Raw genomic sequence first — 230,686 nt, 5'->3', positions numbered from 1 at the left:
AGCGAACTTGACCAGCCAATAGTTGCTGTAATTGGTGGCTAATTATGTACTGCAATTGCTGCCGTGTTTGTTCGTCTATAGGCGCATTTTGCAATTGTTTTGACAAATGCTGTAATGCTGCTTGAGCCCCCAACTGCTGCATTTTAATTGCATACAGATAGCCCAACACCACTCCTTTCTGCACATAATTTGCAGCTAAATCATGCTGCAGATGATAAATCAAAGCACCCATCACCCGTTCATTGGCTGAGAGTTTACGCAAAGGGTCACGTGCCACACGCTGACACGGGTCTTTATAGGCATGTTCACATGAGTCCAGAAAGCTCTGTGCCAGATGCTTTAAGTTTTGCTGACGATGCGGCAACTGTGCAGCTAATCCCAACGCTACTTGTGCCGAAACAGCGCGGGTAAAATCTGCAACCAATGGGTCTGCCATTGCGACACCAATACTGTTATGCCCTATTAAACTGGATAACCAAGCCATCATGGCATGTACACCATTCCATAAACGATTTTTAATGAGTTGGATTTCGGCAATATCATCTACCAAAATCATTTGACGCATGTGTTGCAATAATGGACTGGCATTTTCCACATAAATAGGCATGTCACTTTCAGCATGAAATAAAATTAAATCCATACTTTGCAAAATGTGACTGGGCTGAAAATTGCGTCTTAAATCTTCTACATATAAGGTGGCTTGACGCTCTTGCTCAGGCTGCAATCGAGTATTGTCTTCAATTTCAATTGGCTCTGCTTCGTCATCCAACTGAAATTGCTTAAAAATATTATACTTGATGCGTAATTGGCGATATAAGTTTTGATCGCTTAATTTAGAGACCATTCTATTTACGACAGTATCGCAAAAATAATGCTGCGCCATAATTTTGGCTGCCGTATCGGGATCCAACAACGCCTCTAACGCCTGATGAATATGCGTCATCAAGAGCTGTTTTGCCCCAACTTTATTTAAAATTACCAAAATAGTTAAAGGCTGATGGAGTTCAAATTGCGCTATAAAACGGGCATATAAGCCCTGCGCAATTACTTTAGCCTCTTGCTGTAAAGCATGTTCAGGCAAACATAATGCAATTAGGCTCGACTCCACATACATTTGCTGCATCTGCTGCAAGTTCTCCGCATCAATGATGTGCATATTTTCAATTCGTTCATCATAAGAACATTGTCCATAACGAATTGAATACGTTCCAAAGGCGTTTACTGCAGAACGATATAAGGTATTCCGTGTAGAAGCATAAATACGTTTAGGACGGGTATAGCCATCCCAGTGCGATAAAATTTGGGCCAAATAGCCCCCACCTATTGCACCAAAACCATGAATCCCCACACTCAACTGATTTAAAGTTTGCGGGAAGGCCTCTTGTAAACTCGGCATTTCCAATACAGGAATAACTTGATTTAAGTCATCTAAATAAGCTTGCATACTTGCGTAATAATGCTGCGTGAGTAACAACATATTAGCATTAGGTTTTTTGATATCCCGAAATAGTATGGTTATGCCGCCCGCTGCATGTGCAGATTTGATTCCATTTTCAGAATCTTCCAGCATGAAACATTCGCTGGGTTCTAGATTAATTTTTTGTGCGGCTGTTATAAAAATTTCAGGATGTGGCTTGCCCTGTTGCACCTCATCGCCACAAACTAATACATCAAAAAACTTATAGACATTGGCATTAATCAAATATTCTTCGGCAATGGCACGACGACTAGACGTAGCAACCGCCATTCTCAAGCCAGACTTTCGTAACCGCTCTAATACCTGCAACAAACCTTTTTTAATGGGCACACCAAAATTGCGCACACTTTCTAGTTCTAGTTCATCAGCACGCTGACGGATCTCACGGTAAGGAATGTCTGCACCATATTCTGCTTGCGCCAGTTGTTCAGCGCTCTTTGCACTCAAACCCAAACATTGCATGAGGTATACGTCTGAAAATTCAACGCCAATGAGCTCCTGAGATGCCTGCTTCAATGTTTGAAACCGTAATCGTTCAGTATCAAACATTGTTCCATCCATATCAAAGATTGCTCCATGAACAATATTGTTCTTAAATTTAAGCATTTAGCTCCCTTGTTTTATCACTTACGGGTTGCTAGCTTAGACAAAAGCAGATTTGATCTATATGAAAAACATAAAATGAAATATTTGTGATTATTTTTTAACCAATCAAACCCTGATTTTCATGTAGTATGTGTACATATGTAACCACATGGTAAATATAAGTAACTAAAATTAAGATAAAGCTGACTTTATTCTCAGCCAATCTGTGGAATCGAATACGTCCCTGTGACATGCGCCACGGCATCATCTACACCTTCGGAATATACCCAAACCTCACCGACCGCGAGGTTTTTCCCTACTTTCATTAAGCGACATTCACCACGTAAATTACGCCCTGCTGCGGGCTTGCGTAAAAAGTTGATGTTTAAGTTGCTAGTGACCGCCAAAGCCACCAAACCCAACTCCCCTAAAATGGCGATATAAAGTGCATAGTCTGCAACAGTCATCATGGTCGGCCCCGATACTGTGCCGCCTGGGCGTAAATCACGTTCATCGATGTGATAATTTACCAATGCGCCACGTGGCGTGATGGACACAATTTCACATTTTTCCAGACTTTGCGGAAACTCTACTTTTAAAAATTCAATAATTTCTTCTTTGGTCATACTTACTATTCGCTATTTTTAAAATAAAAAAATCTTCTAAAGCATTTCCACTATAGAAGATTTTTCCATTTAATCAAATGTATAACTATGACCAATTGGCTTATTATGCATTTGTTTGTTATACCTTCGCTTACAAATAGTCCATCGCCTGTGCAAATACTTGATCAGGGTTTTGTGTTGCATCTAAACGCTTCACTCGCTCAGGATGTCGCTCCCACAAAGTTTGATAGCCGCCTCTTACTTTCTCAAAGAAAGTTGCTTTCTCTTGTTCAAAACGGTCAAGCTCTCCACGCGCTCGTGCACGGGTCATACCCAGTTCAATCGGTGCATCGAGCCAAAAAGTTAAGTCAGGCATACGTGTGACAAAGTTATTATTTAAAGTCTGCAACTTGCTTTCACTCAAACCACGTCCCGCACATTGATAAGCAAAACTGGCATCACTAAAACGGTCACATAGCACGGTTTTTCCTGCAGCAAGTGCTGGTAAAATCACCTGATCTAAATGCTGGGCACGCGCTGCATACATCAACAATAACTCAGTGTCTGAACACATTTTTTCTTCATGGTTGACCGCGAGCAACAAAGCACGAATTTGCTCTGCCATAGAGGTTCCACCCGGTTCACGGGTTAAAACCACCGACTGACCTTGTGCAGTAAAATAATCATGAATACGGCGAATAAGTGTAGTTTTGCCTACCCCTTCAGTACCTTCAAAACTGATAAACATGCTTATTCCCCTGATTTTTTCGTGCGTAGTACGTTTAAATATTCCTGTACGGCACGGTTATGATCTTGCAAATTGGTGCTAAATTTATGCCCACCGTTACCTGTCGCCACAAAATAAATGTTGTCAGATTGATCTGGATGCATCGCCGCTTCAATGGCTTTTTGACTTGGCAATGCAATTGGCGTTGGCGTTAAACCACTCATGGTATAGGTGTTGTATGGCGTTGGAGTGCGTAAATCCTGACGGGTAATATTGCCCTGATAACGCTCTCCCATACCATAAATCACGGTTGGGTCAGTCTGTAAACGCATCCCCAGTTTTAAACGACGTACAAACACACCTGAAACTTGCTCTAATTCCGCATCAACATTGGTTTCTTTTTCAATAATAGATGCCATGATTAAAGCTTCATATTTATTTTTATAGGGCAAATCTGCTGCACGATTATTCCAAGCATCATCCAATGATTTCATTTGACGCTGATACAAATCGGTTAAAATTTTACGGTCAGTTTCACCTTTGGCAAAGAAATAAGTATTCGGCGCAAATAAACCTTCGGGATGTGTAAAAGGAATATTTAAAGCTTTTAGCATTTGATCATATGGCAAATGCGACACTTCTTTGGTGACCAACTCATCTTTCTTTAACGCATCAATCAATTGTTTAAAAGTCGTGCCTTCGATCACCAAAATACGGTTCATTTGTGCATTTTCAGCATTGGCGATCATTTCCATAACCTGACGCACACTCATGCCCTGACGGACTTCATACACGCCTTTTTTCATGCTGTCGTGAATCATCACTCGTTGATAGAGCTTTAAAACAATTGGAAAATTCACATGATCTTGTTCTGCCAAACGATCAATAAAGCGTGAATAGGTATCACCATCATTAATCGCCAATAATTGTTTTTTGCCTTCAACAGGATAATCTTTAAATAAGCTTGACCATAAGATCATGCCAATGACCAAAAACAGTCCGAGTACAAAAATAAGCGCACCCTGAATAGCACGCTTAGACCATATAGGTTTGGTTTTCTTTTTAGATTTTGATGGACGCTTAGACATAAGAATGAATCTGATTCAGTTGAAGTTGCTTAAATAGTTCCACACACGGCTGCACATCTAAAACCTGCTGCCCTAAATGGCTGACAATTTTCATGGGCGTTAAGGCATTACAGAAAAACAGACTTTGAATCTGCGCAATTTCCGAAACATGAACATCACGCTGTTCACAATGCAAATTCTGTTGTTGCATGCGCGATAAAATTTCTGCCCGCATGACACCGTGCACGCCATTATAACCAAGTTGCGGGGTAATCCATGTATTGTTTATACGAATGAAACAATTACTACTCACACCTTCAACCACACTGCCCTGTACATCAGTAACCAAAGCTTCTGTCCAGCCTTTTTGATCGGCTTCTTGTTTGAGCAATACCTGTTCAAGTCGGTTTAGACTTTTCAGCCCAACTAAATTCGGCATGCTTAGTCCAATCGCTTGTGCCAAGATGCCACTTTGAATGATGTCATAATGATATGCCGTATCTAAAGCCGCTTGTACTTGTGGATAGAAAAACACCCAAACATCGGCAGGATGATCAGGCAAGCTGTAGCCACGCTGCCCCACACCACGACTTAAAACAATCTTCAAAGTACCATTTAACTCGCCATGCGCCTGCTTTAAAATTGTCAGCGTTTCAGTGATTAACTCAAGATTGGCATTTAAAGAAAGTTGGCGATTGGCATATTGCAAACGCGCCAAATGGCGGTCAAATAATTCAATTTGATTTTGGCGAAAACGTGCAGTGCTAAAGCATCCATCACCATAATGAAACGCGCGATCTAACACATGAATCTGCTCGGTAGGCTTGGCATTTTTATAACACTGCATGGAAGAAGTACTCGTTATTTATCTCTAAATATAGAAAACAATGAAGAAATTTATATTTATCATTTACTGATATTCACCGCATTTTAAATTATTTTTTCAGCAAATAGACTACCGATATGCTTGCCTCATTCAACAACAGATTTAATACCTGAGGTCAAACATGAACTTTACAAAACTGAAAATTGGACTACTGGCGGCAGTACTTTCGGCAACAACCTTGAGCGTTTCTGCAAAAGACTTTCTGAATGTTTCCTACGATCCAACCCGTGAATTATACGATAACTTTAACAAAGATTTTGGTGCGTACTGGAAAAAAGCCACCGGGCAAAACATTAACTTTAAACAATCACATGGCGGTTCGGGCAAACAGGCACGTGCGGTGATTGATGGTCTAGGTGCCGATGTCGTGACTTTGGCACTGGCTGCCGATATTGATGAAATTGCTAAACGCGGTCTATTACCTAAAGACTGGCAAAAGAAATTTCCGCACAACTCGACCCCTTATACATCCACAATTGTATTTTTAGTGCGTAAAGGCAACCCGAAAGGTATTCGAGATTGGGGCGATTTGGTCAAACCTGGTGTGGAAATCATTACTCCAAATCCAAAAACATCTGGCGGTGCACGCTGGAACTATTTGGCAGCGTGGGCATGGGCAAAACATCAACCTGCGGGCAATGATGCTAAAGCGCAAGAGTTTGTTCGCCAAATTTATAAACAAACCAAAGTATTGGATTCAGGCGCACGTGGCTCAACCACCACTTTTGCAGAACGTGGCATTGGTGATGTTTTGTTAGCTTGGGAAAATGAAGCCTATTTAGCCGTGCGTGAACAACCGGGTAAATTTGAGATCATCACGCCTTCTCTATCTATTTTGGCTGAACCGCCTGTGGCGATTGTAGAGAAAAATGTGCAAAAAGATGGCAATCAACACTTAGCCAAAGCCTATTTAAACTATCTCTATTCGCCTGCGGGTCAAAACATTGCTGCGAAGAATTATTACCGACCACGTAATGCTACGGTGTTGGCACAATATAAGTCGCAATTTAAACCATTGAAGTTGGTGACGATTGATCAAGAGTTTGGTGGATGGAGCAAAGTTCAGAAGCAACACTTTGAAAATGATGGCATTTTCGATCAGATTGTCAAAGCCAACCAAACCAAATAATACTCCGAAAGGTAAATCATACCAAAGCTCTAGCTGAAAACACCCAAATTGAAAAATGCGGGTGTTTTCACAAACGCATTTTTACCTGATTCACATATATCTCTTTTATTCATATAAAATTCATTTTTAATTATTTTTTTTGCATAGAAACTCTAGTTATCCTTGTTGCAGATTATTTAAAACATGAATTTTACAGCATTATCTTACTGAGTTTTGAATCCAAGTGATCACAGCCAAAGCTGAAAATGATGGGTTCAATTCATATTCAAGCGTTATTCAGATCATTATTTCAGGCTGAAATATGCGAAGGAGCATCGACATGATTCATACCGTAATTGTTCCAGGTGTAGGTGGCAGTGAATATGCGCACTGGCAATCTTGGTTACAACGACAACTCATGTCTTGCTCGCGTGTACAACAGTCAGACTGGAATAGCCCAATTTTACAGAACTGGGTTGCTGAATTTGTCAAAACAGTTGCCCCGATTCAGAACGATATTCAAATTGTGGCGCACAGCTTTGGTTGTCTGACCACAGTGGCAGCCTTAGCACAGCAACCTAAATTGCAGGCGAAAATTAAAAATGTGGTTTTGGTTGCACCTGCTAACCCTGCCCGTTTTGGTGAATCTGGTTTTGCACAACACAGCCAAAGCAATTATTCGGCTTATTTTCAGCAACTTAAATTGGCTGTACCGACACGCTTATTGATCAGTGAAAATGACCCGTGGCTAAGTTTTGCAGATGCACAGGCACTTGCCCAAGCATGGCAATTAACACCGATTAATTTAGGACAAGTGGGTCATATTAATGTTGCATCAGGCTTTGGGGCATTTCCTGAAATTTATGATTATTTGATTGCAGAAAATATGCAATCACATATCAGTATTTCTGATAACAACAAGTATTTATTCAAATTTGCAATTTAATCTTCGCAAATTATGCTTGTGCCGAATTTATCTTTTACTTTTATCTGTTTGTTTTCAAACACTCATTCTCTCTTTTGAGGAGTCATCATGTCGCAGCGATCCAAAGTGCTGCCAGGATTTGGTCTTTCTCTAGGCTTTACCCTAGCGTATTTATCCTTAATTGTTCTTATTCCCTTATCGGCTGTATTTATTAAATCGCTGGGTATCGGTTGGGATGGTTTATGGGAAATTTTAAGTTCAGAACGTATCCAAAAATCTTTGCAACTCAGTTTTAGCGCTGCGCTCATTGCAGCCTTTATTAATGTCGTCTTCGGCTTATTATTGGCATGGTGTTTGGTACGATACAGCTTTCCGGGCAAACGTATTATAGATTCTTTGGTCGATTTACCTTTTGCATTGCCTACTGCAGTTGCGGGTATTGCCCTGACTTCTTTATACGCACCGACTGGCTGGATTGGACAATATTTAGAACCATTAGGCATTAAAGTCGCGTATACCCCTATCGGGATTACCCTTGCCCTGATTTTTATTGGTATTCCATTTGTTGTGCGTACCGTGCAACCCGTACTCAGTGACTTAGAAACCGAGTTGGAAGAAGCAGCATCTGCGCTAGGGGCTAACCGCTTTCAAATTGTCACCAAAGTGATTTTCCCTATTTTATTGCCTGCACTGATTACAGGTTTTGCCCTCGCATTTGCGCGTGGCGTGGGTGAATATGGCTCGGTGATTTTCATTGCAGGTAACCAACCATTTAAAACTGAAATTGCACCCTTAATGATTATTTCTCGTTTAGAAGAATATGACTACGCAGGTGCAACCACAATTGCTGTGGTGATGTTGCTGATTTCTTTTGTCATGCTGTTCTTAATTAACTTATTACAAGCATGGGCAAGTCGTCGCACAGGGAGAACTGCACGATGAGTTTAAATACCAACAGCAATGCTTTGGCTGAAAAACTACAATCACGCGATGCAACACGTGAACCGACTTGGGTACGCTATACCCTAATTGCAATTGCCTTCATTTTCTTCTTAAGCTGTCTGATTTTGCCGCTGATTTTGGTTTTTGTAGAAGCCTTTAAACAAGGCATTGGTGTCTATGCACAAGCATTGGTGCATCCTGACACTTTATCGGCAGTGAAATTAACCTTACTCACTGCAGCCATTGCCGTACCTTTAAACGTGGTATTTGGTATTGCCGCAGCGTGGTCAGTGGCGAAATTCAATTTCCGTGGTAAGTCGATTCTCACCACCTTAATTGATATGCCTTTTTCAGTTTCTCCTGTCATTGCAGGTTTAATGCTAGTCCTGATTTTTGGTACACAAGGTTGGATGGGCGGCTGGTTGATGGAACACGACATCAAAGTTTTATATGCCGTACCTGCAATTGTGATTGCCACCATCTTCATTACTGTACCTTTTGTGGCGCGTGAATTGATTCCTTTAATGGAAGCGCAAGGCACAGAGGAAGAAGAAGCTGCGATTGTATTAGGTGCATCGGGTTGGCAGACCTTCTGGAAAGTCACTTTGCCAAATATAAAATGGGGTTTAATTTACGGCGTGATTCTGTGTAATGCCCGCGCAATGGGTGAGTTTGGCGCGGTATCTGTGGTATCGGGGCATATTCGCGGAGAAACCAACACCCTACCGCTGCACGTCGAAATTCTCTATAACGAATATACCTTTAGTGCTGCGTTTGCGGTGTCCTCTCTCTTGGCACTTCTCGCGATTGTGACCCTGATTTTAAAAACTTGGGTTGAAATTCGCCAAGAAAAGCAAAACCAACGCAATGAAGATTCAACTGTTTCTTAAGGAATGACCGCATGAGTATTCAAGTTAAAAATATTGAAAAAAATTTTGGTGCATTCCATGCACTTAAAGACATCTCCCTCGATTTTCCAGATGGCCAACTGGTGGCGCTGCTTGGGCCTTCAGGCTGTGGTAAAACCACCTTGTTGCGTATTATTGCAGGATTAGAGTCGGCAGATCGTGGGCAAGTGATATTAGAGGGTCAGGATGCAACCGATGTGCATGTGCGCGAACGTCAAGTTGGATTCGTTTTCCAACACTATGCCCTATTCCGCCACATGACCGTATTTGACAATATCGCATTTGGTTTACGGGTACGTCCACGTGCAACCCGACCTTCAGAAGCTGAGATTAAAAAACGTGTTATGCGTTTGCTCGACTTGGTACAGTTAAGCTTTTTAGCAGACCGTTATCCTGCGCAGTTATCGGGTGGACAACGTCAACGTATTGCTTTGGCACGTGCCTTAGCGGTAGAACCACGCGTATTGTTATTGGATGAACCTTTTGGTGCGCTTGATGCCAAAGTGCGTAAAGAATTACGTCGTTGGTTAAGAACTTTGCATGATGAATTACACATCACTTCAATTTTCGTGACCCACGATCAGGAAGAAGCACTCGAAGTTGCCGATCAAATTATTGTCATGAACAAAGGTAATGTCGAACAAATTGGTTCACCGCGTGAAGTGTATGAACAGCCTGCAACTCCGTTTGTATTTGACTTCTTAGGTCAAGCCAACCGTTTTGAAGGACAACATCATCAAGGGATTGTGCAAATTGGTGAAGATCGCGTACAACTTCTCAATCAACCGAATGCGCCTCAAGGCAAAGTGATTGCATTTGCACGTCCAGATGAGTTGCATATTCATGCCCAACCACAGGAAAATACCATTCAAGCGACCTTCTTACGTGAGGTTTGGATTGCTGGTAAAGTAGTTGCAGAATTGCAAGATCGCCAAGGGAATTTAATTGAAATTGCACTCACTGCAGATGAAGCGAAACTGCACCAATTCCGCCCAAATCAAACGGTTTGGTTAAGTGTAACCACTTTACATTTATTTGAAAATCAAGTCGCATAAGGACATCAAGATGGAGCCTAACCCGCTCCATCCTTTTTAGGGTTGCACCACTATGAACTTCCAACAACTTAGAATTATTAGAGAAACCGTTCGGCAAAACTTTAATTTAACCGAAGCGTCTGCGGCACTATACACTTCTCAATCGGGCGTGAGTAAGCACATTAAAGACCTTGAAGATGAACTTGGTGTGCAGCTTTTTGTGCGCAAAGGCAAACGTCTATTAGGTTTAACCGAGCCAGGACAAGCTTTGCTGAGTATTGTCGAACGCATGTTGGTTGATGCAGATAACATTAAACGCCTTGCCGATGACTTTAATAAAGTCGATGAAGGCACGCTCACCATTGCGACTACACATACCCAAGCGCGTTATGTGCTGCCGCCTATTGTGAATTTGTTTAAAAAAGAATTCCCTAAAGTACATTTGATTTTGCAACAAGCCAGCCCTGTTGAAATTGCCGAAATGCTGCTACAAGGTGAAGCCGATATTGGTATTGCAACCGAATCTCTAACCACTGAAGAGAACTTGGCAAGTGTGCCTTATTATGACTGGCGCCACAGCATTATTACCCCGCAAGATCATCCTTTAGCCAGTAAAACTGAGATTAGCCTGACCGATTTGGCAGAATATCCAATCATCACTTATCACGGCGGCTTTACGGGACGTTCTAAAATTGACAAAGCATTTACCGATGCAGGAATTGATGTCAATATCGTTATGTCTGCACTTGATGCCGATGTTATTAAGACCTATGTTGAATTGGGCATGGGCGTAGGCGTGGTAAACAATGTGGCATACGATGCAGAACGCGATTACCGTCTAAAACAAATCCAGACCGATATTTTTGGGGTAAACACCACATGGATTGCGGTTCGCAAAGGACATTTACTACGTGGCTATGGCTATGAGTTTATTTCTTTATGTGCACCAAATGCCGATATTAAAGCGTTAAAGCGCATTGCTTATCCTGACGAATAACCCCATTCACATAAGAGAGCGCATTCGCTCTCTTATGTTTCATTATTTCGCCACGATCTTCGTTTATCTTAAAACAGGAAAATAATGTTTTAAATTGATTCAAATTATGCATAAAATATAATCAACAATAAAAATGATTATTTGATTTTAAACACGATTCTATCACTCAAATGCGGGACGTCACATGAAATATCATCTTTGCACTGCATGCTTGTACGTCCTGCCCATAGTGTATAGTCATGCTGCAGCTCTAGAACAAAGCCATCAATCTGTAAGCGCCTTTTTACAAGAAAATAATTATGCAGAAATAACCTTGCTTTATTTAGAGCCGAATGTTTCTGGGCAAGTACAATATCAACAACAACTCCGTGAACTGGGAGTTACTGATTTTTCGACTGGAGATTTGGTCGAAAGCAAACATTTCATCAATGCGGGCTTAAAATTACAGCTTAGCCCACAACTTTCCTTTGGTTTATTATTCGACCAACCGTTTGGTGGGCGGGTTAATTATCAATATACCCCTGAAATATATGCTGAAAAAATAGAAATTGAGTCCAGTCATATTCAGTTTGACAGTCGCAATATGACTGCACTAATCGGCTATCAACCTACCCCTCGCTGGAATTTTTTTACAGGTATTAGCTGGCAAGACTTTAAAGGCTATTTAGAGGTTTTTGGACAAGATTATGCTGTGTTTAATGGTTATAGCGTAGCATTTGAACGTGATTCTGCCCTAGGTTGGTTAACAGGATTTAGTTATCAAATTCCAGAGTATGCATTTAAAACCGCAGTGACTTATCGCGCTAAAATTAAACATCGTCTAAATACTTACGAACATACGCAACACACGCTTTTAAATCTTGTGCCCGAAAATCAGAGCGTGGTAGAAACTCCACAATCTGTCAATGCACACTTACAAACAGCGATTTCGACACATAACCTCGTCTATGCAGATTTACGCTGGGTAAACTGGTCTGACTTTAGCATTCAACCGCCACAATTTAATGCGGTCATTGCTGCCTATGCACCGTATGTACCCGAAATTTCAGGTTATCAACTGATTTCCTACCCTAAAGACCAATGGTCGGCAAAAATAGGCTGGGCGCACCGTTGGACACCCACATGGGTCAGTTTTATTGAAAGCTCATGGGACTCTGGGACTGGCAATACTGTGTCTACACTCAACCCTTCAGATGGCTTTTCAAGTTTTGGAACAGGCGTGGTATATCGTGTAAATCAAAAAAATGAGATTACATTTGGCGCACATTATTTAAAGTTTAGAAAAGCCAAAATCAATACCAATACTGACAGTGCTGTGTCTTTTGCCTCGCTGGCAACGTCCAATAATAACAATGCCCTTGTTTATGGTTTACGTCTTGCCCATCGTTTTTAATATACACGTAAACCTACACAAATAAAAAACGAGCCGAAGCTCGTTTTTTTTGGTTTAGCTGAAACTAACGGATATTACCAGTGGTAGCTTACACCTAGTTTCGCTACTGGCATCCATTCATGTTTATCATCTGTACGAATTTTTTCCTCTTCAATGGCAATATTGTCTACCAAGCTTCCTCGAACAGCATCATCAGCTGCACCGCCACTCACAAGCGTCAAATTGGCGTCTGGATTACCCGTATAATAAGCGCCGACTTCACCAAACACACCCCAGTTATTGTTAATCTTTGGTGCAAAACCTAAACCTAAGTAAGGTGCGATGTCATTTTTATAACTCATTTTACCATTGATATGAGCACCATCTGTACCCGCTGTAAAAGCAGTATGGTTTACAGAGAAACCTTCACCAGGCTTAACACGGCGGTCTAGGTCATATTCATTATCTACATAACCAACACCAGCAGCTACATAAACGCCTTGAGCCCAACGGTTAGCACTTGCACCCCACGGACGGATCTCAGCATTTAAATAGGTCAGGTTATTCTCCATATCCATATCATACTTTGAGCCATTGACTGATAAATCATCCGACCAAGAAATATCGCCACCGTTATAACCCAGCGCTAAGCCCACATACGGGTTTGCAGTCCAAAGTAAGGCACCGCCATAACCTGTTGTACCTACTTCAGCACGTACACCTGTTGGAATTAATTGGTTACGATCAAACGCATAGCCATCTTTTACCACAGCTGTATCTGCCATTGCAGAACCTGCAACTGCTGCCAATACCGAAGCGGCTAAAAATGTATGTAAAGTTTTCATTGTGTTTCTCCTCAAACTAAAACTTTTTGAATTTTCATTCGTTTTGTCATGAGAAAACTATAGAGCATGTTGCGTTCAGCTTTTATGCAAAATTCACCCCGTTTTTGTTATTTTTTGATACAAATTTATTCTTATTGTTTATTGCAAAAGCATTTATTTTCAAAACTTCAACAATTTAGCGCGCAACTTAACTTGTTTATCTTACTAAGGATAAATTCCAATCTGTTCCAATTTTTATCTATTCCTCACTCAATATAGTGTAAAATCTTTGGAAAATTTTTTTCTGGTAAGAACATCGATGTCTCAGCTTTCAACAATCATTGAACAAGCATTTGAAGACCGCGCTAATTTCAGCGCTGCAGATTGTCCCTCTGAAATTCGTCAGGCAGTTGAACAAGCAATTGCAGGTTTAGATAACGGCACATTACGCGTTGCTGAAAAAATTAATGGTGAGTGGATCGTTCACCAATGGTTAAAAAAGGCAGTTTTGTTATCTTTTAAACTCAATGATAACAAGCCAATTGAATCTTGTGATTTGCGTTTCTACGACAAAGTAGACACGAAATTTACAGGTTGGACTGACGAGCAATTCAAACAAGCAGGTGTGCGTGTTGTACCGCCAGCAGTTGCACGTAAAGGTTCATTCCAAGCCAAAAATGTGGTGTTAATGCCATCTTATGTCAATATTGGCGCTTATGTAGATGAAGGCACCATGGTTGATACATGGGCAACGGTAGGTTCATGTGCACAAATTGGTAAAAACGTGCATTTATCGGGTGGTGTAGGTATTGGTGGAGTACTTGAGCCACTTCAAGCAAATCCAACAATTATTGAAGACAACTGCTTCATTGGCGCACGTTCTGAAATTGTTGAAGGTGTGATTGTAGAAGAAGGTTCGGTCATTTCTATGGGCGTTTATATTGGTCAATCGACCAAAATTTATGACCGTGAAACTGGCGAAATCCATTATGGTCGTGTACCTGCAGGTTCGGTGGTAGTTTCTGGTAACCTGCCTTCTAAATGTGGCACTTATAGCTTGTATGCTGCTATCATTGTGAAGAAAGTAGATGCAAAAACCCGTGCAAAAACCAGTTTGAACGACTTATTACGCGAAGACTAAACTTTTTTTAGTTTTCTCCATCTCTACGGCCAGCAATGACCGTAGGGATTTTTGTTTTTTTACATACTGTGATGAATTTTATGAATACCCTCCGATCTTCCGCTATTCCTGTTTCTGATCCGTCTGCGGGTTTACGCATCACGGAGATTTTCTATTCATTGCAGGGCGAAGCCAATACATCGGGCTTGCCAACCGTGTTTATTCGTTTAACGGGTTGTCCATTGCGTTGCCATTACTGTGATACCACTTATTCTTTTGAAGGTGGCGAACGTCAATCTTTAGATGACATCATCCAAACCACGCTAGAATTTAAAACACCGTATGTATGTGTGACGGGCGGTGAACCTCTGGCTCAACCGAATGCACTGCCACTCATGCAACGCTTGGCAGATTTAGGTTGTGAAGTGTCTTTGGAAACCAGTGGAGCTTTAGATATTTCTAAAGTGGATAACCGTGTGTCGAAGGTGCTGGATTTAAAAACCCCTGCATCGGGTGAAATGTCACGCAACTTATTATCAAATTTAGATTTTTTAAACCCACATGATCAAATCAAATTTGTGATTTGCAATCATGACGATTATCTTTGGGCGAAGCAGCAAGTTGAGCAATATCAGTTGCATAAAAAAGTCGATACAGTGTGGTTCTCCCCTGCATTTGCTGTCGAAAAAGGTGCAGTCGCCTTGCCACAACTTGCACGTGATTTGGCACAGTGGATTTTAGCCGACCATCTCCCTGTTCGTTTCCAATTGCAATTACATAAATTGCTTTGGAATGATGAAACAGGTCGTTAATCTCCTCACGAATCCCCATTCGTATTGACGTCAATCTTCACACTTTTGCTCAAGTTCTATCGCTATATTTTAAAATTTGGAGTTCAATTATGCGCCCTCGTGCCATTGTATTGTTATCTGGTGGATTAGACTCAACCACGTGTTTGGCATGGGCACAAGCGCGTTATGAATGTATTGCACTTAGTTTTATGTATGGTCAACGCTCGACTACAGAGCTAGATGCTGCACGTGCCTTGACTAAAAATGCAGGCATTGAGCATCGTGTGATTAATATTGATTTAGGCAACTTGGGCGGTTCTGCCCTGACCGATCACAGCATTGAAGTACCTGATCATGAGCAAGAAGGTATTCCTGTGACTTATGTGCCTGCGCGTAATACCATCTTCCTGTCTTATGCTTTGGCAGCTGCCGAAGTTTTTGATGCAGAAGCAATTGTGATTGGTATTAATGCGGTAGATTATTCGGGCTATCCTGACTGTCGTCCTGAATTTATTGATGCTTTTGCCAATATGGCACGCTTGGCAACCAAAGTTGGCGTAGAAGGCAAACCGTTAAAATTTGAGACACCTTTGTTACATTTATCCAAAGCAAATATTATTCGCTTAGGTATTGAACATGGCGTAGACTATAGTCAAACGGTTTCTTGCTACCAAGCAGATGACCAAGGACGTGCTTGTGGTAAATGTGACAGCTGTCGCTTACGCAAACAAGGTTTTGCCGATGCTGGTGTTGCAGACCCAACGCGTTATATACCGTCATAACAAGGTAAAGTGTATGAAAAATTTAAAATCAAACATTATAGTTTCTGCGATTATGTCTGTTGCTGCATTATTCGCAACAACGACACACGCAAATAATGACAAGTTGCAACAAGCATATAAAAGCACCAATGTAAAAGCAGCTTTAATTAATGTTTGTAAAGAAGAAACTGCAAAAGGCAAAAAACTGACTACAGCTGAAGTAAGCAAATATTGTACTTGTGCAGTAGAAGCAGATGGTAAATTAACCAACGCTCAAAAATGGGAAATTCAAAGCGCAATTAACCAGAAAAAGAGCCCTGCGACTTTAGCTTTTGTACAAAAGCAAAATAAAGATTTGCAAACTTGTTTTGGTCCTCAGCTTACAGGTAAATTAAAAACCTTAACTGAAGAAGCAATGAAAGCGGCTGAGAAAAAATAATTTTTCTTAACAATTTCAACTAGCCACTTTATGTGGCTAGTTTTTTATGTGCATGATTTTGGAGAAAAATATGAGCACGACAATTCAATTACCAAATCAAGCTTTTCCTGCAACCACAGGCGAAGTCAATTTAACCGAACTTGGTACAGATTGGTTAGTGGTGTATTTTTACCCGAAAGATTCTACCCCAGGCTGCACCACACAAGCTGTCGATTTTACTGCGCTAAAGCCACAATTTGATGCGCTTAATACCACCATCATTGGCATTTCGCGCGACTCAGTCAAAGCCCATCAAAACTTTACCGAAAAACAATCTTTAGGCATCAACTTGATTAGCGATAAAGAAGAAGTATTGTGTCAGTTGTTTGATGTGATTAAAGAAAAAAATATGTATGGCAAAAAAGTTATGGGCATTGAACGCTCTACTTTTATTTTCCATCAAGGTCAATTACTGAAAGAATATCGTAAAGTCAAAGCTGCAGGACATGCCGAGCAAGTGCTTGCGGATTTAACCGCTTTACAGGCTTAATTTTCGGCCTCTAAAAAAACACAATGTTCTGGATGATTGAAAGCTTTTTCAATCATCCTTTTTCATTTAAAAACTGGATTACTCCGTCAAATTACTGCTGTCCTGCTGCTGGTATTTGTCTTGTAATTGACGATAAATTTCCGTGTTTTGAAATGCGGTTAAGAAATCAATTGTGCCTTGCGGGAAAAAATTAGGCTGTATTTCCCCACGATAATAAGCCTCACGTGCAGGCGTAGCAGACATGGCATCTTGCAAGCTGTCTAATTCTACCATCTCCCATTCAGGGAAAAACTTTAAATAATAAGACGAGTCATCTTTAAAATGCCCAATTAAACCAACACGATCTTGCGGTTGAATCAATTCACCGACTAAAGATTTGACTAGTTTTTGCCATTTTTCATCATTGTAGACATCTACGACATGCACAAACTTAATCCGTTCTTGCATCTCAGGTGAAAAGTTAGACAAAATCATCTGCTCACGTTCTTTGGCTAAAAACGGATTTTTTAAATTGCGCTCATTTTGTGCAGAACCTAATGCCAAAATCACATAATGACTACGTGCTAACGCAATTTGAATGGTTTGCAAATGCGCCAAATGAAATGGCTGAAAGCGGCCAATGAAAACCAAATAATCAAACGTATATTGCATAATAAATACGCCAATCCTAATTTTGATAACAACATGATGCTATCTGATACGCGGAAATGTCATCCACAACCTGCGTGGTATCAACTCATTATTGTTTTTGCAAGATAATAAATCAAAAACAATAATTGGGCAGGTTTCGTGGATGACAAATGGTTTTGCCTACTTTTGCCAAAACAAAAGTAGGTCGAACCGAAGGTTAATCCTAAAATAGAATTAATAGACGTTAAGATTCCGCCTTGCTTATTCATTTTTTAAATGAACAACCCCAAATTCTAAATAAATTTCACATTGAATTAGGAACGCAAATCTCATCATTCACTAACTTTTTATGAACTCATGAGTTGTGCCAGCGCTGCGAATTTGCGACATAATGAGCCATAAATTCAAACCAATCAAAGCAAGGATAGTACGATGACACTGAGCTGTATTCAACAACCTCACCCACATTTGAATGCGAATTTAGACAATGGCGTACTGTCTTTAGCCATCAACCGACCAGAAGCAAAAAACGCGCTGTATGGTGAATTATATTTGTGGATTGCACAAGCCTTAGATGAAGCAGATCAGTCCAACGCAGTACGTTGTGTGATTTTACGTGGTGCAGATGCAGACTTTAGCGCAGGCAATGACATGCAAGACTTTATGAAGTCTGCCGCACTTAAAGGACAACTACCTGCTGCCGAAGGTCCTCCATTCATCTTATTAAAATCTGCAGCCAAGTTTTCTAAACCGCTGATTGCAGCTGTACGTGGGGTGGCGATTGGCATTGGTGTCACAATTTTATTGCATGCAGATTTGGTGTATAGCGACAATACTGCCCTATTCCAAATTCCATTTGTGAGCTTGGGCTTATCGCCTGAAGGTGCATCAAGCAAACTTCTGGTAGAACAAGCAGGCTATCACAAGGCGGCTGAACTGTTGCTAACTGCACAAAAATTCAATAGCGAAACGGCATTATCGGCAAATTTAGTTAATAGCATTGAAACTGATGTCTATGCAACGGCGCAACAAAAAGCAGCACAATTGGCAGCTTTACCATTAGCTTCACTTAAACAATCTAAAGCCCTCATGAAACATAATGTCGATGAAATTGTGGCGTGGATTGACCATGAAGCTGAGATTTTTATGCAACGTGTCGGCTCAGCAGAAATGATGGAAGCGGTGCAGGCCTTTATGCAAAAACGTAAACCTGATTTCAGCCAATTTAATTAAACGTTGTTTAACTGAAATGCGATTAAACTCATTTCAAGTAAACTAGACGTTTTAAACCACATTCATCTTGGCTGAATGTGGTTTTTTCTTTATTCGCCCCCATATTCTGCAATGAGCTGTCAATCATTAAAAAATTGAGGAAAATTGTAATGTCTAATCCAAATCCAGCCGATGTTAAAGCTGAAAAAAAAGAACGTTATTTTGAACCTGCACCACAAGATATTGATGTAGAAAACTTTAAAAAAGTCATTCAAAGCCGTCGTTCGGTGCGTAAATTTACCGACAAAGCCATTCCTGCGGAAGTATTGGATGATTGTTTAGATATGGCTTTATTGGCACCAAACTCATCTAATTTACAACCGTGGACTTTTGTCGTGGTGCAAAATCCTGCCAAGAAAAAACAACTGGTTAAAGCCTGCTTAGGACAACTCGCTGCTCGTACTGCAGCAGAGCTAATCGTGTGTATTGCACGTACAGACCGTGTTGATGAAATGGCAAAAAAGAATATCAGCGAGTTCCCTTTTCCTGAAGCACCTGCTGCAGTCAAAAAATATTACAAGTTTATTCCTTATAACTACATGACTGGCTACTTAAACGCAGTAGGTAACTTTAAGAAAGTCGCTTTCAAAATTGCACGTAGTTTAGATAAACAATTACCTGTGACTGCATTTAACCCTGCAGATGCCAAACTTTGGGCAAGTAAAACTACAGCACTCGCCTGTGAAAATATGGTCTTGGCCCTTCGCGCACACGGTTTTGATAGCTGCATGATGGAAGGTTTTGATGAGCCGATGGTACGCAAACTCTTAAAACTGAATGATCAACAATTTCCAGTGATGGTGATTGCTGCAGGTGAACGTGCCGAAGATGGTGTCTTTTTCCCGCAATACCGTTTTGACCGTGACCTGTTTATTCAGAAAGTCTAGGGGCTGTTAACATTTCATAAATGGCTTGCGCTGTAGGCTAAAACTGAGCAGATTAGGCATGAAACGCAAGGAATAGCGAGACTATTGCCAAGTTTCATAACGTAATCTGAGAAAGTTTTAGCCACATGAGCAAGAACAAAGCGCTGCTTTGTTTGCTGCGCAAGGGGACGAGCATATTTTTTGCTGCTATTGCGTTATGAGTCAGTCATTTAGAATAACTAAATTTCCTGCCCCATGCCTTATATCAGCTAAAAAACCTTGCGAGATATATCTCTCACGTCGCAAACATAGATGAAGTGTCAACAGACCCTAATATTTCAACTGTATTTTTAAAACCTAGCCACATTTTGACTCGTGATAAGGCGACAAGGATGTCGCCCGTTAGACTGTGGTACAGGACGTACCATCAGTCTAACAGAGGGCTTTTGTTACTTTTCGCCCGTGAAAAGTAAAATCTATCTACGCAACTTATATTTGCCCCAATCCATATATGAGTGATCGTACAATTCTATTTTTCTTTAAAAATTGGTATTTAAGTCTTTAAAAATTAATATCTAAAAGTTGCATAAACTCAAAGGCAGGCTCTTCGTAAGGATGGCTTGCCTTGAGCGCTTTTGCGACTGCCTGAGCATTTTGCTCAGGTACAATGGTTTCCACGCGCCATTCGGCAACGTGTTCCAAAGCATCTAACTCACCAATAAACGGATTTGCTCCTTTGACAGGCTTAAATTGCCCTGTGCCTAAAACCTGCCATGCACAATGTTCATAATTGCCAATTCCACCTGCACCCGCTGCAAAAACCGCCAGTTTAGTTTCTTCAAGATGAGATTCAGGCACATAGTAAATCAGTTTGAGCATATTTAAACTTCGCTATCCATTTCACAATTAATTAGAAATTAGCATAAAAATTTGAGCATTGTTGCTATTTTGGCAACCTATACGCATCATCCAATCCTCAATTTATACAGTTCCCCAAAAAAACTTTAAAGTACGCTTCGCCACAAACTTATCCCCCATTTTGTATGAATTTAGATTTAAAAAGACAAGCCATGTCGCACGCCCCTAGAGCTTTTGTCATTTTTTTGGCATGATGCAAAACAAGCATATAGTGAATAATGATAAATGACTCAAATGCGTTGGTTAGAACTGCTTTCCACAGTTCGAATTGGTAGTAAAAAACAAAGTACAGAACAGGCGCGCAGCCCTTTTCATAAAGATTATGACCGTATTATTTTTTCGCAAAGTTTTAGACAACTAAACCGTAAAACCCAAGTCCATCCACTGACTCAACACGATGGTATTCACACTCGCCTGACCCATTCTTTAGAAGTGTCTTGTATTGGACGTTCATTAGGGATGCTGGCTGCAGAAAAAATCAAAGACCATTTGCCTATGTGGATTTCCCCTGCCGATGTCGGTGCGATTATTCAAGCCGCTTGCTTGGCACATGATATTGGTAATCCACCTTTCGGACATGCAGGCGAATATGCCATTCGTGAATGGTTTGACGATGCTTCACACGGCAATTTTCTCGCCAAACTTAGTGATGAGGAAGAAGCCGACGTACGTCAATTTGAAGGCAATGCGCAAGGTTTACGTCTACTCACCAAAATTGACTATCATCCAAATGATGGCGGCATGCGTTTAACCTATGCCACTTTAGGCGCTTATTTAAAATATCCGTGGCTCTCCAAAACCATTGCCGAACAAGGCAACCGCCCTGCCAATCAACGTGATAAATTTGGTTGTTACCAAGCTGAAAAAGAAATTCTCAAACAAATTGCAGAACAACTTGGACTGATTCAATTGGGCGATTATCACTATTGTCGTCATCCACTGACATATTTATTGGAGGCAGCGGATGATATTTGCTATGCCTTAATTGATTTGGAAGATGGCATTATTTTAAACATGCTCAGCTATGAAGAAGTTGAACCGATCTTTTTAAACTTGATTGGTGACTACGGTATTCCTGCAGAACTAGCGATGGCACGTACCACATGGCAACAAAAAATTGCCGCTTTGCGTGGTCGGGTCATGAAGCGTTTAGTCGATGAAGTCACCACAGCGTTTGCCAAACACCATTTTGAAATCCTAATGGGACAACTTAAAGGCAGCCTTTTACAGTATTGCTCAGCAGATATTGAAATTGGTATTAATCGCGCCAAAGACTTAGCGCGTGAGAAAATTTTCGAGCATCCGCAAAAAGCTGGATTGGAAATTATTGCGCATCAAAGTTTACAAAATATTTTGGATGCGTTTATTCCGCTCACCACACCCCATAAAACCCTAAGTTTTAAAGAGCAGCGTTTAATGTCCATCTTGCAACGCTCAGGGGCAGATTTTGCGCATAATCATTATGACAATATCATGCAAGTCTTGGACATTATCTCTAAGTTTTCAGATCACCAAGCCTATAATTTATCGCAAGAATTACAAGGCAATAAGGTTGGTCTGCTATGACGAATCACATGTATATCAATAACTTATATAAGATTGACGTAGAATTTAAGCACGAATTTTGCCTTTTGTGAAAATGCGCTCTACTATGCGAACAGCAACTTATTTTAAATCAATCAGTGAATCACAAATATGATCGGATGTCTTATTGGCGAAGTATTGGCTTTAGAAGCACCAACCGTGTTACTGAACGTGAATGGTGTGGGCTATGAAATTGACACGCCACTCACCACATTTTGCCAATTACAAAAAGGGCATAAAATTACCCTGTGGACGCATTTAGCTGTGCGTGAAGATGCTCAATTGTTATATGGCTTTTTAGAAGCCCAAGAAAAAACCATTTTCCGTACCTTACTCAAAGTCAATGGTGTCGGCCCGAAAATGGCACTGGGTATTTTATCGACCTTGAGTGTCGAGTTACTGATTCACACCGTAGAACATGAAGATATTAACACCCTGATTAAAGTGCCAGGTGTGGGCAAAAAAACTGCTGAACGCCTGATGATTGAATTGCGTGATCGCTTTAAAGCCATGTCCAACGAAGTGAGCAGCAGCAATTCCACTGCGACTCAAATCCATTTTACGGGCAATTCTGCTGTTGCCGAAGCCGAAGCCGCTTTACAGTCTTTAGGTTATAAACCTGCCGAAGCACAAAAACTGATTAATGCAGTCAAGGCCGATTTTACCGAAGCCAGTGATATTATCCGTGCAGCATTAAAGTCGATGAATAAATAAAAGATGCCAACAAACCTAGCGTAAGTTCATCTTTCCAATATTGGATACATGACTGGCGACATGGATGTCGCCCGTTGAGTTGGGGTATAGGGATATACCCTCAACTCAACATAAGATTTTTGTTACTTTTGATCTTTCAAAAGTAAAATCATGCCTTCGCAAAGGCATTTAAACGCAACTCATACTTTGAGGCTGTGCATGCAGCATCAAAATGCCCAGCTCAAGAGATTAGTTAACACGATATGCAAGACCGTCTAATCAGTGGTTCTGAAAAACCCGAAGATCAAATTGATCGCGCCATTCGCCCCACTTCACTCGATGACTATATTGGGCAACCTGTAGTGCGTGAACAAATGGAAATTTTCATTGGTGCAGCCCGTGGACGCGCAGAAGCATTGGACCACACCCTGATTTTTGGACCACCAGGTTTAGGCAAAACCACACTCGCCAATATTATTGCCCGTGAAATGGGCGGCAACCTTAAATCTACTTCAGGGCCTGTCTTAGAACGCGCAGGCGATTTAGCCGCCATGCTGACCAATCTTGAAGAAGGTGATGTGTTATTTATTGATGAAATCCATCGTCTTTCACCTGTGATTGAAGAGATTTTGTATCCAGCGATGGAAGATTATCAACTGGACATCATGATTGGTGAAGGGCCTGCAGCACGCTCCATTAAACTGGACTTGCCACCATTTACCCTTGTCGCCGCTACCACACGTGCAGGCTTACTCACCTCACCGTTACGTGACCGTTTTGGTATTGTGCAGCGTTTGGAATTTTATTCGGTTGAAGATTTGACCCATATTGTCAAACGCTCGGCGAGTTTAATGGGTGTGCCAATGACCGATGCAGGAGCCAATGAAGTCGCTCGTCGTTCACGTGGTACACCACGTATTGCCAACCGATTATTGCGTCGCGTTCGTGACTATGCGCAGGTCAAAGGCACAGGTGAAGTCACGCAAGAGATGGCACAACGTGCGCTAGATATGCTGAATGTCGATAAAGATGGTTTAGATACCTTAGACCGTCGTTATTTATCAATGTTATTAGAGCGTTTTGATGGTGGGCCTGCAGGTGTGGAAGCTTTGGCCGCTGCTATGGCTGAAGACTCTGGCACTTTGGAAGATGTAATTGAACCATACCTAATTCAACAAGGTTATGTAATGCGAACCGCTCGCGGGCGTATTGCCACCAATATGGCGTATTTACAATTTGGGATGACACCGCCAGAGCCAAAAGAAAAATAGCTCAAAGGAAAAAATAGCTTGAAGGGAGCTATCTCCCTTTAAGCTATTAAATATTTAGGTCAATTGGGTCTGTAGATAGACCCTAATTTTCGATGACACGCACATCTTCAACGAGCATTAATTCACACGCGCCCGCCCCTGTGTCATTGCGGCTTAAAGAACTACGCCACTGCCAACCATCTGTGGCAGTGACCTCAACCAATTTACCTTTCAAATAAATCAAATCATCTTCATCAATCTGTTTTAACTGTGTCGCAATCGCGGGTGTGGCAGGAATTAAATGCGTATTGGCGCTCAAACTTGCAATCTCTTGCACAGGAATCGGTGGTGCTTGTTCATAACGCCAATAATACCAACGGTTGCTTTGACGAATAGACAACTGTTTATACACCTCAGGCTTGGACATTTCTCCCCATCCCAAGGCAAAATCGACAGGGCTAAGTTCGGCTTCACGTCCAAAATTATAATTCTTAAGTGACAACACCCGAAACTCACCTTCATAGCTTTCCAAAACTTGAATGGTATAGTCTTTAAACTGATGCACTTGCTGCGATGACTGATAGGTTGTGCTATCCGCAATTCCTCCATCTGACTGGAACAGCGTCATCCACAACAAATACAATATGGCAATGACCACAAAAAATTTAACTAAACGACTCATGTACTGCTCATTGGGATGGATCATCTGCATGTATAAGGCAGGTAGCTAATTTTAACTTAAAAGCATGTTTGAAATCTTGTGCCATTGGACGAAGCGTTGAGAATGATAAACTGCCACGCTATACACAGCTTGACTTATAGCCCCGATTCACGTCAATTTCACAGACAAGGCTTAAGCTATAAGTATTGCTTATCAAACAACTTTGCAACATTGAAGCGGAACATCATCATGGCGAATAAATTTGAATTTAAAATTCGTATCTATATGGAAGATACTGATGCAGGCGGCATTGTTTACCACGCCAACCATATTCGCTTTATGGAACGTACCCGTACCGAATGGCTTCGTGCATCGGGTGTTGATCATTATTGGCATCAACAAGATTACAACTTTGTCGTGCATAAAATTAACGTGAAATATTCACGTCCAATCTTAATGGATGACCTAATTACTGTTACAGCAAGTGTAGTTTCGTGTAAAGCGTCATCATTTGTATTGCAACAAAATATTTATCGTGGTGAAATCATGCTTGCATCTGGCGAGGTTGAATTGGCCTGTCTTGGTTCAGATATGAAACCACGTCGTCTGCCAGATGAAATTCGTAGCCTTATTCTGAAAGAATTAGGACAAGATTAAAAAAATGAATTGGCACATGTAGTAACTATGGCAACACAACTCGAATCATCTCTTCAAGTATCAGATCTTATTTTACAAGCAAGTCCTGTTGTTCAGCTGGTAATGCTCTCGCTGCTTTTAGCATCATTATACAGTTGGTATCTGATTGCCAAGTTACACATGAGCTATAAAAAAGCACAGGCAGATGATCAGCATTTCCAAAAAATCTTCTGGTCTGGTGCAGAATTAAATACGCTTTACAACAACGCACAGCTCAATTCAAAACGTGTCGGTTTGGAAGATATTTTCTATCAAGGCTTAGGTGAGTTTTTAAAACTCAAAAAGCGCCAAGCGCCTGCAACACAAACCATTGAAGGCACAGAACGTATTTTACGTGTCGGTTTAAGCCGCGACCAAGCTCAACTTGAACAAGGCTTAGGTGCATTAGCCAGCATTGGTTCGGTTGCGCCATACGTTGGTTTATTTGGTACCGTCTGGGGCATTATGAATGCCTTTATTGGACTGGCAGATGTCGATCAAGTCACATTGGCAACAGTCGCACCAGGGATTGCCGAAGCCCTCATTGCCACAGCCATTGGTTTATTTGCCGCCATTCCTGCGGTACTTGCCTTTAACCATTACACCGCCAAAGGCGAAGCGATTTATTCTGATCGTGCTTTATTTGCCGAAGAAATGGTGGCTTTATTACAACGTCAATCTTTAGGCAATACTAAGGATCACGACTAATGGCCATTCAACGCTCAGGACGCTTCGAGCGCATTAAGAAACCACTCAAAAGTGACATGAATGTAGTGCCCTATATTGATGTCATGTTGGTGTTATTGGTGATTTTTATGGTTACTGCACCGATGATTACCAGTGGGATTCAAGTCGATTTACCTCAAGCCAATGGTAATCCAATTGAATCGAAAGATGCCCCTGCTTTGGTGACTTTAAATAAAGATGGGCAATATTTTTTAGAATACAAAGAACACAAAGCCGAACCTTTGGAATTAGCCCAACTGAAACAAATTTTGACCGATGCTCAAATTCAAGCCAAAGCTGAAAACAAAGAGTTTCAGGTTGTTATTCGCGGTCATAATACACGCCCTTATGGTGATGTGATTGCGTTAATGTCTGACTTACAAGATGCGGGTTTAACCCAAGTTGGATTGCTGACCGAGCCTTTAAAGTAATTTATGAAAGATTTTAAAAAGCCACCTTTTCAACAAAAAGCCATCGCGATTGGGTTCACCGTAGGTGTCCACCTTATCGCAGTGGTTGGCTTGCTTTATTTGGGCATGAGTAAAGCACCTGAGCCGCCTAAACCCATTAAAACGGTATTAATAAAACCAGAAGATTTAAAACCCTTATTAGAAACTGAATCTGCTGAAACCACACATGAAAATGTAGCAGAGCAAATTACTCAAACAGCCGAGCCTGCTCTTGAACCTGCCCCTGTCATTCCAACACCTGCAGCGGCTCCTACGCCACCCGCTCCTCAAGTTGATACACAAAAAGCTGCACAAGCAGCAGAGGCGCAAGCACGTGCAGAACGACAAGCTGCTGAAGCCAAACAAATTGCAGAGCGACAAAAACTAGAAGCTGAACGCTTAAAAGCTCAACAAGCACGCGCCGAAGAACGTGCTCAACGAGAAGCTGACGCCAAAGCAAAAGCTCAAGCCGATGCCAAAGCACGTGCTGAAGCAGATGCTGTACGTCGTAAAGAAGCCGAAGCCCTGAAAAAAGCAGAAGCGGCAGAAAGACGTCAACTCGAAGCCAATGCAGCAGCAAAACGCAAAGCTGAAGCAGATGCAAAAGCCAAGGCAGATGCTGAGGCAAAACGTAAAGCTGACGCAGATGCAAAAGCCAAAGCTGATGCAAAACGTAAAGCTGACGCAGATGCAAAAACCAAAGCAGATGCCGATGCAAAACGTAAAGCTGCAGCAGATGCAAAAGCCAAAGCTGATGCCGACGCAAAACGTAAAGCTGCTGCAGATGCAAAAGCCAAAGCTGATGCCGAAGCAAAACGTAAGGCTGACGCAGATGCAAAAGCCAAAGCTGATGCCGAAGCGAAGGCACGTGCCGATACTGAAGCCAAAGCTTCAGCTGCCAAACAAGCTGCAGAAGAAGCTGCTCAGAAAAAGGCTGAAGTACGACGCATTGCATCCACTGCTAAACGCGATTTCGAAAATAAAATCAGACGAGCGTGGGATACCCCAGCTGGTTCTTCGGGTCAACGTGCAACTGCCCGCGTGACTTTAAGTGACAGTGGCGCAGTTCAGTCTGTCGTGGTTAATTCTAGCGACCCTGACATGAAAGCCAGTGTAGAAGCTGCTGTTCGTACTGCCGCACCTTATCCGATGCCATCAGACCCAGATGCACGACGCGAAGCACGTAGCTTCACCTCTACCTTTACAGCGCAATAAGTTACCAGTTAGCCGAATAACATCTATTTGGCTAACTCCTTCTCAAAATATTTACGAGTATAAATAAATTTAAATTTTCACAGTGTTATAACAGTTTTATTATAAATTCATGCTTTCATTCCTACCAAAGCATGCCATTATGTACCACAATTACATCCAAAAAAGTTATGTTGATTTGAGAAAATAGCGAATGATGGAAACAACGCGTAAATACCTACTTTGTCTTGCTATTTTAACTGCGCTTAGCCCAGTTTTAAGCACACAATCTTTTGCACAACTGCATTTAGAAATTGCCAAAGCACCAGAAGAAGCACCTAAAATTGCGATTGTGCCGTTTGGCAATGATCAAAGTATTTATCCTATTGTAGAAAACGATTTAAACCGTTCAGGCAAATTCACCAGTTCATCTAAAAACCTTGCTGCAACTGCAAGCATGAACAATCCAAATGCAGCTGCATGGCAAGCCGCAGGTGTACCTTATGTGGTGACGGGAAATGTCAAAGCCACTGCAGAAGGCGGTTATGAAGTTCATTACCAACTTTATGATGTGCAAAAACAGCAATACTTATTGAATGAATTATTAAGCGTGCCTGCGTCACGCGTACGTTCTGCTGCACACATGATCAGTGATGCCATTTATGAAGCACTCACGGGCATTAAAGGTGACTTTAGCGGACGCATTGCTTATGTACTGCGCAACCCTGCAACACCTGAACAACGCTATACCCTGCAAATTGCCGATACTGATGGTGAACAGCCTAAAACCATTTTGACTTCGCGTGATCCTATTTTATCGCCTGCGTGGACACCAGATGCCAAAAAAATTGCCTATGTGTCGTTTGAAACCAAACGCCCTGCTATTTATGTGCAAGATTTGGCGACAGGTCAGCGTGAAAAATTAGCCAGTTTCCGTGGTTTAAATGGTGCTCCAAGCTTCTCACCAGATGGTCAAAGCATGTTGTTTACCGCATCCATGCATGGCAATCCAGAAATTTATCAAATGAATTTAAGCACCCGTGAACTGCGACGCATGACCAATGACAGTGCGATTGATACCGAAGCACGTTATGCACCAGATGGTAAATCATTTATTTACACTTCAGATCGTGGTGGTTCCGCACAAATTTATCGTTATGACTTTGCCACAGGCAGCAGCAAACGCCTAACCTTCCGCGGTGCATTTAACGCACGTGGTACGCTCAGTGCCGATGGTCGTAAACTGGCATTGGTGCATCGCCCAAGTGGCAGTAATTACAAAGTCGCAATTCAAGACATCAACACCAATATCACCAATATTTTAACCCCAACCAGTTTGGATGAGTCGCCAAGCTTCTCACCAAATGGGCAAATGGTGGTGTATGCAACGCGCGAAGGCGCACGTGGCTTATTGTCAATTATGTCTTTAGACGGTCGCTTCCGCATGAACTTACCAAGTGAACAAGGTGAAGTGCGTGAACCTGCGTGGGCGCCAAAATAATGAGTATCCGCAAGGTAAACACTTTTCAGTTCTGTTTTAAAACCAAAAATCAAGCTTCATGGAGATGAGGATGAACGCAGTTAAATTATTGGTACTCCCTGTTTTGGCATCGGCTTTAGTGATGACAGGTTGTGCAAACCGCAAACCAACGACTGACTCACAAGCAGGTCAAACACCAAGTGGTGCAACTACAGTCAACACCCAAGGTTTGAGTGAAGATGCAGCTTTAAATGCACAAAACCTTGCAGGTGCATCTGCCAAAGGTGTAACCGAAGCCAACAAAGCTTTCTTGGCAAAGCGCGTGGTGCATTTTGACTACGACAGCAGCGAATTATCTAATGATGATTACCAGACCCTACAAGCACATGCACAGTTTCTAATGGCGAATGCCAACTCTAAAGTAGCGCTTACAGGTCATACCGATGAACGCGGTACACGCGAATACAACATGGCTTTAGGCGAGCGTCGTGCCAAAGCGGTTGAGAGCTTCTTAATCACCAGCGGCGTTAACGCAGGTCAGCTTGAAGCAGTGAGCTATGGTAAAGAAATGCCAGTCAACCCTGGACATGATGAAAATGCATGGAAAGAAAACCGTCGCGTAGAAATTAACTACGAAGCTGTTCCACCATTATTGAAATAATAATTTGCTGTTTGGGAAAAACTCGTTTAGAACGTGTTTCCCCAATACGAAAAAAGCGCTCTTTATTACAAGGGCGCTTTTTTATGACATAAAAAACTGGGCGAACGAATATTTTAAAAACTAACAGATAAGTGCAGAAATACAGCTTTGCTTCAGTTATTCCGACTCGGCATCAGCTTTTGCAGTTTGCATAGATTCAATCAAATCATGCTTGTTAAACTTTTTATATTCAGGTTTAGACTCGTAATCTTTCCAAGCGGCTTTCATCTTGTCCTCAGAAATATCGTCTAAACTAATCCCTTCGCTTGGCGTTGGAGTCGCATCAAACTTTAACGTTGTCATATCTGTGCTCCTATCTCAAATTAAATCCTTCACATCAACATAGCACTTTCTGCAGGACTTGCAAGGGTAAAATCACAGCAAATAGTCGAGTTTAATTTTTCTTTTAACGCGTTCTCATCTAAACTATTGCAGCATATTGTTATCCTCATTTTTGCAGTCATTCGGAGTTTTCCAGTCATGTCATACCGCACCCTTTCCCAATTTCTACAACAACAAACTGGAAATTTAACACCCGAACTTGCTCAAGTGATTGAAACTATAGCCAATACTTGCAAAACAATTGACCAAACATTACAAAAAGGTGCATTGGCGGGCGTATTAGGCAGTGCACAAAATGAAAACGTACAAGGCGAAGAACAAAAGAAATTAGATGTTATTTCAAATGATTATTTAATTGAAGCGTTACAAAAACATCCTAATGTGGGTGGTTTGGCGTCGGAAGAATTAGACGAATTCACTCCTGCTCAGGAAAATGGTCAATATTTAGTGTTATTTGACCCACTGGATGGTTCAAGCAACATCGACATCAATATGTGTGTGGGTACCATTTTCTCAATTTTACCTGCAAAAAATGCCGTGACCCAAGCTGCAGACTTTATGCAAGCAGGTACACAACAAGTTGCTGCAGGTTATGTCCTGTATGGCCCATCTACCATGATGGCGCTCACTGTTGGTGCAGGCGTGGTATTCTTTACCTTTGACCCAGAAAGCCAAGAGTTTTTGGTGACTGCAGACAACATTCAAGTTGCTGCCGATACAAAAGAATACGCGATCAATGCTTCAAACCAACGCCATTGGGAAGCACCTGTAAAACGCTATATTGATGAACTTTTGGCTGGTAAAACTGGGCCACGCGAAAAAGACTTTAACATGCGTTGGGTTGCATGTATGGTGGGCGATATTCACCGTATCCTTTGCCGTAGCGGGGTTTTCATGTATCCATACGACTTAAAAGACCCGAAAAAAGCAGGTCGTTTACGTTTAATGTATGAAGCCAATCCAATGAGTATGCTCATGGAACAAGCAGGCGGTGCGGCAACCACAGGTCGTGTGCGTATTTTAGACATCCAACCCACAGACCTACATCAACGTGTGCCTGTCATCATTGGCTCAAAAAATGAAGTCGATTTGGTCAGCAGCTACCATCAATAATTTTTAACAACAGCAGTCGGCCATTCGCTGACTGCTGTGGATTTTATCGCATGCCTACGATTTTTTTAGAATCAAAAGATAACCCGAAAATTAAACACTTACGTGGTTTAATTGAACAAAATAACTATCGCAAAAAACAGGGACAAACGGTACTTGAAGGTACACATTTGTGTCTGGCGTGGTTACATGAAAATAAAAAAATCAATTCGATTTTTACCACCGAACATGCACTAAGCCATCCTGACTATGAGCGTATTTTGGCTAAATACACAGGCGTGGTCTTTGTCATTGGCGAATCTTTATATAAAGATTTAAGCACTTTAGGCACTTCCCTTGCCTGTTTAGCCATTGTCGACGTGCCAAGTTCAAGCCAAGCTTTAGACTTTAAAGCAGACACACTGATTTTAGAAAATGTGCAAGATCCGGGTAATGTCGGCACCTTATTGCGCTCTGCAGCAGCAGCAGGTATTGAACAAATTATTTGTACCAAAGGTTCTGCCTCACTTTGGTCGCCACGGGTGTTACGTGCAGGCATGGGCGCACACTTTAGCTTGCATACCTTTGAAAATATTGAACTCGAAGATCTCTTAGCACAATTTCAGATTCCTGTATATGTGACCAGTTCACACCATGCAGAAAGTCTCTATTCCAAAAATCTGCGTAAGGCTTGCGTCTGGATTCTAGGCAATGAAGGTCAAGGTGTGTCCGATTATGCCTTACAGCATGCAGAAGCGGTAAGTATTCCACAACCAGGTGGACAGGAATCTTTGAATGTGGCAATTGCAGGCTCAATCTGTTTCTTTGAAATGGTACGCCAACGTCTGTAAATGGTTAATTTATTTTAAAAAGACTAGCCCTGCAAAAAAAATAGATTAGACTGAAAATAATAACTTGCAATGTCAACCAAACCATTGTTTTTAGCGTTATAAAAATATGATGTTAAAAATAATCGTGGGTATCCAATGACAGGATTTTCCATCTCTATGGATTTAAACCCGAAGTCGTCACACTCGGAAAATTTGAGTGCTCTTAAGAGTACGGCTGAGCAACGTCTGAAGAATTTTATGCAAGAAGTAACGGGGCGTGCCTTAGTGATGATGGAAAGTGCAACGCAAGGACAGCACGGCATTGCTATGGATTTGGTGCAAGAAGCCTTTATTTCCTTGCATAAATCTTATGCTGACAAAGCCACAGAGGAATGGTATCCCCTGTTTTACACCATTTTAAATAACAAATTACAAGATTGGCGTCGTAAAGAAGCTCGCCGCGCTCAACCGTTTTCATGGTTCAAAAAAATCAGTTTAGATGATGACGATGTTGAACAACTTGATATTGTCGATGAGCAAGCACTCAATCCTGCAGAGTTTTTAGATCAAGCTGTGACTGTAGAAGAAATTCAGGCAGCAATTGCGGGGCTTCCTGTGCGGCAACAACAAGCTTTTATGTTACGTGCTTGGGAAGGTTTTGATACGCAAACCACCGCACAAATTATGAACTGCACTGAAGGCAGTGTAAAAACGCATTATCACCGTGCTATTCAAGCTTTACGCAACAGTTTGGCACATATGAATCCGTATCTGGGAGGATCATCAGAATGAAACAAGATGATTTCTTAAAACAAGTGACATCTAAACTTGATGGATTGGCTCGCCACCATCAAGACAAAGCCGCAGTCATGAATCATGTCTTGGACAATATTCAAGACAAGAAAACATCGCGCTATGCGCTTTGGAAAATGTCAGGTTTTGCATTGGCTGCGGCAATTGCAGGTTTTGTGGTCTTGCCAAATTCAATGGAAATGACCACACAGCCGCAGAATCAAGCTGTATCTGTTCCTAAACTTTCTCCACAAATGGTGGAAGATTTAGAAATGTTAATGGTGTTGGGTGAGGACAAAGTTCCACATGGCAGCTAAACGAATTGTGATTGCGTGTTGTGCGCTCAGTTTTTTACAAACCAGTTTTGCAGGGTTTGAGCGTTTTTGGATTTTTTCCAAAGATGCAGATACGCAAATTTCAGAAACCTGGGAAACTCTTTCTGAAGAAGAACAATTGGCCTTAATTAAGCGCTATCAAAACTTAAAAGAAATTCCTGCAGAAAAAAGCGTAGCTTTACAGCAGCGGATGGATTGGTTTACTCAACTGCCTGATAGCGAAAAACAAAAAATGCGTGAAACTTGGCAAAAAATGAGCACGCAAGAACGTCGTGAATTAGGACAACGCTTGCAACAAGCAACACCTGAACAACGACCTTTAATTCGTCAGGAATACATTCTTAAATATCAGCAGCCTGCAATGAGTCACTAATTTTATCTGTTCATGGATAATAGAAAGTACTTGAAGTCACCAATAACAAAAGCCTCATCGTGTAAAACAGATGAGGCTTTTGCAATAAAGAGTCGGTAGATTACGATTTTCTTGGACGTTGACGATAGAACGCCAATCCGATTAAACCAAACATACCCCAGAAACCTAAGCTTCCCCCACCGCCACCACTGGCTTCATAATTGGTATTTTTCGCTGTATTTTCTAAAGTAATGGTCGCTTCAGGCGATAATTCCAGTTCATGATCGAAAATCGTGTATTTCAGCTCATAATCAAATGGGCTAAAGCTATTTCGTACTTGAACCTGAATATTGCCACCATAACAAATTTCACGTGCATAATCCCCAGGACAAGGTGCTTGACGATCTGCCGTAAGTACCACACCTGAAGGTACTTGTGTAAAACGAATTGCCAGTTCTTGTCCTGTACTATCTTTATAGAATGCAGGCTTATTGGTATTTTCTTTCAAAGTGCTGATAGAACCATCGCCTGCATCGCTATCATTCAGCAATGGATTAAAACTCACTTTGAGGTCTGTACCATATTCAAGTCGTACACGATCATCTTTTGCAATTGGGGCAATATTGCTAAATTTACCTTCAAGTAAGCCCGAAGAATGCAAATTACTGTCCAATTTTGAGGTAATGGTGTATTTACAATACGCTGAATCGGTTGCTTCTGTGACTTTATCATTCAGTCGATACATCACAATCCGTTGCAACTGTGCATCCCATTCACATTTGAATAGTGGATCTTGGGTCAATTTATCGGTACTAAATGTGGTACCTGAACCCGAAATTGCACCAATCCCCAATACTTCAGTGCTAATGCTAAAGTTGTCAGAATTAAGCTGTCTTAACTGAACAAATTTCCCATCTGCAGTTGGTTCATCTTGCTTTAATGCCATCGCAAATGGATCAACATAAATGGCACGATATTGCTGCTTAGCTTTGGTATTCGCCAACAAATCCTGCATCGTTTTCAAATCAGTACGCGATTGAGAAACGACCGAAGATGCAGCATCTTTACTTTGATCTATCGCAGACTGAATACGGTCAATTTGTTGCTGATAATTGGCAAATAAACTTTCATAAGAGACATTACGCAAGCTTTGAATATCGGCTGCATTTAAGCGCATCACTTCTACAGAGCCAATTTCACAGGTATTTTTTGCATCAGGATTTAAAGTTAAAGTTGCATTACTCACCCGCGCTAAACCACGTTGTTCATAATCACTACACCCCATGCTGTTTACATCAATCAAATCTTTCGCAGGGTCTGAACCAAGTTTTGGATAATACAACGGCAGGAATAAATTATAAGCAGATGGTTCTTGCAAGGGCTGCAATACTTGATCAAAGCTAAGCCCTGTCAAATCCAAATTTTTAGCACCATCATAAGAACTATTTGCTGTTTCAGGCAAATCACACTCGCCTTGCTCTGTCGCTGATCCCATTGCGAATAAGGCATTGCGAATTGTGTTGATGTTGCGCGCCTGCTCTAAGCTCGCAGGGAATGCATAACGACAAGATTTACCTTGGTTAAAGGCCAACATATTAAAAGAGAGGACAATACGTGGATAATTGTCATAAAACAAAGTACTCAATGCTTTATTTTCAACAATGGTATTACTTTGCAAATACACCTGTGACAAAGTGCTAAGCGGATGATTTTCTGCATTACTTAAGTTAAAGATATGACCTTTGCTGGTATCAGCTTGGTTTTGTGCAATCGTACTGGCAGTCAACGCAAGATCTGGTTGGCCGCAAAGATCAAAAGTACTAAGACTATTTGCAGCACCATTTTTCACAATACTGCTGCGGTCAATTTTCACCATAGAGCGTGTATTGACCAAGTTGGCACTACAATCCATTGCCAACACACTACCTACTTTGGCTTGGTTCGCATGGATATAAGCATTTTCTAAATTGACTTGACGCTCCGCTTGATGAGCAACAACGTAAATTGCACCACCTTGTTCTGCATGCGAATTTTGAATTTCGACATTGTTCGCAGCTAGTGGGCCTGCCACAAATAATGCACCACCTTTGCCTGCATCTACAGGGTTCGCATTACCACCACCATTGGCATCCCCATTTTTTAGAATGACATCGTATAGCGCCACGCTGGCTTGGGTATCTGAAGTATTGATAATACGGCTATTGCCCTGTGCATTAATACTGGTTTTTAACGGTGCAATTGAAGGATAACGATGGGTAATCGGATCTACTTGGTTATAGTCGACCGCTGTCGCCCCATAAATACGCACCATAGATTGCGGGCGTAATTCTGAGTTTAAGATATATTCCCCAGCCTGCAACTGAATCATATCGGTTGCACCACGGTTGGTATTGCCTGCGCTACATCCACCGAACGCAATATTCTGCTTGGCCGCAACTAACGCTTCACGTAATGAACATTTGCTTAAGTCTTCACCATTTTGATCTTCAAAGGTCGTGACCTGAATCACACGATTATCTGCTGCCATAAGCGACATAGCAGACAGCACCATTATCCCTAATAGTGTTTTTTTATTATTTTTCATATTCATCCTTTATGCTTTTCTACGGCTTAAACCCAACAAGCCCAATAAAGCCATTAATCCGTAAGCGCTCCATGCACCGCCAGAAACTTTTATTTTATCGCTTTCCATACGATTTTCATGTTCTTGAATAACTTGGACTTTCACTTCCATATAAGGTGTTGTGCTGTTAAAACGTGTGGTACTGGTGACTAATTTAATTTTAAAAACATCTGCACCATGCCAAGCAGAATCTGGGGTATATACCAAATTCCCCAACTCATCTACGGTCAATTTTCCTTTAGAACGTGTATCGAGTTGCTCAATTTGCACACAACCTGCTTGCCATGCTTGGCCTGTCGGATTGTTTGGATAGACTTGATCACAAAATTCTTTAGGCACCAAATCACTATCACCCAACAAATCACTCACCGACATTTTAGCAATTTGACCCGCCAAAATATCTTGACCTATAAGCCCCATAGTTTCAGGAACCATCACCTCTATTGCACCACGGTCACATAAGGTAATATCTGACTGACGGTTTTTACCGCGCTGATCTGAAGCAGCACAACCGACTACCGTATTATCCCCCAGTTGTAATTGCCCCTGATTCAACACCACAGAATCTTTCAGGCTGTTATAATTGAGCAATACGCGTGGGCGCATAAAGCCCAAGAATGAGTTTTCAGGAACTTGATATGGACAAAAGAGTGCCGTTTTATCTTGACTGAGGGTTTGGCATGCACCTTCAAGCAGATTACCTGCAAGCACCGAATTTGCAGTCCATAGCGTATTTGGATAGTTGCTATCGCCTGCTCCACAGCCTGCGCCGACTAAATTATTTTGCAATCTTGTTGCATCTGAACCTGCTTGCACACAGTTTGCTGCAGTATTCACACTCACAGGATGTGGATTACCCAAAATCACACTATTGGCAATATAGGCTTTACCCAAAGGTGCGTTGAGATACACACCACGGCTGTTACCAATCAAGCTAATGTTATTGACACCAATATCATCCAGCACATTCATGACATAGCCTTCATTTGCAGTAAAAGTACTGCTCACGATCATATTCCCCATACTAGGAAAGGCTTTGATTTCTTCATCTGCCAAACTTGCTGCAGAATAGAGATTGGCTGAAGCAACTGATATGGTTTTGTTGCCTTTAAATACTGAAGTTGTAATCACAAAGCGTGGGAATTGCGTATAAATGACGCCACCTTCCTGCGCTTGGTTAGCTTCAAGCAAGCTATTTTTGATCTCAATAAAACCTGCAGGGATCTTCTCGTCAGTCATTTGTGCGAGGTTATAAATTGCCCCACCTTGATTGGCTACACCCTGACTCAGTTTCACATAGTCTAAAATTAAATGTTCATTATTATAAATCAGACCACCTTGTTGCTGACGACAGCGTTCCTCACCGCAGCCCTGTAAAGTTAATTCTTTTAAAGAAACTTTTAAGAAACGATCCTTGCTATCTTCAATGTGGAAAATTCGCTCATTGCCGCGCATCTGAATCGTGGCATTATTCAAACCTGGGGCAGTTTTATCATTCAGACTACTGTCATAGGTGGTTTTAATTTCAAGGTTTTCTGTAATTTTAAGTTGAGTATCAATTTGATAGACGGCTTTCTTTTCTAATAAAATCACACTTGAGGCATTTTTGCCGCCACAGCCCAAATAGCCTTCTTCGGGCATGCCTAAATTAATATACTCAATGGCTTCACGCAAAGAACATTGTTGATCATCTGCTTTGGTGTCAGCAGTGGTGGTGACAATGATATTACTACTATATGCATGACCTGCGATAAACAGCATACCAATGCCGATGCTCTGCTTGAGCATAAGCGTACTCCTTGTAATTTTCTTTGTTTTTTTTCTTCTTTAGTTGCAAATTCCCTGCAACTTCGAATTATTTTCCGAATAATTTGGCATAGCTTGCGCAAATTCTCAAGTAATTTTAATTTTTACCGATATTCGTCAATTAAAGCATAAATCTGACGCAGGTTTGCTCCACTTAATTTCGTTTTCTCTCCTTTAAGTAATTGCACCAACTGTTCAAGGCTTTGCAGCAAAATCGAGGTCTGCTGTGGGCCATGTAACAACAAATAATCAATAATTTGTGGGTCGATGATAATCCCGCGACGCTCTAACACAGAACTCACCAAAGCTTGTCGGTCTGCATACAAACTGCCTGAAGGCACTTTAACACTCACTGCCTGCGTCAAACGTGATTGCAAATCGGGCAATTCAAGCTTTAATTCAATCGGTGCAAAACGTGATGAAAACACCAACTGACCACCAACCTCATTGCTGTAATTGATTAAGTGAAACACCGCACGTTGCCAATGTGGTACACCACTAATCGCTTCAATATCGTCTAAAGCAACCAAATCATAACGGTCTAAAGAGGTAATTGCTTCTGTTGGGGCATCCAATAATTCAAGTAAGGATACTTTAATAGCTGATTTGCCAATTTCTAAATAGGAATCGCAAATTGCAGACAATAAATGACTTTTGCCTGTGCCCGCACCACCATAGACATAAAAGCGATTGACCAATCCTGCATGAAGCTGTCGAACTGCATCAATCACATGCCCCCAACCCGGACCAGAAAAATCACTGATCCGTGCATCTAATTGAGGCTCGATATCTAACTGCAGTTGACGCATAGAATTGTAATCACCTAGGAGTTTTGCTGATCTGAGGGCTTTATCTTACTTGATTTTTCAGTCTGTTGCAGTGAATTTGCTGACTGAGGATCAAGCTCAATATCAATATGAACTTGTGCTGTATCAATGCTGATGTCACCCGATGCACCATCTTCCGACACCACCACAGGTTGCCCATACAAATAACTTTTTTCGTAAAAATCACGTAAATGACGCAGTAAAACCACAATCACTGCTGCTACTGGTAAAGCAATCAACATACCCATGAATCCAGCCAGTTGTGCACCTGCTAAAACAGCAAACACCACCGCGACTGGCGAAAGCCCGATTTTATCACCCAATAAAAACGGTTGTAGAATATAGCCTTCCACCGCCTGTCCAATCATAAAGACCACAAGGACTAAAACCAATTGCATCCAGTCAATGCCAAATTGTAGGAAAGTGGCAATAATGGCTGCAACAATCCCTACAGCGAAACCTAAATACGGAATAATACTAGCAAGTCCCGCAACCATCCCAATAATCAAACCGACTTCTAAACCAATCAGTTGCAATCCAGTCGCATAAACGACGCCCAACAAGATCATCACCAAAAACTGACCTTTAACGAAAGCACCTAATACACTGTGACATTCTTGCACCACAGCTAAAGTGCTTTGCTCATAAGGACGCGGAATTAAGCGACGCAGGCTGTCGAGCATACGCTGCCAGTCGAGTAGAAAATAGAAAGCAATAATTGGAATCAGCACTACGGTACCACCAATTTGAATAAAATTCAGACCAGACTGTGCAACACTCAATAACATGGCCTGAATACTATCGGCACTATAATTGGTTTGCACATAATCCATGACGATGCTGCTCATGTGCGAGGTATCAATTTCCATTTCTTCAATATGAAAAGTCGAAGACACCCACGGCAAGAAGGTCGAATTGATCCAGTTAATACCGACAGGAATACTGTCACGCGCAATCATCAACTGCTTCCAAACCAAAGGAATGATGTACCAAACTGCCAAAGTCAGCGCGATGCCAATCCCAATAAAAACCAAACTGATAGATAGCCAACGTGGCAAACCGACTTTGCAAAATTGTTCAACCAATGGGCTAAATAAATAAGCCATGAAAAATGCAACAACAAAAGGAATGACAACCGGTTTTAATAAGTACAGCACCCAAAGGAGCAGCACTATCCCAGACAGGATAAAAATGCGACGCAAGGTACGATCGACCATAGAAATTCGCCTTTTTTCAGTTTATTCGTTATAGAAGTTAAAATATTTGAATAAAGATAGCATTTTAGCGCATAAATAACATAAGAGTTTCGTATATTCAGGTATAATCGCCCCGCGAATGCGGAGACTTCATTATGAGCAACTCAACTTCTAACCCAACCACTGGTTTAAGCTATAAAGATGCTGGTGTCGATATTGAAGCGGGCGACGCGTTAGTCGATCGTATCAAATCTGTCGCTAAGCGCACGACTCGTCCTGAAGTGATGGGTGGATTAGGCGGCTTTGGCGCACTTTGTAAAATTCCGAAAGGTTATGAAGAACCTGTGCTCGTATCTGGCACAGATGGTGTAGGAACTAAATTACGTTTAGCGTTGAACCTAAACCGCCATGACACAATTGGTCAAGATTTGGTGGCAATGTGTGTAAATGACTTACTGGTGTGCGGTGCTGAACCTTTATTCTTCTTAGACTACTATGCAACAGGTCACTTAAATGTAGACGTTGCAGCCAATGTTGTTACAGGAATTGGTAAAGGCTGTGAGCTTGCAGGCTGTGCGCTTGTAGGTGGTGAAACTGCTGAAATGCCAGGCATGTATGAAGGTGAAGATTACGATCTTGCAGGCTTCTGTGTGGGCGTGGTTGAGCAAAGCAAAATTATTGATGGCTCTAAAGTAAAAGCTGGTGACGTTCTGATTGGTGTCGCTTCTTCAGGTGCACACTCAAACGGTTACTCTTTACTTCGTAAAATTTTAGACGTAAAAAATGTTGATTTAACTCAACTGGTTGATGGTCGTCCACTGGCTGACGTTGCCATGGAACCAACACGCATTTATGTCAAATCAATGCTTGAACTGTGCAAACAAGTTGATGTGCATGCTATGGCGCACATTACGGGTGGCGGTTTACCAGGTAACTTACCACGTGTATTGCCAAATGGTGCGCAAGCAGTGATTGACGAATCATCTTGGGAATGGCCAGAACTGTTCAAATTGTTACAACGTGAAGGCGGTGTAGAACAGTTTGAAATGTATCGCACCTTTAACTGTGGTGTAGGTATGGTTGTTGTTGTAGATGCCAACGATGCAGACAAAACAGTTGAACTTCTCAACAGCCTTGGCGAAAAAGCTTGGGTGATGGGTCATATTCAAGACAACGCCGAATCCGTTGAAGGCGCAGATGAAAAAATTCGCGTAATTTTTGCGTGATTTGACTCAGATGATCAAAATAGCTGTCCTCGTTTCAGGCAGCGGAAGTAACTTACAAGCCCTGATAGATGCCAATCTTTCAGGGCAAATTGTTGGGGTTATTTCCAATAAGCCTGATGCTTATGCTTTACAACGCGCTCAACAAGCAGGGATTCAAACTGCAGTGATTGAGCACAAACAATATCCGAGTCGTGAATTATTTGATGATGTCATGCATCAACAATTACTTGATTGGGATGTTGATTTGGTTGTTCTCGCAGGCTTTATGCGTATTTTAAGTGCCAAATTTGTGCATGCTTGGGAAGGTAAAATGCTCAACATTCATCCTTCACTCTTGCCGCATTATAAAGGCATGCACACCCATCAACGTGTACTCAATACAGGCGATACTTTACATGGTTGTACCGTGCATTATGTCACTGCTGAATTAGATGCAGGTCAAGCACTGGCACAAGGTGTGTTGCAAGTAAACATCCACGATGATGCCGAAAGCTTGGCGAACCGTGTGCATGTGTTGGAGCATTTGATTTATCCGCAAGTGGTTGAATGGATTTGTAACGGAACCATTCAGCACACTGCGCAAGGTGTGATGTATCGCCAACAACTGATACAACAACCTGTGCAGTTTTGCAATTTTTAAATATTCTTTAAGTATGTAGCTTTTGATATATACGAAAAAACGCCTGTTGATCAGGCGTTTTTTATGGTTCGTATTTGGTTCAGACTGAATTAAACAGAAGCAGCTTTACTCTGCTGTGCTTGAATCAAATCTTTAATCAACTGCACCGTCGCTTCAGGTTTTTCTAAAGGGAACATATGTCCACCTTCAACCACCTGATAAGCAATGTTGAATTTCTTGGCGGTAATTTGTGGGAAACCTGCTTTTAAGAACGGCCCTTTTTTTGCAATCACCAATTCTGTCGGCACTTGCAGTTTTGCTTGCGGTAACCACCATAGTGATGGATTGGTTCTAAAAATATTGACCTCGTCCATTTTTGGAATGGTCAATTGTACCCCGCCTCGTACATGGTCATCAGTCAAAGCATGCTCGATATAAGCCTGAAAACAGTCGGCATCAAAATCTTGATAAAAACCTTTCGGACGCAATAAGTCTGCTGCTTGCTCACGACTTTCCCAATGATCACGACGGCGCAAAGACAAAGATGCAGGCGACAGTTGATCTACTGCTTTAAGCTTAAACATTTTGGCAAAATGTAAAAACACCGATGCTTTACCCATAATTAAAGGTGGATCAAGCATGATCACTTGTTCAAATAATTCAGGGCGTTGTAAAGAGGCTTGAAACGACAACACTGCACCTAAAGAATGCCCCAACGCAATCACTTTACGTCCCTGAGCTTGACGCACAACACTGTCAATCACTTGTTGGGTTAAGCTTTGCCAATGATTATCAATCGGATAACGCTTATCTGGCCCCAACAAAGGGACGTAAATCACATCGTAATCATCTTTAAGTAAATCAAACAGTTTTTGATAAACCTTCGATGGCACGCCATTGGCATGCGCAAAATGAATCAGTGGTTTCATTGTAATTTCGCGTTTTGCTCAGTCTGAATATGTTGAGATAAAGAAGTGGCAAAGCCCTCTCCCACTGCTGCACCCATACGACCCAACACAGAGTCTAAAGGACTATGTTCAATGGTATAGTTCACTGTTTTATCTAGGTTTAAATCACGCTTCAGGCTATTTAAACTGCCAATCTTATCGGCAATGCCTAAAGTCACGGCTTGCTCACCTGTCCAGAACAGACCTGAGAAAATCGCAGGATCTTGTGATTTCAGTTTCGCGCCGCGTCCATCTTTCACTGCTTGAATAAAGTGGCCATGCACATTATCTAATACGGCTTGCACATGTTTTTTCTGTTCAGGATCAACAGGTTGTGTCATCGACAATAAGGCTTTATTTTCACCTGAGGTCATAGTACGATCTTCCACACCCATCTTCTGCATTAAACCGCTCAGCCCATAATTTGGCATAATCACGCCAATTGAACCCACCAAACTTGATGGATTGACAATAATTTCATCTGCAGCGGAAGCAATGTAATACGCACCTGAAGCGCCAGTATCGCCAATCACGGCATAGAGTTTTTTCCCTTGATGCTGTTTTTTCAGATATTGAATTTCTTGCCAGATTTCATCTGACTGCACAGGTGAACCACCCGGAGAATTAATATTTAGCACCACCGCCTGACTGTTGCTGTTTTCATAGGCTTTTTTCAGTGACTTGATGGTGTCATTGCTGTTCACACTTTGCTTATCAGATGCAATTGTGCCAACAATATCCACCACCGCGATATGTGGACTCGCTGCCGATGGATTCGTGGTCGTGGTACTGCACCCTTTGCCCATTATCACCAACAGTAAAAATATATAAGCAAAAGTTAAAAACTTAAAGAAAATCCCCCAACGACGTGCACGACGTTGTTCTTCAACTGAAGCTAAAACAGCTTTTTCTAATAGTTTCCACTCTTTGCCTGTGGGCTGCTGTGCTTGTGGAGATATTTGTTGTGATTCATTTTGTGGTTTTGGTGGCCAATCGGACATGAAACAATCCAAAAAATAGTAAATTTGCTCCATTATATACACGGAATTGGCAAAAACTGTCTAAAGCCTGTATTTTCTCCTATAATATTTTACATCTTTATCCTTTCTATCAATTGATGCTGTCGTTATGACCGAACCTGCACCGACAACGGCTTTATCGCGCCTGCTTGATTTTGTCAGTCGACAACCTTTAACAGTTGCGCGTTTTTTTGCAAAATCTTTGGCTTTTTTGGTCAATACACTGCGTTTGAGTAAAACCTCTCAAACCATTCAACTCAATCTACAAATTGCGCTTCCTGAGCTGAACTCACAACAACGCGAACAGATTACCCAGCAAGCAATTCGTAACGAACTGACCTCTTATTTTGAGTTTTTTCATATTTGGGGATCAAGCAATCAAAAAAATATTCAAAGAATCCATCAGGTACATGGTTTAGAACTATTACAAGATGCACTGGCTGCACAAAAGGGTTTGGTCTTAATTGTGCCGCATTTTGGCACTTGGGAAATTATGAATGCGTGGATCGCTCAATATACGCAAATGACCATCATGTATAAACCTGTCAAAAACCCTGCGGCAGATGATTTTGTGCGCCAAGCACGTAGCCGTGAACAGGCACATTTAGTCCCAACAGATGAATCTGGGGTACGTCAAATTTTTAAAGCACTCAAACAAGGCGGAACCACTGTCATTTTGCCAGACCATACCCCAAATATAGGTGGTGAGATGATTCCTTTTTTTGGTATTCCGTTGGAATCGAGTAATTTAAGCGCCAAATTGATTCAGAAAACTAAAGCAAAAGCTTTGTTCTTATATGCGTTAAGAAATGCAGATCAAGGCTTTGATATGTATATCGAAGCGATAGATGAGCACATTTATCAGTGTGATGCCAATGCAGGGACAGCTATTATTCACCGTGCAATTGAAGATTTGATCCGTCGTTATCCTACACATTATCACTGGAGTTATAAACGCTATAAAGCCCATCCAGATTTACGCGGGGTCTATCATAAACCTGTGCAAGAAGCCTTGGCAGATGTGCAGGCTGTACGTGCCCAGACACAGAACCAAACTAACGCTGCAACCACAATTTCTGCTGCCGATACGGCTGTATAAGCATACGCTGTTGTGCATCTACAGAAAAACGTACGCTGCCCTGTTGTATGGTGTTCATGAACGGAATATTGAGCGCAGCCAAGCGTTGCTGAACTAAAGAACTAGGATGTCCATAACGATTATCAAAACCTGCAGATGCCACGGCCAATTTGGGTTTAAAATGTGCTAAAAAATCATAGGCAGAACTGTGCTTACTCCCATGATGACCCAAAATTAACACATCTACTTTTAAATCAGGATATTCCTGCAACAATTGATATTCAGTTGCCCAACCTGCATCGCCCATCACTAAAAAATGCTGATATGGCTGTGCGGATGGCACTGAAATATACAACACACATGACAACTCATTTTGTTGCTGTGCGGCATAGGGTAATTGACTCGGTTTAGGAGATAAAACTTGTATCTGTACCTGATGTGGTAAAGACCACTGTTGCCCTTGCTGACACAAATTAAACTTGCTATTTACTGCCACATCTACGGTCTGATTGGCAAAGACATGCTGAATATTGACTTCATTTTGCAAATGAGGAAATGCACCACTATGGTCTTGGTCTAAATGACTTAAAACCACCAAGTCCAGTTGTTTAATACCATGCACCGCTAAAAATGGACGTAAAATTTGCTGTCCAATACTAAACTTACTTTCATCATAAGAACCGCCCACATCAATCATCATGTTGTAATGACCTGAACGTAAAAATAAAGCTTGTCCCTGCCCCACATCGAGTACTGTTAATTCAAATGGTTGTCGTTGGCTATCGACTATAATCAGTGGAACAAAACATAAGATTGCCCAAGTTTTAGGCAATACCGATTGTGGTAAAAATAGCAGAAATAAGCCTAAACATAGACAGACATACACCGCTGCAGACATCGACAAAGTATGTAACCGTGGTACAAAAACGGTTTCCATCCCCCGAAAAATCAAGCGCAACAAAGCCATAGCTAGATCATTCAATTGAAACAGTATTGACGCCAAGGGTTCAAAAATAAAAAAGCAAATTCCTGCCAAAACATCTAAAGGCACGATCAGCATACCAATCAATGGAATTGCGATGATATTAATAAGCGGTGCAATCCACGCCACTTGTTTAAAAAACACAATCACCAAAGGAAATAAGGCAATAAAAATTTTCCATTGCGACTCGATTAGAATTTTGCTGGCATGTTTCAGTTGCTGCCAACGATTCAGCTCTATACGTGGTTGCGCACTCAAGCTCTGATAAATACGCAGTAGAATAAAACAGGCCCCGTAAGACAGCCAAAAAGCAGCAGACAGTACACTTAAAGGATCAAACCATAATAATAAGGCAGCACTATAAATCAGCAAGGCAAAGCCTTGAAGCTTCTGCTTCAGCACTAACATTACTGTCACTAGACTGCACATCAGCAAGGTTCTTAATGCAGGAATTTCAAAACCGACAAAGGCGGTGTACAGCAATACACAACTTAAAAATGGCAACATGAGCAAGTATTGTTTAGGCATCCACAAATACCAATGCGGACGGTAATACCTAATCAGCTGACGTAATGCCCAACATAGCATGCCTGCAAAAATCAGCACATGTGGCCCTGAAATAGCCAATAAGTGGCTAATTCCAAAACGCTGAAACTGTGCTTCAGTTTCTGCATCTAATAGGCTTTTATCTCCTGTGAGTAATGCAAGAATTAAACCTTGATGATGCAAAGGTTGCTGCTGAATAAACAGTCGAATTTGATAACGCTGCTGTTCAATCCATAATCGAAATTTTGCCCATAGCGTCTGTTGGGCACGCCAATGTTGTGTAAACCCCATGGCATAAATTTGTTCAGCCGAGATAGGCTGAATCTGCTCAACCCGAAAACCACTCATAATATTTTGCTGTAAATACCACCGCTCTACATCAAATGCACCTGCTGTGGCATAACTATGCGCAGGGCGAATTTTTCCACTTAATTTGTAATAGTGTCCAAGTTCTAAATTTTGCTCTTGATCTACCTGAGTTTGTGCTAAAGTTGCTAACCATGTCACTGTTTGAGGATGTCGGTTTAACACCTCAACCCTTTGTGAAATGCTGTTGTCATTTAGCTGATTTAACTGTCTGACATAAACCACGACTTCAGCAAATTCAGGTTGTAGTTCACGCCATTGCAAACGCTGCTGCATCTGCGTATCCGCATAGATCAAACCGAAAACAAGACTCAAAACACCTGCCACTCCTACATTCAAACATTTCCAATAGATTGAAGATAAGCGAGCTTGCAACAAGTATTGCACAACGATACTGCATAAAATCAGTAAAACCATTGCACTAGGCATGGAAGTCAATGAATGTATTGGAAAAGAAGAAGAACGTATTCCGACACAGGCGATCCCAATCACCCAAGCCAGACCAATCAATTGCAGCATGAATATTAAACTTATTATTTTTATTGGCATGCATCATAAAGCCCACCGAAGTGGGCTTCAACAAAAAAATCTTATTCCAGCAATTGCGGTTTTAAACGCAGTCGCTTTTGAGTGGCTTTAGGAGCGATGCTCACACTAAGCATCTACCCAAATACCATCTTGCATGTGCAAAATGGTATCGGCAGATTTTGCCAGTTCTTCATCATGGGTCACAATCAGCATCGCCATGTTAAATTCACTGCGTAATTCACGCAGCAATTCAAAAATTTTAACTGCAGTTTTGCGGTCTAAGTTTCCAGTGGGTTCATCGGCAAGCATGAGTGCGGGTTTTGTTACTAATGCACGTGCCAACGCAACACGCTGACGCTCCCCTCCAGAAAGCTCACCCGGTTTGTGGGTTAAACGATGCGACAAACCGACACGCTCAAGCAGATACTCTGCCTGTGCCTTCACCTCTTTATAGTTCGTGCCTGCGCGTAACATTAACGGCATCGCCACATTTTCAAGCGCACTAAACTCAGGCAGCAAGTGATGAAATTGATAAACAAAACCGAGGTATTGATTACGCAAATAACCGCGCTCAGCTTCGCCTAAATTGTCAAAACGCTGACCATTTAAAAATACTTCGCCTGTACTTGGTCGGTCTAAGCCACCTAAAACATGCAATAAGGTACTTTTACCCGAACCACTCGCCCCAACAATCGAAACAAACTGTCCTTGCTGAACTTTTAAATCTAAACCACGAATCACTTCAACAGTGGTTTTGCCATCGGTAAAGTGTTTAGAAACTTGCTTGGCTTCCAGAACAATCTTACTCATAACGCAATGCCTCTGCTGGTTGAATTTTCGCGGCACGTAATGCAGGGTAAATCGTCGCCAAGAAACTTAAAATTAATGACAAGCTCACAATCACCACCACATCTTGCCATCTTAAATATGAAGGTAAGTAGTTGATAAAGTAGGCATCAAATAAGTTTAGCCCTAATACATTATTCAACCATGCAATAAAGCCACTGATACTGGACGCGAAAATAATCCCCAAGATTGCACCTGAAACCGTACCAATAACCCCAATGACCGTACCTTGCACCATAAAAATTTTGGTAATCGTGCTTGGTGATGCACCCAAAGTTCTTAAAATCGCAATATCTGATTTTTTATCGGTCACGACCATCACCAAAGACGACACGATATTAAATGCAGCCACCAAAACAATTAGGAATAACAATAGGCTCACCATTGCCTTTTCCATTTGAATGGCGCTAAACAAGTTGCCGTGCGTATAAGTCCAGTCCGAAGCATAAAAATTGGCAGGTAGCTCTTGCACAATATCTCGAGATACTTGTGGTGCAGCAAAAATATCATCCAGTTTTAAACGTACACCTTGCGCACCATCGGGTAAACGCAGCAAAGTCGAAGCATCATTCAGGGCGATATATCCCATCATCGAATCGACTTCTGCACCAATACTAAAAATACCAACCACTTTGAAACGTTTAAAACGCGGTACAACCCCTGCAGGGGATGGCGTTGCTTCAGGTAAAACCAAGGTGATGCTGTCGTTTAAACCCAAACCCAAGGCATCAGTCATTTGTTTGCCCAAAACAATACCGAACTCACCCTTTTTCAGATTGTCGATACTGCCTGCAACCATGTGGTTTTGAATGATGGATACTTTCTTTTCGTATTCGGGTTCAATTCCCGTGACCATAATGCCCGACACTTGCCCTTGTGCAGTCAACATGCCTTGCAATTGCGTAAATGGTGCAGCACCAACAACATGCTTATGTTGCTCAACTTTCGTTGCAAGTTCTGGCCAATTTGTTAAAATTTGTGTTGATGAAACAGTGGCTTGAGGTATCATGCCCAAGACACGATTTTTTAATTCACGATCAAAACCATTCATCACCGAAAGTACGGTAATGAGGACGGCAACACCCAAAGTTAGACCGATCATCGAAACTAAGGCAATAAAAGAAATAAAGTGGTTACTGCGCCGAGCGCGCGTATATCTCAACCCTATATATAGCGAGATTGGTTTAAACATACCATCAAGTCCGAGGTAATACATTATGGAAAATTTACAGCATCAAAGCGTCGCGTCTGAACGTCGTGTCATGTCACGAATTGATGCTGCCCTGAGAATCAATTACCAGATCATTTCTGACGATGTTGCGCTGAACGACCCTTACGATGCTAATTTTGTTTTACCGCGTTATTTTCTACTACTCGCAGAATTAGATCAATTTGATCATGCATTAAACTACGAATTAGAACAATTAACTGAAAAAGATCAACAAATTGCTCGAATCTTATCCTTATTCAACCAAAAATTAAACCTTATTACAGGGTCTTTATACGATGCAATTGTACAAAGCATGTTACCTATCCCTGAACAAGTCAATTTTTCAGAAAGTGGTTTCAGTTTTTATAGTGAACGTGAATTAAACACGGGCAGTTATATTCATGTCACGCTCAGCCATCCTGAAAACTTTTTCCATATAGCCGCAACCGCGCAAGTGGTTTACAGCCGTGAAGAAGAAAATGGACAATATCGTACTGGGGCGTATTTTATTACTCTACACCCTCAAGATCGCGTCAAACTTGCAGAAGCCGTTGCTTTAAAACAAGCATAATCTAAGAAATAAAATAAATCATTTCTGCATGTTCGCGTATATAAAATCACGTGGATAACGCCATCTTTGCATATCGTTAGGATGGTGTTTTGATTTTCTGAGCCAATGCCCGACTTGCTTTAAGATCACGATAAAAATACAGCACTAAGCCTGACAATAAAACCAAAGCGCCCACAAATACCATGACCGATAAAGCTTCTTGATTGAATAAAGCACCAATCAACAAAGCAATCATTGGCGTCATGACGGTGGTTAAAGATAAGGTGGTCGCCTGAATATTCTGCACCAATTTAAAATAACAGAACATTGCAATCAAAGAAGCCATGATCACGGTATAAAGTAAAGCTGCGATAGATTTAAGACTCGGCAAACTAGTCGGTACATATTGCCAAATAAACGGCACAATACATAAAGCCGCAATGGTTGATACCAAAATCGAGCCAGTTGCCTGTGCTACAGGTTCAACTTGCGCATTAACTTTTTTCACCCAGAAAATAGACATGGTGTAGGTCAATACACTAAACAGCATTAAAACAATACCCAGAGGATGCACATGCTGTGTTTCGCCGCCAAAGCAGATGATGCCAAGCCCTAAAATGGACACTGTCATTCCGATCCATTGAATACGTGCCAAATGCAACTGAAACACAAAACGACCAATCAAACCTGCTATGATGGGGGTCAGACCAAACATCAGGGCGATAATGCCTGAGCTTAAATAAGCGGTGGCAATGTAGGTGAAAATTTGTGAACCGATCAGACTAAACGAACCTGCCAAATAACTATGCCACGCTTGTAGATGATGTGGAAATTTCACTTTTAACAGCAGCAATAAAATAATAGCTAAGGGCAAAGCAATGAAAAAACGTAGCACCAAAGCCCAAAGCATGTGTAAATCTGACACACTCCAGACAATTGCCAAAGGCGTTGTTGCCCAAATGAAAACCAATAAGGCATAGGTCATCATAATATTGGTTTTAGAAGGCATGCGTGACTCGTATTAAGCAGTTTTACGTTTTTGCTTTTGGATGGTTTGATCTAGACTACTTGAAAACTCACGTTTATCACGTTCTGAAATAGGTGCTGGCCCACCTGTTTGTACGCCTGCACCACGCAAAGTATCCATAAAATCACGCAAATGCAGACGCGCTTTCACATTGGCAACAGTATAAATTTCACCACGTGGATGAATCGCTATTCCGCCCTTTTCAATCACTTGTGCCGCTAGTGGAATATCCTGCGTGATCACAATGTCGTGTTCCTTCATGCGATCTACAATTTCCTGATCGGCGGCATCGGCACCATGCATCACTTGAATAGAGTTAATCCGTACCGAAGGCGTAATCCCGACCGATTGATTGGCAACAAAAGTGACTTCAAGTTGGTAACGATCTGAAGCACGTAAAATGACTTCTCTTAGAATTTTAGGTAATGCATCTGCATCAACCCAAAGTTTAAATGGCAGCACTGTGCAACCCTGATAATAATATGCGACTAGTGTATCAAACTCATTACATTGCAGTATGTTTAAAATGCTCAGAATTGCATGCTAAAGTGTAGATGGATGTGATTTTGTTTCTGCTGCATCGCTGTCCACAATCTGTACAAATGCAGTGGCATTACATGAAATTTCAGCCAAAGACTTGAAAAATCGAAATAACCCTCGATCTAAGAGTAAAGAAAAGAACCCAACATCTCAAAGTGCTTATGAACAATCAAAATAGACCAGAAATCATCCGCATTGAAGATCAGAACTTCGGCAGCCATGTTGAACATTGGAATTTACTCACGGATGAACCCTGCACCGAAGTTCCAAAATGGTTAGGACTGGCTCTAGATGCACCAATTATGCCAATGGGTTTATGCCGCCAAGAAGCAGAAATGGATCAAAGCACATGGCTGATTCAAGGCCCAAGCAAAGAGGCAATTCAATTGACACAAGTGATTGCGGTTGAAAATAACAAACCACAAGCTGTAAAAACGGCTTTCCCTTGCTTTGAAAGTCCTTACAAAGTTGAAGCTAAAATTGAACGTATCATTAGCTGCAAATCTAACACTCAAGCGGTGCTTCGACTCAATTTAGGCAACAACAGTATTGTCTATGCTTTTGACAGTTTATACAGCGTCAACCATCAACAATACCAAAAAGATCAAACCTACTGGGTGCATTTAAACGCATGGGCGTATGAACTTGAAGCTGTTGCTGAAGGCGAACAATTGGTGGTCGATGATCCTGCGTCAATTAAACACCATCGTGCGCTGAATGATATTTTAGCAGCCAATGATGGTGTTGCACCTGCCAATCTGCAAGAACAAATTGACGCATGGCAACCTAAGTCCGAAGATGACAAAGCACCTGTAACGGTGGATTTTTCTAAAATGGTCGCATATTTATATGGCGAAAATATCGGTCAGGAAGATGAAGCTTGGTTTCAGGGCAATGTTGTTGGTAAAACCAGTTTTGAATTCATGAATCAAGCCTATACTGTTTATGATGTCACTCTAATTCATGATGAAAATCAGCCTGCGATTTTAATTCGTCTTGCAACTAAAAATCCTGCGCACCAAAACTTTGAAATTGGACAATACATTCGTGGCAATATTTGGATTCAAGCCAATATTCACAATATAAAACAGTAGTTTATTAAAAATAAACCTCAAAGTAGCTGTCTAAATAATAAATTCATATTCATCATCCCCCCATCCTCGCCTTCTCCTCAGGGAGAAGGAACTTTCAATACTTATTTCACTGATGGCTTATAATCAATTTTTGATTGTTAAAAGCGTGCTATTGATAGTATGAATATATTGATGCTTATTTAAGCATTTTAAATTCAAAAAAACGCAGTTATCCACAGCTTTAAATTTATTATAAATTCAAAATCAGCCATATTTTAAATCGAATATGTGGATAAGTTATTTTAAAACCCAAACATCTGCACCAAGCACCGTAGATAATCTGAAAGCCTTGAGTGGTGCGGATTTTAAAAATCAACACAGAATTAATTCATTATTGGCAGATATTATATTTAAAATAAAATTAGTACTTTATTTAATCAATTTTTTATGCTAAAAATATAGCCGTATTTAAATATTTAACGATAAATAGATCATCGGAAAATAATATCTATGAAAATCGTGCAAGAAGAAAACTTACAGCATGTAGAACATCAACTTGAGCAACGCTATCAGCTCGACCCGATGTCTTGCCTATTTTTTGCATTAGGCATGCTGCTCTCCGCCTACGGCTTACACTATTTTGTGTTCTGAGTTTCACTCATCAACAAGCCTCTATGACTTTTCACCTATTTCTATAAAAAAAACCCAGCTAATTCAGCTGGGTTTTTGCTTTTTACTACTATCAATTAACCGTGACGTTTTGCAAAGTCATCCATAAAGTTAACCAAAGCTTGTACGCCATCTAATGGCACTGCATTATAAATACTTGCGCGCATACCACCTACAGAACGGTGACCTGCCAAGTTCAACAAACGGTTTTCTTCAGCTTCTTGCAAGAATTGTTTTTCCAGTGCGGCATCAGCCAAAGTAAACGGAACGTTCATAATTGAACGGTTTGCGCTATAAATTGGATTCGCGTAGAAATCGCTTGAATCGATATAACCGTATAATAATTTCGCTTTTTCTAGGTTAGCTTGATGAATCGCATCTACACCACCGTTTTGCAATAACCACTCAAACACTAAACCAGACAAATACCATGCATAAGTTGCAGGTGTATTCACCATGGAATCATTTTTTGCTTGCGCTGAATATTTCAAAATGCTTGGAATTTCTGGCTTAGCTTGATCAAGCAAGTCTTCACGAACAATGACGATGGTTAGACCCGCAGGGCCAATATTTTTTTGCGCACCCGCATAAATCAAACCAAATTTAGATACATCTAAAGGTGCAGATAAAATGCTTGATGAGAAATCACATACCAATGGCTTATCTGTTTCAGGAATATTGGCAAACTGCAAACCACCAATGGTTTCGTTATCAGCATAATGCACATAAGCAGCATCGGCAGATAAATTCCATTGACTTTGTTCGCTAATGGCATGTTTGCCTTCAATTTGAATACCCGCTTCTACGACATTGATATCGCCATAGCGCTGCGCTTCTTTTAATGCTTTTTCAGACCAAATTCCTGTATGGATATAATCTGCTTTGTTGTTTTTACCCAACAAATTCAACGGAATTGCAGAAAACTGCAACGATGCACCACCCTGTAAGAACAATACTTTGTAGTTCTCAGGAATATTCATTAAAGTGCGTAAATCTGCTTCAGCCTTTTCTGCAACAGCCACATAGTCTTTGCTACGATGGCTCATTTCCATAATGGAAAGTCCCTTGCCATGCCAATCCAGCATTTCAGCTTGGGCTTTTTCTAAAACGGCTGTAGGTAATGCAGCAGGACCAGCACAGAAGTTGTACGCGCGCATGATTTTTCCTTTCAGAGTGAAACACAATAAAATGATGGCATTTAACCATATCTGGACGCCGCTTGCACAAAATTATTTCTATCCAAGAATGAAGATAGAGTCAAAAAACCAATCTAGATTCGAGGGATAAATTTACTAAATCAAAAAAAGAGGCTGAAATGTGTGCGACAATATCTGTCGCAAATTGATCAAAAAAACCACCCACTACTCCTAATTAAATGATATTTTAAATAAATATTAAAGGAGAAATAAACAATGACAACATTCCTCAATCACTTTAAGGTAGATAAAAATTTACTTGAAGTTGACTTCTTTGACCCTAATCTGGAAACAGATACTCGCTTATACATTGATAGTTATTATTTAACTCGTTGTGAGAACATACATTCCAAGTCTGCTCTGACTACTCAGCAAAATTTTATGAAATGTTTAATGGAAGCTCTTAAAGAAAAAGATGAAATTAAAGCAAGAAAATTATGCTCCCATTTTCCTGAGCCCAAATATACTGGCATTGGTGCAACTAAAGAAGGAGTAAATGGCAAAGGATCACACGATATTAAAGTTGAATATATACTCACATGCTTAAAGTCTTCTCAGGCAGCTCAGACAGGCTTATTAGAAGATCTTGAAGAATTAATATTAGTTGCAGATGGTATAGGTCCGGACACTATTTCAGATATAACGACTAGGGTCTGTTGACATTTCATAAATGGCTTGCGCTGTAGGCTAAAACTGAGCAGATCAGGCATGAAACGCAAGGAATAGCGAGATTATTGCTAAGTTTCATAACGCAATCTGAGAAAGTTTTAGCCACAGCCTTTCAGGGCGAGCATATTTTTTGCTGCTATTGCGTTATGTGCCAGTCATTTAAAATGACTAAATTTCCTGTCCCATGCCTTATAGCAGCTAAAAAACCTTGCGAGATATATCTCTCATGCCGCAAACATAGACGAATTGTCAACAAACCCTAATATTTGCTTTAAACATTTTGCAGAATATACATTAGAACAATGTGAAAAATTAGGTATAGAAACGACTGAAACAAAAGAGGCTATTCATTTCTTTTGTGCAATCGATAACGAATGGAAAAAATCAAAATTTTCACTTCCTCACGCTCCTTGGGGGCCTAATAAAGTTGTTGGACCTGTAATTTTGTTACCTCAAAATATCTTGGAATCTATGATTAGCTATAAAACTAATTATTTTTTCACTAATATTAGACCTCTTGCGAAAGTAAAAAATTGTTTATACTCATCTCATGAAATATGAAAATTTAACAAGATTTAATGATGAAGAATTTAAACGACTTGTTGGAGTTCCTCGTCCATTATTCTTAAAAATGGTATCAGTGTTACAACATGCTGAACTTGCCAAGAAAAAATCTGGAAGACCTCATTCGTTGTGTTTAGAGGATCAATTGTTGTTAACTTTAAATTACTTACGCTGTTATAGAACTCAAATTGAGTTATCCGCCGACTATAACCTAGCTGAAAGTAATGTGAATCGTACGATTCAGAAAGTTGAAAATGCTCTGATTCAATCACGGATTTTCGCATTGCCGAAAAGGAATCAAAAGTTTAATGAGGGGGATTATGTAATCGTTGATGTTACTGAGTCACAGATTGAGCGTCCCAAAAAAACAAAGAAAATTCTATAGTGGTAAAAAGAAGAAACATACGCTAAAAACACAGGTCATTTTTAACCCCCAATTAAAGCAAATTGTAAGTATACAGATTGAAGATGGCAGAAAACACGATCTGAACATTGCGCGTAAGCATTTGAAGGAGATGATTATTTATCCTTATATCATGGCAGATTTAGCCTATAAAGGATTTCATCAGATTAAGAGTAAGTTACTCATTCCAATCAAGAAACCTAACAATTTATCATTACCCCAAATAGCAAAACAGATCAACCAAGAAATCAGTCGGCGTAGGATCACAATTGAACATATCAACGGCAAACTTAAACATTTTCGGATATTAACAGAACGCCATAGAAATAGACGGAAACGATTTGGTCTAAGAATGAATTTAATTGCTGGAATGGTGAATTGGATGCTCTTAAATTAACTTTCGCAAGAGATCTATTGCCACCCCTTTATTTAAAGAAGAAGTTTTACGTAGAGATGCTTCAGCAAGCTTTATTTATTCTTTAAAATCTGGCGAGAAAAGAGTGAATGTAAAAAAATGCGAGAGCAACATCCTGAATTTCGAGGGGGGAAAAAGCAATATGGATGAATTAATCGCAAAAAATCCAAGACTTTTAAAAGAATATAGAGAAAAAGTAGCTAAAAAACGCTATTTAAAAAGAAAAGGTAAAAAAAGAAGATTAGAGGACGCATAAGCGTGCTTTTTATAGACAAATGTACAAGAAACAATACTATAACTTTACACTAGTTCTATCTGCGAACCTTTGATTTATACTAGAGGGATAACATTACCGGCTTTATATCAGTTTAGCGACTTTATGAACTTAAAGAAAAATAAAAGACAGCTTGTCTGGGGTTTAAATCTGCTTGCATCTATGATGTATGGCAGCTTTGCTCATGCACAGAGCATCAGCTTTCAGGATGCTGAACGTCAGTTGTTGCAAAATTCTTATAGCAGCCAAGCCTATCAAAGTCTGGAACAGGCTTCAAAACTTGAAGCTGAAGCAGTAAAAGGCGTAGGTCTGCCACGTGTCGACCTGAATGTTCGTGCCTATGCCTTTCACAGTGAAGTCGATATTCCATTAAAGCAATTTAAAAATAATCTGGAGAATTCACTCTCTCAAGGCGTGAATGGCCGGCTTAATGAGTGGGAGGCCAGTAATGGCGTGGATCTACCTGCAGGTATTACCGATCCACTGCGTGATGGACTTAACAATACTATTCATAGCGGAGTTGGTCTGATTCCGGATACGTCTAATGTCATCCTTGAAGATCAGGTGATTCGCCCCACTGTTTCCGTGATTATGCCAATATATACTGGAGGCCTCACCCGTAGTGCCAAAGAAATTGCCAATATTCAGGTCGGTCGTAGTCAGCTCAGCAACAAACAGCAGCAAGATACGCAGCGTTTTGAACTGATTCAAAGTTATTTTAATGTGCAGCTCCAAAAGCAATTGCATGCAGCTGCGCTGTTTAATCTGAATGCCATGCAGCAGCATTATCGCAATGCCTTAAAAATGGAACAGCAAGGTTTTATCAGTAAAGGCCAGCGTATGCAATTTGAAGTGGCACGTAATAATGCCGAGCGCAGCCAGCAAAATACGCAGGCCAATTTGAATGCTGCGCTGTTCCAGCTGAATAATCTGCTTCAGGAAAGTAGCATCACTGAGCTTTCGACGCCTTTATTTGTCAATAAAACCGAGCCACAGGCCTTAAATCATCTGCTAAAAACTTTTAGTCAGAACTCTGCGCTGATTCAAAAAATGCAGCTGGATACCCAATTGGCCCAAGCCAATGTGAAAGCCCAGCAAGCAGCGAAAAAACCAAATGTATTTGCTTTTGGCGAATATAGTCTGGATCAAAATGAAAACTGGATTGTCGGGGTTGCCGCACGCTATAACCTGTTTTCCGGGATCGATAAAAACAAGAATATTCAGGCTGCCGAACTCAAACGCTCTGCAACAGAACTGCTTACTGCACGCACCCAGCAGGAAATTGAAAATCTGATTTATAAATCTTATAGCGAAGCACTCAGCGCACAGCAAAGTGATGCACTTCTGGCACAAAATTTGAAAGCCGCACAGGAAAATTTACGCATCCAAGAATTGTCTTTTAAAGAAGATATGGGCACCGCCATACAGGTCATCGATGCACAAAATATGCTGAGCGGACTACGAGCCGAAACTGCCTTGAATGCTTACAAATATGTGATGTCACTGGCCACACTATTACAAAGCCATGGCTCGATTGCAGAATTTCCGAACTACATCCAACATACCAACACTCACTATATTCGCTAATGGAGCCGAACATGAACGAAGATCAAAAACCCAATGATCCTGTGAATGAAGTGGCTTCATCCAGCGATACAGAAAAATCTCCTGCGCAACAGGTAGAAACAAAAACTGAAATAGAAAACAACGCGACGACTTCGACCGAGCAACAACAAGCTCCTGAAATCGCTAAAAAGAAAAAATATTTATTGCTCGCCCTGATTCCAGTTCTGCTGGCAGTCATCGCTTTTGGATTGTGGAAAAGCTACCAACCGGCTCCGCTTGAATTGCAGGGTCGTGTAGAAGCTGAAACAGTTCAGGTGGCGACCAAAGTGCCAAGCCGTATTGAAGAAATCTATGTAGAAGAAGGTCAGCGGGTCAAAAAAGGCGATGTACTGGTGCGCTTAAACAGCCCGGAAATTCAGGCCAAAAAACAGCAAGCCGCAGCGGCTTTACAATCTGCGCTGGCCTTACAATCGACTGCTGAACGTGGCTCGCAGGAAGAAAATATCGCCAGTCTGTATGCCAACTGGCAATCGCTGAAAGCACAGCAAAATTTAGCCAAAGTTTCTTATGAGCGTGGTGCAAATTTATTGAAGGAAGGTGTGATTTCACGCCAGCGCCGTGATGAATTGTATGCAGCCAGTCAATCAGCGGCGCAAATGACAGAAGCAGCGTATCAGCAATACGCACGTGCCAAACGTGGCAGCACCTCGCAGCAAAAGAGTTCTGCCGATGCACAAGTAGATATTGCCCAGGCTGCGCTGGATGAAGCCAATGCTTTAGAAGCAGAAACCCAATTAGTAGCACCTGTAAACGGAACGGTGTCTAAAACCTATGGCAAAGTCTCGGAGCTGGTAGCCACCGCAGTCCCTGTGGTCAGCCTGATTGAAGATCAAATGTGGGTGAGCCTGAATATTCGTGAAGACCAATATGCCCCATTTCAGAAAATGAGCAGTATTAAAGGTTATATTCCCGCCCTAGATAAAACCGCCACTTTTCAAATTAGACAGATCAGTGCTGAAGGTGAATTTGCCACCATTAAGACCACACGTCAAACCGGCGGTTATGATGTGCGCAGTTTTAAGCTGCATCTTGTACCCACACCAGCGATTTCTGAACTGAAAGTCGGGATGAGCGTGTTATTTAAACTGAAAGAGACCCGATAATGTGGACGGGTATATGGCGCGAACTGCGCTATCTGCTCAGCGAAAAATGGGATCTGTGTCTGGTCACGCTGGCACCTGCACTGGTGATTATTTTATTCAGCAGCATGTTTGCTCAAGGGAAATCGGATCATTTACCGATTGCGATTATTGATCAAGACCAGAGTGCGCTGAGTCAAAGCATTTATCAACATGTGGCGCTGAATCATACTCTTAAAATTGCTACGGTGTCGGAACAAACAGCTGAAATTGAGCGCCTGTTAAATCAAAATAAAATTTGGGGTTATATCCATATTCCAAGCGGTGCCGAGCAACGTCTGGTTCGTGCCCAGGATGCTGACATCAGTATTGCCTTTAACCAGAGTTATTTCAGCATCGGAAATACCATTTCCTCTGCCATGCTGGTCAGTACCCTGCAAGCACTGGCTGAATTTAGCGGACAGCAATATCTGGGCAACCGGCTGCCTTCTCTCGAAGCACCGTCACCGCATATCAAAATATCGCCGCTGTATAACCCGCAACTAAATTATGAATTCTATCTGGAACCCTATGTCATTCCGGCAATTCTGCATTTACTGCTGTGTTGTTGTGTGGCATTTTCCGTCGGTCAGGAACTGAAGCGACAGACCTTAACAAGCTGGATTAGCAACTCGTCCATCTGGATGGCATTGCTGTCTAAGAACCTGGTCTATGTGGCTATTTTTAGTCTATGGACCTGGATCTGGATGTTCTGGCTGATTGAAATTCGCGGCTGGTTTGTTGCTGGCTCGCTCGCTCTGATTCTATCGGCACAATTTCTGCTATATAGCGCTTATGCATTTTTAAGCAGTGCAGTGGTTCTGGCGACCAAAGATTTAAGTAAATCTTTTGGCATCATTGCGGTCTATGGTGGTTCATCTTTGAGTTTTGCAGGTGTGACCCTCCCTTTAAATAATGCGCCCCTATTCACCCAGTTCTGGTCCAATATTATTCCGTTTACGCCCTATGCCAAATTACAAACTGAACAATGGGTGATTGGTAGTCCATTGCATATTTCACTGCAAGCTGGATTCATGCTGCTGATCTATGCCCTAGTTTACGCTCTGCTGGCTTATCTGTTTCTTAAAAAAATAGTTAAAGGAGCAGTCCAATGAAATCCCTCTGGTTTTACTATCTGCAAAGCTTTAAGGATATTGTCAGTCACGGCACGATCTTTACCACGCTTATTCTATCCGTCTTGTTTTACAGCTTTTTTTATCCAACCGCTTATCAGGCACAGCAGGCTGAAGCCTTACCGATTATTATTGTCGATGAAGAACAAAGTAACTTAAGCACCCGTATTATTGGTCAAGTGGCACAAAGCCCCAATGTGGAGATTGAGGCGATTACCGGCAATTTTTCCGAGGCCAAACAATGGGTGGAATCACAAAAAGCCGATGGTATTTTACTTCTGCCGGACAATTTATCGCAAAGCTTAAGGCATGGTGAAACAGGTGGCATTGGCCTGTATTTAAGTACAGCCAACTTTTTAGTAACCAAACAAATTGGTCTGGGCTTAGCCACATCAGTTGAGCAAACTTTGGCAGATTATACTGAACGCTTTGGCAAGGTCTCGGATTTTTCACCTGCCCTTTCTGTGCATCAAATTCCTTTATTTAATCCGCTGTCCGGCTATGGCAGCTATGTCTTTCCTGCGGTTGCACCTTTAATTATCCACCAAACCATTCTTTTGGGTTTGAGTATGCTAATTTTGGTATATCGGGAAAGAAAAATAGAATTAAACACAAATGCATTGATTGGGATGTGTTTAGCGGTCTTCACCATTGGTTGTCTGGGATGTTTCTATTTATTCGGCTTTAGCTTCTGGCTATTTGATTATCCGCGCGGTGGCAACCTGCTCGGGATGCTGCTGGCTGTTGCGGTTTTTATCTACACGATAATTGGCATGACCTGCTTATTTGCTAGTTTTCTGGATGTGCCGGAACGTGCGGGGCATGTCATTGTATTCACTTCTATTCCACTGTTCTTTTTATCTGGTGCGGCCTGGCCGCATGCTGCCATGCCCACCTGGATGCAAGTCGTTGGCGAAATCCTGCCCTCTACCCAAATTGTGCAGATGTTTATTCAACTCAATCAGATGGGTGTGCCTACAACACTGATCTTGCCTAAATTGCTCTATCTTGGAATGATCGGTAGCTTGTGCTTTTTTTTGGCTTATCGACGTTTAATTTCTGGTCATCAAAGCAGATAGAGCATTATAGCAATGCTCCTATTCCACTTATTTACCCGATTCGCCAAAGACTTGAATATTGAAATTATGAATCTTGTTGCTACCATTCGGCTTGTCAAAACTAACATCATACTGAACCAGATTTTCTGGATAGGCAATTTCATAGCTGACCTTATATTGCCCAAGCTGATCGGTTGCTTCTTCAATCTCTTTGGTCATTAAAGTCTTAGACTTGTATTCACCTTGAGGAATTGAACGTGAAAAGCGTTTCATCAGCTTTTCATTGTCCTTAAACTGGGTTTGCAACTGCGGCTCTAACTGATCCAAAAACTCGTCATACTTCCCATCACGCAAATCCTCATAGGCTAGCTGTGCCGCCTTTTCCTGTTCAGGACTCGGATCTGGAATATTGTCCATTGAATTACAGCCACTCAATGCAACCGCTGCTGCCAACAACATTAATTTGGTTTTCATCGCTTACCCTTATGCAGTCAACGTTTATAAAAAAGGACGCCGAAGCGCCCTTTTTATCAGTAAAAAACTTATTCTTCTACTGAATTTTCACCATCTTTTTCCACTTGCTCAGTTTCAGCAACTGCATCCGTTTCAGCCACTAAAGATTCTGCACCTTCAATCGCTTCAACAAACTCGTCTTCTTCAACAGCTTCAATCGCTTCTACACCCACCAGTGTTTCGTTTTCACCCAAGCGGATTAAACGTACACCTTGTGCATTACGACCTGTTTGCGCCACTTCAGAAGCGCGAGTACGCACTAATGTACCGCCATCCGAAATCAGCATCAGTTCTTTGCTTTCATCAATAGCAACTGCACCGACCAATTCACCATTACGTTCAGAGGTCTTAATGGCAATCACACCTTTACCACCACGTTTTTTGGTTGGGAAGTCGTCTACAGGTGTACGCTTACCATAACCATTCGCCGAAGCACACAAAACTTCACCTGTTTCTGGTACTACGACTAGCGATACGATACGGCTGATGAGTGCTGAATCTGAACTGTCTTCATCATCGCCATCGACTTCTACATCTTCGACATCTTCAACTTGTGCTGAACCGAAGCTGACACGCATACCACGTACGCCTTTGGCCGCACGACCCATTGAACGTACATCGGTTTCAGCAAAACGAATCGCTTTACCTTCATTGGAGAACAACATAATTTGCTGTTCGCCATCGGTAATTGCAACACCAATTAAAGTGTCTTCTTCATTCAATTCAATGGCACGTAAACCATTCGAACGTACGTTACTGAATTGTTCCAATTCAACACGTTTCACTGTACCTGATGCCGTTGCCATAAAGACATAAAAGTTTTTACGCAAGGCTTCTGCTTGTGATGCAAATTCTGCAATGATCTCATCGTCTAAATCGGTTGCAGAAAGCTCTACACCCAATTGTTTCAATTGCACACGCAATGCATCAGATAAATCATCACCATCTGCTAATTCAGCAAATGCTGCTTCTAATTCTGCATAATGTGCAGCAATGATTGCGTTGGTTTGTAGATGTGTAGCATTGGCTTTTACATAGCTACGGAAGTCTGCCAAACGCTCGGTAAATTTCTTCGGTGCATCAATGACAGGTAAAATCGCGGTGATGGTTTCATTGGCATCTAATGGCAATAAGTTCACCATTGGACGACCTTTCGCACCACGCGATGCCTGTGGCACTTCAAACACTTTCAGACGGTAAACTTTACCCACATCGGTAAAGCACAGCACCGTTGCATGGTTAGATGTCACGATTAAATGCTGCACATAATCATCTTCTTTCATCGACGTTGCAGATTTACCACGACCACCACGACGCTGCGCTGCGTAATCTGACAATGGTTGAGTTTTTGCATAACCTGTTTGTGATACTGTCAGTACCACTTGTTCTTCTGGGATTAAATCTTCACGCGAGAAATCAATACGCGATTCTACAATTTCAGTACGACGTGCATCGCCATATTGCTGTAAAACTTGCGCCAACTCTTCACGAATCACGCCCATCAACAAATTAAAGTCATTCAAAATTGCAGTTAATTCAGCAATTTGTGCCAAAATTTCAGAATATTCTGCATGTAACTTGTCTTGTTCTAGACCTGTTAAACGATGCAAACGTAATTCTAAAATTGCGGTCACTTGCGCAGGTGATAAACGATAGACCTGACCATCTAAACCAAACGGGCGGTTAGGATCTTCACCTTCAATTTCGTCTGGACGTACAGAAACTGAACCAGCTTTTTCTAATAACGCAACTACACCACCTGCTGCCCACTCGCCTGCCTGTAAACGCTCACGCGCTTCAGCTGGGTTGGCAGAAGATTTAATCGTTTCGATGATGGCATCAATATTGGCCAACGCAACGGTTAAGCCTTCTAAGATGTGTCCACGTTCACGCGCTTTACGCAACTCGAACATGGTACGGCGGGTCACTACTTCTTGGCGGTGACGAATAAATGCCGCAATAATATCTTTCAGGTTCATCAATTTTGGCTGACCATTGTCTAGGCAGACCATGTTGATGCTGAATGAGTTTTCTAACTGCGTATTTAAGAACAGGTTATTCACAATCACTTCAGCGTTTTCACCACGCTTCAGATCAATTGCAATACGCATCCCTTCTTTATCAGACTCATCACGTAATTCTGAAATACCTTCGAGTTTCTTCTCTTTCACCAGTTCAGCAATACGCTCAATGGTTTTGGCTTTGTTGACCTGATAAGGGATTTCAGTAAAGACGATGGTGGTACGACCAGATTTTTGATCTTCTTCAAAATGGTACTTACCACGAATATGCAAACGGCCTTTACCTGTACGGTAAGCATCAACAATGCCTGATTTACCGTAAATAATACCGCCTGTAGGGAAGTCTGGACCTGTGATATGTTCCATCAACCCTTCAATTGAAATATTTGGGTTGTCTGCATAAGCCAAACATGCATGCACCACTTCAGTCATGTTGTGCGGTGCCATATTGGTCGCCATACCTACAGCAATACCTGCAGCACCATTGACCAATAGGTTTGGAATACGAGTAGGCATCACTTGAGGAATACGCTCAGAGCCGTCGTAGTTATCTTCCCAATCGACAGTGTCCTTTTCTAAATCGGCCAACAGTTCATGAGTAAGTTTGCGCATACGGACTTCGGTATAACGCATGGCTGCGGCACTATCGCCATCAATCGAACCGAAGTTACCCTGACCATCGACCAATTGATAACGCAAACTGAAATCTTGCGCCATACGAACAATTGTTTCGTAAACTGCAAAATCACCGTGAGGGTGATATTTACCGATGACGTCACCGACTACACGGGCAGACTTTTTGTAAGCTTTGTTGTAGTCATTGCCCAATTCGTGCATTGCGAATAGCACACGACGATGCACAGGTTTTAGACCATCTCGTACATCTGGCAGCGCACGTGACACAATCACGCTCATCGCATAGTCTAAATACGAGTGCTTGAGTTCATCCTCAATGGCAATCGGTCTAATTTCCGATACGCTCATGCATACTCCTTATTCTGCAAACAAATTTTGCTTGCATTTTATATGTCGTAAAACTTGCAAATGATTAGCCTGAAATGCAGGCTAAAAATAAAAACTAGCGAAAAATTATAGCATATACGCCTGTGTTTTTGTGCTTTAGAGATGATCTTAATCTTGTTAATTTACTTAAATTTAATGGTGAGTTTTTAGCAAATTATATTCACGCCCAAGAAATAAAAGTACGTCATATTTTTAGGTGCAAAGTCAAAATATCTTCAAGATAGACTTGCTCAACATATACCCAGATATAAGCTAAGTTCACATAATGCACTTAAAACCAATCACTGCATCCAAATTAAAAAAATACAATAAAAAACGCCTCTATGTTATTCACATAGAGGCGTTTTGGACTGTGTTAAGTAATTAGATTTTAGAAACCAATTCAGGAACAACAGTGTTCAAGTCACCCACTAACCAGTAGTCAGCTACTGCGTTGATTGGCGCTTCTTCGTCTTTGTTGATCGCAACGATCACTTTAGAGTCTTTCATACCTGCCAAGTGTTGAATCGCACCCGAGATACCCACAGCGATATACAAATCAGGTGCAACAATTTTACCTGTTTGACCAACTTGCATGTCGTTAGGAACGAAGCCCGCATCAACCGCTGCACGAGATGCACCTTGTGCTGCACCAAGTTTGTCTGCCAATGGATCAAGTACTTTGTGATAGTTCTCACCAGAACCTACACCACGACCACCAGAAACTACAATACGAGCTGCAGTTAATTCTGGACGCTCTGATTTCACAATTTCTTCAGAAACAAATTTAGAAATACCAGCATCACCTGTCACAGTCGCAGCTTCAACCGCAGCCGAACCACCTTCTGCAGCCACTGGGTCAAATGCTGTACCACGTACAGTACCTACCACAATCGCTTCTGAAGACTCTACAGTTGCAATCGCGTTACCTGCGTAAATTGGACGCTTGAATGTCTTTGCAGAATCTACAGCGACGATGTCTGTGATCATGCTGACATCAAGAAGTGCAGCCGCACGCGGTAAAATGTTTTTACCTGTTGTTGTAGAGGCAGCAAGGATATGGCTATAACCTTTGCCTAATTCTGCAACAAGTTTTGCTACGTTTTCAGCCAATTGGTTTGCATAAGCCGCATCGTCAGCAAGTAATACTTTGCTTACGCCTGCAACTTTAGCTGCTTGGTCTGCAACTGCTTGTGCACCAGAACCCGCAACCAATACAGTGATATCACCACCGATTTTTTGAGCTGCAGCAACAACGTTTAATGTTGCACCATTTAGTGCTTTATTGTCGTGCTCAGCGATAACTAAAATACTCATGATTTTTATCCTTCTGTATTAGATCACTTTCGCTTCGTTTTTCAATTTTTCTACAAGCTCATCTACAGATTTCACTTGTACGCCCGCTTTACGCTCAGCAGGTGCTTCAACTTTTACAGTTTTCAGCTTAGTACCTGTTGCAACGCCATAATCTGCAGGAGATTTGGTGTCTAGCGGTTTTTTACGTGCTTTCATGATGTTTGGAAGTGCCGCATAACGTGGCTCATTCAAACGTAAGTCAGTGGTGATGATTGCAGGAAGTGCAAGCTCAACAGTTTGTAAACCACCGTCAATTTCACGTGTTACCTGAACTTTGTCGCCATCTACTTTTACTTCTGAAGCAAAAGTACCCTGACCTGCACCAAGTAAAGCGCCTAGCATTTGACCAACTTGGTTAGAGTCGTCATCAATAGCTTGCTTACCCAATAAAATAAGTTGTGGTTGTTCTTGTTCAACAACACCTTTTAAGATTTTAGCCACTTCAAGTGCACCAATCTCATCGGCTGTTTCAACCAAAATACCACGGTCTGCACCAAGCGCCATTGCAGAACGAATTTGTTCCTGCGCTTCTTTAGGACCAATGGATACCACTACGATTTCTGAAACAGTTCCTTTTTCTTTTAAACGAACCGCTTCTTCCACTGCGATTTCACAGAATGGGTTAATTGACATCTTAACGTTAGTTAGGTCAACTCCACTATTATCCGGCTTAACGCGAACTTTAACGTTGGCATCTACCACACGTTTTACAGCAACAAGAGCCTTCATGTAATCCTCGGCTGTTTTAGCAAAAGTAAATATTGAGAAAAGTTAATAATAACTCTTCGCTTTAAATTTTTTAGGTGTCCTATCTTGCTATGTGATCGGCATTTCGGTCAAGTCAGAATTGTCTAAACAAGGCTAAAAATGCCGAAAATTAACTGAACGATGCGTTCATACTTTTTTATTTCTAAAAATTAACAAACCAAGCGACGATTATATAAGCAATTTTAAGCTTTGATTTATATTATGTTTTTTATTTATTTCCCTCATCAACAAGATTGATTGAAATGCAATTCAAATTGAGTTCCGCCTACAATTTAAGCAAAGTTCCTTACATAAAACCCCATAATCTGACTGTCATTAAAGATAGAAAACTTTATTTTTTGCAGTATTTTTTCAGATATAAATGCTCTTTTAAAATGTGACTGCTGGTTCACAAAACTGTATTCAGCAGTTTATTGGGTATGAAATAAACAATCTGTTTTATTTTGATGGATATTTATGCGCTTTCACCACGCCACCTCCCAGATAAAGGACATAAAAAAACTCAGCTTAAACTTGCTGAGTTTCTAAAAAGTCACGGTGGATATGACTTAAATCTATCAATTCATAGGCCTGTAAATTAAAAATTTCCCAAACTGCAATAAAATCTTCTTTTACATCTATTTTACTGCTTGCATTTGGGCGTGCTTGCCACTGCTGATCTGAAATCCATAAATAGCTTTGTTGCGTTTGCGGATGAATCGCCTGCATTTTACCTTCAGCATTAATACCCTGCACCAAACAATCGGCAGGTAGTTCTTGCTCGATCATCGGCAAGCTTATTTCGACAAAATGTTTCACTTGACGCAAGCCATAACCTGCAAAAATTTCTTTTTGGCTTGGGCTTAATTGTTCATATTTTTCTTGAAGATTCGAAATCATGGTTTTGCCTATCATTTGATATCCAAAGTGTTATGCAGTGGAACAAAAAATAATGTCATCCATGTCTATTATTCGTGTGACCCACTCTTTCTGCTTCTTTATACTGCATAACGCACTTTTTTATTATTCTATAATAGTTGCAATGACATCTTGGTGAAAGCGCTTTTACTTAAAGTATTAAGTACAGCACAAAGGCTTTACAACTGACTGTGAGAAAAATATTTGCAGTATGAAATAGCTATATTTTAACTTGCAAAAATAATGCCGACTTTAGGTAAAGCTTTACTTTTTACTCGCACGTGGATGTGCCTGATCATAAACTCGCGCTAACTGATCAAAATCGACATGGGTATAAATTTGCGTGGTGCTTAAATTGCTATGCCCAAGCATTTCTTGGACTGCACGTATATCCCCACTATTCGACAGCATGTGACTTGCAAAACAATGTCGCAATAAGTGCGGATGCAAATCGACATTAACGCCCGCACGCTGCGCCTGAAACTTCACCCGATTTTCAATTTGGCGTGCTTTTAAAGGTTCACCTTTTTGAGTAATAAACAATGCTGCATCGGGTACAAAATCGCCCTGCCATAAAGGGTAAATCTGCAGCCATTGCATCACCGCATCTTTGGCTTTGCGACCAAAAGGCACTATACGGGTTTTATTGCCTTTACCCGTAATGCGCAGCAATTGACGGTTAAAATCTAAATCGCGGATACGTAAACTTTGTACCTCTGCTAGGCGCAAACCACTCGAATAGAGCAATTCTAAAATCGCTTTATCGCGTCGCCACATTTGTTGTTGTACTTCAGTTTCAGGTTCAGGCTGATCCAAAATTTGATGAATCGTTTCAATATCAATCAAACCCGGCAAAGGTCGTGGCTGACGTTTTAGCTGAAAATTATCAATTGGATTAAATTGTAAATACTGCCCTTGCTCGGCCCATTTCATAAACTGACGAATCGCTGACAACATGCGCTGTAAACTGCTGCTATTTAACTGTTGCTGTTCTACTTTTTGCGCTAAATAATGGCGCAAATCTGCAGCCTCTACATCATATAAGGCAAGTTGTTGTTGCTCACAAAAGCTAAAAAAATCGTTTAAATCGCGTGCGTAGGCTTTTAACGTATGCGGTGACTGCTGTTGTATTTCTCGTTCTTTGAGCCACATCTTTAATAGTTGCTGCGGATCGTACATTAGTCACGCTCCGATTGCTGAACTGCGGCAAACTGAGATAAATAAGCAGCAATGTGTTCAGCCGCCTGATCTGCATGTGTTTCTAAAAACAAATGATCACCATCATGCACAATTTTTAATACGGCTTGTGGAAATTGTTGTTGTAAAAACTCACCTACCGCCAGTGGACTTATCGGGTCTTGATCACCCCATAACAACAAAATAGGCATGTTGATTTTAGCAAAGTCTACCGTGTAATCGGCCTTTGCCTCTACAAACCAGTCAGGATAATTTAAATCACTTGCTTGATAGTCTTGTCGCCAATCTTGCACCTGAAAACTGCTTAAATCCATGCCACCAGATGTTGCAACCAATACTAATCCTTTGACTTTTTCTGGATATTGCAACGCGGCAGCAACTGCAAAAATACCACCCATCGACTGTGCAATGATAATGCAATCATCTGGGATATTCGCCAACACATAAGCCTGCAAACTTGCAAAATCATGTACCTGTGAATGTGCAGGTTGATGATTAAATTCAGGATAAGCCACAATTTTTACAGCATTCTGCCACGGCAATTTTTCAATTTTTTCGATTAGCGGATGAAAAAATGCGGTATTGCCTGAAGCGCCAGGTAAAAAAATCAGTTGCGGCATAATGAGTAGAAGTTTTTAGAGTGACATTCAGTACAGCATACCTAATCCGTGCTGCAAGATACAAAAAAGCACCATTCGTTTTGAAAAGTGCTTTTAAGTAAGATAAGAGCTGTTCATGTTAGAACGAAACATCAGCCCTGAAAATAATTTAAATCCAAACGACCGTGATAGACATTAGCAGTTGGCCCTGTCATCCACACCACATCGCCTTCACGCCATTCGATTTGCAACTTACCACCTGCCAGTTCAATTTCAACTGAATTAGACAATAAGCCACGGCGCATACCCGAAACGGCTGCAGCACATGCACCTGTACCACAAGCCAAGGTTTCACCTACGCCACGTTCAAACACACGCAAACGCGCATGTTTTTCGTCAATGATTTGCATAAAACCTGCATTGACGCGCTGTGGAAAACGCTCGTGTGATTCCACTTCTGGGCCAATACCTGCAACATCGGCAGTCAATACATCAGGCACAATGGTCACAGCATGAGGATTGCCTATGTTCACCACATCAATGGTCAATGCAGCACCATCTTTCAGCGCAATGTCATATAAGTTATCAGGCTCATCGGCAATGAATGGAATCTCATGCGGCAAGAATTTTGGATAGCCCATATTCACCCGCACCCAACCGTTTTGCCCCAATTCAGGCTCTACAATGCCTGCCTTGGTTTGCACCTTGATTTTGGTTTTGGTCGTAAGCTGACGTTCATGCACAAAACGTGCAAAACAACGCACACCATTGCCGCACTGCTCCACTTCAGAACCATCGGCATTGAAAATGCGATATTTAAAATCGACATTTGGTAAATCGGGCGGTTCCACAATCAGGAGTTGGTCAAAGCCAATCCCGAAGTGGCGGTCTGCAAGGCGTTGAATAGTCAGCGCATCCAAATACGCACGCTGGCTGATGAGATCAACCACCATGAAGTCATTGCCCAGACCATGCATTTTGGTAAATTCTAATAACATCTCGAATTCCCCTTATGGCAATAAACGCTCTCTTTCCCACAGCGATTCAATGCTTTCACGTTCACGAATTAAATGTGCTTGATCTGCATCGACCATGACTTCAGCTGCACGACCACGGCTGTTGTAGTTAGAACTCATCACAAAACCGTATGCGCCCGCACCCATTACAGCTAAAACATCATTTTCTTTGATCGCAAGCTGACGTTCTTTACCCAAGAAATCACCTGTTTCACAAATTGCACCAACCACATCCCACTCTAGCGTTTCAACATCAGTACGTGGGGTTACGGGCTGAATGTCCATCCATGCTTCATATAACGCAGGACGGATTAAGTCATTCATGGCAGCGTCAATAATCGCAAAGTTACGATGATTGGTCGGTTTGAGTAAATCAACTTTTGTTAGCAGCACGCCCGCATTGGCAGAGATACTACGACCCGGTTCCATATACACTTTAAGACCTAACTTTTCTAAAGCGGGACGTAAAGCATTGGCATATTCTTCAACCGTTGGTGGAGTTTCATCTTTATAAGTCACCCCTAAACCACCGCCAATATCAATGTGTTTTAGCTGAATACCCATTTCTTTTAAGGTATCAATCATCACAATCACGCGATCTAAAGCATCGACAAACGGTTGTGTTTCGGTCAATTGTGAACCGATGTGACAGTCAATTCCAACGATATCTAAGTTTGCTAAAGAAGCCGCATATTCATAAGTGCTATATACCGAATCAGACGGAATCCCGAACTTGTTTTCTTTTAAGCCTGTAGAAATATAAGGATGGGTTTTGGCATCGACATCTGGGTTAACCCGTAATGAAATTGGTGCTTTGACATTCATGCTTGCCGCAACTTTTTGAATACGGTCTAATTCTGCATGCGATTCTACGTTAAAGCAGGCAATCCCAACTTCCAACGCTTTTTGAATATCGGCTTCAGTTTTACCTAAACCTGAAAAAACAATTTTCGATGCATCACCACCTGCTTTGAGAACACGCGCCAATTCACCGCCTGTCACAATATCAAAACCTGCACCCAACTTAGCCAATACATTCAATACCGCAAGATTCGAGTTTGACTTTACCGCAAAACAAATTTGATGATCGATAAAGTGGAAAGCACGATCCATATCTAAATAATGCTTTTCAAAAGTCGCTTTTGAATAAACATAGAGTGGTGTGCCAAATTGCTGTGCGAGTTGTTGTAGCGAACATTGCTCGGCGTGCAAAACCCCTTGAATGCGGGTAAAACTCATGAATGTATCCTTTATCTAGAAAGCGTTAAGGTGTAGTCGATGTAGATGCAGCAGGTGCAGCAAACTGCTGTTGCACAGGTACGGCTGTGTCTGACGATGTTGCCGATTGCGTTGCACGTTTAGGCGCAGCATCTGGATATAACAAATATTTTGCGCGTTTGTCGTAATTTGGGTCATTGGGTAACTGTAATGTACCTGACTGACCACAACCGACCAAAACCACTGTTGTAAGCAAAACACTCATGCAGCAAATGACGGTACGCATCTGACCACCTATAAAATATTTTCGATGAAGTATAACGCGATCACTGCCGCGACCAAAGTGCTAATGCAGAGAGATTATATTGAGCTTAGTAAAAATTCTAGCTTACTTACTATTCTGCTGGCATAGATTGACCTTATCAGGTCTGAAAAATTGCGACTTCTGACACAGATAAAGTCAATTTTATTTCAAGGCATCAATTGTCAAAATCTAAAAACTATGCAAAAAATATAACGTGCTTAAAACCAAGTTCTTTTAACAGGAAGTTTTAAAGACTGGCATATCACTTGCTTAATTTTTACAACTGTTCAACTACAGTCACAAACTAAGCATTTATACACTGCGTTTATAAGAAGAAATTTATGCAAAATTTACAATCGATGATGGAAACCCTAAGCGGTTGGGTCTGGGGTCCATACATGCTGGTTCTCATTGTGGGAACGGGCGTCTTCCTCACCTTCCGCTTATTGTTCTGGCAATTCCGCATGCTGCCACTGGCTTTTAAACAAGTCTTTTGCAAACACGACAAAGCGCAAAAAGAACCGGGCGATATTTCACATTTCGCATCACTGATGACTGCACTCTCTGCCACCATTGGTACGGGAAATATTGCAGGTGTTGCAACGGCTTGCGTCCTCGGTGGCCCGGGTGCAGTGTTTTGGATGTGGATGACTGCCCTGTTTGGTATGGCGACCAAATATGGTGAAGGTGTTTTGGCGGTTAAATACCGTATTAAAAACGAAAAAGGGCAAATGTCAGGCGGCCCAATGTACTACATTGAACGCGGACTAAAATGGAAATGGCTCGCGATTATCTTTGCCTTTTTTGGCACAGTCGCCTCGTTTGGAATTGGTAGTTCAGTACAATCCAACACCGTAGCTTTAGCAGTTGAAAATAGCTTAGGTGTAGAAACTTGGATTACTGGCGTGGTAATTACCGTATTTTCTGCATTGGTGATTTTGGGCGGAATTAGCTCGATTTCCAAAGCATCTTCGGTGATTGTTCCGATTATGGCCATTCTGTATGTTACAGGCGGTTTAATTATTATCCTGAATAATTTACACCTTGTCGTGCCTGCATTTGAGCTAATTTTCCGTGATGCCTTTACTGGTGAAGCAGTTGCGGGCGGTGCAATTGGTGCAGTAATTCGTTACGGGGTTGCACGTGGCGTATTCTCCAACGAAGCAGGGATGGGTTCTGCCCCAATTGCTGCTGCGGCTGCAAAAACCGACCACCCTGCGCGTCAAGGTTTAGTGTCTATGACAGGTACCTTCATTGATACCATTATTGTCTGTAGCATCACGGGGATTGTTTTGGTAATGGGCTTCATTATGGCAGGTAATAGCTTTGGTGGTGCAACAGGTGCTGTACTCACCACACAGGTTTTTGACCAGTTATTGCCAGGCTTTGGTGGTTGGGTCGTCACTTTCGGGATCATCTTCTTCGCCTATTCCACCATTCTCGGTTGGAGCTATTATGGTGAAAAATGCTGTACTTATTTATTCGGCGAAAAATACGTGTTGATTTACCGCTTAATTTATATTGCTTCAGTGTTCATTGGCACCATCGCCACCCTAGATTTAGTCTGGTTATTTGCCGATACCTTTAATGGTTTAATGGCTGTACCAAACTTAATTGCCTTGTTGTTACTGTCTGGTGTGATTGCCAAAGAATCCAAAGACTTTATTGCGAAGCGCAAATCTGGCGAGTTGTATTAAATAAGCCCAATTCATTGAATTATTCCGTTCAAATCATAAATCATACAATCACCCACGTGGTTGTATGATTTTCCATGAAAAATCCAGATAACATTCATTTCGCGAACATTCCTCTGTATGCTGTAGTCAGTTTTTAATTGATGCAATGACTGGGTTATGGCAAAAGTAAAAAGTGTCTATCGCTGTGAACAATGTGGTGCAGATCATCCTAAATGGGCAGGTCAATGTTCAGAATGTGGGGAATGGAACTCACTTCATGAGGTCAGTATTGCCCCTGCGGTGACGCATCGTGCCCAACCTAAAATGGGCGGTGGCTATGCAGGACAAGCGGCCGCCATTACCACGCTTAATAAAGTGTCTGTATCGCACGAAACCCGTTTAACAACAGGCATTGGGGAATTTGACCGTGTTTTGGGTGGCGGTTTGGTTACGGGCTCTGTGGTACTGATTGGTGGAGATCCTGGTATCGGGAAATCGACCATTTTGCTACAAACTGCGACTCACATGGCGGCTGCCAATAACACCGCTTTATATATCACAGGTGAGGAATCTCTTTCGCAAGTGGCGTTACGCGCTCAACGCTTAGACTTACCCACCGATCAACTGAAAGTCATGGCAGAAACCTGTGTCGAACGGATTTGTGAAGTTTTGGCGCATGAACGCCCTGCGGTAGCCATTCTGGACTCGATTCAAACTTTATATACCGAAACGTTGCAGTCTGCTCCAGGTGGTGTTTCACAAATTCGTGAATCAGCTGCCTTGCTGACTCGTTTTGCTAAAAATAGTGGCACTGCGCTGTTTATTGTCGGTCATGTGACCAAAGAAGGGGCTTTAGCGGGGCCGCGCGTCCTTGAACACATGGTCGATTGCGTCTTGTATTTTGAAGGACAGTCAGACTCACGCTACCGTATGATTCGAGCAGTCAAAAACCGTTTCGGTGCAGTGAATGAACTGGGCGTTTTTGGCATGACCGATAAAGGCTTACGCGAGGTTGCCAATCCATCTGCGATATTTTTGAGCCGTTATGATGAGGCAATTCCAGGTTCTATTGTCATGATTAGCCGCGAAGGAACGCGACCACTTTTAGTTGAAGTACAAGCTTTGGTGGATGATGCACATGGTCAGCCTAGACGTGTGGCTTTAGGTCTGGAACAAAACCGTCTGAATATGCTATTGGCGGTGATGCATCGGCATGGCGGCGTACAAACTTCAGGGCAAGATGTGTATGTGAATGTGGTCGGCGGCTTAAAAATTACCGAAACAGGTTCAGACCTTGCTGTACTACTTGCCTGTGCTTCTAGCTTGCGTGGCAAAGCCCTGCCACAACAATTGGCAGTATTTGGTGAGGTCGGTTTATCGGGTGAAATCCGCCCAGTACCAAATGGTCAGGAACGCTTAAAAGAAGCTATTAAACACGGATTTAAATATATTATTGTGCCGCGTGGCAATGCCCCACAAAAAGCCATTGCAGGTGTGCAAATTATTGCGGTGGCGCGTTTGCATGAAGCCTTAACTGAAGCCATGAATTTAAGTGAAAACTTAGGTTAAATCCTTGGATGATATTTTTTCAGTTTCAAGAAAAAATATCATATTTATATTGAAATTCGCAGCAAATGCCTGCATAAATACACAGCTTAACTTTATTTTAATATAGGAAAATTTGATGGAAGTTCGACAGCGTGGTTTGATCGCAGCAATGCTCACAGCGACTTTATTGGTAGCTCCGTTAGCAGCAGAAGCAAAACGTGCAGGTGGCGGTAAAAGCCATGGCATGAGTCGTTCGGCTGCTCCAACTCAGTCTTACCAACAACCTCGTCAAACAACGCCAGCACAACAACCAACAACTGCACCAGCACAGCAAAAATCTGGTCCAGGCGTAGGTGGTATGGTTGCTGCAGGTGTTGCAGGTGCGGCAATTGGTGCGGTTGCTGCCAATGCCTTGGCCGATGATCAAGCTGCAAGTGCTGCCGAAGCGCAAGAGGAAAAAGGCGGTATTCCAAGCTGGATTTGGATTTTACTCGCTGCTGCTGTTGCCTTCTTCATTTTCCGTAAGATGGGCGCAAAAAAAAAACTAACGCCTAATCCGTATGCGCCAAATAGCGGTGCCAATCAGGCACCGTTTGCGCAAACACCACCTGCTGCAGCGCCACGTAACGACAATACCAATATTTTTGGTCAATCTGTTGGGGGGTCTGCCGCTTCTACCCAAGCGCCTTTTGGTCAAGCTGCCAATAATAACGCGCCATTTGGTGCAGCTTATACCAACAGTGGCAATCAATTGCCTGATGGTTCAGAGCCTGCAACCTTTTTACGTGTAGCGCGTCAGCGTTTTAACCATATTCAGTCTATGAACACAGCCAGTAATATCGCAGAAATTCAGCGTTATTTAACTCCTGATTTATATCAGTCGATGTATCAGGACATTATGGCAAACCAAGACCAAGATGTAGCAGAGTTTTCTAACTTGAATGCCATGGTGGTCGATTCTGCAACTGAAAATGGTCAATATGTCATAAGTGTACGCTTTACAGGTACAGTCAGCGAAGACCTGAACAGTTTACCGCAACCATTTACAGAAATTTGGCACTTTGTAAAACCTGCAGGCTCTAATCAAGACTGGTTAGTGGCAGGTATTCAGCAAGAGCAATAATTTCAATGGATCTAGAAAAACAGCGACTTCGGTTGCTGTTTTTTATGCCTTTCTTTATCTAAGTTGAGACCCATCATGTTTAAACAGCACGTTTAAATCTTCTAAGACATCAACACCGAATACATCCACACTTGCCACACAAAACCAAACCCTCGATTGATTAGATCTATCAAAAAGTATCATCATTCATCAATACAGTTTATTTAGCCCACCTTCTCTTTGTATCTACCCAGAGATAAATCAAATCACGTTATCCGTATCACTTTGGTTATTTCCAGTCGATCTTCATTTACTTAGCCAACAAAAAAGCCCTGCAAACGGGCAAGGCTAAATTGTTACTGTTAAATCTATTATTCAGGCAATGGAATAAATTGCTTATCGGTATTTTGAACTTTGCGCTCACCGACTGCGACTTCCAAATCTAAGGCTTCTTCACCACGTTCAACTGAAACAGTCACCGTCGTATGCGGTGCTTGTGCAGCAACATAATTAATTAAATGCGAGGTTGAAGTAATCGCTTCATCATTCACTTTTAAAATTTTGTCACCACGTTTTAAACCTGCTTCTGCTGCAGGGCCACCGCGCAGTACATCAGCAACCACTACACCGCCTTGTGCAGGTTCTAAAATGTTGTCTTGTTGCACAGGCAACAAACTAATACCTAACCAACCACGAACCACACGTCCATCTTTTAAAATCGAGTTTAAAACCTGCTGACAGACTTGTGCAGGAATTGCAAAGCCGATGCCCAATGAACCACCTGATTGCGAGAAAATTGCCGTATTTACCCCAATCAAATTCCCTGCCACATCAATCAATGCACCACCTGAGTTACCTGGATTAATTGCTGCATCGGTTTGAATGAAATCTTCATAGGTATTAATACCCAAGTCAGAACGTCCTGTCGCAGAAATAATCCCTTGAGTCACGGTTTGTCCCACACCAAATGGGTTACCAATCGCAAGTACGACATCGCCCACTTCATTGCCACTCAGTTTAAATGGCAATACAGGCAGTTTTTCTAGATCAATTTTAATGACCGCTAAGTCTGTGTCTGGGTCAGTTCCAACAACTTTTGCAACCGCACGGCGTCCATCGTGCAAAGCCACGACAATTTGTTCAGCCTGCGCGATCACATGATTATTCGTTAAAATATAACCATCTGGACGAACAATGACCCCAGACCCCAAACTGTTTTCATTTGGGCCTTGCTTAAATTGATCGGGTAACTGATTGCCAAAAAATTCACGAAATGCAGGGTCATTTAACAATGGATGATCCATTTGTTTCACTTTTTGTGTGGTAAAAATATTTACCACCGCAGGCGCTGCCACTTTAACCGCAGCGCTATACGACACCACCCCACCTGTCCGTGTTGTATCAATTAATGGTTCAACTTTCTCGGCAGGCATTTTGACCCCATCGGCAGCCACAGGCGCTTTCGGTTTTTGCAGTTGTTGCCAAGTCACAAAGCCAATAATAACCAGAATGAGTAACACCCAAGGTAACCAGGTAAAGGTCCGGCGCACGTTTTGTACCTCTAAGTAAATTTTTTTTGATGATTAAGTCATTGAATGAGCTATTGTAAAACGAAACACAAATAGAAACATAAAAAAGCCCAAGAGTTTTGTCTTGCTTTAGTTACAATACAAAATATGTTTTGATATTGGCTAAATATGAGCAATTTGAGAAAGTTATGGCGCAGCTAAAAGAAATTATTCAATGGTGTGATCAAACTTTAAATACACATGAATTTAAAGATTACGCGCCCAACGGTTTACAAATTGAAGGTAAGTCTGAAGTTCAAAAAATTTTATGTGCAGTGACTGCCTCTCAAGAGGCTATTGATGCTGCTGTTGCCCAAAATGCAGACTTACTGTTGGTACATCATGGCTATTTTTGGAAAGGCGAACCTTACCCAATTACAGGCATGCGCGGTAAACGCATCAAAAGTTTAATCCAGCATGATATTTCTTTGGTGGGTTATCACTTACCGCTCGATTCACACCCAAGTCTAGGCAATAATGCTGCCATTGCTGAATGTTTGGCATTAGAAAATTTGCAAGCCCTAGACCCGAGTGAACGTCATCCTATTGGTAATATTGGTTTTTTAAAGCAAGCCATGAGCGCAACCGAATTTCGTGACTATCTCACAGCGCGTTTAGGCTTTAAAACCATTCATCTTCCTGCCGAAAAAAGTCAGATTCAAAAAGTAGGGTTCTGCACGGGTGCAGCACAAGATTTTATTGGCAAAGCGGCAGAACAAGGTTGTGATGCCTTTATTTCGGGCGAAGTCAGTGAACGCACCTATTATGAAGCCAAAGAACTAGGCGTGCATTATTATGCCTGCGGACATCACGCGACTGAGCGCTATGGTGTACAACGACTCGCAAAAGCTATTTCAGAACAGTTTAATATTGAGTATAGTTATTTTGAATTAAATAACCCAATTTAATACACCGTTTCACCCAACGATTTCACTCAAATGACATCTGTGTTTAACATAGTCTTTAGATGTATACATTCGAGTCTTATTCTGTATGGTTATTTATACCTAATGCGCAATTTGATCTCGAAATCTATTACAATAGAGCCACTTAATGTTAAAACCCAGCAAAATGCAAGGAATTGAAAACATGACAACCATTACTTTACCGGCTTTACCATACGGTTACGAAGATCTTGCTCCACACATCAGCAAAGAAACTTTAGAATTCCACCACGACAAACACCACAACACTTATGTTGTGAACCTGAACAACTTGATCGCGGGTACGGAGCTTGAAGGTAAAACTTTAGACGAAATCATCAAAGCAACTGCAGGCGATGCAGCTAAAGCTGGTGTATTCAACAACGCAGCGCAAGTTTGGAACCACACGTTCTATTGGAACTGTATGGCGAAAAACGGTGGTGGTAAAGCTACTGGTGCTTTGGCTGCTAAAATTGATGAAGCTTTCGGTTCTTACGAAAAATTTGCTGAAGAATTTGCTGCTGCTGCAACAACTCAATTCGGTTCAGGTTGGGCTTGGTTAGTAGCTGACGAAGTGAATGGCAAACTTTCTATTATGAAAACTTCAAATGCTGACACACCAATGGCACACGGCAAAGTTGCAGTATTGACGATTGACGTTTGGGAACACGCTTACTACATCGACTTCCGTAATGCACGTCCTGTTTACATCAAAACTTTCTTAGAAAGCCTTGTAAACTGGGATTACGCAAATGCGAAATACGCAGGTCAAGATGCTGGTGTAGAAAAATAATTTCTATTTTTCTGTAGAAAAACTGCTCTTTATGGGCAGTTTTTTTATTTTTGCAGATGAAATGAATATTTATAAAGCAAACAATACATTTCTGATGATGAACGTGTTGACGACTTAAACTTTCATCCCTAAAATGCCCCACAGATTCTCCAATAGCTCAGTCGGTAGAGCGACGGACTGTTAATCCGCAGGTCCCTGGTTCGAGCCCAGGTTGGAGAGCCAATCTATTCTCCCATAGCTCAGTCGGTAGAGCGACGGACTGTTAATCCGCAGGTCCCTGGTTCGAGCCCAGGTGGGAGAGCCAAGATTCTAAAAATCCCACGCAGTATGACGTGGGATTTTTTTTTGCAATTTTTATTGTTTTTATAGTGGATATGATGTTCTAAACGAATGGAACAGGCCTCACTCTCCCCTTAAATCAAAATTAAAACCATACAGTGAAGATCGGGCTATCCCCTCTTGTGATGACTCTATTTTTTCGCTAACTTAGGTTCATCAACAACAATAAAACTTGAAAGCCCATGCAAGCGCCTTGGTTAAAATCCCTGATTTTTTGGACAATTCTGATTGTGGTGATTTTTGCAATTTTTCAATGTACGCAAAAATCTGAAAGCAATAAAACTGCTGCGACACTCATGTATGAACGTCTGTATCAATGCAGTCGTGATCTGAACGCACAACAACAAGCCACCTTAAAACAAATTCAAAGCCAAGTGAAAACAGAAATGACTCAGCAAGAGATGCTGCAATTAATTAACTTATGTCGTAAAACCAACCCACCACAGACACGCGAAGATTATATAAAAGCCATTCAAGCACTCTAAAAACTGCGTTGAAACAAAGCTAGATGATTATTTTTAAAGCAGTTAATCTATAATTACGGTTTTTTTTCAATTCCAGCTTGACCAAAAACAGATACCCACATAGAATGCGTGTCAGATTCTCCCATAGCTCAGTCGGTAGAGCGACGGACTGTTAATCCGCAGGTCCCTGGTTCGAGCCCAGGTGGGAGAGCCAAAATTCTTAAAAAACCCACGCATTATGACGTGGGTTTTTTATTCCTGCTGTTTAGGGTCTAACGACACCGCATCATCTATGTTTGAATCCAGTCAATCGACTTTCTTGCTTATTGGCAGCTTGGCTAGCCTTGCCCTGTTTATCTTAATTTTTAAGCAATTATTTTTCCCCAAGAAAAACTTTTATCCTAAACCGATGATGACTGCTTTTGAACGCAGAATGTTTATGCGTTTAAAACAAGCTTTTCCTGAGCATCACATCTTGGCGCAAGTGGCGTTTAGCGCATTAATCACCAACAACCACTATAAAATTCGTGCGCTGTTTAATCGTAAAGTGACTGATTTTGTGATCTTAAATGCAGAAATGCAGGTCATTGCAATTATAGAGTTAGATGACCCCTCACATATTGGCAAAGAACAGGAAGATGCAGAACGGGATGCAATGTTTCACGAGGCAGGTTATCGCGTTGTCCGATACACCGAAATTCCGAGTATCAGACAATTGCAATCAGATTTGAGCTGAAATCATCAACTCGATATTAAGGTGTAGCTTCTGAAGCGGCTTGTATCTGACTGGCCTGCTTCGCTTGTTGTTCTGCAGCTTCACGCGCTTCAATACGCGCAATAATTTCTGCCTGCTGTTGTTTATATTTTTCCTGATTTTTAGCATCACTATTAACTGCTAAAAATGCCATGCTAACCAAAAAGATAGGAATCAACAAACCTAAGCTTGCCAAGAAAATCATCTTTTTTAGGCTTGGCTTTTTTGCAGGTGCTTGCTGTTCAGACTGTGACATCATCTATTCCTAATTCAAACTTCAAAATGAGGCTCAATATATCAGAATAATGCTGATTGTGCTTTGTGCATAAGTACGCACGTTCTAATGCTCAGTTTAATTTTTAACAGCAAAAATTGATCAGCGATCGAATAAAAAAGCACCTGACCAAACTACCATCAGATGCTTTGCTCAGTTTTTTATCGCACAGAAATATTTACATTAAAGCCAATACAATTCCCACAAAAATAATCAGCCCTACCCAACGGTTATGACGAAATGCCCAAAAACAGCGTTGCGGGTCTTTATCTTTGGTTTTACTCCATTGGTATATAAAGTCTGCAACCACAACCAGTAATGCCGCTAAACCAAACGGAATCAGTAAATTTTCTAACCACAATGCCGTACCAATCAAAAGTACACTGCCCGCTTGCAACAATGAAATAATTTGAATGTCATAGCGACCAAATAAAATTGCGGTAGATTTCACCCCAATTTTCAAATCATATTCACGGTCTGTAATTGCATATTGAGTGTCATAAGCCACAGTCCACGCCAAATTGCCAAAATACAATAACCAACAAGTAAGATCAGGCGTTGCACCTACAGCGGTATAAGCCATAGGGATAGACCATGAAAATGCCGCTCCCAAGAACACTTGCGGTAAATGAGTGTAGCGTTTCATAAATGGATAAATAAACGCTAAAAATAATGCCCCAAATGACCAATAAAAAGTTTCAATCGGTAAGAACAACAACATGGCTGCGCTAAGTGCAACCAAACCCAAGAATACATAAATGGCTTCTTTGGCACTAATCACACCCGTGGCTAAAGGACGTGTTTTGGTACGCTCCACATGACCATCCACCTTACGGTCAGCAAAGTCATTAATGGCACAGCCTGCAGCGCGCATAAAAATTGTGCCCAGAATCATAGGGATTAATATCCCGATAGACGGCATGCCCTGATTAGCAATCCACAAGGCCCACATGGTTGGCCAAAACACCAGTTCTGTGCCAATCGGTTTATCGAAACGACACAAATAATAATATGCTTCTAAACGCTCACGCCACGTGATCTGCTGTGCCAATGCCATACCAATCTCGTATCTTAATGTTGTTGAATAAATTGCTCAAAACGCGGTAAAAAAGTTTCTTGCACAATAAATTTACAGCCATGCCAAGTATAGCAACTCTGTCGTGTCCAGCCTTCATCGAGCAAAACCACACGCCTTTGACACAACGGATTGGTACGCTGAAATAAAAACCAGCCAATGGGTTTATTGCCAATATGCTGAAATAAACGGGCTTTGCTTTGCAAACTTAGAATCGGAAAAATACTTTTGGCTTTGACCCATGGCTGTTCATCACACCCATATAAATAGCTTTCACGCACCCATGAAGTGTGCCAATGTGGCATTTGCATCCACTGGGCATCTTGTAAATTTAAACGCTGAAAAGATTGCTGCAGTGGTTCAACTTTAAATTGTCCGCCTGCGAGCTGAGTCAGTTGTTGGGTCAAAGAACCTGCTGCATATAGCCATGTTTTTAATTCAGAAGGCAGATTTGCCTGCTTGGGAAAAATAGGCTGTGTTCGCATGTTCCGCCACCTTAACAAGATAGCCTAGTGTAGCCCAAATTTAGGCAAAGTTTTGTGACCGATGGCGCAATTCCCTGCAATTATCCAAAAAAATTAAGCGAATTCTTATATTTTGATAAAATCCATGCCAATTCAAAACCATGATTGCACCATCTAAAACAAAAAACCCGCCGAAGCGGGTTTTTCAAATTTAAGATTTTTGATGTATTACAAGCTGTAGTACATATCAAATTCAACTGGGTGAGTCGTCGTGTTCAAACGACGTACATCTTCAGTTTTCAATTCGATATAAGCATCAAGCATGTCTTTGGTGAATACACCACCTTTTAATAAATAGTCGTGATCTTCTTTCAAAGCATCAAGCGCCATTTCTAGGTTGTGTGCCACAGTTGGGATTTTTGCTTCTTCTTCAGGCGGAAGGTCATACAAGTTTTTATCTGCAGCTTCACCTGGGTGAATCTTGTTTTGAATACCGTCAAGACCCGCCATCAACAATGCCGCAAAACCTAAGTACGGGTTCATCATTGGATCAGGGAAACGCGCTTCAATACGTTTGCCTTTCGGGCTAGACACGTAAGGAATACGAATAGATGCAGAACGGTTACGCGCTGAGTAAGCCAACATAATTGGTGCTTCAAAGTGCGGTACTAAACGCTTATATGAGTTGGTCGATGGGTTAGTCAACGCGTTCAAAGAGCGGGCATGTTTGATAATACCGCCAATGAAGTACAACGCCATTTCTGACAAACCTGCGTATTCATCGCCTGCGAATAAGTTTTTGCCATCTTTAGAGATAGACATGTGTACGTGCATACCTGAACCGTTATCGCCTACCATTGGTTTAGGCATAAAGGTTGCAGTTTTTGCATATTGATGCGCAACGTTCCAAACTGCATATTTGAACTGTTGCACTTCGTCAGCCTTACGCACCATAGTATTGAAGCTCACACCAATTTCTAACTGGCAAGATGCAACTTCATGGTGATGTACTTCTACACGACCAGGCCCCATGATTTCTTCAATTTTTGCACACATATCTGCACGCATATCTTGAGAAGAATCTACTGGTGGTACTGGGAAATAACCGCCTTTCACACGTGGACGGTGACCTGAGTTACCAGCTTCGTAGTCTTTACCTGTAGACCATGCAGCTTCTTCAGCGATTAATGTGTGGCGCGCGCCAGACATATCGATGTCCCATTTTACTTCGTCAAATACGAAGAATTCTGGTTCTGGACCAAAGAAAGCAGTATCACCAATACCTGTCGATTTTAAATATTCTTCAGCACGGCGAGCAATAGAGCGTGGATCGCGGTCATAGCCTTGACCTGTCGATGGTTCGATAACATCACACGTTACAACCACTGTTGGTTCTGCAAAGAACGGGTCAATGAAACCTGTGTTGGCATCTGGGCGTAAGATCATGTCTGATGCTTCGATTCCTTTCCAGCCTTCAATAGAAGAACCATCAAACATTTTACCGTCTTCAAAAGTATCTTCATCGATACTGTCTGCAGGATAAGTTACGTGCTGCTCTTTACCCTTAGTATCTGTAAAGCGGAAATCGACCCATTTTGCACCACTTTCTTGGATGAGTTGAAGGACCTTGTTCGCCATGCTCATTTTGCTCCGATGTTTTTTGTTGCACCCGAAAGTGCGTGTTAGTAGTTGGCAGTTATTAAGCAATTAGCGTACCAACTTTTAAAAGCAAAGCTAAAACCATGAATTCCGTATGAGAATACATCATTTAAAAAAATTACTTTGTCGCTATTATACTGTCAGAAATACGATTTGCACCATATTCAAACACTGTTCATTTGATTTGATTTAAAACTGCAAAACATAGCACCATTTTAGTGCATTTATGTTTTATTTCTGTTGAATTGTAGATTAAAAAATAGCTCAAACTGTATCTATGCAAGTATTTTGCTGTGCCGTACTTTCATTGAGCAATGCAAATTATTCAACAATATTAAACAACACTTTATTTTTTATTGAGCAAAAATAATAAGATCGTTTAAAAATCCTAAATCTGTATTCTTTTCGAGCAAGCTGATTGAAAATATCTATACTGCAGATTTGTATTTTCTATCGAAACGCTGCACTCAAACTACCTGACGTGAACCGCTAATAACATGCGCCATGATGCTACTTTTTAGCGCATTTTTTACGTTATCTATAAGTGTGAAGCTAAAATATGACTGCTGAATGACCCAGCTTGATCAAGTGATCATTTCTTTCAGATCAAACTTGAACAATGTGTAATAAGCTTTGAAAATCTATGAACTGGTGAATGCGCTGATAAGCTTTAACAGGGATTATCATATAAATAGTCCGCAGAAAATGCTTATTTTTTGCTATGATGATAAGCGCTTCCTTATTCCACCTTCTTTTCGACAAGAAAAATAAAGTCCTTTCTCATTATAGGCGCAGGAATAAAGCAAATTATCTCAGACTCTTTAGCACTTAAAGTGTTCAATTTTCAATAGGTTAGCTCATGCTTTTAATGATCGACAACTATGACTCTTTTACCTACAACATCGTCCAGTATTTTGGCGAGTTAAATCAGGAAGTAAAAGTCGTTCGTAATGATGCCGTGACATTAGAAGATATTGAGCGATGGCAACCCAAGTATTTGGTGATTGGCCCAGGCCCTTGTTCTCCATCTGAAGCAGGGATTTCTATTCCTGCAATTCAGCATTTTGCAGGCAAAATTCCGTTACTGGGTGTGTGTTTAGGACACCAAAGTATCGGACAAGCCTTTGGTGGAAACATTGTGCGCGCTAAAACCGTGATGCATGGTCGTTTATCGGATATGTACCACAGCAACACAGGTATTTTTAGCAATCTGCCTTCACCATTTTCTGCAACCCGTTACCACTCTTTGGTGATTGATCAAGCAACCTTGCCAGATTGTCTGGAAGTGACATGCTGGACCAAAGAAGCAGATGGTTCGATGGAAGAAATTATGGGCGTGAAGCACAAAACTTTGCCTGTTGAAGGCGTGCAATTTCACCCCGAATCGATCCTGAGCCAACACGGTCATCAAATCTTTAAAAACTTTTTGGAAATTTACGCATAATGAGCGAGTCAAATCACATGAATATTCAACAAGCACTCAACCATATTACAAAACAAATTCACCTGACTCAGCCTCAAATGGAAGATGTGATGCGCGCGATTATGTCGGGCGAAGCAACAGACGCTCAAATTGGTGCATTGATGATGGGCTTACGCTTAAAAGGCGAAAGCATTGATGAAATTACTGCTGCTGCACGTGTAATGCGTGAATTTGCCATCAAAATTGATGTCAGCGATATTCCTTTTCTCGTAGATATTGTTGGTACAGGTGGCGATGGTCAAAACCTATTTAACGTATCTACCGCCTCTTCCTTTGTCATTGCAGCTGCAGGTGCAACCATTGCCAAACACGGTAACCGTGGGGTTTCAACCAAATCAGGCTCATCTGACTTACTTGAGCAAGCAGGCATTAATCTTGACTTAAACATGCAACAAACTGAACGCTGTATTCGTGAAATGGGCGTAGGTTTCTTGTTTGCACCGAATCATCACAAAGCCATGAAATATGCGGTTACCCCGCGTAAAGAGTTGGGTATTCGCAGTATTTTCAACTTGCTTGGGCCATTGACTAACCCTGCGGGTGTAAAGCGTTTTGTCATTGGGGTGTTTAGCAATGAATTATGCCGCCCGATTGCAGAAGTGATGAAACAGCTCGGTGCTGAGCATGTCATGGTGGTGCATTCTAAAGATGGTTTAGATGAAATTAGCCTTGCTTCGAGCACTTATGTTGCAGAACTCAAAGATGGTGAAATTACCGAATGGGAACTTACCCCTGAAAGCGTGGGAATTGAATCTCAAACTTTAACAGGACTGATTGTAGAAAACTCTGCTGAAAGCTTGAGTTTGATTAAAGATGCTTTAGGCAAAAACAAATCAGACAAAGGCGAAAAAGCGGCCAATATGATTGCACTCAATGCGGGTGCGGGTATCTATGTTTCGGGTCTAACTACAAGCTACAAACAAGGTGTCGCTTTGGCACATGACATTATTTATGGTGGACAAGCTTTGGAAAAAATGGGCGTGTTGTCTGAATTTACCAAAACGCTCAAACAGTACGAAGCATAAAGCAAATCAGGAAGGTGCATCATGGTGGATATTAGCAATACCATTTTAGGTAAAATTGTAGAACGTAAAAAAGAAGAGTTTGCCGAGCGTTTAAAACAACGCAGTTATGCAGACCTAGAACAATTGGCACGTGCAGCAACACCTGCACGTGGCTTTGCACAAGCCTTGCATAACAAACGCCCAGCGGTGATTGCGGAAATTAAAAAAGCATCACCATCTAAAGGCATTATTCGTGAAAACTTTGACCCTGCCGAAATTGCACAGCAATATGAAGCCGCAGGCGCAGCCTGTTTATCTGTGCTGACTGATGTCGATTTCTTTCAGGGTGCAGATGAAAATATTCAGATTGCCCGTTCACACTGTAACTTGCCTGCTCTGCGTAAAGATTTCTTGATTGATCCGTATGGTGTGGTGGAAGCACGTGCCTTACATGCAGACTGTGTGTTATTGATTGTATCTTGCTTATCTGACCAACAGTTGGAAGAAATGTCGGAAACGGCTTTTGAACATCACTTAGATGTGTTGGTTGAAGTGCATGATGAAAATGAATTGGAACGTGCTTTGAATCTTTCAGAGCGTTGTATTTTAGGGGTCAATAACCGAAATTTAAAAACCTTTGAAGTCGATTTAAACACCTCATTGCGTTTAAAAAACTTGTTGCCGCCTGCGCGTTTATTGGTCACTGAAAGTGGTATCGCCACACCAGAAGATGTCCGCATGATGCAAGACCATGAGATTCACAGTTTCTTGGTCGGTGAAAGTTTTATGAAACAAGCACGTCCTGACCATGCCTTTACGGCACTGTTTGGTCAGCCTGAAAATCTATAATCCAATTTGAAATACCATGAGTAAACATGATTCTTCGCTTTCTAAAGAACAGTACAATTTACTAAAATCTTTTAAAAAGCAAATCACTCAGCCTCATACTTCAAGCATTGCCAAGCCGTCTGAACCCAAAGTTCAGACGCCTGAGCAACAACAGGAAGATGATCTCGCATTGTTTCGTCAGCAAATGCAAGGCGTTCAAAAAATGGACGCAGGCAATATTGCAAAAATCGAACACACTGCCAAGAAAAAACCAGATGCCCAAACGCTGGCCAAACGTGCAGCAGCCATAGGCCCTATGGAAACCGATGATACCTTGCTGTCCGATACGCAAGCCATGCTTAACCCTGTGGGCAGCCAAGCTTCGCTGAGCTATCGCATTGCAACTTTGCAACATAAAGTCTTTGAAGATTTAAAAGCAGGCAACTTACGCTGGTTTGAAGCTGTTGATTTGCACGGTTGTACGGTAGAAGAAGCGCGGGTAGCCGTTTTGCAAATCATTCAAATGGCTAAAGATGAAAACCAGAACGTGATTAAAATTGTGCATGGCAAAGGCCCTGAAGCCATTTTAAAAACTTATGTAAATGGCTGGCTGCGTCAGCATCGTGATGTTTTGGCTTTTGTGAGTGCGCCTGAAAAACAAGGTGGCACTGGTGCAGTTTTAGTGTTGCTTAAACGCAGCGAAAAGAACCCAAAGTTTAAACAGTAATCGGTTTCATCTTTTAAACAAGGCATTGCAATAGTTTTCTGTTACAATGCCGACCTTGTTCAATATCAGTGTAAGTGAACACGTCTTATGTCTATGCAGCAATCCTACGCAAACATCCTAACCGCCGTTGGTGAAGATCTTAATCGTCCAGGTCTAAAAGATACGCCGATGCGTGCTGCTAAAGCTTTTTCGTATTTAACTTCGGGCTATAGCCAAACCTTAGCCGAAGTGACCAATAATGCCGTATTTCCATCCGACAACCGTGAAATGGTCTTGGTGAAAAATATTGAGTTCTACTCACTGTGTGAACATCATTTATTGCCATTTTATGGTCGCGTGCATATCGCCTATTTACCTGAAGGTAATGTTTTAGGCTTGTCTAAATTTGCCCGTATTACCGAAATGTTTGCACGTCGTTTGCAAATTCAGGAAAATCTGTCTCAGCAAATTGCGGAAGCTGTGGCTGAAGTGACCAAAGCACGCGGTGTTGCTGTGGTGATTGATTCAGCCCATATGTGCATGATGATGCGCGGTGTAGGCAAACAGGAATCGACCACACGTACCGTATCTTTTGTAGGTGACTTTAAAACAGATAAAGAAGCCCGTCGTGAATTTTTAAGTGCGGTGCCTGAGAGTTTTTAAATTGTGGCTAAGTTCCTCAATCAAATAAAAAATCCCGAAATTTATGTTCGGGATTTTTGGGTTTTAGATTAAAAAATTAGCTTGATACATCTTCAGATTCAACCTACAGACACATTGTTGCGTCCATTATTTTTTGCCATATACAAGGCTTTATCCACTTCTTCAAAAAAACGTTGATAGTCTGGATGCCCATCATATTCATGCACACCTATACTAATGGTAAAGTTAAATTCTTCACCTGTTGATGTTTTTAATGTGGCTTTTTCGACACGTTTACGAATATTTTCAGCGACTACCAAGGCACGATCAATGGTGGTATCAATCTGTAACAGTAAAAATTCTTCGCCGCCAATTCGGAAGGCATAGTCACTGCCTTTTGCATATTGCAAAATCACATCAGCTAAAAACTGTAATGCATCATCTCCTGCTGCATGTCCATAACGGTCATTGATTGATTTAAAATGATCGGCATCTATCGCCAACAATGTTAAAGGCGAATTATTTTTTCGTGAAAAATTAATTTCACGGGACACGATGGTATTTAAATAACGGCGGTTGAGCAGTTGAGTTAAGGCATCATTGCCTGAATTGATATATTCAGACACCTGAAAAATTTGATCGACTAAATGCAAAATTTCACGATTCTTGGCACGAATGGATTGAATCATTTCAATTGCCTGTGCCTGACTTTCACATTGACCAATTTTCTGAATTAATTCATCCACCTGATAAATAAATTCAGTAATAGTTTGTACTTGTTCCGAACTTGAAAATGCATAAGCCGCTTTATGAATAAACCATAAACCAAATTCTGTTTTAGATAAAATCGGTTGCGTCATTTTGGTGTGATCGGACACCACCTGAAACATCAGTTCATTTTCCCAATCCAGCAAAGTTCCGCGTTGTCGATCTTTGTGCACGGCAACATCTTGCATGGCAGAAAATAAGCGATAGGTATGTTTCATATCATTATGTACTTCGACCTTCATTTCATAAGATCGGCACATAATTTCTGTGGCAAAGCATAAAATTTGGCTTAAATAATTAAACTGATTTAAGTTGCTATTGGCTTCTGTTGCAAAAAACTCAAAAGCCTTTTTTATAATAACGCGCACACCACGAATAATCAGCCAAGATGGAATTTGTACACGTGCATGCACATCGCCCACTTTAAATTGCTTTTCTACAATCTCGTTATAATTGTGTTGAAACGGAACTTCAAAACTGGAAATTAGCCACTGATATAAAGAGTTTTTTAAGCGATTCTTCACCATCTCTGCAGACAAAAATTCTGTCGCATGTTCTTCAAGCAACATTTGCTGATAGAACTCGATCACAAAATCTTCTGCATGTGCTTGAATAAACTGGAATGTCGCTTGCAAATCTTCTGGCTTAAATTGCTCGCAAATTGACTTCCATTGCTCTGCAAGCTCATGCGTACACTCTTGATACATCCACAACAACCCAGCCAAAAGAAACTGCTAAATTTTAACGGGTTTCACCAGCAACTCAACTTGTTTAGCTGGTTTTTTACAATTCAGTATAAATTCAACAGCTCTTTAAAAAAAATGCACATAGCCTAAACTGGTCTTGTTCCAGTCCTGTTTGTCCTGTTGTTGATATTCCCAATCCAATCGCAACACATGCTGCGGGTTGAGTACATATTGCAACTGGCTGTTCAGCTTAAATTGCCATTGGTGACGATCTTCCCAATACGGTAATTCAAGCTGAACCAAACTATTCATGCGTGCTGACCAGATATTTTGACAACCCAGTGTTGGGCCAATTCCAACACGCCAGCCTTTGTCTAAAGCCTTACCCGCTTGCACATGATTTTGAATTTGCACATAACACAAATGTTCACGCGCTTGATTAGCCACGCTATAACCAAACTGTGTTTTTAAACTTAAAACACCATGCTGTTCCGTTTCGCTAAAAGCCCCGTGCGAATTCAGGGCTTCTTGCTGCCAACCCAAATTAAAGCCCCAACTAAGTGGTGTTTTAAATGCGGTCATTGGGTTATAAGAGTTCACCGAGAGTAAATCTAACTGATTCAGTTTTAAGCGGTCTTCACGATATTGCACAGAAGCTTCTAAAAAGTTGAGTTGCGTCCCTGTACGAAAACCACCTTGCGGATCAAGTAAGTCATGGTAAGCCTGTCGATGACTCAACTCTACAAAATGCTCGCCTTGCACCTCGCCAGTACGCACAGCAAAGCTTCGTGCATGATGCCCCTGCACAGGATCGACCTGAGGGCGTGCGACATCCTGACGTTGTTTTTCTAAATTGATCTGACTTCTTAAACTTAAAATTTGTCTCAGTCGCGGTTGTGCAATTTTGGCTTCAATTTTGCGTCCAATCAGTTTCAGATACAAATCGTCATAAGCCATTTCCAGAATTTTAGCTTGATCGATTTGGCTGTGATTTTGCAAAACTGCCGCCACATTTTCAGGTTCTGCTTCGGCCACTTGATGGGCAGTTTTTGCCAACGCTGTGCCATGTTGTCTAGCTTGCGCCAATAACTGAGTTTCCAAAGCAGGACGATAGACAACATCTGCCACTAAATTTTCCTGCTCTACAGCTTTTAGTGTTTCAATTGGAATAGATGCGACTCTAAACTGCTGCTGTAAATTCAGCTCAGGGCGCACCAAATCCATTAAACCCAATAAGCGATAGGCACAATTATCACTGATAAAATAATACGGAAATTGCACATGCTTCATTTCCCAAATGTGCTGCACTAAAAATGTGGTTTCCTGCTCATTCAGTGCCAGTTCATATTCCCACAAATCTCGGCTTTCTAAATCGCCATATTCTTTTACTTTGCGGTAATACGGCATCAGTGAATATTCACCCGGATATTGCCCTGTAAGTCCTTTCCATGCATAAGACCAACCTTCGCTGCCCGTTACCGTTGCTGCATAATTGACAGCATAAGAAATTAAATTCAGTTGTTTTTGATCTTTTGGGTCTAAGCGCAATAAAGTATGCCCAAACATAGAACTTGGATTGCCCATAAAGTCTGTGGCATAAATCAGCACTGCTTTATAAGGTTTAATTTGTCCAATCCATTCGTCCAATTCAGGACATTGCACCTGTGCCAAATCTTGTTGAGGAATTTGTAATTGTTCAATTAACCAGCGGCTACGTGCAGGAAATTTACACTGCACCGATTGATTGGCAGGCGCTGTTTCAAATAATGCCTGCACATTGCGAAGTAACTCTTGGTTTAAATTGCTTCCGCCTTGTTCCGACACAAAATAGCCTGCATATTGCACTTCACTTTTGCCTTGCTGCGCATACATTAAACGCTGCCAAGTCACCTGTTCTGCCAAGTGTAGGTCTTTGGCTTTTTGCACATAATGTGCGGAAGATATTGCTAATTTATTTGTATTTTGTACTGTAGAAGTGGCTGTAAGTGGCTGAATCTGTATTGGAGATATTTCAGGAGATAACGCAAAAACCGTAGGAGATAAAAAAACTAAACTACTTAAAATAATGGATTTCATGGACATTTTATAAATTTTATATACATATTCAGGCTTAAACGTATTCTTGTGCTATAAAAAAGCCCTGCGAATAATGCAGGGCTTTATTCAAACTTAAACGTATGCTTTTAAAACGTCATCATTCGCCATCACGCTCTGTAAAGATGCCAATACTTCTAAAGAAGTCTGGTTTTCTGCAGAATAAATAGATGCAAAGTTTTGCTTAGAAACCGCAAAGAAATGTGCTTTATCTTCTGCTTTAATGCTTAATAATTCAGCCAATACGTTCAAGCTTTCGCCTTCACCAACTGCCATATCGCGTGCCAATGTTTCAGCATTTTCATTGGTAAATGTCACAACTTGTGCAGTTACTGTACCTGTACCGCTACAACCTAAAGTACCAAATGTGATACCAAACAATTGGTTTGCAAAAATACCGTTTGTAGTTGCTGCTAAAATTTTTGCAACTTTGCCAGACTGACCTGCCCAAACTTGAGAACCGATACCACAACCTGCATCACGGTCTGCAAATGCTGCTGTAGAACCCACTGCCAAGACAGCAGCCAATGCTAATTTTTTAATCATCGCCTTACTCCAGAGATTTATTATTCGAAAAATTATGCTTCGAATCGTTATTCTTTATTGCTATGTGTAATTTTTATTACACTATTTTAAGATAGCGAGATGTCACTCAGAAGGCAAAACATTTATCACAAAATCAGGCATTATTTTTGTGCATTTTTGTAGCGTCGATTGGTTTTTAGCTTAAAGATTGGTCTTAAATTTGAAAATAGATTTTAGTGTTGAAGATAGCATTTAGATTTACAGCTGCTGTTGATCCTCAGTTTTCAGTGTCCACTGCCCTTCTGCATCGCGATAACCCAAAATTTTCATGACCAGAACCAGACTCAGTAACAGCAATAAATACCAAGAACCGAGTTTGCCCCAGCCGACCATGTGCCACGCATCGACCTGACTTGGATACAACCATATTTGATAAAAGGTGCTAATGTTTTCTGCGACCCAAATAATAAAAGCCAAAAGCATCAATACAGGCAACATTGGCAGTTGTAATTGAGACCGTTGTAATTGAAAACGAATTTTGGTTTTCCAGAAAATCACAACGCTCCACGCAAACAAGCCATAACGAATATCGGGGATAAAAAACTTGCTCATGAAGTTGATGTACGACAACACTGCCAAGGCCATCATATTGCTAAAAGTCGGCAAATTCCGTAAAGATACCCGATACAAACGCAAAGAACGCGCAAAGAAACTGCCAACTGCAGAATACATAAAGCCTGCAAAAAGCGGTACGGTCATAATTTTAAAGACAGCAGGTTGAGGATATTGCCACGATGCAATTTGTGGATGAGTTAAAAAAATTTCCATGATCATCGCTAAAATATGAAACAAAGCGATGACTTTGGCTTCTGCCCAAGATTCTAGTTTTAAATATAAAAGACAAACTTGAATAATTAAGGCATAAAACAATAAATAGTCGTAACGGAAAAATCCGAAATATTCCTGGCTACCCATTGATGCAGTGAGTGCAAATGCAATCAGCAATAAAATTCCAAATAAGGCAGCCGAAGCTGCCTTAGTCGAAAACTCAAGTCCTGACTTTAACCATGTTATCCACATGATCTGACAACCTGACCGAAGCTGAAATTACTCTGATACATCTAAAAATGATCCATCTATATCATTACGTGATTATAGATATTTGGCACTGTATTCATGAACCGTGTCGATAAATACTTTAGGACGTTCAGGATCTACCCATTGGGTAATGCCATGCCCTAAGTTGGCCACATAACCTGTTTTTTCACCATTGGCATAGGCATCATCTAGCATCGCACGTGTCGCTTTGGCAATTGCTTCAGGTGAACCATATAAAGTCGCTGGATCTAAGTTACCTTGCAATGCGGCACGACCACTCACCGTTTGACGTGCGACATTTAACGGTGTTGTCCAGTCCAGACCAAAAGCATCTGCACCTGTTGCAATCATTGGCTCCAGCCATTGACCGCCACCTTTGGTAAATAAAATAACAGGGATTTTACGTCCATCTTTTTCACGTTGCAGACCTGACACAATTTTCTGCATATAGTGGAGTGAAAATTCAAGATATTCACGATGGGCCAATGCACCGCCCCAACTGTCAAAAATTTGTACTGCCTGTGCACCTGCATCAATTTGTGCATTTAAGTATTCGGTCACTGCATCGGCCAGACAGTCTAATAGTGCATGTAAAACTTCAGGCTGTGCGTACATCATGTTTTTGGTGAAACGGAAATCTTTGCTTGAACCACCTTCAACCATATACGTTGCCAAAGTCCATGGACTACCTGAAAAACCAATTAAAGGCACTTGTCCGCCCAAAGCAGAACGAATGGTCGATACTGCATTCATGACATAGTCTAAGTCTGACTTGGCATTAAATTTAGGTAAATTGGCAACGTCTTGCTCGGTACGCACCGTTTTATGAAACTTTGGCCCTTCGCCTACTTCAAAATACAGACCTAAGCCTAATGCATCGGGTACAGTTAAAATATCTGAAAATAAAATAGCGGCATCTAATTCATAACGACGCAAAGGCTGTAAAGTCACTTCACAGGCAAATTCAGTATTTTTGCATAGAGAAAGAAAATCTCCTGCCTGCGCACGTGTAGCACGATATTCTGGTAAATAACGTCCTGCCTGACGCATCATCCATACGGGCGTGCAATCTACTGGCTCACGTAATAAGGCACGAAGAAAACGATCATTTTTTAAGGTCGTCATTTACTTTCCCAACTCATTTTCAATCTTGCAGCCATCATATCAAAAAGGTTGAAGTTTTAATAACTTCATTTCTTGCTCGTCTTTTCAGCCTATTCTAAGTGTTCAAATTCAGCTTACGTTTATGTGAAATACATCACACAAACAAAAGTCACTGTAAAATTGGGGTTATCTTGCATATTTACACAAAACAACTACTGCATCTCCTTAGTTTTTCTGCAATACTTGGCTAGTTTTTATCTATGTAAATGAATAATTCTCAAGGTTGAATTACATGTTGGTTCGCACAATACTCGCAATGAGTTTAAGTTGCATTTTTGCAGGGACTACTTTTGCTGCATCTACTGCTGAACAACCGTTAAATCCACAAGTGATTAGCAATACCGCTATTGAAGATCCGATTGATCCTTTAGCGACAGAAGCATCGGCTGCACAAAATAATCTAAATGCAACAGACACTGCTATTACGCAACAAGAACAAAATGATTTAAATAAGGCTTCAAAAACCTTAGATGATCTACACAAAACTGAAGATACCACTGCCGATGTAGGCACTGCACCAACAAAAAGCTCTGCAAGCCAAACTGCTACATCCAACACAGCAGCACCAAAAGCTTCATGGACTTTAGATGGTTTAAATAATGCCACTTGGTATGAAAATATTGGTAAAGGTCAGTTCCCTGTGTATGCACGTGCACACGTGATGCTGAACAATTCACATGCTTCTCCAGGTGCAATTGATGGCACTAGTGGTAAGAACACCCTAAAAGCAATTGCATCATTCCAGCAAATGAATGGCATTAGCCCAACGGGTATTTTAACCAAAGAAACTTGGGATGCGTTGGTTGCACGTCAAGGTTCACGTCCTGCATTTGTAGAATACACGGTTACTGAAGCGGACTTAAAAGGTCCTTATGCGAAATCTATTCCGCATGACTATGCAGAACAAGCCAAAATGAAAGGCTTGTACTACACCCGCGTAAGTGAAATGTTAGGTGAAAAATTCCACATGGATGAAAATTTCTTAAAGAAATTAAATCCGAATGCAACATTTAATAAAGTGGGTGAAAAGTTATTGGTGACCAACGTTCGCAATGACTTACCTGAAGACATTCACCTGATTGTGGCGCACAAAGGTGCAAAACAACTGTATTTGTTCAACAAACAAAACCAAATGGTCGGCTCATTCCCAGCAACCATTGGCAGTGCAGATACTCCATCGCCAACAGGTACTTATAAAGTGACAGGTGTTGCACCAAACCCATGGTACAGCTATTCACCAAGTAACTTTATTCAGGGCAAAAACTTAAAACCGCTGTCTTTACCACCAGGCCCTAACGGCCCTGTGGGGAATATCTGGATTGGTTTAAGTAAAAAATCATTCGGTATTCACGGCACACCAAACCCATCGACCATTTCAAAAACGGCGTCGCATGGTTGTATCCGTTTAACCAACTGGGATGCAAACGATTTAGGTCGTAAAGTACGTTCTGGCGTGACTGTAAAATTCCTTGAATAATCAGTGATCGCTTTAAACCGTAAAAGACCCACGTTTTTACGTGGGTTTTTTAATGCCGCGATAAAACTCTAAAATGTCTAGGTTCTGCAAAAAATCTACACATGTTGCAATTTTAGAACGGCATGTTGCAGTTCGCCTCTAGGTCGGCTGCGGTGAAAAGATTAAGATGAGTTCAAGTTAAAAAAATGATAGGAGCATTATCATGAATGCTTATTTACACCGTAGTGAAGATCGTGGTCATGTGAAAATGGGGTGGTTAGACACCAAACATAGTTTCTCTTTTGGTAATTGGTATAACCCGAAATATATGGGTGTTAGTGCCTTACGTGTCATTAACGATGACCGTATTGCCGCACATAATGGTTTTGGTACTCACCCACACGACAACATGGAAATTTTGACTTGTGTATTAAGTGGTACGATTTCCCACCGCGACAGCATGGGCAATGAACGCCATATTACTGCAGGTGAATGGCAGTTAATGAGCGCAGGTACAGGCGTTCAGCACAGCGAAATTAACAATGGTGATGAAGAAGTACACATGCTGCAAATTTGGATTCAGCCGAATGTACGCGATGCAGAGCCGACGTATCAGCAAATTCAACGTGACCCAAATACAGCACCCAACCAGTGGCATTTAATTGTCGGCCCGAATGACAATGCCCCAATGCACATTCGTCAACAGGCAGAAGTAAAAGCAGCTGTTTTAGAAACTGGACATCGTTTAGAAGTTACAGCAACACAAGCGGTAAACTATGTGCATGTAATTCGTGGTGAAATCACCATTGGCGAGCAAACAGTTAAAGCGGGCGATGCTTTGTTATTTGCTGATAATGCTGTGATTGAAGCAAAAGAAGACAGCCAGTTCATTTGGTTTGATTTACCAAAACAGTAAGTCCTGACTGTCACCTTATTATGATTGAGCATCTTTAATTTTTTGAGTTACCCTCTTGCCCTCTTCTACAGAGGGCTTTTTTATGGCTGAAATTGCATGATTCATTTTTTAAACACAGTTTTTGTCACGTTAATGACTTTACGCTGTTGTCTGCAAATACGCAGCAATTTGCTCTGCCACATTCCGTGCGGTTCGGGAAACACCAATTAAAGTTGCCGAGGCTGCGCCTGTCCAATCGCCATAACCAACCAACCATAAATTTTGCTGTTGTAACGCTCGATTTTCTAACACATCGACTGTGCCTTGTGCATTAACCACATTCAAACTTTGTAAATGCGACAATGCTGCCTTAAAACCTGTGCACCAAATAATGGCATCAATTTCCTGTTCGCGCCCATCTGCCCAAACTGCACTATGTTCGGTTAAATAGTCAAATGGCGGCAGACCATGTAATACATCACGTTGCCGTGCTTCTTTGACACTTGGAATCATCACAATATCGCCCAAACCACCGATCGGTTGTTCAATACTGCGACCTTCCTGCTGGGCTTTTAAGCGCTCCGTGGCACGTAAAAATAAAACCCGTCCATCTACATCATCGGCTAAAAAACTTGGCGGTTGCTGTGTAACCCAAAAAGTTTCGGCCACTTTAGACACTTCTGCCAAAATTTGTGCGCCTGAGTTACCCCCGCCGACAATCATGACTCTTTTGCCCTGAAAAGCATTGGCATTGCGGTAATGAGCCGAATGAATTTGTGTGCCTAAAAAGCGTTCGCGTCCTGTATAAGCAGGAATAAAAGGCTGACTCCACGTTCCAGTAGCACTCACAGCGGCTTTGGCTCGCCAGCTTTGCTGTGCCGAACACACAATTAAATCATTGCCTTCCTTCAGGACTTTTTCGACCTGCACAGGACGCAGCACAGGAAATTGATAGCGTGTTTCATACGCTGTTAAATAGTCAATCACTTCTAATCGTTTCGGATATTCCTGTTCGGTTTTTGGCATTAACCAGCCGGACAAAGAACTCCATGTATTTGGAGAGAACAGCTGTAAAGAATCCCACGCATGTTGCCACGCACCGCCCGACTGCGTTTGATTATCCAAGATCAGAAAATTGATTTTTTGCCGTTTTAAAAAGTAAGCCGTGGCCAATGCTGCTTGTCCGCCACCAATAATAATTACATCGGCATCCATTATTTGATTCAAAATGGCTCTCCTGCTCGCAATACGCACCCTGTTGCTATGCCTAATCTTAGCGCATAAGTGCAACACGTGAGAGATTAAAAATTCAGTCCACCAAACTCAACTTATGGAAGCACGTAATTAGAAGCAAGCCATCTTGAAAAATGATGCTGCAAAAAAGCCAAGTCTTTCAACTTGACTTTGTTTTGTAAGATAGCTTGATGTGCAACACTGCAGAATCAGGTTCGGGCTTTAAAAAGCCCAAACCAATTTCAAAGTCGAAGAGTGTCCTTCAGGACGATGTTCCACTTCGGTTTCTTTCAAAAACTTTGCTTCCAAAGACCAATTATCACGTTTGTATTGAATCGCGGGACCAAAAGATAGAGCCTGTCCTTTATTGCCAATACTGACACCATTCACTTCATCATCTGTGGTTTGTTTAAATACATAACCTTCGAGTGCCAATTTGACTTGATCATTCAATTGATAACCGATTGCATAATCTCCAGCGAAATAATCCCCCGACTGATAATTTGTGTCGTCATTTTCACTGTTGAAGCTATAAGACATTTTGGTGGAAAACTCCCAACCTTGCGGCTGCAAATAAGAATACGCAAAGATAGGACGAATGGTGTTGTAGTTCTTACCTAAGTTGGCAACTACAGGACGTTGTGGATTGGCATCTTCATAATCGCCTGTTGCGAGCACACCTTCTAAAGCAGCTACACTGTGATGATTGCCTTTATGCCAACCCAACATGCTGCCAATAATCAAATCGCCCAAACCACTGTTAGAGTCTGACATGCCCATCACATTTAAACGCAAATCGACCAAAGGCTGTGCAGCATATAAACCCAACTGACCGCCTGCAATGTGTTGGGGGGTCATCCATACCAAACGTGGAATATAGACATTCACATCGGCATGGAAATTGTCTGGGCCGTCTTTAAACTCACTGGCATGATAGTTCTGATAGTAGTTGAGTAAGTATACCCCAGCTGGTGGTAAAGCCCCTGCTGCAATGCCTTCTGCGCCTAATCCAAATGTATCTAAACCGTTTTCTGTTGCATTGACGTGTGTCGCCATGACACCCAAAAGCATGAGTGCCCAAATTTTGTTATTCATAGAACATCCTATTCAATAGAAATTTTGATGAAGTCTGCCTGCTGCGCCTGAATCATTCATGCGCGAACAGCCGACTTTTAAGGGCAGCATCAACAAAGAACTTGCTGATGCTGTATTGGCGAACGTGTTAAAACTTTGTGTTTTAAGGTGTGGGATTAAGCACTTGCACGACGACGTTCAACTTCAGTCGATGGTGCATTTGCAGTGTCTTTGACTAATTCAAAGTTAAAGGTGATGTGCTTAAATGGTTTGTCTAAACCACGGCGCTGAATTTCTGCAGCATCGGTCACATCTACCGCTGTTGCAACCAGACCTTCACGGGTCGCAAATGCGAAGTCATCCCACAGGTATTGATCACCTTCAATGTTAAATTGCGTAGTGAGTTTGCGGTAACCTGGTGCAGAAATGAAGTAATGCACGTGAGATGGACGGTTGCCATGACGACCTAGTTTGTTTAATAAAGCTTGAGTCGTGCCGTCTGGTGGGCAGCCATAACCGACTGGCATGGTCGTTTGCGCCACATATTTACCATTGGCATCACTGAAAATAGTACGGCGTAAGTTAAAGTCAGACTGAGATTTATCAAAGAATGAATAGTTACCTAAACCGTTGGCATGCCAAACTTCGACTTTGGCATTTTCAATGATATTGCCATTGGTGTCAGTGACTGTACCTTCAATAATTAACGTATCTAAATGGTCTGATTCTGAACCATCATCCATACGCGCAAAACCGACTGATTCAGGCGCACCTGCAACATAAAGTGGCCCTTCAATGGTACGTGGTGTACCGCCTGTTACGCCTGCTTTGGCATCGGCTTCATCGGCACGTAAATCTAGATAATGTTCTAAACCCAAACCTGCTGCAAGTAAACCAAGTTCATTGGCTTTGCCTGCATCGGTAATATATTCCAGACCTTTCCACACTTCTGAAGGCTGAATGTCTAAATCTTCAATGGCTTGAAATAAATCTGCCACTAAACGCACCACTATTTGCTGCACACGCTGATCGACAGGGCGTGTAGCGGTGTCTACGTTCATTTCCTTCACTAAAGTATCAATTTGTTGACGGTCCATGTAACTCTCCTTGGCTATTTTGGCTTTGCTGGTTGTCGCATTGCTATTTTGGCTTTTGACACTGCCTTACTGTGTTGATGATGGTGTCAGTGCTGAGCTAAATGCCTCAACACTGACCGACTTCCTTGGAAACTTTTTATCTATTGCAATTCGATAGGCTCAGTACAATATTGCAGCACCTATCCACTTTTAAATATGTGTTAAATATGTTTAAACAATGCTGAACGTGACTGACCACTTGCACCATCGGCAGCACTCAAGAAGCGTTCAGTGTGAATATCACGCTCAAACAAACGGCTTTGCATTAAGGTCGAAATTGCTGCATCAATCATGACTGGTGGGCCGCATAAATAGGCTTTGTGTCCACCGCAACGCTGCTCAAAATAATCGGCAACCGCTTCATGCACATAGCCTGTAAATCCTGTCCAATGGTCTTCTGCTTTAGGTGCATTTAATGCAGGAATGTAGCGGAAGTTTGGATAGTCTTTGACTAACTGCTCAAACAGTTCTCGGTTATATAATTCCGCAACATCACGCGCACCTTGGAATAGGTAAATGGTGCGGGTATCACCCGACTCTAGTAAGTCTAAAATCATAGATTGCGGGCTAGATAAACCTGAACCACCTGCAATAAAAATCGCATCCTGATCATCCGATTTACGTACAAAGAATTGTCCGTATGGCCCTGAAATTTCCAGTGCGTCGCCTGCCGCAAGCTGCTCATGCACATAGGTCGTAGCACTGCCGCCCACAACATGACGAATATGCAATTCAATAATGCCGAGCTCGCTTGGTGCATTGGCAATTGAGAAGGCACGAGTGCCTTCAATACCCGGGAATTGCACGTTAATGTATTGCCCTGCCTGAAACTCCATCGGGCGGTCTAACTGCAAGCGCACACCTTTAATGGTTGGAGATAAGTCCTTTACCTCAAGGACTTTGGCCTGATAATCCTGAACCAAATATCCCAAGAAATCTGGGTCTTCATCAACATCGGCTTCAATGGTCATGTCTGATTCAGGCTTACAGCAGCACGCCAACACTTTGTGTTCTTCACGTTCCAAATCCATCAGCGCGAAAGGTGACGCTTCGCCGACATCATAATAACCATCGGTGACTTGGACTTTACAAGTGCCGCAAGTGCCATGCCCACAAGCAAATGGCAACCACACGCCTTGACGTAACGCGGCATCTAAAATGGTTTGATCTTCTTCAACCTCAATGGTTGTGCCAATTGGCTCAATTGTGACTTGATAGCTCATCTGCGACCTCCTGTCTTGTACTTACTGACTGTGCTTTGCTGTCTTTATTTTGTTGTGATCTTACTGTTTTAAACGTGTGCGCCCTTGTACCCATTCAGTCCTGGGGTCACAAAACGCAGTAGTGATTTTTGATCGAAGCCAATTTCTGCCAAGGTCTGTTCAGGGCGTGGCTGAATTACCTGTTTGTTTAAAGTAAATTGCACTTCATCCCATTTAATGTTTTCAAAGTCAGGATGTTGATGGAAACCCGCCTGCATTTGCTGATCCAAAAATTCCTGAAAGGTTTGCTGCGGCGAAACCAACATGGCGTGTGCAGAACAATATAAAGTGTGATGATCCCAACCCACATACACCAAAATGTTGTCGCCATAGTGTTTTTGTAGGTCGCGTGGTTCAAAGTCGTAATCTGGGCGAATAGCGCGTACTGACATGGTCATTCTCCGTATTGGGGTGGTTTGAGCCGCAAATGACTCAAACCGAAATCCTTTTAAATTTGAATCTTGAAATAACTTAAATTTTAGATATTTACTTTAGATAGTGAATGAGCGTTAAGCCGCATCACCTTTCCATTTTTTCCAGCGTTGCTGGTCTGGTGAACCTTCAATATCCAAGTTATCTGCACCGACATTGAAGCGATAATATTCGCGCAGCATGTTTTCCAAATCTAAGCCACCACAGTTGCCTTGTAGAATTTGGTTCACTGGCAACCATGCCTGCACATATTTTTCAGGTTCACGTTCAAAAATATCGTGACAACCATCTGAACAGGTGTGGTAACGCTCGCCTTTATAAACAGACTCACGATACGTAAACATGGTCGGATCGCCATCCATTTCGGTGAAAGTCATTGGCACTTGGCAAATTTGGCACAATTGCGGTAAGCCTGCGCTGTAGAAACGCTTGCCTTCTGCTTCCATCTTGCGTGCTAACTCCCACTTTGGACGGTAGTATTTGTCAAAGGTGTCTGGATATTTTTCAGATAACCAATCCATTTCCTGATCGGTTGGAATCCAAGTATGGAAACCTGCTGCATGACCGAAGTTATAGAAAATCCACCACGCTTGATGCGACACGTGTTCTTTTTCTTTGGTAATTACTTCTGAATATTTCGGCATACGAATACCGTAACGGCTCAAGTCTTTAAATAACGCACCGCCCGCTTCTTCAAAGTAGGTTTCCCACGCTTCTTTCCACGACATCACTTTGTTTGGCAGCATGTAGTCCATCATCATGCCAACTATAGATAACAGACGAGTCCCACGCCAGAACCACTTATCAATCCATTCCTGTACGATTGGCACGTTATCTTCGTGTTGTTCTAACAAGAATTTCACGATTTCTAGACCTAAAGTCATGTGACGTGCTTCATCGGACTGTGCACTAAAACCAAAGGTGACCGTTGCCATATCGCCATTGTGTGCTGCACCTGACATGAACGGTACGAACAACAAGTTGGTCAATACATATTCAAAGGCAAAGCTAATGGCTAACAAGAACTCAAACGGCCCTGCTGAACGCGCATCTTCAAAGAAAGATTTTGGTACAGACAAGTACCAAACGCGGTCATGCATGTGCGACCAATCCTGAAAACCATCAAAGAATTTGTTGTAATGGCTCATGGCATGAATTTGCGTCTGCACGTGACGTAATTCATCAATCGACTGCATTTGTGATGCGATACGTGCGCCTACACCACTGAACTGACGCCCTACATGTGCATAACCTTGGAATGCCTGATATTCAAGCGGAGTTACCGCAGTTAAAAACAGTTTGATGGCATTCAAATAACGCTCATTGGTCACGTTCATTTGACCGTTGTTTTGTGCAAAAGCATCAAAAATGGCGTAAAGTTTTTTCTCTTTTTCTGCCTGATACTTCCAGTAAGCATCCATGGTTAAACGGAATGGATCTTCCCATTTAGACCAGTCTGTAATTTTAATGCCTTCAAATTCTTCGTATGGAAAGGCTTCTTTGCGGTCTGCATAAGAAAAGTCCCAATCCAAGTCACGAGTAAGTGCGCGATAACGGTCTTTGGCATTCAGTTTTTTTGCTGGGGTTTTAACTTGTGAATTCATGCTCATCATCCTTAAATTTTTTTGCGGCAATCTATGCAGCAATATGTTCTGGCGGCACTGTACTCAAATTGGCTCAGTGCACATCCTTATTCCTAGTTCCAGTGCAAACGGAAACTGTCATCATCTTCTTCGACGTTGCCGCCCAACGTAATCATGTTGAGTTGTAAAGACTGAATATCCCAATCTTGTCCAAGTTTTTCAGATACCGTTTCTGCTTTAACAATCAGACCTGTTTCGCTTTCTACCCGAATCATGGCTGGCAGATATTGAATCGTGGCATCTGGGTTGTCTTCTTCAATCGCTTCAATGATGTAGCGCGACGTGTCATTGTCCTGTAATGCGAGATAAACCTTAGACATGCTGCTTCTCCTTAAGCCTGCAAAATTTGTTCGAGTTCGATGCCAATTTTTTTACTGCGTTCCAGCAGTTTTTGTTCTGCAATGTCGACTGCATCTGCAGACAACGCCTCAGCTGCCCACGCTGCAAATGCCGCTTTCACTTCAGGTAAATATTCGGCTAACCACTGGCTCAACAATTGTTTGTTATGTGCAGATTCTGCAGCTGCGGTTTTAAATACGCTGTCTGACCATTTGCGTAAATCTGCCATGGCTTCCTGCATAAATTCCATCAGCATCGCCAAGTCACGTGCTTGATGCTGTGCCAACCATTGATCAAATTGGGTGTAAACCAATTCGCTCATAAAGCTGTCAATCACCAAGTTTTGTAATAAAAACAGTTTGAAATAGTCCTGCTCGATCAAACTGGTTTCACACAGCTTGCGCAGTCCTTGCCATGCTTCATCCTGCATCCATGCTTGTTTGGCTGGAATTAAAGATTCGCCCGTGTTGCCATCGAGTGCCAAACCAACCCGTGAGATGTACTGCGCCATCCCTAAACGATCCATCGCAGCATAAATACAGGCTTGGGTCAGCACCGTGCCATAACCATAAGCACTGCCCGACATCATGTGTAAATTGGCAGTCTGTTCGATATGACGAAACGGCAAAAACAAGGCAATCACTTTGGCTTTGACATCTTCAGAAATATGCTCTGCCAACTGACGCTTTTCAAAAAAGCTAAAGTTACTTTCGGCAATGTCCTGCAAACGCGCACGATGCTGCACATAAGTTCCGTAATAAAACTGACGCGGGTCTTTAAATGCGTACCAATCCTGCATTTCAATTGCAGTATGGGTTTTATCATTTAAGGTTTTTTCAGGTTTCCACAGCGGACGATAGTGAAAGTTGGTTTCCGCCTGAATATCAAAACTGACTTCCTGATAACGGGTGGCTGGCTTGTTGCCAAAACGGCGCTCAATATAGGCATAGTTTTGACGAATTGGCTCAATACCCGCTGTTTTAATTTCTAAAGTCATCGCTTATCTCCTTAAGCATTCAGTGTTGATCTTCATGATCAATGTTGTATCGCTGTGCACCGACTAAAGTGTCGTGTTCAATGCCGTAACGCCATTTGTCTTCTTCAGCATCATTCACGGCTTGCTGTTGTTCGCTCATTTCCACCACTTGATTGGTTGCGCAGAACTCGCGGAATGCTTGCTGCGGTAACACCAACTCCACATATAAAGTGGGATCGTGAATGGCAAAGTCGAACTCGACAAATGCGGCATTAATATCGCCCGTTACCCGAATATATTTGGTTAAGGGCAATGCGCCTGTTGCATCCTTCATATTGTTCTCCTACAAGATCTGATTCATTCAGAACTTGCTTCAGTTGCTTCATGCATCTGTTGCTTACTTTTACTATTACAACAAGCGTGCCAACTTTATAAAAACATTGAAAAACAGCAACTTAAAAAATCTGAGTGTTTTTATAAGAATTTGGATTTCATGATTTGATGAATTTTGATGTTTAAAAAATTTAAGATTTCATGATTTGATGAAATACAGCCCGTACAGATACAAAAATTTACCCTTGGGCTTTATGCAATTCGCTTATGATAAAGACGGAATAAAAACAACAAAAACATATAGATACAACTAAATACCTTTAAGGTTTGGCATGATGCTGTTTAGGTATTATTGAATTTTCACGAATTTGCATAAGATGGCTAAACAGCCTCGAATTTAATGGATTAAACACGGCGCATGGTACGAGTAAAATACGACAGCAGCGGCAAATATGCAGGTCATCCTCAGGAAATTCACGACCTGCTTTCCAAACTACATTTTGACACTGAGCGTGGACAAATCTGGTTTGATGAATATCGCATGTTGCTGATGCATACCAGCATCATGGGCTATTTGCGTAAAGACCTTGCCAATATGATTGGAATGGAACGCACCAAACGCTTTTTTATTCGTTTGGGCTATCAGGCAGGTCTGAAAGATGCAGAAGTCACTACTAAAATGCGCCCAGGTTTAAATGAAGAACAGGCTTTTATGGCAGGGCCTCAAATGCACGGTATTCGTGGCATGGTGCAAGTTTCTGCCAATCAATTGATTTTAAATCAAAAGAAAAAACAGTTTTATGCAGACTTAAACTGGCATAACTCTTTTGAAGCCGATGTGCATGTTGAGCAATTTGGACTGAGTCACGAACCTTCCTGCTGGATGCTGCTGGGCTATGCTTGCGGTTACAGCAGTTTTGCCACAGGCATGACCATTATTTATCAGGAAGTGGAATGTAAAGCCTGCGGGCGTGAGCATTGCCGTATTATTGGTAAACAACTCAGTGAATGGGAAAATGCCGATGAGCTGATTCAGTTCATGTCGCCTGAACCGATGGAACAGGAACTCATTGCACTGCAAGCCGAATTGTATGAACTGAAAAAGTCGATTTATGCCACCAGTAAAAATGACTACAGCATGTTCAGCTCAGTCGGACAATCGGCGGCTTATCAACGGGTGTGTGACTTACTCAAAAAAGCGGCAGGTGCAAAAGTGTCGATTTTGCTGCAAGGTGAAACAGGGGTCGGGAAAGAAGCCTTTGCCCGTGGTGTGCATGAACTCAGTCAACGTAAAGAACATGCTTTTGTTGCGGTCAACTGTGCGGCAATTCCGCCTGAACTGATTGAATCTGAACTGTTTGGTGTTGAAAAAGGTGCATTTACAGGTGCACATCAATCACGCTTAGGTAAATTTGAACGCGCCCATGGCGGTACTATTTTTTTAGATGAAGTGATTGAACTTTCGCCACGCGCTCAAGCGGCTTTGCTGCGTGTGCTACAAGAAGGTGAAGTGGAACGCGTTGGAGATTCGCAAACCCGTCATATTGATGTTCGCGTGATTGCTGCAACCAATGAAGATTTAGAACAAGCGGTTAAAGCAGGTCGTTTCCGTGCCGATTTATATTACCGTTTAAACATTTTTCCTGTGCAGATTCCACCGCTGCGTGAACGCCGTGAAGATTTACCATTATTGGTTGCACATTTCTTAAAACGCTTTGAAAAAATGTATGACAAACAAATTCAAGGCGTCAGTGAAAAAGCCACTAACTTTATGCAAAGCTATGCGTGGCCTGGCAATATTCGTGAACTGGAAAACCTGCTCGAACGTGCGGTACTACTGACGGAAGATCAACAACTGATTAAACTGAATGCCCTGTTTCCGCAAATGCACAGCGACCATACTGTAGATGAGCAAGACAGCGTAGATTTAGACACGCTTTTAACCGAAGGTTTTGATTTAGAACAGCATGAGCAACAACTGATTATCACCGCGATGCAAAAAGCCAAACACAATGTATCTGAAGCGGCACGCTTATTGGGAATTTCCCGCGCTGCACTGGATTATCGTTTAAAAAAATACGCCATGCGCTAGAAATTCCGCAATAAAAAAGCCCTGTTTTTCAACAAGGCTTTTGCATTTCAAGCAGCCGAATTACCAGCTCAGTGTCTGAGTGCCTGGACGGAAAATTGCTTCACCCATAGCATCTGGATTGGCATATTTCAGACCTTTCATTAAGTCACCTTCAACAACACCGTACTGCTCCATACACATTTTGCAGATATACACATCACCACCTTTGGCGATAATACTTTTCAGCATGTTCTGATGCTCTGCATATTTATGTTCAAAGCGGTTAGATGCCAACATTACGCCTTGATCGACCAAATAAATCGTCAGTGGATGACCTTTGCCAAATTGGTTATTGCTCATGCCAATTGCCATTTTGGTGCGGTGCGCATCACTGCTGGTAAGCAAGACAAAAAGTGGATCTTTTTTGCTCTCTGCCATTGCTGGAGATAGACTGGCAAAGGTCAGCAAAACCGATAAACATAACAACTGAATCAATTTCATGGCAGAACTCACACTCAATTTAAATCTGGTCAAAATATTAGCATAATAAATATACTATATTTAAATAATAAATTAAGACGATAGTCTGTATGCAATAAAGCCAAGCACTAAACTTTTTCAAAAATCAAAAATTGATCACTGTAAAATGACCCCAGCATCAACAATCACAATTCAATACGTCCAAAAAACAAAGCGCCACCGAAAACGGCAGCGCCAAGCATGTATTTAAGAGCAATCTTTTCTAGTAGAAATGAAGGGTTAAGCCGCTAAATTTTTCTTGAGTTCATCTTCCACAATCCCAATTTCCAACTCACTGAAACGACGGATTTCCCCTTCTGCATGTTTTTCCAACATGCCGCCAATCAATGGCACTTTAACCTTAATTGTCCAGTTTAATTGAATATCAATTTTTTCATGGTTGCCTGTCACACTACGCTCGCCTTTAGCTTCTAAAGGCAAGTTTGCACCAAGCTCCACGGTAGAAGTAAGCGCCGTTAAATGGGTCACATCATTGCGTTTTAAACGAAATGCATCTTTTAATAATTTTTTAGCCATATCTGGAATATTCACATCTAAATTATAAGCACGGCGTAAAGTGTAAATATCACCGTTCTTTTTAGATTCTAAAATTTCCAAATTTTCACCAGGAATACGCTTGCAGACTGCTTCATGCAAAGCAACATCTGCCACTAAACGCTTAAATTCGTCAATTGAAACGCCATGAATGGTGGCGTTTACAGTAAATTGATGAGCCATTTGAGTTCCTTTTATTTTGTTTATTGATGGAGTAGGTCTAGCATCATCGTGCAATATAATTTGGCTGATGCTCAACGGGTATAAGCTGTTTTATATCCTAAATACAACTTTATTTTCAGGCTATTAAAATGTTTTTTCCGCCTGCTGTCATTGACTCTATTTTGTCTATTCTGTGTGAATGATGCCAAATTCAGCGGCATAGGTTTCATGGCTATAAATAGTTAAATAATGCCCATAAAATTCAATTTTGGCATAAAAATGTTCTGCGCCATCATCTAGTCCTGTGGAACACCATGTCGTCCCTTTGGGGAAATCATCTAACCACTGGGCTTGGTAAAAATCTGCAATCGAATCAAACTGTAAATAACGCTCAGGATACGCTAAAATATCCAATGCCAATAAATCAAATTGTTTAAGCTGCGCCTGTTTAAAATCAATTAAATTGCTCATCGCTACACGCCATCACACCGCAGAATGTGCCGCATGTTGTTGTCGGATTTTATGCCATTCACGCCAGCCCAAATAAGCAAGAACCACAAAACCTGCATATAACACAGCCGTTAACAGCAACTCTTTGTAAATAAACATGCCGATATACACCAGATCGACCACAATCCATAACACCCATGTAGCCAAGTATTTACGACTGGTCCAATAGGTTGCCAATAGACTCATAACTGCCAGTTGTGCATCCAATAAAGGCAGTGAAGCCTGCGTCCACCACTTTAAACTTAGCCCAAACAGTAAACCCAGTATGCTACTCAGTGCAATTTGCAGCCACATTTTAGAGAGTGGCAAGCTTTGAATGATGATATGTTGTTTTTGCTGCTGTGCAGTTTTCCACTGGAAAAAACCATAAACAGCCATGCCCATAAATAGGGTTTGTAATACCGTTTCGCCATACAATTGATATTCAAAGAACAAATAGGCATACAGCAAACAGGCAATAAAATTCACCACCCAGCAAGCTATATGTCGCTTAATGGTTAAGGTCACGCCTAAAACACTAATCAACACAGCAATGATTTCTAAAACTGACATTGATGCTGCCTATGTAAAAGAAAAAGGCATGATACCTCTTTTCGGGAAAATAGCGCAAAACTCAACATTTAACCAAACACTTAACTGACAAGAAGATGCTGCAATTAATTTTCAAGAAACCTCTGTAAAATCATAAACATAAAATCAGGCATGAAAATCAATCTGTTTGAAACTGCTCTGAATTATTGTATTTATGCTCTTGCCCAAAGCGGTCTACATGGGTAATAAAAACTCCGTATTTGCCGACAAAATATTCAAGGGATTGCTCGTAAAAACTCCAGTAAATTGACCACTCCCCCAAGTCTAACTGACGAATTTGCGTATGTGCTTTGGCAGGCATTTTATTCAGCACTTCTTGTTGAATAGTTTCGGCATCTTCAGGGTCACGACTAGATACTTTTAAGCTTAAAAATATTTCTGCGATATCATCAAATAATTGCTGTTCGTATTCGGCAACTTCTTCCACCACCTCTTCTACAGGGCGCGGTGCTTTGTGGGTAATCGGGTCTTGGACAATATTGGCAATATTGGCAATATTGGCAATATCTTGACAGCTTTGCTGAAAAGTACGATTAATTTTTATTTTGAACCAGACTTTCCAGACTGCATATACGGCAATCAACAACAAAATCCATAACAATAGTTTTGCCATCTTGGTCTTCGCTCTTATTTCAGGCGTTTCAATAAAGTATAACCATTTCAGGGCTTAGCGTCTATTCGCTGCTGCACGCTTCAACGCTTATGCTTTAACAGATGATTCCATCCATGCATCGCTAAAAAGTGCAATGCTCAATTACACAATGATACCGATTGCCTTAAAAATAGGACTTGTGCTGCAGTATAACGCAGTAAAACACAACAATTTTCTGCTATTTCTTTAAACACTTTTCGCTTCCAATAGAGCCTTGTTTTTATCTATCACCCTAAGCCTAGATGATTAGAGCTGCACAAATTCAAGATGTCGCCAATTTGGTTGCGGTATTACACGCCAGTATTCGCTCTTGTATTCAAGATCATCAACGCAATGAAGCCAAAATTCAGGCATGGCTAGAAAATAAAAGCTATGAAAATATTTTAATGCTGCTGCATTACAACAATTGTTGGGTCTATGTCTTACAGCATGTGGTGGTTGGCTTTATTATGATGAGTGATCGCGGGCAAATTTTACAACATGCCATTGCCCCCGAAGTACAACAACGCGGTATTGGTCAAGCCTTGTTATTTGAAGCAATAAGCGATTTAAAGCGCAAAAATGTATCGCACATGAGTGTATTTAGCACACAGACTGCTTTAAGTTTTTATGAAAAAAATGGCTTTGAAATACAACCTCAAAAAATTAGCTATGGGCACTTCACACCCATGCTCAAACATCTCAATGGCGAACCCTTAGAGCACACTTAAAAAACAAACTTTCCAATATAGTGAACGCACATAAAAAAACCGCTTTCAGGTGAAAGCGGTTTTTTGGGGATGTGGATTCGATTTTATAAACGAATCTAATTTTATAAGCGAACTAGGGCAATAATTTTTTCTGCCAGTTCTTCTGTAGCTGTCGCAGTCAACTCTGCATCTGCACCACTGTTTACATCACTAATGACCACAATGCCCGTTTCGCGGAGTAATGCAACCTGCGCAGCATCTAAACCTGCTTTGGCAATGGCAACAATACCCTGCTGAATCAGCAAGCTTTCAAGTGCTTGTGCCTGTTCAAGTGCTTGGCTTGGTACACATACCGCTGCAGGTTTTTGACCCAAACGTGCAGCACGGTCTTCGGCTGTTACAGGTGTACTGTGTGCAGTCCATTCTACGCAAGCTTCAACCATACCTGCGCCAATGGTCACGTTATTTAAACGATCAATGAAAATAAACGAACCCGTATAACGACTGTCTTGATAACGGTCAAATACCACAGGCGCATCAAATTCGATGGTGACATTGGCAATTGCATTCAGTTCAAGCTGTTCAACCTGCACCTGTTCCAAAGTATTCACATTGGTACGGTAATGAATGGCTGTGACTTTTGCAGGCACAGTTTGTGTACCCACTTTTAAGTTATACAGCTTGCCAATAGATAGTGGCTGATCAGCCATCCACACCACAGTGGCATTTACAGCACGTGAAATTTCAGGACGCACTTGATCTTCACGCACCAACACATTACCACGTGAAATATCAATTTCATCGTTCAGTGTTAGGGTAACTGCTTGACCTGCAATTGCATGTTCAAGATTGCCATCAAAAGTCACAATCTCTTTTACTGTCGAGCTTTTGCCCGATGGCAATGCCACAATGCGGTCACCCACATGAATATCGCCCAAAGCAATCGTGCCGCAGAAACCACGGAAGTCAAGGTTTGGACGGTTGACATACTGCACAGGGAAACGGAAATCATTTTGAGCCGAGTTACGGTTAATTTCTACCGACTCCAATGTTCCCATTAAAGTATCGCCTGTGTACCAAGGGGTATGCTCAGACTTGTTCACCACGTTATCGCCATTTAAGGCAGAAATTGGCGTGAAAATAATATTCGATGGTTTACGATCACCCAGTTGATTCACAAAGTTCGCATATTCCGTCTGAATTTCGTTAAATCGTGCTTCTGAATAATCCACCAAATCCATTTTATTGATAGCAACCACAATATTGTTAATGCCCAATAAACTAGAAATAAAAGTATGACGACGGGTCTGAGTTTGTACGCCATAACGCGCATCAATCAAAATAATCGCCAAGTCACAAGTCGATGCACCTGTTGCCATGTTACGTGTATATTGCTCATGCCCAGGTGTATCGGCAATGATGAACTTACGCTTTTCAGTAGAAAAATAACGATAAGCCACATCAATGGTAATGCCCTGCTCACGCTCGGCTTGCAAACCATCGACCAATAAAGCTAAATCAGGTGCATCGCCCGTAGTGCCGACTTTTTTCGAGTCACGAGTCACGGCTTGTAATTGATCTTCATAAATCAATTTTGAGTCATACAACAAACGACCAATTAATGTCGATTTACCATCGTCTACGTTACCGCAAGTTAAAAAGCGCAGTAGATCTTTGTTTTCGTGCTGTTTTAAATACGCCAAAATATCTTGGCTAATTAAATTCGATTGATGAGACATTGCTCAAAGCTCCACATATTTTTTAGAAATCGGTTTTTTAATCTTTAATCCCTCTAAATCTCCCTTTTATAAAGGGAGGCTTTGCTCCGCTTTTTATAAGTCCCTCTTTATAAAGAGGGGTTTGGGGAGATTTTTCAGGAGAGATTAGAAGTAACCTTCTTGCTTTTTCTTTTCCATCGAGCCAGCTTCATCGTGGTCAATCATACGACCCTGACGCTCTGAACTGGTTGCCAATAGCATTTCCTGAATAATTTCAGGCAAGGTATTCGCTTCTGATTCGACTGCACCCGTAAGTGGATAACAACCTAAAGTACGGAAGCGTACCGATTTCATTTGTGGAACTTCACCTTCTAGCAACGGCATGCGTTCGTCATCGACCATAATTAAAGTGCCGCTACGCTCAACGACAGGACGTTCTGCAGCCAAATACAACGGTACTAATGGAATACTTTCGAGGTAAATGTATTGCCAAATATCCAATTCAGTCCAGTTAGACAATGGGAACACACGAATACTTTCGCCTTTATTGACCTTGCCATTATACAAATTCCACAATTCAGGACGCTGATTTTTCGGGTCCCAACGATGTTTTGCATCACGGAAAGAATAAACACGTTCTTTGGCACGTGATTTTTCCTCATCACGACGCGCGCCACCAAATGCCGCATCAAAACCGTATTTATCTAAAGCTTGTTTTAAGCCTTGGGTTTTCATGATGTCGGTATATTTAGAACTGCCATGATCGAATGGGTTAATGTTGGCATCTACCCCTTCTTTATTTTGATGAACAATCAAGTCAAAACCGTGCTGTTTTGCCATGTTGTCACGGAAAGTGATCATGTCTTTGAATTTCCAGCCTGTATCCACATGTAACAGTGGAAATGGCAGTTTCGCTGGATAGAATGCTTTTAAAGCCAAATGCAACATTACCGCTGAATCTTTACCAATCGAATACAACATGACTGGATTTTCAAACTCGGCTGCAACTTCACGGATAATATGAATACTCTCAGCTTCAAGCTGTTTAAGATGAGTAAGTCTTTCCTGATTTATTGACATTGATCACACCAGATGTACTTAAACTTGTGTACGAATAACACAGATAGAATTTGATTTTCATTATAGTGACTTAGTTATGCAGACTATTGCTTGTTTTATTATATTTATATGCAAAAAGCTCATATAAAAGAAAACCAATAAGCAGTATAAGTTTTATTTAATCAATAGTTTATTCCATCATATATTGAAATTTAACGTCATTCTCGCTACGTTTGATACATACAAATCGCGCTTACAAGCTGCTCATTTTTGAATAACTTCATAGATTATTCATCTAATTCAGTGCTTCAAGCATGAACAAAAAATGCTTAAAGTAAAAACATATTTTTTTATTTTTAAGATGCTCCCATGCCACAGATTGAACAGATCAAATCCAAACTTGAACAGGCGCAGCTGGCTGGTTTTTTGTATCAGCACAGCCCTGAGCTACTCGTCCTACAAGAGCCTTTAAACGATGATGCTTCAATGCTGAATGTTTTTGTGCAACATGAACTCAGTGCAGATCAGATTGGGCTGCAATTTGGTTTGCGTTGCCGTGATCAACAACTCTCCTTTTTAATAGGCGTGACGCATAGCAATCAAGACCGCAGCTATGAAATTGGTGCGGGCAATTTAAAGGCCGAACAAAAAGCCTTTAACTTAATGTATGCATTTTATAATTATCCTAAAGGTTTTTATTTGGTAGATGTGCCTTTAAATGCAACCACGGCAGAACTGCATCAAGCGATTGAAACGCAATTATTTTCGCAAGAAAAACTGGATTTCTTAAACACTGCTATTAAAACCAACCCCATGGGTACACAAGTAACTTGGATGAAAGCGCATATTTTGCAGCAAGCTTTAGAGATGAAAGTACGGATTCAAACGGCGTTGTTATAAGCATCATCACTTTAAGTTTCTGCGGATTACGCAAGATGCACTTAAACCCCGCCAAAACTGGTTGATTGATTAAACTCGAAATTATCGTATACTGTACATATACACAATACACTTGGATACTAAGGCTTGATTAAGAGCTTTAAACATAAAGGTCTTCAGGCTTTTTTCCAAACTGGTTCAACAGCAGGTATTCAAGCAGCGCATTCTACAAAATTACGTTTAATACTTGCAGCACTACATGCTGCATCTACGGTGAATGATTTGCGAACTCCACCCAATTGGCGTTTACATAAATTGAATGGAAATCTACAAGATCAATGGTCACTAACAGTAAATGGTAATTGGCGTGTAATTTTTAAATTTGAAGATGGTGATGTCTACATTGTAGATTATTTGGATTATCACATAGCTTCTAGCGCAGGAGTACAAAGATGAATATGATGTTTAATGCACCTCATCCGGGCGAAATGTTGCGCGAATATATTGGTGAAACTTCTGTGACTGAAGTGGCTCAAGCACTTGGAGTGACACGTGCAAACCTATCTCGCATTTTGAATGGTCATACTGGAATTTCTGCAGATATGGCGATTCGTTTGAGTGAAGCCTTAGAAACCTCACCAGAGTTTTGGTTGAATTTACAAATGCAGCATGATTTATGGCTTGCCAGTCAACGCCAGCGACCTATGATCAAAAAATTGGTGGCAAGTGTTTAACTTTAAGTTACAACAAAAAAACAACCTGCATTTCTGCAGGTTGTTTTTTATGTCGTCAACGATGCGCTAAAACTTAGTTTTTATGACGCATGTGTGGGAATAAAATCACATCACGGATACTCGCAGCGTTGGCAAACAACATTACCAAACGGTCAATCCCGATGCCCTCACCTGCAGTTGGTGGTAAGCCGTATTCCAAAGCTTCAACAAAGTCTGCATCGTAATGCATCGCTTCATCATCGCCTGCGTCTTTTTCTGCAACCTGTGCTTGGAAACGCTCAGCTTGGTCAATCGGGTCATTTAATTCTGAGAAACCATTCGCCAATTCACGACCACCAATAAAGAACTCAAAACGGTCAGTAATGTGTGGGTTATCGTCATTACGACGTGCCAAAGGCGACGTTTCTGCAGGATATTCTGTAATGAAAGTCGGCTGACGTAATTGAGTTTCTACGGTTTCTTCAAACACGATGGTTTGTAGTTTGCCCAAACCAAAACCAGGCTTCACCTGTTCTTTCAATTCTTCCTGCACAAATTTAGCCAAGAAATCACGGTCATTAACATTTTCTGGCGTGAATTGTGGATTATGCTCAAGAATGGCATCAAACATAGAAATTTTCTTGAATGGGCCTTTGAAGCTATACACTTCATCGCCATACGGCACATCGGTAGTACCCAAAATATCCAAAGCCAGTTTTTCTAGCATTTGCTCAGTCAATGCCATCAAATCTTTATAGTCGGCATAAGCTTGGTAGAATTCGATCATGGTAAATTCAGGGTTATGACGTGTAGACACCCCTTCATTACGGAAGTTACGGTTAATTTCAAACACACGTTCAAAACCGCCAACCACTAAACGCTTTAAATATAATTCAGGCGCAATACGCAAGAATAACGGCATATCTAAAGCATTATGATGCGTTTCAAATGGACGTGCCGATGCACCGCCAGGAATCACATGCATCATTGGCGTTTCAACTTCCATAAAACGCTGTTCAGTTAAAAATGCACGAATACCCGAAACCACTTTGGCACGAATTTCAAAGGTTTTACGGGTGTCTTCATTTACGATTAAGTCTAAATAACGCTTACGATATTTCGCTTCGGTATCGCTTAAACCATGATATTTGTCTGGTAATGGACGTAAAGATTTGGTCAACAATTCAAAATGTTGAATATGAACATATAAATCGCCTTTGCCTGAACGACCAATATAGCCTTTCACTGCGATAATATCGCCCAAATCTAGGCTCTTGATCGTCTCTAATGTTTCAGCACTAAGTTCTTTACGCGCCACATACAACTGAATACGACCTGTCATGTCTTGAATTACGATGAATGAACCGCGGTTCAACATCACACGACCTGCTACAGACACATACACTTTTTCGCCTGCTTCAATTTCTTCTTTAGAAACTTCTGCGAATTGTGCCTGCAAATCTTCTGCGTAGTTTTCACGCTTAAACGTATTTGGCCAAGGGCTAGTTCCCTTCGCCTGCGCTTGTTCTTGAATTTGCTTTAACTTGGCATGACGCTGCGCAATTAAATCGTTTTCGGAAATAGTGGGTTCAGAAGTCGATTGAGCGTTATGTTGCGTCATCTCTGCCTCGAATAATTACTAAAAAAAGAAGTTCAATAGAATAGCAGATTTAGACACGATTTCGTATGCCTTCTCTGACTCGAGCAATTTATTTTTTAAATTGCCACTTGCTTTTGTGATTTTTTGTAGACTTAGACCAAAAGCTAACTTCTTTCTCAGGCTAAGCGCACTACAATATTGTTCAGAAAATAGATGAAAAAGACCGTATTTTGCTGTTTTTAAACCTGCTTATGTATCAGTCTAAATATTTTATTTTCTATCCACTTTATCTTTAGGCTCAGTTTGACTCAAGATGTTTAACTTTGTGAATCTGACAATGAATACATGTGCTTTAAAAGTCTTGTTTTTACATGGATTAGATTCCTCGCGGGAGTCGACTAAATTCCATGCCATAGATGCAAAACAAAAATTTTGTATCAATGTCGATTATCGCAACTTAAATTATCAAACTGTTGCCGATTTTTATCACAATATCATTCAAAAAATTAAGCCTGAAATTTTGGTGGGACATAGTCTAGGCGGCTATTGGGCACTCAAAATGTCTTTGTCGCACCATATTCCGTGTGTGGTGGCAAATCCAAGTTTAGCTCCCACGTTTCGCAATGACTATCCTGCAATTTCAGATGATGACTTGCAGCACGATATTCCACAATTGGCTTATTTAGAATTGGGCGATGAAATTTTGGATATGCATGCCGCGCAAGCATTTTTAGAAAACTATATGCAGACCTCTACTTTTGAGTCTGGGCATCATCGCTTATTGCATCCAGAAAATATTAATTCTTGTATTCAGCAAATCGAACAAGCTTATCTTGCCAAATAAAGTCAAAGCTATCCATTAAAAATAATCAATTAAACATCACCCATTAAAAAAGCCTGATCACAACTATGGAGATCAGGCTTTTTTACAGCAGTTACAATAACTTAAAAGGATTAAGCCACTGCTTGTTCTGGTTTAGATTTATTGTCCAATACGGACCAAATATCTAAACCTAAATTTTTGTGTAAATCTGGTAAGTCTAGGAAAATGCTTGCACCTAAAACTTGATGATTACATTTTTCAGCCAATTGTTTCACTGCTTTTAAAGTGCCACCTGTCGCCAATACATCATCTACAATAATGACTTTTTGCGCTTGCACATCGGCAGCCATTTCTAAACGGTCTAAACCGTATTCTAAGCTATAACCCACACCCACAACTGGTGGTGGCAATTTACCTGCTTTACGCACAAGTACCAAACCTTTGCCTGTACGCTGTGCCAAAAGGCTCGCCAATACAAAACCACGTGCTTCTACTGCAATAAAGCTTTCAACTTCAGCTAATTTTTCTGCAGGAATGCTGGCAATTAAAGCATCTGTTAATGAATCCAAATTATTCATAAACAAAGGCGTTAAATCATAAAAATCTACGCCTGGTTTTGGAAAATGAGGAACTGTACGAATATGCGACCACAAAAAAGTAGACAAATTGCTCATGGAAGATCAGAAATGTGACTAAAGAATGGTTGAATTTTACCGTTTATTTTCACATAAGGCTAGTGATCGAATCGGCAAGACTGCCATCAATCACGCATCAAAACACTACAAGGTTTTGATTTTTATAAACTTTAATATACTTAAAAATATTAATATATATTTATTCCATAATAAAATAGCAAAAATATAAGACTTTTACTGTACGACCAAGGTCTTAAATGGCATTTAAACGCATAAAAACGTGATTTTTCCTGCAGCCATTCTCTCATTACAATGCCGTATCTATATCAAAAGAGGTCTTTTCTGCGCGGTTATGTCCCATGCAGCTATTCATTCTATAAAAGCACAGATTAAAATCGCTTATTTACTTTACTTTAGCCGTATAACTGCGTAAAAATTTAATCAAATAGATATATCATACAACTAGTCGTAGATAAGTTTTTTGCTGATCTGGAAATTTAAAGATCGGTTTATGGAGAATTGAATGAAAAAGTATCAATGCATCGTTTGTGGATGGATTTATGACGAAGCAGAAGGCTGGCCTCAAGATGGTATTGTGGCAGGTACATTATGGGAAGATATTCCTGATGACTGGACTTGCCCAGACTGCGGCGTTTCAAAAGCTGATTTTGAAATGATTGAAGTTTAAGACCACGAAAAGACCATGTCCGATGGTCTTTTTTTAACGCCAATTTCTATGCCCTCATTTGGAGTTCACCTTATGCATCCTATCGTTATTATTGGTTCAGGCATGGCAGGTTATACTGTTGCACGCGAGTTTCGTAAGCTAAATGCAGAACAAGAGTTAGTCATGATTTGTGCAGATGATGCTGCCAATTATGCCAAACCAACTTTATCTAACGCATTGGCGGGCAATAAAGCCCCTGCTCAAATTGCATTGGGCGATGCAGCTAAAATGGCAAGCCAACTCAATATGCGTATTGAAACCCACACTTGGGTTAAAGCAATTGATGCAGAAGCGCATGTACTTGAATTAGAAAAAGAGGGTGTAAGCAGCCAACAACCTTATTCTAAATTGGTTTTGGCAGTGGGTGCGAATCCTGTACGTTTAGCCATTGCGGGCGATGGCAGTGATGACATTCATGTGGTAAATAATTTAAGTGATTACACCGCATTTCGCCAACAGCTTGAACAACGTCAAGACAAACGTGTGGTGATTTTAGGTGCAGGTTTAATTGGTTGTGAATTTGCCAATGACTTGCAGCAAACAGGACACCAAGTCACGGTGATTGACCTTGCACCACAACCACTAGGTCGTTTATTGCCGGATTATGTAGCCAGTGCTTTTAAACAAAACCTAGAAGAAACGGGTATCCATTTTGTATTGGGTACAACCGTTGAAAAAGTTTCGAAAATTAAAAATGACGACTATTTAGTGACCATTACCAGTGGTCAGTCTTTAATTGCCGATGTGGTACTGTCTGCCATTGGTTTACAACCAAACATTGCTTTGGCTAAAACAGCAGGCATCGAAACCAGTCGTGGGGTCTTAACCAATGCGCAACTTGAAACCAGCCAAGCTGATATCTATGCAGTAGGTGACTGTGCGGAAGTGAATGGTATTTTATTGCCGTATGTGATGCCAATCATGCAGCAAGCACGTGCCTTAGCCAAAACCTTAAATGGTGAAACTACTCAGGTACACTACCCTGCCATGCCTGTTGCAGTGAAAACACCTGCTGCACCACTGACCGTTTTACCTGCGCCACTAGGGGTAGATGTCAACTGGCATACCGAAGAATTTGACGATGGCATGATTGCCAGAGCCTATGACCAAACCGATACCTTACGTGGCTTTGTCCTATTAGGCGCAACAGCGGCCAAACAACGCTTGAGTTTGACCAAATTAGTGCCAGACTTATTGCCTGTATCGGAATAAAATAAAAACAATAAAGGGCGATTGATTTCGCCCTTGCCTGACATGAGGATCACAACATGAATAGTGCACTTCAGTTCACCACATCGCCCTATACGGCATTTATGCACGAAACCAAAGTCGATTTAGGCAACGGAATTCAGCTGCATGTCGAAGTGGGCGGCAAAACTGAAGATCCACCTATTTTGCTGATTATGGGTTTAGGCGCACAAATGTTGTACTGGCCCGATTTCTTTTGTAAATCACTGATTGATCACGGCTATCGTGTCATTCGCTATGACAACCGCGATATTGGTTTGTCATCCAAAATTCGCCACAAAGGCCCGCGTCTGAACACCTATAAAATGATGGGGCGTTTTAGCTTAGGTCTGCAAAACCACGGTGCGCCTTATAACTTATTTGATATGGCGGATGATGCTGCATTGCTATTAGAGCGCTTAGGCATTGAAAAGACCGAGGTGATTGGTGCTTCTATGGGCGGCATGATTGCACAAATTTTGGCAGCCAAATATGCAGATCGCGTGAATAATTTAGGCTTATTATTTACCAGTAATAACCAGCCTTTTTTACCACCACCATTTCCGAAACAACTGTTCAGCTTGCTAGAAAGACCAAAATCACAAGATGAAAATGGCATTGTTGATCATAGTTTAAAACTATTTAAGGTGATAGGCTCACCTGGCTATGTGAATCAACTCGAAACGATGCAAACTGCACGCAAATTATATCAGCGAAGTTATTACCCTGCGGGTGTACTTCAACAGTTTTTAGCAATATTATGTACAGGCTCGTTGCTACAACTGGACAAACAAATTCAGCAACCTACCCTTGTGGTACATGGTTCGCAAGATCGTTTGCTCCCACCAGGGCATGGTAAGGCTGTTGCGAAAGCGATTCCGGGCGCTAAGTTTGAATTAATCAAAGGAATGGGGCATGATATTCCTCCACACTTTATTCCTCATCTTAGCGAACTGTTTGCTCACCACTTTAAATCATAATCATTAGGACACTATGGCTGCATTACCATCTTTAAGACAGCTGTCATACCTCGTTACACTGTCTGAAACGTTACATTTTACAGAAGCGGCTCGCCGTTCTTTTGTAACTCAGTCGACTTTGTCTGGCGGGATCATGGAACTGGAGCGCCTGCTTGGCGGCGTACTGGTAGAACGTGATCGACAGAATGTACGTTTAACCCCATTGGGTGAACAAGTCGTAGCACGCGCCCGTGTTCTGTTAGCAGATGCACAGGACTTAATGCGTTTAAGCCGTGAAATGAGTGAGCCTCTCACAGGTGATTTACACTTAGGCGTGATTCCAACCATTGCCCCATTTATTTTGGCGCAACTGTTAGATGAAGTGCATAAGCAGCTACCTAAAATTCAATTGCATTTACACGAAGCGCAAAGTGAAAAAATTGTCGAAAAACTGGAACACGGCAATTTAGATATGGTGGTGTTAGCCCTGCCATTCGATACGCGTGGTTTGAAAGTGGCTGAAATTTCTAAAGAAGATTTGTTCTTGGTTTATCACAAGGGCGATCAAAAATCGGCGCAGGCCAATTCTTTAGATGATTTGGATTTATCGCGTTTAATGCTGCTTGAAGAAGGTCATTGCTTACGTGATCACACTTTAAGTGCTTGCCCGATTGGTGAACGCAAAAACGATCATCGTTTAAAAGCCAGCTCTTTGCCGACCTTGGTTGAAATGGTGTCTGCAAATTTAGGCTTTACCCTATTGCCTGAAATTGCAATTCATAATGCCATGATCAAATCGAATCCAGATTTACAGATCAAAAGTATTGAGGCTGCACCAAGCCGTACTTTGGCTTTAGTGACGCGTAAAAGCACGCCATTACAAAGTGAATTTGACGTTTTGCTGCAGATTTTACAGAAAATCACTCAAAACGCAGTCTAAATTTAGACACACGATCCAACATTTCATTAAGGAGCCAACATGGCTCCTTTTTTATTTTTCGTTCAAAAATGCGTATTGTTTTTGCAGTTCACTATGATTTAAGTGACTTATAAATATGAATAAGTTTTAAAATGTGAGATTCATCACAAATTCAACAATTCACTCTTACAACTGAACGAAAGAACGGTATCGAGTTACATTACTCACGTTTTCAACACATTTCAAAAAAAATATTCAGCAACAATTACTTATATTTACCATTTTTATATAAAAATCACTATATTTAAGGATATTCAGTTACAGCAATATCACGCACAATCTATTTATCAAAATTATTTATAGAACAGCACAGGAGTAATTGCCATGATTCACAGAGATCTCATTTTACCTGTACCTGTTCTGCTGATTGATGATCAGGTAGAAGCACTAAAAAATTTAAGCCACATTTTACAAAATTTTGGCTACCCTAAAGAGGTTTTGCTTTGTAGCTCATCGCTCGCAAATGCAGTGTTGATGGTGCAGCAACATTTACCTAATTTGGTATTTATCAATTTACAGTCTTGGTCAAAAGCTCAAATTGATTTTATTCAAAATCTCAAACATTTCCGTAAAGACACCTTAATTGTGGCAGTGCTGCCTTCCAGTATGCCCAAACAATTGCTACAAGCCATCCATTTAGGCATTTCAGCCTATGTCTTTAGCGACCAATCTGCTACAGGCATGCAAAACCAGATTCGCACTATTTTACGTGGTGGCTCACCGCTAGATGTCAACTTGGCCAATGAAATTTTAGCCTGCGAACAATCCATTGTCGCACATGGCCATTCTTTGGCACTCTCTAAAACTGAACATGAAATATTGGCGCTTTCAGGACAAGGTTTGCCCTCACAACAAGTCGCAACCAACTTGCATGCTTCGGAACAACTGGTGCATGGTTATGTGAAAAGTATTTATCGGAAAATTATGAATGCGGATGATGCGATGTGCTGTTTTTCTTAAGCTGATCAATATAAAAGATAAATCAAAAACATAAGTATTAAATAAGCATCAAACAATTAATTAGAAACAAAAAAGAGCGATGTCTGGCATCGCTCTTTTTACCTGTTATAAATGCTTTAAACTAAACAATACTATCGGTCAGGATACGCTGCGCATTGTGTGGCTCTTCACCCTCAGCTGCTTTTACACGCACCCAAGTTCCATCACCCTGCAACAACCACGCCTGTTGATTGTCTTGCATGTAGGTCAATAAACCTTGCTCATAAATACGCTTTTTCAAGGCAGGATTTTCAATTGGGAAACACGCTTCAACACGGTTAAATAAGTTACGATCCATCCAGTCAGCACTTGAACAATAAATACGTGGATTGCCATTATTAGAGAAATAATAGACACGGGTATGTTCAAGGAAACGTCCGACAATCGAACGCACACGGATATTTTCCGATAAGCCCGGCAAACCTGGGCGCAAGCAGCAAATTGAACGGATGATGAGATCAATTTGCACACCCGCCTGAGACGCCTCGTACAATTTATTGATCAATTGCATTTCAGTCAGTGCATTCACTTTCACGATAATTTGTGCGGGCTTACCTGCTTTAGCATTGGCAATTTCTTCATCAATATAATTCACCAACTGTGCGTGCAGGGTAAATGGTGCATGCAACAACTTTTTCAGTTTTGCCATTTTACCCATGCCTGTTAGCTCTTGGAAAATACGATGCACATCTTCACACAGCTCTTTGTCTGTGGTCAGTAAACCATAGTCGGTATAAATACGCGCATTGCCTGCGTGGTAGTTACCTGTGCCTAAATGTACATAACGCACCAATTTATTATTTTCACGGCGCACCACCAAAATCATTTTGGCGTGGGTTTTATACCCCACAATACCGTACACAACCACAGCGCCCGCTTCTTGCAACACGTTAGCCACAGCAATGTTAGATTCTTCATCAAAACGTGCACGCAGTTCAATCACCGCAGTCACTTCTTTACCGTTTCGTGCAGCCTCTGCAAGCACTTGTACAATTTCAGAATCTGCGCCACTACGATATAAAGTTTGTTTGATTGCCAAGACTTGTGGATCACGTGCAGCTTCACGCAGCAAGTTAATCACGGGTGCAAAAGATTCAAACGGATGGTGTAATAAAATGTCTTGCTTTTGCATCGCTGAAAAAATATTTTCAGACTTTTTTAACACCTTTGGAATGGCGGGTGTATGTGAATCATAACGTAAATGTGGACGTTTAAAATTAGACAATAAACGCGCCAAGTTCACTGGGCCATCTACTTTATAAAGTTGTTCTTCTTCAAGATCGAACTCATCTAGCAAATAATCATAAATGGCTTTCGGGCAGTTGTGCGTTACTTCTAAACGTACCGCACGACCAAAACGGCGTGAGTTTAATTCGCCTTTTAGGGCTTTGGCCAAGTCTTCTACATCTTCATTTAACGCCAAATCTGCATTACGGGTCACACGGAATTGATAGCATCCAGTCGCAGTCATGCCCGGGAATAAGTCAGACACATGCTCATGAATAATTGCTGAAAGCATGACGTGGTGCTCTTTACCGCCTGTAAGTTCATCGGGTAAACGCACTACACGTGGTAATGAACGTGGTGCAGGAACAACCGCCAAATCAATTTGACGACCAAAAGCATCTTTCCCTTCTAAAGTCACAATAAAATTCAGACTTTTATTGACCAAACGTGGAAATGGATGTGCAGGGTCTAGGCTAATTGGGGTTAATACAGGGGCAACTTGCTCTTGGAAATATTTTTTCACCCATGCCGATTGTGCAGGGGTTAATTCACCACGACGTAAGAAACAAATGTCTTCTTCACGTAATTTTGGCAAAATTTCCTGATTTAAAATACGGTACTGGCGTTCAATAGCAGCATGTGCTGTTTTAGAAATTTGATCTAACACCTGCTTAGGGGTTAAACCATCTGGACTACGGCTTTCATTGCCCAAGTCCAATTGTTCCATCATGCCCGCAACACGAATTTCAAAAAACTCATCCAAGTTACGTGAAAAAATCAGCAGGAAGTTCATGCGTTCCAACAAAGGATGCAACGGATCGACAGCTTGCTCAAGCACGCGCAAATGGAAATCTAAAATAGACAGTTCGCGGTTAATGTAGCGATCATTATATGTATATTCTGTTTGCGCAGGAGTCGCGCCTGTTGCCGTATTCATACCCACCTATGCTTTTTTAAAATGTTTGGCACTGCTACAAGTATGCTTCAATTTTGTGACATTTTCATAAAAAAAGCCTAAAAAATTAGGCTTTGTGGATATTTTCACATTTTATAGTTTGTTTTCGCTCAATTTAGGGAATTTCCGCATAACGCATATAGCGCTGCACCATCTGTTTACGGGCTTTTAATGCCCCCGCATTACGATGTTCCTGAAAATATTTTGGATTGGTTAAAATCGCAGCCAAGAAAATTGCTTGATCACGGCTTAAACTTTTTGCACTTTTGCCAAAATAATGCTGTGCCGCAGCTTCGGCACCATAAATATTATCGCCAAATTCTACCGAGTTGAGATAGACCTCTAAAATACGCTGCTTTGACCACATGCGTTCCATCATCCATGTCGCCACAACTTCTTGCCCTTTACGCAAAAAAGATCGCTTATTGTATAAAAACAAATTCTTGGCGAGCTGCTGAGAAATTGTGGAACCACCTGCAACAACCTTGCCTTCATCTTTGTTCCGTTCCAGCGCAGTTTGAATACCTTCCCAGTCAAAGCCATGATGTTGCATAAATTTGCCATCTTCGGCAGTCACCACAGCTCGCTTTAAATTATCACTGAGTTGGTCATAGTCGCGCCATTGATGTTGTATAGGCTTACTCGGTTCAGCCCAATAATCCAAACGCATCATCATGGTCGATTGCACAGGCTGCGTACGCCACCACACCAAGCTGCTAAAAATCCATAATTGAACCAAAAGCACCACACTGACAAGAATTAACAAAGTTCGTATAAAAAAAGCTTTCATCTTGGTGCATGGCTCCTGAAGCGTTATTTTTTCGTGTTAAGCTTAGATTGATCACTACGACACAATATTCAAATATATGTCCCAACATCCCCCAAACCTGCGCAACAATAAAGTTGAAATTCACCTGTGGTGGATTACCGCAGCCCTGATTGCAATAAACGTGGCTTTGTTTGCATGGCAAGTGCTCAACGGCATGAACATTAGCAATCCTAGCCCGCAAGATGCAATACGCTGGGGTGCTGATTATGCACCTTTAACCTTTTTGGCGGAACCCATTCGCCTGTTCAGCAGCATGTTTTTTCATTTTGGTTTAGTACATTTAATGTTAAATATGTGGGCCTTGTATATTTTTGGCAGCGTCAATGAACAATTGTTTGGGCGTGTCTATTTTATAGTGTTATATGTTTGCGCGGGTTTGATGGGTAGCCTGCTCAGTGGCTATGTCAGCATTCAGGACAGCTATACCCTGCTCGAACAAGGTGTCGCTAATCCAAAGCTGTTACCTAGCGTGGGTGCAGGTGCTTCAGGTGCGGTGATGGGACTTGGAGCTGCACTGACGGTATTGGCGTTATTGCCCCAATTACCGCGCCAAAAATTTCTCTTGGATGGTAAAACCTTAGTGATGGTAATGGCACTAAACTTAGGTATGGGCTTTATGATCAGTGGCATTAATAATGCTGCACATATTGGCGGCATGCTCATGGGCGCAGCCATGACACTCATTTGGTATATTGGACAACGCAGCAAACACAGTAACTTAGTGAACGGTTTTGCGATGCTCCTTGCACCATTGGGCTGTGCTGCATTTTACTGGTATTGCCATCAACTGCTTGCCCCAATTCAACCCCTTTGGCAAGAACTGCTTAGCATGATGCAACGCAGTCTGGGTTAAACAATCAACCTTTACAGCAAGTAAAACAACATCAACTAGAGATGAATCAGGACTGATTCATCTCCCTTAAACTTTGCAGTGGCGGAATATCGCATAAATAACTTAAACGATAACGTCCAATCAAGGCACACAGCACGGTCATAAATACAGGCAAAATCAGCCAGATTTCCCAATGTGGTTGCAGCATTAAATCCATGCGGTAACTGGCAACAGCACTAATGACTTCAGCAAATAAACACGCCACTATTCCCGCTATAAAGCCCATAAAACCGATTTCCAGACTCAACATACGTTTGAGTTTTTGTTTAGAACTACCAAAAGAACGCAGTAATGCGACTTCGCGTTTGCGCTCATCCATCAGCAAGTTTAAACACGCGATTAATACCAACAGCCCAGACACACTCACCAAAATGGCTAAAATGGTGATGATCTGCACCAACACATTCACAATGCGTTTAATTTCATCCAAAATTAGGCTGACATCAATAAACACTGTGTTGGCAAATTGCTGAATCAATTGAATTAGTTTCGGTTTATCTGCTTCAGGCACATAGAAACTGCCCAAATAACTGCCTGCATTTTCATCCATAGTGTGCGGTGAAAAAATAAAGAAAAAATTTGGACTAAAGCTTTCCCACTCCACCGTACGCAGATTAATCACTTCGGCTTCAAGTATGCCTTCAGGCAAACTAAAACTGAGTCGATCACCAATTTGAATGCCCAACTCGGCAGCCGTATCTGCTTCTACTGACACTTGTCCCACTGCACTGAAATTGGCTTGCCCATTTACAATGATATTATCGGCAGGATAACGGTCAGACTGTGTCAGGTTGAGTTCGCGTCTTAACGTATTGCTTTGCTGAATTAAGGCGTCGGCAAAAGGTTGATCATTTTTGGCGACCAAACGCCCACGTATATTTGGATAAAGTGGCGTGCTGTGCCACTGCTGCTGCGTTAATTGTTGTTGAAACTCAGGCATATCAAACGGTGGCAAGCCGTAAACAAACTGATTGGGTGTTCCTTCGGGCAATTGCTGCTGCCAACGATCTAGCAGGTCGGTACGCAACACTGCAAGTACCGTAATTAAACTTAATCCTAAAGCCAATGCAGTAATTTGAAATGCAGTGACAGCAGGCGCACGAATATACACTGCGAGTCTGCCTTTAGAATGACGCAATAATTTTAATAAACTCCACACCACTCCATACAGCAATACGCACAGCGCAATAATCGCACCAATCACCCATGTACTAAGCACTAAACTTTCGGTCAAGACCACACAAAATACGATTAGACTTAGCGTCCCTGTAAGCAACATCCACCACCAAGCGCGCATGCTTTTGTCTTGTTGGCGAATCACGCGAATCGGTGCGGTATTCAGCAATTGCAATAAATTAGGCAGCACAAAACCCAACAACACCACAGCACTGGTGAGCATGGCGATTGGCAATGGCCCAAGCAACATTGCCATGGCTGAAAATTGAATTTCCAGGTGCGGAATCAGTTGCAGCATGATTTGCAACAAAGCATAGCCCAACGTCACGCCCAAAATACTGCCAATGCCCATAGCGATAATTAAGACCAAAGCAAGCAAAGCCAAATAAGCGGCTAAAATTTGTCGTTTACTTGCACCAATACAACGTAATAAGGCGATATGATCCTGATTTTGTTGCACATAGCGCTGACTGGTCAAACCAATCGCAATCCCACACAATAAAATGGTCAGGATATTCGCTAACTGTAAAAAGGTATCTAAATTGGCAATGGGGCGCATTAAGCGAGTATTGCCTTCACTGGCATTGCGTAGTCTTAAACTACTTTGTTCTTCAAAGTTTTGTTCAGGGCTGGCCGTTTGCTGTGCCTGTGCAGGCTGTTGTGTATGTGTTTTAAAATACTGCTCAAAATTTTGTGTATCTTTGGCGCTGCCTGCCAACAACAAACGGTAATCTATGCGGCTACCCACTTGAATCGCGTGGGTACGTGCCACATCGGCCTGTGAAATAATTACTGTCGGCGAAAAAACTGAAAAACCGAGTTCCTGATTAGAATCATGTTCAATTTTGGCAGTCACGGTAAATGCTGCATCGGCAATATTCACCGTTTCACCAAGTTTAACGTGAAGCAAATCCATGGCACGTTGGCTGAGCCAAATTTCACCAGATTGAATCTTGTCCGCTGCAGGACTCACCCTCAATTCACCACGTAACGGAAAATTGTGCTCAATCGCTTTGACATTCACCATCACAAATTGCGCTTGAGTATGTGCCATCGAACTAAATACAGTCACATGCGACTGTTGTAACTGATGTGCAGTCGCCTGATCCTGCCAGTCTTGCGCAATGGGCTCATTGTCACTCAGGACTAAATCACCCGCCAACATTTCTGCCGCTTGCAACGCTACCGCATTTTGAATTTGTTCATTGCTAAACTTTAAGGCCGTGGTCGCACTAATCGCTAAAGTCAGCGCAATAATCAGTAAATATACACCACTGCTTTTAAAACTCTGCTTTAACAGCGGATGAAATAATGCGTTCATTTCATCCTCCTGTTATGGCAGCAGTTGGCTTAGCTGCAAATTGCTCAACCAATTGCCCATCAATTAAGGCATAGTGACGCTGACATTGTGCCGCCAGTTTCGGGTCATGCGTGACTAACACCAAAGTTGTGCCCAACTCGCGGTTCAACTCAAATAGCAATTGCTCAATTTCAGTTGCAGTTTCACCATCCAAATTTCCTGTCGGCTCATCGGCAAAAATAATTTTAGGTTCACGAATTAAAGCACGTGCAATGGCGACACGTTGTTGCTCGCCTCCCGAAAGCACTTTCGGCGTTTGCTGTGCCTGACGTTCTAAACCGACACGTTTCAGCAAGTTGAGGGCTTTTTGTTCTGCCTCTGCATATTTAAATTTTTCCTGCAAACGTAGTGGCAACATCACATTTTCCAGTGCCGTCAAATGCGGCAATAACTGAAATGACTGGAACACAAAACCAATATGCTTTAAACGAACTTCTGCACGTTGTTCTTCGTTTAATTCTGCAATTGACTCACCACATACCACCAATTTTCCACTGCTGGCCTGATCTAATGTTGCCAAAATACCCAATAAGGTCGATTTTCCTGAACCCGAACGACCTGTAATGGCCACTTGTTCACCTTCCTGAATATCGAAGTTTAAATTCTCAAAAATGGTCAATTGTTTTTGTGCAAGTTGTATCTTTTGTGTCAAATTTTGGGCAGAAATAATCGTTTGTGGCATGATATTAGATTCTTTAGTGTTTTGAGTCATACGTTTCCCATTATGCAAAATCGCAATCTAACTAGTCGTGTCTTCCCGCGTGTGTTGCTGCTCGGACTATGTTTCAGCCCATTCGTGGTATCTGCAAAAACCATTATGATTGTAGGTGACAGCTTAAGTGCAGGTTACGGCATACAACCACAACAAGGTTGGGTTCACTTATTGCAAAAACGTTTAGAACAACAGTATCCGAAACAGCATAAAGTGGTCAATGCAAGTGTCAGTGGCGAAACCACCAGTGGTGCTTTGGCGCGTCTGCCTAAATTGCTGCAGACCCATCGTCCAGACGTTGTAGTCATTGAGTTAGGCGGAAATGATGGCTTGCGTGGACAACCGCCACAAATGATTCAAAAAAATTTAGCGAACTTAATTCAGCATAGCCAAAAAGCCAAAGCGAAAGTGGTGATTTTTGGGATGAAAATGCCGCCAAATTACGGCTCGGCGTATAGCAAAGCATTTGAAAATAACTATAAAGTGGTGAGTCAGCAATATAAAGTCAAATTACTGCCATTTTTTATGGAAGGTATTGCGGGCAATAAGCAATTGATGCAAAAAGATTTAATTCATCCAAATGCCAAAGCTCAGCCTATTTTGCTAAATAATGCTTATCCATATATCAAAGGCGCTTTATAAAGCGCCTTTGAGGAAAATCTAATTGCTGTGCGGTTCGGATTAAAAATCAAAAAAAACCACTTCACCTGTTTCCAGTGAATATTCTGCACCGACTACTTTCAACTGACCTTGTTCAATCAGGTTTTCTAAAACTGCTGAACCATGACGCAATTGATTTACCGATGCAAATACATTGGAACGTACTGCATGCTTAGACAATTTCGCCAAATCATTTTTCAGTTCAGTCTGCATTAAGGTTTCAACTGAAGGGCGAACACGGTTCACAATCGACATTAAATTTGCCGATGGTGGACAGTCTGGGCACATTAAAGTATCAATTGTCGCTTGAATTGCACCACAGTGACTGTGTCCTAAGACAACAACCACAGCACAGTCATAACGCTCTGCCGCAAATTCAACACTACCTACCTGTGATGGCGCAACCACATTGCCCGCAACACGAATTACAAAAAGATCACCCAATCCTTGGTCAAATACCATTTCTGCAGGAACACGTGAATCTGAACATCCTAAAATAATGGCAAATGGATTTTGGTCTTCTGCCATTTCTGCACGCTGTTGGTGCGACAATTGCTTCGGATGTCTGGTATCACCAGAAACAAAACGTTGGTTTCCTTGTTTAAGACGTTCTAAAGCTTCTTGAGCTGTTAGCATTCTTGATTTACCACCGATCTTTGAAGTTGCGATATTCTAAAGCCAGTTTTTATGAATGTCACTTGCAAAAAAATATGCAGCTGCGCTTTTCTTTATTCATTTTTGTTATAAATTTTTTCACTTTTTATTGAGATAGGTCACATTTTCTACCAATTTCAAAGCTTTGATCAAAAAAGCAAGGGATGACTTTCATTTTTAAACGCCTACAATAGACAGAATACACTTGTGCAATTAGACCTAAGAGCTAGTGCCTATCATTATTGGAGCCTGTTTTGGGTTCGTCAGGGGAAGACGTTTTCATGATGAAATTTATTCGATCACGTTATCTACATACGACTTTATTGGCTTTGGGACTAAGTACATCTTGCCTTGTGCAAAGCGCTGCGCCCAATCCATATACCTTCACAAAAAACAATAACGCCAGTAACAGCAACGCAACTGAACTTAAACTATTACAAAATCATTTTCAGCAACAGCGCAAACAAGCAGGACTAAGCTCTAAAAGCATTCGTGTTGGAGATGTCGTCTGGAGCTATAACGAAGGTGGCTCGCACAGCAAACCCACAATTTTATTGATTCATGGTTTGGCAGGCACACGTGATAATTGGAACCGTGTCGCGCAATTTTTAACCCCAGATTATCATGTGATTATTCCAGATTTACCCAATAGCGGTGACACCAAAACACCAAGCAATTTTGATAATTCAGTACCGAACGTAACTTCACAACTGCGTCAATTTATTGAAGCAATTGACTGTGAAGAAAACTTACATGTGGCAGGACATTCTTTAGGCGGCCCAATTGCAACATTGTATGCCTCGCAATACCCCTTTGATACGCAAAGTTTATTTTTACTCAATAGTGCAGGAATATATAAACTTGCCAATACGCCTTACACCAAAAACCCATTATCTTTAAATGACTTAATTGTGAGCAAACATGGTGATTTAGCCAACATTGCTAAACAAATCATGCAAAACCCGCCTGCTATCACCTCACAAATTCAACATGCGCAAGAAGAAGCCCTAATTTCACGCTCGGAACAAACCCGTAAAGCAATTGAGCAAATTGTCAAACTCAACCGCATTTATACTCCTGACTCATTTGCACGTTTAGCAGGATCAATTGAAGCACCAACCCTGATTTTGTGGGGTAAACAAGATCGCATTATAAATGTTGAAGTGGCGAATGAGTTACAGTCTTTACTCAAACGCGCCGAAAAACCCGTGATTCTCAATAATGTTGGACACATGCCTTTATTGGAAGCCGAAAAACAAGTCGCACAATATTATTTGCCGTTTCTGTCTAAAACACAGAACCTAAAAAATCCCCTTGCTGATAAACTGATTCCTCTAAATTAATTATTATATAAAACCTTTATGCAGAAACATCCCATCATTGAGCAACTGATTGACGCTCAGCTTGATTTTTTAGATCAAGAATTTAACCAAAGTGAAACGATACAAACTGAGTTTGTGCAGTTTTACCAATGGTTTCGCAAACAAACTTTACAAGATCTATGGACATCGGAAGCCATTCATCAACTGATTCAACAACAAATTTTAAATACACCTGCCAGTTCTTTTTTAGTGGAACAAATTGCCGAGCATATTCGTTTTGCACTGGTACACCCTGTTAATGACAGCAGTAAAATTGCCGACGTGATACCTGTGCTAACCATCGACAAAATTGCACAATATGTTGCAAGTAAAAGTGGACATCGTCAGCGTTTAATTAAAACCGTGGTGAATAATCCTGCCTTTGCCGCCATGATTACCCAACTCATTCAACATTCCATTCAAGATTATATGGATAATTCGGTGATCGCCAAAAGCGTGCCTGGTGTATCACGCTTTATGAAAATGGGTAAATCGGTTTTGGAAAGCGTTACCGATACCAATTTAGACCAGACCATTCAGCATTATTTGAAAAAAAATGTGCAGAAACTGACTCAAATGAGCGAGTCGGTGCTCAATCAACATTTTGATGATGAAAAACTGTATCACTTCCAAGCGAATTTATGGCACAAAATTAAAGACTTACCGCTTTCTGTTTTAAAAAATTATATTGAAGTGCAAGACCTATCTCAAACTGTCAATTTAGGACATGAAATTTGGGATCACTTGCGCCAAAGTGAGTATTTGAGACAGCAAGTGCATGATGGGGTGCATGCGTGGTATGTACGTAATCAAGCGCGCCCTTTTGATTTGCTATTGCACGACTTAAATATTGATGAAGCGCTAGTCCAGCAACAATTACAACAATTATTAAATCCAGTCATTCAGAAAATGATTGCTGAAGGCTATTTAAAACAACGTGCACGTCATTATTTAGAGAAATTTTATTATTCTGAAGCAGCACAACAAATTTTAAATTTACAAACAAATAATTAGAGTCTACTGGCGATTTCAGATAAAAAATAACCTCCTAAAAATTTAGGAGGTTATTTTTAGCCAGATTAAAACTTATTTAAAATAAGCACCTTCAGATTGACTGTGGTCAGTCTGATCCACCACACGCATCAATTCAGGTACGTGTTGTTTCAAGGTTGTTTCAACACCTTGCTTTAAAGTCACATCAATCGCTGAACATCCTTGGCAACCGCCACCAAATTTCAATACTGCAGTTAAGCCGTGTTCTTCATCTTCAACCACTTCAACCAAAGCACAGTTACCACCATGCCCTGCTAAACCTGGGTTAATTTCAGACTGTAAAACATAAGTAATGCGTTCTTCTACTGAAGCATCTGGGCCTACGCGTGGCACTTTTGAGTTCGGTGCACGGAAAGTCAATTGACCACCAAAACGGTCTTTGTTGTAGTCAATTACGGCATCCAATAAATACGGAATAGACGGCGTATCAATAAATGCAGGAAAGTCTGGATATTCCTGTTTGTAGTCTGTAGGTACAACTTCATCGGGCGCACTATAAGCCATGCAACATTCAGCACGCGGTGTACCAGGATTTTCCACAAAAACACGCACACCAATACCCGGTGTATTTTGCTTTGCCAATAAATCCTTCAAATACTCTTGAGCAGTTGGCGTAATCAATAAGTTTGGAATTTCATCTACAACTGCTGTGCTGCTGTTCTCAGTCGACATAACAATAATTTCCTCAAGCTGAAGTGGCTATTTTAACTGAAGATGCGGGGGAATAAAAAAAAATCAACCAAAATTGTCGGATTTATTCCTAAAGTTCGACTCAAACTCAGTTTTGATGCATTATTACAGCAGAATTCAAGTAAAAGAATAGGCGTTTATGCTCGATTTACCTTTTAATCATACCGTGACCATTATCATTATTACGGTCATTGTGTCTATGTTGGCGTTTTCCAAACAAGAATTAATGAATCGTCTGATTTTTTGGCCGCCTGCTATGCAACGTGGTCAATATGACCGCTTCATTACCCATGGTTTTGTGCATGCCGATGGTGCGCATTTGCTGTTCAATATGATTACCCTGTTTTTCTTTGGCAGCATTATTGAAAGTTTTTATCGCCAATACGTCTATGATTTAGGCTTTGTTTTATTCTATTTGGGTGGTTTAATCGCCGCGATTATTCCAAGTTATTTAAAGCATAAAAATGACCATCGTTGGGCCAGCTTAGGCGCATCTGGTGCTGTATCTGCGGTGTTGTTTGCCTATATTTTGTTTGAGCCGTGGAAGTTGATTTTCGTGTTCTTTATTCCAGTGCCTGCCATTATTTTTGCAATACTGTATGTAGCGTATAGCATTTGGTCGGGTAAACGCGGCAATTCCAATATTAATCACAGTGCGCATTTATGGGGTGCGGCCTATGGTGTGATTGTGACTATTTTAATTGAACCACGCATCTTGCCTCACTTCCTGAATAAACTGGCGCAACTGCCGTTTTAACTTTTGAAACTATAACGACTCGGTACATCTACCACTGAGTCGTTGCTACTTTAAAGAATTTTCAAATCCGTCAATAGACTGCTTTCATAAATCCGCTTAACACCATCATTTATTGCCTCTCATCTTCAGCCTCTCTCATTGGGAAAAACGACTTTCAATCGTCATTTTATGAACTGCTGATAAGTATTTTTGATTGATGAAAGCATCTGAATGATCCAATACAGCATAAAGCACACAACAAATAACATGCAGTTACTCGACAAGCACTTATACTAAGAATATAAAGACTAAAACTATCAAGCAATCAGGAGTCAGCCATGAAAAAGTTTGCACTTCTAAGCGCCCTGTTACTCAGTCTAGGATTAAGCGCCTGTGCCGTACATACCCCTGAAGGCAGTGTGGTGATTGATCCTGACCGCACGATCTACCCGAAAGGCTATTATCCACACCAACATCCGCATGGTGATGGTGATTTTTGTCCTCCAGGTCAGGCGAAAAAAGGACGTTGTTAAGCTGTTGGTCTGAGTGAATAAAACATTGTTGATACAGCATCAGACTCATTTATGATTCGAACCTAGACATTTAAACACTAACCTTTAAATCTCAACAACATTTCATTCACATTAAAAACCTTTACACTTCGTGAAGGTTTTTTTATTCAAATTTCACTCAATTTTGGTAGTTTTTGCTACCCCATATCGCAACTTGGCATAGATAATGTATACATCTGTATATTAATTTCAATTTAGTTTGCGAGTTTTTGCATGTCCACTTCTTACGATGGCTTACAGTTTCCAATTCATCCAGAAAATCATAAACCCAGCACCTCAAGCACGGGCAAACAAATTATTGCCGAAGCCTTAGCCACAGTCGATCATCAAAGCTCAGTCGATGCTTTGGCAGAAAAAAACTGGCGTAAACACTATCCAAAATACTTTAAAGCCCTCGTGACCAATGGTATTCGTGAACAAGCTAACGCAATTCAAATTGCAGAAGATGGTTTAAGAAAAGCTCATCAAAGTTTTGAGTTTTATCGTCATGAGCAAAAATATGTGCTGAAAGATGTCATGCTCTTGCCTACTGAAACTTTACATACCTTTAAATTACAAGGCAGCAGCCAAGCAGCACCCGAATGGTATGTGCCGTATCGTGGGCAAAAGTTACAAGGTCAAGCTCTACTAGATCAAATTGCAATTTGGCTAGCAGCAGGCATTATTGAACCAAGTCATGCCGAAGCGTTAAATGCTGCAATCGCGCATCCTGAATGGTTTGATTTGTCTGACCGTAACATGGTGCTATTTGGTGCAGCTTCAGAAGCAGGGCCACTCACATGGTTAGCCAAATGGAAAGCCAATATTATTGCAGTCGATTTACCAAACAGCCGTGTGTGGAATAAAATTTTAAGCACTGTGCAACAAGGCAATGCTACCTTATACGCACCAAGTACAACACAACTCGCGGCAGATACTCCATTTGACGTTTTAACAGAGCAATTGGGTGCAAATCTGCTCACGCAAACCCCAGAAATTGCACATTGGTTAGCCCAAAAACCTGAAACGCTAGATTTAGCAGCCATTGCTTATTTGGATGGTGAAAAACACGTGCGTGTTGCGATGGCGATGGATGCCATTATGCAATATGTCAGCGAACACAAAGCTGATAGCAGCCTTATGTTTATGTGTACCCCAACCGATGTTTATGCCGTTCCTGAAGAAGTGATTAGCGCATCGGCAGAGAAGTTTCAGCAGCGTTCACAAGGGCAAAAGCTACTCACCAAAAGTATTGAAACCATTTCACGCAGTCATTTCTTCCAAAAGAATCTGCATAATTTAATTGCTTCAGACAATGGTCAACATTATGGTATTGCCGACTGTTTGGTGGTTGAACAAGGGCCAAACTATGCTTTAGCAAAACGCATCCAGCAATGGCGTGCAATTTTAGCGCGTCATCAAGGACAGCATGTCAGCATCAATATTGCACCTTCGACCACCACACACTCTGTGACCAAAAATCCATTACTCAAAGCAGCATTTAGTGGCGCAAGTTTGTTTGATGTTGAAGCATTTAGCCCTGAAACCACCAATGCGATTATGGCGGCATTGTGGATTCATGACTTACGCAATCCAAACTCGGCAGCCAATCCTGAAGTGAAACTTGAGCATCCGCTCGAATTGATGATGGAAGGTGCGAACCATGGTGGATTGTGGCGCGTGGCGTATTTGGCACGAACGGCCCTACCTTTCGCTGCGCTCTATGGCTTTGCTGCAGATAAATTACCGCTGGACAAAGTCATCCAAAAATTTAAAAAGTAATGTAAACCGCTAATCTATCTATTCAAAAACTTGCCTGCAAATATTTCTCTAGACTGATCTGCAGGTATAAAAAAAGCGCTGTATCATCACAGCGCTTTTTTCAACCACTCAAAAAAGTTGAGAATGGATTAAAACACTTTTAAGAACAACCAGAACAAGCTACCCGATAAACAAATTGTCGCAGGTAAAGTGAAAATCCAAGCCGAAAGAATTGTACGCACCATTTGGAAATTCAGACCCGATTTATTTGCCACCATGGTACCTGCCACCGCACTGTTCAGTACGTGTGTAGTTGAAACTGGCATCCCCAAACCATCTGCAGCAGCAATAGTTGACATTGCCACAAGCTCGGCAGACATACCTTGACCATAAGTCATGTGCTGCTTACCGATACGTTCACCAACAGTCACCACAATACGTTTCCAGCCGACCATCGTACCCAAGCCTAGTGCTAAGGCAACGGCAACTTTGACCCAAGTTGGAATGTATTGTAAGAATGAATCTAAATGGCTGCGGTAGCTTTTAACCACTTTTTTCTGTTCTTCCGACATTTCAGGCAAGGCATTGGCTTTGTCTAAACGCTTGAATGAAGTCGTGCTTAAATACATATCATTACGCATTTCTGCTACTTCAGCTTCAGGCACATCTTTCAAGTTGCCATATTGACCCACACGCTCACCCAAATGGTCCGTTAAGCTTGCCAAAGCAGGCACGACTTCAGGAGTAATTTCTTTGGTCTGAATATAACTAGTAATAATCTGACGCGCTTTTTCATCTGGCATATCGGCATGTTGTGGATAAATCACATCAGCCGTTTGCGTTGAAAGCTGCTGGAACGATTGAATGTGGTTTTGGCCTAACTCTTTATTTAACGAGTACGCCAACGGCACAATCCCGATCAAAATCAACATGATTAAACCCATGCCCTTTTGACCATCGTTTGAACCATGCGCAAAACTTACCCCAGTACAAGTAAAAATTAGAATGGCACGAATCAGTGGTGGTGGTGGCTTATTGCCTTCAGGTGGCTGGAACAACTCCATTTGTTTCTTGAAGATTTTTTTCACCAAGAAGAACAAAATCGCAGCAAAGGCAAAACCAATCAGTGGCGAGAACAATAAAGCCTTGCCCACTTTCATGACTTGTTCCATGTCTACGCCACTTGCACCCGCACCTGAGTTCAGCAAGTAGTTCATAATCCCCACACCTAAAATCGAACCGATTAAAGTGTGCGAACTTGAAGCAGGAATACCGAAAAACCACGTTCCTAAGTTCCAGACAATCGCGGCAATCAACATGGCAAAAACCATGGCAAAGCCTGCGCCTGAACCGACATTCATAATCAATTCGACTGGAAGTAAGGCAATAATACCGTAGGCAACTGCGCCACTGGCGACCATCACCCCAAGGAAGTTACAGAAACCCGCCCACATTACTGCCACAGGTGCAGACAGGGCATTGGTATAAATAACCGTTGCCACTGCGTTAGCTGTGTCGTGGAAACCATTCACAAATTCAAAGCCTAAGGCAATGAATAAAGCGGTCGCCAATAAAATCACCGAGTACATGCTTAGCGCAGGCACGTGGGATAAGTCCGCAGACAATTGGAAACCAATATAAATAAGGGTAGAAACGATGATCGTTAAAAACACCGGCATAAAAAATTTCGGTGTAGGCACATGAACATTGGTCGATTTAGTGGTCGACTTGTGTGCTGAATCTACAGGAGTTGGATTAGAATTCATGCAAGCAGAAAAGAGGATTTAAAATCCCCTTATTGTTCAATTAAATTGTGACAATTATATGACAAAGAGCTGTTATATAAAGCAACTTTCATACTTTATTTTCACACTTTAAGCTGTATTTTTTGTGCATAAAATTAAAATTAACTTTTAAATTTAAACACTTAGAATAAATAAACCTACTTTTCTTATGCCATTCTCTCAAATTTAGATTGTTACACCTTTGTCATATTTGCCTAAAGTGTCAGACAAAATTCACCGTGAGCCAATTTTGCCTGAGCAATATGACAAAGCGATGACGCATCAAAGTAAAATCAAAATTAGAATGTTCCTCATCACAACTTTTATTTAGGTTCAAAAGCTACAGCAAAATCCTAAAAATACTGCTTTATGCACTATTTTTACGACTTCCACTCTCTCTGGTCGCTTCAAGTGCACGAAAGCCGTGCGAACTCTGCTAAAATAGCGCTCATTTCGGATTCAGTCATAAAGGGTTTTTTATGTCCACGCTTACCACCCTGAAAGCGCTTCTTGCCCAAAGAATTTTAATTATCGATGGTGCTATGGGTACTATGATTCAACGCCATCAATTGGAAGAAGCCGATTATCGTGGTGAGCGTTTTGCAGATTGGGCACATGACCTCAAAGGCAACAATGATTTATTGGTACTGACCCAACCGCACATTATTCAGGGTATTCACGAAGCCTACTTAGATGCGGGTGCAGACATTATTGAAACCAACAGCTTTAACGGCACACGCGTTTCTATGTCTGACTATCACATGGAAGATTTGGTTCCAGAAATTAACCGCGAAGCAGCGCGTTTAGCCAAAGCTGCCTGTGAAAAATATTCAACACCAGACAAACCACGTTTTGTGGCAGGTGTACTTGGGCCAACATCGCGTACCTGTTCAATTTCACCAAATGTAAACGACCCTGCATTTCGTAACATTAGCTTTGATGCACTCAAAGAAAACTATATTGAAGCTGCGCATGCCTTAATTGAAGGTGGTGCAGATATCCTGCTCATTGAAACTGTATTTGACACCTTAAACTGTAAAGCTGCGATTTTTGCGGTCAAAGAAGTGTTTAAACAGCTCGGGCGTGAATTGCCGTTGATGATTTCAGGTACCATTACCGATGCTTCAGGACGTACCTTAACGGGTCAAACTGCAGAAGCTTTCTGGAACTCGGTACGTCATGGCGATTTACTTTCAATTGGTTTTAACTGTGCTTTGGGCGCAGATGCCATGCGTCCACACGTCAAAACTGTTTCAGACGTGGCCGATGTATTTGTTTCAGCTCACCCGAACGCAGGCTTGCCAAATGCCTTTGGTGGTTATGATGAAACCCCTGAACAAACTGCAGCCTTCTTAAAAGAATTTGCAGAAAGTGGTCTCATCAATATTACAGGTGGTTGTTGTGGTACAACGCCTGACCACATTCGTGCAATTTACAATGCAGTAAAAGACATTCCACCACGTAAAATTCCAGAAATTAAACCTGCTTGCCGTTTAAGTGGTTTAGAACCATTTAACATTTATGACGACTCATTATTTGTGAACGTGGGTGAGCGTACCAACGTCACAGGCTCTAAAAAATTCCTACGTTTAATTCGTGAAGAAAACTTTGCCGAAGCTTTGGATGTCGCACGTCAGCAAGTTGAAAGTGGCGCACAAATCATCGACATCAACATGGATGAAGGCATGCTCGATTCAGAAGGTGCGATGGTGCACTTCCTGAATTTGGTGGCATCTGAGCCTGATATTTCTCGCGTACCCATCATGATTGACTCATCTAAATGGGAAATCATTGAAGCCGGCTTAAAATGCGTACAAGGTAAAGCTGTTGTTAACTCCATTTCCTTAAAAGAAGGATATGATGAGTTTGTCGAAAAAGCCCGCCTCTGCCGCCAATACGGTGCAGCCGTTATTGTGATGGCTTTTGACGAAGTGGGACAAGCCGACACAGCAGCACGTAAACGTGAAATTTGTAAACGCTCTTATGATGTGTTGGTCAATGATGTTGGCTTCCCTGCCGAAGACATTATTTTTGACCCGAACGTGTTTGCAGTTGCTACTGGTATTGAAGAACACAACAACTACGCAGTCGATTTTATTGAAGCCACAGGCTGGATTAAACAAAACCTGCCGCATGCCATGATTTCAGGCGGTGTATCGAACGTATCTTTCTCATTCCGTGGTAACGAACCTGTACGTGAAGCCATTCACGCGGTATTCCTATATCACGCTATTCAGCAAGGCATGACCATGGGGATTGTCAACGCAGGTCAGTTGGCAATTTACGATGACATCCCGAAAGAACTGAAAGAAGCAGTTGAAGCCGTTATTCTGAACCAGAACCAAGGTGAAAGCGGTCAGGATGCCACAGAAAAACTGCTAGAAGTGGCAGAAAAATATCGTGGTCAATCAGGCGCACAAAAAGCCGAAGAAAACTTAGAATGGCGTAGTGAATCTGTCGAAAAACGTCTTGAGTACGCTTTAGTTAAAGGCATCACCACCTTTATTAATGAAGACACCGAAGAAGCGCGCCTGAAAGCCAAACGTCCATTAGATGTGATTGAAGGCCCGTTGATGGATGGCATGAACGTGGTCGGTGACTTGTTTGGTGCAGGTAAAATGTTCCTGCCACAAGTGGTGAAATCTGCCCGTGTGATGAAACAAGCCGTTGCATGGCTCAACCCGTACATCGAAGCTGAAAAAACCGAAGGTCAGTCTAAAGGTAAAGTCTTGATGGCAACGGTAAAAGGTGACGTTCACGACATTGGTAAAAATATTGTGGGCGTAGTCTTGGGCTGTAATGGATACGATATTGTCGATCTCGGTGTGATGGTACCTGCAGAAAAAATCCTGCAAACTGCCATTGACGAAAAAGTCGATATCATTGGCTTGTCTGGTCTGATTACCCCATCTTTAGATGAAATGGTTTTTGTTGCCAAAGAAATGCAGCGTAAAGGCTTTAACATTCCATTGTTGATTGGTGGCGCAACCACATCTAAAGCACATACTGCAGTTAAAATTGATCCACAGTTCTCAAACGATGCTGTCATTTACGTTGCCGACGCTTCGCGTGCCGTTGGTGTTGCGACAACCTTACTCTCTCCTGAAATGAAACCTGCTTTTGTTGCAGAGCACCGTGCGGAATACGCTAAAATTCGTGAACGTATTGCCAACAAGCAACCGAAAGCTGCGAAATTGTCGTATGCAGAAGCCATCGACAATGGTTTGAAAATTGATTGGGACAACTATACGCCCGCAGTACCAAACTTAATTGGGACTCAAGTGCTGACTAATTATCCACTTGAGACCTTGTTGCCATACTTTGATTGGACACCATTCTTTATTTCTTGGAGTTTGGCGGGCAAATTCCCGAAAATTTTGGAAGATGACATGGTGGGCGAAGCTGCAACCGACTTATATAACCAAGCGCAAGCCATGCTCAAAGATATTATTGCAAATAATCGCTTTGATGCACGTGCAGTCTTTGGGATTTACCCTGCCAACCGTTCTGCGGCAGATTCAGTACAAGTATATGATGCAGCACGTAATCAAGTAACGCACACCTTCCATCATATTCGCCAACAGTCTGACAAAGTCACAGGCAAACCAAACTTGTCTTTGGCAGACTTTGTTGCAACTGCAGAGCAAGGGCAAGATTACTTGGGCGGCTTTACCGTGTCGATTTTTGGTGCGGAGGAAATGGCCAATGAGTTTAAAGCCAAAGGGGATGATTATTCTGCCATTTTGGTGCAGTCTTTGGGTGACCGTTTTGCAGAAGCATTTGCAGAGCATTTGCATGAGCGTATTCGTAAAGAATTCTGGGGCTATCAGCCGAATGAGCAGCTAAGCAATGAAGAGCTGATTAAAGAGAAATATGTAGGGATTCGTCCTGCACCGGGCTATCCTGCGTGCCCTGAGCACTCTGAAAAAGCCACACTGTTTAACTGGTTAGGTTCGACTGAAAAGATTGGCACACAGCTGACCAGCAGCTTTGCGATGTGGCCGCCTTCATCTGTGAGTGGCTTCTACTATGCCAACCCTGCTTCTAAGTACTTTAACGCAGGTAAAATCTCGTTAGATCAGCTTGAAGATTACGCACAGCGTAAAGGCTGGAGTTTAGATGAAGCGAAGCGTTGGTTAGCTCCAAACTTGGATGATTCGATTAATTAATTGCTTTATGCCGCTTGGGTAGTACATCGGCCCATGCGCTCTACATAATGTCATTTCAAAAACCAGTGAATTGTAAAATTCACTGGTTTTTTGTTAAAAGGAAGTTTTAGCTAAATTGCATCAAATTATTGGAAGATCGTAATCCCCCTAAAATAAAATAATCTAAAAGTAGAATTTTCTTTTAAGATTCATGTACGTATGACTACATTAAATAAATTTACGGACTTAGACAGACCACATATCCGAGTTGTTACTTAAATTTGAATGGATTTCGGAAAATTCGGCTTCTGAATGTTTAGGCAACAAATCCTGACGATACCAGGAATTAGTCACCAATATCAGGAATAAAAACCTGCTTTAAAGGGATTAAAGCTCTATATTGTGGTTTAAAATCTTCATAATAACGATAAATTAACTCTACAATCTCTTTACCATCAATAAGTCTTAACCGTGATTTATTCGTAGCTTTACTCTTTGCTTGATTACTATAACTTCCAAGATTAACAAATAAAGCATATTCGCCATCTTCAAGAGTACCTAAAAGTTGATTTATTTCAGGTAAGCCATTAGATGTTAAAGTTTTTTTACATTGAACCTTAATAATAGGGGGTTCGAAGCCAAGTGTATCCTTGTGAGCAATAACATCAACACCGCCATCACCCGACCTCTGAGTAACCCTAGCAACATACCCCATGCATTCAAGCAAATGAGCGACAAATTCTTCAAACTGATAACCGTTTAAATGTTGATGTAATCTGCGAATAATAAAATCTTCAGTTGAATATTTTGCTGTTTCATTAATTACTTTAGTTACTGTTTCATCATCGGGTATTTCTTCTTGTTCTAATTCTTGCTCTTGTAACTCAACTATTGGGTCTTTATTTATTGTAGCTTGGTATTCAATACCTACAGCATTTAAAAAATCACCTGCTGTTTTCTTAATTTCAAACAACGTAATGTAAGCACCAATTTCATATAACGCTACTTGAGAAAAATTGTTACGTGGGACTCCATTAGGTGTTAGCCATGTTACAGGACGACGATTTAAATAAGCATCTTCGTCTTCAGAATTAGCTCTCTCATAATCTCCACTAATAATACCAATATAGACCAATCTATCCGATTTGCATGGGTATACCACATAATCTCCTGTTTTTACCACATGCATAAATCTGTAAATTGTGGCTACCTGAGTTCGGATAGAAGGCATTGAAGAATCAGGTTGCTTTGCTTGCAAAGCAAATTTAAAGGCTTCCCTATCAGCATCAATCTGACTTAAATCACCTAACTCTGACCAGCCAACTCCAATGTAATTTTTTTCAACTGGCTCAGTTCCAACATGTACGCCCATGTGTACACCCCAAACAGTCGGAGTATCAGACATTTATTAACCTTAAATACTTGTAATTTATGCCGTTCAGCATATCTTAAATAAGGATTAATTTGAATATGAGTATTATTGTGGGTATCGTTTCTGAGTTTAAAAAATTTGATGCTGATCTTAAAAATCCGAACTGGTCAGTATCTTCAATTAGCTCTAATAATGAGCTAATTGTTAGTTTATGGGGTCATAAACCTTTATTATCTAAACATCCAACTGAAAGAAAACAGGTTTATCGTGACCGTATTGATAGATGGTCTGGTAATGGACGTAATGAATTTAAGAAAAACCTTGATCTTGCATTAGAAGAAAAATTAAAAATTAGACCTATTATAGCTATGCTCGATAAAAGCTCGGATTTTCAAAATATTTTAGATGGCAAAGATGGCAGCCAATACCCTAAAAGATTTAATGCAAAAACCAATTGGATCGGTGAATTAACTATTTGGGATGGTATCCAATTTGAGATTGTATTTAGTCTTGAACAATAATTTAAACTCAAACCAAGTTTTTATTATGCTTACTACGGGCTTACCTTGCATAAACCCCAAATACAACAAAGCCCTGAGTATGTCAGGGCTAAGTCATTGATATTTGGCGGAAGCGGTGAGATTCGAACTCACGGAGGACTCACACCCTCGTCGGTTTTCAAGACCGGTGCATTAAACCGCTCTGCCACGCTTCCAATGGCGGCTATCATATAAAGAAAAATTCAGCTTGGCAAATATTTTCTAAAAATTATGATCCAAATGTTCAAAATAAAATCAAAAATCAGTCATTTTCTGCAATTTCAGGCTTTTCATAGCGTATCGAATTAATAAACCAGCTCTTTTTGCCTAACGGCGTCTGCACTTCCACCTCATCATCTACCTGTTTAGACAACAAAGCTCTAGCCATAGGTGAATCAATCGAAATATGTTGTGGATGATGATCATAAATTTCATCCACGCCCACAATTCTCAAGGTCTTTTGCTCGCCTTGTTCATTTTCAATTTCGACCCATGCGCCAAAATATACTTTACCCTCTTGTTCTGGTGCAAAATCGACAATACGCAGCTCTTCTAAACGCTTGCCCAAATAACGTACCCGACGGTCAATTTTACGCAAAAGCTGTTTGTTATATTGGTAATCTGCGTTTTCAGAGCGATCGCCGAGACTTGCCGCCCAGTTTACTTTTTTGGTGATTTCAGGGCGTTCTTCATGCCACAAATGCTGTAACTCTGCCACGAGTTTATCGTGTCCAGAACGTGTAATTAAGTTAGATTTCATGGTGTTTTTGCAGCCGATTTTTTACATTTGGTTAACATCAATCCTATATTTTATTGCATTTTTATACACAATAAAAATTTATAAAATTTATTTCTCAATGAAATGAATATCTTATGTTACATTTTTCAAAAAATTTATGTACAAAATTTGACATCCAAAATTTTCATCTTTATTATTCGCACATCTTTTAGTTTTGATCACTTTTTAACCTGTGTATAAATTTTACACATTTTCCCTTTAATCCCAAGTCATTTTGAATGACGTCATGACTGCCCAACCCTTATTGAATTTATCAAACTTGAAAAAGTTTAAGGTGTGTTGCCTTTGCTTTTTAGGGCATAAATTACTTGTAGCGGAGCCAACATGCACAGTAGTTCAACGTCTGGGTCTAGGCTTAGCCTTCACTCATTTTTTAATCGCCTCCCATTCAAAGTCCTCGCTTTCAGTACTGTTCTTCTCCCATTCCACAGTATTAACGCAGGCAAAGCCGTTCATCAATTTGACAGCGTCGTCAATCAGAACAAATTGACCGTTGTGTCTGTGGAAAATCCAACCACAGTGTTTAAAGATGGACAACATTTACATGGCTTTGGTTATGACCTTGTGCGTAACTATGCCGACAGCATGAATGTGAAACTCGAATTTAAAACGGTAAGCGACAATGCGACCGCTTTAAAATGGGTGTCTTCTGGTAAAGCGAACTTTGCCATGACCACGTCGAGTATCCAAAGCATCGAAAAGCAGCAACTCACGGCATTTTCTGCCAGTTGTGGCGATTTAAATACTTTAAAGCGTAATGGTTTAAATAGTGAGCTGAACTGGGTGTTTAAACACGCAGATGATCCTCTTAGCCAAACCGCAAGCAACTTTGTTTGTCGTGGCAAGCAAAACGGCTCAATTACCCAATTGGCTTCATTTTATAATCGTAATGTGGTCAAACAAGAATCGTGGGATGTAATCCAGCGGGATTTGCGTAATCGTTTACCTTTATATAAGGCCAACTTTAAAAAGACTGCCACGCAGTACGATTTAGACTGGCATCTTTTGGCGGCAATTGGTTATCAGGAATCTTACCTCAAACCCAACTCGGTTTCGCCAACAGGTGTTCGCGGTATTATGATGCTGACCAATAATACAGCCAAAGCGATGGGCGTAAGCAACCGTACCGATCCTGCACAAAGTATTCAGGGTGGTGCTAAGTATTATGACCAAATGCTGAGCCGTTATGAGCATATTCCATTTCCTGATCGTAACTGGTATGCCCTAGTCGCTTATAACATGGGTCCTGGTGCAGTCAGTCAAATTCAGAAGCGTATTCGCTCACAAGGCAAAAACCCGAACAATTGGGTTAACCTATATGCGTATTTAGACCGTAACAAAGCGAGCAACGGTCGTTATCGTCAAGCAGTGCAATATGTGACTCGTATTCGCGCCTACCTTGAGCATATTAAGACCACACCGCAATTGGTGAATATCTAAAATTTACCTCGCGTGATTGAGTTGCAGTGTATATCAGCTGCAATTCAAACATGAATAATGCGCTGTTAAAGCTGCAGTGCATAAAAAAGCCTAGTTGATACTTCAGCTAGGCTTTTTTGTACTATAGCGGGAAATTCGCCTGCTACAGCGTAAATCGCTTGAATTAAGCAGATTGCTCAAGAATCTTCTTAAATAAGTCTTTTTGTTCTTGGCTTGGTTTTGCAGTTTGTAATGCCATTAATTGTGACATATCGCCCTGTACTTTGATTTTACCTGTCATAAAGGCTTGCATAGCAGCCGCCATGTCAAACTCTAGGAATACTTTACGTAAAGTTTCCGCATCCATATTTAATGTTGTTTTTGCGTTGTCCGCCAAACCTTTTTGGATTTTACCGCCATCTAAAGACAATTCTGTGTTGCCTGCAGCATCAGTCACCACTAAGTTAATTGCCAGATTTGCAAGTGCTGGAGGTAGGTTTAAATCACCAGCTTGAGCCGTTAAATTTTCTACAGTTGCAAACCAATCATCAGTTAAAAAAGCAGGCATGATTTTTCCTCAATATATTTGTGCATGTGTGTTGTCTATCCAGACACCATCATTATTAAGCTGTTTTGCTTGCTGATTGTTATAGCATGAACCTTTCGTGAAAGGCTAAGAAATTTTGTACGGGACGTTCAGTTTTTGTATTTTTAGTCGAAATGACGACTTTCTCAAATAAATCAAATTCATAAAAAAACACCAAGCTCTGGCTTGGTGTTGATTACATTTTAAAGGGATTGACAGGCTGTTATCGCTTAGTCTGCAGCGTAGCCTAAATTGACCATATTGATGCGTTTGTTTTGCTCTGCTGCGTTTTGTTCGGCCTGATCGGCAAAATCAAATACGCGTTGGCTGTCTAACGCTTCAAAGTCGAATAATTCACGGTCTGCCAACTGCGATGGCGATACATTCTGTAATGCGCCAAAAATACTGTGCAAACGCTTAGGATGTGCTTTATCCCACTCACGTAACATGTCGTTAATAATGGCACGCTGTAAGTTTTCCTGTGAACCACACAAGTTACACGGAATAATTGGGAATTTACGCATTTCTGCATATTTAATGATGTCTTTTTCTTCCACATAAGCCAGTGGACGAATCAGCATATTTTTCTTGTCTGATGACAACAACTTCGGTGGCATGGCTTTTAAGCTACCGCCATGGAACAAGTTTAAGAAAAAAGTCGCCAAAATATCATCACGGTGATGCCCAAGCGCCACTTTGGTTGCCCCTATTTCCTGCGCAAAGCCATACAAAGAACCACGACGTAAACGCGAACACACTGCACAGTATGTTTTACCTTCAGGCGTTAAACGCTTGGTGATGCTATAGGTGTCTTTTTCTAAAATGTAATATGGGATGTTATTTTCTTCTAAATAACGCGGCAATACATCTTCAGGGAAGCCCGGTTGCTTTTGGTCTAAGTTCACAGCCACCACATCAAAATTGATGGGTGCGATGCGCTTGAACTGCAACATAATGTCCAGCAAGGTATAACTGTCTTTACCACCAGAAATACACACCATGACTTTATCGCCATCTTCAATCATGTTGAAGTCACGAATCGCATGCCCGACTTGACGACGCAGCTTTTTCAACAAACGATAATACGCAGAGCTGGTTGGAAGTTCTGGTTTGAAATTAAAGCCTTGATCGGACTCAACTGGTGAGAACATAGACGCGATTAACCCATGAAAAAAATTACCGCGCAATTTTAGCCGATTCAGACCAATCCCGCATCAAAAGAATGTAATTTCATCGCAATCTTCCTTTTCGTCAGAGAACTTAATTTCTGACTGCGCGTTCATTTCTGTTTGCACACTTTATTTTTGTCTGCGCAGATCGTTTTTTCTGCGGCAAGTTTGAACCCTCAGGTTCACTTTTTCGCCAAGATGCTTATCTTTTGGACTTTTCCACAGTTTTCCACAAAAGCTGTGGATAACTTTGTGGATTTAAAACAACTTGACAACGCCTCTTGCCGTTATTCTAAGGCTTCTCTTTAAATTGATTACTTTTTGATCGATTTTATTTTAATTTAAAATCATACACTTAAGTGTGTCAAGCTGATCCAATTAAAAAAAAATAAATATTTTTTTTGATTACTCTGTCAGCAATTAAGCTTGATTTTTTTCGACACTACTGTAAATGAATTTGTACAAAGCCTTTTCATCTGTGAGATTTTTGTTAAACTCCTATTAACTGTTTGGGGACAGCTTTTAGTGTATTCACAGCATGAACAATAAAATTAATGCCTTTTTACTGTATATTTTGGGGACTGCCAGCATCATGCCTTTGGCAACGACAACGCACGCAGGTCAAATTTATATGTATAAGGACAGCAATGGCAGTACCTTGCTGACTAACCGCAAAAGTGCAGATCGTTCACTGACAAAAGTAAAAGTCACATATTATCCAGACAGCAATATTCACAGTTATCGCAACTGGGGCAATTCCGAAGCGTCGGTATTGCCAAGTTATAGCCGCAATAAAAACGCCTTTGACCACATTATTCAGCAAGCAGCACAACAACACGGTGTTTCAGAAGGTCTAATTAAAGCAGTGATGCATACCGAATCAGGTTTTAATGTCAACGCCCGCTCGCCTGTCGGTGCACAAGGTCTAATGCAGCTCATGCCTGCGACAGCACGACGTTTTAATGTCAGCAACGCTTATGACCCGCATGAAAACATTATGGCGGGTGCAAAATACTTGGCTTGGTTACTCAAACGCTTTAATGGCAACACCACTTTAGCTTTGGCGGGTTATAACGCGGGCGAAGGCAATGTTGCAAAATACGGCGGTGTACCACCTTTTCGTGAAACTCAGGACTATGTACGTCGTGTGACCAGTCGTTATAGCAACCTGTATGCCAACGGTGTTAGTGCAAGTGCTAATAACAATGCGATTACGGCAAATAACAATAGCAATACTCAGAGTCAAAATGCACAAGTGATTGCGCAGTCAGACAATTACACTGCCAGTAATCATCAAGTGGCGGCAAACAAACGCCCACAACGTCAAATTATTATGGCCGCCGATGGTCGCTTTACCGATGCACCTGCAGGTTCATACGCGACAGGGAATGCCACGGCTTCGGCACGTATTTTTATTTCAGAATAAAAGCTGCAGCACTTCATTTGAGCTTGCGGCAACGCAAGCCTTTTTGAAATGCCAATTGCAGTATCAGCGCAAAATATTTTTAGTACAGTTTTATTATTTTTTCTTGAATTTTTAATACATACACCGCATATTTACGGCATGGTTTATTAATAAATCAGATTACATTTTTAATATAAGAGGATTTACTCAATGATGCGGATTGGTTTGTTCTTGCTAACCAACCTCGCGGTACTGGTTGTAGCTGGCATAATTTTGTCACTCTTCGGTGTCGGTAGTTACCATGGCGCGGGTGGCTTAAACCTAGGCAACCTGTTGGTCATCTGTTTTGTCTTTGGTATGGTTGGCTCTTTAATTTCACTATTCATGTCTAAATGGATGGCGAAAAAAACAACTGGGACTGAATTAATTGACCCGAATGCACCTCGTAACCAAGCTGAAGCGTGGTTATTAAATGAAGTCGCGCAGTTGTCGCAACGTGCTGGTATCAAAATGCCAGAAGTGGGTATTTTCCCTTCTTACCAATCGAATGCTTTTGCAACAGGTTGGAATAAAAACGATGCTTTAGTGGCTGTATCTACAGGGCTGCTTGAGCGTATGAACAAAGATGAATTACGAGCAGTTTTGGCACACGAAATTGGTCACGTTGCCAATGGCGACATGGTGACCTTGGCACTCATTCAAGGTGTGGTCAACGCATTCGTCATGTTCTTTGCCCGTGTTGCAGGTGACTTCATTGACCGTAACGTATTTGGTCGTGAAGACGGCGAAGCACCTGGCTTGGCTTATTTTGCAATTACCATTGTACTGGATATCGTATTTGGTATTTTGGCCTCTTCAATCGTGATGTGGTTCTCGCGTCAACGTGAATACCGTGCCGATGAAGCAGGTGCACGTTTGGCAGGTAAGCAAGCCATGATTTCTGCATTATTACGTTTACAGGCAGAATCTGAAATGCCTGATGCAATGCCAAAAGAAATGAAAGCTTTTGCGATTTCTGCAGGTAAAGAAGAAGGTTTTAGCTTGGCAGCGTTATTCCAAACTCACCCAAGCATTGAACAACGTGTTGCAGCTTTACAGCAATTAAATTTACCTTAATACTGCTAGCAAGATATTGTAACAGCGACACCAAAAAGCTTCCTCAGGGAAGCTTTTTTCATGTCTGTAAATTAGATCTGCCAGATGGTTTTGTACTTTAAACAGGTTCATTTAAACAGCAAAACTTTGTGACCAGTGCCACAACCAACTTGCACCGAGCCATGCTGCCCAAATAAAGAAAATAAGAAAAATCACACCAAGCAAATCAGGCAAATGTAGCCACAGCCATGCCACTACAGGATTACGCCAAAATGCTGACTGCTGCTGTTTACGTTCCAATCGCTCATGTAAAAAAGGATGTACCACATGATGCTCACTGTGAATCTGATATTCTTCACGGATATGCGTATGCACTACATCTAAAGCTTTACGGCTTGGACGAATAAATACATCAAATACTGTGCCGACAATTGGCACAAAACCAACTACTGCATCCATCACAGCAAGTTTAATCACGGGAGTGAGTTTGGTTTGTGGTACACCAATTTGTTTGGCTTTATAAATCGCATAACAGGTCAGTGCAAAACCTGCGACATCCCCCGCGACAGGTACAGTGCCTAATGCGGCATCTGCTCCCACGCCCTGCTTGGTAAATGGAATACGCACCACAGAATCCATCATATTGGCAAACTTGGCTAAATCGCGCTCTAAGCGAATCACCTCTTGCTGGCTAAGTTTTTTTGAAGATGCAGGTTCTGGCATAGAAAACGTATCGTTGGGTAAATGCAATCTACTTGAGAATAAAGCAGTTTTTTACTCAGGTCTGTTATGATTTTATAAACAGAATTTTGATCAATGCAAAAAGTTTAAGATGAGGTCTTGAATAAGTCATCATCACCGACAGTGTTTAAAGTAACAACTGTGAAGCAATAAATAAGTACACCACCACGCCCGTTGCATCACAAATCGAGGTTACCAAAGGCGCAGAGGCACTGGCAGGGTCTAGTTTCAGGCGATGCAAAATAAAAGGCAAACTCATGCCAATTAAACAGCCCATCAGCACAATGCCCAGCATACTCAGTGCCAATACCACAGACACCATCATATCGCCACGGTAATAGCCTAAAATTGAAACCGCAAAAGCCATAGTTCCACCCAAACATAGCGCCACCAAACTTTCACGTCCGAGTAAATGCAGCCAATCTTTAAATTGCACATCACCTGTAGCCAGTGCCCGTACCATTAAAGTTGCAGACTGAGAGCCCGCATTACCACCACTACCGACCAAAAGCGGCAAGAAAAAAACCAGTACAATATGTGCTGCAATAGTGTCTTCATAATGCGCAATGCCAATTCCAGACAATAAACTGCCAAATACCAAAATCACCAACCAAAACACACGTTTGCGATATAAAAGTAAAATTGGCGCAGTTTTTATACTCATGCCAGGTGAAGACGCTACCGCACTTGATTTTAAAAAGTCTTCTGTAGTTTCTGCCTGTACCACGTCCATCGCATCATCATAGGTGACAATCCCCAGTAAATGCTGTGCATCATCTACAATCGGTAAGGCCAAAAAATCATAATGGCTGAGTTTTTGCGCGATACTTTCCTGATCTTCTGTCACTAAACCAGTGACTAAATCTGTGCGCATCACATTTTTAATTTTCTGTTCAGGCGGGTTTTGAATTATTTCTCTTAAAGAAATCACCCCCAATAGTTTCATCAGTTCATCGACAATATAAATCAGGTACAAAGTTTCCCGATCTGTGGTCATTCTGCGTAATTCATCTATGGCTTGCTGCATGTTCAGTTCTGGTGAGAGCACCACGAAATCCGAACTCATAATCGCGCCCGCAGATTCTTCAGGATATCGCGCTAAAGTCTGAATCTGTGCGCGTTTTTCTTCCGTAATGTGTAAGCTGACAAAACGCTGTAAATGCGGAGAAAGTAACTTAAATAAGTCGGTGCGGTCATCTGAAGGCATGGCTGAAATCAGTTTGACCAATTGCTGCGGTGCCATCGCCTCTGCAATTTGATGTTGCGAATGCAGTGGTAAAAACTCCATCACCAAGGCAGCACTGTCAATTTGTTCAATTAAACTCAGCTGTGCTTTCAGACTCAAGTGCTGCATTAAGTCGGCTAAATCGGCAGGGTTGATACCATCGATCAAGCTGCGCACTGTACTTGACTGATGTAATTGCAAGGCTTGTTCTAACTGTTCAGCGTGCAGATTGGTCATTAATCTCACCCACTCCATCATTCCAAAACGTAAAATGAAGAATGGGCAAAGTTTCTCAGCCCAAACCAACCCTTAAAAACCCGAAAATCTGTAGATTTATACAAGATTTTTAGCGTTTCATATCATAGCCTATAATTTTGCTAAGTGCCTAATAAAAACATCTTTAGTTTATGGGTGATGAACGATTCACTTGAAATATAGAACGAACCAGCACATACATAAACGGAATAAAAACAAGCACTAAAATTGTGCCAAAAATAACTCCACCTAAAACACTCACCCCAATTTCCTGACGGCTTGCTGCACCTGCACCAAAGGCAAATACTAGCGGCAAAATACCTGCACCAAATGCCAATGAGGTCATTAAAATAGGTCTGAGCCGTAAGCTTGCACCTTCTAAAGCGGCTTGAATCACCTGTTTGCCTTGTTGCTGCGCAGCCGAAGCAAACTCCACAATTAAAATGGCATTTTTACATGACAAACCAATGGTGGTAAGCAAGGCAATTTGGAAATAAATGTCGTTCGGGAAACCTGCCAAATAGCTGAAAATAATATTTCCACCAATTCCTAAAGGAATGGCACTCATCACGGCTGTTGGAATACTCCAACTTTCATACAAGGCAGCAAGGCATAAGAAAATAAACCCGATGGAAACCAAATACAGTAACAAAGCCTGATTGCTGGACTGATTTTCTTCAAAAGACAACCCACTCCATGCCAAGTCAATGCCCTGCTGCTGTGCCACCATCTGTTCTAAATCACGCATCGCCTGCCCTGAGCTATATCCTTCGGCAGTATCGGCTTCCATTTGCACGGCGCTATACCCCATAAAACGATTGACGACTTCTGGCCCACCGCTCCAACTGAGTTGAGCAAACTGGCTAAAAGGTACCATTTGATTTTGCTGACTGCGTACCGACCATTGATTCAAATCTTCAGGTTTACCACGAAATTCGGCATCACCCTGCATAATCACACGTTTAATTCGACCACGGTCAATAAAGTCGTTGATATAACTACCGCCCCAAGCTGCCGCTAAGGTACTGTTAATAGCCGTTTGATTTAAACCTGCTGCCATCGCCTGTTTCTGATCAATCGTGACGTTTAACTCTGCTTTTTCCGGATTAGCACGTTGATCTAAATTCTTAAAGCTTTGATATTGAGCGGCTTGCTGCTGTAAATTTTGAAATTGCTGAATTAAAAAATCGCGTCCTGTACCATTCACATCGCGCATCCAGAACTCTAAGCCATCGGTTTGCCCCAAACCACGAACTGCTGCGGGCATGCCAATGGTAATTTGTGCATTGGGATGCTGTCGGAAATGCTGCATGGCACGTTCACGAATAGCTTGTGCGGTATGCTGCTGCCCTTGACGCTCATCCCAATGTTTTAGCGCAATAAAACCCTGACCTAAATTCTGCCCTGTTCCCGAAAAATTACGTCCATAACGAATCATCACCAAATCAACATTGTGGGCTTCATGCTGCATAAAGTATTCGCGTATGCTTTCGCCCACTTCACGACTTTTAGACAACGGCGCACCTTCCTGTAATTTAAATTGCACCGACAACATGCCCTGATCTTCATTCGGGATAAAACTGGTAGGTAAGGCACGGTAAAACAAGGCAAACACCGTCAGTAAACCTGCAAAAATAACCAGACACATCGCTTTATGCTGAATCGTCCAGCCTGATAATTTGAGATAGTGTTGTTTTAAGCGTTCCAGTTTTTGATTAAACCAGATGGCCCATTGGGCTGGTTGTGGATTGGGTTTTAAAATCAAGGCACACAAGGCAGGCGTTAAAATTAAGGCCACGCCTAAAGACAGTGCCATCGCAGTGACTAAGGTGATGGAAAACTGGCGATAAATTACTCCAGTCGAACCACCAAAAAATGCCATTGGAATAAATACTGCGGTCAAAACCAAGGTAATGCCGACCAAAGCACCGCTAATTTCCTGCATAGATGCGATAGATGCCTGTTTAGCCGAGAGCTGCTGTTCGTGCATTAAACGCTCGACGTTTTCGACCACGACAATCGCATCATCCACCAATAAACCAATCGCTAAAACCAAAGCGAATAAGGTCAGCGTGTTAATACTTAGGCCAAAGAGTTGCAACACGGCCATAGTGCCTAAAATCACCACAGGCACGGTTACGGTAGGAATGAGCGTCGCGCGCCAGTTTTGTAAAAACAAGAACATCACGATGACAACTAAAATCACCGCTTCAATTAAAGTTTTCACCACTTCATTAATTGATTCCTGCACGAAAGGCGTGTTATCTCGTGGATAGACAATTTGGTAACCTTCGGGCAATTGTTGTTTTAAATGCTCAATTTGTTTTTGAATTAAGGCTGAAGTTTGTAACGCATTGGCACCAGACGATAAAGAAATCCCCATCCCTGCCGATGGAAAACCATTAATGGTATTAAAGTTTTGATAATTTTCTGCACCGAGTTCTATACGTGCCACATCTTTTAAATAAACAAAGCCACCTGCCTGATCTGCTTTTAAAATAATATTTTCAAATTCTTCTACCGTTTTTAAGCGTGAACCTGAGGTGACTTTGGCATTGAGATATTGTTCTTGTGCTGTGGGTAATTCACCAATTGCGCCTGCTGCGACTTGGGTATTTTGTGCCAATACTGCAGCACGTACATCACTTGGCATGAGTGCGTATTGTTTTAACTTTAACGGATTCAGCCAAATCCGCATTGCATATTGTGCACCAAAAACATCGACCTCACCCACACCTTCAATGCGTGCCAACTCTTGCTCTAAATGACTCATCATATAGTCAGACAAGGCAATATTGCTGCTTTTGGCTGTGGCATCGTACAGCCCAATGACCATGTGGGTATCACCCAATGATTTAAAGACATTTACCCCCTGACGCTGCACATCTTCAGGTAAGCGGTTAATTGCGCCATTAATCGCATTTTGTACCTGGACTTGTGCGGTATCGGGGTTGGTACCATTTTCAAAGCTAATGCTGATGCGACTTCGTCCTGAAGAATCACTGCTAGAACTGAAATACAGTAAGTGATCTAAGCCTTTAATTTGCTGTTCCAAAACCTGTGTGACGCTTTCTTCAACAGTTTCTGCCGAAGCTCCTGTATACGTTGCGCTGACGGTGATACGAGGTGGTGCAATGTCTGGGTAGCGTTCTACAGGTAAATTTAATACTGAAAAAATCCCCAGTGCCATCACCACAATGGCGAGCACACCTGCAAAAATAGGACGTTCAATAAAAAATTTAGACAGCATAGAACAAGATCACTTTCTGGTGGCGATTGGGCTTAAACACGCAATATTTTTCTTCAAATTAACATAGGCGAGTGGATCTTCCGTGACTGAAAATCAAAAAATTATACTTTTTCACAAAAATATTGTTTTTTCTTCATTTTTTCTCACAGATTTAAGCCCTTAACCTCCTCACTTTAGGATATGCAGCGACTCAGCCATGTTTTTATACTTTGTCTATAAACAACGAGATGACAAGGAAATCATGATGAAAAAAACGTTAATTTGCTTAGCCTTAGCAGGTTTACTCAGTGCATGTGGCGGGTCAGACAATGATTCTGGTAGCAATCAGAATCCGCCACCGAGTTCAGCAACACAGATTGGTGTACTGACCGATGGCCCTGTAACTGGGGTTAAATATCTCAGAGCTTCGAGTTCAGGTGAAAGTATTGAAGGTATCACCAATGATAAAGGTGAGTTTGAATATGCTGAGGGTGATACTGTTCGCTTCTTTATTGGTGATGTGCAACTTGGTGAAGCCATTGAAGCTAAAGCACGTATTACCCCACTAGATTTGGCTGAAAGTGAAAATGCCCGTACCAACTTAATGGTATTTTTACAATCTTTAGATAGCGATGGCGACCATAGCAATGGAATTGAAATTACTGCAGACACTCAAACAGCCTTAACCGCTGTGAATATGAATTTCGAGCAAACACCCGCAGAGTTTTCAACTACGTTTGTCAATGAAGTGATCCCTAAAACCGATATCCCACTAGATCGAATCGTGACACCTGAAAAAGCTGCAGAAAACTTCCAAGCCACTTTCTATAAAGATATTGCAGGCACTTGGGAAATTGGGCGTACTGAAAGCACTGCTGTTATATTACATATTTTACCAGACGGACGTTATGCGCTAGGTGAAGCAGATGTAGCTGATGAAACAGGGAAGTCTGGTATCGAAACAGGACGACTAAATTGGAATGCTTTAACTTCAGCGCTGAGCCCTGTGATCTCAGTAGATACTAATGGAGACTACGGGCTTTCACATCCAGACAATGATGGTCATTACCGCCTAAGTTATAACGGTACAGATTTAGTGCTGACCGATGTAGGAAGTAATAGCACCTATATTTTAACTAAAGTCAAACAATCATCAGGATTAGTCGGCACTTGGCAATTTAATCAAACTCATTTATTTGCTTTCTTTGACACAGGATTCTATTTCTTGTTAGACACTGAAGGCGATGATGATTGCGCTAACCCAGGTATTGAATATGGCAAATATTCAATGACAGCCAATACACTTGCCGCAACAGAAGTGTTATATGACACCAACGATTGCGGTGGCTTACAAGACTCTTGGGATGGCAGTAAAGTGAATGCAACTTACAGCATCTCAGGAACAAGCCTAACCTTGCATCCGCAAGGCGAAGACTCTGTTACCCTACAACGTAGTAACTAAACATATTCAAAAGCTGCCTAAGCCAAACTTAGGCAGCTTTAACCAATATGCTCAAAATGAATGGTACAACCCATTAATAAATGCATAAGTTCAATTTGCGAGTTGCATTGGGTTTTTTCATAAATATTTTTAAAATAAGTGCGCACGGAACTGAGGGTAATCCCGCAATGTTCCGCAATTTCTTCTAACTTATAACCATTCAACAACAACTCACACAGCTCAAACTCGCGTTTAGACAATTGATAAGCTTGCTGCAAATAGGCTTGTGACAAGGCATAGTGCTGATGCATATCGGTCAGAAATACCGCAATTTGATGTTGTCTTGCATTTTGATGCTGCATATTTTTTAATTTAGAACAAGGTACGATAGTCAGCATTAATTGTTGTCCTTTCGCATCTGACAAAGACAATACACCGCCTACATCTGCGTTTAATGCCGACTGTCCCAACAACGCTGAATGTAATAATTGATCTAAACGGCTTTGATCACCAATATTGGTCTTTAAACGGTTATGCAAGTCCAAATCTAGACAAGAACCTTGCTCCATCATGCGCTGTGCCAAAGGATTGCAATAATTTAATCTGAGGTTGTGATCAAGCAAAATAATGCCCGTTTTTAAATGATCGAGCACACTATACAAACTTAAATTTTCTTGTTTAACCAAACTAAACTGACGATGGATTTGTAAAGCACGGCGCAAATGCACCCCCAATTGCTTTAAAAAATCCAACTCTTTTTGTTGATACGGCGCTGCATCAGGCGCACGGTGTAACCCTAAAACCGCCCAACGATGTGAACCCTGATCGAGCAAAACAGCCGAGATATAACTAATTCCCGTCGGATTCAAACACCGTTCATAAAAGATATATTCATCACTTTCAGGGTTTTCCCCATAATGCGATAAATCCGAGCTCGCTACTTGCCCCACACCTAAATTTTCCCACAATACTCGGTGTAACTGCATGTCAATCACGCGAATCCGCTCATCACGATAGGCATGCAAAGCTTCATCTGGAATATTGTGACTAAATAAAAAATCGTAACTTGGGCTAAATTGATCTAAGGCAGTAAAAATGGCGGTTTTACTGTCTGTATATTGAACAATTTTTTCAATTACTTGCGGCCATAAATTCACATCTACAGCGGCATCATAAATACTGCCTATAATTTCGTGTTCTCGGTTATCCATTTTTATCCCCTTTATGCCTACTCCAGCCTGCATTACACTTATTTAATCATTTGTTTTTCTTATTATTCCAAGTAGCATAGTGGGTTTTATTCACAAAAAAAAGCAGTTTAAATACATATCACGCATTTAATAAATAAATAAATAAATGGAAAATGGCTAGGCAGTTTTGCTTTTTCATGCGTGCAAACTCTGAATTATAAAAACCACGCCATAAAAAAACCCCGTATCTGACGATACGAGGTTTTTGAAGTTTGGGTCCGCTGATAATTACATCATGCCGCCCATACCACCCATGCCACCCATATCTGGCATTGCTGGCTTGTCTTCTGGAATTTCAGTAATCATACATTCTGTTGTTAACATCAGGCCAGCAACAGACGCTGCATGCTCAAGTGCAGAACGAGTTACTTTTGCAGGGTCAAGAATACCCATTTCCAACATGTCGCCATATTCACCAGTCGCAGCGTTATAACCATAGTTACCTTCACCGTTCTTCACAGCATTGATTACTACAGATGGCTCATCACCAGCATTGGCTACGATTTGACGAAGCGGAGCTTCGATTGCACGACGAAGAATGTTGATACCTACGTTTTGGTCATCGTTAGCACCAGTCAGACCATCAAGTGCAGATGCAGCACGCACCAGTGCAACACCACCACCTGCAACAACACCTTCTTCAACCGCAGCGCGAGTTGCGTGAAGCGCATCATCCACACGGTCTTTCTTCTCTTTCATTTCAACTTCAGTTGCAGCACCAATTTTGATGACTGCAACACCGCCTGCTAATTTAGCAACGCGTTCTTGAAGTTTTTCTTTGTCGTATTCTGAAGTAGATTCTTCGATTTGCGCACGGATTTGCTGAACACGCTCAGAAATCTGATTTGCATCACCAGCACCATCCACAATCACGGTGTTTTCTTTAGAGACTGTAACTTTGTGCGCGCTACCCAAATGCTCTAGTGATGTTTGCTCCAAAGACATACCAATTTCTTCAGAAATAACCGTACCGCCTGTCAAGATTGCAATATCTTGAAGCATTGCTTTACGACGATCACCAAAACCAGGCGCTTTCACCGCACATACTTTGATGATGCCACGCATGTTGTTCACAACAAGCGTTGCCAGCGCTTCGCCTTCAACATCTTCAGCAATGATTAGAAGTGGCTTACCTGTTTTTGCAACCGCTTCTAGGACAGCAATCAGTTCACGAATGTTGCTGATTTTTTTATCAACTAGAAGAATGAACGGATTTTCAAGTTCTGCAGTCAAAGTATCTTGTTTGTTCGCGAAGTATGGCGAGATATAACCGCGGTCAAACTGCATACCTTCTACAACGTCAAGCGCGTCTTCAAAGCCTGAACCTTCTTCAACAGTGATTACGCCTTCTTTACCAACGCGTTCCATTGCTTGTGCAATGAGTTTACCTACTGTTTCATCAGAGTTTGCAGAGATCGAACCCACTTGCTCAATCGCTTTAGTATCAGATGCTGGTTTAGCCGTTGCTTTAATGTCTGCAACGACTGCCTTAACAGCAAGGTCGATACCACGTTTCAAATCCATTGGGTTCATGCCCGCAGTTACAGATTTGATGCCTTCATTTAAAATGGCTTGTGCAAGTACTGTTGCAGTGGTCGTACCGTCACCTGCGATATCATTGGTTTTGCTAGACACTTCACGTACAAGCTGAGCACCCATGTTCTCAAACTTGTCTTTCAAGGTGATTTCTTTCGCAACAGATACACCATCTTTAGTGATGTGCGGCGCACCGAAAGAACGGTCAATCACTACGTTACGACCTTTAGGGCCTAAAGTTACTTTAACTGCGTCTGCAAGTACGTTTACACCTGCAATCATTTTTGTGCGAGCTGAATCACCAAATTTTACGTCTTTAGCTGACATGTCTAACTCCAAATATTTTTAAATAATGTTCAAATTTGCTTTGAATATGAGTTCTGAAATTAGCCTTCAAGTACCGCTAAAATGTCAGACTCTTTCATAATTAGAAGTTCTTCACCGTCTACTTTAACTGTTGTGCCTGCATAAGTACCAAACAAGACTTTGTCGCCCACTTTTACGTCTAAAGCGCGTACGCCATTGTCTGTAATTTGACCATTACCTACTGCAATCACTTCACCTTGCGCTGGTTTTTCTGCTGCAGAACCTGGAAGCAAGATACCGCCAGCTGTTTTTGTTTCTTCTTCAACACGACGAATAACTACACGGTCATGTAATGGACGAATGTTGCTCATAAATAACTCCATCAGACTAGGTCTATGTACAGATTCCTGATGACGACTTATTTATTCCTTTGGTCATCATCAAAATAAATTTTAGATGACACAGTTGTGGGGATGGAAAAAAACGCTTCAAGGGGAAAAGCTAAAAATTTTTCATTTTTTGTTGTTTTTTTAGACAAGTTGGCTAGATCGGTGATTTATTCTGCATTTTGTTGCCACAATACAAATTGCTTTTGTGTGGCATCGAAAATGTAATGCTGCACATCACCATTTTTACACAATACATTTAAGCTATTCGGCATACCTTGATGCAAACGATACGAAATTGCAGTACCCGCATGAATATCCAGCACAGGATGCGCTGCGCCTAAGGCATAAATTTGATTTAAGTCATATACTGCGGGTTGATGTAAATGTCCATGCAACAAGGCATACAAACCATTTTTGCTCCACTGCTCTAAGGCAATTCGCCCCAACACTGGGCAATCTTTAATGCTGTGGCGATCATCTGGTGGTGTATAAAATGGTTGATGCGCCACCAAAATTTTAAACTTATTACTTGGCGCAACTTGTAGCAAAGCTTCAACTTCCTGAATTTGACTTAAAGAAATATGCCCGCGAGTATGAAAACGGCGTCGAATACTATTTACGCCTATCAGATAAAAATGTTGCGTTTCCAACACACTTTCCATGCGCCCAAAAAACAACTGATAACGGGCGAATGGACTCAAAAACCTTTTCCAGAGATGATACAGCGGAATATCGTGATTACCTGGTACTACCAAATACGGCACATCTAAACTGTCTAAAAAATGCTTACAGGCATAAAATTGTGCATAACGTGCGCGTTGAGTTAAATCGCCGCTCACCACTACCGCTTCAGGCTGCAATGATGCACACAACTGTTGAATCGCCTGCATACACGCGATATTTTCGGTGCCGAAATGCAAATCAGACAGATGCAATAACATGCGGCACCTTAATGTTGAGTGCATTCTTCTGCACCGAAATATGTAATGGCGGACGCATTTTGACAATTTCCCCATCTATCGCCACGGTCAGCTGCGTCTGTGTACTGTGAATTACCACCTGATCTGCAGCAAAACTATAAACATCACTGGCTTGATCTAGTTTGCCCTGAATCATTTGCCATAAAATTTTAAATAAAGTCAGCTTATCGCTTTTGGCAACCACGACACCCGCAACTTTGCCCTGTTCTGCCGCTTGCGCAATACGTAAATTCATTTCAGATAATTGCAATTGATTATTGCCAAAGAAAATCAACGGGGTTTTTAAGGGATAAAGTGTGCCATCGATTGCAATTTTTAATTTTAACTCTTTACGGTCACGAATCAGCACATCCAAACCTGAAGTATAGGCATGCAAAGGTAAACGTCCTAAATATTGGTTATAACGCTCGCGCTTTTGAATGAATAAAGGATACAAACCCAAACTGGCATTGTTTAAATAAATATGTTGATTGATTTGTGCCACATGCACAGCTCGCGTCGTGCCTGTGGCAATGACCTGTGCGGCTTCAATTAAATCCAGTGGAATATTCAATAAACGCGCCACGTAATTAAACGTGCCTAAAGGCAAAATACCCATCGGAATGTGAGTGCCTTTCAGTTTAGCCGCCACTGCATTTAAAGTACCATCACCACCTGCTGCAACCACTACACCGCTTAAATGCGCTGCTTGATGCCGTGCTAATACCTGTTGCATCAGTTGATCAAAATTGGCGATATCGCCCATTTCAAACAATTGGATTTCAAAACCATGCTGTGACAAAACATGCAGCAACTCTTCATAGACACCTTCTTGCTGTGTGGCATGAAATCCAGATTTTTGATTATAAATAAGCGATAAAGGCTGTAATGTTGTCGACATTTTCTTCAATCATTTTAAAGCTTTTGCTCTAATTTCGACCAATTGATGCAGAATGAAAAGCAGCTTTATGTAAAAATCGAATGATGACCATTCATTAAATCAATAATCATTCTTTATAAAATTTAAGCTATAAATATATGTTTTAATTAAAAATAATTAAAATAAATAATGCCCATATTTTTTTTAAATAATGATAAATAGAACACAAAAAGGTTGTAAGCCCATGTTTCATATATGTTATTCATTATTTATATGGGTATTTTTTACATAAAGCTAAATCAAGCCTATGTCTTATTTTTTTTATGTTTTTGTGCTTTAATACAGCCACTTTTTTTTCATATTTCATCTGAACCATGTACCCCATCGTTCAGATTGTACTTTGTACACGACTTGTACACATTTAAGATAGGCCTCACCATGACCCAAGTGAACGCACCAGAATTCGTTCGTCACCCTAAGCTTATTGCATGGGTTGAAGAAATTGCAAAGTTAACAAAACCAGCAAAAATTGAATGGTGTGACGGTAGCGCAGAAGAATATCAACGTCTAATCGACTTGATGATCGCTAACGGCACCATGCAAGCATTAAACCAAGAAAAACACCCTGGTTCGTACCTTGCAAATTCTGATCCTTCTGACGTTGCTCGTGTTGAAGACCGTACTTACATCTGCTCTGAAAACAAAGAAGATGCTGGTGCGACAAACAACTGGGAAGCGCCAGCTGAAATGCGCGCTAAATTAAACGGTTTATTCGACGGCTCAATGGCTGGTCGTACCATGTATGTGGTTCCATTCTCTATGGGTCCATTAGGTAGCCACATTGCGCACATCGGTATTGAATTAACTGACTCTCCTTATGTTGCTGTCAGCATGTCTAAAATGGCTCGTATGGGTAAAGCTGTTTATGACGTATTGGGCACAGATGGCGAATTTGTTCCTTGCGTACACACTGTGGGCGCACCATTGGCTGAAGGCGAGAAAGACGTTGCTTGGCCATGTAACAAAGAAAAATACATCGTACATTATCCAGAAACTCGTGAAATCTGGTCATATGGTTCTGGTTACGGCGGTAACGCATTATTGGGTAAAAAATGCTTAGCGCTTCGTATTGCTTCTGCAATGGGTCGTGAACAAGGCTGGTTAGCTGAACACATGCTTATTTTAGGCGTGACCAACCCACAAGGCGAAAAACACTACATCGCAGCAGCATTCCCTTCTGCATGTGGTAAAACCAACTTTGCGATGTTAATTCCACCTGCAGGTTATGAAGGCTGGAAAATTGAAACTGTAGGTGACGATATTGCTTGGATCAAACCAGGTGAAGATGGTCGCTTATATGCAATTAACCCTGAAGCTGGTTTCTTCGGTGTTGCTCCTGGTACAAACACCAAGACTAACCCGAACTGTATGGCAACTCTGCACAAAGACGTGATTTATACCAACGTTGCTGTGACTGACAACGGCGAAGTATGGTGGGAAGGTCTATCTAAAGAAGTTCCTGCAAACTTAACCAACTGGAAAGGTCAACCACATACTGGCGCAGAAAAAGCAGCTCATCCAAATGCGCGCTTCACTGTTGCAGCGGGTCAATGTCCTTCTATTGATGCTGACTGGGAAAATCCAGCAGGTGTTCCAATTTCAGCGTTCATCTTCGGTGGTCGTCGTGCAGACACAGTGCCTCTAATTTCAGAAGCATTTGACTGGGTAGATGGCGTATATAAAGCTGCAACTATGGGTTCTGAAACTACTGCAGCAGCCGTTGGTCAACAAGGTATTGTACGCCGCGACCCATTTGCAATGCTTCCATTTGCTGGTTACAACATGGCAGACTACTTCTCTCACTGGTTAGAAATGGGTGAGAAAGTTGGCGAAAAAGCAAAAGCTGCAGGCAACAAATTACCAGGTATCTACAACGTAAACTGGTTCCGTCGTGATGCAGAAGGCAACTTCGTATGGCCTGGTTTTGGTCAAAACATGCGTGTACTTGAGTGGATCATTGATCGTTGCGAAGGTCGTGCAGAAGCTGTTGAAACTCCAATTGGTTTTGTTCCAACGTATGAGCAATTGAACTGGACTGGTTTAGATTTCTCTAAAGAGCAATTTGAAACTGTAACAGCGCAAGACAAAGAACAATGGATCAAAGAGTTAGAAAGCCACACTGAGTTATTCAACAAACTTGGTGAGCGCCTACCTGCTGCATTGAAAGCACGTCAAGCTGCTTTACTTGAAGCGGTTAAATCTGCGTAATTCAACGCTGATTGCTAAGAAAAGGTCACTTCGGTGACCTTTTTTATTGCCCTAATATTTTAGTTGCTAAAAACATCAACATTCCAGCTTCAACATCCCCCGCTGATGTGTAAATACTAAATAATACGAAGATTCAAGGTAAAAACATGACATCATCAAAACACACTTATCACCCCCAATATAGACAGCCTACCACATCACCAACAAAGCCATGCTTTGTCCACTCAGCTATGGCATACTTAAAACAAGAATGAAATGACATCAAAACATGAGACATGATCATGAATAAAACCATGAAGAATACAATGATTATTTTGGCTATGACGGGACTTGGGTTAGGTTTATCCGCTTGTCAAAGTTTGCCTGAGCAAAACGAGAATAGTTTTATTGGCTATAAAGTCGAAAGCAAAACTGATCGCAACGCAGTATTAGCCTACACTCTTGCAGGACGTCAAAACCAACAGCGCGATGAAAGTAAATTACAGCGTGCCTGCCAAAAAGAACTTGGTGCGCATAAAACTTATCAATTGCGGATTTTAAGTATTAATGAAGTGGTGAATCCTGCAGCCAACCAACAAGACCCGTATGGTCGCCAACTTGGGCAAAGCCGCACCTCTATTGGCTTATCGAACACACCTGAGCTACATAGCAGTGAAAACTATGCTACACGTCAGGCCTTAGATGCTCGCCCAAGCACACTGCGCATTGTGCGTTATAGCTGCAATTAATTCGCGCCACAAAACTAGCTTCCTATAAGACGTGATGAGTTATCGCGTCTTATAAAAACTCACATTACGGAACTCTTTGGCTTCATCCAAATCTGGCCATGTGGTCGCGCTGCGTTCATCTATTTTTATATATTGTGGATGACTAAAGTTTTTCACTCGGCTGTCTGCCACCCAAACTTCTGGGGCGAACTTTAAGAACTCATCTAAAAAAAAGCGATTGCATTGATCATAAAGTACATCGGCAGCCAACAATACATCCACTTGTTCTGCTTTGTATAGATCATCTAAATATTCAAGCACCACATCATTCAATTCAGCATTGGCTCGACAGGCTGCAAGGCTAATGGGGTCAATATCACAACAAATTACCCGTTTGGCACCTGCCATTTTTGCAGCAATCGCCACCACGCCCGAACCTGCACCAAAGTCTAAAACGACTTTATTTTTTACTTGCTGCGGTTCTGCCAATAACCATTGCGCCATTGCAAGTCCTGAAGCCCAACAGAAAATCCAGTACGGCGTATCATTCCAAATACGACGAATCACTTCATCATCTAGCTTGTCGGTAGGAAATACTGGTGGAATAAGCCAAAGTGAAATAGGCGTTTCAGGCAATTGCTGTGCCAGTAATTCACAATTTGGAATTACATCATGTAAAGCATCTAAAAGATGTTCAGGGGCTTTAGGAAATTGAAAGGTACAGCTCATTGGATTTTTATTCGTTCTAATTTAAAAAGTTCCCTCTGCTTTTTTAAAGGAGAGGGAGCATTCATTATTTTTACAATGAATTCCCCACTCTTTTTTAGGAGAGTTAGGGAGAGAATTTTTAAGCCCTCATCCCAGCCTTCTCCCTGAGCCGTATACGGCGCAAGAGAAGGAGCATCCATTATTTTCACAATGAATTTCCCCTCTCCTGAGCAAAATTTAAAGCACTGCTTTTAAATTGAAGCGCAAGAGAGGGTTAGGGAGAGGTCTTCATCAACCTAACGCTTTCTCAGCCGCTTCAACCGTTTGACGAATCAAAGTTGTAATCGTCATTGGGCCAACGCCACCTGGTACAGGCGTATATGCAGAAGCAATCTCTTCAATGCCTTGCAATTGGATATCTCCAACACCACCGCCATCACGTGGATGGAAGCCTGCATCAACAACCACAGCGCCTGGTTTGATCCAGTCTTTTTGAATCAATTCAGCTTTACCAACCGCACCAACAATAATGTCCGCTTGTTTCACAAAACTTGCAAGATCTTGGGTACGTGAATGGCAAATGGTTACTGTTGCATTGGCTTCAAGAAGCATCGCAGCCATTGGTTTACCTAAAATTGCCGAACGCCCCACAACAACGGCATGTTTGCCTGCAATTTCAATGTTTTTTTCTTTAAGAATGGTCATAATGCCTGCAGGTGTTGCAGAACCATATGCAGCTTCGCCCATTGCCATACGACCATAACCTAAACAGGTCACACCATCTACGTCTTTTGCAAGTGAAATCGCATCAAAACAAGCACGCTCATCAATTTGCGCAGGAACTGGGTGTTGCAACAAAATACCATGCACATCAGGATTGGCATTCAATTTTTCAATTTCTGCCAATAATTGTTCTGTGGTGGTTTCTGTTGGCAATTCTACTTTTAAAGAATCCATGCCCACACGACGGCAAGCATTGCCCTTCATGCGTACATAAGTTGCAGATGCACCGTCATCACCGACCAAAATAGTCGCTAGAATTGGGGTACGACCTGATTTTGCTTTTAACGCTTCTACACGTGTTAACAGATCAGCTTCAATTTGTTTTGCCAATGCACGACCGTCTAAAATTAATGCCACGGCACATCTCCAAATGTTGATATGAATCAATTTTGCAAATAATACATGATTATTTAGACTATTTTATTCTATATGTCGAATTAATGTGCATCTGCTCATTTAATAGTATTGTTTTTTTTTCAGAGCTTGCTAATATACGCATCACAAGACGCGGCGGGGTGGCAGAGTGGTCATGCAGCGGACTGCAACTCCGTGGACGCCGGTTCGATTCCGACCTCCGCCTCCAATCTTGTAAAACTATGCCCGAGTGGTGAAATCGGTAGACACAGGGGATTTAAAATCCCCCGCCCTCAAAGCGTGCCAGTTCGAGTCTGGCCTCGGGCACCATTTTAAAATAGATTAAAATGGTGCAAATAAAGAACCCAGCATTAAGCTGGTTTTTTTATGCCTAAATTTTAGGTTTTCCCCTCTTTATTCAATATTCAATGATGCCTCTATGAACCCTAAACAAGCGCTTCTTGATTTGCAGCAATTGCAACAACAATACCCTGCTGCATTTAAAAGAAATATTTTGTTTTATGGTTTTATTCAAAGCAAAGGCATGCTGGATGATTGGAAAGAAATGATTCCATGGGTCTTGGCCTGCCTGATTTTTATTCCTATTTCAATCAGTCTGGCGCACGGGATTCAAAACTTTGCACCGCAGTACGATGCCTTTCAAGCCAAGGCATTGGCGATTTTAGCCATCATGTTAGGTTTTATGCTGCTTCTACCTTATGTGTTGTATCAAATTAAACACAGTTCGGCATCGTGGTATCAACTACAGCAACATGCCACCATAAAAATAGCAGTATTGATTCTGCTACAAGCGGTAAATTTCGCCTATTTTCAGAGTGCAATTCTGCAAGGGATTTTATTCTTTTTCTGCATCAGTTTTGGTTTTGTACGTTTCTATAAAGAGAATATGTTCCGTGACCACATAAGCCTTGAACAAAAATATTGCTTAACGCAATTTCGCCGTGCTGCGTATTGGTCATATCGTCAAGCTGCTAAAATTCAATATCGGATGTATTTTTCCAATAAAAATAGCCCTCGTTTTGCCCAATTGAATCAGCAATATCAACATGCAATTCAGTTACATCAACAACTGATGCAGGTTGAACACAATTTATGTAAAAGCATTAAATACATAGATTTAGACAGTTATATTCAAGATAAACTCGATTAAAACATCACGCCAAACATCAGAAAGATTATCAAAAAACCGAGCAACTTAGGCTCGGTTTTCTGTAAATATCAGACTGATTTTAAGCAGTTTTAGCGACATCACTGATTGGTTTTAAGTCTACACCATACTTCTGTTGATGACCACGCGTATCATCGAGTTTGTATTCACGTGCCTTAACCGTATCTATAAACTTCCAATCTGCAACCACTTGCGCACGATCAAAAGTCACTGTTAAATAACCACGTTGATTTAAGTTGCAATAATCCAGTTCATCAATCAGTTCTTGAAAGGCATATTCCAACGCTGCCATTTCGTCTGCAGGCACGTTTAAGTAATACTCAATTCCGGGCGATGATACCGAGCTGGTCGCGAATTCCAACCCAACCTCATGATTTGTTTCATGTGTATGCAAGGTTGCAGCCCAAGCATTGTGAGTATCACCTGCCAACACCACTGCTTTTTTCCCAAGTTGCTGCAATGTCCCATACACAACTTCTCGCTCGTAGGCATAACCATCCCAAGCATCGAGGTTATAAGGTGCAACCGCATACAAACGTGCCTTATCTACTGCTGTCAAAGTTGGATCATTCGCTTTTAAACGCAATTTCAGCGTGACCAATTCTGTAATTTTCTGCTTCATTTGTGCAAGTGTTTCAGGTTGCTGATCACCATTGGTGATTTTCGCTAAAGGCAATAACAGTTCTTGTGGAATCAGCATTTTCGCCATCAACACTTGTTGAGCCAAAACATTCCAAGTAGCCTTAGACTGCCCCAACTGCTTTTGCAACCACTCTCGTTGAACTCCACCCATCAATGTGCGTTGATCACTAAATAAATCTGCCTGAAATTTAGCAGCATCAATACCTTCTGCCGTCATATAGTTAGCATAATCTAATTGCTTATGACGCGCCAAAATACGCGTATCCAGCATCATCAAATTCACCAAACCACCAAAATCAAACTGGCGATAAATATTCAAATGATCATTTTCTGCAACTGGACGAATTGGCATCCACTCGAAATAAGCCTGTAATGCCGCAATTTTACGTTCTATAAAGCTGCCTTCACCTTCTTGATGATTATCTGCACCCGCTTCCCAAGTATCATTACTGAGTTCATGGTCATCCCAAATGACAATAAATGGATGGCGTTGGTGAGCAGTCTGCAAATCAGCATCGGTACGATATAAAGCATAACGTTTACGATAATCATCTAACTTGATAATTTCTTTATCATTGTCTGCAGCAAAGGTACGTCCTAACTGTTTTGCATCGTCAGTCGCGTAGCCACCTTGTCCATATTCATAAATATAATCACCCAAGTGAATAATCACATCCAGATTGTTTTCCTGTGCCATTTCTTTATACACATGAAAATAACCTGCGGGATAGTTCGAGCAAGAACAGACCGCAAATTTCACTTGATCGCTGCGTTGTGGCAAGGTTTTGGTCTGTCCTATAGCAGAAACCGTATTACCAAAGCGGAAACGGTAATAATATTTAGTCCCTGCCTGTAAACGATCTGCGTCCACTTTAACAGTAAAATCTTGCGCTGCGCTGGTTTGTACTTTGCCAGTATTTACCAATTGCTTAAACGCCTCATCGCTGGCAATTTCCCAAACCACTTCAATGCATGCTGCCATGTCACTTGGCGTTACACGTGTCCATAAAATGATACGATCATGCAGCGGATCACCACTGGCGACACCATGCAAAAACTGCACCTTTAATGCATTTTCTGCTGTATTTTCATTGTCATCACCACATGCAGTTAATGCGACTGGCAATGACAACGCCCCAAAACCAGCCAAACTTTTTTGAATCAGCTCTCGGCGAGTTAAGCGAATGTTCATGAATATTCCTTTTATTTTTCTTGAGCGCTCAACATAGAAATTTATGATTTCGCTTTGATCTCAAATTCATGAAATATTGATGACAAACAGCAGAAATATACTGCAAACCGAACTTTTTTCAAGCTAATAAGTTGAATTGATTGAAAAGAAAGCAATTGTAAATAAATTTACTTGCCAAGATTTATTTCGTCCTCTATTATTGCGCACATGCCCGAGTGGTGAAATCGGTAGACACAGGGGATTTAAAATCCCCCGCCCTCAAAGCGTGCCAGTTCGAGTCTGGCCTCGGGCACCATTTTAATGAATCAAATCATTCAAATGGTGCAAATAAAGAACTCCAGCATTAAGCTGGTTTTTTTATGCCTAAAAAATATAATATTGAAAACGATAACACTTATGTGCCGATGATTTGAAATGTCTCTACAACGCTTTATCTTCTCTTTCAAATGGGTGATCTGTTTATGCTGCTTGCTCAGTTTTGCAAGCCATGCACAAAATCCCAGCCTTGAGTCAGCAACCGAATCCGTAAACCCAATTGAAACTGATGCAGAATTTTATGATGTTTTTGCAGGAACAGTGCAATATAAAAATCAAGAATTACAATTACGTCGTTGCAGCTTAGGCAACAATTTATATTTATTAAATTTCCAAAATCCTGAAGATAAAAAGCAACTCAAAACTTTGCTGCAACAAAATACAAAGTTTTGGGTCAATTTAATTGCACAGCCGAATGAACATAATGGGCTATATACGTTGAATGTTCGGGAAATTGCAGAACTACATACACAGCAAAGTTGCCATTTGGATGATGTTTTAGATGATTTATTGAATCACCCATAAATTAAAGCTGAAAGAGAGTGACCTATCACCACTCTCTCGTTGCAATCAACTCTTCCATTTCAATCTCGAAATAGCCTTGATCTTGCAGCACCATCATCATCGCCTCAGCAATATAATCTGCTGCGGTATCGTCCAAATCTGAATCCAGATCTTCAAATTGTGGTTTCATTTTATTAATGGCTTGCACGGTCTGATCTGCAAAATGATAAATATCCGTTTCAGATAAATTGGATTTAGACACGTGTTTTGCAAACTGTTGAATCAGTTGTTTTAACTCAGCAACTAAAATATCAGGATAAAACTCATCATCAAACATCGGGAGAAGTAAATCTGCAAACATACAGGCACTCAAAAATACAGAGATTCAAGCGTGCCTATATAGCATAAGCAGAGCTTTAATTCTAGCTTCGCCCCAAATCTATAAACAGCGATTAATTTGCTAACAGCATTGCTTGCCAGACTTTAATGGCATCAGACATAGCCTTAACATCATGCGCACGCACCATACAAGCACCTTGCTGAATACTGAGTAAATGTGCCGCTACAGAACCAACTGCACGCTGTGTTGGCTCTGCCCCACCCAAAGCTTCACCAATAAAGCGTTTACGAGACAATGCCGATAAAATTGGATACCCCATACCATTCAGTTGATACAACTCATTTAACAATTTCAAGTTCTGTTGTGCATTTTTAGCAAAACCAAAACCCGGATCAATCATGATATTTTCAGGCTTGACCCCTTCCGCCAAAGCATCAGCGACACGTTGCTGCAATTCTGCAATCACATCTGCTGTGACATCATCATATTGATCTAAATTGTTCATGGTAGTCGGTTCACCACGCATGTGCATAATAATCACGGGAATATTTAACTCAGCGGCTGTGTGCAACGCATTGGGGCGGGTCAGCGCACGTACATCATTCCAGATATGCGCCCCTGCAGCTACGGCAGCACGAATCACTTCGGGCTGTGACGTATCAATCGAAAGTACCACATCATAAGCAGATAAGGCTTCTACCACAGGAACCACACGACGAATTTCTTCTTCTACACTCACAGGACTAGCTCCTGGACGTGTTGATTCGCCGCCAATATCAATCACGGTTGCACCTTCTGCCATCATTTCCAAAGCACGCGCCACAGCAGCATCTTTTTCATTATGTCGCCCACCATCACTAAACGAGTCTGGTGTCACATTTAGAATTCCCATCACATGCGGCTGAGATAAATCTAAACGCAAACGTCCACATTGCAATACGCGCTTGGGTAATGGCATCAGCTGCATGCTGGTCTTCCTTTCAATTTGAAAAGCTTATTTTAACAAGGGTAATTTTGAAGATGTTGAATTCTTTTCAGTGCGCTTCAACATTACCAATATTCCTGTTGCAACGGCGCATAAACCACACGAATAAAAAAAGAGCCTTTATACAAAGACTCTTTTTAACATTATGTGAACTGATTAGCTCGCTGGTAATGGTGGCGGTGTGCTTGGACCATCGGTTGGTGTTACATCAATCACAGGATTGTCTGCAATATACACCTTCGGTGGCTGTGGCTCACGACCTTCCATAATGTCACGGATTTGGTCACGATCAATGGTTTCCCATTCCAACAATGCTTTTACCATTGCGTGGGCAATGTCTTGGTTATTTTCCAAAATATCGCGGGCAACTTTATATTGCTCATCAATAATACGACGAACTTCAGCATCCACTTGTTGCTGGGTGGCTTCAGAAATGGTACGGCTGCCTAAACTACCCATGAATGATTGTTGTGTATCATCTTCATAGACCATTACGCCTAACTTGTCAGACATACCGTATTTGGTCACCATCGCACGTGCTAATTTAGTCGCACGCTCAAAGTCATTCGATGCACCTGTCGACATTTGATTAATAAAGACTTCTTCTGCAATACGACCACCAAACAAGATAGACAAGTCGTTCAGCATTTTGTCTTTATAATGGCTAGTTTGGTCATGTTCAGGCAATTGCCATGTCACACCCAATGCCCAGCCACGCGGCATAATCGTTACTTTATGCACAGGGTCTGTACCCGGCAGCATTTCAGCAACAATCGCATGACCTGCTTCATGATAAGCCGTTGCACGACGTTCTTCTTCACGCAGCACCATCGACTTACGTTCAGGGCCCATATACAACTTATCTTTAGCATCTTCAAAGTCGTGCATATCCACCGTATTTTTATTACGACGGGCAGCAAACAATGCAGCTTCATTCACAAGGTTCGCCAATTGCGCACCAGAGAAGCCTGGTGTACCACGTGCCAAGACTTTGACATCTACACCTGTAACTGAAGGCAGTTTTTTCAAGTGAACATTCAGAATTTGCTCACGACCTTTAATGTCTGGCAAGCCAACCATTACTTGACGGTCAAAACGACCTGGACGCAATAAAGCTTTATCCAGTACATCGGCACGGTTTGTCGCAGCGATAACAATAATGCCTTCATTGCCTTCAAAACCATCCATTTCAACAAGCATTTGGTTAAGTGTTTGCTCACGTTCATCGTGACCACCACCTGTACCTGAACCACGGTGACGACCTACCGCATCAATCTCATCAATAAAGATGATACATGGTGCATGGCGTTTAGCTTGCTCAAACATATCACGAACACGAGAAGCACCTACACCCACGAACATTTCAACGAAGTCAGAACCAGAAATGCTGAAGAATGGAACTTTGGCTTCGCCTGCAATGGCTTTGGCCAATAAGGTTTTACCTGTACCCGGTGGACCTACCATCAACACACCTTTAGGAATAGTTGCACCTAAACGCTTGAATTTAGCAGGGTCTTTTAAGAAATCTACAATTTCAACCACTTCTTGTTTTGCTTCGTCACAACCTGCTACATCGGCAAATGTGACTTTAATTTGGTCTTCAGACAACATTTTGGCTTTAGATTTACCAAAGCTCATCGGGCCGTTTTTACCACCTGCACCGCCACCCATGTTGCGCATAAAGAACATGAATAACAAAATGATTAAAAGTACAGGGAAACTTGCGATCAATAGTTGCATTAACAAACCTTGACGTTGAGGTGCAGTACCTTCAACAACAACGTTGTTTTTAATCAGATTCGGCATCAGTTCAGGATCTTGAACTGCTGGACGAATGCTTTCAAAGGACGAGCCGTTGACTTTTTCGCCACTAATTCTTTCGCCATCAATTGTGACTTGCTTAATTTGACCAGCATTCACCGCTGTAACGAACTCTGAATAGTTCATTGCAGTTGGCTTTTCACTGTTATTGATGTTGCTGAAAATTAGAATCAGCACACCAAGTATAATCAGCCACAATACGGCATTCTTGAAGAGATCGCTCAAAGCTTTATTCCCATATCAATCTAATTTGATCATGCCCGTTACTGGGTGACCTTTCATTCAAAAAGCTGAAGATCAGCTAGACAATTCATTAAAAACGTACAAAATGCACAATTTTTAACGGCTTGGCAAGTAAACTTTATTTAGACGCTTTTTTACGTCCTTGTCCAATAAGGAATACTTCTTTGGAACGCGCCCGTGAAGCAGCGGGTTTTGCTGTCTTTAGAACATCAAAACTGTCCACGACCTGTTTACGAAATTCGTCAAACCCCGAACCTTGGAACACTTTGACCACAAACTGGCCATTGGGTCCCAATACACGGTTGGCAAAATCGAGCGCCAACTCGCATAAGTAAATTTGACGCGGTTGATCTACAGCTTTATTACCTGATGTATTGGGGGCCATATCGGAAATTACAACGTCTACCGTGCGTCCGTTTAAAATATTTAACAATTTTTCGAACACTTCTTCTTCGCGGAAGTCACCTTGTAAAAAGGTCACATCTGGTAATGCGTCCATTTCCAAAATATCGGAAGCGATCACCAAACCTTTGTCGCCGACAAGTTTCCCTGCGATTTGCGACCAACTGCCTGGTGCTGCTCCCAAGTCCACCACCGTCATGCCAGGTTTGATCAGTTTATATTTTTCTTGAATCTCAAGTAGTTTGTATGCAGCACGTGCACGATACCCTTCTTTTTGCGCTCTTTTCACAAAGGGATCATCTAGGTGCTCTCTCATCCACGCACGACTACTTTTGGATAACTTTTGGTTGGTAATGCGTGTTGCCATAACTCTCTTAGTAACGAATAGCCATCTAAATTGCGATTGTACGTGAAAATTAGCAAGCTTGCAGTAGACATCTGTATCTAAATGCCAATAACTGACAAGTTTTTTCTATTAAATCCATCGCTTATTTCTGTACTGAGGCTTAAAAAAGTCACTTTGACTGTTACAGAGAAATATCACCAAGTATTCAGTTTCAATATTTCTACATGGCAGTAAGATCACAGATTATTTGCATAGAATTTACAGCGTTTCAAACTGGCTTTTGTTATACTAAGCCGTTTTTAAAATTAGGTTATCTTTATGGCGGCTCTATCTATTCAGGAACGCAAGCGTTTACGTCAAATTGGTCATGCACTCAACCCTGTAGTGATGATTGGCGGGCAAGGTTTGACTGAAAATGTGATTGAAGAAACCAACCGTGCTTTAAACGATCACGAATTGATTAAAGTCAAAATTGGCGGTGAAGACCGTGAGGTACGTGCAGCTGTGATTACTGAAATTGCAGCAGCAACAGGTTCTGAAGTGGTACAAAGCATTGGTAAAATTGTCTTACTCTACAAAAAAGCAGCCAAACAAAATGCTAAATTATCTAATTTAGTTCGCCACGCTCACTTGTCTAACTAATCTCCCTCAATGGCAAGTTACGAACTCAGTGCTTTTAATCGTCAATTTCAGGCCATTTCTTTGGTCGGTGCAATTGAACAACAAAGCCCATTTACGTTAAATGTTGGCTTTTGGCTGCGCGATCCAAATCAGTGGGTCGAATGGCCTGCTTTGGTGGCGTCACATCCACGTCAGGATTTTTTGTGGGAACACACCTGCTTTGAAATTTTCATTGGGGTTCAGGGCGAAGATTTTTATCGTGAAATCAATTTATCCCCTTCTCAAGCTTGGCAAGCCTACGCCTTTGAAGAATATCGTTATCCTGAGCAAATGCCGCCCGTGGCTGCGTACGATATTGAGTTGAATCAGCTAAAACGTACGCATTACGGTTTAAATGTCAGTTTGGATTTAACCGAATTTATACTGAAACATAAACTGAAATGGACAGATTTGTTTATTGGGCTCACAGCTGTATTAAAAACCAGTCAGGGCGAGCAGTTTTATGCCATGCAACACAGCAGCCCTGCCGCCGATTTTCACAATAAGCGCGATTGGCTACATCAGTTCTAACTGTGATTAATAGTAGTTTAGATTGAAACAACTAGTTTTTGGTTTGAGCAAGAAATTTAAATAAAAAAGTGAGGCGCATGACCTCACTTTTTTTTATGGCTGAATCAGCAACAGATTAAACTGGATTATGCTTGATCAGTTTCATCATTAGTTTCAGTTTTTGATGGATTTACTTTTTTCCACGCTTCTAGTGTGTGCTCTTTAGAACGCTTAAAAGTTTCAGCCAATTGATCTTTGTGTTTTACTGAAATGCTGCTGACATCTTCTTTCAACTCTTTACCAAGTTTAGAAAGATCTTCAATAATTGCGCTAAATTCAGTTTTTACAAAGTCTTTTAATTCGCCCAAATCTTTAGGTGAACTGCCAAATTGTGCTTTTAAAGCTTCAATTTTTTGCAACACATCTTGCTTTAACTGACCCAATTGCTCTTGCACGCTGGCATTGAGTTGTTTTGCTTCGGCTTGAAGTTTTTCTTGCGTTTCTGCAACCACATCAAGCACCTGCTCTTTGGCATCATGCGTTACTTTTTCAAGCTTTTCAGCGCCTTCACTTACTGCTTTGATTGCACTGTTTTGTGGTTCAGTGGCTGATTTATCTTGTTCAGTCATTCGCTTTTACCCAAGGTCGTTGTTGTTTATAAATTAAGCATAAGGCAATTTAGACTCAAATGGGTTTTGGATTGTCTAACAATCGTAGATTGCTTACATTTGGACTACACGCTAAAACATAAACCTAGCAAAAAAAGCAAGTCTTTTATCTTACATATTCGTTAGATTCACAATGGACTTTTGGCGAGCTCATGCGTATAATGCAATGTTAAGTTCAAGCGAGCAGACATAGGAGGGTAGGTTTAAATATTGACCTTCCTTTTTTTTCGTCTACTCGCTTTTTTACAGCCCTATTTTTGTGGTTTTAGTTCAGGAGCTTTGGTTTGAGCACCCCCGCCATTTTAGCCCTCGCCGACGGTACAATCTTTAAAGGTACGTCTATCGGTGCAACGGGAAGCACGACTGGTGAAGTCGTTTTTAACACTGCCATGACTGGCTATCAAGAAATTTTGACCGACCCGAGTTATGCACAACAACTTGTGACTTTAACTTACCCACATATTGGGAACACTGGTTGCAATGATGAAGATGTTGAGTCAGGTCGAATTCATAAAGTATGGGCAAACGGTTTAATTATCCGTGATTTGCCTTTATTACACAGTAACTTCCGTTCTACTCAATCTTTAGGCGAATACTTACAACAACACAATGTTGTTGCAATTGCCGATATTGATACCCGTAAATTGACCCGTATTTTACGTTCCAAAGGTGCGCAAAACGGTTGTATTCTTGCTGGTGAAAATATCACTGAAGAAGAAGCAATTGCAAAAGCACGTGCATTTGGCGGCTTAAACGGCTTAGATCTTGCAAAAGTATGCTGCGACCCTGAAGGTTTTGAATGGACTGAAGGTTCATGGGAACTTGGCAAAGGCTTTACTCAACCTGAACTTAAATATCATGTGGTTGCATACGATTACGGTGTCAAAACCAACATCCTGCGTATGCTCGCAGACCGCGGTTGCAAATTAACCGTTGTTCCTGCACAAACCCCTGCTGAAAAAGTCCTTGCGTTAAACCCAGATGGCATTTTCTTGTCAAATGGCCCTGGCGATCCTGCTGCATGTGACTACGCAATTGAAGCTGTAAAAACAATTGTAGAAACCACGAATACTCCTGTATTTGGTATCTGTTTAGGTCACCAAATTCTTGCACTTGCATCAGGTGCAAAAACAATGAAAATGCCGCACGGTCACCACGGCGCAAACCATCCTGTACAGAACTTAGAAACTGGTACAGTGATGATTACTTCTCAGAACCACGGCTTCGCGGTAGATGAAAGCACCTTACCAAGCAATGTATGTTCAACGCATCGTTCATTGTTCGATGGCACAAACCAAGGTATTCATCGTACAGACAAGCCTGCATTTAGCTTCCAAGGTCACCCAGAAGCAAGTTCAGGTCCACATGACTGCGCACTCTTGTTCGATCATTTCATCGAACTTATTGAAGCCGCTAAGAAGTAATTAAGGAGCGAAATAATGCCTAAACGTACGGATATTAAAAGCATCTTAATTATTGGTGCTGGTCCTATTGTTATTGGTCAGGCTTGTGAGTTTGACTATTCTGGTGCTCAAGCATGTAAAGCGCTGCGTGAAGAAGGTTACCGCGTTATTTTGGTAAACTCGAACCCTGCGACCATCATGACTGACCCTGCAATGGCAGATGCAACTTATATCGAGCCAATCACTTGGCAGACTGTTGCAGCAATCATTGAAAAAGAACGTCCAGATGCAGTACTTCCGACCATGGGTGGTCAAACTGCATTGAACTGTGCGCTTGCATTAGATGCCAACGGTATTTTAGCCAAATACAATGTTGAATTAATTGGTGCAACCAAAGACGCGATTGAAAAAGCCGAAGACCGTAAATTGTTTGATGAAGCAATGCGCAAAATTGGTCTTGAGTGTCCAAAAGCAGCAATTGCTGAATCTATGGAAGAAGCACTTGAGATTCAATCTCGCTTTGGCTTCCCTGTGATTATTCGTCCATCATTCACCATGGGTGGTTCTGGTGGCGGTATCGCATATAACAAAGAAGAATTCCTTGAAATCTGTGAACGCGGTTTCGATCTTTCTCCAACCAAACAATTATTGATTGATGAATCACTTATTGGTTGGAAAGAATATGAGATGGAAGTTGTACGTGATAAAAACGACAATTGTATCATCGTATGTTCAATCGAAAACTTTGACCCAATGGGCGTGCACACTGGTGACTCAATCACCGTTGCTCCTGCGCAAACTTTGACGGACAAAGAATACCAATTGATGCGTAATGCATCTTTAGCGGTACTTCGTGAAATTGGTGTAGAAACAGGTGGTTCTAACGTTCAGTTCGGTATTTGCCCGAATACTGGTCGTATGGTTGTGATTGAGATGAATCCACGTGTATCTCGTTCATCTGCACTTGCATCTAAAGCCACTGGTTTCCCAATTGCAAAAGTTGCAGCGAAATTGGCTGTGGGTTATACCCTTGATGAACTGAAAAATGACATCACAGGCGGTACCACTCCTGCGGCATTTGAACCATCAATTGACTACGTTGTCACTAAAGTTCCACGTTTCAACTTTGAAAAGTTCCCGCAAGCAGACGCGACTTTAACCACACAGATGAAATCTGTAGGTGAAGTCATGGCAATTGGCCGTAATTTCCAAGAGTCTGTAAATAAAGCGCTTCGTGGTTTAGAAACTGGTGCGTGTGGTTTTGACGAACAAATTGAAGTGGGTGCTGAAGGCGCACGCGACAAAATTTTAGTTGAATTAAAAGTTCCAGGCCCTGAGCGTATTTGGTACGTGGCTGACGCATTCCGTCATGGCTTTAGCTTGGACGAAGTTTTTGAAGCGACCAAAATTGACCGTTGGTTCTTAATTCAAATTCAAGACATCGTGAACACTGAAAATGAAATCAAAACTTTAGGTTTTGGTGATCTAAACGCTGACAACATCCGTTCGTTCAAACGTAAAGGTTTATCTGACCTACGTATTGCGAACTTGATGGGTATTTCACAAAAGCAATTCCGTAAACACCGTTGGAACTTGGGCGTAACCCCAGTTTATAAACGTGTAGATACCTGTGCTGCAGAGTTTGAATCTGACACAGCATATATGTATTCAACTTACGATGAAGAGTGTGAGTCGAATCCTTCAGCGAAAGACAAGATCATGGTGATTGGCGGTGGTCCAAACCGTATCGGTCAAGGTATCGAATTCGATTACTGCTGTGTACACGCTGCGCTTGCAATGCGTGAAGATGGTTTTGAGACCATCATGGTGAACTGTAACCCTGAAACAGTATCTACCGATTACGACACTTCAGACCGTTTGTACTTTGAACCAATTACTTTGGAAGATGTACTTGAAATCGTACGTACTGAAAAGCCAAAAGGCATTATCGTACAGTACGGTGGTCAAACTCCACTTAAATTGGCACGCGCTTTAGAAGAAGCAGGTGCGCCAATTATTGGTACATCACCAGATGCAATTGACCGCGCAGAAGACCGTGAGCGTTTCCAGCAAATGATTCAACGTCTGCAATTGCGTCAGCCAAACAACAGCATTGTAAAATCTGCTGAAGAAGGTATCGCAGAAGCAGCGAAAGTGGGTTACCCGCTCGTTGTTCGTCCATCTTATGTATTGGGTGGTCGTGCAATGGAAATCGTGTATAACGAAGAAGAATTGAAACGCTACTTGCGTGATGCAGTTCAAGCATCTAACGATGCACCTGTACTGTTAGACCGTTTCTTGGATGATGCGATTGAAGTTGACGTAGACTGCGTATCTGACGGTAAAGATGTGGTGATTGGCGGTATTATGCAGCACATCGAACAAGCAGGTATTCACTCTGGCGACTCAGCATGTTCAATTCCACCTTATTCATTGTCAGATGAAGTACAGGACGAAATGCGTCGTCAAACTGTTGCAATGGCAAAAGAGTTGGGCGTTATTGGTCTAATGAACGTACAGTTTGCAGTGAAAGGCAATGACGTTTATATCTTGGAAGTGAACCCACGTGCATCACGTACTGTTCCTTTCGTTTCTAAGTGTATTGGCGAATCATTGGCTAAAGTTGCAGCACGTTGTATGGCAGGTCAATCTTTAGAAGCACAAGGCTTTACTAAAGAAATTATTCCGCAACACTTCTCTGTGAAAGAAGCTGTGTTCCCATTCAACAAGTTCCCTGGTGTAGACCCTGTGCTTGGGCCTGAGATGAAATCTACAGGTGAAGTGATGGGTGTGGGCAAAACTTTTGGTGAAGCATTCTATAAAGCTGTGTTAGGCTCGAATGATCGCTTACCAGGAATCCCAACTGAAGGCGAAGTAAAACATGCATTCTTATCTGTACGTGAGTCAGATAAACCGCATGTGGCGCGTATTGCAAAACAATTGGCTGATTTTGGCTTCAAACTTGTTGCAACGGGTGGTACGCATAAAGTCATCACCGATGCAGGTATTGAGTGTGAACGTGTGAATAAAGTGACTGAAGGTCGCCCACACATTGTAGACCGCTTGAAAAATGGTGAGATTCACCTCATCATCAATACTTCTGAAGGCAAACAAGCTCAGCAGGATTCATTCTCAATCCGTCGTTCTGCATTGCAAGGTAAAGTGTATTACACCACGACCTTGAATGGCGCAGATGCTGTATGCCAAGCCTTAGCGATTAAATTACCAATGGATGTATATCGCCTGCAAGATCTTACTGTAGGTTAATACATTTCAATAAAGTCCCGTCACCTTTCGGGTGGCGGGCTTTTTTCATTTATAGACTTCAATATTTTTAAAGAGGGACAACATGCAACGTTATCCTATGACGCCTGAAGGTAAACACGCTTTAGAGCAAGAATTACAACAACTTAAATCGGTTGAACGTCCACGTATTACTGCAGCGATTGCAGAAGCGCGTGAACATGGCGATTTAAAAGAAAATGCTGAATACCATGCCGCACGTGAACAGCAAGGTTTCTGCGAAGGTCGTATCCAAGACATCGAAGGTAAATTAGGCGCTTGCCAAGTAATTGATGTTAAAGAATTGGAACAAAACGGACGTGTGGTTTTTGGTGTGACTGTGACCATTGAAAACCTAGACACCGAAGAGCAAAAAACCTACAAAATTGTAGGTGATGATGAAGCTGATTTTAAAATCAATAAAATTTCAGTGAATTCGCCTATTGCACGCGGTTTGTTGGGCAAAAATGAAGGCGATGAAGCCAAAATTGTCACTCCGCAAGGCGAAGTGGAATATGAAATTGTGAATGTAGAATATCTTTAAGTTTTAATAAAGATGACTACACGCGATGCCCCTCTTTGAGGGGTTTTTTATTGCCTATAAATCATACAGCCGAGCTTATAGATTATACTGCGATAAAAATAGAGGAAAATAAGATGGAAAATCGCATCATTCATGCATTTGTTTATGCGCTTTCTGGGGCTGTGTTAGGACTGATTTTAATTCCAGTCTGGGGACTCTTTATCAATACACAAACCAGTCCTGTCAGTATCGTATTGGCATCATCACTCTTTTTTGCTATTTGGGGATTCTTATTTCCAAACAGTGTTAAAAATGTTTTTATGTATTTGTGGAATTTTTTAAGATAGATACTTTAAGCTTTCAAATCACTAAAGTGTAGTGGTCAACTAATATTTTGAACATTCCCTCTCCTTCTAGGAAAGGGCTAGGGAGAGGTTCAAAATTTCAGATATAATCCCCTCATCTCTCCACACGAAAAAACGATGTCCGAAACGCTGATTAATTCCCCTGTTAAACACTGGTGCGAATTTGAGTTCATCTCCAAAACTGTGAAAAACCCCAACATCCACATCAAAGGCAATTACTCTTATTATTCAGCCTATTGGGATCAGGGTTTTGAACGTTGTGTGGTGCGTTATTTACATGACAAACCTGCAACAGCAGACAAGCCAATTGATCAATTACATATTGGCAATTTTGTCTGTTTTGGTGCGGAATGCGTGATTATGATGGGTGGCAATCAATTGCATCGCAGTGACTGGGTTTCGGCTTTTCCGTTTGATACTCGCAGTTTTGTTGCGGCAGGTGATACCACAATTGGCGATGGCTGCTGGATTGGCAGTCGCGCCATGATTATGCAAGGTGTTGAACTAGGCGAAGGTGCAATTGTGGCGACAGGTGCAGTGGTTACGCAAGATGTACCGCCTTACGCTATTGTGGCAGGTGTGCCTGCCAAAGTAATTAAATACCGCTTTAGTGAAACAGAGATTGCTCAACTTTTGGCGCTAAAACTGTATGATTTTGATGAAAAATATTTACTGAAAATCCGCGAACAATTGCAGAGTAATGATGTCAATCAACTGATCGATTTTTTGACAAACACGCAAACAAAAAATGACTAAAACTTTAGTTGAATTGAAAGCACAGCTTCATAATTTCATGCTAAATTAAGGTGAAATAAGGACTTACAGCACTCAATTATCTTTATGAAATTACTGGGTTTTATTCTATATGAATTCAGCGTAAGATAAGACAGGACTCAGAGCGAATATTTTATTAAAGTATTGAAATTACAATAAGGAGAAACACTCATGGCTTACCAAAACATCCTCGTACCAGTGGACGGTTCTGAAACTTCTTTTGCCGCTGTTGCAAAAGCTGCTGAACTTGCAAAAGCATTTGGTAGTAAAATCACTGTGGTACAAGTACTTACACTTGACCCGTATATTGCTGCAGAATACATCACTGCAAACCAAACCAATGACTTGATTGAACGCGCTCGCGCTTCTATCGTAAAAACTTTAGAAGAAGCAAAGCAAAAATTCACTGAACAAGGTGTTGAAGCTGAAACTAAACTACTTGAAGGTCAAGTAATTGCACGCGAAATTACCAATGCTGCAAAAGACTTAAATGCTGACCTTATCGTGATTGGTTCACATGGCCGCACTGGCTTGAAAAAATTATTCTTAGGTAGCGTTGCGCAAAGCATCCTAAGTGAAGGTACAACACCTGTATTGGTTGTACGTCAATAAGATTGCGTGTTCCTCATTTCTACGGAAGTGAGGAACTTCCCCTCTCATTTAGATTTCTTTGTTTGTTCTAAAATTTTTATTTGCAGCACTCTATTCAGCAAATTTTCTCAGTATCACCATATCTCAATATTAAACGCTCGATTTAGCAGCTCAGTTTAATTCTGCCATTGGTATTGTTTTAAATTCACCTTTTCTGCAATTACCACAATCCCTTCTTCCTGTAATTTTAAAGTTTGTATATTTTCTCCTTGGGCGTTTAGTTTGCTTAGGCTAATTTTTCCTTGCGCATTAATCACCCGATGCCACGGCACAGTATGTTCTGCCGATAAATGCCTGAGGACATAACCGACCAAACGTGCATGTTTGGGCAGACCCGCTAGGCGTGCCACTTGCCCATAGGTCGCAACCTGACCTGCTGGAATCAAACACACCACGTTCAAAATCATGTGTGCTAATTCATCACTCGGTTTACGGCTTAACGTTGTTTGCATCTATCCACTCGCATTCATTTAGCCTATGAAAAAAGGAGCGACTGGCAGCACTCCTTTTGTTTATAAAACTTGATTTTTAAGTCAGTTAAATTGCGGCATTGAATGTATCACAATCACTGATCAAGCCTGATTTTAAGCCAGTCTGGAACCATTGTACGCGCTGTGCACTGGTACCATGCGTAAAGCTATCAGGCACGACTTGCCCACGTGCACGTTTTTGTAAATAGTCATCGCCAATTTTATGTGCCGCATCCATTGCTTCTTCAATATCACCTTGTTCGAGGAATTGAGTACGTTGATGGTTATGATGCGCCCACACTCCCGATAAACAGTCGGCTTGCAATTCCTGACGCACCGAAAGCTGATTGCCCTGCACTTGGCTGACTTGCTGACGTGCTTTATGCACTTGCTCTGAAATTCCTAAAATGGTCTGAATATGATGCCCAACTTCATGCGCCACCACATAGGCTTGAGCAAAATCGCCCGCCTGATCATTTCGGCTTAATTCAGTCTGATTTTGTTCACCACCAATACCCATTTGCTGACGCATGGCTTGGAAGAATGAAGTATCAATATATACTTTTTGATCGGCAGGACAATAAAATGGCCCCATTGCCGATTGTGCCGTACCACAGCCAGAATTGACCACACCTGTAAATAACACCAGTTTAGGTGGTATATATTGGCTATTTAACTGCTGCTGAAACACTTGTGACCACGTATCTTCCGTATCGGCCAAAACAGTGCCCACAAACTCCATCGCCTCTTGTTGTTCAGGACTTGGATTATCTAAACCTTTAGTTTCAGCACTTTGCGCATGTGAGGTGACTTGCTTGGTCGCTTGATAAGCCGATTGCGGATCGATGCCAAAGAACTTCCATGCAACAAAGGCCACCACTAAGCCCAAAATACTGATACCGCCCGCTTTTGCTCCACCGCCACCACGGCGGTCTTCTACATTCGTGCTAACTCGACGATCTTTCCAACGCATTATTCTTATCCTTCTCTTAAACTCTGATAATAGATTAAGCCGATTTAGACTTTGACCACACTTTTTGAACAAGTGCGACCACAATCACCACCAAGATGCCTGCCAAAATACCCACGACAAGGTTCATCAACATTGGCGTGACTGAACCTACAATACTGCCCATCGTTGGAATGTCTTGTACATACTCTACCGTATCTTCTGTGAAATGGTGCACAAAAGGAATAGCATGATTGATAATTCCTCCACCAACCAAGAACATCGCTGCAGTACCCACCACAGATAAAGTCTTCATTAAAATTGGAGCAAATGCCAGTAAACCACTCCCAATACGTTGTTTAAAATTGGCAGCTTGTTCTGTGAGGTATAAACCAATGTCATCAATTTTGACAATTAACGCAACGAACCCATAGACACCCACCGTCATGGCAATCGCAATTAAACTTAATACTGTCACTTTGGTTAGAAAGCCTGCCGCAGCCACAGTCCCCAAAGAAATCACCACAATTTCCGCCGATAAAATAAAGTCAGTACGCACAGCACCTTTAATTTTTTCGGTTTCATAAGCCGCAAGGTCTTGCTCAGTTTGAATTAGCTCAAGTTGCGCTTCTTTAGCCGTTTGGGCTTTTTTGTGTTGTAAGGTGTGCATGATTTTTTCCACACCTTCATAACTTAAAAATAGACCACCAACCACCAATAAAGGATTGATTAACCACGGCGCAACGACACTAATTAATAACGCGAGCGGTACTAAAATTAGCTTATTGATGAATGAACCTTTAGCCACACGCCATACCACAGGCAACTCACGCTCTGCACGTACACCACTGACTTGCTGCGCATTCAACGCCAAATCATCGCCCAAAACCCCTGCGGTTTTTTTTGCAGCCATTTTGCTCATAACTGCCACATCATCTAAAACTGTTGCAATGTCATCTAATAAAAGTAATAAGCTGCTCGCCATTGCGTTGTTATCCTTATATGATTTTCAAGTTATTTTAAAACTGAATTTATATAGGGTCTGTATTTACTTCATTAATTTTTACAGCAAAATTTTTTACAACAAATTCTATTCAACTCACTTAAGGAAGTGACATTGAAAAATGTTATGCCTTACAATGTAGCAATTCATCGGTACATAGATGTCGTAGATACGACTTGGAATAAAAAATGAGTAATCAAGATAATCGTCCTGTGATTTTGACAGGCGATCGTCCAACTGGACAACTACATTTAGGTCACTTTGTGGGTTCTTTACGTTCACGTGTAGGTTTACAAGACTCACATCATCAACATCTGTTACTTGCCGATGCTCAAGCCTTAACTGACAATGCCGATAACTTTGAAAAAGTCCGTCGTAATATTATTGAGGTAGCAACCGATTATTTAGCGGTGGGGATTGATCCAACAAAAACCACCATTTGCGTGCAATCTTGCCTGCCTGCATTAAACGAACTCACCATGCTGTATTTAAACTTCGTGACTGTGGCACGTTTGGAGCGTAACCCAACCATTAAATCTGAAATTCAGATGCGTGATTTTGAGCGTGATATTCCTGCAGGTTTCCTGTGCTACCCTGTAGCTCAAGCAGCCGATATTACTGCATTTAAAGCAACGGTCGTTCCTGTAGGTGAAGACCAAATTCCAATGATTGAACAGACCAATGAAATTGTGCGTCGGGTGAATCGTCAAATTGGTCATGACTTGCTACCTGAATGTCAGGCATTGTTGTCAAATGTCGGACGTTTACCTGGTTTTGATGGTAAAGCGAAAATGTCAAAATCACTGGGCAATACCATTGTGTTAGATGCCACAGACAAAGACATTAAAAAAGCTGTCAATGCAATGTACACCGACCCAAATCACCTGCGTATCGAAGACCCAGGTCAGGTTGAAGGCAACGTAGTATTTACTTATTTAGATGCCTTCGATACCAACAAAGAAGAACTTGAAGAACTGAAAGCGCATTATCGTCGTGGTGGTTTGGGCGATGGTACGGTGAAAAAGCGTTTGGAAGGCATTCTAAAAGAATTGATTGGGCCGATCCGTGAACGTCGTATCGAACTTGCTAAAGATCCTGACTACATTATGGATATTTTGAAAACAGGCACCGACAAATGCCGTGATATTACCCAGCAAACTTTAGATGAAGTGAAAGCTGGCTTGGGTGTATTCCGCTTCTAAGCATTTTGTAGATACAAATATTTTAAAGTCTCTTATTCACATGAATAAGAGACTTTTTATTTGAGTGAAAAATCAACACAAGCTGACTCGACTCACAAAAAACACTTATTACTTACGTGATTTAACATCACGTAACCTGAATACTGCGGAATAGTATTCATTCTCAGTTTAGTATACTTACATGCTTTAGGAGCAATCCTAATTTCATAACATTTCTCCGTTATCGAAGCTGTGAAAGCAGATTCGTTTTTCATACGCAATGATCACCCCAATCATTGCGTATTTTTTTATTTGAATCAGCTGTTTATACAGCTTGTACAACAATAAAAATAATTTCCCGAGATGCAAAAAATTACTTGAACTATCCGCTATTGTGATTAGAGTAAATCTATTCTGTGCTGCTTGATGAAAGTCTTATGTCTGTATTTCCAAAAAAATTTAGCCAAGCCTTGAACCGAGTATGTCAAATTGGACTATTCAGCCTAACCCTGCCTATGGCGGTACATGCACAAAGCTTACCCGTGATTACTCAACATCCTATTGAAAATGTCCTAAAAAACTTGGAACAACCCGCTACACAACAGACTCAACAAAAAGCAAAACAGATTAAGCCTATTGCGCAAATGCGGATTATGCATATTGATTTAGATTATGTTTTCGATACAGACAAAGCCCAGCAACAACGTAATATTCAAGCCTTGATTCAACGCATTCAAAACATTCGACCAAATACGATTTTTTTACAGGCCTTTGCCGACCCAGATGCCAACGGCTCTGCAGATCAGGTGTATTTCGAAAACCGTTATGTGCCTGTGCGTGACAACTTATTTCCACAGCTACTGCAGCAAATTCGTCAAAACACACAAGTGCAGCACGTCTATGCATGGCTGCCTGTTTTGGCGTGGGAATTGCCGAAAAATCAGCAATTCAATTATGTACAACATCGTCAAGGCGGGCAAAAAGGTTATATTCGCCTCTCACCTTTTGAGCAGAAAAACCTAGAAATTATTGTGGATATTTACCGTGATTTCATTCAACACAATCCTGTCGATGGTGTGTTGTACCATGATGATGTGACCTTGTCAGATTATGAAGATTCTTCGGCTTTGGCACGTAAATATTATCAGCAATGGGGGTTTTCACATCGTATTTTTAAAGACCTCAGACATCCCAAACAGGCACGTTTAGCCAAATATAAAACCGCTTATTTAGATCAATTGGCAGCAGGTATTACTCAAGTACTCAAGCAATACCAACCCAATTTATTGGTAGCACGTAATATGTATGCACCTGTGGTCACGCAACCCCAAAGTGAACAATGGTTTGCACAGTCCATGCCAAGTACCTATCGTTATTATGACTACAATGCCATCATGGCCATGCCCTATATGGAGCAAGCCAAAAACCATAAAAAATTCTATTTGGATTTAATTCAGCATGCAAAAAAATACGACCCAAATTTGGATCGTACTATTTTTGAATTACAAACGGTCAATTGGCGCAACCAGCAGAAAATTTCAACTCAAGAATTGCAGCACAGCATCCAACTTTTAGAGCAGCATGGTGTGAAACATATTGGTTATTATCCTGATGACTTTGTTGCACAGCATCCACAAGTCAAACCCATGCAGCTTAGTTTTCAGCTTGAGGCTGAACCTGATTCAGCCCAGTAGCGACAGACGCTACTGGCAAAGTTTGGTTGATGGCGTACTGTTGCAAAACACCGTCTTCGTCATAATGCAAAGTCACATTTTTAGCCTGTTTTAAAGTTTCAATATCTGTAACTTGTAAAGCAAAACTTTTCGCCATGTGTTCCGCAGTCACAGGGATCGGTGCATGACGACGCTCTTTATTACGAAAGCGAATCCAGTTGTAACTTGCCCACACCAACAAGAACAGAATAAAAATGTCGATGGCTAAAGCAATATGCAACAAACTGATCGGGCCATCTGGGCCATTGCCAATAATTAAGTGGTGATAAACGGTATAACCTTCATACCACCACAACAGCAAGGTAATCAGCGGCAAGAACAGCCAAATCCAGACCAGCCATCCTAAAAAGAATAGACCATAGCCCGCACTTTTATTGCGCACATATTTTGGCTCATCAATATATTGAGGAATTTCGAGCTGAGATTCATCCTGAATCATTTCATATTTAGGCATGTTCATCTTCTCCTCTAAAACCACGGTCTGGGCTGACCCAACGCGCACGTTTATTCTTTTTCAGAATGGTTTTAGGCAATGCCACCACTGTCGTCAGCATCATTAAAATCCAGAAAAATAATGGATACCAAATGACCCAAAAGTAGGTTCTGAATGTACGGCTTTTATCGTATTGATGGTCAATACAGAGGCTGACAAAGAACTGAATCAAACAAGTCACACCCAAAACTACACCATACCACTGTGGAAAAATAGTCTGGATGTACCATTCTGTTGGTACAGGAAAAAATAAGCCATACAGATATAACAGGAATATCCCGAAAATTACGTATGCCCAAGTAATACTGATTATGGCTTCAATCGCAATCGGCCACATACGGCGCAAACGCCATTTAAACATCTTACGCACATAGGCAAACAGGACTTCTACCCCACCTTGCGACCAGCGCAGACGCTGCTTCCACAAACCTTTAAAGGTTTCGGGCATATAGATGTAGCACAAAGCTTTCGGCACGTATTGCAAATCCCAGTGGTCAAACTGCAAACGCCAAGATACATCAATATCTTCAGTGATCATGTCATCGCGCCAATAGCCAATGCGGTCTAAAGCGGTTTTACGAAAACCTGCGATCACGCCCGACACAGTAAAAATACGTCCATAGGTACGTTGAGCACGTTTAATTAGACCAATAATTGATGAAAACTCACCAACTTGTAACTTACCTAAAATACTAGAACGGTTAATAATACGTGGATTTCCTGTCACAGCCCCCACACGCGGATAACTGGTCAATTGGTGCATCATCCAGAATACTGCATGCGGATGCAGTAAGGCATCACCATCAATACACACCAAAAACTCATATTGGCTGACCATCGCTCCTGCCCGCAAGGCATAGGCTTTGCCCTGATTTTCAGCCAAATGGACTACACGAAGTTTTGGATATTGTGCTGCCAGTTCATCTAAAATTTCGGCTGTTCTATCGCTACTGCCATCATTGACTGCAATCACTTCAAATAGTGGATATTGCGTCTGCATGGCGTAACGAATAGTCGCACGGACTTGTTCTTCTTCATTAAAACAAGGAATAATGATACTACAGCCTTCCTGACTAGGTTCAGGCAAATCATTTTGACGATATTCGCGCTTAAAATAAAACCAGATTCCGCCTGCAATCCATAACCACGCCATAAACAGCGGATAGAAAAATGCAAAGCCAAAATATAAATCACTCAGATCAAATTGTGCAAAGTTCATCATAATATCAACGTCCTGTTCTGGTCTGGAATAGGTCGCGATATTCCAAAGGGCTTTCGTTTAAACTGAGCGGCGCATAAAGGTGTTGATGAACCTGCTCTCCCATATTCAAATGGTAATTTTCTACTCCTAATTTCTGTATAGACAACTGTCTGAGCGCAGCATAAGCATTTTGATAATGCTGCCATTGATGCGCAGTCGCTTGAGGATTCACTTCAAAAGTCACCATCAAATGCTGTCTTTCTTGTTCATTCAAATGCGCAATTGCATGTTTGAGGTCTGAAAAATGCGATGCAGCTTGAACAGGATCAATGCTGATATAGATAAAATCGGCATGATCTGGAATCAGCTGAACCACTTGTTTTAAGCCTTTAAATGAGGTTTGGTTACCATCTACTTTTAAAGCTGTTTGGTAGTTGTTACTGATATTGGTGTAATATTTAGCCGCTTTTTTAGTCTGGTTTTTAATGTCGATAATCTGCTGCACAGCGGCTTGGCATTCTGCTGTCCATTTCTCTTGCGCCAAAGCACAATTCAGACTAGAGCCTGTATCTAACATTAAACCTTCAATCGAGCTATTATTTTTCACCAAATCTGTAGTGAAGTCTGCCAAGCTATAGCCCTGTTGGGTTTGCAAACTGAGCGGTAACTCGGCATATACGCGATGCCCAACCCGTGTGCGTGCTTGCCACACGGTACGGTTGAGTAAATCCTGCTGCATTTTCAGTTGGCGGTTTGGAAAATACGCAACATCCACCTTGCCATCGGCATTGCTGTCTGCTACCACTTTTAATAACAAGGTATTGGTTTTAAGTGCATTGACCTGATTTAAAAGCTGCCCCAGTTTTTGATCGGCTTGGTCATAACTTACAGCAGCCATATCGGCCAAGTCATAGCGTAAAATACTTTTGCGTTGCTTATACGGCGCACGGGTATAAGTTAAAAATTCACGCATGCCTTCATGAATCACTTCTGGCGTTGGGTTATCCATAATCAAGGCGCGTTGATAGGTCTTTTCTGCATCAGCGAGGGTCAAAACACTCCCCAAACTGAATGACATTGGAAAACCAGCTTCTATTGCAATATCTTCGGTTTCTTTACTCGCTGCACCGTAAGGCCAGAAAATTGCTCGGCTTTCTACACCTAATTCTTTTTCCAGTACCTGTTTAGAGCGTTTTAAATCTGCCAGAATACGTTGCTTATATGCTGCGTCGCTTTCATAGCTTTGGGTTTTTTCATCATACAAACGCGCAATTGCCGCAGGCTGCTTATTTTGTTGCGGATTCGACAAAATACCATAGTGTAAGTTGTCACTGTGCGACACAAACTCGACCAAACCAGAGCGCTGAATTTCACGCATCTGATCCCAGTTCATTAAGTTGCCAGAACCATAAGCCTCATAGGCAGCTTGGGTATTACCATTAATCCAACTGGTTGGAATGGCAAAAACCGCAGGCACTTGGTACAGCTTGAGCAATGGGAAAATTTTGGTATAGCTGCTGAGCGCACCGTCATCTACCGTAATTAATACGGCTTTTTCAGGCAACGGTTTTTTAAACTGACGCGCTTGCCATACATCTTCTAAACGAATTGGCTGCCAGCCATTTTTCTTAATCCACGCTAAAAATTGGGCAAAATTTTTGGTGCTTACCGCATACACATCACGATCACCTCTTTTTTTGACATCATCACGGACATCGTGAAAAGTCAGGGTGACAAACGAATAAGCTTGTTGGTTGTCTATATTGGTTGCAGCTGCGTCAGTTGCATTGGGTTGAGGCTGTGTTGCACTATTAGCAAATGCCGAAGCTGCACCACCACTGAGCAATGCCAGACACATTGCACTTAAAATACTGATTTGTTTTTTCATTAGAAGCGTCCCTCAAAACCTAAAACTGCATAGGTTTTTTCTTCATCCTCACCATCGTAAGGATGTACTCCCCACCCCACTCCATAATTCAACTTCCAAGTTCTGGAAAGTTGCCATTCATGTCCATAAAAAAAGTTATAAATCGGATCATTTGAATAACCTTTTTGTTGATAGGTACCGACAGTCGCTTCAAAACGCTGATTCAAATGATGCTCATAATTACGCCACGTCATCCAATCGTGCGCTAAGCGCAATTCAAGACTGTGGCTTCGTTCAGGGTTAAAATAATTGGTCGCAATGTTATCGTTTTGACCGTAATAACCTGCAACAGTTGCTGTGGTTAAATGATGCGGAGCTGAATAAATTCGCTGGCTAAAAAATGCCGATGTTTCATGGCGTGTATTGCCATCATCAATATCCGTCAATTGGTATTGCCAGCCTGCTTTGCGTGATTCATTTTGTTGCCAGTTCAAACCAACCAAATACGACTCGCCCTCGTAACCATCCCGAATAGCTTGTAAGGGAATATTTGCCTGCGTATTAAAATTAAGACGATATTGCCAATGATCATTTAAGGCATGCGTCCAATCGAGTTCAACGCCAAAACGGCTATCGTCCACACTATCTGACAACAAAATGCTGGCTGCTTTACGTTGCTTGTTCCACTCTAAACCTAAACCAACTCGCTGATCATCTATTTTCCCTTCTTGGTATTTTGACCAGCGGTAAGCATGATCGGCAAACAGACGATAATGATCATTCATCCACGGACTATTAAGACGCGTCCAATGATTCTGTTCATTGCTGCCTTTAAGCTGATTTAAAAGTTGTTGTTGATCAGACTTACTTTCCGACCAAGTACTTGAATGCTGAATCGAAAAATGTTCCCGATCATTCAACTCTTTGCGGCTACGTTGCACCGCAGTATCATCAGGTACGGTTTGGTATAAATATTGATTAATGGCACGCCAACGCTCAATTTCACCCAACATCTGTGCATTTTGCATCTGATTGATTTGCGTGGTTTGGCTAATTGGCGTCATGCCGTTCCATTGAGAAACCGTGTGTTCGGCATCTAAAGGTTTTTCACGCCAACGCTGAATGAGTGCCAAATTATTTTGGAAAGCGACATTGCTAGGTGCATGTTCAACCAAATCTTGAAAATACTGCTCAGCTTTGGCATGTTGATTTCGATAGGCATAATTCAAACCTTTCAAACTCAAATATTCCAAACGATCTGAATGTGTGGTTCGCTCTACACCTTTGGCATCACTATAACTAAAGGTCGGCAGCGTTTTATCCATCTCTTGAATCAGCTGATTGGCCTGTTTAAATTTTTCCTGCTCGATATAGGCATAATACAAACCTGCGTATACCGAATAATCGACATAATTCTTTTCTTTAAACAAACTCAAATACAGCGGTTCAGCCTTAGCAGGTTGTTGCAGTTTCAAATATGCATCGGCAATGGCATGACGTACATAAGCTGGCATCTCTTGCGGATTCATGTTGAGCTGTTGAACTGCAAGCAACACTTCTTTAGAGCGATTACGCTGATTTAGCGCATAGATATATTCATAATAAAAGCGGCGTTGTAAATCTGCTTGTTCTGGCAGTTCCGCAGATAAGGCTTTCATTTCTGCCAATACAGCATCTAAAGGATAAAAGGCTTTTTCGCCCTCATTCCGATAACTGGCAGATTTATAGAACTGCACTGCATTTAAAATTTTCTGTGAAAGTTCTTGTAATTTTGCAGTAAATACTAAATTACTTTGATTCAGTTGATGTTCTTGCATATAAGCTTCAGCACGTGGGGAGTCCCCATTCAGCATAAGTGCTAAAACATATTGTTCTTGCGCGTTGCTGGTCACCTGTTTCGCCAAAGATGCCTCAGCTGCTTGCAAGGCTTCGACTGGCATTTCTAAAAGTCTGTAAACATAAGACAATTGTGCTAGATAATCTGCACTTAGCGTAGCTAGATGGATACTTTTCACGTCTTGACGGGCTTGTTCAATTTGACTAGATTCTGCATGTAATACTGCACGCCAAACTTGCCAAGACTCAGCAGGTTTCAACTGTTGAAATTGTTGCACCAATGCCAAAGCAGCAGGATATTGTTTTAAATCACGCAAAGTTTTAATCGCACTGACTTGCCCATATTCAGGAAATTGCGCTGCCTGAATAGCGTTCAAGTATGGCAACTGATGCAAACCAATTTTATTGTGACTATACGCAGTCACAATATAATCTGCTAAAAGCTTTTGATTTTGTGGATATTGCTGCAGCAAGGACTCAAGCTGCTGAAAGCCAGCATCAACTTGCCCTGAACGTATCGCAACAATGCTTTGTTCACGCAGTTGATCCACACTCTCTTGCGCATAAACCGTTGGAAACAGTGACATGCAAGATAATGCAGACACATAATAGATTGAAAATTTCTTTCTTCTTGTTAACACGCGCTACTCCGCACACAAAATGTAATTAATGTGAAATATTTCGCAATATTATGCCCATCTTTGATAGCAACACTTTTGGCAAAATGTTACCTGCTCACACAATTTATACCAAATCAACTCATAACAAATACTTTATCTTTTAAGTATGGCTAATTTTTCAGCATAAAAAAATCCCCAATATTGGGGATTGAGTGCTAAATAAAATCAAGCTCTTCAAAATTTGACTTATTTAAGCATACCTTGATCTTTTAATACTTGCCACATGGTAGAACCCAGTTCTGCAGGGCTACGCGTATAAGCAATTCCAGCACGCTCAAAGGCTGCAAATTTTTCTTCCGCAGTGCCTTTACCGCCTGAAATAATTGCACCCGCATGTCCCATACGCTTACCTTTAGGTGCCGTCACTCCTGCAATATAACCCACCACAGGTTTGCTGACATTCGACTGGATATATTCCGCAGCCTCTTCTTCTGCTGTACCACCAATTTCACCAATCATAATAATCGCATCGGTATCTGGGTCGTCTTGGAACAGTTTTAAAGCATCAATTTGGTTCATACCTGGAATCGGGTCACCACCAATCCCGATACAGGTCGATTGCCCTAAGCCTAATTTGGTGGTTTGTGCCACAGCTTCATAGGTCAAAGTACCTGAACGTGAAATAATGCCAATTCGTCCTGGTTGATGAATATGCCCTGGCATGATGCCAATTTTACATTCACCTGGTGTAATCACACCTGGGCAGTTTGGTCCCACCAAACGTGTACCATTGCCATTGGTTTCTAAATAACGCTTGGCTTTGAGCATGTCGATGGTTGGCACACCTTCCGTAATCACCACAATCAAACCTACTCCAGAATCGACTGCTTCTACAATCGAATCTAAAACAAACGGTGCAGGCACATAAATCACCGATGCATCTGCACCTGTTTCACGTACAGCTTCTTTCATGGTGTTAAATACAGGTAATTCCAAATGGGTTTGACCACCTTTTCCTGGCGTTACCCCACCCACCACTTTAGTTCCATAATCAAGTGCTTGTGCTGAGTGAAAAGTACCATTTTTACCAGTGAAACCTTGTACCAATACTTTGGTGTCTTTATTAATTAATACGCTCATCCTGATTCTCCTTAAGCTTTCACTGCAGCAACAATTTTTTCTGCGGCATCAGACAAGCCGTTTGCAGAAATAAGTTTTAATCCTGATTCATCCAGTAATTTTGCACCAAGTTCCGAGTTGTTCCCTTCTAGGCGAACCACTACAGGTACCGTCACATTTACTTCCTGAACCGCTGCAATAATTGCTTCCGCAATCATGTCACAACGTACAATTCCACCAAAAATATTAATCAGTACGCCTTTAACCGAGTGATCTGCCAAAATAATTTTAAAGGCTTCAATTACGCGTTCTTTGGTTGCACCACCACCTACATCCAAGAAGTTCGCAGGCTGACCACCATAGAGTTTAATAATATCCATAGTCGCCATCGCTAAACCTGCACCATTCACCATACAACCGATATTACCTTCTAAAGCAACATAGTTCAGGTCAAATTCTGATGCACGCAATTCACGTTCATTTTCTTGTGTTTTATCGCGCAGTGCCAAGACTTCAGGCAAACGATACAGCGCATTGGAATCAATACCGACTTTGGCATCGACACATAAAATGTCGCCATTTTCACGTACAGACAATGGGTTAATTTCAAATAAGGCAAAATCATTGTCGATAAATGCCTGATAAGCCGCTGTCATAATCTTCACAAATTGCGTGATTTGACTGTCTTTGAGTTTTAATGCAAAGGCCACTTCACGTGCTTGAAATGGCAATAATCCCACCAAAGGATCAACTTCTACTTTAATAATTTTTTCTGGGGTTTCTTCTGCCACTTTCTCAATTTCAACACCACCTTCGGTAGAGGCCATAAAAGTGACGCGACGGCTAGAACGATCTACCACTGCACCCAAGTACAGTTCACGCTCTACAGGATAAACATCTTCAGCCACTAAAATACTGTTTACAGGCTGACCATAGGCATCGGTTTGATAGGTGACCAAACGTGTTCCTAGAATTTGGTTGGCATAGTCTGCTGCTTCTTGTGCAGATTTTACGACCTTCACGCCGCCCGCTTTACCGCGACCACCTGCATGCACCTGAGCTTTCATCACCGCAAATTTACCGCCCAGTTGCTCGAAAGCTTGCACGGCTTCTACGGCTGTAGTTGCCAAAATGCCTTCTTGTACTGGCATACCATATTTTTTTAATAGCGCTTTTGCTTGATACTCATGTAGATTCATTGACTAACCTTTTACTACTTCTTTTATTCAGTTATCACCACCAATATCAAACCTGCGTTTTAATATTGCTTTCCTTGTGTGGTGTTTTTCCTATGCTCTTTACTTTTAGATGATTATTCCCATAAATACAACCATCAAATGCAAAAAGAGCGGCCTAAGCCGCTCTTTTTAGTGTTATTTGCGTTTACGCTGAATCGCGTGAATCGCACGCCCATCTACAGCTAAAGCGGCTTCATGCACCACTTCAGAGAAGGTTGGGTGACCAAATGTCATTAATTGTAAATCTTCAACTGAAGATACAAACTCAAGTGCAATCATACCTTGGTGAACGATGTCAGACGCAGCAGGTCCAATCACGTGCATACCCAATAAACGATCTGTTTTTGCATCTGCAACAAACTTCACGAAACCAGCACCTTCGCCTGCAGCTAAAGCACGACCATTTACCGCGAAACCGAATTGACCAGTTTTCACTTCGTGGCCTTTTTCTTTCGCTTGCTCTTCAGTTAAACCAACCCACGCCGCTTCAGGGTGTGTGTAGATTACTGAAATGATTGTGTCGTAGTTAACTTGTGCAGCATGACCGTGAATACGCTCAACTGCCATTACGCCTTCTTCCATTGCTTTGTGTGCAAGCATTGGACCACGTACTAAGTCACCAATTGCATATACACCTTCAACAGAAGTTGCACACCAATCGTTTACTTCAACCAAACCACGTTCAGTCAGTTTAATACCGCAGTCATCTGCCAATAAACCTTCAGCATAAGCACGACGACCTACACAAACGATCAATTTATCGAAAGTTTGTTCTTTGTCTTCGCCGCCTTGGGTATATTTAACAGTCACTTCACGACCATTAACTTCAGTACCTGAAACTTTCGCACCGATACGGATATCCATACCTTGCTTGGTCAATAATTTTTGGTAGTCTTTTGCCAAAGCTTTGTCAGCCATTGGTAAGAATGCATCCATTGCTTCAAATACAACAACTTCTGCACCTAGACGACGCCATACTGAACCAAGTTCAAGACCAATTACGCCTGCACCAATCACACCTAAACGCTTAGGCACTTCTGGGAATTCTAATGCACCAGTAGAATCAACAATAATGTCTTGATCTACAGGAGCAACAGGAATATTTACAGGAACTGAACCAGTCGCAAGAATCACATACTTAGGCTCTAAAACTTGAGTTTCGCCTTCATGAGAAACGAACTCAACTTTTTTACCTGCAAGCAATTTACCCGTACCTTTTAACCACTCAACACCGTTACCTTTTAATAACTGATCAATACCGCCAGTTAATTGGTCAACGATTTTGTCTTTACGTGCTAATAGCTTCGCAAGGTCAAACTGTACTTCACCTGTAGTGATACCATGATCAGCCAAGTGATGAACCGTATCTTCATAACGATGTGAAGAATCGAGTAATGCTTTAGATGGGATACAACCCACGTTTAAGCATGTACCACCCAAAGATGGTTTACCTTTGTGAATACGTTTTTCGATACACGCAACTTTAAAGCCAAGTTGAGCCGCACGAATTGCCGCTTCATAACCACCTGGGCCACCGCCAATAACAACAAGATCAAATTGTTGAGACATTTTTATCTCCAAAAATGGGCTTAGAGGATCGCTCCAAGCCCACTGATTTATTCTTTAGAATTAAAGGTCAAGGATGAGTTTAGCTGGCTCTTCTAACAATTCTTTGATTGTTACAAGGAAACCTACAGCTTCTTTACCATCAATTAAACGGTGGTCATAAGAAAGCGCTAAGTACATCATTGGCAAGATTTCAACTTGACCATTTACCGCCATAGGACGCTCTTGGATTTTGTGCATGCCCAAAATTGCAGTTTGTGGCGTGTTTAGAATTGGTGTAGATAACAATGAACCGAAAGTACCACCGTTAGTAATGGTGAATGTACCGCCAGTCATATCTTCAATACCTAGCTTACCGTCACGTGCTTTATAAGCATAGTCACGAATACCGTTTTCTACTTCAGCGTAGTTCATGCGGTCTGTATCACGTAATACAGGAACCACTAAACCACGGTCAGAAGAAACCGCAACACCGATGTCGTAGTAACCGTGATATACGATGTCTTCGCCATCAATAGAAGCGTTTACTGCTGGGTAACGTTTCAATGCTTCAGTTGCAGCTTTCACGAAGAAAGACATAAAGCCTAAACGTGCACCATGACGTTTTTCAAATGCGTCTTTGTATTGTGCACGCATTTCCATGATTGGCTTCATGTTCACTTCGTTGAATGTTGTCAACATTGCAGTTTCTTGAGTCGCTGCAAGTAAACGCTCTGCAACACGCTTACGTAAACGTGTCATAGGAACACGTTTCTCGATACGCTCACCTACCGCAACGCTTAATGGCGCAGCTGCAGCAGCAGGTTTAGCTTGATGATTTGCAACATCTTCTTTAGTGATACGACCACCACGACCTGTACCTGACACGTCTGCAGCATTGATACCTGTTTCAGTCAACGCTTTACGTACTGCCGGTGCTTGGTCAGCAACAGGTTGTGCACGCTCAACAACTGGCGCAGCGCCCGCTTCAGTTTTCGCTGCAGCTTGCTCTACTTGACCTTCAGACTGAACAGCTTGAGTTTGAGCAGCGCCAGAAACAGCACCCGCTTCAAATTGAGCAATTACTTCGTCAGAAAGAACAGTATCGCCTTCGTTTTTGATGATTGCAGAGATTGTGCCATCAGCAGGAGCGACTACTTCCAAAACAACTTTATCGGTTTCAATATCACAGATCACTTCATCACGTGAAACTGCTTCACCTGGTTGTTTGTGCCAAGTTGCAATCGTACCGTCTGCAACTGACTCTGGAAATACCGGTGCTTTAATTTCGGTTGCCATTACTTCGAATCTCCTGTTATTCAGCTACGATCGCAAGCGCGTCATTGATGAGCTGAGCTTGTTGTTTTGCATGCAAATATGGTGAACCACACGCTGGTGCTGCAGATGCTTCACGACCCGCATAACTAATGCGAATCTGTTTACCAGTTTTCATTACGTCATCATATAAACGTGGCGCGATGAATAACCAAGCACCTTGGTTCTTCGGCTCTTCTTGAGTCCAAACTAATTCTTTTACGTTTGGATAAGAAGCAAGAACTTCAGCAAGACGTTGTTCTGGATATGGGTACAACTGTTCAATACGAACAATTGCAGTATTGTTCAATTCTAATTCACGACGCTTTTCAAGCAAGTCGTAATACACTTTACCACCACACAATACCAAACGCGTCACGTCTGATTTGTTGATGTTGTCAATTTCATCAATCACAGTCTGGAATGTACCAGTTGCAAGCTCATCAAGGTTAGACACTGCTAACTTGTGACGAAGTAAAGACTTCGGCGACATGATGATCATTGGCTTACGGATTGGACGAATCGCCTGACGACGTAAAGCGTGGAAAATCTGTGCAGGTGTTGTTGGTGTCATCACTTGCATGTTTTCTTCCGCACAAAGCTGTAAGAAACGCTCTAAACGTGCAGATGAGTGCTCAGGACCTTGACCTTCAAAACCGTGTGGAAGAAGCATCGTTAAACCACATACACGCTCCCATTTGGTTTCGCCAGATGAGATGAACTGGTCAATCACCACTTGAGCACAGTTTGCGAAGTCACCAAATTGTGCTTCCCAAATGATCAAGCTCTTTGGAAGTGTCGTTGCATAACCATATTCGAATGCCAATACTGCCATTTCAGACAATAAAGAGTCGTAGATTGCAACACGTGGTTGGTTCTCTTTGATATGGCATAACGGAATATAAGTTTTACCATCGACTTGGTTGTGCAATTTCGCATGACGGTGTGAGAAAGTACCACGACCTACGTCTTCACCAGTCAAACGAACTAAATAGCCTTCATCCAACAAAGTTGCATAAGCTAAAGTTTCAGCTGCACCCCAGTTCAGTGGCATTTCACCTGTTTGCATTTTCAAGCGATCGTCAATCACTTTGGCAACTTGGCGCTGCATCACGAAACCTTCTGGAAGTTTACGCATGGTTTGACCAAGTTCTTTCAAACGCTCAACAGGGAAAGTCGTATCCCAAACGTCTGTATAATCGTGACCTAAGTACGGAGACCAATCTACAAACATTTTGGTATTTGGCTCAAGTACCAACGCATTCGCAACGTGATTACCCGCTTCTAAATCAGAACGGTAGTCTTCAACCATTTGATCTGCCGCAGCACGATCCAACACACCTTCTTGCACCAATTGGTCAGCATATAAAGTACGTGTTGTAGTCTTTTTGTTGATCACTTGATACATCATTGGCTGAGTTGCTGCTGGCTCGTCAGCTTCGTTGTGACCACGACGACGGTAGCAGAACAAATCAATCACAACGTCTTTACGGAATGTATGACGGAAATCGTGTGCCAATTGAGATACAAAAATCACCGCTTCAGGATCATCGCCATTCACGTGGAAAATTGGCGCCTGAATCATTTTTGCAATGTCAGTACAGTATTCAGTAGAACGTGCGTCACGTGGGTCAGATGTTGTGAAACCAACTTGGTTGTTAATCACAATGTGAACTGTACCACCTACGGTATAACCGCGAGTTTGTGACATTTGGAAGGTTTCTTGGTTAACACCTTGACCTGCAAATGCGGCATCACCGTGAACGATTAATGGCAATACATCATCACCACCAATGTCTTTACGACGTACTTGGCGCGCACGTACAGAACCTTCAACCACAGGTCCAACAATTTCTAAGTGCGATGGGTTAAACGCAAGTGCCAAGTGCACTTCACCACCCGGAGTCATCACGTTAGATGAGAAACCTTGGTGATATTTTACGTCGCCAGAACCTTTTTTATGCAAGCTCTTACCTTCAAACTCACCAAATAGGTCTGCTGGGTTTTTACCCATGATATTCACAAGCAGGTTCAAACGACCACGGTGTGGCATGCCAATCACGACTTCTTTACAGCCAACAGCACCCGCACGTTGAATGATTTCATTCACCATAGGGATAAATGATTCACCGCCTTCTACACCAAAGCGTTTCGCACCAACGTATTTATTACCTAGATATTTTTCTAGACCCTCAGCTGCTGTTAAGCGTTCAAGAACGTGTTTCTTTTGATCTGCAGTAAATGTGAACTTACCACGTGCGCTTTCTAAGCGTTGTTGAATCCAGCGTCTTTCTTTGGTATCAACAATGTGCATGTATTCTGCACCAATTGAACCGCAGTAGATCGCCTGCATGGCATCAACCATTTCGCCTAGTGTTGCTTCAGACTTACCAATTTCCAAATTACCTGTATGGAAAACAGTATCTAAATCAGACTTGGTTAAACCATGTGCAGCAAGATCAAGATCTGGCACGTCTTCACGTTTTGCCAAACCTAGTGGATCTAATTTTGCTTTTTGGTGACCACGGTTACGGTAAGCAGCAATCAGTTGCAACACGCCAATTTGACGTTGTTCATGTTCAGAACTCACTGAACCTTGAACAATGGCTTGAACGCGATTTGAATTACGACCTAATAAAAGGAATTGCTCACGTACATTACTGTGTGGTTGATCACCCTTCGGGAATTTATCGAAATATTCGCGCCAATCAGCACCGACTGATTCCGGTGACGTCAAATAATGCTCGTAAAGTTCTTCAATATACGCTGCACTATCAGCGGAAAGTTCAGTGTCAAGACGCAGTGCGTCAGCAACTTCTTGCATTTGTGGACCCATTTCCTATTGCAAAAACATTTTCCAGGATGCTTTTTAAGCAAAACCCATGATTGATAATGTCAAATTGGTAACATGACATTAGTCCCCAGTTGACATATGTCATGAGGCGTTATCACTACATTAGGAAAACCCAATGTCATTTATGAATCATAACGCCCTCATTGGCATCATCACTCATTTATATACTCGACCCAAGCCGAGCAATTTTTTGCAAAATCGTTTTAGAAAAAATAAGTGCTCACTCTTAGCTTTTCTAATACGACTTTTCTGCAATAGTCCTGATTTAATAACACATCATTTGCACTTAAAATGTTGATAAAATGTACAAAAATTCAACATTTTTCAGATATAGTCATTTGTTAATCGTAACATGATCTCAGAAATGCAATTGATTTTTTTGACACATACCTCCTATAAATTGGCGAAATACACTGATTCTATTTTCATCTAATATATGGTGCTTTATTTAAAAAACAGATGCAATTTAGACCAAAGTCCAACACCGCTATTTCAGATAAAATAAAAGAGAGCACATCTCTCAATCTGCCCTCTCACTTACACGTTACATGATAACATCTAAAAATAAATATTGCAGCTAAACTTGGCATTTGCCCATGCTTTACAACAAAATAGCAGCACTGGATTACAATTGTGTGCAACTTTAGTCGGCTAAATGCTGTTTTTGTCTATTTATCCAACAGTTATACCTAAAAAATATCAAATACTCACTTTTTAATCACTTCTTTGCATGCAACATTTTTCATTTATGTACTCATCAAAAACAAGCAACTTATCACACGACTTTTATCGTAATTTTGGCACAAAAAAAAGCACACCTAGGTGTGCTTTTCTCAACTGATCACGCAGTCTATTAGCCAGCCATATCTAAAAGCATGTTACGGATGTGACCGATTGCTTTAGTTGGGTTCAAGCCTTTAGGACATACAGATACACAGTTCATAATACCTTTACAACGGAACAAAGAGAATGGGTCGTCAAGACGAGCCAAACGCTCTTGAGTTGCTGTATCACGCGAATCAATAATGAAACGGTATGCATTCAACAACGCTGAAGGACCCAAGAACTTGTCTGGGTTCCACCAGAATGATGGGCATGAAGTTGAACAACATGCACAAAGAATACATTCATACAAACCATCAAGATGTTCACGCTCTTCTTGAGATTGTAAACGCTCTTTTGGTGGCGCAGGTTGGTTGTTGATCAAGAACGGATGAATCTTGTTATACTGATCGTAGAACTGATTCATGTCTACAACCAAGTCTTTAATTACAGGAAGACCCGGAAGTGGACGAATTGTGATCACTTCTGGTAAATCGTTTAGGTTCCAAAGACACGCTAAACCGTTTTTACCATTGATGTTTACACCATCAGAACCACAAATACCTTCACGACATGAACGACGGAATGTCAAAGATTCGTCTTGTACTTTCAATTCAAGAAGTGCATCAAGCAACATACGGTGCTTATCAGTCAATTCAAGCTTAAAAGTTTGCATGTACGGTGCTTTATCCTTATCAGGATCGTAGCGGTAGATATTAAATGTACGAGTACCTCTACTCATCTTACTTCTCCCAATTAGAATGTACGTGGTTTAGGTGGAATAGCAGCTACAGTAAGCGGCTTGTAACGTACTGGTTTGTACTCAAGACGGTTATCTGTAGAGAACCATAAAGTATGCTTCATCCACTCATCATCACGACGACCATAAGAATAAGTTGGGTGATCTGGTGGTAACTCAAAGTCTACAACCGTATGCGCACCACGACATTCTTTACGTGCAGCAGCTGAGATTAGTGTCGCTTTAGCAACTTCATACAAGTTTTCAACTTCTAATGCTTCTACACGTGCAGTGTTGAATACTTTAGATTTGTCTTTCAAATGAATGTTGCGAACACGTGGCTCAAGCGCAAGAATTTGTTTCACACCTTCATCAAGCAATGCTGAAGTACGGAATACACCTGCGTGGTCTTGAACGATGTTACGAATTGCATCAGCAACTTCTTGAGCGTTTTCACCTGAAGTCGATTCGTCAAGTTTACGAATACGGTTCACAGTATTTTCAAGTACAGTTGTTGGAAGTGGTTCGTACTCACCATCATGTTGCTTAGTCACATACTCAATGATGTGTTGACCAGCAGCCTTACCAAATACAACCAAGTCAAGCAATGAGTTTGTACCTAAACGGTTTGCACCGTGTACAGATACACATGAACACTCACCAATTGCATAGAAACCTTTTACTGGTTTAGCAAAGTCACGGTCACCCGCGTTGGTTGTATATGTATCAGTTTCTGCGTTGTAGTTCGCAACCAACTCTTGAGTTTCACGGCTTTCTGGAACAACCACTTGACCATGAATATTGGTTGGAATACCACCCATTTGGTAATGGATTGTAGGCACAACAGGAATTGGCTCTTTAGTACAGTCAACGTTCGCGAATTTCTTACCAATCTCAAATACAGATGGAAGACGCTTCATGATTGTGTCTGCACCTAAGTGCGTCATATCAAGCAAGATGTAGTCTTTGTTTGGACCACAACCACGACCTTCTTTAATTTCTTGGTCCATAGAACGTGATACGAAGTCACGTGGCGCCAAGTCTTTCAAAGTTGGTGCATAACGCTCCATGAACGGTTCGCCTGAATCGTTACGAAGGATACCACCCTCACCACGACAGCCTTCCGTTAACAATACGCCCGCGCCCGCAACACCTGTTGGGTGGAACTGCCAGAATTCCATATCTTGTAATGGAATACCTGCACGCGCAGCCATACCAAGACCGTCACCAGTATTGATATATGCGTTTGTAGATGCACGGTACACACGACCTGCACCACCTGTAGCAAACAATGTCGCTTTCGCTTGGAATACTGCGATTTTACCTGTTTCTTGGTCAATTGCAGTCACACCTAGTACATCGCCAGCTTCGTTACGGATCAAATCAAGAGCAATCCATTCTACGAAGAATTGAGTACCCATTTTCACGTTGCTTTGATAAAGCGTGTGAAGAAGTGCGTGACCTGTACGGTCAGCTGCAGCACATGCACGTGGAACTGCTTTTTCACCGTAGTTTGCAGAGTGACCACCGAATGGACGTTGGTAAATTGTACCGTCTGCGTTACGGTCAAATGGCATACCCAAGTGTTCTAATTCATAAACCACTTGTGGCGCTTCACGCGTCATGAACTCGATCGCGTCTTGGTCGCCTAACCAGTCAGAACCTTTTACTGTGTCATAAAAGTGGTAGTGCCAGTTATCTTCTTGCATGTTACCAAGAGATGCACCAATACCACCTTGCGCCGCAACAGTGTGCGAACGTGTTGGGAATACTTTGGTCAGTACCGCAACTTTCAAACCCGCTTGAGCAAGCTGGTAAGATGCACGCATACCTGAACCACCACCACCAACGATGACTGCGTCAAAAAATTGGTGTGGAATATTTGTATAATCTTCTTTAGGGTTAATCGCGCCCATGATATTTTCCTATCAATTCGCCCAGAAAATCTGGATAGCCCAGATTGCGTATGCAAAAACAGCAATAATCACTGCTGAAGTCAGCACTAGGCGTAAACCTGAAGCTGAAGGACCCATTTGACGAGTAGTCACATAGTCAGTGAATACTTGCCACATGCCAATCCAAGCGTGTGCAACAAGAGATAAGACTGCCAATAAAGACATAATCTTCATTGGTAATGTCATCATAAAGCCGTACCACTGTTCAAAGTTGAATCCACCGTTAAGAAGAATCCAACCAAATACCACAACGGTATAAACAGCAAGAACTACAGCACTAACACGTTGGATATACCAATCGCGAGAACCTGAACCCGTTAAACCTGTAGCACTTTTCATTAGATTACAATCCATACAAATGCTGCAACGATACCAATTGCAGACAAGATCAATGAAATAGTAGCTGCAATGCGACCGCTTTGCAGTTCTTCTGCAAAACCAAGGTCAGCAAGTAAGTGCTTAATACCAGCAATGAAGTGATAAATTAAGCCGGCTACAAATACCCATACGATAAAGCGTACAAAGAAACCGTTAAAAATTTCTTGAACTTGAGCAAAACCTTCAGGTGAAGACAATGACTTGTCTAACAACCATAAAAGTACCGGTACGAGTAAAAATACGATGACACCAGAAAGACGGTGTAGAATTGATGCAATAGCCACGGGCGATTTTAAGTTTACTTCTAAAACTTGACCCATGGACAAATTGACAGGTCTGTTGCTTTTCACAGCGGGCATCCTGTAAGTAAAAACTCCATCCGGAGTTTGTTGGAATAAATTCGAAGGAAAGCTGGCATTGTTAGGCAAATTCATGCCTAACCTTAAAACGACACTGAATTATAAAACGTCAACTGTTAAAATACAAACAACTCTACTCGGCTTTTTGGCTAAAAAACCCTTAAATAAGAATCATTAACAAGTATAAAGACAAACCAATTACCATCCACAACCACACAATCAAACATAAATCTATGTTTTTAAATAAATTATTAAAGTGAAAACTCTTGATGACACAATCAGTGGCTTTAGAATATTTAGACTAAAGATAAATTTGTACTTTGTTTTTCAGATGTTCTTCGGGTTTTCACATACTTATATATAAGTAGCAGCACTATATATGTGTGTACTCCACTGTTTGCAGCAATTTACAACCACAACACAAGACTCTTAGATCCAGACAGCCCATCACTTTGCTTTGGTCAAGGTACACCTGATCATGGATTAAACTTTAATGTCGGCACATACCTCAATCTATTTATACAACTTATATTTACTTTAAACACCACACCTAAATAAATATTAAAAATGATAATCATCATGCGAATGAATGACTTATCCAGTATTTTTTGTATCTGTATGGATAAATAACCGCGCTTTATTCACAAAGATTTCATCATTTCCCACTCAAAATATGATGGATCATGGCTATTTTCAGGAGTTTAATCAGTCATTTTTTGATCAATCAATATCGAATTTAAATACCAGACTTACTGCCTATTACAAACAATCTGACCACCCTACCGTGTATGTAAAAACGTGTAAGTTATGAGAATTAGATAAATTTAAGTATTGGACTGAATCCTGCTAAAGAAATAGCACATCAAAACTAGTATTTAAAATTGCTTACAATTAATCCGTATTGATGATTTTTTTCTGCACATCCGACAAATTTTGACTTATGATACGGCGGCTGTGCTGTGATTTTATTGATTTTTTTACTGGAATTTTTTCGGCTTTTTCTATAAACAGTCGTCTGCTTAATCCATAAGTATAATTGACAAAATTTCAGTACTCTCTAATCTTAGAGCTAATTTTTAATCCGTCTGACTTGCGCATTAAAAGATTGATACTTCGAGTCAGATCAACATTCACCAGGACAGGAGATCTATTGAATGTCTGAAGCAACTGGCAAAAAAGCCGTATTACAGCTTGATGGAAAAGAAATTGAATTACCAATTTACAGCGGCACATTAGGCCCAGATGTAATTGACGTTAAGGATGTGTTGGCGGCAGGTCACTTTACTTTTGATCCTGGTTTTATGGCAACAGCGTCTTGCGAGTCTAAAATTACGTTCATTGATGGTAACAAAGGTATTCTTTTACACCGTGGTTACCCAATTGACCAATTAGCGACTAAAGCTGACTACTTAGAAACTTGCTACTTATTATTAAATGGCGAGCTTCCAACTGCAGAACAAAAAGCTGATTTTGACGCTAAAGTTCGTAACCACACTATGGTTCACGACCAAGTAAAACGTTTCTATAACGGTTTCCGTCGTGACGCTCACCCTATGGCAATCATGGTAGGTGTTGTTGGTGCGTTATCTGCGTTCTATCACAACAACTTAGACATCGAAGATGTTAACCACCGTGAAATCACAGCGATTCGTTTAATCGCGAAGATTCCTACTTTAGCGGCTTGGAGCTACAAGTACACTGTTGGTCAACCATTTGTTTACCCACGTAACGACTTAAGCTACGCAGAAAACTTCTTGTACATGATGTTTGCTACACCAGCAGACCGTGATTACAAAGTAAACCCTGTTCACGCTCGCGCAATGGATCGTATTTTCACGCTTCACGCTGACCACGAACAAAACGCGTCTACTTCAACTGTACGTTTAGCTGGTTCTACTGGCGCTAACCCATACGCATGTATCTCTGCAGGTATTTCTGCACTTTGGGGTCCTGCTCACGGTGGTGCGAACGAAGCTGTTCTTAAGATGCTTGATGAAATCGGCTCTGTAGAACACGTTGCTGAGTTCATGGAAAAAGTGAAGACTAAAGAAGTTAAACTTATGGGCTTTGGTCACCGCGTTTATAAAAACCATGACCCACGTGCAACTGTAATGAAGCAAACTTGTGACGAAGTACTTAACGACTTAGGTATCAACGATCCACAACTCGCTCTTGCAATGGAACTTGAGCGTATTGCGTTATCTGATGAATACTTCATCAAGCGTAACTTATACCCTAACGTAGACTTCTACTCAGGTATCATCCTTAAAGCGATTGGTATCCCAACAGAAATGTTTACTGTAATTTTCGCACTTGCACGTACAGTTGGTTGGATCAGCCACTGGTTAGAAATGCACAGCGGTCCTTACAAAATCGGTCGTCCTCGTCAGCTTTACACTGGCCACACTCAACGCGACATCAACCGTTAATTCGGTCTGCGTTGTAGCGTGTAAAACGACACGACAAAAAAACCACCTTCGGGTGGTTTTTTTATTGCTTTTATTTAGCTCACCAAACTCATTTCTGTTTGGTTTGTCCTAAACCACAACCAAAACGTAAAATAAAATTTAGATCATTGCGGATTTAGGCTATATTTTTGATGTCTGCCACTTACGACTCATTTCCATGCTACAACTGCATTTATTCATTCTCAGCTTATTGATGCGACTGCTCAAACTAGATCAGTTTAGATGTCGAAGCCTAACTGCAATGGAAATACAGTTGTGCCAATCTGTGTTTGGCAATCTGATTGACTACAGCCAAGTCAAAGTCATGAACCATCCTTATTTGCCTTGGCAGCCACAGCACATTTTTATGGCCCCCTGTGGCTATATTCATGTGCGTAATCGGCATTATCTAGCCGACTACAGCCAAGCACACCGTGGCTATCAAGCGATCTTTATTCATGAGATGGCGCACATTTTACAGCATCAACATCACATCAATGTCTTACTGCGTGGTGCGGTATTGCAAACCGCGTATTTTTTGAGTTTTAAGCGTTACAATCCATATCATTATCGCTTAATTGAAGCGAAACCTTTTTTTGCTTACAACATTGAGCAACAAGGTGAAATTGCCAAAGATATTTTTCTTAAAAAAATAGACAATATTATTTTAAACAGCCCGCACCGCTCGACTTAGCTCACTCATCTTGGTACATGCTTATTTCACGAAAAACACATGCATCATACAACCTAAAAATATAATGCTTTTCAAATAAATAGCATAAAAATTCTGTCACATTTCAATGATATTCTTGCAGACAAGACAATAAAGTGTATTCGATGCTAGCATCTATTCTAAATTAAGATAAAATAGCAAAAGTCTCCATTTTTGCACTGCAAAATAAGATCTTTATCTGTTAGATAATAAATGGTTTTTATTTGTGCCTTTCGGCAGTCGTTTAATCCACAATACACTACGCTGAAATTTTTATAACAATAATCATCAGCCACTTACGTGTATTCTACACCTATAGGAATAGGACTTAATTTAAATGAAATCTTTTAAAATTGCCCTTGCACAGTTCTCTCCACACATTGGCAATCTCGAAGCAAACGCGCAAAAAATGCTTGAACAAGCAAATGAAGCGAAAAAACAACATGCAGATTTGATTATTTTTCCTGAACTTTCAATTTTGGGCTACCCTGCAGAAGATTTATTACTGCGCCCAAGCTTGAATCAACGCACACAACAAGCATTTGAACAATTACGTGAAATTAAAGATATTGTTTTAGTTTTCGGCTTTGTCAATGAAACTGAAGATGGTCAGCGCTTTAACTCGGCTGCCGTCATGAAAGATGGCAACATCTTAGGTATTTACAACAAGCAAAATTTACCAAATTATGCTGTATTTGATGAAAAACGCTATTTTGATGAAGGTCATCAACACTTAGTTTTTGAATACCTTGGTCATAAATTTGGCGTTTTGATTTGCGAAGATTTATGGTCTTTGCCAACCGTGCAGCAATTGGCACAGTTGAATGTAGAAACTGCATTGGTCTTGAACGCATCGCCTTATGAAGTGGGTAAACCGCAGCATCGTGTACAGACCATGACCGAACTGGCAAAACAATTACATCTCAATGTGGTGTATGTAAACCAAGTTGGCGGTCAAGATGATTTAATCTTCGATGGTACGAGCTTTGTGATTAACCAAGCAGGCAATGTTGCATTACAAGCCCCAACCTACCAAGAAGGTTTATTCTACGCAGAATATGACGCTGCACAGAAGCACTTTAAAACTGCCGAAATTAGCCCAGCTTTAGACACCCTTGCAGAAATCTATCAAGGTTTAGTGCTCGCAACCCGTGACTACGTGCAACGCTCTGGCTTCCCTGGTGTAATTCTTGGCTTGTCGGGCGGAATTGATTCAGCGCTCACTCTTGCTATTGCGGTTGATGCAATTGGTGCAGATAAGGTACAAGCGGTAATGATGCCGTACACTTATACCGCGCAAATTAGTGTGGAAGATGCTGCAGAGCAAGCCAAAACTTTAGGCGTGACTTTTGGTATTGCCGAAATTCACCCGATCGTAAATAGCTTTATGCAAACGCTGTATCCTTTCTTTGGTAACAGCCCTAGCGATACCACAGAAGAAAATCTACAAGCCCGTGCCCGCGGCACAATCTTAATGGGTCTGTCGAATAAGTTTGGTAACCTCGTGCTTTCTACAGGTAACAAATCTGAGTTAGCAGTTGGCTATTGCACGCTTTATGGCGATATGGTCGGTGGTTATGCGGTACTCAAAGATGTGTACAAAACCATTGTGTTTGAACTGGCTAAATACCGTAACAGTATTGCCGATACTCCTGTGATTCCTGAGCGTGTGATCACGCGCCCACCTTCAGCAGAATTACGTCCTGACCAAAAAGACCAAGATTCTTTACCACCATACGAAGTGCTCGATGCGATTTTGTATGCGTATATTGAAGAAGATCAGAGCCAAGAAGACATCATTAGCAAAGGCTTTGAACGCGCGATGGTCGAGAAAGTCATTCAATTGGTTGATCGCAACGAGTACAAGCGTCGCCAAGGTGCATTAGGACCACGTATTAGTTCACGCGCTTTTGGTCGTGAACGTCGCTATCCGCTCGTCAATGGTTGGAAAGCAGGGATTTAACGCTAAAGCATTGCTTAAACAAAGATATAAAAAACCAAGCTACGGCTTGGTTTTTTTGTACCTGCCATTAAACCAATGCTGCAAAAAGTAGCCTAAAATTTTGACATAAAAAAAGACCAAGCTGAGAGCTTAGTCTATAAAAATGGTGGCTATGACGGGACTTGAACCTGTGACCCCCGCATTATGAGTGCGGTGCTCTAACCAACTGAGCTACATAGCCATAAACTGTGTGCGCATTATCTAAACTTAGCCCTGCATCGTCAAGTATTTTAATTTACAAACGCTCACAGTTTAAGCAAAAACAGTGCAATTTGTTTAATTTTAATCAAATTACTATTTTCTTACGGAGATTCTTAAATATTTGCAGCAAAATCTATATCAAGTCACACAGAAAAAAGAGAATAAATTCAACCATGATCTTGAAGTCTATAATACTGAGTAGCCTTGTTGTTGGCTTAAGTTCCTGCGCTTTGGTTTCACCTGTTTTTGTAGATTACAACGGCGTACGGCGTGATGTTGCGCAATTTATCAATTCTAAAATGAGTTATAGCATCGCAGACCGACGTGTTTTGGTTGCTTATGCCAAAGGACAGCAAAAGATTTTAACGGCGCATCAACTGAATGCTGCAGCGCAGCAACAACTGGCTTATGAGCGTGCTGTAGGGCGTTATTGTGCATCACAACACATTTCGCTAAAAAAATTAAATCAGGTCGATGCCAAAATTTTTGCTCACTCTGATCAACAAGCCAATTGGCAACAGATTCAAAACCTACAAATGCAGATTCAACTGGATACAGCTCAAATAGATTGCACAGACAAATTTTAAACAAAAAAAGACCACGTTAGTGAACGTGGTCTGAAAAATGGTGGCTATGACGGGACTTGAACCTGTGACCCCCGCATTATGAGTGCGGTGCTCTAACCAACTGAGCTACATAGCCAAAAACTGTGCGCGCATTATCTGCTGTAATCTAGGTAACGTCAAGCCTTATCACGCATCAATTGCTTAAAATTTGGTGAAGTGAACCGATAAGCCGGGTTCTGTCGAGAACGATCATTCCTCTAGGCGTACAATCACTCATACGCTCAAGCGACCTACCCGAATCCAGTACGGGCCGTACCTCAGGATTCCTATTTGGTCTTGCTTCTGGTGGGGTTTACCATGCCATGAACTGTTACCAGCCATGCGGTGCGCTCTTACCGCACCCTTTCACCCTTACCTTCAATTTCTTCCGAAAAAGAAACCATACGAAGGCGGTCTACTCTCTGCTGCACTTTCCGTCGGCTCACGCCGCCCAGGCGTTACCTGGCACCCTGCCCTATGAAGCCCGGACTTTCCTCCCCTGTTTCAGTCACGGAGACCTCCACAGCAGCGATCGTCTGGTTCACTTCGAAGGCGCATCTTAGCAAAATTATAAGTTAATTGCTTGCGCTTTTTTGAGCAATCAGTTTTTTATATTTTTCCAGCAATTGTTCCTGTGTTTCTACATGCTCTGGATCGAGCGGAATACAATCGACTGGGCAAAATAACTGACACTGCGGCTGCTCGTGATGTCCTACACATTCAGTACATAATGCTGGATTAATCTCATAAATCAGCTCACCCATATAAATTGCCTCATTTGGGCATACAGGTTCACAGACATCACAGTTAATACATTCATCGGTAATATATAAAGACACGCTACCAACCTTGTCGTAATTTACGCTCAAAGGCTTCGACCACAACAGGTGCAACAAATTTAGTCACATCACCTTTTAAGCGTGCAATTTCACGAACTAATGTAGAAGAAATAAATGAATATTGCTCTGAAGGAGTCAGAAATACCGCTTCATATTTCGCATCTAATTGACGGTTCATATTTGCCAACTGAAATTCGTATTCAAAATCTGAAACAGCACGCAAACCACGCAAAACTGCAGTCGCATTTTGCTCACGGAAAAAATTAACCAATAAACCATCAAATCCGACAAATTCAACATTAGGCAAATGCTTTAAAGATGCCTGTGCCAATTCCACACGTTCTTCCAAAGTAAAAATTGGATTTTTATGATGTCCAATGGCAATTGCGACCACGACTTCATCAAACATTTTTGCAGCACGTGTCACCAAGTCAATATGACCATTAGTAATCGGGTCAAAGGTGCCCGGATAAATTACGCGAGTTTTAGACATCCATTATGCTCTAGTTGGTTTTGTCAAAGTTAGTTTAACAAATACAAAAAATTTTAGTGAACTAAAGTCTACCAAATTATGAAATATCAAAGCAGTTTAGCCAACAGTTGTGATGATTTTGATTTGTCAGCAAGCCTTGGTTTGAGGCACAATAGTCATAAGTTTGGAAGTAATTGAATATGGCGAAGCTAACTGTAGTTAAAAAAAATACGGGCGGAACAATTGCACAGAATAAACGTGCACGCCACGATTATTTTATTGAAGAAAAATTTGAAGCAGGACTTTCTTTGCAAGGTTGGGAAGTCAAATCTTTGCGCGCAGGACGTATGACTATTACCGAAAGTTATATCCTGTTTCGTGACAATGAAGCCTTTTTATTTGGTGCACAAATTCAACCACTCTTGTCGGCTTCAACGCATGTAGTGCCTGAAGCGACCCGTACCCGCAAACTCTTACTTTCACGACGTGAAATTGAAAAGTTGATGGGTGCAGTCAATCAAAAAGGTTATTCTTGCGTACCTTTAGCATGTTATTGGAAAGGCCCTTTAGCGAAGCTTGAAATTGCTTTGGTGAAAGGTAAACAATTGCACGATAAACGCGCTTCTGAAAAAGACCGCGATTGGCAGCGTGATAAAGCACGTTTGATGCACAAATAATTTTGCACATTCCGCCCATAAAAAATGCTCGAGATCAACATCGAGCATTTTTTATGGAAGTTTTAAAACTAAAAATGCTTAGTCTTTAAGTTTTAATTCCACCAAATATTTACCAAATTTGACTGCAGTTTCCAAATCACCTTCGGGTGGCGTAACTTCAACACTGGCATTATCAGACTGCGTCATTAAACCCAAAAAGCTCGACATGCGGTTAATATCGTGTGGACTACGCCCTGTCGGCATAAACGGTAAACCTGACCACAACATGCCATGCTGCATCGCAAATAAATTAATTTGTTGCAGCACCGCCAGTTTATCGCCACTTAAACCACCGCCATTGGTAAAACCTGCCGCCAGTTTGCCCTGCCAAGTTCTGGCCAACCAACGCTTAGACGATTGCTCCATAAACTGTTTTAAAGCCGAAGTAATGCTGCCCATATAAGTTGGACAGCCCATAATGATAATATCGGCTTGATCTAGGCTATCCCATTCAATTTCAGCCACATCCATCAAAGTCACCTGAGCATCCATTTGCGCAGCACCTTGTGCAATATGCTGTGCCACCTTAGCAGTATGACCATAAGGACTGTGATAAACCACCGCCACACGAATAGCAGCGCAAGAAGATGTTGAATGAGTCACTGACATGAGAATGTTTAAAACCAAATAATTAAGTCAAGTTTAACACTAAGCCTGCATAAACACGAATGTTGCCATACGTCCTGTACGTGCTTGACGGCGGTAAGAATAGTAATCATCGGCTTGTTGATACGAGCACTGATCACCGCCCAAGACCGTTGTAACACCATGCTGCTGCAAAATAAAACGCGCGATCGCATACAAGTCAGCAAGATATTTACCTTGCTGCTGCCCTGCAATAAAAGCCGTGTCTAATTCAGGATATTTATCGCAAAATGCCTGTTTCACCTCAGCCCCAACTTCAAAACACGGCTGACTAATAGCCGCACCCAACCACGCCCATGTTGGAGCACTTTGCATTTCGACGATGGTGTTTTCGATAATACCGTTGGCAAGACCACGCCAGCCTGCATGCAGATTCGCAACCTCAGTGCCTTCGGCATTGCCCAAAACCACAGGTAAACAGTCTGCGGTCATCATCATTAAAGCATGCGCTTTACGCTGAGTGACCAAACCATCGCCTTCTAAAGCTTCACAAGTGATTTGCTCATTAATGGTCTGACACAACACGCTATGTGTTTGCGTCATCCACGTCATTTTATCGACCCCATATTCAGCAAACTCTGCCAGTAAACTCATACGATGCTGCTGCACACGCCATGCATCATCCTGCACATGCAGCGCCAGATTAAAACCAGATACATCGGCACAGTCTGTCGCTAAAGCTTGCACATGTTGTATGCGGGTTTGCCCAACATACACACCTGCAGGTAATCCTTGAACAAATTGCATAAATCTATCCTTAGTCGTTTTCTGGCATTGCCGTATCTGAGTTGATCTTGTTAATGCTGTCTATGCAACAATTAATAGGCAGCATTTTCACTGCGTAACACGTCTACCAATTGTTTAAAGTCTTCAGGCCACGGCGCTTCAAACATCATTTCTTCTTGAGTACGTGGATGCACCAAACCGAGTTTGACGGCATGTAAGGCCTGACGTTTAAAGTTACGCAAGGTATCGTTTAATAATGCCGATGCGCCTGCTGGCACACGTACACGTGGCGTATAAACAGGATCGCCAACCAAACCATAACCAATATAACTTAGATGCACACGAATTTGATGAGTACGTCCAGTTTCCAAACGCGCCTGAACACGAGTGAAATGCTGAAAGCGTTCTTTAACATTGTAATGTGTGACGGCGTCTTTGCCGCCCGGCAAAACAGCCATTTTCACTCGATCTACAGGATGGCGTTTAATCGGCTCATCGACAGTGCCTCCCGCAATCATGTTGCCGTACACCACCAAGTCGTATAAACGATAAACTGACTTTTTCGCCAGTTGCTTGGTCAAGGCAAACTGTGCTTCCAGATTTTTGGCAACCACCAGCAAACCCGAAGTATCTTTATCAATACGATGCACCAAACCTGCACGAGTTAACTCTGCCGATTTTGGATAATGATGCAGCAAGGCATTTACCAGAGTTCCAGAGCTATTTCCCGCCCCCGGATGCACCACCATGCCCACAGGTTTATTAATCACCATGATGTCATCATCTTCATAAATAATATCCAGTGGAATATCTTCAGGTAGGCTGCGGGTTTGCGCTTCAAGCTCGACTTCTAGGGTAAGAAGCTCATCACCTTCACACTTATATTTAGGTTTGACCGTGTTACCATTTACCAACAAATGACCGTCTTTGAGCCACTGTTTTAGCTTTTCACGTGAAAATTCACTCCAAATGATGGCTGCAACTTGGTCGATGCGTAGTCCTAAGTGGCTGTCATCCAATTGAAATTGCAACGATAAACGTGTTGCAGTTGAGTCTGAAGTATGGTTATCTGCATCCTCAGCATCTTCAAGTAAATTGAACTCAGTTTCAGGTAAATTGGAATGGGTAGATTGTGCTTGACTCATTTGCTCATTCAGACAAAAGTGGTTTAATAGCGCAATTGTAGCTCATTGCCCGTATTAACAGAGGAATTTTTATGTCGCTACCACGTTATAAAATAACAATGCTTGCTCTTTCACTCGGCGTTGCGTCTGCAATTGTGGGCTGTAGCAGCAATCCAAAAAAAGAAGTGGTCGATACTGGTCCGCAATCTAGCGAACAGGTTTATATTGAAAAAGCAGAAAAAGCACTGGATCGTGGTCAATACACCGATGCCGTTAAGCATCTTGAAGCTTTAGAAACCTATTACCCAACGGGTGATTATGCACAGCAGGCGCAGCTTGAATTGTTGTATGCAAAATTCCAGCAAAAAGATTATGAAGGCGCAATTGCTGTTGCAGATCGTTTCATCCGCATGAACCCGCAGCATCCTAAAGCCGATTATGCCTACTATGTACGTGGTGTGGCGAATATGGAACAAAACTATGATGGTTTGTTGCGTTATACCTCGCTCAAGCAATCACACCGTGATGTCAGCTATTTAAAACTAGCGTATCAAAACTTTGTCGATTTTATCCGTCGCTATCCATCAAGCACTTATGCGGTAGATGCTGCACAGCGTATGCAGTTTATTGGTCAGGAACTGGCAGAAGCCGAAATGAATGCAGCACGTTATAACATTAAACGTAAAGCATGGGTGGCTGCAGTAGAGCGTTCATTGTGGGTAGTTGAGCATTATCCGCAAACTCCACAAATTCCAGAAGCATTGGCAACGGTGGCTTATGGTTATGGCAAACTGGGCGATCAAGCCACAGCTCAGCAATATATTGATGTGTTGAAACTGAACTATCCAAATTTGGTTAAAGCAGATGGTAGCGTGAATTTACGTGCTGCCCGTCATGACGCAAGCTGGATTAACCGTGCAACTTTGGGTATTTTCGGACGTGAAGCGCAAAGCAGCACTGAAACACAACAGTCAGATACTAAAGCACAAGCAGAGCCATCACGCAGCCTCACCAACCGTTTGAGTTTTGGCTTGCTCGATCGTCCAAAATCTCAAAACGACAGCACTGAATAAAACCATTCCGACTGATTTTTCAGTTTTGAAAAATGCAAAGGGCAAGTTATGATACTTGCCCTTTGTTCTTTTATGGGCTTGTTTCCTGTCCTAGAAAAAGATACAAAAGAGAATACTCATTGAGTCAATCAGCACAGTCTGATGTATTCAACCTGTTCGGCGAACCTTTCACTACCAAGAGATAACAGACAAAACCGTATGGCCATTCCACAGCACACGATTGATCAAATTTTAGATCGCACTGATATTGTCGATCTGATTAGTCAGCGCGTGAAATTAAAAAAAACTGGTCGTACCTATTCGGGCTGCTGCCCGTTCCATCAGGAAAAAACCCCGTCTTTTCACGTTTACCGTGACAAGCAGTATTATCATTGCTTTGGCTGTCAGGCAAATGGTAACGCCATCCGTTTTTTAATGGATATTGATAACCGCAATTTTGTAGATGTCATGAAAGACTTGGCCAGTCAAACAGGCATCGAACTCCCAAAAGATCAGCACGACAATAAAAAACTCTCTTATAAACGTGAAGCCAAAAAGCCAACACCGATAGCTCAACCCAAACCAACAGCAAAAGACCAGAATGAAACTTCTGCAGCTCAAACCACATCAAGCGAACATACTTTTGAAGCTTCTGGCATCGACTTTGATCCTTTTGCCGAGTTTCAAAGTGCTGAATACGCAAACTCGGAATTTCAGAACTCGGAATTTCAAAACAATGCCGACCCGTTTGCAGGTTTTGAGCAATGGGACACCATGCAGGACACACCTGCACAAGAAGGCAACTTATACGACTTGCTAGAAAATATAGCGCAATATTATGAGCAGCAATTGCCGCACAGCCCTGCCGCGCAACAGTATTTTCAAAAACGTGGTTTAACTGCACAAACCCTGCAATTCTGGCGTTTAGGCTATGCACCTGAAGACTGGCAACATTTAGAAAAAGCCTTTCCGCAAGACATTGCAGGTTTAAAACTGCTAGGCTTAATTCGTACCAGTGACAAGGGACGTGACTTCGATTTATTACGTGATCGGGTGATTTTTCCAATCCGTGACAGCAAAGGACGTGTGGTCGGCTTTGGTGGTCGCGCACTTAATGATGAAATCAAACCCAAATACATCAACTCGCCCGATTCGGAAGTGTTTCATAAAAACCAATTGCTCTATGGTTTATATGAAGGTCGCAAACAAAAAGCCCAAGATTATTTAATGGTCGAAGGCTATATGGATGTGATTGCCTTGCAGCAATACGGCATTCATGGTGCTGTAGCGACACTCGGTACAGCCAGTAATACCGATCATTTAAACATTCTATTCCGCCAAAACAACCGCATTACCATCGCGTTTGATGGCGATGCCGCAGGTCAAAAAGCCGCACGTCGTACACTGGAAATTGCACTGCCTTTGCTCAATGATGGACGTGAACTGAAGTTCTTTGTTTTACCCAATGAGCACGACCCTGACTCACTTATTCGTCGTGAAGGCATCGAAAATTTCCGACGTTTATTAGATCAAGCACCTTTGCTATCAGATTTTGTCTTTGCGCATCTCACCCAAAACCATAATATCAGTACCCCTGAAGGCAAAAGTCAGGTCATGGGTGAACTGCGGCAGTTGACCGAACTTTTGCCCAAAACGGGTTCTTATCGCTATTTGCTGCAACAGTTTTTCCGTGAAAAGTTAGGCTTTAACCGTAAATGGCAGGCACAGACCAATAACGATGCATCTTTGAGTTTTAGCACCAAAGTCGATGCCGAAGAATATGTGATTGCGATTCTAATCAATCACCCGTATTTGTATATTCACTTTGAACCGTTACGTGCGCTGATTCCAAATGATCATCTGCTACACCAAATCTTAAATATTTTAAATACTATTTTTGATGATCTACCCGATGATCCTGAACAAGCCAAATATTATATTTTGGGTGCATGCTCAGCGTATCACTATGAATTACAGCGCATTTTACAACAAGCCAATGTCAGTGATTACACGACTTCTCCTGAACACGTCGATAAATTGGCGCAGGATTTTTCGACCAAATTGCAATACGACTGCTTACAGCAAAAAATTCGCTCCAAAAAATTCAGCAGCATTGAAGAAATGAAGCGCTTGAAACATCAAATTTATGAAATTGATAAAAAAAGATCGCTGACCTTGTTAGAGGAATAAGCGATCTGATTAGATTAAGTTTGTATCATCAAAAATCTTTTTTGTGAATCACGTTAATCTTGCTTATTTGCGACGATGTTTGGCAGTCGCTGCTAAATTTTCCTGCATAAACTCAAAACATTCAGGCTCATCACCTTTGGCTGCTTCACGCAATAAAATAGAAGTTGGATGCAGCAGTTTTTGGGTTAAACGATAGGAAAATTCTTGCATAACTTGTGCAGCATCTTCACCTTTGGCAATACGCGCCATCGCCAAATTTAATTCTTCCTGACGCAAGCTTTCGCCATGTTCACGGTAAGCATGAATGGTCGCACCTGCTTGCTGAACTTTTTGATGGGTCACCAACTCAGTCACAAGCTGATTGACCATTAGCTCTGCTTCCACAGCCGCCTGACGACGCTGCGCCAAGTTTTCATCAATCACGCTTTGCAGGTCATCGACCCCGTACAAATACACGCCATCCAAATTTTCAATTTTAGGATCAATATCACGTGGTACGGCCAAATCGACCAACAACATTTGCTGATAGCGACGTTTCTTTAACGCTGCTTTCACTTCAGGATAAGCAATCACCTGATGCAAACTACCCGTACAGCTTGAAATTACATCAGCGCGGTGTAAATTGGCTGCTAACTGATCAAATTCAATAATTTCAACTTCAACCCGATGCGCAATTTCTTGTGCCAAAGTTTCGGCGCGGGCGCGGGTACGGTTACAAATTAAAATTTTAGCGACGCCCATCTCAGCTAAATGCTTCGCTACAAGGCTATTCATTTCGCCTGCTGCCACCACCATCACGGTTAGTTTTTCAGGATGGCTAAATACTTGTAACGCCAGTTGCGCAACCGCATAACCCATAGACACGGCATGGCTGCCTACGGCAGTTTCTGAACGTACCCGTTTGGCAGCATAAAACGCATATTCAAAAATTCGGTTGAGTTGTTGCGAAACCGTATGTGAGTCTTTGGCTAAAGACAGCGCAGTTTTGACCTGACCTAAAATTTGCGGCTCACCCAACATGAGTGAATCTAGCCCACTGGCTACGCGCATTAAATGCGACACCGCCTGTGCATTTTCATAACGATAAACATGACGACTCAATTGCTTCGCATCAATACCATTGACGTGTGCAAGCCAATCCAACACCTGTTCTGGATGTTCAGACATGGCGTAGACTTCGGTACGGTTGCAGGTAGACACCACCACCAAATCATTCAGTTCGGGATGTTGGCTTTGCTCAGCAAGTAAGGCACTTAACTTTTCTGGGTTAAATGCAATTTGCTCGCGCAACTCTACAGAGGCGGTTTGATGGTTGACACCCAATGCAAAGAAAGACATATCAGATCATCATTTCGCTAAATTTATGCTATTGTGCAATAACGGTGTCATAAAAAGCATTACTTGGATCAAGAAAAATTGCGTCAAACAAATAGCCGACCATACGGCGCGACAATTAAGCAATATTCTACCACATTCTTACTGGTCGGTAGCATGGCTTCAGTTGCTCATCTTAGAGCATCTGAAGAAATTTATCATGCAAATTCAAATTATAATGCGGTAAAACAAACCATGGTGGCAGAATTTGCCTTGGCTTATGGCGATATTCCAACTGCATTACACAACTACACGGTCTTGGCAATTAAGAACAATTCGACTTCCATTAAACAACGCGCCCTGAATATTGCCATTGAACAAAATGACCTGCGCGCAGCGCTTGATGTTGCAACGCATTGGGTGGTACAAGAGCCTTCTGATGTCCCTGCACTGTTCTATTTGGCGCACATTGCACTCAAAGCGCATGAATATGACTTGGCTGCAGAAACCTTAGATAAAATTCTAAATATTGATGCCACGGCTGACTTAGAACAAATTTTGGCGGGAATTTCCCCTGAATCTGTAGAAGACCGTGAATTTCTGATTCAAGCCCTGCGCACCAGCAAAGCCAAAGACAATCCATCTATTTTGGTATTGATTGCAGGTTTAAAAGCGCAAAATGGACAATATCAAGCCGCGCTCGATACCATTAACCGAGCGTTGCGCAAACGCCCGAAAGTCACTGGCTATATTTTAATGAAAGCCAATTTGTTGAGCGTACTTGGCAATGAAGAAGAAACGGCAGCTTGGTATGCAAAATCCAGCCGTAAACACAAAAATAATTTTGAAGTCCGTTTAGCCGAAGCCAAATATTTGGTCAAAAAAAATGAAGCAACTTTGGCGCTAACAAAGCTAGAAGCTATTTTAAAAAAATGGCCTACGGAAGATGAAGCCTTATTTATTGCAGGTTTGACCAGTATTGACTTGAAACAATACGAAAAAGCCGAAAAATATTTGGTAGAGCTACGCTATTCGGCACAATATCAAAACGAAGCCTATTTTTATTTAGCGGTCAATGCCGAACGTAAACAGCACTTTGAAACAGCCAAAGCCTATTATCGTTTGGTCGATGGTAGCCTTTATACGGTTTCACGTCGCAACATGATCAGTATTTTTGCCCAGCAAGATAAACTGAACGATGCCCTGCGCTTTTTAACGCAGGAACGGGTCAACTATCCGCAGCACGCCAGTTTTTTATATCAGGCACAGGCCGATATTTTAAAACGCATGGACAATAAAAAAGCAGCACTGCGTTTGTTAGATGAAGCCATCAAAAACCTGCCCGATGATCCTGACCTGATCTATTCAGAAGTCTTACTATTGGATGCACATCAGGAAAAAGACAAACTGGATCAACTGCTCACCAAGTTACTGGAAATTGAGCCGAACAGCCCAACCTATTTAAATGCCTACGCCTATACTCTTGCACTGCAAAATCGTCGTTTGGATGAAGCGCGTCGCTATGTAGAGCAAGCACTTGAGTTTGCACCTGAACAAGCCTCTATTTTAGATACTTTAGGTTATGTCAGCTATTTGCAAAATGACTACACTGCTTCGGCACAGGCTTTGGAAAAAGCCTACGCGCTGAGTCATAGTGCCGCGATTGGCTCACGTTATGCAAAATCGTTGTATATGCAAGGAGATATTCAAAAATTCAGCCAAGTGTTACAACAATTACAACAAAATCATCCGAATGATCCGCAATTGCAACAATTAAATTCGCTATTGTTACCGCAGCCAGTTAAAAAGAGTTAAAAGATTCATGCGTTTATTTTCAAAATTAGGATTAACCCTTTTTGCCACCAGTAGCCTTGTACTGACAGGTTGTCAGCCTTTCGTACAAAAACCAGCCAACATTTCACAGCAAGTTGAAGCCGAAAATCAATTTAACCTACAAGGCAAAATTGGTGTGCGCACTCCGCAGCAATCTGGCAGTGCCTTTTTTACTTGGGTACAGCAGCAACAGCAGTTTGATATTGAACTGAGCGGCATTTTGGGCGTTGGTAAAACGCAAATTAGCGGACAACCAGGACAAGTCACCCTCAACAGTGCCAAAACAGGGATAATTTATGCCGAAAGTCCTGAAGAACTGTTAGAACAAGCCACAGGTTGGCAAGCGCCCATCACCCACTTGGTCGATTGGGTACAAGCCCGACCTGCAACGGTCAATGCCCAAATTCAAAAAGACCCCCAACAGCGCCCGACTCAATTTATTGAAGATGGTTGGACGGTCGATTTGAGCTATAACGACAGTGCCAGTTTGCCAAATCGTCTGATTTTGAAACAAGCACTTGAATCAGGGCAAGAAAACCGTATTACAATGCTCATCCAAAATCGTTAATCACTTGCCAAGTTTCGCCATGATTCGTGTACCCTCACCTGCCAAATTAAATCTGTTTTTGCACATTACTGGGCGTCGTGACAACGGCTACCATGAATTGCAGACTATTTTTCAACTGATTGATTTATACGACTGGCTAGAATTTGAAGTCAATGATACTCAAAGCATTCAAATTCAGGGTTTAAACAGTGTCAATTTAGAGCAAAACCTGATTTACAAAGCCACGCAAATTTTAAAACCCTACGCGAAACAAGCCACAGGTTTAAATATTAAAATTGAGAAGCACATCCCTATGGGTGCAGGGCTTGGCGGAGGTTCATCCAATGCCGCAACCACCTTAATTGTAGTCAATCAACTTTGGCAATGTGGCTTGGATACTCAAAAACTAGCTGAACTTGGTTTACAGCTCGGAGCAGATGTACCGATCTTTGTGCATGGTCGTAATGCATGGGCAGAAGGCATTGGTGAACAGTTAACATTCATAGACTTAGCCCCAAAACAATATATTGTGTTAAAACCTGACTGTTTTATCAGCACTCAACTACTTTTTTCACAAAAAACATTGACAAGAAACACGAAGCCCACTAAATTCTGCGGCTATCAGATAAAGCCATCTGACTTTGGAAATAATTTTGAGCCTGTGGCACGAAATTTATACCCCGAAGTTGATGAAGCAATGCGTTATTTAGACCAATTTGGTCAAGCAAAGCTTACAGGTACAGGTGCTTGTGTCTTTACTGAAGTGACTGCAGAAATGAATGTAGACGACATTTTGGCACACTCACCATGTACTGCGTACGTTGTGAACAGCTTAGATGAATCTCCATTACGACATTTCACAGTACAATAGGGGTATCGCCAAGTGGTAAGGCACCGGTTTTTGATATCGGCATCCGTTGGTTCGAATCCAGCTACCCCTGCCATCTCTTTCACCTGTAGATTACTGTATTAGGGGTATCGCCAAGTGGTAAGGCACCGGTTTTTGATATCGGCATCCGTTGGTTCGAATCCAGCTACCCCTGCCATCTTACAGTGATCAAATCTAGGGGTATCGCCAAGTGGTAAGGCACCGGTTTTTGATATCGGCATCCGTTGGTTCGAATCCAGCTACCCCTGCCATTTTCTCGCATTAGACAGAACCCCCAATATTACCGCTATCCTGTTAATTTACCTTGACAGAACGCAGTAAAAATATTAAAGTTCTGCCGCATTAGGGGTATCGCCAAGTGGTAAGGCACCGGTTTTTGATATCGGCATCCGTTGGTTCGAATCCAGCTACCCCTGCCATCTATTCTTACATACACCAACCGCCAAGGGTGCTTCATGCCCAATCTTGTCGTTTTTA

The 230,686-nt window shown here is 41.5% G+C and carries 214 protein-coding genes, 13 tRNA genes and 1 other RNA gene (2 of these 228 only partly in view); 115 read left to right on the top strand and 113 right to left on the bottom strand.

Annotated elements, in window-relative coordinates:
* The 5 genes from mtlD to pabC form a co-directional block, all read right to left on the bottom strand.
* Positions 1 to 2,083 carry the 5' portion of a bifunctional mannitol-1-phosphate dehydrogenase/phosphatase gene (gene mtlD / locus J4G44_RS06905; RefSeq protein WP_180168216.1) on the bottom strand. 47 nt of this gene lie to the left of the window's left edge, so 2,083 of the gene's 2,130 nt are visible here — the first part of the coding sequence; the start codon lies at positions 2,081 to 2,083; its stop codon lies off the left edge, out of view.
* Positions 2,084 to 2,277: 194 nt separating this feature from the next.
* The gene (locus tag J4G44_RS06900; protein ID WP_207973535.1) at positions 2,278 to 2,688 is read right to left on the bottom strand and encodes a PaaI family thioesterase; all 411 of its coding nucleotides are present in this window, start codon (positions 2,686 to 2,688) and stop codon (positions 2,278 to 2,280) included.
* A 130-nt stretch (positions 2,689 to 2,818) separates the two neighbouring features.
* Complete coding sequence (gene tmk / locus J4G44_RS06895; RefSeq protein ID WP_207973534.1) at positions 2,819 to 3,415, bottom strand: dTMP kinase; 597 nt, start codon at positions 3,413 to 3,415, stop codon at positions 2,819 to 2,821.
* Positions 3,416 to 3,417: 2 nt separating this feature from the next.
* Positions 3,418 to 4,482, bottom strand: coding sequence for an endolytic transglycosylase MltG (mltG, locus tag J4G44_RS06890; protein WP_096901105.1), 1,065 nt, complete (start codon positions 4,480 to 4,482; stop codon positions 3,418 to 3,420).
* Positions 4,475 to 5,308: an aminodeoxychorismate lyase gene (gene pabC, locus J4G44_RS06885; protein ID WP_004971738.1), complete on the bottom strand. Its 834-nt coding sequence runs from the start codon at positions 5,306 to 5,308 to the stop codon at positions 4,475 to 4,477. The genes mltG and pabC overlap by 8 nt, the downstream gene beginning before the upstream one ends.
* A gap of 160 nt (positions 5,309 to 5,468) precedes the next feature.
* Here pabC and J4G44_RS06880 point away from each other — a divergent pair, with 160 nt between their 5' ends.
* From J4G44_RS06880 to J4G44_RS06850, 7 genes are all read left to right on the top strand, one after another.
* Positions 5,469 to 6,476: a sulfate ABC transporter substrate-binding protein gene (locus J4G44_RS06880; protein WP_004971740.1), complete on the top strand. Its 1,008-nt coding sequence runs from the start codon at positions 5,469 to 5,471 to the stop codon at positions 6,474 to 6,476.
* A gap of 319 nt (positions 6,477 to 6,795) precedes the next feature.
* On the top strand, positions 6,796 to 7,401 hold the full coding sequence (locus J4G44_RS06875) for an alpha/beta hydrolase (protein WP_096901106.1): 606 nt from the start codon (positions 6,796 to 6,798) through the stop codon (positions 7,399 to 7,401).
* A gap of 87 nt (positions 7,402 to 7,488) precedes the next feature.
* Complete coding sequence (cysT, locus tag J4G44_RS06870) at positions 7,489 to 8,322, top strand: sulfate ABC transporter permease subunit CysT (protein WP_004971748.1); 834 nt, start codon at positions 7,489 to 7,491, stop codon at positions 8,320 to 8,322.
* Positions 8,319 to 9,212 (top strand): sulfate ABC transporter permease subunit CysW, encoded by an 894-nt coding sequence (gene cysW, locus J4G44_RS06865; RefSeq protein ID WP_096901108.1) that lies wholly within the window; start codon positions 8,319 to 8,321, stop codon positions 9,210 to 9,212. The genes cysT and cysW overlap by 4 nt, the downstream gene beginning before the upstream one ends.
* An 11-nt stretch (positions 9,213 to 9,223) precedes the next feature.
* Positions 9,224 to 10,285, top strand: coding sequence for a sulfate/molybdate ABC transporter ATP-binding protein (locus J4G44_RS06860; RefSeq protein WP_168417798.1), 1,062 nt, complete (start codon positions 9,224 to 9,226; stop codon positions 10,283 to 10,285).
* Between the two features lie 52 nt (positions 10,286 to 10,337).
* A complete protein-coding gene (locus J4G44_RS06855) occupies positions 10,338 to 11,261 on the top strand; it encodes a CysB family HTH-type transcriptional regulator (protein ID WP_131261163.1) in 924 nt (307 codons plus the stop codon).
* Positions 11,262 to 11,445: 184 nt separating this feature from the next.
* Positions 11,446 to 12,654, top strand: a complete 1,209-nt coding sequence (locus tag J4G44_RS06850; protein WP_131261164.1) for an OmpP1/FadL family transporter — start codon at positions 11,446 to 11,448, stop codon at positions 12,652 to 12,654.
* Positions 12,655 to 12,728: 74 nt separating this feature from the next.
* Here J4G44_RS06850 and carO read toward each other — a convergent pair whose 3' ends face one another.
* Positions 12,729 to 13,478, bottom strand: coding sequence for an ornithine uptake porin CarO (carO, locus tag J4G44_RS06845; protein WP_207973533.1), 750 nt, complete (start codon positions 13,476 to 13,478; stop codon positions 12,729 to 12,731).
* A gap of 298 nt (positions 13,479 to 13,776) precedes the next feature.
* On the opposite strand from carO, the gene dapD reads away from it, so the two are divergent.
* From dapD to J4G44_RS06820, 5 genes are all read left to right on the top strand, one after another.
* The gene (dapD, locus tag J4G44_RS06840; RefSeq protein WP_131261166.1) at positions 13,777 to 14,598 is read left to right on the top strand and encodes a 2,3,4,5-tetrahydropyridine-2,6-dicarboxylate N-succinyltransferase; all 822 of its coding nucleotides are present in this window, start codon (positions 13,777 to 13,779) and stop codon (positions 14,596 to 14,598) included.
* Positions 14,599 to 14,678: 80 nt separating this feature from the next.
* Positions 14,679 to 15,389, top strand: a complete 711-nt coding sequence (queE, locus tag J4G44_RS06835; protein WP_136144777.1) for a 7-carboxy-7-deazaguanine synthase QueE — start codon at positions 14,679 to 14,681, stop codon at positions 15,387 to 15,389.
* Positions 15,390 to 15,478: 89 nt separating this feature from the next.
* Complete coding sequence (gene queC, locus J4G44_RS06830; protein ID WP_136144778.1) at positions 15,479 to 16,150, top strand: 7-cyano-7-deazaguanine synthase QueC; 672 nt, start codon at positions 15,479 to 15,481, stop codon at positions 16,148 to 16,150.
* Positions 16,151 to 16,163: 13 nt separating this feature from the next.
* Positions 16,164 to 16,568: a hypothetical protein gene (locus J4G44_RS06825; RefSeq protein ID WP_004971768.1), complete on the top strand. Its 405-nt coding sequence runs from the start codon at positions 16,164 to 16,166 to the stop codon at positions 16,566 to 16,568.
* Positions 16,569 to 16,638: 70 nt separating this feature from the next.
* Positions 16,639 to 17,097, top strand: coding sequence for a peroxiredoxin (locus J4G44_RS06820; RefSeq protein ID WP_096901114.1), 459 nt, complete (start codon positions 16,639 to 16,641; stop codon positions 17,095 to 17,097).
* 78 nt (positions 17,098 to 17,175) lie between these two features.
* Here J4G44_RS06820 and J4G44_RS06815 read toward each other — a convergent pair whose 3' ends face one another.
* A complete protein-coding gene (locus tag J4G44_RS06815; RefSeq protein ID WP_096901115.1) occupies positions 17,176 to 17,748 on the bottom strand; it encodes a nicotinate-nicotinamide nucleotide adenylyltransferase in 573 nt (190 codons plus the stop codon).
* 411 nt (positions 17,749 to 18,159) lie between these two features.
* Here J4G44_RS06815 and J4G44_RS06810 point away from each other — a divergent pair, with 411 nt between their 5' ends.
* Together J4G44_RS06810 and J4G44_RS06805 are read left to right on the top strand one after the other, a co-directional pair.
* Positions 18,160 to 18,960 carry an enoyl-CoA hydratase-related protein gene (locus J4G44_RS06810; RefSeq protein WP_180169725.1) on the top strand — a complete coding sequence of 267 codons (801 nt, stop codon included), beginning with the start codon at positions 18,160 to 18,162 and terminating at the stop codon, positions 18,958 to 18,960.
* A gap of 149 nt (positions 18,961 to 19,109) precedes the next feature.
* A complete protein-coding gene (locus tag J4G44_RS06805; protein WP_096901117.1) occupies positions 19,110 to 19,886 on the top strand; it encodes a nitroreductase family protein in 777 nt (258 codons plus the stop codon).
* Between the two features lie 540 nt (positions 19,887 to 20,426).
* Here J4G44_RS06805 and J4G44_RS06800 read toward each other — a convergent pair.
* Positions 20,427 to 20,744 (bottom strand): YqfO family protein, encoded by a 318-nt coding sequence (locus tag J4G44_RS06800; RefSeq protein ID WP_104851742.1) that lies wholly within the window; start codon positions 20,742 to 20,744, stop codon positions 20,427 to 20,429.
* Positions 20,745 to 21,008: 264 nt separating this feature from the next.
* Between J4G44_RS06800 and J4G44_RS06795 the strand changes: the two genes are divergently transcribed.
* The 3 genes from J4G44_RS06795 to ruvB all read left to right on the top strand — a co-directional run bounded on the left by J4G44_RS06795 (position 21,009) and on the right by ruvB (position 24,331).
* Positions 21,009 to 22,349, top strand: coding sequence for a deoxyguanosinetriphosphate triphosphohydrolase (locus tag J4G44_RS06795; protein ID WP_019837718.1), 1,341 nt, complete (start codon positions 21,009 to 21,011; stop codon positions 22,347 to 22,349).
* A 129-nt stretch (positions 22,350 to 22,478) separates the two neighbouring features.
* On the top strand, positions 22,479 to 23,081 hold the full coding sequence (gene ruvA / locus J4G44_RS06790) for a Holliday junction branch migration protein RuvA (RefSeq protein ID WP_154320901.1): 603 nt from the start codon (positions 22,479 to 22,481) through the stop codon (positions 23,079 to 23,081).
* Between the two features lie 242 nt (positions 23,082 to 23,323).
* On the top strand, positions 23,324 to 24,331 hold the full coding sequence (ruvB, locus tag J4G44_RS06785; RefSeq protein ID WP_180043332.1) for a Holliday junction branch migration DNA helicase RuvB: 1,008 nt from the start codon (positions 23,324 to 23,326) through the stop codon (positions 24,329 to 24,331).
* Between the two features lie 82 nt (positions 24,332 to 24,413).
* Here the strand turns inward: ruvB and J4G44_RS06780 are convergent, their stop codons facing one another.
* Entirely contained in the window at positions 24,414 to 24,992 is a 579-nt protein-coding gene (locus tag J4G44_RS06780; RefSeq protein WP_207973532.1) for a hypothetical protein, read from the bottom strand.
* Positions 24,993 to 25,220: 228 nt separating this feature from the next.
* On the opposite strand from J4G44_RS06780, the gene ybgC reads away from it, so the two are divergent.
* From ybgC to pal, 6 genes are all read left to right on the top strand, one after another.
* Positions 25,221 to 25,628, top strand: a complete 408-nt coding sequence (ybgC, locus tag J4G44_RS06775; protein WP_004971791.1) for a tol-pal system-associated acyl-CoA thioesterase — start codon at positions 25,221 to 25,223, stop codon at positions 25,626 to 25,628.
* A 27-nt stretch (positions 25,629 to 25,655) separates the two neighbouring features.
* Positions 25,656 to 26,354 carry a protein TolQ gene (gene tolQ / locus J4G44_RS06770; RefSeq protein WP_104851739.1) on the top strand — a complete coding sequence of 233 codons (699 nt, stop codon included), beginning with the start codon at positions 25,656 to 25,658 and terminating at the stop codon, positions 26,352 to 26,354.
* Positions 26,354 to 26,803 carry a protein TolR gene (gene tolR / locus J4G44_RS06765; RefSeq protein ID WP_070154130.1) on the top strand — a complete coding sequence of 150 codons (450 nt, stop codon included), beginning with the start codon at positions 26,354 to 26,356 and terminating at the stop codon, positions 26,801 to 26,803. The genes tolQ and tolR overlap by 1 nt, the downstream gene beginning before the upstream one ends.
* A gap of 3 nt (positions 26,804 to 26,806) precedes the next feature.
* A complete protein-coding gene (gene tolA, locus J4G44_RS06760; RefSeq protein ID WP_207973531.1) occupies positions 26,807 to 28,036 on the top strand; it encodes a cell envelope integrity protein TolA in 1,230 nt (409 codons plus the stop codon).
* A gap of 193 nt (positions 28,037 to 28,229) precedes the next feature.
* Positions 28,230 to 29,513, top strand: a complete 1,284-nt coding sequence (gene tolB / locus J4G44_RS06755) for a Tol-Pal system beta propeller repeat protein TolB (RefSeq protein WP_207973952.1) — start codon at positions 28,230 to 28,232, stop codon at positions 29,511 to 29,513.
* 70 nt (positions 29,514 to 29,583) lie between these two features.
* A complete protein-coding gene (gene pal, locus J4G44_RS06750; protein ID WP_004971799.1) occupies positions 29,584 to 30,153 on the top strand; it encodes a peptidoglycan-associated lipoprotein Pal in 570 nt (189 codons plus the stop codon).
* Between the two features lie 156 nt (positions 30,154 to 30,309).
* Here the strand turns inward: pal and J4G44_RS06745 are convergent, their stop codons facing one another.
* Positions 30,310 to 30,495, bottom strand: a complete 186-nt coding sequence (locus tag J4G44_RS06745) for an NF038105 family protein (protein WP_004971800.1) — start codon at positions 30,493 to 30,495, stop codon at positions 30,310 to 30,312.
* A 177-nt stretch (positions 30,496 to 30,672) separates the two neighbouring features.
* Here J4G44_RS06745 and J4G44_RS06740 point away from each other — a divergent pair, with 177 nt between their 5' ends.
* The 5 genes from J4G44_RS06740 (at position 30,673) to J4G44_RS06720 (ending at position 33,953) form a co-directional block, all read left to right on the top strand.
* Complete coding sequence (locus J4G44_RS06740; protein WP_004971801.1) at positions 30,673 to 31,647, top strand: class 1 fructose-bisphosphatase; 975 nt, start codon at positions 30,673 to 30,675, stop codon at positions 31,645 to 31,647.
* 50 nt (positions 31,648 to 31,697) lie between these two features.
* On the top strand, positions 31,698 to 32,474 hold the full coding sequence (locus J4G44_RS06735; protein ID WP_180050424.1) for a TrmH family RNA methyltransferase: 777 nt from the start codon (positions 31,698 to 31,700) through the stop codon (positions 32,472 to 32,474).
* 156 nt (positions 32,475 to 32,630) lie between these two features.
* On the top strand, positions 32,631 to 33,245 hold the full coding sequence (locus tag J4G44_RS06730) for an RNA polymerase sigma factor (protein ID WP_180043365.1): 615 nt from the start codon (positions 32,631 to 32,633) through the stop codon (positions 33,243 to 33,245).
* A complete protein-coding gene (locus J4G44_RS06725) occupies positions 33,242 to 33,562 on the top strand; it encodes a hypothetical protein (protein ID WP_207973530.1) in 321 nt (106 codons plus the stop codon). The genes J4G44_RS06730 and J4G44_RS06725 overlap by 4 nt, the downstream gene beginning before the upstream one ends.
* On the top strand, positions 33,552 to 33,953 hold the full coding sequence (locus J4G44_RS06720; RefSeq protein ID WP_004971806.1) for a DUF3106 domain-containing protein: 402 nt from the start codon (positions 33,552 to 33,554) through the stop codon (positions 33,951 to 33,953). The genes J4G44_RS06725 and J4G44_RS06720 overlap by 11 nt, the downstream gene beginning before the upstream one ends.
* A 100-nt stretch (positions 33,954 to 34,053) precedes the next feature.
* Here the strand turns inward: J4G44_RS06720 and J4G44_RS06715 are convergent, their stop codons facing one another.
* The 4 genes from J4G44_RS06715 to cxpE all read right to left on the bottom strand — a co-directional run bounded on the left by J4G44_RS06715 (position 34,054) and on the right by cxpE (position 40,405).
* Positions 34,054 to 36,468, bottom strand: a complete 2,415-nt coding sequence (locus J4G44_RS06715; protein ID WP_225530188.1) for a CSLREA domain-containing protein — start codon at positions 36,466 to 36,468, stop codon at positions 34,054 to 34,056.
* Between the two features lie 57 nt (positions 36,469 to 36,525).
* The gene (gene rbtA, locus J4G44_RS06710; protein ID WP_207973529.1) at positions 36,526 to 38,343 is read right to left on the bottom strand and encodes a rhombotarget A; all 1,818 of its coding nucleotides are present in this window, start codon (positions 38,341 to 38,343) and stop codon (positions 36,526 to 36,528) included.
* A gap of 122 nt (positions 38,344 to 38,465) precedes the next feature.
* Positions 38,466 to 39,170, bottom strand: coding sequence for a DnaA regulatory inactivator Hda (gene hda, locus J4G44_RS06705; RefSeq protein ID WP_004971812.1), 705 nt, complete (start codon positions 39,168 to 39,170; stop codon positions 38,466 to 38,468).
* Between the two features lie 14 nt (positions 39,171 to 39,184).
* The gene (cxpE, locus tag J4G44_RS06700; RefSeq protein WP_167845886.1) at positions 39,185 to 40,405 is read right to left on the bottom strand and encodes a chloramphenicol efflux transporter CxpE; all 1,221 of its coding nucleotides are present in this window, start codon (positions 40,403 to 40,405) and stop codon (positions 39,185 to 39,187) included.
* Positions 40,406 to 40,539: 134 nt separating this feature from the next.
* On the opposite strand from cxpE, the gene purM reads away from it, so the two are divergent.
* Positions 40,540 to 41,610: a phosphoribosylformylglycinamidine cyclo-ligase gene (purM, locus tag J4G44_RS06695; RefSeq protein WP_104853216.1), complete on the top strand. Its 1,071-nt coding sequence runs from the start codon at positions 40,540 to 40,542 to the stop codon at positions 41,608 to 41,610.
* Positions 41,611 to 41,620: 10 nt separating this feature from the next.
* Positions 41,621 to 42,250: a phosphoribosylglycinamide formyltransferase gene (gene purN / locus J4G44_RS06690; protein ID WP_178865704.1), complete on the top strand. Its 630-nt coding sequence runs from the start codon at positions 41,621 to 41,623 to the stop codon at positions 42,248 to 42,250.
* Positions 42,251 to 42,339: 89 nt separating this feature from the next.
* Here the strand turns inward: purN and J4G44_RS06685 are convergent, their stop codons facing one another.
* On the bottom strand, positions 42,340 to 43,158 hold the full coding sequence (locus J4G44_RS06685) for an alpha/beta fold hydrolase (protein ID WP_004971819.1): 819 nt from the start codon (positions 43,156 to 43,158) through the stop codon (positions 42,340 to 42,342).
* Positions 43,155 to 44,177 (bottom strand): signal peptide peptidase SppA, encoded by a 1,023-nt coding sequence (gene sppA / locus J4G44_RS06680; protein WP_179991111.1) that lies wholly within the window; start codon positions 44,175 to 44,177, stop codon positions 43,155 to 43,157. The genes J4G44_RS06685 and sppA overlap by 4 nt, the downstream gene beginning before the upstream one ends.
* A gap of 127 nt (positions 44,178 to 44,304) precedes the next feature.
* Between sppA and J4G44_RS06675 the strand changes: the two genes are divergently transcribed.
* Positions 44,305 to 45,294 (top strand): lysophospholipid acyltransferase family protein, encoded by a 990-nt coding sequence (locus J4G44_RS06675; protein ID WP_004971822.1) that lies wholly within the window; start codon positions 44,305 to 44,307, stop codon positions 45,292 to 45,294.
* Here the strand turns inward: J4G44_RS06675 and J4G44_RS06670 are convergent.
* On the bottom strand, positions 45,251 to 47,686 hold the full coding sequence (locus J4G44_RS06670; RefSeq protein ID WP_104853215.1) for a DNA internalization-related competence protein ComEC/Rec2: 2,436 nt from the start codon (positions 47,684 to 47,686) through the stop codon (positions 45,251 to 45,253). The two genes, J4G44_RS06675 and J4G44_RS06670, sit on opposite strands and share 44 nt — an antisense overlap.
* Between J4G44_RS06670 and J4G44_RS06665 the strand changes: the two genes are divergently transcribed.
* On the top strand, positions 47,595 to 47,807 hold the full coding sequence (locus tag J4G44_RS06665) for a hypothetical protein (protein ID WP_179989186.1): 213 nt from the start codon (positions 47,595 to 47,597) through the stop codon (positions 47,805 to 47,807). The two genes, J4G44_RS06670 and J4G44_RS06665, sit on opposite strands and share 92 nt — an antisense overlap.
* A gap of 14 nt (positions 47,808 to 47,821) precedes the next feature.
* On the opposite strand, the gene lolD is transcribed toward J4G44_RS06665, so the two are convergent.
* Together lolD and J4G44_RS06655 are read right to left on the bottom strand one after the other, a co-directional pair.
* Positions 47,822 to 48,505, bottom strand: coding sequence for a lipoprotein-releasing ABC transporter ATP-binding protein LolD (lolD, locus tag J4G44_RS06660; protein ID WP_207973528.1), 684 nt, complete (start codon positions 48,503 to 48,505; stop codon positions 47,822 to 47,824).
* Positions 48,498 to 49,733, bottom strand: coding sequence for a lipoprotein-releasing ABC transporter permease subunit (locus tag J4G44_RS06655; RefSeq protein WP_104853304.1), 1,236 nt, complete (start codon positions 49,731 to 49,733; stop codon positions 48,498 to 48,500). The genes lolD and J4G44_RS06655 overlap by 8 nt, the downstream gene beginning before the upstream one ends.
* 25 nt (positions 49,734 to 49,758) lie before the next feature.
* On the opposite strand from J4G44_RS06655, the gene J4G44_RS06650 reads away from it, so the two are divergent.
* Positions 49,759 to 50,322, top strand: a complete 564-nt coding sequence (locus J4G44_RS06650; RefSeq protein ID WP_004971830.1) for a PilZ domain-containing protein — start codon at positions 49,759 to 49,761, stop codon at positions 50,320 to 50,322.
* A gap of 76 nt (positions 50,323 to 50,398) precedes the next feature.
* Here the strand turns inward: J4G44_RS06650 and J4G44_RS06645 are convergent, their stop codons facing one another.
* Positions 50,399 to 51,310, bottom strand: a complete 912-nt coding sequence (locus tag J4G44_RS06645; RefSeq protein WP_178865716.1) for a DMT family transporter — start codon at positions 51,308 to 51,310, stop codon at positions 50,399 to 50,401.
* A gap of 12 nt (positions 51,311 to 51,322) precedes the next feature.
* Entirely contained in the window at positions 51,323 to 51,790 is a 468-nt protein-coding gene (locus tag J4G44_RS06640) for a YaiI/YqxD family protein (protein ID WP_004971836.1), read from the bottom strand.
* Positions 51,791 to 52,029: 239 nt separating this feature from the next.
* On the opposite strand from J4G44_RS06640, the gene J4G44_RS06635 reads away from it, so the two are divergent.
* Together J4G44_RS06635 and J4G44_RS06630 are read left to right on the top strand one after the other, a co-directional pair.
* Positions 52,030 to 52,962 carry a hypothetical protein gene (locus tag J4G44_RS06635; protein ID WP_019837949.1) on the top strand — a complete coding sequence of 311 codons (933 nt, stop codon included), beginning with the start codon at positions 52,030 to 52,032 and terminating at the stop codon, positions 52,960 to 52,962.
* Positions 52,963 to 53,451: 489 nt separating this feature from the next.
* A complete protein-coding gene (locus J4G44_RS06630) occupies positions 53,452 to 53,592 on the top strand; it encodes a hypothetical protein (RefSeq protein WP_004971840.1) in 141 nt (46 codons plus the stop codon).
* Between the two features lie 95 nt (positions 53,593 to 53,687).
* Here J4G44_RS06630 and serC read toward each other — a convergent pair whose 3' ends face one another.
* A complete protein-coding gene (gene serC, locus J4G44_RS06625; protein WP_179996916.1) occupies positions 53,688 to 54,767 on the bottom strand; it encodes a 3-phosphoserine/phosphohydroxythreonine transaminase in 1,080 nt (359 codons plus the stop codon).
* A gap of 255 nt (positions 54,768 to 55,022) precedes the next feature.
* On the opposite strand from serC, the gene J4G44_RS06620 reads away from it, so the two are divergent.
* From J4G44_RS06620 to J4G44_RS06590, 7 genes are all read left to right on the top strand, one after another.
* A complete protein-coding gene (locus J4G44_RS06620) occupies positions 55,023 to 55,466 on the top strand; it encodes a hypothetical protein (RefSeq protein ID WP_004971845.1) in 444 nt (147 codons plus the stop codon).
* A gap of 255 nt (positions 55,467 to 55,721) precedes the next feature.
* Complete coding sequence (locus tag J4G44_RS06615; protein WP_035310653.1) at positions 55,722 to 56,036, top strand: hypothetical protein; 315 nt, start codon at positions 55,722 to 55,724, stop codon at positions 56,034 to 56,036.
* A protein-coding gene (locus J4G44_RS06610; protein WP_167845880.1) for an IS5 family transposase occupies positions 56,026 to 56,839 on the top strand; the annotation gives its coding sequence in 2 pieces (ribosomal slippage) (positions 56,026 to 56,412 and positions 56,414 to 56,839; 813 coding nt in all). Before J4G44_RS06615 ends, J4G44_RS06610 begins: the two co-directional genes overlap by 11 nt.
* Positions 56,840 to 57,236: 397 nt before the next feature.
* Entirely contained in the window at positions 57,237 to 58,718 is a 1,482-nt protein-coding gene (locus J4G44_RS06605) for a TolC family protein (RefSeq protein WP_168370507.1), read from the top strand.
* An 11-nt stretch (positions 58,719 to 58,729) separates the two neighbouring features.
* Positions 58,730 to 59,860, top strand: a complete 1,131-nt coding sequence (locus J4G44_RS06600; RefSeq protein WP_131261183.1) for an HlyD family secretion protein — start codon at positions 58,730 to 58,732, stop codon at positions 59,858 to 59,860.
* Positions 59,860 to 60,990, top strand: a complete 1,131-nt coding sequence (locus J4G44_RS06595) for an ABC transporter permease (RefSeq protein ID WP_180060800.1) — start codon at positions 59,860 to 59,862, stop codon at positions 60,988 to 60,990. Before J4G44_RS06600 ends, J4G44_RS06595 begins: the two co-directional genes overlap by 1 nt.
* Positions 60,987 to 62,087: an ABC transporter permease gene (locus tag J4G44_RS06590; protein WP_180060799.1), complete on the top strand. Its 1,101-nt coding sequence runs from the start codon at positions 60,987 to 60,989 to the stop codon at positions 62,085 to 62,087. Before J4G44_RS06595 ends, J4G44_RS06590 begins: the two co-directional genes overlap by 4 nt.
* Positions 62,088 to 62,114: 27 nt before the next feature.
* On the opposite strand, the gene J4G44_RS06585 is transcribed toward J4G44_RS06590, so the two are convergent.
* The 10 genes from J4G44_RS06585 to lptM form a co-directional block, all read right to left on the bottom strand.
* Positions 62,115 to 62,540, bottom strand: coding sequence for a DUF3887 domain-containing protein (locus tag J4G44_RS06585; RefSeq protein WP_179990115.1), 426 nt, complete (start codon positions 62,538 to 62,540; stop codon positions 62,115 to 62,117).
* 68 nt (positions 62,541 to 62,608) lie between these two features.
* Positions 62,609 to 65,584 (bottom strand): DNA gyrase subunit A, encoded by a 2,976-nt coding sequence (gyrA, locus tag J4G44_RS06580; protein WP_207973527.1) that lies wholly within the window; start codon positions 65,582 to 65,584, stop codon positions 62,609 to 62,611.
* 402 nt (positions 65,585 to 65,986) lie between these two features.
* Positions 65,987 to 66,919 carry an electron transfer flavoprotein subunit alpha/FixB family protein gene (locus J4G44_RS06575; RefSeq protein WP_004971866.1) on the bottom strand — a complete coding sequence of 311 codons (933 nt, stop codon included), beginning with the start codon at positions 66,917 to 66,919 and terminating at the stop codon, positions 65,987 to 65,989.
* Positions 66,920 to 66,937: 18 nt separating this feature from the next.
* Complete coding sequence (locus J4G44_RS06570) at positions 66,938 to 67,687, bottom strand: electron transfer flavoprotein subunit beta/FixA family protein (protein WP_096901145.1); 750 nt, start codon at positions 67,685 to 67,687, stop codon at positions 66,938 to 66,940.
* A gap of 546 nt (positions 67,688 to 68,233) precedes the next feature.
* Positions 68,234 to 68,605, bottom strand: coding sequence for a hypothetical protein (locus J4G44_RS06565; RefSeq protein ID WP_096901040.1), 372 nt, complete (start codon positions 68,603 to 68,605; stop codon positions 68,234 to 68,236).
* Between the two features lie 282 nt (positions 68,606 to 68,887).
* The gene (gene xerA / locus J4G44_RS06560) at positions 68,888 to 69,802 is read right to left on the bottom strand and encodes a site-specific tyrosine recombinase/integron integrase (protein ID WP_004971874.1); all 915 of its coding nucleotides are present in this window, start codon (positions 69,800 to 69,802) and stop codon (positions 68,888 to 68,890) included.
* Positions 69,802 to 70,440 carry an alpha/beta fold hydrolase gene (locus tag J4G44_RS06555; RefSeq protein ID WP_096900946.1) on the bottom strand — a complete coding sequence of 213 codons (639 nt, stop codon included), beginning with the start codon at positions 70,438 to 70,440 and terminating at the stop codon, positions 69,802 to 69,804. Before J4G44_RS06555 ends, xerA begins: the two co-directional genes overlap by 1 nt.
* A gap of 131 nt (positions 70,441 to 70,571) precedes the next feature.
* Complete coding sequence (gene dapF, locus J4G44_RS06550; protein ID WP_167845877.1) at positions 70,572 to 71,417, bottom strand: diaminopimelate epimerase; 846 nt, start codon at positions 71,415 to 71,417, stop codon at positions 70,572 to 70,574.
* 12 nt (positions 71,418 to 71,429) lie between these two features.
* On the bottom strand, positions 71,430 to 72,674 hold the full coding sequence (gene lysA / locus J4G44_RS06545) for a diaminopimelate decarboxylase (RefSeq protein ID WP_004971882.1): 1,245 nt from the start codon (positions 72,672 to 72,674) through the stop codon (positions 71,430 to 71,432).
* A gap of 25 nt (positions 72,675 to 72,699) precedes the next feature.
* Positions 72,700 to 72,939: an LPS translocon maturation chaperone LptM gene (lptM, locus tag J4G44_RS06540; RefSeq protein WP_004971884.1), complete on the bottom strand. Its 240-nt coding sequence runs from the start codon at positions 72,937 to 72,939 to the stop codon at positions 72,700 to 72,702.
* A 359-nt stretch (positions 72,940 to 73,298) separates the two neighbouring features.
* Between lptM and J4G44_RS06535 the strand changes: the two genes are divergently transcribed.
* From J4G44_RS06535 to J4G44_RS06525, 3 genes are all read left to right on the top strand, one after another.
* The gene (locus J4G44_RS06535; RefSeq protein WP_096900947.1) at positions 73,299 to 74,654 is read left to right on the top strand and encodes an alanine/glycine:cation symporter family protein; all 1,356 of its coding nucleotides are present in this window, start codon (positions 73,299 to 73,301) and stop codon (positions 74,652 to 74,654) included.
* 156 nt (positions 74,655 to 74,810) lie between these two features.
* Entirely contained in the window at positions 74,811 to 76,202 is a 1,392-nt protein-coding gene (radA, locus tag J4G44_RS06530; RefSeq protein ID WP_104853204.1) for a DNA repair protein RadA, read from the top strand.
* Positions 76,203 to 76,317: 115 nt separating this feature from the next.
* Positions 76,318 to 77,304, top strand: coding sequence for a Tim44 domain-containing protein (locus tag J4G44_RS06525; RefSeq protein ID WP_004971891.1), 987 nt, complete (start codon positions 76,318 to 76,320; stop codon positions 77,302 to 77,304).
* 350 nt (positions 77,305 to 77,654) lie between these two features.
* Here the strand turns inward: J4G44_RS06525 and J4G44_RS06520 are convergent, their stop codons facing one another.
* On the bottom strand, positions 77,655 to 78,833 hold the full coding sequence (locus J4G44_RS06520) for a trypsin-like peptidase domain-containing protein (RefSeq protein WP_004971893.1): 1,179 nt from the start codon (positions 78,831 to 78,833) through the stop codon (positions 77,655 to 77,657).
* A 167-nt stretch (positions 78,834 to 79,000) separates the two neighbouring features.
* On the opposite strand from J4G44_RS06520, the gene J4G44_RS06515 reads away from it, so the two are divergent.
* From J4G44_RS06515 to J4G44_RS06485, 7 genes are all read left to right on the top strand, one after another.
* The gene (locus tag J4G44_RS06515; RefSeq protein ID WP_179988954.1) at positions 79,001 to 79,759 is read left to right on the top strand and encodes a Nif3-like dinuclear metal center hexameric protein; all 759 of its coding nucleotides are present in this window, start codon (positions 79,001 to 79,003) and stop codon (positions 79,757 to 79,759) included.
* Between the two features lie 181 nt (positions 79,760 to 79,940).
* Positions 79,941 to 80,567, top strand: coding sequence for a superoxide dismutase (locus J4G44_RS06510; RefSeq protein ID WP_026438302.1), 627 nt, complete (start codon positions 79,941 to 79,943; stop codon positions 80,565 to 80,567).
* Positions 80,568 to 80,713: 146 nt separating this feature from the next.
* Positions 80,714 to 80,789: transfer RNA gene (locus J4G44_RS06505), tRNA-Asn, on the top strand.
* Between the two features lie 6 nt (positions 80,790 to 80,795).
* Positions 80,796 to 80,871 (top strand) — tRNA-Asn (locus J4G44_RS06500).
* 217 nt (positions 80,872 to 81,088) lie between these two features.
* On the top strand, positions 81,089 to 81,391 hold the full coding sequence (locus J4G44_RS06495; RefSeq protein ID WP_004971899.1) for a hypothetical protein: 303 nt from the start codon (positions 81,089 to 81,091) through the stop codon (positions 81,389 to 81,391).
* A 117-nt stretch (positions 81,392 to 81,508) separates the two neighbouring features.
* Positions 81,509 to 81,584, top strand: a tRNA-Asn gene (locus J4G44_RS06490).
* Between the two features lie 78 nt (positions 81,585 to 81,662).
* Complete coding sequence (locus tag J4G44_RS06485) at positions 81,663 to 82,106, top strand: DUF2726 domain-containing protein (protein ID WP_004971902.1); 444 nt, start codon at positions 81,663 to 81,665, stop codon at positions 82,104 to 82,106.
* Positions 82,107 to 82,122: 16 nt separating this feature from the next.
* On the opposite strand, the gene J4G44_RS06480 is transcribed toward J4G44_RS06485, so the two are convergent.
* The 4 genes from J4G44_RS06480 to glnA form a co-directional block, all read right to left on the bottom strand.
* Positions 82,123 to 82,380 carry a hypothetical protein gene (locus J4G44_RS06480; protein WP_004971904.1) on the bottom strand — a complete coding sequence of 86 codons (258 nt, stop codon included), beginning with the start codon at positions 82,378 to 82,380 and terminating at the stop codon, positions 82,123 to 82,125.
* A 196-nt stretch (positions 82,381 to 82,576) separates the two neighbouring features.
* Positions 82,577 to 83,455: a 4-hydroxybenzoate octaprenyltransferase gene (gene ubiA, locus J4G44_RS06475; protein WP_178318581.1), complete on the bottom strand. Its 879-nt coding sequence runs from the start codon at positions 83,453 to 83,455 to the stop codon at positions 82,577 to 82,579.
* A 14-nt stretch (positions 83,456 to 83,469) separates the two neighbouring features.
* Positions 83,470 to 83,958, bottom strand: a complete 489-nt coding sequence (locus J4G44_RS06470) for a chorismate--pyruvate lyase family protein (RefSeq protein WP_004971911.1) — start codon at positions 83,956 to 83,958, stop codon at positions 83,470 to 83,472.
* Positions 83,959 to 84,165: 207 nt separating this feature from the next.
* Positions 84,166 to 85,581, bottom strand: a complete 1,416-nt coding sequence (gene glnA / locus J4G44_RS06465; protein ID WP_171287402.1) for a type I glutamate--ammonia ligase — start codon at positions 85,579 to 85,581, stop codon at positions 84,166 to 84,168.
* Positions 85,582 to 86,455: 874 nt separating this feature from the next.
* On the opposite strand from glnA, the gene J4G44_RS06460 reads away from it, so the two are divergent.
* The 5 genes from J4G44_RS06460 to folE all read left to right on the top strand — a co-directional run bounded on the left by J4G44_RS06460 (position 86,456) and on the right by folE (position 90,280).
* Positions 86,456 to 87,040 (top strand): anthranilate synthase component II, encoded by a 585-nt coding sequence (locus J4G44_RS06460; RefSeq protein ID WP_004971915.1) that lies wholly within the window; start codon positions 86,456 to 86,458, stop codon positions 87,038 to 87,040.
* Positions 87,041 to 87,057: 17 nt separating this feature from the next.
* On the top strand, positions 87,058 to 88,104 hold the full coding sequence (trpD, locus tag J4G44_RS06455; protein WP_104853302.1) for an anthranilate phosphoribosyltransferase: 1,047 nt from the start codon (positions 87,058 to 87,060) through the stop codon (positions 88,102 to 88,104).
* Between the two features lie 21 nt (positions 88,105 to 88,125).
* The gene (gene trpC, locus J4G44_RS06450; RefSeq protein ID WP_104853201.1) at positions 88,126 to 88,932 is read left to right on the top strand and encodes an indole-3-glycerol phosphate synthase TrpC; all 807 of its coding nucleotides are present in this window, start codon (positions 88,126 to 88,128) and stop codon (positions 88,930 to 88,932) included.
* Between the two features lie 16 nt (positions 88,933 to 88,948).
* Entirely contained in the window at positions 88,949 to 89,638 is a 690-nt protein-coding gene (locus J4G44_RS06445; RefSeq protein WP_104853200.1) for a Smr/MutS family protein, read from the top strand.
* Positions 89,639 to 89,731: 93 nt separating this feature from the next.
* Positions 89,732 to 90,280: a GTP cyclohydrolase I FolE gene (gene folE / locus J4G44_RS06440; RefSeq protein WP_207973526.1), complete on the top strand. Its 549-nt coding sequence runs from the start codon at positions 89,732 to 89,734 to the stop codon at positions 90,278 to 90,280.
* A gap of 98 nt (positions 90,281 to 90,378) precedes the next feature.
* Here the strand turns inward: folE and J4G44_RS06435 are convergent, their stop codons facing one another.
* The 5 genes from J4G44_RS06435 to hemE form a co-directional block, all read right to left on the bottom strand.
* Positions 90,379 to 91,734 carry a diguanylate cyclase gene (locus J4G44_RS06435; protein ID WP_104853199.1) on the bottom strand — a complete coding sequence of 452 codons (1,356 nt, stop codon included), beginning with the start codon at positions 91,732 to 91,734 and terminating at the stop codon, positions 90,379 to 90,381.
* A 105-nt stretch (positions 91,735 to 91,839) separates the two neighbouring features.
* The gene (locus J4G44_RS06430) at positions 91,840 to 93,789 is read right to left on the bottom strand and encodes an Lnb N-terminal periplasmic domain-containing protein (RefSeq protein WP_207973525.1); all 1,950 of its coding nucleotides are present in this window, start codon (positions 93,787 to 93,789) and stop codon (positions 91,840 to 91,842) included.
* Between the two features lie 93 nt (positions 93,790 to 93,882).
* Positions 93,883 to 94,353: a DUF3015 family protein gene (locus tag J4G44_RS06425; protein WP_104853198.1), complete on the bottom strand. Its 471-nt coding sequence runs from the start codon at positions 94,351 to 94,353 to the stop codon at positions 93,883 to 93,885.
* 237 nt (positions 94,354 to 94,590) lie between these two features.
* Positions 94,591 to 95,412, bottom strand: a complete 822-nt coding sequence (locus tag J4G44_RS06420) for a DUF817 family protein (protein ID WP_179991124.1) — start codon at positions 95,410 to 95,412, stop codon at positions 94,591 to 94,593.
* A gap of 72 nt (positions 95,413 to 95,484) precedes the next feature.
* Complete coding sequence (gene hemE / locus J4G44_RS06415; RefSeq protein ID WP_104853196.1) at positions 95,485 to 96,555, bottom strand: uroporphyrinogen decarboxylase; 1,071 nt, start codon at positions 96,553 to 96,555, stop codon at positions 95,485 to 95,487.
* A 271-nt stretch (positions 96,556 to 96,826) separates the two neighbouring features.
* Between hemE and J4G44_RS06410 the strand changes: the two genes are divergently transcribed.
* Both J4G44_RS06410 and J4G44_RS06405 read left to right on the top strand, forming a co-directional pair.
* Complete coding sequence (locus J4G44_RS06410; RefSeq protein ID WP_004971948.1) at positions 96,827 to 98,071, top strand: L,D-transpeptidase family protein; 1,245 nt, start codon at positions 96,827 to 96,829, stop codon at positions 98,069 to 98,071.
* Between the two features lie 202 nt (positions 98,072 to 98,273).
* Positions 98,274 to 98,966, top strand: a complete 693-nt coding sequence (locus J4G44_RS06405; protein ID WP_004971950.1) for a pirin family protein — start codon at positions 98,274 to 98,276, stop codon at positions 98,964 to 98,966.
* Between the two features lie 138 nt (positions 98,967 to 99,104).
* On the opposite strand, the gene J4G44_RS06400 is transcribed toward J4G44_RS06405, so the two are convergent.
* The 9 genes from J4G44_RS06400 to J4G44_RS06360 all read right to left on the bottom strand — a co-directional run bounded on the left by J4G44_RS06400 (position 99,105) and on the right by J4G44_RS06360 (position 107,374).
* Positions 99,105 to 100,160: an ArsO family NAD(P)H-dependent flavin-containing monooxygenase gene (locus tag J4G44_RS06400; RefSeq protein ID WP_373424807.1), complete on the bottom strand. Its 1,056-nt coding sequence runs from the start codon at positions 100,158 to 100,160 to the stop codon at positions 99,105 to 99,107.
* A gap of 240 nt (positions 100,161 to 100,400) precedes the next feature.
* Entirely contained in the window at positions 100,401 to 101,273 is an 873-nt protein-coding gene (locus J4G44_RS06395; protein ID WP_004971953.1) for a SphA family protein, read from the bottom strand.
* 155 nt (positions 101,274 to 101,428) lie between these two features.
* Positions 101,429 to 102,349 carry a catechol 1,2-dioxygenase gene (catA, locus tag J4G44_RS06390; protein ID WP_004971957.1) on the bottom strand — a complete coding sequence of 307 codons (921 nt, stop codon included), beginning with the start codon at positions 102,347 to 102,349 and terminating at the stop codon, positions 101,429 to 101,431.
* Between the two features lie 200 nt (positions 102,350 to 102,549).
* On the bottom strand, positions 102,550 to 103,611 hold the full coding sequence (locus tag J4G44_RS06385) for an NADH:ubiquinone reductase (Na(+)-transporting) subunit F (protein WP_004971960.1): 1,062 nt from the start codon (positions 103,609 to 103,611) through the stop codon (positions 102,550 to 102,552).
* A gap of 68 nt (positions 103,612 to 103,679) precedes the next feature.
* Entirely contained in the window at positions 103,680 to 104,042 is a 363-nt protein-coding gene (locus J4G44_RS06380) for a phenol hydroxylase subunit P4 (RefSeq protein WP_104853300.1), read from the bottom strand.
* Between the two features lie 117 nt (positions 104,043 to 104,159).
* Positions 104,160 to 105,686 carry an aromatic/alkene/methane monooxygenase hydroxylase/oxygenase subunit alpha gene (locus J4G44_RS06375; RefSeq protein WP_004971966.1) on the bottom strand — a complete coding sequence of 509 codons (1,527 nt, stop codon included), beginning with the start codon at positions 105,684 to 105,686 and terminating at the stop codon, positions 104,160 to 104,162.
* A 92-nt stretch (positions 105,687 to 105,778) separates the two neighbouring features.
* On the bottom strand, positions 105,779 to 106,045 hold the full coding sequence (locus J4G44_RS06370) for an MmoB/DmpM family protein (protein ID WP_004971969.1): 267 nt from the start codon (positions 106,043 to 106,045) through the stop codon (positions 105,779 to 105,781).
* Between the two features lie 11 nt (positions 106,046 to 106,056).
* Positions 106,057 to 107,061, bottom strand: coding sequence for an aromatic/alkene monooxygenase hydroxylase subunit beta (locus tag J4G44_RS06365; RefSeq protein WP_004971970.1), 1,005 nt, complete (start codon positions 107,059 to 107,061; stop codon positions 106,057 to 106,059).
* 19 nt (positions 107,062 to 107,080) lie between these two features.
* Positions 107,081 to 107,374, bottom strand: a complete 294-nt coding sequence (locus J4G44_RS06360) for a phenol hydroxylase subunit (RefSeq protein ID WP_004971972.1) — start codon at positions 107,372 to 107,374, stop codon at positions 107,081 to 107,083.
* Positions 107,375 to 107,791: 417 nt separating this feature from the next.
* On the opposite strand from J4G44_RS06360, the gene mobR reads away from it, so the two are divergent.
* Positions 107,792 to 109,465: a phenol degradation transcriptional regulator MobR gene (gene mobR / locus J4G44_RS06355; protein WP_004971974.1), complete on the top strand. Its 1,674-nt coding sequence runs from the start codon at positions 107,792 to 107,794 to the stop codon at positions 109,463 to 109,465.
* A gap of 60 nt (positions 109,466 to 109,525) precedes the next feature.
* Here the strand turns inward: mobR and J4G44_RS06350 are convergent, their stop codons facing one another.
* From J4G44_RS06350 to J4G44_RS06330, 5 genes are all read right to left on the bottom strand, one after another.
* A complete protein-coding gene (locus J4G44_RS06350; RefSeq protein ID WP_004971976.1) occupies positions 109,526 to 109,945 on the bottom strand; it encodes a DsrE family protein in 420 nt (139 codons plus the stop codon).
* 258 nt (positions 109,946 to 110,203) lie between these two features.
* Positions 110,204 to 110,701: a DUF2505 family protein gene (locus J4G44_RS06345; RefSeq protein ID WP_004971978.1), complete on the bottom strand. Its 498-nt coding sequence runs from the start codon at positions 110,699 to 110,701 to the stop codon at positions 110,204 to 110,206.
* Between the two features lie 165 nt (positions 110,702 to 110,866).
* Positions 110,867 to 111,151, bottom strand: coding sequence for a hypothetical protein (locus J4G44_RS06340; protein WP_096900962.1), 285 nt, complete (start codon positions 111,149 to 111,151; stop codon positions 110,867 to 110,869).
* A 12-nt stretch (positions 111,152 to 111,163) separates the two neighbouring features.
* The gene (pnuC, locus tag J4G44_RS06335; protein ID WP_154320936.1) at positions 111,164 to 111,742 is read right to left on the bottom strand and encodes a nicotinamide riboside transporter PnuC; all 579 of its coding nucleotides are present in this window, start codon (positions 111,740 to 111,742) and stop codon (positions 111,164 to 111,166) included.
* 157 nt (positions 111,743 to 111,899) lie between these two features.
* The gene (locus J4G44_RS06330; RefSeq protein ID WP_180064433.1) at positions 111,900 to 112,394 is read right to left on the bottom strand and encodes a hypothetical protein; all 495 of its coding nucleotides are present in this window, start codon (positions 112,392 to 112,394) and stop codon (positions 111,900 to 111,902) included.
* 281 nt (positions 112,395 to 112,675) lie between these two features.
* Here J4G44_RS06330 and J4G44_RS06325 point away from each other — a divergent pair, with 281 nt between their 5' ends.
* Positions 112,676 to 113,143 carry a GNAT family N-acetyltransferase gene (locus J4G44_RS06325; RefSeq protein WP_131261606.1) on the top strand — a complete coding sequence of 156 codons (468 nt, stop codon included), beginning with the start codon at positions 112,676 to 112,678 and terminating at the stop codon, positions 113,141 to 113,143.
* A 101-nt stretch (positions 113,144 to 113,244) separates the two neighbouring features.
* On the opposite strand, the gene cysN is transcribed toward J4G44_RS06325, so the two are convergent.
* Both cysN and cysD read right to left on the bottom strand, forming a co-directional pair.
* Positions 113,245 to 114,861, bottom strand: a complete 1,617-nt coding sequence (cysN, locus tag J4G44_RS06320) for a sulfate adenylyltransferase subunit CysN (protein WP_096900965.1) — start codon at positions 114,859 to 114,861, stop codon at positions 113,245 to 113,247.
* 144 nt (positions 114,862 to 115,005) lie between these two features.
* Positions 115,006 to 115,914 carry a sulfate adenylyltransferase subunit CysD gene (gene cysD, locus J4G44_RS06315; RefSeq protein WP_026438300.1) on the bottom strand — a complete coding sequence of 303 codons (909 nt, stop codon included), beginning with the start codon at positions 115,912 to 115,914 and terminating at the stop codon, positions 115,006 to 115,008.
* Between the two features lie 354 nt (positions 115,915 to 116,268).
* Here cysD and J4G44_RS06310 point away from each other — a divergent pair, with 354 nt between their 5' ends.
* From J4G44_RS06310 to J4G44_RS06300, 3 genes are all read left to right on the top strand, one after another.
* On the top strand, positions 116,269 to 116,799 hold the full coding sequence (locus J4G44_RS06310) for a hypothetical protein (RefSeq protein WP_096900966.1): 531 nt from the start codon (positions 116,269 to 116,271) through the stop codon (positions 116,797 to 116,799).
* A gap of 126 nt (positions 116,800 to 116,925) precedes the next feature.
* Positions 116,926 to 117,234, top strand: a complete 309-nt coding sequence (locus J4G44_RS06305; RefSeq protein ID WP_207973524.1) for a type II toxin-antitoxin system RelE/ParE family toxin — start codon at positions 116,926 to 116,928, stop codon at positions 117,232 to 117,234.
* Positions 117,231 to 117,512: a HigA family addiction module antitoxin gene (locus tag J4G44_RS06300; RefSeq protein WP_004971994.1), complete on the top strand. Its 282-nt coding sequence runs from the start codon at positions 117,231 to 117,233 to the stop codon at positions 117,510 to 117,512. The genes J4G44_RS06305 and J4G44_RS06300 overlap by 4 nt, the downstream gene beginning before the upstream one ends.
* A gap of 73 nt (positions 117,513 to 117,585) precedes the next feature.
* Here J4G44_RS06300 and lysS read toward each other — a convergent pair whose 3' ends face one another.
* Positions 117,586 to 119,112, bottom strand: a complete 1,527-nt coding sequence (gene lysS, locus J4G44_RS06295; protein ID WP_096900968.1) for a lysine--tRNA ligase — start codon at positions 119,110 to 119,112, stop codon at positions 117,586 to 117,588.
* Positions 119,113 to 119,428: 316 nt separating this feature from the next.
* On the opposite strand from lysS, the gene J4G44_RS06290 reads away from it, so the two are divergent.
* Positions 119,429 to 119,935, top strand: coding sequence for a YqiA/YcfP family alpha/beta fold hydrolase (locus J4G44_RS06290; RefSeq protein ID WP_026438299.1), 507 nt, complete (start codon positions 119,429 to 119,431; stop codon positions 119,933 to 119,935).
* Between the two features lie 110 nt (positions 119,936 to 120,045).
* Here J4G44_RS06290 and J4G44_RS06285 read toward each other — a convergent pair whose 3' ends face one another.
* Complete coding sequence (locus J4G44_RS06285; protein ID WP_004972003.1) at positions 120,046 to 120,588, bottom strand: adenine phosphoribosyltransferase; 543 nt, start codon at positions 120,586 to 120,588, stop codon at positions 120,046 to 120,048.
* A gap of 484 nt (positions 120,589 to 121,072) precedes the next feature.
* Between J4G44_RS06285 and rubA the strand changes: the two genes are divergently transcribed.
* From rubA to J4G44_RS06260, 5 genes are all read left to right on the top strand, one after another.
* Positions 121,073 to 121,237, top strand: a complete 165-nt coding sequence (gene rubA / locus J4G44_RS06280; RefSeq protein WP_004972007.1) for a rubredoxin RubA — start codon at positions 121,073 to 121,075, stop codon at positions 121,235 to 121,237.
* Between the two features lie 72 nt (positions 121,238 to 121,309).
* Positions 121,310 to 122,488, top strand: a complete 1,179-nt coding sequence (locus tag J4G44_RS06275) for an FAD-dependent oxidoreductase (protein ID WP_096900969.1) — start codon at positions 121,310 to 121,312, stop codon at positions 122,486 to 122,488.
* Positions 122,489 to 122,544: 56 nt separating this feature from the next.
* Positions 122,545 to 123,483: an alpha/beta fold hydrolase gene (locus J4G44_RS06270; protein WP_207973523.1), complete on the top strand. Its 939-nt coding sequence runs from the start codon at positions 122,545 to 122,547 to the stop codon at positions 123,481 to 123,483.
* A gap of 13 nt (positions 123,484 to 123,496) precedes the next feature.
* Complete coding sequence (gene oxyR / locus J4G44_RS06265) at positions 123,497 to 124,402, top strand: LysR family transcriptional regulator OxyR (protein ID WP_096900971.1); 906 nt, start codon at positions 123,497 to 123,499, stop codon at positions 124,400 to 124,402.
* Positions 124,403 to 124,765: 363 nt separating this feature from the next.
* A complete protein-coding gene (locus tag J4G44_RS06260; RefSeq protein WP_180060794.1) occupies positions 124,766 to 125,401 on the top strand; it encodes a LuxR C-terminal-related transcriptional regulator in 636 nt (211 codons plus the stop codon).
* Between the two features lie 121 nt (positions 125,402 to 125,522).
* On the opposite strand, the gene ppk1 is transcribed toward J4G44_RS06260, so the two are convergent.
* Together ppk1 and mtgA are read right to left on the bottom strand one after the other, a co-directional pair.
* On the bottom strand, positions 125,523 to 127,604 hold the full coding sequence (gene ppk1, locus J4G44_RS06255; RefSeq protein WP_167845865.1) for a polyphosphate kinase 1: 2,082 nt from the start codon (positions 127,602 to 127,604) through the stop codon (positions 125,523 to 125,525).
* A 133-nt stretch (positions 127,605 to 127,737) separates the two neighbouring features.
* Positions 127,738 to 128,412, bottom strand: a complete 675-nt coding sequence (mtgA, locus tag J4G44_RS06250) for a monofunctional biosynthetic peptidoglycan transglycosylase (protein WP_004972019.1) — start codon at positions 128,410 to 128,412, stop codon at positions 127,738 to 127,740.
* Positions 128,413 to 128,488: 76 nt separating this feature from the next.
* Between mtgA and J4G44_RS06245 the strand changes: the two genes are divergently transcribed.
* Positions 128,489 to 129,304 carry a rhomboid family intramembrane serine protease gene (locus J4G44_RS06245; protein WP_179991130.1) on the top strand — a complete coding sequence of 272 codons (816 nt, stop codon included), beginning with the start codon at positions 128,489 to 128,491 and terminating at the stop codon, positions 129,302 to 129,304.
* Positions 129,305 to 129,350: 46 nt separating this feature from the next.
* On the opposite strand, the gene J4G44_RS06240 is transcribed toward J4G44_RS06245, so the two are convergent.
* Both J4G44_RS06240 and J4G44_RS06235 read right to left on the bottom strand, forming a co-directional pair.
* Positions 129,351 to 131,840, bottom strand: coding sequence for an ABC transporter permease (locus J4G44_RS06240; protein ID WP_207973522.1), 2,490 nt, complete (start codon positions 131,838 to 131,840; stop codon positions 129,351 to 129,353).
* A gap of 1 nt (position 131,841) precedes the next feature.
* Positions 131,842 to 132,591, bottom strand: a complete 750-nt coding sequence (locus J4G44_RS06235; protein WP_004972026.1) for an ABC transporter ATP-binding protein — start codon at positions 132,589 to 132,591, stop codon at positions 131,842 to 131,844.
* Positions 132,592 to 132,603: 12 nt separating this feature from the next.
* On the opposite strand from J4G44_RS06235, the gene J4G44_RS06230 reads away from it, so the two are divergent.
* On the top strand, positions 132,604 to 133,233 hold the full coding sequence (locus J4G44_RS06230; protein WP_004972029.1) for an arylesterase: 630 nt from the start codon (positions 132,604 to 132,606) through the stop codon (positions 133,231 to 133,233).
* 39 nt (positions 133,234 to 133,272) lie between these two features.
* Here the strand turns inward: J4G44_RS06230 and J4G44_RS06225 are convergent, their stop codons facing one another.
* Entirely contained in the window at positions 133,273 to 133,887 is a 615-nt protein-coding gene (locus tag J4G44_RS06225) for a carbonic anhydrase (RefSeq protein ID WP_004972031.1), read from the bottom strand.
* Between the two features lie 299 nt (positions 133,888 to 134,186).
* Here J4G44_RS06225 and J4G44_RS06220 point away from each other — a divergent pair, with 299 nt between their 5' ends.
* The gene (locus J4G44_RS06220; RefSeq protein ID WP_207973521.1) at positions 134,187 to 135,248 is read left to right on the top strand and encodes an alpha/beta fold hydrolase; all 1,062 of its coding nucleotides are present in this window, start codon (positions 134,187 to 134,189) and stop codon (positions 135,246 to 135,248) included.
* An 18-nt stretch (positions 135,249 to 135,266) separates the two neighbouring features.
* Positions 135,267 to 136,280, top strand: a complete 1,014-nt coding sequence (locus J4G44_RS06215) for a hypothetical protein (RefSeq protein ID WP_207973520.1) — start codon at positions 135,267 to 135,269, stop codon at positions 136,278 to 136,280.
* Positions 136,281 to 136,352: 72 nt separating this feature from the next.
* Here the strand turns inward: J4G44_RS06215 and nfuA are convergent, their stop codons facing one another.
* On the bottom strand, positions 136,353 to 136,991 hold the full coding sequence (gene nfuA / locus J4G44_RS06210; RefSeq protein WP_096900978.1) for a Fe-S biogenesis protein NfuA: 639 nt from the start codon (positions 136,989 to 136,991) through the stop codon (positions 136,353 to 136,355).
* Positions 136,992 to 137,148: 157 nt separating this feature from the next.
* Between nfuA and J4G44_RS06205 the strand changes: the two genes are divergently transcribed.
* The 3 genes from J4G44_RS06205 (at position 137,149) to J4G44_RS06195 (ending at position 140,078) form a co-directional block, all read left to right on the top strand.
* Complete coding sequence (locus J4G44_RS06205; RefSeq protein ID WP_004972041.1) at positions 137,149 to 137,766, top strand: rhomboid family intramembrane serine protease; 618 nt, start codon at positions 137,149 to 137,151, stop codon at positions 137,764 to 137,766.
* A gap of 317 nt (positions 137,767 to 138,083) precedes the next feature.
* Positions 138,084 to 138,278: a hypothetical protein gene (locus J4G44_RS06200; RefSeq protein WP_004972042.1), complete on the top strand. Its 195-nt coding sequence runs from the start codon at positions 138,084 to 138,086 to the stop codon at positions 138,276 to 138,278.
* A gap of 252 nt (positions 138,279 to 138,530) precedes the next feature.
* Entirely contained in the window at positions 138,531 to 140,078 is a 1,548-nt protein-coding gene (locus J4G44_RS06195; protein ID WP_179991132.1) for a hypothetical protein, read from the top strand.
* 128 nt (positions 140,079 to 140,206) lie between these two features.
* Here J4G44_RS06195 and J4G44_RS06190 read toward each other — a convergent pair whose 3' ends face one another.
* A complete protein-coding gene (locus tag J4G44_RS06190; RefSeq protein ID WP_167845859.1) occupies positions 140,207 to 141,823 on the bottom strand; it encodes an inorganic phosphate transporter in 1,617 nt (538 codons plus the stop codon).
* 497 nt (positions 141,824 to 142,320) lie between these two features.
* Between J4G44_RS06190 and metH the strand changes: the two genes are divergently transcribed.
* Positions 142,321 to 146,010 carry a methionine synthase gene (metH, locus tag J4G44_RS06185; protein ID WP_207973935.1) on the top strand — a complete coding sequence of 1,230 codons (3,690 nt, stop codon included), beginning with the start codon at positions 142,321 to 142,323 and terminating at the stop codon, positions 146,008 to 146,010.
* 325 nt (positions 146,011 to 146,335) lie between these two features.
* On the opposite strand, the gene J4G44_RS06180 is transcribed toward metH, so the two are convergent.
* On the bottom strand, positions 146,336 to 147,394 hold the full coding sequence (locus J4G44_RS06180; RefSeq protein ID WP_228291708.1) for a restriction endonuclease: 1,059 nt from the start codon (positions 147,392 to 147,394) through the stop codon (positions 146,336 to 146,338).
* Positions 147,395 to 147,459: 65 nt separating this feature from the next.
* Between J4G44_RS06180 and J4G44_RS06175 the strand changes: the two genes are divergently transcribed.
* The gene (locus tag J4G44_RS06175) at positions 147,460 to 147,882 is read left to right on the top strand and encodes a hypothetical protein (RefSeq protein ID WP_179988560.1); all 423 of its coding nucleotides are present in this window, start codon (positions 147,460 to 147,462) and stop codon (positions 147,880 to 147,882) included.
* Positions 147,883 to 147,986: 104 nt separating this feature from the next.
* Here the strand turns inward: J4G44_RS06175 and J4G44_RS06170 are convergent.
* Both J4G44_RS06170 and greB read right to left on the bottom strand, forming a co-directional pair.
* Positions 147,987 to 148,076, bottom strand: a tRNA-Ser gene (locus tag J4G44_RS06170).
* Positions 148,077 to 148,162: 86 nt separating this feature from the next.
* A complete protein-coding gene (greB, locus tag J4G44_RS06165) occupies positions 148,163 to 148,660 on the bottom strand; it encodes a transcription elongation factor GreB (RefSeq protein WP_004972106.1) in 498 nt (165 codons plus the stop codon).
* Positions 148,661 to 149,023: 363 nt separating this feature from the next.
* Here greB and J4G44_RS06160 point away from each other — a divergent pair, with 363 nt between their 5' ends.
* Positions 149,024 to 150,139, top strand: a complete 1,116-nt coding sequence (locus J4G44_RS06160) for an MltF family protein (RefSeq protein ID WP_004972108.1) — start codon at positions 149,024 to 149,026, stop codon at positions 150,137 to 150,139.
* 163 nt (positions 150,140 to 150,302) lie between these two features.
* On the opposite strand, the gene J4G44_RS06155 is transcribed toward J4G44_RS06160, so the two are convergent.
* The gene (locus J4G44_RS06155) at positions 150,303 to 150,686 is read right to left on the bottom strand and encodes an SCP2 sterol-binding domain-containing protein (protein ID WP_004972111.1); all 384 of its coding nucleotides are present in this window, start codon (positions 150,684 to 150,686) and stop codon (positions 150,303 to 150,305) included.
* A gap of 248 nt (positions 150,687 to 150,934) precedes the next feature.
* Positions 150,935 to 151,855: a tRNA 2-thiocytidine(32) synthetase TtcA gene (gene ttcA, locus J4G44_RS06150; protein WP_104853169.1), complete on the bottom strand. Its 921-nt coding sequence runs from the start codon at positions 151,853 to 151,855 to the stop codon at positions 150,935 to 150,937.
* Between the two features lie 556 nt (positions 151,856 to 152,411).
* Between ttcA and J4G44_RS06145 the strand changes: the two genes are divergently transcribed.
* Both J4G44_RS06145 and htpX read left to right on the top strand, forming a co-directional pair.
* Complete coding sequence (locus J4G44_RS06145) at positions 152,412 to 153,299, top strand: lytic transglycosylase domain-containing protein (RefSeq protein ID WP_096900985.1); 888 nt, start codon at positions 152,412 to 152,414, stop codon at positions 153,297 to 153,299.
* A gap of 189 nt (positions 153,300 to 153,488) precedes the next feature.
* Positions 153,489 to 154,394, top strand: coding sequence for a protease HtpX (htpX, locus tag J4G44_RS06140; protein ID WP_004972117.1), 906 nt, complete (start codon positions 153,489 to 153,491; stop codon positions 154,392 to 154,394).
* 111 nt (positions 154,395 to 154,505) lie between these two features.
* Here htpX and J4G44_RS06135 read toward each other — a convergent pair whose 3' ends face one another.
* From J4G44_RS06135 to J4G44_RS06125, 3 genes are all read right to left on the bottom strand, one after another.
* Positions 154,506 to 155,096 carry a DUF4112 domain-containing protein gene (locus tag J4G44_RS06135; RefSeq protein WP_004972119.1) on the bottom strand — a complete coding sequence of 197 codons (591 nt, stop codon included), beginning with the start codon at positions 155,094 to 155,096 and terminating at the stop codon, positions 154,506 to 154,508.
* 145 nt (positions 155,097 to 155,241) lie between these two features.
* Complete coding sequence (gene mgtE, locus J4G44_RS06130; RefSeq protein WP_154320955.1) at positions 155,242 to 156,576, bottom strand: magnesium transporter; 1,335 nt, start codon at positions 156,574 to 156,576, stop codon at positions 155,242 to 155,244.
* Between the two features lie 163 nt (positions 156,577 to 156,739).
* Positions 156,740 to 159,844 (bottom strand): multidrug efflux RND transporter permease subunit, encoded by a 3,105-nt coding sequence (locus tag J4G44_RS06125; protein WP_207973934.1) that lies wholly within the window; start codon positions 159,842 to 159,844, stop codon positions 156,740 to 156,742.
* Between the two features lie 244 nt (positions 159,845 to 160,088).
* Between J4G44_RS06125 and J4G44_RS06120 the strand changes: the two genes are divergently transcribed.
* Positions 160,089 to 161,285 carry a hypothetical protein gene (locus tag J4G44_RS06120; protein ID WP_179988557.1) on the top strand — a complete coding sequence of 399 codons (1,197 nt, stop codon included), beginning with the start codon at positions 160,089 to 160,091 and terminating at the stop codon, positions 161,283 to 161,285.
* Between the two features lie 38 nt (positions 161,286 to 161,323).
* Here J4G44_RS06120 and J4G44_RS06115 read toward each other — a convergent pair whose 3' ends face one another.
* The 5 genes from J4G44_RS06115 to J4G44_RS06095 all read right to left on the bottom strand — a co-directional run bounded on the left by J4G44_RS06115 (position 161,324) and on the right by J4G44_RS06095 (position 166,605).
* Positions 161,324 to 162,475 (bottom strand): LuxR C-terminal-related transcriptional regulator, encoded by a 1,152-nt coding sequence (locus J4G44_RS06115; RefSeq protein WP_207973933.1) that lies wholly within the window; start codon positions 162,473 to 162,475, stop codon positions 161,324 to 161,326.
* 267 nt (positions 162,476 to 162,742) lie between these two features.
* Entirely contained in the window at positions 162,743 to 164,377 is a 1,635-nt protein-coding gene (groL, locus tag J4G44_RS06110) for a chaperonin GroEL (RefSeq protein WP_154320958.1), read from the bottom strand.
* A 59-nt stretch (positions 164,378 to 164,436) separates the two neighbouring features.
* Positions 164,437 to 164,727, bottom strand: coding sequence for a co-chaperone GroES (locus tag J4G44_RS06105; RefSeq protein ID WP_004972131.1), 291 nt, complete (start codon positions 164,725 to 164,727; stop codon positions 164,437 to 164,439).
* 185 nt (positions 164,728 to 164,912) lie between these two features.
* Entirely contained in the window at positions 164,913 to 165,686 is a 774-nt protein-coding gene (locus J4G44_RS06100) for a metallophosphoesterase family protein (RefSeq protein ID WP_207973932.1), read from the bottom strand.
* On the bottom strand, positions 165,667 to 166,605 hold the full coding sequence (locus tag J4G44_RS06095; protein WP_179996271.1) for a diacylglycerol/lipid kinase family protein: 939 nt from the start codon (positions 166,603 to 166,605) through the stop codon (positions 165,667 to 165,669). Before J4G44_RS06095 ends, J4G44_RS06100 begins: the two co-directional genes overlap by 20 nt.
* Positions 166,606 to 167,022: 417 nt before the next feature.
* On the opposite strand from J4G44_RS06095, the gene J4G44_RS06090 reads away from it, so the two are divergent.
* Together J4G44_RS06090 and J4G44_RS06085 are read left to right on the top strand one after the other, a co-directional pair.
* Positions 167,023 to 168,852, top strand: a complete 1,830-nt coding sequence (locus J4G44_RS06090) for a phosphoenolpyruvate carboxykinase (GTP) (RefSeq protein ID WP_004972137.1) — start codon at positions 167,023 to 167,025, stop codon at positions 168,850 to 168,852.
* A gap of 293 nt (positions 168,853 to 169,145) precedes the next feature.
* On the top strand, positions 169,146 to 169,580 hold the full coding sequence (locus J4G44_RS06085; RefSeq protein WP_131260784.1) for a hypothetical protein: 435 nt from the start codon (positions 169,146 to 169,148) through the stop codon (positions 169,578 to 169,580).
* Between the two features lie 39 nt (positions 169,581 to 169,619).
* On the opposite strand, the gene J4G44_RS06080 is transcribed toward J4G44_RS06085, so the two are convergent.
* Both J4G44_RS06080 and folD read right to left on the bottom strand, forming a co-directional pair.
* Entirely contained in the window at positions 169,620 to 170,288 is a 669-nt protein-coding gene (locus J4G44_RS06080) for a class I SAM-dependent methyltransferase (protein ID WP_004972140.1), read from the bottom strand.
* A 270-nt stretch (positions 170,289 to 170,558) separates the two neighbouring features.
* The gene (gene folD, locus J4G44_RS06075; protein WP_004972142.1) at positions 170,559 to 171,407 is read right to left on the bottom strand and encodes a bifunctional methylenetetrahydrofolate dehydrogenase/methenyltetrahydrofolate cyclohydrolase FolD; all 849 of its coding nucleotides are present in this window, start codon (positions 171,405 to 171,407) and stop codon (positions 170,559 to 170,561) included.
* 152 nt (positions 171,408 to 171,559) lie between these two features.
* On the opposite strand from folD, the gene J4G44_RS06070 reads away from it, so the two are divergent.
* The 3 genes from J4G44_RS06070 (at position 171,560) to J4G44_RS06060 (ending at position 172,575) form a co-directional block, all read left to right on the top strand.
* Positions 171,560 to 171,633: transfer RNA gene (locus J4G44_RS06070), tRNA-Cys, on the top strand.
* Between the two features lie 15 nt (positions 171,634 to 171,648).
* Positions 171,649 to 171,734, top strand: a tRNA-Leu gene (locus J4G44_RS06065).
* Between the two features lie 109 nt (positions 171,735 to 171,843).
* Entirely contained in the window at positions 171,844 to 172,575 is a 732-nt protein-coding gene (locus tag J4G44_RS06060; RefSeq protein WP_096900995.1) for a hypothetical protein, read from the top strand.
* Between the two features lie 79 nt (positions 172,576 to 172,654).
* Here J4G44_RS06060 and J4G44_RS06055 read toward each other — a convergent pair whose 3' ends face one another.
* Positions 172,655 to 174,427, bottom strand: a complete 1,773-nt coding sequence (locus J4G44_RS06055; RefSeq protein WP_180158686.1) for an alkaline phosphatase D family protein — start codon at positions 174,425 to 174,427, stop codon at positions 172,655 to 172,657.
* Positions 174,428 to 174,636: 209 nt separating this feature from the next.
* On the opposite strand from J4G44_RS06055, the gene J4G44_RS06050 reads away from it, so the two are divergent.
* Positions 174,637 to 174,722 (top strand) — tRNA-Leu (locus J4G44_RS06050).
* A 119-nt stretch (positions 174,723 to 174,841) separates the two neighbouring features.
* Positions 174,842 to 175,267 carry a hypothetical protein gene (locus J4G44_RS06045; RefSeq protein WP_179989249.1) on the top strand — a complete coding sequence of 142 codons (426 nt, stop codon included), beginning with the start codon at positions 174,842 to 174,844 and terminating at the stop codon, positions 175,265 to 175,267.
* 25 nt (positions 175,268 to 175,292) lie between these two features.
* On the opposite strand, the gene J4G44_RS06040 is transcribed toward J4G44_RS06045, so the two are convergent.
* The 4 genes from J4G44_RS06040 to rlmE all read right to left on the bottom strand — a co-directional run bounded on the left by J4G44_RS06040 (position 175,293) and on the right by rlmE (position 179,404).
* Positions 175,293 to 175,607, bottom strand: coding sequence for a DUF5713 family protein (locus J4G44_RS06040; protein ID WP_131260668.1), 315 nt, complete (start codon positions 175,605 to 175,607; stop codon positions 175,293 to 175,295).
* A 91-nt stretch (positions 175,608 to 175,698) separates the two neighbouring features.
* Complete coding sequence (folP, locus tag J4G44_RS06035) at positions 175,699 to 176,553, bottom strand: dihydropteroate synthase (RefSeq protein ID WP_207973931.1); 855 nt, start codon at positions 176,551 to 176,553, stop codon at positions 175,699 to 175,701.
* 174 nt (positions 176,554 to 176,727) lie between these two features.
* Complete coding sequence (gene ftsH, locus J4G44_RS06030) at positions 176,728 to 178,617, bottom strand: ATP-dependent zinc metalloprotease FtsH (RefSeq protein ID WP_004972155.1); 1,890 nt, start codon at positions 178,615 to 178,617, stop codon at positions 176,728 to 176,730.
* A gap of 136 nt (positions 178,618 to 178,753) precedes the next feature.
* Positions 178,754 to 179,404, bottom strand: coding sequence for a 23S rRNA (uridine(2552)-2'-O)-methyltransferase RlmE (gene rlmE, locus J4G44_RS06025; protein ID WP_004972157.1), 651 nt, complete (start codon positions 179,402 to 179,404; stop codon positions 178,754 to 178,756).
* 297 nt (positions 179,405 to 179,701) lie between these two features.
* On the opposite strand from rlmE, the gene yhbY reads away from it, so the two are divergent.
* Positions 179,702 to 180,025: a ribosome assembly RNA-binding protein YhbY gene (yhbY, locus tag J4G44_RS06020; protein ID WP_168418845.1), complete on the top strand. Its 324-nt coding sequence runs from the start codon at positions 179,702 to 179,704 to the stop codon at positions 180,023 to 180,025.
* Positions 180,026 to 180,034: 9 nt separating this feature from the next.
* Positions 180,035 to 180,574 (top strand): DOMON-like domain-containing protein, encoded by a 540-nt coding sequence (locus tag J4G44_RS06015; RefSeq protein ID WP_207973930.1) that lies wholly within the window; start codon positions 180,035 to 180,037, stop codon positions 180,572 to 180,574.
* 125 nt (positions 180,575 to 180,699) lie between these two features.
* Here J4G44_RS06015 and J4G44_RS06010 read toward each other — a convergent pair whose 3' ends face one another.
* Positions 180,700 to 181,182 carry a hypothetical protein gene (locus J4G44_RS06010; protein ID WP_004972162.1) on the bottom strand — a complete coding sequence of 161 codons (483 nt, stop codon included), beginning with the start codon at positions 181,180 to 181,182 and terminating at the stop codon, positions 180,700 to 180,702.
* 323 nt (positions 181,183 to 181,505) lie between these two features.
* Here J4G44_RS06010 and carA point away from each other — a divergent pair, with 323 nt between their 5' ends.
* The 6 genes from carA (at position 181,506) to J4G44_RS05980 (ending at position 188,180) form a co-directional block, all read left to right on the top strand.
* Entirely contained in the window at positions 181,506 to 182,645 is a 1,140-nt protein-coding gene (carA, locus tag J4G44_RS06005; protein WP_154320968.1) for a glutamine-hydrolyzing carbamoyl-phosphate synthase small subunit, read from the top strand.
* Positions 182,646 to 182,660: 15 nt separating this feature from the next.
* Positions 182,661 to 185,891 (top strand): carbamoyl-phosphate synthase large subunit, encoded by a 3,231-nt coding sequence (carB, locus tag J4G44_RS06000; protein ID WP_004972166.1) that lies wholly within the window; start codon positions 182,661 to 182,663, stop codon positions 185,889 to 185,891.
* An 82-nt stretch (positions 185,892 to 185,973) separates the two neighbouring features.
* Positions 185,974 to 186,450 (top strand): transcription elongation factor GreA, encoded by a 477-nt coding sequence (greA, locus tag J4G44_RS05995; RefSeq protein ID WP_004972169.1) that lies wholly within the window; start codon positions 185,974 to 185,976, stop codon positions 186,448 to 186,450.
* Positions 186,451 to 186,563: 113 nt separating this feature from the next.
* Entirely contained in the window at positions 186,564 to 186,776 is a 213-nt protein-coding gene (locus J4G44_RS05990; RefSeq protein WP_004972171.1) for a hypothetical protein, read from the top strand.
* Between the two features lie 135 nt (positions 186,777 to 186,911).
* On the top strand, positions 186,912 to 187,550 hold the full coding sequence (locus J4G44_RS05985) for a CatB-related O-acetyltransferase (protein ID WP_096901002.1): 639 nt from the start codon (positions 186,912 to 186,914) through the stop codon (positions 187,548 to 187,550).
* Positions 187,551 to 187,739: 189 nt separating this feature from the next.
* Positions 187,740 to 188,180 (top strand): universal stress protein, encoded by a 441-nt coding sequence (locus J4G44_RS05980; protein ID WP_004972175.1) that lies wholly within the window; start codon positions 187,740 to 187,742, stop codon positions 188,178 to 188,180.
* Between the two features lie 155 nt (positions 188,181 to 188,335).
* Here J4G44_RS05980 and J4G44_RS05975 read toward each other — a convergent pair whose 3' ends face one another.
* From J4G44_RS05975 to J4G44_RS05965, 3 genes are all read right to left on the bottom strand, one after another.
* Positions 188,336 to 188,671 (bottom strand): MGMT family protein, encoded by a 336-nt coding sequence (locus J4G44_RS05975; RefSeq protein WP_004972177.1) that lies wholly within the window; start codon positions 188,669 to 188,671, stop codon positions 188,336 to 188,338.
* 85 nt (positions 188,672 to 188,756) lie between these two features.
* Positions 188,757 to 189,662 (bottom strand): KPN_02809 family neutral zinc metallopeptidase, encoded by a 906-nt coding sequence (gene ypfJ, locus J4G44_RS05970; RefSeq protein ID WP_180043625.1) that lies wholly within the window; start codon positions 189,660 to 189,662, stop codon positions 188,757 to 188,759.
* Between the two features lie 34 nt (positions 189,663 to 189,696).
* Complete coding sequence (locus J4G44_RS05965; protein ID WP_004972181.1) at positions 189,697 to 190,623, bottom strand: DUF808 domain-containing protein; 927 nt, start codon at positions 190,621 to 190,623, stop codon at positions 189,697 to 189,699.
* Between the two features lie 206 nt (positions 190,624 to 190,829).
* Here J4G44_RS05965 and trpS point away from each other — a divergent pair, with 206 nt between their 5' ends.
* Both trpS and pgaB (J4G44_RS05955) read left to right on the top strand, forming a co-directional pair.
* Positions 190,830 to 191,843, top strand: a complete 1,014-nt coding sequence (gene trpS, locus J4G44_RS05960) for a tryptophan--tRNA ligase (RefSeq protein ID WP_180043623.1) — start codon at positions 190,830 to 190,832, stop codon at positions 191,841 to 191,843.
* A gap of 416 nt (positions 191,844 to 192,259) precedes the next feature.
* Positions 192,260 to 193,516: a poly-beta-1,6-N-acetyl-D-glucosamine N-deacetylase PgaB gene (gene pgaB / locus J4G44_RS05955; RefSeq protein ID WP_180043621.1), complete on the top strand. Its 1,257-nt coding sequence runs from the start codon at positions 192,260 to 192,262 to the stop codon at positions 193,514 to 193,516.
* Here the strand turns inward: pgaB (J4G44_RS05955) and pgaD are convergent.
* The 13 genes from pgaD to sdhC form a co-directional block, all read right to left on the bottom strand.
* Positions 193,476 to 194,009 (bottom strand): poly-beta-1,6-N-acetyl-D-glucosamine biosynthesis protein PgaD, encoded by a 534-nt coding sequence (gene pgaD, locus J4G44_RS05950; protein WP_180043619.1) that lies wholly within the window; start codon positions 194,007 to 194,009, stop codon positions 193,476 to 193,478. The two genes, pgaB (J4G44_RS05955) and pgaD, sit on opposite strands and share 41 nt — an antisense overlap.
* Positions 194,002 to 195,270: a poly-beta-1,6-N-acetyl-D-glucosamine synthase gene (pgaC, locus tag J4G44_RS05945; RefSeq protein WP_207973929.1), complete on the bottom strand. Its 1,269-nt coding sequence runs from the start codon at positions 195,268 to 195,270 to the stop codon at positions 194,002 to 194,004. Before pgaC ends, pgaD begins: the two co-directional genes overlap by 8 nt.
* A 4-nt stretch (positions 195,271 to 195,274) precedes the next feature.
* A complete protein-coding gene (gene pgaB, locus J4G44_RS05940) occupies positions 195,275 to 197,137 on the bottom strand; it encodes a poly-beta-1,6-N-acetyl-D-glucosamine N-deacetylase PgaB (RefSeq protein ID WP_180043615.1) in 1,863 nt (620 codons plus the stop codon).
* Positions 197,137 to 199,539 (bottom strand): poly-beta-1,6 N-acetyl-D-glucosamine export porin PgaA, encoded by a 2,403-nt coding sequence (gene pgaA, locus J4G44_RS05935; RefSeq protein WP_180043608.1) that lies wholly within the window; start codon positions 199,537 to 199,539, stop codon positions 197,137 to 197,139. The genes pgaB (J4G44_RS05940) and pgaA overlap by 1 nt, the downstream gene beginning before the upstream one ends.
* 279 nt (positions 199,540 to 199,818) lie before the next feature.
* Positions 199,819 to 200,712: a succinate--CoA ligase subunit alpha gene (gene sucD / locus J4G44_RS05930; protein WP_180059957.1), complete on the bottom strand. Its 894-nt coding sequence runs from the start codon at positions 200,710 to 200,712 to the stop codon at positions 199,819 to 199,821.
* Positions 200,713 to 200,723: 11 nt separating this feature from the next.
* The gene (sucC, locus tag J4G44_RS05925) at positions 200,724 to 201,890 is read right to left on the bottom strand and encodes an ADP-forming succinate--CoA ligase subunit beta (RefSeq protein ID WP_070153939.1); all 1,167 of its coding nucleotides are present in this window, start codon (positions 201,888 to 201,890) and stop codon (positions 200,724 to 200,726) included.
* A gap of 174 nt (positions 201,891 to 202,064) precedes the next feature.
* The gene (lpdA, locus tag J4G44_RS05920; protein ID WP_004972188.1) at positions 202,065 to 203,498 is read right to left on the bottom strand and encodes a dihydrolipoyl dehydrogenase; all 1,434 of its coding nucleotides are present in this window, start codon (positions 203,496 to 203,498) and stop codon (positions 202,065 to 202,067) included.
* Between the two features lie 60 nt (positions 203,499 to 203,558).
* Positions 203,559 to 204,773: a 2-oxoglutarate dehydrogenase complex dihydrolipoyllysine-residue succinyltransferase gene (odhB, locus tag J4G44_RS05915; protein WP_104853152.1), complete on the bottom strand. Its 1,215-nt coding sequence runs from the start codon at positions 204,771 to 204,773 to the stop codon at positions 203,559 to 203,561.
* A gap of 16 nt (positions 204,774 to 204,789) precedes the next feature.
* Positions 204,790 to 207,612 carry a 2-oxoglutarate dehydrogenase E1 component gene (locus tag J4G44_RS05910; RefSeq protein ID WP_178866163.1) on the bottom strand — a complete coding sequence of 941 codons (2,823 nt, stop codon included), beginning with the start codon at positions 207,610 to 207,612 and terminating at the stop codon, positions 204,790 to 204,792.
* A gap of 883 nt (positions 207,613 to 208,495) precedes the next feature.
* Entirely contained in the window at positions 208,496 to 209,206 is a 711-nt protein-coding gene (locus tag J4G44_RS05905) for a succinate dehydrogenase iron-sulfur subunit (RefSeq protein WP_004972196.1), read from the bottom strand.
* A gap of 14 nt (positions 209,207 to 209,220) precedes the next feature.
* Positions 209,221 to 211,119 carry an FAD-binding protein gene (locus tag J4G44_RS05900; protein ID WP_004972199.1) on the bottom strand — a complete coding sequence of 633 codons (1,899 nt, stop codon included), beginning with the start codon at positions 211,117 to 211,119 and terminating at the stop codon, positions 209,221 to 209,223.
* A 12-nt stretch (positions 211,120 to 211,131) separates the two neighbouring features.
* A complete protein-coding gene (gene sdhD / locus J4G44_RS05895; protein WP_096901012.1) occupies positions 211,132 to 211,497 on the bottom strand; it encodes a succinate dehydrogenase, hydrophobic membrane anchor protein in 366 nt (121 codons plus the stop codon).
* The gene (sdhC, locus tag J4G44_RS05890) at positions 211,497 to 211,895 is read right to left on the bottom strand and encodes a succinate dehydrogenase, cytochrome b556 subunit (protein ID WP_143228670.1); all 399 of its coding nucleotides are present in this window, start codon (positions 211,893 to 211,895) and stop codon (positions 211,497 to 211,499) included. Before sdhC ends, sdhD begins: the two co-directional genes overlap by 1 nt.
* Positions 211,896 to 213,049: 1,154 nt before the next feature.
* On the opposite strand from sdhC, the gene gltA reads away from it, so the two are divergent.
* The 3 genes from gltA to J4G44_RS05875 all read left to right on the top strand — a co-directional run bounded on the left by gltA (position 213,050) and on the right by J4G44_RS05875 (position 217,017).
* Positions 213,050 to 214,324: a citrate synthase gene (gene gltA / locus J4G44_RS05885; protein ID WP_004972202.1), complete on the top strand. Its 1,275-nt coding sequence runs from the start codon at positions 213,050 to 213,052 to the stop codon at positions 214,322 to 214,324.
* Between the two features lie 196 nt (positions 214,325 to 214,520).
* Positions 214,521 to 215,036, top strand: a complete 516-nt coding sequence (locus tag J4G44_RS05880) for a hypothetical protein (protein WP_004972203.1) — start codon at positions 214,521 to 214,523, stop codon at positions 215,034 to 215,036.
* A gap of 355 nt (positions 215,037 to 215,391) precedes the next feature.
* Positions 215,392 to 217,017, top strand: coding sequence for an NAD+ synthase (locus J4G44_RS05875; protein WP_004972204.1), 1,626 nt, complete (start codon positions 215,392 to 215,394; stop codon positions 217,015 to 217,017).
* A 143-nt stretch (positions 217,018 to 217,160) separates the two neighbouring features.
* On the opposite strand, the gene J4G44_RS05870 is transcribed toward J4G44_RS05875, so the two are convergent.
* A tRNA-Met gene (locus J4G44_RS05870) sits at positions 217,161 to 217,237 on the bottom strand.
* A 193-nt stretch (positions 217,238 to 217,430) separates the two neighbouring features.
* On the opposite strand from J4G44_RS05870, the gene J4G44_RS05865 reads away from it, so the two are divergent.
* A complete protein-coding gene (locus tag J4G44_RS05865) occupies positions 217,431 to 217,844 on the top strand; it encodes a hypothetical protein (RefSeq protein WP_180061193.1) in 414 nt (137 codons plus the stop codon).
* Between the two features lie 38 nt (positions 217,845 to 217,882).
* Here J4G44_RS05865 and J4G44_RS05860 read toward each other — a convergent pair.
* The 4 genes from J4G44_RS05860 to coaD all read right to left on the bottom strand — a co-directional run bounded on the left by J4G44_RS05860 (position 217,883) and on the right by coaD (position 219,194).
* Positions 217,883 to 217,959: transfer RNA gene (locus tag J4G44_RS05860), tRNA-Met, on the bottom strand.
* A 73-nt stretch (positions 217,960 to 218,032) separates the two neighbouring features.
* An RNA gene (gene rnpB, locus J4G44_RS05855) (RNase P RNA component class A) lies at positions 218,033 to 218,410 on the bottom strand.
* Between the two features lie 27 nt (positions 218,411 to 218,437).
* Complete coding sequence (locus J4G44_RS05850) at positions 218,438 to 218,701, bottom strand: YfhL family 4Fe-4S dicluster ferredoxin (protein WP_004972206.1); 264 nt, start codon at positions 218,699 to 218,701, stop codon at positions 218,438 to 218,440.
* A 1-nt stretch (position 218,702) separates the two neighbouring features.
* Complete coding sequence (coaD, locus tag J4G44_RS05845) at positions 218,703 to 219,194, bottom strand: pantetheine-phosphate adenylyltransferase (RefSeq protein ID WP_004972207.1); 492 nt, start codon at positions 219,192 to 219,194, stop codon at positions 218,703 to 218,705.
* 179 nt (positions 219,195 to 219,373) lie between these two features.
* Here coaD and smpB point away from each other — a divergent pair, with 179 nt between their 5' ends.
* Positions 219,374 to 219,850, top strand: coding sequence for an SsrA-binding protein SmpB (gene smpB, locus J4G44_RS05840; RefSeq protein WP_004972209.1), 477 nt, complete (start codon positions 219,374 to 219,376; stop codon positions 219,848 to 219,850).
* 78 nt (positions 219,851 to 219,928) lie between these two features.
* On the opposite strand, the gene J4G44_RS05835 is transcribed toward smpB, so the two are convergent.
* From J4G44_RS05835 to rluD, 3 genes are all read right to left on the bottom strand, one after another.
* A complete protein-coding gene (locus J4G44_RS05835; protein ID WP_004972210.1) occupies positions 219,929 to 220,498 on the bottom strand; it encodes a flavodoxin family protein in 570 nt (189 codons plus the stop codon).
* A 39-nt stretch (positions 220,499 to 220,537) separates the two neighbouring features.
* Entirely contained in the window at positions 220,538 to 221,281 is a 744-nt protein-coding gene (gene pgeF, locus J4G44_RS05830) for a peptidoglycan editing factor PgeF (protein ID WP_167845845.1), read from the bottom strand.
* A 71-nt stretch (positions 221,282 to 221,352) separates the two neighbouring features.
* A complete protein-coding gene (gene rluD / locus J4G44_RS05825; protein WP_004972212.1) occupies positions 221,353 to 222,405 on the bottom strand; it encodes a 23S rRNA pseudouridine(1911/1915/1917) synthase RluD in 1,053 nt (350 codons plus the stop codon).
* 71 nt (positions 222,406 to 222,476) lie between these two features.
* Between rluD and J4G44_RS05820 the strand changes: the two genes are divergently transcribed.
* The gene (locus tag J4G44_RS05820) at positions 222,477 to 223,457 is read left to right on the top strand and encodes an outer membrane protein assembly factor BamD (RefSeq protein ID WP_154320974.1); all 981 of its coding nucleotides are present in this window, start codon (positions 222,477 to 222,479) and stop codon (positions 223,455 to 223,457) included.
* Positions 223,458 to 223,655: 198 nt separating this feature from the next.
* Entirely contained in the window at positions 223,656 to 225,626 is a 1,971-nt protein-coding gene (locus tag J4G44_RS05815; protein WP_096901021.1) for a DNA primase, read from the top strand.
* A 63-nt stretch (positions 225,627 to 225,689) separates the two neighbouring features.
* On the opposite strand, the gene hemA is transcribed toward J4G44_RS05815, so the two are convergent.
* A complete protein-coding gene (gene hemA, locus J4G44_RS05810) occupies positions 225,690 to 226,964 on the bottom strand; it encodes a glutamyl-tRNA reductase (RefSeq protein ID WP_179996888.1) in 1,275 nt (424 codons plus the stop codon).
* 78 nt (positions 226,965 to 227,042) lie between these two features.
* Between hemA and J4G44_RS05805 the strand changes: the two genes are divergently transcribed.
* The 8 genes from J4G44_RS05805 to J4G44_RS05770 form a co-directional block, all read left to right on the top strand.
* Positions 227,043 to 228,755 carry a tetratricopeptide repeat protein gene (locus tag J4G44_RS05805; protein WP_207973928.1) on the top strand — a complete coding sequence of 571 codons (1,713 nt, stop codon included), beginning with the start codon at positions 227,043 to 227,045 and terminating at the stop codon, positions 228,753 to 228,755.
* Positions 228,756 to 228,762: 7 nt separating this feature from the next.
* Positions 228,763 to 229,341 (top strand): lipoprotein insertase outer membrane protein LolB, encoded by a 579-nt coding sequence (lolB, locus tag J4G44_RS05800; RefSeq protein WP_004972223.1) that lies wholly within the window; start codon positions 228,763 to 228,765, stop codon positions 229,339 to 229,341.
* Between the two features lie 19 nt (positions 229,342 to 229,360).
* Positions 229,361 to 230,191 carry a 4-(cytidine 5'-diphospho)-2-C-methyl-D-erythritol kinase gene (ispE, locus tag J4G44_RS05795; protein ID WP_131260682.1) on the top strand — a complete coding sequence of 277 codons (831 nt, stop codon included), beginning with the start codon at positions 229,361 to 229,363 and terminating at the stop codon, positions 230,189 to 230,191.
* Positions 230,190 to 230,264 (top strand) — tRNA-Gln (locus J4G44_RS05790). Before ispE ends, J4G44_RS05790 begins: the two co-directional genes overlap by 2 nt.
* Positions 230,265 to 230,291: 27 nt before the next feature.
* Positions 230,292 to 230,366 (top strand) — tRNA-Gln (locus J4G44_RS05785).
* A 19-nt stretch (positions 230,367 to 230,385) separates the two neighbouring features.
* Positions 230,386 to 230,460, top strand: a tRNA-Gln gene (locus tag J4G44_RS05780).
* Positions 230,461 to 230,553: 93 nt separating this feature from the next.
* Positions 230,554 to 230,628, top strand: a tRNA-Gln gene (locus J4G44_RS05775).
* A 36-nt stretch (positions 230,629 to 230,664) separates the two neighbouring features.
* Positions 230,665 to 230,686, top strand: the 5' portion of a protein-coding gene (locus J4G44_RS05770) for a ribose-phosphate pyrophosphokinase (RefSeq protein WP_004972226.1). 932 nt of this gene lie beyond the right edge of the window; only the first 22 of its 954 coding nucleotides appear in the window; the start codon lies at positions 230,665 to 230,667; the stop codon falls past the right edge of the window.

The sequence above is a fragment of the Acinetobacter towneri genome (assembly GCF_017498585.1).
Classification (GTDB): Bacteria; Pseudomonadota; Gammaproteobacteria; order Pseudomonadales; family Moraxellaceae; genus Acinetobacter; species Acinetobacter towneri.
This window is presented reverse-complemented; position numbering and strand designations above follow the sequence as displayed.

Excerpts from the sequence above, each read along its gene's own strand:
- J4G44_RS06900 (WP_207973535.1), bottom strand. The coding sequence starts at position 2,688 with ATGACCAAAGAAGAAATTATTGAATTTTTAAAAGTAGAGTTTCCGCAA.
- tmk (WP_207973534.1), bottom strand. The coding sequence starts at position 3,415 with ATGTTTATCAGTTTTGAAGGTACTGAAGGGGTAGGCAAAACTACACTT.
- mltG (WP_096901105.1), bottom strand. The coding sequence starts at position 4,482 with ATGTCTAAGCGTCCATCAAAATCTAAAAAGAAAACCAAACCTATATGG.
- pabC (WP_004971738.1), bottom strand. The coding sequence starts at position 5,308 with ATGCAGTGTTATAAAAATGCCAAGCCTACCGAGCAGATTCATGTGTTA.
- J4G44_RS06880 (WP_004971740.1), top strand. The coding sequence starts at position 5,469 with ATGAACTTTACAAAACTGAAAATTGGACTACTGGCGGCAGTACTTTCG.
- J4G44_RS06875 (WP_096901106.1), top strand. The coding sequence starts at position 6,796 with ATGATTCATACCGTAATTGTTCCAGGTGTAGGTGGCAGTGAATATGCG.
- cysT (WP_004971748.1), top strand. The coding sequence starts at position 7,489 with ATGTCGCAGCGATCCAAAGTGCTGCCAGGATTTGGTCTTTCTCTAGGC.
- cysW (WP_096901108.1), top strand. The coding sequence starts at position 8,319 with ATGAGTTTAAATACCAACAGCAATGCTTTGGCTGAAAAACTACAATCA.
- J4G44_RS06860 (WP_168417798.1), top strand. The coding sequence starts at position 9,224 with ATGAGTATTCAAGTTAAAAATATTGAAAAAAATTTTGGTGCATTCCAT.
- J4G44_RS06855 (WP_131261163.1), top strand. The coding sequence starts at position 10,338 with ATGAACTTCCAACAACTTAGAATTATTAGAGAAACCGTTCGGCAAAAC.
- J4G44_RS06850 (WP_131261164.1), top strand. The coding sequence starts at position 11,446 with ATGAAATATCATCTTTGCACTGCATGCTTGTACGTCCTGCCCATAGTG.
- carO (WP_207973533.1), bottom strand. The coding sequence starts at position 13,478 with ATGAAAACTTTACATACATTTTTAGCCGCTTCGGTATTGGCAGCAGTT.
- dapD (WP_131261166.1), top strand. The coding sequence starts at position 13,777 with ATGTCTCAGCTTTCAACAATCATTGAACAAGCATTTGAAGACCGCGCT.
- queE (WP_136144777.1), top strand. The coding sequence starts at position 14,679 with ATGAATACCCTCCGATCTTCCGCTATTCCTGTTTCTGATCCGTCTGCG.
- queC (WP_136144778.1), top strand. The coding sequence starts at position 15,479 with ATGCGCCCTCGTGCCATTGTATTGTTATCTGGTGGATTAGACTCAACC.
- J4G44_RS06825 (WP_004971768.1), top strand. The coding sequence starts at position 16,164 with ATGAAAAATTTAAAATCAAACATTATAGTTTCTGCGATTATGTCTGTT.
- J4G44_RS06820 (WP_096901114.1), top strand. The coding sequence starts at position 16,639 with ATGAGCACGACAATTCAATTACCAAATCAAGCTTTTCCTGCAACCACA.
- J4G44_RS06815 (WP_096901115.1), bottom strand. The coding sequence starts at position 17,748 with ATGCAATATACGTTTGATTATTTGGTTTTCATTGGCCGCTTTCAGCCA.
- J4G44_RS06810 (WP_180169725.1), top strand. The coding sequence starts at position 18,160 with ATGACACTGAGCTGTATTCAACAACCTCACCCACATTTGAATGCGAAT.
- J4G44_RS06805 (WP_096901117.1), top strand. The coding sequence starts at position 19,110 with ATGTCTAATCCAAATCCAGCCGATGTTAAAGCTGAAAAAAAAGAACGT.
- J4G44_RS06800 (WP_104851742.1), bottom strand. The coding sequence starts at position 20,744 with ATGCTCAAACTGATTTACTATGTGCCTGAATCTCATCTTGAAGAAACT.
- J4G44_RS06795 (WP_019837718.1), top strand. The coding sequence starts at position 21,009 with ATGACTCAAATGCGTTGGTTAGAACTGCTTTCCACAGTTCGAATTGGT.
- ruvA (WP_154320901.1), top strand. The coding sequence starts at position 22,479 with ATGATCGGATGTCTTATTGGCGAAGTATTGGCTTTAGAAGCACCAACC.
- ruvB (WP_180043332.1), top strand. The coding sequence starts at position 23,324 with ATGCAAGACCGTCTAATCAGTGGTTCTGAAAAACCCGAAGATCAAATT.
- J4G44_RS06780 (WP_207973532.1), bottom strand. The coding sequence starts at position 24,992 with ATGAGTCGTTTAGTTAAATTTTTTGTGGTCATTGCCATATTGTATTTG.
- ybgC (WP_004971791.1), top strand. The coding sequence starts at position 25,221 with ATGGCGAATAAATTTGAATTTAAAATTCGTATCTATATGGAAGATACT.
- tolQ (WP_104851739.1), top strand. The coding sequence starts at position 25,656 with ATGGCAACACAACTCGAATCATCTCTTCAAGTATCAGATCTTATTTTA.
- tolR (WP_070154130.1), top strand. The coding sequence starts at position 26,354 with ATGGCCATTCAACGCTCAGGACGCTTCGAGCGCATTAAGAAACCACTC.
- tolA (WP_207973531.1), top strand. The coding sequence starts at position 26,807 with ATGAAAGATTTTAAAAAGCCACCTTTTCAACAAAAAGCCATCGCGATT.
- tolB (WP_207973952.1), top strand. The coding sequence starts at position 28,230 with ATGGAAACAACGCGTAAATACCTACTTTGTCTTGCTATTTTAACTGCG.
- pal (WP_004971799.1), top strand. The coding sequence starts at position 29,584 with ATGAACGCAGTTAAATTATTGGTACTCCCTGTTTTGGCATCGGCTTTA.
- J4G44_RS06745 (WP_004971800.1), bottom strand. The coding sequence starts at position 30,495 with ATGACAACGTTAAAGTTTGATGCGACTCCAACGCCAAGCGAAGGGATT.
- J4G44_RS06740 (WP_004971801.1), top strand. The coding sequence starts at position 30,673 with ATGTCATACCGCACCCTTTCCCAATTTCTACAACAACAAACTGGAAAT.
- J4G44_RS06735 (WP_180050424.1), top strand. The coding sequence starts at position 31,698 with ATGCCTACGATTTTTTTAGAATCAAAAGATAACCCGAAAATTAAACAC.
- J4G44_RS06730 (WP_180043365.1), top strand. The coding sequence starts at position 32,631 with ATGGATTTAAACCCGAAGTCGTCACACTCGGAAAATTTGAGTGCTCTT.
- J4G44_RS06725 (WP_207973530.1), top strand. The coding sequence starts at position 33,242 with ATGAAACAAGATGATTTCTTAAAACAAGTGACATCTAAACTTGATGGA.
- J4G44_RS06720 (WP_004971806.1), top strand. The coding sequence starts at position 33,552 with ATGGCAGCTAAACGAATTGTGATTGCGTGTTGTGCGCTCAGTTTTTTA.
- J4G44_RS06715 (WP_225530188.1), bottom strand. The coding sequence starts at position 36,468 with ATGTCGCTTATGGCAGCAGATAATCGTGTGATTCAGGTCACGACCTTT.
- rbtA (WP_207973529.1), bottom strand. The coding sequence starts at position 38,343 with ATGCTCAAGCAGAGCATCGGCATTGGTATGCTGTTTATCGCAGGTCAT.
- hda (WP_004971812.1), bottom strand. The coding sequence starts at position 39,170 with ATGCGTCAACTGCAGTTAGATATCGAGCCTCAATTAGATGCACGGATC.
- cxpE (WP_167845886.1), bottom strand. The coding sequence starts at position 40,405 with ATGGTCGATCGTACCTTGCGTCGCATTTTTATCCTGTCTGGGATAGTG.
- purM (WP_104853216.1), top strand. The coding sequence starts at position 40,540 with ATGAGCAACTCAACTTCTAACCCAACCACTGGTTTAAGCTATAAAGAT.
- purN (WP_178865704.1), top strand. The coding sequence starts at position 41,621 with ATGATCAAAATAGCTGTCCTCGTTTCAGGCAGCGGAAGTAACTTACAA.
- J4G44_RS06685 (WP_004971819.1), bottom strand. The coding sequence starts at position 43,158 with ATGAAACCACTGATTCATTTTGCGCATGCCAATGGCGTGCCATCGAAG.
- sppA (WP_179991111.1), bottom strand. The coding sequence starts at position 44,177 with ATGTCCGATTGGCCACCAAAACCACAAAATGAATCACAACAAATATCT.
- J4G44_RS06675 (WP_004971822.1), top strand. The coding sequence starts at position 44,305 with ATGACCGAACCTGCACCGACAACGGCTTTATCGCGCCTGCTTGATTTT.
- J4G44_RS06665 (WP_179989186.1), top strand. The coding sequence starts at position 47,595 with ATGGAAGTCAATGAATGTATTGGAAAAGAAGAAGAACGTATTCCGACA.
- J4G44_RS06670 (WP_104853215.1), bottom strand. The coding sequence starts at position 47,686 with ATGCTGCAATTGATTGGTCTGGCTTGGGTGATTGGGATCGCCTGTGTC.
- lolD (WP_207973528.1), bottom strand. The coding sequence starts at position 48,505 with ATGAGTAAGATTGTTCTGGAAGCCAAGCAAGTTTCTAAACACTTTACC.
- J4G44_RS06655 (WP_104853304.1), bottom strand. The coding sequence starts at position 49,733 with ATGTTTAAACCAATCTCGCTATATATAGGGTTGAGATATACGCGCGCT.
- J4G44_RS06650 (WP_004971830.1), top strand. The coding sequence starts at position 49,759 with ATGGAAAATTTACAGCATCAAAGCGTCGCGTCTGAACGTCGTGTCATG.
- J4G44_RS06645 (WP_178865716.1), bottom strand. The coding sequence starts at position 51,310 with ATGCCTTCTAAAACCAATATTATGATGACCTATGCCTTATTGGTTTTC.
- J4G44_RS06635 (WP_019837949.1), top strand. The coding sequence starts at position 52,030 with ATGAACAATCAAAATAGACCAGAAATCATCCGCATTGAAGATCAGAAC.
- J4G44_RS06630 (WP_004971840.1), top strand. The coding sequence starts at position 53,452 with ATGAAAATCGTGCAAGAAGAAAACTTACAGCATGTAGAACATCAACTT.
- serC (WP_179996916.1), bottom strand. The coding sequence starts at position 54,767 with ATGCGCGCGTACAACTTCTGTGCTGGTCCTGCTGCATTACCTACAGCC.
- J4G44_RS06620 (WP_004971845.1), top strand. The coding sequence starts at position 55,023 with ATGACAACATTCCTCAATCACTTTAAGGTAGATAAAAATTTACTTGAA.
- J4G44_RS06605 (WP_168370507.1), top strand. The coding sequence starts at position 57,237 with ATGAACTTAAAGAAAAATAAAAGACAGCTTGTCTGGGGTTTAAATCTG.
- J4G44_RS06600 (WP_131261183.1), top strand. The coding sequence starts at position 58,730 with ATGAACGAAGATCAAAAACCCAATGATCCTGTGAATGAAGTGGCTTCA.
- J4G44_RS06595 (WP_180060800.1), top strand. The coding sequence starts at position 59,860 with ATGTGGACGGGTATATGGCGCGAACTGCGCTATCTGCTCAGCGAAAAA.
- J4G44_RS06590 (WP_180060799.1), top strand. The coding sequence starts at position 60,987 with ATGAAATCCCTCTGGTTTTACTATCTGCAAAGCTTTAAGGATATTGTC.
- J4G44_RS06585 (WP_179990115.1), bottom strand. The coding sequence starts at position 62,540 with ATGAAAACCAAATTAATGTTGTTGGCAGCAGCGGTTGCATTGAGTGGC.
- gyrA (WP_207973527.1), bottom strand. The coding sequence starts at position 65,584 with ATGAGCGTATCGGAAATTAGACCGATTGCCATTGAGGATGAACTCAAG.
- J4G44_RS06575 (WP_004971866.1), bottom strand. The coding sequence starts at position 66,919 with ATGAGTATTTTAGTTATCGCTGAGCACGACAATAAAGCACTAAATGGT.
- J4G44_RS06570 (WP_096901145.1), bottom strand. The coding sequence starts at position 67,687 with ATGAAGGCTCTTGTTGCTGTAAAACGTGTGGTAGATGCCAACGTTAAA.
- J4G44_RS06565 (WP_096901040.1), bottom strand. The coding sequence starts at position 68,605 with ATGATTTCGAATCTTCAAGAAAAATATGAACAATTAAGCCCAAGCCAA.
- xerA (WP_004971874.1), bottom strand. The coding sequence starts at position 69,802 with ATGTACGATCCGCAGCAACTATTAAAGATGTGGCTCAAAGAACGAGAA.
- J4G44_RS06555 (WP_096900946.1), bottom strand. The coding sequence starts at position 70,440 with ATGCCGCAACTGATTTTTTTACCTGGCGCTTCAGGCAATACCGCATTT.
- dapF (WP_167845877.1), bottom strand. The coding sequence starts at position 71,417 with ATGTTATTAGAATTTACCAAAATGCATGGTCTGGGCAATGACTTCATG.
- lysA (WP_004971882.1), bottom strand. The coding sequence starts at position 72,674 with ATGAGTTTTACCCGCATTCAAGGGGTTTTGCACGCCGAGCAATGTTCG.
- lptM (WP_004971884.1), bottom strand. The coding sequence starts at position 72,939 with ATGCGTACCGTCATTTGCTGCATGAGTGTTTTGCTTACAACAGTGGTT.
- J4G44_RS06535 (WP_096900947.1), top strand. The coding sequence starts at position 73,299 with ATGCAAAATTTACAATCGATGATGGAAACCCTAAGCGGTTGGGTCTGG.
- radA (WP_104853204.1), top strand. The coding sequence starts at position 74,811 with ATGGCAAAAGTAAAAAGTGTCTATCGCTGTGAACAATGTGGTGCAGAT.
- J4G44_RS06525 (WP_004971891.1), top strand. The coding sequence starts at position 76,318 with ATGGAAGTTCGACAGCGTGGTTTGATCGCAGCAATGCTCACAGCGACT.
- J4G44_RS06515 (WP_179988954.1), top strand. The coding sequence starts at position 79,001 with ATGGCGCAGCTAAAAGAAATTATTCAATGGTGTGATCAAACTTTAAAT.
- J4G44_RS06510 (WP_026438302.1), top strand. The coding sequence starts at position 79,941 with ATGACAACCATTACTTTACCGGCTTTACCATACGGTTACGAAGATCTT.
- J4G44_RS06495 (WP_004971899.1), top strand. The coding sequence starts at position 81,089 with ATGCAAGCGCCTTGGTTAAAATCCCTGATTTTTTGGACAATTCTGATT.
- J4G44_RS06485 (WP_004971902.1), top strand. The coding sequence starts at position 81,663 with ATGTTTGAATCCAGTCAATCGACTTTCTTGCTTATTGGCAGCTTGGCT.
- J4G44_RS06480 (WP_004971904.1), bottom strand. The coding sequence starts at position 82,380 with ATGTCACAGTCTGAACAGCAAGCACCTGCAAAAAAGCCAAGCCTAAAA.
- ubiA (WP_178318581.1), bottom strand. The coding sequence starts at position 83,455 with ATGGCATTGGCACAGCAGATCACGTGGCGTGAGCGTTTAGAAGCATAT.
- J4G44_RS06470 (WP_004971911.1), bottom strand. The coding sequence starts at position 83,958 with ATGCGAACACAGCCTATTTTTCCCAAGCAGGCAAATCTGCCTTCTGAA.
- glnA (WP_171287402.1), bottom strand. The coding sequence starts at position 85,581 with ATGAGCATGGCGAACAAGGTCCTTCAACTCATCCAAGAAAGTGGTGCA.
- J4G44_RS06460 (WP_004971915.1), top strand. The coding sequence starts at position 86,456 with ATGCTTTTAATGATCGACAACTATGACTCTTTTACCTACAACATCGTC.
- trpD (WP_104853302.1), top strand. The coding sequence starts at position 87,058 with ATGAATATTCAACAAGCACTCAACCATATTACAAAACAAATTCACCTG.
- trpC (WP_104853201.1), top strand. The coding sequence starts at position 88,126 with ATGGTGGATATTAGCAATACCATTTTAGGTAAAATTGTAGAACGTAAA.
- J4G44_RS06445 (WP_104853200.1), top strand. The coding sequence starts at position 88,949 with ATGAGTAAACATGATTCTTCGCTTTCTAAAGAACAGTACAATTTACTA.
- folE (WP_207973526.1), top strand. The coding sequence starts at position 89,732 with ATGCAGCAATCCTACGCAAACATCCTAACCGCCGTTGGTGAAGATCTT.
- J4G44_RS06435 (WP_104853199.1), bottom strand. The coding sequence starts at position 91,734 with ATGTATCAAGAGTGTACGCATGAGCTTGCAGAGCAATGGAAGTCAATT.
- J4G44_RS06430 (WP_207973525.1), bottom strand. The coding sequence starts at position 93,789 with ATGAAATCCATTATTTTAAGTAGTTTAGTTTTTTTATCTCCTACGGTT.
- J4G44_RS06425 (WP_104853198.1), bottom strand. The coding sequence starts at position 94,353 with ATGATTAAAAAATTAGCATTGGCTGCTGTCTTGGCAGTGGGTTCTACA.
- J4G44_RS06420 (WP_179991124.1), bottom strand. The coding sequence starts at position 95,412 with ATGTGGATAACATGGTTAAAGTCAGGACTTGAGTTTTCGACTAAGGCA.
- hemE (WP_104853196.1), bottom strand. The coding sequence starts at position 96,555 with ATGACGACCTTAAAAAATGATCGTTTTCTTCGTGCCTTATTACGTGAG.
- J4G44_RS06410 (WP_004971948.1), top strand. The coding sequence starts at position 96,827 with ATGTTGGTTCGCACAATACTCGCAATGAGTTTAAGTTGCATTTTTGCA.
- J4G44_RS06405 (WP_004971950.1), top strand. The coding sequence starts at position 98,274 with ATGAATGCTTATTTACACCGTAGTGAAGATCGTGGTCATGTGAAAATG.
- J4G44_RS06400 (WP_373424807.1), bottom strand. The coding sequence starts at position 100,160 with ATGGATGCCGATGTAATTATTATTGGTGGCGGACAAGCAGCATTGGCC.
- J4G44_RS06395 (WP_004971953.1), bottom strand. The coding sequence starts at position 101,273 with ATGAATAACAAAATTTGGGCACTCATGCTTTTGGGTGTCATGGCGACA.
- catA (WP_004971957.1), bottom strand. The coding sequence starts at position 102,349 with ATGGACCGTCAACAAATTGATACTTTAGTGAAGGAAATGAACGTAGAC.
- J4G44_RS06385 (WP_004971960.1), bottom strand. The coding sequence starts at position 103,611 with ATGAGCTATCAAGTCACAATTGAGCCAATTGGCACAACCATTGAGGTT.
- J4G44_RS06380 (WP_104853300.1), bottom strand. The coding sequence starts at position 104,042 with ATGTCAGTACGCGCTATTCGCCCAGATTACGACTTTGAACCACGCGAC.
- J4G44_RS06375 (WP_004971966.1), bottom strand. The coding sequence starts at position 105,686 with ATGAATTCACAAGTTAAAACCCCAGCAAAAAAACTGAATGCCAAAGAC.
- J4G44_RS06370 (WP_004971969.1), bottom strand. The coding sequence starts at position 106,045 with ATGTCTAAGGTTTATCTCGCATTACAGGACAATGACACGTCGCGCTAC.
- J4G44_RS06365 (WP_004971970.1), bottom strand. The coding sequence starts at position 107,061 with ATGACTTTAGAAATTAAAACAGCGGGTATTGAGCCAATTCGTCAAAAC.
- J4G44_RS06360 (WP_004971972.1), bottom strand. The coding sequence starts at position 107,374 with ATGAAGGATGCAACAGGCGCATTGCCCTTAACCAAATATATTCGGGTA.
- mobR (WP_004971974.1), top strand. The coding sequence starts at position 107,792 with ATGGTACGAGTAAAATACGACAGCAGCGGCAAATATGCAGGTCATCCT.
- J4G44_RS06350 (WP_004971976.1), bottom strand. The coding sequence starts at position 109,945 with ATGAAATTGATTCAGTTGTTATGTTTATCGGTTTTGCTGACCTTTGCC.
- J4G44_RS06345 (WP_004971978.1), bottom strand. The coding sequence starts at position 110,701 with ATGGCTCATCAATTTACTGTAAACGCCACCATTCATGGCGTTTCAATT.
- J4G44_RS06340 (WP_096900962.1), bottom strand. The coding sequence starts at position 111,151 with ATGAGCAATTTAATTGATTTTAAACAGGCGCAGCTTAAACAATTTGAT.
- pnuC (WP_154320936.1), bottom strand. The coding sequence starts at position 111,742 with ATGTCAGTTTTAGAAATCATTGCTGTGTTGATTAGTGTTTTAGGCGTG.
- J4G44_RS06330 (WP_180064433.1), bottom strand. The coding sequence starts at position 112,394 with ATGGCAAAACTATTGTTATGGATTTTGTTGTTGATTGCCGTATATGCA.
- J4G44_RS06325 (WP_131261606.1), top strand. The coding sequence starts at position 112,676 with ATGATTAGAGCTGCACAAATTCAAGATGTCGCCAATTTGGTTGCGGTA.
- cysN (WP_096900965.1), bottom strand. The coding sequence starts at position 114,861 with ATGTCTCATCAATCGAATTTAATTAGCCAAGATATTTTGGCGTATTTA.
- J4G44_RS06310 (WP_096900966.1), top strand. The coding sequence starts at position 116,269 with ATGCCACAGATTGAACAGATCAAATCCAAACTTGAACAGGCGCAGCTG.
- J4G44_RS06300 (WP_004971994.1), top strand. The coding sequence starts at position 117,231 with ATGAATATGATGTTTAATGCACCTCATCCGGGCGAAATGTTGCGCGAA.
- lysS (WP_096900968.1), bottom strand. The coding sequence starts at position 119,112 with ATGACGCAACATAACGCTCAATCGACTTCTGAACCCACTATTTCCGAA.
- J4G44_RS06290 (WP_026438299.1), top strand. The coding sequence starts at position 119,429 with ATGAATACATGTGCTTTAAAAGTCTTGTTTTTACATGGATTAGATTCC.
- J4G44_RS06285 (WP_004972003.1), bottom strand. The coding sequence starts at position 120,588 with ATGAGCAATTTGTCTACTTTTTTGTGGTCGCATATTCGTACAGTTCCT.
- rubA (WP_004972007.1), top strand. The coding sequence starts at position 121,073 with ATGAAAAAGTATCAATGCATCGTTTGTGGATGGATTTATGACGAAGCA.
- J4G44_RS06275 (WP_096900969.1), top strand. The coding sequence starts at position 121,310 with ATGCATCCTATCGTTATTATTGGTTCAGGCATGGCAGGTTATACTGTT.
- J4G44_RS06270 (WP_207973523.1), top strand. The coding sequence starts at position 122,545 with ATGAATAGTGCACTTCAGTTCACCACATCGCCCTATACGGCATTTATG.
- oxyR (WP_096900971.1), top strand. The coding sequence starts at position 123,497 with ATGGCTGCATTACCATCTTTAAGACAGCTGTCATACCTCGTTACACTG.
- J4G44_RS06260 (WP_180060794.1), top strand. The coding sequence starts at position 124,766 with ATGATTCACAGAGATCTCATTTTACCTGTACCTGTTCTGCTGATTGAT.
- ppk1 (WP_167845865.1), bottom strand. The coding sequence starts at position 127,604 with ATGAATACGGCAACAGGCGCGACTCCTGCGCAAACAGAATATACATAT.
- mtgA (WP_004972019.1), bottom strand. The coding sequence starts at position 128,412 with ATGAAAGCTTTTTTTATACGAACTTTGTTAATTCTTGTCAGTGTGGTG.
- J4G44_RS06245 (WP_179991130.1), top strand. The coding sequence starts at position 128,489 with ATGTCCCAACATCCCCCAAACCTGCGCAACAATAAAGTTGAAATTCAC.
- J4G44_RS06240 (WP_207973522.1), bottom strand. The coding sequence starts at position 131,840 with ATGAACGCATTATTTCATCCGCTGTTAAAGCAGAGTTTTAAAAGCAGT.
- J4G44_RS06235 (WP_004972026.1), bottom strand. The coding sequence starts at position 132,591 with ATGACTCAAAACACTAAAGAATCTAATATCATGCCACAAACGATTATT.
- J4G44_RS06230 (WP_004972029.1), top strand. The coding sequence starts at position 132,604 with ATGCAAAATCGCAATCTAACTAGTCGTGTCTTCCCGCGTGTGTTGCTG.
- J4G44_RS06225 (WP_004972031.1), bottom strand. The coding sequence starts at position 133,887 with ATGCTAACAGCTCAAGAAGCTTTAGAACGTCTTAAACAAGGAAACCAA.
- J4G44_RS06220 (WP_207973521.1), top strand. The coding sequence starts at position 134,187 with ATGATGAAATTTATTCGATCACGTTATCTACATACGACTTTATTGGCT.
- J4G44_RS06215 (WP_207973520.1), top strand. The coding sequence starts at position 135,267 with ATGCAGAAACATCCCATCATTGAGCAACTGATTGACGCTCAGCTTGAT.
- nfuA (WP_096900978.1), bottom strand. The coding sequence starts at position 136,991 with ATGTCGACTGAGAACAGCAGCACAGCAGTTGTAGATGAAATTCCAAAC.
- J4G44_RS06205 (WP_004972041.1), top strand. The coding sequence starts at position 137,149 with ATGCTCGATTTACCTTTTAATCATACCGTGACCATTATCATTATTACG.
- J4G44_RS06200 (WP_004972042.1), top strand. The coding sequence starts at position 138,084 with ATGAAAAAGTTTGCACTTCTAAGCGCCCTGTTACTCAGTCTAGGATTA.
- J4G44_RS06195 (WP_179991132.1), top strand. The coding sequence starts at position 138,531 with ATGTCCACTTCTTACGATGGCTTACAGTTTCCAATTCATCCAGAAAAT.
- J4G44_RS06190 (WP_167845859.1), bottom strand. The coding sequence starts at position 141,823 with ATGAATTCTAATCCAACTCCTGTAGATTCAGCACACAAGTCGACCACT.
- metH (WP_207973935.1), top strand. The coding sequence starts at position 142,321 with ATGTCCACGCTTACCACCCTGAAAGCGCTTCTTGCCCAAAGAATTTTA.
- J4G44_RS06180 (WP_228291708.1), bottom strand. The coding sequence starts at position 147,394 with ATGTCTGATACTCCGACTGTTTGGGGTGTACACATGGGCGTACATGTT.
- J4G44_RS06175 (WP_179988560.1), top strand. The coding sequence starts at position 147,460 with ATGAGTATTATTGTGGGTATCGTTTCTGAGTTTAAAAAATTTGATGCT.
- greB (WP_004972106.1), bottom strand. The coding sequence starts at position 148,660 with ATGAAATCTAACTTAATTACACGTTCTGGACACGATAAACTCGTGGCA.
- J4G44_RS06160 (WP_004972108.1), top strand. The coding sequence starts at position 149,024 with ATGCACAGTAGTTCAACGTCTGGGTCTAGGCTTAGCCTTCACTCATTT.
- J4G44_RS06155 (WP_004972111.1), bottom strand. The coding sequence starts at position 150,686 with ATGCCTGCTTTTTTAACTGATGATTGGTTTGCAACTGTAGAAAATTTA.
- ttcA (WP_104853169.1), bottom strand. The coding sequence starts at position 151,855 with ATGTTCTCACCAGTTGAGTCCGATCAAGGCTTTAATTTCAAACCAGAA.
- J4G44_RS06145 (WP_096900985.1), top strand. The coding sequence starts at position 152,412 with ATGAACAATAAAATTAATGCCTTTTTACTGTATATTTTGGGGACTGCC.
- htpX (WP_004972117.1), top strand. The coding sequence starts at position 153,489 with ATGATGCGGATTGGTTTGTTCTTGCTAACCAACCTCGCGGTACTGGTT.
- J4G44_RS06135 (WP_004972119.1), bottom strand. The coding sequence starts at position 155,096 with ATGCCAGAACCTGCATCTTCAAAAAAACTTAGCCAGCAAGAGGTGATT.
- mgtE (WP_154320955.1), bottom strand. The coding sequence starts at position 156,576 with ATGACCAATCTGCACGCTGAACAGTTAGAACAAGCCTTGCAATTACAT.
- J4G44_RS06125 (WP_207973934.1), bottom strand. The coding sequence starts at position 159,844 with ATGCTGTCTAAATTTTTTATTGAACGTCCTATTTTTGCAGGTGTGCTC.
- J4G44_RS06120 (WP_179988557.1), top strand. The coding sequence starts at position 160,089 with ATGAAAAAAACGTTAATTTGCTTAGCCTTAGCAGGTTTACTCAGTGCA.
- J4G44_RS06115 (WP_207973933.1), bottom strand. The coding sequence starts at position 162,475 with ATGGATAACCGAGAACACGAAATTATAGGCAGTATTTATGATGCCGCT.
- groL (WP_154320958.1), bottom strand. The coding sequence starts at position 164,377 with ATGTCAGCTAAAGACGTAAAATTTGGTGATTCAGCTCGCACAAAAATG.
- J4G44_RS06105 (WP_004972131.1), bottom strand. The coding sequence starts at position 164,727 with ATGAGCAACATTCGTCCATTACATGACCGTGTAGTTATTCGTCGTGTT.
- J4G44_RS06100 (WP_207973932.1), bottom strand. The coding sequence starts at position 165,686 with ATGTTATTGCATCTGTCTGATTTGCATTTCGGCACCGAAAATATCGCG.
- J4G44_RS06095 (WP_179996271.1), bottom strand. The coding sequence starts at position 166,605 with ATGTCGACAACATTACAGCCTTTATCGCTTATTTATAATCAAAAATCT.
- J4G44_RS06090 (WP_004972137.1), top strand. The coding sequence starts at position 167,023 with ATGACCCAAGTGAACGCACCAGAATTCGTTCGTCACCCTAAGCTTATT.
- J4G44_RS06085 (WP_131260784.1), top strand. The coding sequence starts at position 169,146 with ATGAAGAATACAATGATTATTTTGGCTATGACGGGACTTGGGTTAGGT.
- J4G44_RS06080 (WP_004972140.1), bottom strand. The coding sequence starts at position 170,288 with ATGAGCTGTACCTTTCAATTTCCTAAAGCCCCTGAACATCTTTTAGAT.
- J4G44_RS06060 (WP_096900995.1), top strand. The coding sequence starts at position 171,844 with ATGAACCCTAAACAAGCGCTTCTTGATTTGCAGCAATTGCAACAACAA.
- J4G44_RS06055 (WP_180158686.1), bottom strand. The coding sequence starts at position 174,427 with ATGAACATTCGCTTAACTCGCCGAGAGCTGATTCAAAAAAGTTTGGCT.
- J4G44_RS06045 (WP_179989249.1), top strand. The coding sequence starts at position 174,842 with ATGTCTCTACAACGCTTTATCTTCTCTTTCAAATGGGTGATCTGTTTA.
- J4G44_RS06040 (WP_131260668.1), bottom strand. The coding sequence starts at position 175,607 with ATGTTTGCAGATTTACTTCTCCCGATGTTTGATGATGAGTTTTATCCT.
- folP (WP_207973931.1), bottom strand. The coding sequence starts at position 176,553 with ATGCAGCTGATGCCATTACCCAAGCGCGTATTGCAATGTGGACGTTTG.
- rlmE (WP_004972157.1), bottom strand. The coding sequence starts at position 179,404 with ATGGCAACACGCATTACCAACCAAAAGTTATCCAAAAGTAGTCGTGCG.
- yhbY (WP_168418845.1), top strand. The coding sequence starts at position 179,702 with ATGGCGGCTCTATCTATTCAGGAACGCAAGCGTTTACGTCAAATTGGT.
- J4G44_RS06015 (WP_207973930.1), top strand. The coding sequence starts at position 180,035 with ATGGCAAGTTACGAACTCAGTGCTTTTAATCGTCAATTTCAGGCCATT.
- J4G44_RS06010 (WP_004972162.1), bottom strand. The coding sequence starts at position 181,182 with ATGACTGAACAAGATAAATCAGCCACTGAACCACAAAACAGTGCAATC.
- carB (WP_004972166.1), top strand. The coding sequence starts at position 182,661 with ATGCCTAAACGTACGGATATTAAAAGCATCTTAATTATTGGTGCTGGT.
- greA (WP_004972169.1), top strand. The coding sequence starts at position 185,974 with ATGCAACGTTATCCTATGACGCCTGAAGGTAAACACGCTTTAGAGCAA.
- J4G44_RS05990 (WP_004972171.1), top strand. The coding sequence starts at position 186,564 with ATGGAAAATCGCATCATTCATGCATTTGTTTATGCGCTTTCTGGGGCT.
- J4G44_RS05985 (WP_096901002.1), top strand. The coding sequence starts at position 186,912 with ATGTCCGAAACGCTGATTAATTCCCCTGTTAAACACTGGTGCGAATTT.
- J4G44_RS05980 (WP_004972175.1), top strand. The coding sequence starts at position 187,740 with ATGGCTTACCAAAACATCCTCGTACCAGTGGACGGTTCTGAAACTTCT.
- J4G44_RS05975 (WP_004972177.1), bottom strand. The coding sequence starts at position 188,671 with ATGCAAACAACGTTAAGCCGTAAACCGAGTGATGAATTAGCACACATG.
- ypfJ (WP_180043625.1), bottom strand. The coding sequence starts at position 189,662 with ATGCGTTGGAAAGATCGTCGAGTTAGCACGAATGTAGAAGACCGCCGT.
- J4G44_RS05965 (WP_004972181.1), bottom strand. The coding sequence starts at position 190,623 with ATGGCGAGCAGCTTATTACTTTTATTAGATGACATTGCAACAGTTTTA.
- trpS (WP_180043623.1), top strand. The coding sequence starts at position 190,830 with ATGAGTAATCAAGATAATCGTCCTGTGATTTTGACAGGCGATCGTCCA.
- pgaB (WP_180043621.1), top strand. The coding sequence starts at position 192,260 with ATGTCTGTATTTCCAAAAAAATTTAGCCAAGCCTTGAACCGAGTATGT.
- pgaD (WP_180043619.1), bottom strand. The coding sequence starts at position 194,009 with ATGCCTAAATATGAAATGATTCAGGATGAATCTCAGCTCGAAATTCCT.
- pgaC (WP_207973929.1), bottom strand. The coding sequence starts at position 195,270 with ATGATGAACTTTGCACAATTTGATCTGAGTGATTTATATTTTGGCTTT.
- pgaB (WP_180043615.1), bottom strand. The coding sequence starts at position 197,137 with ATGAAAAAACAAATCAGTATTTTAAGTGCAATGTGTCTGGCATTGCTC.
- pgaA (WP_180043608.1), bottom strand. The coding sequence starts at position 199,539 with ATGTCACTGTTTCCAACGGTTTATGCGCAAGAGAGTGTGGATCAACTG.
- sucD (WP_180059957.1), bottom strand. The coding sequence starts at position 200,712 with ATGAGCGTATTAATTAATAAAGACACCAAAGTATTGGTACAAGGTTTC.
- sucC (WP_070153939.1), bottom strand. The coding sequence starts at position 201,890 with ATGAATCTACATGAGTATCAAGCAAAAGCGCTATTAAAAAAATATGGT.
- lpdA (WP_004972188.1), bottom strand. The coding sequence starts at position 203,498 with ATGTCTCAACAATTTGATCTTGTTGTTATTGGCGGTGGCCCAGGTGGT.
- odhB (WP_104853152.1), bottom strand. The coding sequence starts at position 204,773 with ATGGCAACCGAAATTAAAGCACCGGTATTTCCAGAGTCAGTTGCAGAC.
- J4G44_RS05910 (WP_178866163.1), bottom strand. The coding sequence starts at position 207,612 with ATGCAAGAAGTTGCTGACGCACTGCGTCTTGACACTGAACTTTCCGCT.
- J4G44_RS05905 (WP_004972196.1), bottom strand. The coding sequence starts at position 209,206 with ATGAGTAGAGGTACTCGTACATTTAATATCTACCGCTACGATCCTGAT.
- J4G44_RS05900 (WP_004972199.1), bottom strand. The coding sequence starts at position 211,119 with ATGGGCGCGATTAACCCTAAAGAAGATTATACAAATATTCCACACCAA.
- sdhD (WP_096901012.1), bottom strand. The coding sequence starts at position 211,497 with ATGAAAAGTGCTACAGGTTTAACGGGTTCAGGTTCTCGCGATTGGTAT.
- sdhC (WP_143228670.1), bottom strand. The coding sequence starts at position 211,895 with ATGCCCGCTGTGAAAAGCAACAGACCTGTCAATTTGTCCATGGGTCAA.
- gltA (WP_004972202.1), top strand. The coding sequence starts at position 213,050 with ATGTCTGAAGCAACTGGCAAAAAAGCCGTATTACAGCTTGATGGAAAA.
- J4G44_RS05880 (WP_004972203.1), top strand. The coding sequence starts at position 214,521 with ATGCTACAACTGCATTTATTCATTCTCAGCTTATTGATGCGACTGCTC.
- J4G44_RS05875 (WP_004972204.1), top strand. The coding sequence starts at position 215,392 with ATGAAATCTTTTAAAATTGCCCTTGCACAGTTCTCTCCACACATTGGC.
- J4G44_RS05865 (WP_180061193.1), top strand. The coding sequence starts at position 217,431 with ATGATCTTGAAGTCTATAATACTGAGTAGCCTTGTTGTTGGCTTAAGT.
- coaD (WP_004972207.1), bottom strand. The coding sequence starts at position 219,194 with ATGTCTAAAACTCGCGTAATTTATCCGGGCACCTTTGACCCGATTACT.
- smpB (WP_004972209.1), top strand. The coding sequence starts at position 219,374 with ATGGCGAAGCTAACTGTAGTTAAAAAAAATACGGGCGGAACAATTGCA.
- J4G44_RS05835 (WP_004972210.1), bottom strand. The coding sequence starts at position 220,498 with ATGTCAGTGACTCATTCAACATCTTCTTGCGCTGCTATTCGTGTGGCG.
- pgeF (WP_167845845.1), bottom strand. The coding sequence starts at position 221,281 with ATGCAATTTGTTCAAGGATTACCTGCAGGTGTGTATGTTGGGCAAACC.
- rluD (WP_004972212.1), bottom strand. The coding sequence starts at position 222,405 with ATGAGTCAAGCACAATCTACCCATTCCAATTTACCTGAAACTGAGTTC.
- J4G44_RS05820 (WP_154320974.1), top strand. The coding sequence starts at position 222,477 with ATGTCGCTACCACGTTATAAAATAACAATGCTTGCTCTTTCACTCGGC.
- J4G44_RS05815 (WP_096901021.1), top strand. The coding sequence starts at position 223,656 with ATGGCCATTCCACAGCACACGATTGATCAAATTTTAGATCGCACTGAT.
- hemA (WP_179996888.1), bottom strand. The coding sequence starts at position 226,964 with ATGTCTTTCTTTGCATTGGGTGTCAACCATCAAACCGCCTCTGTAGAG.
- lolB (WP_004972223.1), top strand. The coding sequence starts at position 228,763 with ATGCGTTTATTTTCAAAATTAGGATTAACCCTTTTTGCCACCAGTAGC.
- ispE (WP_131260682.1), top strand. The coding sequence starts at position 229,361 with ATGATTCGTGTACCCTCACCTGCCAAATTAAATCTGTTTTTGCACATT.